213 protein-coding genes, 1 rRNA gene, 3 pseudogenes and 5 riboswitches are annotated in these 230,686 nt (G+C 36.2%); of the genes and pseudogenes, 58 read left to right on the forward strand and 159 right to left on the reverse strand.

The annotated features are described in order from the left end of the window. Positions 1-126, reverse strand: a 16S ribosomal RNA gene (locus GMD78_RS07975); the annotation flags it as partial. 676 nt (positions 127-802) lie between these two features. Between GMD78_RS07975 and GMD78_RS07980 the strand changes: the two genes are divergently transcribed. From GMD78_RS07980 to pabB, 3 genes are all read left to right on the forward strand, one after another. Further along, on the forward strand, positions 803-1,192 hold the full coding sequence (locus GMD78_RS07980; protein ID WP_155668305.1) for a YgzB family protein: 390 nt from the start codon (positions 803-805) through the stop codon (positions 1,190-1,192). 99 nt (positions 1,193-1,291) lie between these two features. Further along, the gene (locus GMD78_RS07985; protein ID WP_155668306.1) at positions 1,292-1,870 is read left to right on the forward strand and encodes an anthranilate synthase component II; all 579 of its coding nucleotides are present in this window, start codon (positions 1,292-1,294) and stop codon (positions 1,868-1,870) included. Then, positions 1,867-3,633, forward strand: a complete 1,767-nt coding sequence (gene pabB / locus GMD78_RS07990) for an aminodeoxychorismate synthase component I (protein WP_155668307.1) — start codon at positions 1,867-1,869, stop codon at positions 3,631-3,633. Before GMD78_RS07985 ends, pabB begins: the two co-directional genes overlap by 4 nt. 86 nt (positions 3,634-3,719) lie before the next feature. Here pabB and perR read toward each other — a convergent pair whose 3' ends face one another. The 4 genes from perR to GMD78_RS08010 all read right to left on the reverse strand — a co-directional run bounded on the left by perR (position 3,720) and on the right by GMD78_RS08010 (position 6,631). Next, positions 3,720-4,166: a peroxide-responsive transcriptional repressor PerR gene (gene perR, locus GMD78_RS07995; RefSeq protein WP_155668511.1), complete on the reverse strand. Its 447-nt coding sequence runs from the start codon at positions 4,164-4,166 to the stop codon at positions 3,720-3,722. Between the two features lie 181 nt (positions 4,167-4,347). After that, positions 4,348-4,905: a cob(I)yrinic acid a,c-diamide adenosyltransferase gene (locus tag GMD78_RS08000; protein WP_343042192.1), complete on the reverse strand. Its 558-nt coding sequence runs from the start codon at positions 4,903-4,905 to the stop codon at positions 4,348-4,350. A 2-nt stretch (positions 4,906-4,907) separates the two neighbouring features. Then, entirely contained in the window at positions 4,908-5,858 is a 951-nt protein-coding gene (locus GMD78_RS08005; protein WP_246187605.1) for a D-2-hydroxyacid dehydrogenase, read from the reverse strand. A 107-nt stretch (positions 5,859-5,965) separates the two neighbouring features. Continuing rightward, positions 5,966-6,631, reverse strand: coding sequence for a sugar transferase (locus GMD78_RS08010; RefSeq protein ID WP_155668309.1), 666 nt, complete (start codon positions 6,629-6,631; stop codon positions 5,966-5,968). A 160-nt stretch (positions 6,632-6,791) separates the two neighbouring features. Here GMD78_RS08010 and GMD78_RS08015 point away from each other — a divergent pair, with 160 nt between their 5' ends. Continuing rightward, positions 6,792-7,343, forward strand: a complete 552-nt coding sequence (locus GMD78_RS08015; RefSeq protein WP_155668310.1) for a GrpB family protein — start codon at positions 6,792-6,794, stop codon at positions 7,341-7,343. Between the two features lie 74 nt (positions 7,344-7,417). Here GMD78_RS08015 and bcp read toward each other — a convergent pair. Further along, positions 7,418-7,895, reverse strand: a pseudogene (bcp, locus tag GMD78_RS08020) (thioredoxin-dependent thiol peroxidase). 57 nt (positions 7,896-7,952) lie between these two features. Next, complete coding sequence (locus tag GMD78_RS08025; RefSeq protein ID WP_155668312.1) at positions 7,953-8,393, reverse strand: potassium channel family protein; 441 nt, start codon at positions 8,391-8,393, stop codon at positions 7,953-7,955. Between the two features lie 125 nt (positions 8,394-8,518). Between GMD78_RS08025 and GMD78_RS08030 the strand changes: the two genes are divergently transcribed. Beyond that, positions 8,519-9,817 (forward strand): glutamate-1-semialdehyde 2,1-aminomutase, encoded by a 1,299-nt coding sequence (locus tag GMD78_RS08030; protein ID WP_155668313.1) that lies wholly within the window; start codon positions 8,519-8,521, stop codon positions 9,815-9,817. A gap of 221 nt (positions 9,818-10,038) precedes the next feature. On the opposite strand, the gene GMD78_RS08035 is transcribed toward GMD78_RS08030, so the two are convergent. From GMD78_RS08035 to mutY, 4 genes are all read right to left on the reverse strand, one after another. Further along, entirely contained in the window at positions 10,039-11,787 is a 1,749-nt protein-coding gene (locus GMD78_RS08035; protein WP_155668314.1) for an ABC transporter ATP-binding protein, read from the reverse strand. 304 nt (positions 11,788-12,091) lie between these two features. Next, on the reverse strand, positions 12,092-12,622 hold the full coding sequence (gene ntdP, locus GMD78_RS08040; protein WP_155668315.1) for a nucleoside tri-diphosphate phosphatase: 531 nt from the start codon (positions 12,620-12,622) through the stop codon (positions 12,092-12,094). A 168-nt stretch (positions 12,623-12,790) separates the two neighbouring features. Beyond that, entirely contained in the window at positions 12,791-12,988 is a 198-nt protein-coding gene (locus GMD78_RS08045; RefSeq protein WP_155668316.1) for a gamma-type small acid-soluble spore protein, read from the reverse strand. A gap of 109 nt (positions 12,989-13,097) precedes the next feature. Continuing rightward, a complete protein-coding gene (mutY, locus tag GMD78_RS08050) occupies positions 13,098-14,165 on the reverse strand; it encodes an A/G-specific adenine glycosylase (protein ID WP_155668317.1) in 1,068 nt (355 codons plus the stop codon). Between the two features lie 115 nt (positions 14,166-14,280). Here mutY and GMD78_RS08055 point away from each other — a divergent pair, with 115 nt between their 5' ends. Beyond that, complete coding sequence (locus GMD78_RS08055) at positions 14,281-15,267, forward strand: metal-dependent hydrolase (RefSeq protein ID WP_155668318.1); 987 nt, start codon at positions 14,281-14,283, stop codon at positions 15,265-15,267. A 34-nt stretch (positions 15,268-15,301) separates the two neighbouring features. On the opposite strand, the gene GMD78_RS08060 is transcribed toward GMD78_RS08055, so the two are convergent. After that, positions 15,302-15,643 carry a YfhH family protein gene (locus tag GMD78_RS08060; RefSeq protein WP_155668319.1) on the reverse strand — a complete coding sequence of 114 codons (342 nt, stop codon included), beginning with the start codon at positions 15,641-15,643 and terminating at the stop codon, positions 15,302-15,304. 150 nt (positions 15,644-15,793) lie between these two features. Between GMD78_RS08060 and GMD78_RS08065 the strand changes: the two genes are divergently transcribed. Continuing rightward, positions 15,794-16,453 (forward strand): SDR family NAD(P)-dependent oxidoreductase, encoded by a 660-nt coding sequence (locus GMD78_RS08065; protein WP_155668320.1) that lies wholly within the window; start codon positions 15,794-15,796, stop codon positions 16,451-16,453. Between the two features lie 41 nt (positions 16,454-16,494). Here the strand turns inward: GMD78_RS08065 and recX are convergent, their stop codons facing one another. Next, positions 16,495-17,313: a recombination regulator RecX gene (gene recX / locus GMD78_RS08070; protein WP_155668321.1), complete on the reverse strand. Its 819-nt coding sequence runs from the start codon at positions 17,311-17,313 to the stop codon at positions 16,495-16,497. Between the two features lie 130 nt (positions 17,314-17,443). Between recX and GMD78_RS08075 the strand changes: the two genes are divergently transcribed. From GMD78_RS08075 to GMD78_RS08110, 8 genes are all read left to right on the forward strand, one after another. Continuing rightward, on the forward strand, positions 17,444-18,337 hold the full coding sequence (locus GMD78_RS08075; protein ID WP_155668322.1) for a TIGR01777 family oxidoreductase: 894 nt from the start codon (positions 17,444-17,446) through the stop codon (positions 18,335-18,337). Positions 18,338-18,614: 277 nt separating this feature from the next. Next, a complete protein-coding gene (locus tag GMD78_RS08080) occupies positions 18,615-19,169 on the forward strand; it encodes a GNAT family N-acetyltransferase (protein WP_155668323.1) in 555 nt (184 codons plus the stop codon). Between the two features lie 233 nt (positions 19,170-19,402). Then, complete coding sequence (locus GMD78_RS08085; RefSeq protein ID WP_155668324.1) at positions 19,403-19,531, forward strand: YfhE family protein; 129 nt, start codon at positions 19,403-19,405, stop codon at positions 19,529-19,531. A 403-nt stretch (positions 19,532-19,934) separates the two neighbouring features. Continuing rightward, on the forward strand, positions 19,935-20,327 hold the full coding sequence (locus GMD78_RS08090) for a GntR family transcriptional regulator (protein ID WP_343042216.1): 393 nt from the start codon (positions 19,935-19,937) through the stop codon (positions 20,325-20,327). Further along, positions 20,328-21,443 carry a DUF1648 domain-containing protein gene (locus tag GMD78_RS08095; RefSeq protein WP_155668325.1) on the forward strand — a complete coding sequence of 372 codons (1,116 nt, stop codon included), beginning with the start codon at positions 20,328-20,330 and terminating at the stop codon, positions 21,441-21,443. 17 nt (positions 21,444-21,460) lie between these two features. Further along, entirely contained in the window at positions 21,461-21,652 is a 192-nt protein-coding gene (locus tag GMD78_RS08100; protein ID WP_155668326.1) for a PLD nuclease N-terminal domain-containing protein, read from the forward strand. Beyond that, positions 21,652-22,563, forward strand: a complete 912-nt coding sequence (locus tag GMD78_RS08105) for an ABC transporter ATP-binding protein (RefSeq protein WP_155668327.1) — start codon at positions 21,652-21,654, stop codon at positions 22,561-22,563. Before GMD78_RS08100 ends, GMD78_RS08105 begins: the two co-directional genes overlap by 1 nt. Further along, positions 22,563-23,330, forward strand: coding sequence for an ABC transporter permease (locus GMD78_RS08110; RefSeq protein ID WP_155668328.1), 768 nt, complete (start codon positions 22,563-22,565; stop codon positions 23,328-23,330). Before GMD78_RS08105 ends, GMD78_RS08110 begins: the two co-directional genes overlap by 1 nt. Before the next feature lie 126 nt (positions 23,331-23,456). On the opposite strand, the gene GMD78_RS08115 is transcribed toward GMD78_RS08110, so the two are convergent. From GMD78_RS08115 to GMD78_RS08140, 6 genes are all read right to left on the reverse strand, one after another. Next, on the reverse strand, positions 23,457-24,158 hold the full coding sequence (locus GMD78_RS08115; RefSeq protein ID WP_155668329.1) for a hypothetical protein: 702 nt from the start codon (positions 24,156-24,158) through the stop codon (positions 23,457-23,459). A 3-nt stretch (positions 24,159-24,161) separates the two neighbouring features. Then, complete coding sequence (locus tag GMD78_RS08120) at positions 24,162-25,016, reverse strand: ABC transporter ATP-binding protein (RefSeq protein WP_155668330.1); 855 nt, start codon at positions 25,014-25,016, stop codon at positions 24,162-24,164. Next, the gene (locus tag GMD78_RS08125; protein WP_155668331.1) at positions 25,013-25,384 is read right to left on the reverse strand and encodes a GntR family transcriptional regulator; all 372 of its coding nucleotides are present in this window, start codon (positions 25,382-25,384) and stop codon (positions 25,013-25,015) included. Before GMD78_RS08125 ends, GMD78_RS08120 begins: the two co-directional genes overlap by 4 nt. Positions 25,385-25,670: 286 nt before the next feature. Next, on the reverse strand, positions 25,671-25,850 hold the full coding sequence (locus GMD78_RS08130; protein WP_155668332.1) for a type II toxin-antitoxin system antitoxin: 180 nt from the start codon (positions 25,848-25,850) through the stop codon (positions 25,671-25,673). 25 nt (positions 25,851-25,875) lie between these two features. Continuing rightward, on the reverse strand, positions 25,876-26,721 hold the full coding sequence (locus GMD78_RS08135) for an SPFH domain-containing protein (protein WP_155668333.1): 846 nt from the start codon (positions 26,719-26,721) through the stop codon (positions 25,876-25,878). An 86-nt stretch (positions 26,722-26,807) separates the two neighbouring features. Then, positions 26,808-27,677: a ComEC/Rec2 family competence protein gene (locus GMD78_RS08140; RefSeq protein WP_155668334.1), complete on the reverse strand. Its 870-nt coding sequence runs from the start codon at positions 27,675-27,677 to the stop codon at positions 26,808-26,810. Between the two features lie 254 nt (positions 27,678-27,931). On the opposite strand from GMD78_RS08140, the gene GMD78_RS08145 reads away from it, so the two are divergent. Further along, positions 27,932-28,576 carry a lysozyme inhibitor LprI family protein gene (locus GMD78_RS08145; RefSeq protein WP_155668335.1) on the forward strand — a complete coding sequence of 215 codons (645 nt, stop codon included), beginning with the start codon at positions 27,932-27,934 and terminating at the stop codon, positions 28,574-28,576. A 169-nt stretch (positions 28,577-28,745) separates the two neighbouring features. Here the strand turns inward: GMD78_RS08145 and GMD78_RS08150 are convergent, their stop codons facing one another. The 5 genes from GMD78_RS08150 to GMD78_RS08170 form a co-directional block, all read right to left on the reverse strand. Further along, positions 28,746-30,881 (reverse strand): ATP-dependent Clp protease ATP-binding subunit, encoded by a 2,136-nt coding sequence (locus tag GMD78_RS08150; protein WP_155668336.1) that lies wholly within the window; start codon positions 30,879-30,881, stop codon positions 28,746-28,748. A gap of 327 nt (positions 30,882-31,208) precedes the next feature. Beyond that, the gene (gene mbcS / locus GMD78_RS08155) at positions 31,209-32,789 is read right to left on the reverse strand and encodes an acyl-CoA synthetase MbcS (protein WP_155668337.1); all 1,581 of its coding nucleotides are present in this window, start codon (positions 32,787-32,789) and stop codon (positions 31,209-31,211) included. A gap of 185 nt (positions 32,790-32,974) precedes the next feature. Beyond that, positions 32,975-33,772 (reverse strand): delta-lactam-biosynthetic de-N-acetylase, encoded by a 798-nt coding sequence (gene pdaA / locus GMD78_RS08160; protein WP_155668338.1) that lies wholly within the window; start codon positions 33,770-33,772, stop codon positions 32,975-32,977. Positions 33,773-33,826: 54 nt separating this feature from the next. Beyond that, positions 33,827-35,131, reverse strand: coding sequence for a Na+/H+ antiporter family protein (locus GMD78_RS08165; protein ID WP_155668339.1), 1,305 nt, complete (start codon positions 35,129-35,131; stop codon positions 33,827-33,829). 161 nt (positions 35,132-35,292) lie between these two features. After that, positions 35,293-36,120, reverse strand: a complete 828-nt coding sequence (locus tag GMD78_RS08170; protein ID WP_155668340.1) for a YfkD famly protein — start codon at positions 36,118-36,120, stop codon at positions 35,293-35,295. Positions 36,121-36,252: 132 nt separating this feature from the next. On the opposite strand from GMD78_RS08170, the gene GMD78_RS08175 reads away from it, so the two are divergent. Then, positions 36,253-37,437 carry an MFS transporter gene (locus GMD78_RS08175; protein WP_155668341.1) on the forward strand — a complete coding sequence of 395 codons (1,185 nt, stop codon included), beginning with the start codon at positions 36,253-36,255 and terminating at the stop codon, positions 37,435-37,437. A 173-nt stretch (positions 37,438-37,610) separates the two neighbouring features. On the opposite strand, the gene GMD78_RS08180 is transcribed toward GMD78_RS08175, so the two are convergent. Then, positions 37,611-38,303, reverse strand: coding sequence for an amino acid ABC transporter permease (locus GMD78_RS08180; protein WP_155668342.1), 693 nt, complete (start codon positions 38,301-38,303; stop codon positions 37,611-37,613). 14 nt (positions 38,304-38,317) lie between these two features. Then, a complete protein-coding gene (locus GMD78_RS08185; protein ID WP_155668343.1) occupies positions 38,318-39,178 on the reverse strand; it encodes a transporter substrate-binding domain-containing protein in 861 nt (286 codons plus the stop codon). Positions 39,179-39,487: 309 nt separating this feature from the next. On the opposite strand from GMD78_RS08185, the gene GMD78_RS08190 reads away from it, so the two are divergent. Further along, complete coding sequence (locus GMD78_RS08190) at positions 39,488-41,413, forward strand: heavy metal translocating P-type ATPase (protein WP_155668344.1); 1,926 nt, start codon at positions 39,488-39,490, stop codon at positions 41,411-41,413. 15 nt (positions 41,414-41,428) lie between these two features. Here GMD78_RS08190 and GMD78_RS08195 read toward each other — a convergent pair whose 3' ends face one another. From GMD78_RS08195 to GMD78_RS08205, 3 genes are read right to left on the reverse strand one after another with little or no spacing between them, the layout of a single operon-like run. Beyond that, positions 41,429-42,259 (reverse strand): YihY/virulence factor BrkB family protein, encoded by an 831-nt coding sequence (locus GMD78_RS08195; protein WP_155668345.1) that lies wholly within the window; start codon positions 42,257-42,259, stop codon positions 41,429-41,431. A gap of 30 nt (positions 42,260-42,289) precedes the next feature. Next, positions 42,290-42,574 carry a YtxH domain-containing protein gene (locus GMD78_RS08200; protein ID WP_155668346.1) on the reverse strand — a complete coding sequence of 95 codons (285 nt, stop codon included), beginning with the start codon at positions 42,572-42,574 and terminating at the stop codon, positions 42,290-42,292. A 16-nt stretch (positions 42,575-42,590) separates the two neighbouring features. Next, on the reverse strand, positions 42,591-43,058 hold the full coding sequence (locus GMD78_RS08205; protein ID WP_155668347.1) for a low molecular weight protein-tyrosine-phosphatase: 468 nt from the start codon (positions 43,056-43,058) through the stop codon (positions 42,591-42,593). 200 nt (positions 43,059-43,258) lie between these two features. Between GMD78_RS08205 and GMD78_RS08210 the strand changes: the two genes are divergently transcribed. Then, positions 43,259-44,611: an alanine/glycine:cation symporter family protein gene (locus GMD78_RS08210; protein ID WP_155668348.1), complete on the forward strand. Its 1,353-nt coding sequence runs from the start codon at positions 43,259-43,261 to the stop codon at positions 44,609-44,611. A 234-nt stretch (positions 44,612-44,845) separates the two neighbouring features. Here the strand turns inward: GMD78_RS08210 and GMD78_RS08215 are convergent, their stop codons facing one another. Beyond that, the gene (locus GMD78_RS08215) at positions 44,846-45,385 is read right to left on the reverse strand and encodes a transcription repressor NadR (RefSeq protein WP_155668349.1); all 540 of its coding nucleotides are present in this window, start codon (positions 45,383-45,385) and stop codon (positions 44,846-44,848) included. Between the two features lie 271 nt (positions 45,386-45,656). Here GMD78_RS08215 and GMD78_RS08220 point away from each other — a divergent pair, with 271 nt between their 5' ends. After that, a complete protein-coding gene (locus tag GMD78_RS08220; RefSeq protein WP_155668350.1) occupies positions 45,657-45,845 on the forward strand; it encodes a hypothetical protein in 189 nt (62 codons plus the stop codon). Position 45,846: 1 nt separating this feature from the next. Next, positions 45,847-47,310 carry a sodium:solute symporter family protein gene (locus GMD78_RS08225; protein WP_155668351.1) on the forward strand — a complete coding sequence of 488 codons (1,464 nt, stop codon included), beginning with the start codon at positions 45,847-45,849 and terminating at the stop codon, positions 47,308-47,310. A gap of 63 nt (positions 47,311-47,373) precedes the next feature. Here GMD78_RS08225 and GMD78_RS08230 read toward each other — a convergent pair whose 3' ends face one another. From GMD78_RS08230 to GMD78_RS08240, 3 genes are all read right to left on the reverse strand, one after another. Further along, positions 47,374-48,039 (reverse strand): SOS response-associated peptidase, encoded by a 666-nt coding sequence (locus tag GMD78_RS08230; protein ID WP_155668352.1) that lies wholly within the window; start codon positions 48,037-48,039, stop codon positions 47,374-47,376. A 28-nt stretch (positions 48,040-48,067) separates the two neighbouring features. Next, on the reverse strand, positions 48,068-49,063 hold the full coding sequence (locus GMD78_RS08235; protein WP_155668353.1) for a glutaminase: 996 nt from the start codon (positions 49,061-49,063) through the stop codon (positions 48,068-48,070). A 128-nt stretch (positions 49,064-49,191) separates the two neighbouring features. Further along, positions 49,192-49,950 carry a lysophospholipid acyltransferase family protein gene (locus GMD78_RS08240; RefSeq protein ID WP_155668354.1) on the reverse strand — a complete coding sequence of 253 codons (759 nt, stop codon included), beginning with the start codon at positions 49,948-49,950 and terminating at the stop codon, positions 49,192-49,194. A gap of 377 nt (positions 49,951-50,327) precedes the next feature. On the opposite strand from GMD78_RS08240, the gene mreBH reads away from it, so the two are divergent. After that, the gene (gene mreBH, locus GMD78_RS08245; protein WP_155668355.1) at positions 50,328-51,335 is read left to right on the forward strand and encodes a rod-share determining protein MreBH; all 1,008 of its coding nucleotides are present in this window, start codon (positions 50,328-50,330) and stop codon (positions 51,333-51,335) included. 39 nt (positions 51,336-51,374) lie between these two features. Here mreBH and GMD78_RS08250 read toward each other — a convergent pair whose 3' ends face one another. Next, complete coding sequence (locus GMD78_RS08250) at positions 51,375-51,773, reverse strand: GyrI-like domain-containing protein (protein WP_155668356.1); 399 nt, start codon at positions 51,771-51,773, stop codon at positions 51,375-51,377. A 356-nt stretch (positions 51,774-52,129) separates the two neighbouring features. On the opposite strand from GMD78_RS08250, the gene GMD78_RS08255 reads away from it, so the two are divergent. The 3 genes from GMD78_RS08255 to GMD78_RS08265 all read left to right on the forward strand — a co-directional run bounded on the left by GMD78_RS08255 (position 52,130) and on the right by GMD78_RS08265 (position 56,112). Continuing rightward, positions 52,130-53,275: a CaiB/BaiF CoA transferase family protein gene (locus tag GMD78_RS08255; protein WP_343042199.1), complete on the forward strand. Its 1,146-nt coding sequence runs from the start codon at positions 52,130-52,132 to the stop codon at positions 53,273-53,275. A gap of 20 nt (positions 53,276-53,295) precedes the next feature. Next, positions 53,296-54,504: an acyl-CoA dehydrogenase family protein gene (locus GMD78_RS08260; protein ID WP_155668358.1), complete on the forward strand. Its 1,209-nt coding sequence runs from the start codon at positions 53,296-53,298 to the stop codon at positions 54,502-54,504. 159 nt (positions 54,505-54,663) lie between these two features. Further along, a complete protein-coding gene (locus GMD78_RS08265; RefSeq protein ID WP_155668359.1) occupies positions 54,664-56,112 on the forward strand; it encodes an NAD-dependent succinate-semialdehyde dehydrogenase in 1,449 nt (482 codons plus the stop codon). 293 nt (positions 56,113-56,405) lie between these two features. On the opposite strand, the gene GMD78_RS08270 is transcribed toward GMD78_RS08265, so the two are convergent. Genes GMD78_RS08270 through GMD78_RS08295 form a run of 6 tightly spaced genes read right to left on the reverse strand, consistent with a single transcriptional unit; the run spans position 56,406 to position 63,104 of the window. Continuing rightward, positions 56,406-56,726 (reverse strand): DUF3870 domain-containing protein, encoded by a 321-nt coding sequence (locus GMD78_RS08270; protein ID WP_343042200.1) that lies wholly within the window; start codon positions 56,724-56,726, stop codon positions 56,406-56,408. 5 nt (positions 56,727-56,731) lie between these two features. Beyond that, on the reverse strand, positions 56,732-57,475 hold the full coding sequence (locus tag GMD78_RS08275) for an IclR family transcriptional regulator (RefSeq protein WP_155668361.1): 744 nt from the start codon (positions 57,473-57,475) through the stop codon (positions 56,732-56,734). Between the two features lie 56 nt (positions 57,476-57,531). Next, the gene (locus tag GMD78_RS08280; RefSeq protein ID WP_155668362.1) at positions 57,532-58,704 is read right to left on the reverse strand and encodes a saccharopine dehydrogenase family protein; all 1,173 of its coding nucleotides are present in this window, start codon (positions 58,702-58,704) and stop codon (positions 57,532-57,534) included. Between the two features lie 29 nt (positions 58,705-58,733). Further along, the gene (locus GMD78_RS08285) at positions 58,734-60,230 is read right to left on the reverse strand and encodes an aldehyde dehydrogenase family protein (protein WP_155668363.1); all 1,497 of its coding nucleotides are present in this window, start codon (positions 60,228-60,230) and stop codon (positions 58,734-58,736) included. Between the two features lie 34 nt (positions 60,231-60,264). Beyond that, positions 60,265-61,929, reverse strand: coding sequence for a thiamine pyrophosphate-dependent enzyme (locus tag GMD78_RS08290; RefSeq protein ID WP_246187606.1), 1,665 nt, complete (start codon positions 61,927-61,929; stop codon positions 60,265-60,267). A gap of 14 nt (positions 61,930-61,943) precedes the next feature. Continuing rightward, positions 61,944-63,104, reverse strand: a complete 1,161-nt coding sequence (locus GMD78_RS08295) for an LL-diaminopimelate aminotransferase (RefSeq protein ID WP_155668364.1) — start codon at positions 63,102-63,104, stop codon at positions 61,944-61,946. 300 nt (positions 63,105-63,404) lie between these two features. Here GMD78_RS08295 and kynU point away from each other — a divergent pair, with 300 nt between their 5' ends. The 4 genes from kynU to GMD78_RS08315 all read left to right on the forward strand — a co-directional run bounded on the left by kynU (position 63,405) and on the right by GMD78_RS08315 (position 67,572). Further along, the gene (gene kynU / locus GMD78_RS08300; RefSeq protein WP_155668365.1) at positions 63,405-64,676 is read left to right on the forward strand and encodes a kynureninase; all 1,272 of its coding nucleotides are present in this window, start codon (positions 63,405-63,407) and stop codon (positions 64,674-64,676) included. Beyond that, entirely contained in the window at positions 64,676-65,320 is a 645-nt protein-coding gene (gene kynB, locus GMD78_RS08305) for an arylformamidase (protein WP_155668366.1), read from the forward strand. The genes kynU and kynB overlap by 1 nt, the downstream gene beginning before the upstream one ends. After that, positions 65,313-66,161, forward strand: a complete 849-nt coding sequence (gene kynA / locus GMD78_RS08310; RefSeq protein WP_155668367.1) for a tryptophan 2,3-dioxygenase — start codon at positions 65,313-65,315, stop codon at positions 66,159-66,161. Before kynB ends, kynA begins: the two co-directional genes overlap by 8 nt. Positions 66,162-66,225: 64 nt before the next feature. Further along, a complete protein-coding gene (locus tag GMD78_RS08315) occupies positions 66,226-67,572 on the forward strand; it encodes a sodium-dependent transporter (RefSeq protein WP_155668368.1) in 1,347 nt (448 codons plus the stop codon). A gap of 85 nt (positions 67,573-67,657) precedes the next feature. Here GMD78_RS08315 and GMD78_RS08320 read toward each other — a convergent pair whose 3' ends face one another. From GMD78_RS08320 to GMD78_RS08355, 8 genes and pseudogenes are all read right to left on the reverse strand, one after another. Continuing rightward, positions 67,658-68,845, reverse strand: coding sequence for a DUF5667 domain-containing protein (locus GMD78_RS08320; protein ID WP_155668369.1), 1,188 nt, complete (start codon positions 68,843-68,845; stop codon positions 67,658-67,660). Between the two features lie 1,014 nt (positions 68,846-69,859). Then, complete coding sequence (locus tag GMD78_RS08325; protein WP_155668370.1) at positions 69,860-70,531, reverse strand: hypothetical protein; 672 nt, start codon at positions 70,529-70,531, stop codon at positions 69,860-69,862. 186 nt (positions 70,532-70,717) lie between these two features. Continuing rightward, the gene (locus GMD78_RS08330; protein ID WP_155668371.1) at positions 70,718-71,770 is read right to left on the reverse strand and encodes a C45 family autoproteolytic acyltransferase/hydrolase; all 1,053 of its coding nucleotides are present in this window, start codon (positions 71,768-71,770) and stop codon (positions 70,718-70,720) included. Positions 71,771-71,931: 161 nt separating this feature from the next. Further along, positions 71,932-73,809 carry an ABC-F family ATP-binding cassette domain-containing protein gene (locus GMD78_RS08335; protein ID WP_155668372.1) on the reverse strand — a complete coding sequence of 626 codons (1,878 nt, stop codon included), beginning with the start codon at positions 73,807-73,809 and terminating at the stop codon, positions 71,932-71,934. A gap of 339 nt (positions 73,810-74,148) precedes the next feature. Beyond that, entirely contained in the window at positions 74,149-74,613 is a 465-nt protein-coding gene (ribH, locus tag GMD78_RS08340) for a 6,7-dimethyl-8-ribityllumazine synthase (RefSeq protein ID WP_155668373.1), read from the reverse strand. Between the two features lie 28 nt (positions 74,614-74,641). After that, positions 74,642-75,253: pseudogene (ribB, locus tag GMD78_RS08345) on the reverse strand (3,4-dihydroxy-2-butanone-4-phosphate synthase); the annotation flags it as partial. A gap of 15 nt (positions 75,254-75,268) precedes the next feature. Continuing rightward, a complete protein-coding gene (gene ribE, locus GMD78_RS08350; protein ID WP_155668375.1) occupies positions 75,269-75,925 on the reverse strand; it encodes a riboflavin synthase in 657 nt (218 codons plus the stop codon). A gap of 168 nt (positions 75,926-76,093) precedes the next feature. Further along, positions 76,094-76,240: riboswitch (FMN riboswitch) on the reverse strand. 116 nt (positions 76,241-76,356) lie between these two features. Continuing rightward, entirely contained in the window at positions 76,357-76,944 is a 588-nt protein-coding gene (locus tag GMD78_RS08355; protein ID WP_155668376.1) for a redoxin domain-containing protein, read from the reverse strand. Positions 76,945-77,394: 450 nt separating this feature from the next. Here GMD78_RS08355 and GMD78_RS08360 point away from each other — a divergent pair, with 450 nt between their 5' ends. After that, positions 77,395-78,390, forward strand: coding sequence for a DmpA family aminopeptidase (locus GMD78_RS08360; protein ID WP_155668377.1), 996 nt, complete (start codon positions 77,395-77,397; stop codon positions 78,388-78,390). Positions 78,391-78,740: 350 nt separating this feature from the next. Here GMD78_RS08360 and GMD78_RS08365 read toward each other — a convergent pair whose 3' ends face one another. Then, on the reverse strand, positions 78,741-79,634 hold the full coding sequence (locus GMD78_RS08365; RefSeq protein WP_155668378.1) for an RluA family pseudouridine synthase: 894 nt from the start codon (positions 79,632-79,634) through the stop codon (positions 78,741-78,743). A gap of 18 nt (positions 79,635-79,652) precedes the next feature. Beyond that, on the reverse strand, positions 79,653-79,883 hold the full coding sequence (locus GMD78_RS08370; RefSeq protein WP_155668379.1) for an excisionase family DNA-binding protein: 231 nt from the start codon (positions 79,881-79,883) through the stop codon (positions 79,653-79,655). Positions 79,884-80,046: 163 nt separating this feature from the next. Here GMD78_RS08370 and GMD78_RS08375 point away from each other — a divergent pair, with 163 nt between their 5' ends. After that, positions 80,047-81,399, forward strand: a complete 1,353-nt coding sequence (locus GMD78_RS08375) for an alpha/beta hydrolase (protein ID WP_155668380.1) — start codon at positions 80,047-80,049, stop codon at positions 81,397-81,399. Positions 81,400-81,437: 38 nt separating this feature from the next. Here GMD78_RS08375 and GMD78_RS08380 read toward each other — a convergent pair whose 3' ends face one another. The 7 genes from GMD78_RS08380 to GMD78_RS08410 all read right to left on the reverse strand — a co-directional run bounded on the left by GMD78_RS08380 (position 81,438) and on the right by GMD78_RS08410 (position 88,036). Then, a complete protein-coding gene (locus tag GMD78_RS08380; protein ID WP_155668381.1) occupies positions 81,438-81,893 on the reverse strand; it encodes a transposase in 456 nt (151 codons plus the stop codon). Between the two features lie 192 nt (positions 81,894-82,085). After that, entirely contained in the window at positions 82,086-84,344 is a 2,259-nt protein-coding gene (locus tag GMD78_RS08385) for an EAL domain-containing protein (RefSeq protein WP_155668382.1), read from the reverse strand. 288 nt (positions 84,345-84,632) lie between these two features. Next, a complete protein-coding gene (gene adhP, locus GMD78_RS08390) occupies positions 84,633-85,655 on the reverse strand; it encodes an alcohol dehydrogenase AdhP (protein ID WP_155668383.1) in 1,023 nt (340 codons plus the stop codon). 136 nt (positions 85,656-85,791) lie between these two features. Further along, on the reverse strand, positions 85,792-86,067 hold the full coding sequence (locus tag GMD78_RS08395) for a GNAT family N-acetyltransferase (protein ID WP_155668384.1): 276 nt from the start codon (positions 86,065-86,067) through the stop codon (positions 85,792-85,794). A gap of 63 nt (positions 86,068-86,130) precedes the next feature. Then, positions 86,131-86,841, reverse strand: coding sequence for an N-acetylmuramoyl-L-alanine amidase (locus GMD78_RS08400; RefSeq protein WP_155668385.1), 711 nt, complete (start codon positions 86,839-86,841; stop codon positions 86,131-86,133). Between the two features lie 91 nt (positions 86,842-86,932). Beyond that, complete coding sequence (locus GMD78_RS08405) at positions 86,933-87,169, reverse strand: hypothetical protein (protein WP_155668386.1); 237 nt, start codon at positions 87,167-87,169, stop codon at positions 86,933-86,935. A gap of 147 nt (positions 87,170-87,316) precedes the next feature. Beyond that, complete coding sequence (locus GMD78_RS08410) at positions 87,317-88,036, reverse strand: Na-translocating system protein MpsC family protein (RefSeq protein WP_246187607.1); 720 nt, start codon at positions 88,034-88,036, stop codon at positions 87,317-87,319. A 201-nt stretch (positions 88,037-88,237) separates the two neighbouring features. On the opposite strand from GMD78_RS08410, the gene GMD78_RS08415 reads away from it, so the two are divergent. Beyond that, on the forward strand, positions 88,238-89,113 hold the full coding sequence (locus GMD78_RS08415; protein WP_155668388.1) for an ATP-binding protein: 876 nt from the start codon (positions 88,238-88,240) through the stop codon (positions 89,111-89,113). A 13-nt stretch (positions 89,114-89,126) separates the two neighbouring features. Continuing rightward, positions 89,127-91,043 carry a vWA domain-containing protein gene (locus GMD78_RS08420; RefSeq protein WP_155668389.1) on the forward strand — a complete coding sequence of 639 codons (1,917 nt, stop codon included), beginning with the start codon at positions 89,127-89,129 and terminating at the stop codon, positions 91,041-91,043. A gap of 127 nt (positions 91,044-91,170) precedes the next feature. Here the strand turns inward: GMD78_RS08420 and GMD78_RS08425 are convergent, their stop codons facing one another. After that, entirely contained in the window at positions 91,171-92,349 is a 1,179-nt protein-coding gene (locus GMD78_RS08425; RefSeq protein WP_155668390.1) for a L,D-transpeptidase family protein, read from the reverse strand. Between the two features lie 340 nt (positions 92,350-92,689). On the opposite strand from GMD78_RS08425, the gene GMD78_RS08430 reads away from it, so the two are divergent. Continuing rightward, entirely contained in the window at positions 92,690-92,881 is a 192-nt protein-coding gene (locus GMD78_RS08430; protein ID WP_155668514.1) for a YbxH family protein, read from the forward strand. Positions 92,882-92,959: 78 nt separating this feature from the next. On the opposite strand, the gene GMD78_RS08435 is transcribed toward GMD78_RS08430, so the two are convergent. Further along, the gene (locus tag GMD78_RS08435; RefSeq protein WP_155668391.1) at positions 92,960-93,172 is read right to left on the reverse strand and encodes a DUF2187 family protein; all 213 of its coding nucleotides are present in this window, start codon (positions 93,170-93,172) and stop codon (positions 92,960-92,962) included. Between the two features lie 98 nt (positions 93,173-93,270). Beyond that, positions 93,271-93,792 (reverse strand): DinB family protein, encoded by a 522-nt coding sequence (locus GMD78_RS08440; RefSeq protein WP_155668392.1) that lies wholly within the window; start codon positions 93,790-93,792, stop codon positions 93,271-93,273. A gap of 246 nt (positions 93,793-94,038) precedes the next feature. On the opposite strand from GMD78_RS08440, the gene GMD78_RS08445 reads away from it, so the two are divergent. Genes GMD78_RS08445 through GMD78_RS08455 form a run of 3 tightly spaced genes read left to right on the forward strand, consistent with a single transcriptional unit; the run spans position 94,039 to position 95,198 of the window. After that, on the forward strand, positions 94,039-94,233 hold the full coding sequence (locus GMD78_RS08445; protein ID WP_155668515.1) for a helix-turn-helix transcriptional regulator: 195 nt from the start codon (positions 94,039-94,041) through the stop codon (positions 94,231-94,233). Between the two features lie 15 nt (positions 94,234-94,248). Next, entirely contained in the window at positions 94,249-94,704 is a 456-nt protein-coding gene (locus GMD78_RS08450; RefSeq protein WP_155668393.1) for a hypothetical protein, read from the forward strand. Beyond that, on the forward strand, positions 94,701-95,198 hold the full coding sequence (locus tag GMD78_RS08455) for a small multi-drug export protein (RefSeq protein WP_155668394.1): 498 nt from the start codon (positions 94,701-94,703) through the stop codon (positions 95,196-95,198). The genes GMD78_RS08450 and GMD78_RS08455 overlap by 4 nt, the downstream gene beginning before the upstream one ends. Before the next feature lie 124 nt (positions 95,199-95,322). On the opposite strand, the gene GMD78_RS08460 is transcribed toward GMD78_RS08455, so the two are convergent. The 10 genes from GMD78_RS08460 to GMD78_RS08505 form a co-directional block, all read right to left on the reverse strand. Next, positions 95,323-96,423 (reverse strand): ABC transporter permease, encoded by a 1,101-nt coding sequence (locus GMD78_RS08460; RefSeq protein ID WP_155668395.1) that lies wholly within the window; start codon positions 96,421-96,423, stop codon positions 95,323-95,325. After that, positions 96,423-97,682: an ABC transporter permease gene (locus GMD78_RS08465; RefSeq protein WP_155668396.1), complete on the reverse strand. Its 1,260-nt coding sequence runs from the start codon at positions 97,680-97,682 to the stop codon at positions 96,423-96,425. The genes GMD78_RS08460 and GMD78_RS08465 overlap by 1 nt, the downstream gene beginning before the upstream one ends. Before the next feature lie 15 nt (positions 97,683-97,697). Continuing rightward, entirely contained in the window at positions 97,698-98,630 is a 933-nt protein-coding gene (locus tag GMD78_RS08470) for an ABC transporter ATP-binding protein (RefSeq protein ID WP_155668397.1), read from the reverse strand. A gap of 135 nt (positions 98,631-98,765) precedes the next feature. Beyond that, the gene (locus GMD78_RS08475; RefSeq protein ID WP_155668398.1) at positions 98,766-99,398 is read right to left on the reverse strand and encodes a response regulator transcription factor; all 633 of its coding nucleotides are present in this window, start codon (positions 99,396-99,398) and stop codon (positions 98,766-98,768) included. Further along, entirely contained in the window at positions 99,395-100,552 is a 1,158-nt protein-coding gene (locus GMD78_RS08480) for a sensor histidine kinase (protein ID WP_155668399.1), read from the reverse strand. Before GMD78_RS08480 ends, GMD78_RS08475 begins: the two co-directional genes overlap by 4 nt. Positions 100,553-100,731: 179 nt before the next feature. Beyond that, the gene (locus tag GMD78_RS08485; RefSeq protein ID WP_155668400.1) at positions 100,732-101,025 is read right to left on the reverse strand and encodes a hypothetical protein; all 294 of its coding nucleotides are present in this window, start codon (positions 101,023-101,025) and stop codon (positions 100,732-100,734) included. A 230-nt stretch (positions 101,026-101,255) separates the two neighbouring features. Further along, the gene (locus GMD78_RS08490; RefSeq protein ID WP_155668401.1) at positions 101,256-101,489 is read right to left on the reverse strand and encodes a hypothetical protein; all 234 of its coding nucleotides are present in this window, start codon (positions 101,487-101,489) and stop codon (positions 101,256-101,258) included. Between the two features lie 7 nt (positions 101,490-101,496). Next, positions 101,497-101,823, reverse strand: coding sequence for an HIT domain-containing protein (locus GMD78_RS08495; RefSeq protein WP_155668402.1), 327 nt, complete (start codon positions 101,821-101,823; stop codon positions 101,497-101,499). A 205-nt stretch (positions 101,824-102,028) separates the two neighbouring features. Then, entirely contained in the window at positions 102,029-102,850 is an 822-nt protein-coding gene (locus GMD78_RS08500) for a MerR family transcriptional regulator (RefSeq protein WP_155668403.1), read from the reverse strand. Positions 102,851-102,880: 30 nt separating this feature from the next. Continuing rightward, on the reverse strand, positions 102,881-104,224 hold the full coding sequence (locus GMD78_RS08505) for an MATE family efflux transporter (RefSeq protein ID WP_155668404.1): 1,344 nt from the start codon (positions 104,222-104,224) through the stop codon (positions 102,881-102,883). Positions 104,225-104,693: 469 nt separating this feature from the next. Between GMD78_RS08505 and GMD78_RS08510 the strand changes: the two genes are divergently transcribed. Further along, the gene (locus GMD78_RS08510; RefSeq protein ID WP_155668405.1) at positions 104,694-105,119 is read left to right on the forward strand and encodes a hypothetical protein; all 426 of its coding nucleotides are present in this window, start codon (positions 104,694-104,696) and stop codon (positions 105,117-105,119) included. A gap of 617 nt (positions 105,120-105,736) precedes the next feature. Continuing rightward, positions 105,737-106,432 (forward strand): cold-shock protein, encoded by a 696-nt coding sequence (locus GMD78_RS08515; protein WP_155668406.1) that lies wholly within the window; start codon positions 105,737-105,739, stop codon positions 106,430-106,432. An 860-nt stretch (positions 106,433-107,292) separates the two neighbouring features. On the opposite strand, the gene rlmD is transcribed toward GMD78_RS08515, so the two are convergent. The 35 genes from rlmD to GMD78_RS08695 all read right to left on the reverse strand — a co-directional run bounded on the left by rlmD (position 107,293) and on the right by GMD78_RS08695 (position 146,808). Further along, positions 107,293-108,678 carry a 23S rRNA (uracil(1939)-C(5))-methyltransferase RlmD gene (gene rlmD / locus GMD78_RS08525; RefSeq protein ID WP_155668408.1) on the reverse strand — a complete coding sequence of 462 codons (1,386 nt, stop codon included), beginning with the start codon at positions 108,676-108,678 and terminating at the stop codon, positions 107,293-107,295. A gap of 91 nt (positions 108,679-108,769) precedes the next feature. Continuing rightward, positions 108,770-109,687 carry a diacylglycerol kinase gene (locus GMD78_RS08530; RefSeq protein ID WP_155668409.1) on the reverse strand — a complete coding sequence of 306 codons (918 nt, stop codon included), beginning with the start codon at positions 109,685-109,687 and terminating at the stop codon, positions 108,770-108,772. A gap of 173 nt (positions 109,688-109,860) precedes the next feature. Further along, positions 109,861-111,291 (reverse strand): Asp-tRNA(Asn)/Glu-tRNA(Gln) amidotransferase subunit GatB, encoded by a 1,431-nt coding sequence (gatB, locus tag GMD78_RS08535; RefSeq protein WP_155668410.1) that lies wholly within the window; start codon positions 111,289-111,291, stop codon positions 109,861-109,863. Continuing rightward, the gene (gene gatA / locus GMD78_RS08540) at positions 111,291-112,757 is read right to left on the reverse strand and encodes an Asp-tRNA(Asn)/Glu-tRNA(Gln) amidotransferase subunit GatA (protein WP_155668411.1); all 1,467 of its coding nucleotides are present in this window, start codon (positions 112,755-112,757) and stop codon (positions 111,291-111,293) included. The genes gatB and gatA overlap by 1 nt, the downstream gene beginning before the upstream one ends. A gap of 18 nt (positions 112,758-112,775) precedes the next feature. Further along, positions 112,776-113,066: an Asp-tRNA(Asn)/Glu-tRNA(Gln) amidotransferase subunit GatC gene (gatC, locus tag GMD78_RS08545; protein ID WP_343042202.1), complete on the reverse strand. Its 291-nt coding sequence runs from the start codon at positions 113,064-113,066 to the stop codon at positions 112,776-112,778. Between the two features lie 196 nt (positions 113,067-113,262). After that, positions 113,263-114,804, reverse strand: coding sequence for a sodium/proline symporter PutP (gene putP / locus GMD78_RS08550; protein ID WP_155668413.1), 1,542 nt, complete (start codon positions 114,802-114,804; stop codon positions 113,263-113,265). A gap of 451 nt (positions 114,805-115,255) precedes the next feature. Continuing rightward, a complete protein-coding gene (locus tag GMD78_RS08555; RefSeq protein ID WP_155668414.1) occupies positions 115,256-115,408 on the reverse strand; it encodes a hypothetical protein in 153 nt (50 codons plus the stop codon). A gap of 14 nt (positions 115,409-115,422) precedes the next feature. Then, positions 115,423-116,688: a helix-turn-helix domain-containing protein gene (locus GMD78_RS08560; protein WP_155668415.1), complete on the reverse strand. Its 1,266-nt coding sequence runs from the start codon at positions 116,686-116,688 to the stop codon at positions 115,423-115,425. Positions 116,689-116,972: 284 nt separating this feature from the next. Then, a complete protein-coding gene (gene pruA / locus GMD78_RS08565; RefSeq protein WP_155668416.1) occupies positions 116,973-118,523 on the reverse strand; it encodes an L-glutamate gamma-semialdehyde dehydrogenase in 1,551 nt (516 codons plus the stop codon). 195 nt (positions 118,524-118,718) lie between these two features. Then, the gene (locus GMD78_RS08570) at positions 118,719-119,942 is read right to left on the reverse strand and encodes a CamS family sex pheromone protein (RefSeq protein ID WP_343042203.1); all 1,224 of its coding nucleotides are present in this window, start codon (positions 119,940-119,942) and stop codon (positions 118,719-118,721) included. Between the two features lie 11 nt (positions 119,943-119,953). Beyond that, entirely contained in the window at positions 119,954-121,960 is a 2,007-nt protein-coding gene (gene ligA / locus GMD78_RS08575) for an NAD-dependent DNA ligase LigA (RefSeq protein ID WP_343042205.1), read from the reverse strand. Positions 121,961-121,972: 12 nt separating this feature from the next. After that, entirely contained in the window at positions 121,973-124,207 is a 2,235-nt protein-coding gene (gene pcrA, locus GMD78_RS08580) for a DNA helicase PcrA (protein WP_155668417.1), read from the reverse strand. Between the two features lie 19 nt (positions 124,208-124,226). Beyond that, positions 124,227-124,916 (reverse strand): heptaprenylglyceryl phosphate synthase, encoded by a 690-nt coding sequence (gene pcrB / locus GMD78_RS08585; protein ID WP_155668418.1) that lies wholly within the window; start codon positions 124,914-124,916, stop codon positions 124,227-124,229. Positions 124,917-124,977: 61 nt separating this feature from the next. Continuing rightward, positions 124,978-125,544 (reverse strand): hypothetical protein, encoded by a 567-nt coding sequence (locus GMD78_RS08590; protein WP_196493763.1) that lies wholly within the window; start codon positions 125,542-125,544, stop codon positions 124,978-124,980. Between the two features lie 45 nt (positions 125,545-125,589). Beyond that, complete coding sequence (locus GMD78_RS08595) at positions 125,590-125,892, reverse strand: YerC/YecD family TrpR-related protein (protein WP_155668420.1); 303 nt, start codon at positions 125,890-125,892, stop codon at positions 125,590-125,592. Positions 125,893-125,910: 18 nt separating this feature from the next. Then, positions 125,911-126,978 (reverse strand): DUF3048 domain-containing protein, encoded by a 1,068-nt coding sequence (locus GMD78_RS08600; RefSeq protein ID WP_155668421.1) that lies wholly within the window; start codon positions 126,976-126,978, stop codon positions 125,911-125,913. Between the two features lie 55 nt (positions 126,979-127,033). Then, positions 127,034-128,770 (reverse strand): adenine deaminase C-terminal domain-containing protein, encoded by a 1,737-nt coding sequence (locus GMD78_RS08605; protein ID WP_155668422.1) that lies wholly within the window; start codon positions 128,768-128,770, stop codon positions 127,034-127,036. Between the two features lie 238 nt (positions 128,771-129,008). Further along, the gene (locus GMD78_RS08610; RefSeq protein ID WP_155668423.1) at positions 129,009-129,506 is read right to left on the reverse strand and encodes an SRPBCC domain-containing protein; all 498 of its coding nucleotides are present in this window, start codon (positions 129,504-129,506) and stop codon (positions 129,009-129,011) included. Positions 129,507-129,671: 165 nt separating this feature from the next. After that, complete coding sequence (locus tag GMD78_RS08615) at positions 129,672-129,836, reverse strand: hypothetical protein (protein ID WP_155668424.1); 165 nt, start codon at positions 129,834-129,836, stop codon at positions 129,672-129,674. A gap of 335 nt (positions 129,837-130,171) precedes the next feature. After that, the gene (gene purD / locus GMD78_RS08620) at positions 130,172-131,431 is read right to left on the reverse strand and encodes a phosphoribosylamine--glycine ligase (RefSeq protein WP_155668425.1); all 1,260 of its coding nucleotides are present in this window, start codon (positions 131,429-131,431) and stop codon (positions 130,172-130,174) included. Between the two features lie 16 nt (positions 131,432-131,447). Then, positions 131,448-132,980, reverse strand: coding sequence for a bifunctional phosphoribosylaminoimidazolecarboxamide formyltransferase/IMP cyclohydrolase (purH, locus tag GMD78_RS08625; RefSeq protein WP_155668426.1), 1,533 nt, complete (start codon positions 132,978-132,980; stop codon positions 131,448-131,450). Positions 132,981-133,004: 24 nt separating this feature from the next. Further along, positions 133,005-133,628 (reverse strand): hypothetical protein, encoded by a 624-nt coding sequence (locus GMD78_RS08630; protein ID WP_155668427.1) that lies wholly within the window; start codon positions 133,626-133,628, stop codon positions 133,005-133,007. A gap of 37 nt (positions 133,629-133,665) precedes the next feature. Next, the gene (gene purN, locus GMD78_RS08635; RefSeq protein WP_155668428.1) at positions 133,666-134,223 is read right to left on the reverse strand and encodes a phosphoribosylglycinamide formyltransferase; all 558 of its coding nucleotides are present in this window, start codon (positions 134,221-134,223) and stop codon (positions 133,666-133,668) included. Beyond that, entirely contained in the window at positions 134,220-135,239 is a 1,020-nt protein-coding gene (gene purM, locus GMD78_RS08640; protein WP_155668429.1) for a phosphoribosylformylglycinamidine cyclo-ligase, read from the reverse strand. The genes purN and purM overlap by 4 nt, the downstream gene beginning before the upstream one ends. A gap of 15 nt (positions 135,240-135,254) precedes the next feature. After that, a complete protein-coding gene (gene purF, locus GMD78_RS08645; protein ID WP_155668430.1) occupies positions 135,255-136,664 on the reverse strand; it encodes an amidophosphoribosyltransferase in 1,410 nt (469 codons plus the stop codon). After that, positions 136,649-138,868 (reverse strand): phosphoribosylformylglycinamidine synthase subunit PurL, encoded by a 2,220-nt coding sequence (purL, locus tag GMD78_RS08650; protein ID WP_155668431.1) that lies wholly within the window; start codon positions 138,866-138,868, stop codon positions 136,649-136,651. The genes purF and purL overlap by 16 nt, the downstream gene beginning before the upstream one ends. Next, positions 138,852-139,538, reverse strand: a complete 687-nt coding sequence (purQ, locus tag GMD78_RS08655) for a phosphoribosylformylglycinamidine synthase subunit PurQ (RefSeq protein ID WP_343042206.1) — start codon at positions 139,536-139,538, stop codon at positions 138,852-138,854. The genes purL and purQ overlap by 17 nt, the downstream gene beginning before the upstream one ends. Next, positions 139,535-139,786 carry a phosphoribosylformylglycinamidine synthase subunit PurS gene (purS, locus tag GMD78_RS08660; protein WP_155668432.1) on the reverse strand — a complete coding sequence of 84 codons (252 nt, stop codon included), beginning with the start codon at positions 139,784-139,786 and terminating at the stop codon, positions 139,535-139,537. Before purS ends, purQ begins: the two co-directional genes overlap by 4 nt. After that, entirely contained in the window at positions 139,783-140,496 is a 714-nt protein-coding gene (purC, locus tag GMD78_RS08665) for a phosphoribosylaminoimidazolesuccinocarboxamide synthase (protein WP_155668433.1), read from the reverse strand. Before purC ends, purS begins: the two co-directional genes overlap by 4 nt. 11 nt (positions 140,497-140,507) lie before the next feature. Then, positions 140,508-141,803 (reverse strand): adenylosuccinate lyase, encoded by a 1,296-nt coding sequence (purB, locus tag GMD78_RS08670; protein WP_155668434.1) that lies wholly within the window; start codon positions 141,801-141,803, stop codon positions 140,508-140,510. Then, entirely contained in the window at positions 141,803-142,921 is a 1,119-nt protein-coding gene (gene purK / locus GMD78_RS08675) for a 5-(carboxyamino)imidazole ribonucleotide synthase (protein WP_155668435.1), read from the reverse strand. The genes purB and purK overlap by 1 nt, the downstream gene beginning before the upstream one ends. Further along, entirely contained in the window at positions 142,908-143,399 is a 492-nt protein-coding gene (gene purE / locus GMD78_RS08680; RefSeq protein ID WP_155668518.1) for a 5-(carboxyamino)imidazole ribonucleotide mutase, read from the reverse strand. Before purE ends, purK begins: the two co-directional genes overlap by 14 nt. Before the next feature lie 291 nt (positions 143,400-143,690). Continuing rightward, a riboswitch (purine riboswitch) is annotated at positions 143,691-143,791 on the reverse strand. 89 nt (positions 143,792-143,880) lie between these two features. Next, complete coding sequence (locus tag GMD78_RS08685; protein WP_155668436.1) at positions 143,881-144,786, reverse strand: SDR family oxidoreductase; 906 nt, start codon at positions 144,784-144,786, stop codon at positions 143,881-143,883. 74 nt (positions 144,787-144,860) lie between these two features. Beyond that, positions 144,861-146,027, reverse strand: coding sequence for an MFS transporter (locus GMD78_RS08690; protein WP_155668437.1), 1,167 nt, complete (start codon positions 146,025-146,027; stop codon positions 144,861-144,863). Between the two features lie 154 nt (positions 146,028-146,181). Next, positions 146,182-146,808: a DUF2179 domain-containing protein gene (locus GMD78_RS08695; protein ID WP_155668438.1), complete on the reverse strand. Its 627-nt coding sequence runs from the start codon at positions 146,806-146,808 to the stop codon at positions 146,182-146,184. A 153-nt stretch (positions 146,809-146,961) separates the two neighbouring features. Here GMD78_RS08695 and GMD78_RS08700 point away from each other — a divergent pair, with 153 nt between their 5' ends. Then, positions 146,962-147,396 carry an Hsp20/alpha crystallin family protein gene (locus tag GMD78_RS08700; protein ID WP_343042207.1) on the forward strand — a complete coding sequence of 145 codons (435 nt, stop codon included), beginning with the start codon at positions 146,962-146,964 and terminating at the stop codon, positions 147,394-147,396. A gap of 68 nt (positions 147,397-147,464) precedes the next feature. Here the strand turns inward: GMD78_RS08700 and GMD78_RS08705 are convergent, their stop codons facing one another. The 15 genes from GMD78_RS08705 to GMD78_RS08775 form a co-directional block, all read right to left on the reverse strand. Continuing rightward, the gene (locus tag GMD78_RS08705) at positions 147,465-148,142 is read right to left on the reverse strand and encodes an MOSC domain-containing protein (RefSeq protein ID WP_155668439.1); all 678 of its coding nucleotides are present in this window, start codon (positions 148,140-148,142) and stop codon (positions 147,465-147,467) included. Positions 148,143-149,133: 991 nt separating this feature from the next. Further along, entirely contained in the window at positions 149,134-150,633 is a 1,500-nt protein-coding gene (locus tag GMD78_RS08710; RefSeq protein ID WP_155668440.1) for an acyl-CoA synthetase, read from the reverse strand. A 168-nt stretch (positions 150,634-150,801) separates the two neighbouring features. Further along, positions 150,802-151,545 (reverse strand): 3-oxoacyl-ACP reductase FabG, encoded by a 744-nt coding sequence (gene fabG / locus GMD78_RS08715; RefSeq protein WP_155668441.1) that lies wholly within the window; start codon positions 151,543-151,545, stop codon positions 150,802-150,804. Positions 151,546-151,575: 30 nt separating this feature from the next. Further along, entirely contained in the window at positions 151,576-152,484 is a 909-nt protein-coding gene (gene phaZ, locus GMD78_RS08720; protein ID WP_155668520.1) for an intracellular short-chain-length polyhydroxyalkanoate depolymerase, read from the reverse strand. Positions 152,485-152,512: 28 nt separating this feature from the next. After that, the gene (locus tag GMD78_RS08725; RefSeq protein WP_155668442.1) at positions 152,513-153,523 is read right to left on the reverse strand and encodes a 3-oxoacyl-ACP synthase; all 1,011 of its coding nucleotides are present in this window, start codon (positions 153,521-153,523) and stop codon (positions 152,513-152,515) included. Positions 153,524-153,535: 12 nt separating this feature from the next. Further along, complete coding sequence (locus GMD78_RS08730) at positions 153,536-154,534, reverse strand: branched-chain amino acid ABC transporter permease (protein ID WP_155668443.1); 999 nt, start codon at positions 154,532-154,534, stop codon at positions 153,536-153,538. A gap of 7 nt (positions 154,535-154,541) precedes the next feature. Then, entirely contained in the window at positions 154,542-155,402 is an 861-nt protein-coding gene (locus GMD78_RS08735; protein WP_155668444.1) for a branched-chain amino acid ABC transporter permease, read from the reverse strand. An 18-nt stretch (positions 155,403-155,420) separates the two neighbouring features. Then, entirely contained in the window at positions 155,421-156,131 is a 711-nt protein-coding gene (locus GMD78_RS08740) for an ABC transporter ATP-binding protein (RefSeq protein ID WP_155668445.1), read from the reverse strand. Further along, positions 156,112-156,882: an ABC transporter ATP-binding protein gene (locus GMD78_RS08745; protein ID WP_155668446.1), complete on the reverse strand. Its 771-nt coding sequence runs from the start codon at positions 156,880-156,882 to the stop codon at positions 156,112-156,114. Before GMD78_RS08745 ends, GMD78_RS08740 begins: the two co-directional genes overlap by 20 nt. Before the next feature lie 83 nt (positions 156,883-156,965). Continuing rightward, entirely contained in the window at positions 156,966-158,168 is a 1,203-nt protein-coding gene (locus GMD78_RS08750) for a substrate-binding domain-containing protein (RefSeq protein ID WP_155668447.1), read from the reverse strand. Positions 158,169-158,249: 81 nt separating this feature from the next. Further along, the gene (locus GMD78_RS08755) at positions 158,250-159,248 is read right to left on the reverse strand and encodes a 3-oxoacyl-ACP synthase (RefSeq protein WP_155668448.1); all 999 of its coding nucleotides are present in this window, start codon (positions 159,246-159,248) and stop codon (positions 158,250-158,252) included. Then, the gene (locus tag GMD78_RS08760) at positions 159,245-159,658 is read right to left on the reverse strand and encodes a MaoC family dehydratase (protein ID WP_155668449.1); all 414 of its coding nucleotides are present in this window, start codon (positions 159,656-159,658) and stop codon (positions 159,245-159,247) included. Before GMD78_RS08760 ends, GMD78_RS08755 begins: the two co-directional genes overlap by 4 nt. Positions 159,659-159,664: 6 nt before the next feature. Continuing rightward, positions 159,665-161,155: an o-succinylbenzoate--CoA ligase gene (menE, locus tag GMD78_RS08765; RefSeq protein ID WP_343042208.1), complete on the reverse strand. Its 1,491-nt coding sequence runs from the start codon at positions 161,153-161,155 to the stop codon at positions 159,665-159,667. After that, positions 161,156-161,761, reverse strand: a complete 606-nt coding sequence (locus GMD78_RS08770; protein WP_155668450.1) for a TetR/AcrR family transcriptional regulator — start codon at positions 161,759-161,761, stop codon at positions 161,156-161,158. A gap of 104 nt (positions 161,762-161,865) precedes the next feature. Continuing rightward, positions 161,866-165,114: an AfsR/SARP family transcriptional regulator gene (locus GMD78_RS08775; RefSeq protein WP_155668451.1), complete on the reverse strand. Its 3,249-nt coding sequence runs from the start codon at positions 165,112-165,114 to the stop codon at positions 161,866-161,868. A 262-nt stretch (positions 165,115-165,376) separates the two neighbouring features. Between GMD78_RS08775 and msrA the strand changes: the two genes are divergently transcribed. Next, the gene (gene msrA / locus GMD78_RS08780) at positions 165,377-165,895 is read left to right on the forward strand and encodes a peptide-methionine (S)-S-oxide reductase MsrA (protein WP_155668521.1); all 519 of its coding nucleotides are present in this window, start codon (positions 165,377-165,379) and stop codon (positions 165,893-165,895) included. 198 nt (positions 165,896-166,093) lie between these two features. Further along, a complete protein-coding gene (locus tag GMD78_RS08785) occupies positions 166,094-167,263 on the forward strand; it encodes an MFS transporter (protein ID WP_155668452.1) in 1,170 nt (389 codons plus the stop codon). A 184-nt stretch (positions 167,264-167,447) separates the two neighbouring features. On the opposite strand, the gene GMD78_RS08790 is transcribed toward GMD78_RS08785, so the two are convergent. From GMD78_RS08790 to GMD78_RS08825, 8 genes are all read right to left on the reverse strand, one after another. Beyond that, on the reverse strand, positions 167,448-168,740 hold the full coding sequence (locus tag GMD78_RS08790) for an NCS2 family permease (RefSeq protein ID WP_343042209.1): 1,293 nt from the start codon (positions 168,738-168,740) through the stop codon (positions 167,448-167,450). A 137-nt stretch (positions 168,741-168,877) separates the two neighbouring features. Further along, a riboswitch (purine riboswitch) is annotated at positions 168,878-168,978 on the reverse strand. An 88-nt stretch (positions 168,979-169,066) separates the two neighbouring features. Then, entirely contained in the window at positions 169,067-170,602 is a 1,536-nt protein-coding gene (gene guaA / locus GMD78_RS08795) for a glutamine-hydrolyzing GMP synthase (protein WP_155668453.1), read from the reverse strand. Between the two features lie 228 nt (positions 170,603-170,830). Continuing rightward, positions 170,831-170,932: riboswitch (purine riboswitch) on the reverse strand. Between the two features lie 39 nt (positions 170,933-170,971). Then, the gene (locus tag GMD78_RS08800; RefSeq protein WP_155668454.1) at positions 170,972-173,185 is read right to left on the reverse strand and encodes a transglutaminaseTgpA domain-containing protein; all 2,214 of its coding nucleotides are present in this window, start codon (positions 173,183-173,185) and stop codon (positions 170,972-170,974) included. Continuing rightward, complete coding sequence (locus GMD78_RS08805; protein WP_155668455.1) at positions 173,182-174,450, reverse strand: DUF58 domain-containing protein; 1,269 nt, start codon at positions 174,448-174,450, stop codon at positions 173,182-173,184. Before GMD78_RS08805 ends, GMD78_RS08800 begins: the two co-directional genes overlap by 4 nt. After that, on the reverse strand, positions 174,450-175,412 hold the full coding sequence (locus tag GMD78_RS08810) for an AAA family ATPase (protein ID WP_155668456.1): 963 nt from the start codon (positions 175,410-175,412) through the stop codon (positions 174,450-174,452). The genes GMD78_RS08805 and GMD78_RS08810 overlap by 1 nt, the downstream gene beginning before the upstream one ends. 246 nt (positions 175,413-175,658) lie before the next feature. Beyond that, positions 175,659-177,188: an AbgT family transporter gene (locus GMD78_RS08815; RefSeq protein ID WP_155668457.1), complete on the reverse strand. Its 1,530-nt coding sequence runs from the start codon at positions 177,186-177,188 to the stop codon at positions 175,659-175,661. A 212-nt stretch (positions 177,189-177,400) separates the two neighbouring features. Then, the gene (locus GMD78_RS08820) at positions 177,401-177,868 is read right to left on the reverse strand and encodes a hypothetical protein (RefSeq protein ID WP_155668458.1); all 468 of its coding nucleotides are present in this window, start codon (positions 177,866-177,868) and stop codon (positions 177,401-177,403) included. A gap of 108 nt (positions 177,869-177,976) precedes the next feature. Beyond that, positions 177,977-179,491, reverse strand: coding sequence for an amidase (locus tag GMD78_RS08825; protein WP_155668459.1), 1,515 nt, complete (start codon positions 179,489-179,491; stop codon positions 177,977-177,979). 163 nt (positions 179,492-179,654) lie between these two features. Between GMD78_RS08825 and GMD78_RS08830 the strand changes: the two genes are divergently transcribed. The 8 genes from GMD78_RS08830 to GMD78_RS08865 all read left to right on the forward strand — a co-directional run bounded on the left by GMD78_RS08830 (position 179,655) and on the right by GMD78_RS08865 (position 188,101). Further along, on the forward strand, positions 179,655-180,662 hold the full coding sequence (locus GMD78_RS08830; RefSeq protein WP_155668460.1) for a DUF3231 family protein: 1,008 nt from the start codon (positions 179,655-179,657) through the stop codon (positions 180,660-180,662). Positions 180,663-180,800: 138 nt separating this feature from the next. Next, complete coding sequence (locus GMD78_RS08835) at positions 180,801-181,301, forward strand: hypothetical protein (protein ID WP_155668523.1); 501 nt, start codon at positions 180,801-180,803, stop codon at positions 181,299-181,301. A gap of 342 nt (positions 181,302-181,643) precedes the next feature. Next, positions 181,644-182,633 (forward strand): ABC transporter ATP-binding protein, encoded by a 990-nt coding sequence (locus GMD78_RS08840; protein WP_155668461.1) that lies wholly within the window; start codon positions 181,644-181,646, stop codon positions 182,631-182,633. After that, on the forward strand, positions 182,630-183,637 hold the full coding sequence (locus tag GMD78_RS08845) for an ABC transporter ATP-binding protein (protein ID WP_155668462.1): 1,008 nt from the start codon (positions 182,630-182,632) through the stop codon (positions 183,635-183,637). The genes GMD78_RS08840 and GMD78_RS08845 overlap by 4 nt, the downstream gene beginning before the upstream one ends. Before the next feature lie 118 nt (positions 183,638-183,755). Further along, complete coding sequence (locus tag GMD78_RS08850) at positions 183,756-185,576, forward strand: peptide-binding protein (protein WP_343042210.1); 1,821 nt, start codon at positions 183,756-183,758, stop codon at positions 185,574-185,576. Between the two features lie 171 nt (positions 185,577-185,747). Further along, complete coding sequence (locus GMD78_RS08855) at positions 185,748-186,713, forward strand: ABC transporter permease (protein ID WP_155668463.1); 966 nt, start codon at positions 185,748-185,750, stop codon at positions 186,711-186,713. Between the two features lie 11 nt (positions 186,714-186,724). Further along, positions 186,725-187,618: an oligopeptide ABC transporter permease gene (gene opp4C, locus GMD78_RS08860; RefSeq protein WP_425495050.1), complete on the forward strand. Its 894-nt coding sequence runs from the start codon at positions 186,725-186,727 to the stop codon at positions 187,616-187,618. Positions 187,619-187,891: 273 nt separating this feature from the next. Further along, complete coding sequence (locus GMD78_RS08865; RefSeq protein WP_155668465.1) at positions 187,892-188,101, forward strand: hypothetical protein; 210 nt, start codon at positions 187,892-187,894, stop codon at positions 188,099-188,101. Between the two features lie 452 nt (positions 188,102-188,553). Here GMD78_RS08865 and GMD78_RS08870 read toward each other — a convergent pair whose 3' ends face one another. From GMD78_RS08870 to GMD78_RS08880, 3 genes are all read right to left on the reverse strand, one after another. Next, complete coding sequence (locus GMD78_RS08870; protein WP_155668466.1) at positions 188,554-188,817, reverse strand: holin; 264 nt, start codon at positions 188,815-188,817, stop codon at positions 188,554-188,556. A 199-nt stretch (positions 188,818-189,016) separates the two neighbouring features. After that, on the reverse strand, positions 189,017-189,172 hold the full coding sequence (locus GMD78_RS08875) for a hypothetical protein (RefSeq protein ID WP_155668467.1): 156 nt from the start codon (positions 189,170-189,172) through the stop codon (positions 189,017-189,019). Between the two features lie 98 nt (positions 189,173-189,270). Next, entirely contained in the window at positions 189,271-189,645 is a 375-nt protein-coding gene (locus GMD78_RS08880; RefSeq protein ID WP_155668468.1) for a Na-translocating system protein MpsC family protein, read from the reverse strand. Between the two features lie 423 nt (positions 189,646-190,068). Between GMD78_RS08880 and GMD78_RS08885 the strand changes: the two genes are divergently transcribed. After that, positions 190,069-190,293, forward strand: coding sequence for a hypothetical protein (locus tag GMD78_RS08885; protein ID WP_155668469.1), 225 nt, complete (start codon positions 190,069-190,071; stop codon positions 190,291-190,293). A gap of 188 nt (positions 190,294-190,481) precedes the next feature. Here GMD78_RS08885 and GMD78_RS08890 read toward each other — a convergent pair whose 3' ends face one another. The 12 genes from GMD78_RS08890 to GMD78_RS08945 all read right to left on the reverse strand — a co-directional run bounded on the left by GMD78_RS08890 (position 190,482) and on the right by GMD78_RS08945 (position 203,509). Next, complete coding sequence (locus GMD78_RS08890; protein WP_343042212.1) at positions 190,482-190,988, reverse strand: CBO0543 family protein; 507 nt, start codon at positions 190,986-190,988, stop codon at positions 190,482-190,484. A 115-nt stretch (positions 190,989-191,103) separates the two neighbouring features. Then, a complete protein-coding gene (locus GMD78_RS08895; protein WP_155668471.1) occupies positions 191,104-191,943 on the reverse strand; it encodes a hypothetical protein in 840 nt (279 codons plus the stop codon). Between the two features lie 204 nt (positions 191,944-192,147). Next, the gene (locus tag GMD78_RS08900) at positions 192,148-193,893 is read right to left on the reverse strand and encodes a methyl-accepting chemotaxis protein (protein ID WP_155668472.1); all 1,746 of its coding nucleotides are present in this window, start codon (positions 193,891-193,893) and stop codon (positions 192,148-192,150) included. A gap of 23 nt (positions 193,894-193,916) precedes the next feature. After that, positions 193,917-195,554 (reverse strand): pyridoxal phosphate-dependent decarboxylase family protein, encoded by a 1,638-nt coding sequence (locus tag GMD78_RS08905; protein WP_155668525.1) that lies wholly within the window; start codon positions 195,552-195,554, stop codon positions 193,917-193,919. A gap of 47 nt (positions 195,555-195,601) precedes the next feature. Then, the gene (locus GMD78_RS08910; protein ID WP_155668473.1) at positions 195,602-196,969 is read right to left on the reverse strand and encodes a sodium-dependent transporter; all 1,368 of its coding nucleotides are present in this window, start codon (positions 196,967-196,969) and stop codon (positions 195,602-195,604) included. Between the two features lie 131 nt (positions 196,970-197,100). Then, positions 197,101-197,186, reverse strand: a riboswitch (cyclic di-GMP riboswitch). Between the two features lie 418 nt (positions 197,187-197,604). Then, positions 197,605-197,874, reverse strand: a complete 270-nt coding sequence (gene rpsN, locus GMD78_RS08915; protein ID WP_155668474.1) for a 30S ribosomal protein S14 — start codon at positions 197,872-197,874, stop codon at positions 197,605-197,607. Positions 197,875-197,921: 47 nt separating this feature from the next. Beyond that, entirely contained in the window at positions 197,922-199,121 is a 1,200-nt protein-coding gene (locus tag GMD78_RS08920) for a GTP-binding protein (protein ID WP_155668475.1), read from the reverse strand. A gap of 45 nt (positions 199,122-199,166) precedes the next feature. Then, positions 199,167-200,183, reverse strand: a complete 1,017-nt coding sequence (locus tag GMD78_RS08925; RefSeq protein ID WP_343042213.1) for a CobW family GTP-binding protein — start codon at positions 200,181-200,183, stop codon at positions 199,167-199,169. Between the two features lie 97 nt (positions 200,184-200,280). Beyond that, positions 200,281-201,258 carry a ZinT family metal-binding protein gene (locus GMD78_RS08930; RefSeq protein WP_155668477.1) on the reverse strand — a complete coding sequence of 326 codons (978 nt, stop codon included), beginning with the start codon at positions 201,256-201,258 and terminating at the stop codon, positions 200,281-200,283. 307 nt (positions 201,259-201,565) lie between these two features. After that, a complete protein-coding gene (locus tag GMD78_RS08935) occupies positions 201,566-202,153 on the reverse strand; it encodes a hypothetical protein (RefSeq protein ID WP_155668478.1) in 588 nt (195 codons plus the stop codon). A 163-nt stretch (positions 202,154-202,316) separates the two neighbouring features. Then, complete coding sequence (locus GMD78_RS08940; protein ID WP_155668479.1) at positions 202,317-202,958, reverse strand: GNAT family N-acetyltransferase; 642 nt, start codon at positions 202,956-202,958, stop codon at positions 202,317-202,319. Between the two features lie 11 nt (positions 202,959-202,969). Beyond that, positions 202,970-203,509 (reverse strand): hypothetical protein, encoded by a 540-nt coding sequence (locus GMD78_RS08945; RefSeq protein ID WP_155668480.1) that lies wholly within the window; start codon positions 203,507-203,509, stop codon positions 202,970-202,972. A gap of 143 nt (positions 203,510-203,652) precedes the next feature. Between GMD78_RS08945 and GMD78_RS08950 the strand changes: the two genes are divergently transcribed. After that, a complete protein-coding gene (locus GMD78_RS08950) occupies positions 203,653-204,228 on the forward strand; it encodes a TetR/AcrR family transcriptional regulator (RefSeq protein WP_155668481.1) in 576 nt (191 codons plus the stop codon). Between the two features lie 583 nt (positions 204,229-204,811). On the opposite strand, the gene GMD78_RS08955 is transcribed toward GMD78_RS08950, so the two are convergent. The 7 genes and pseudogenes from GMD78_RS08955 to GMD78_RS21955 all read right to left on the reverse strand — a co-directional run. Beyond that, positions 204,812-207,148: a glycoside hydrolase family 3 C-terminal domain-containing protein gene (locus GMD78_RS08955; RefSeq protein ID WP_155668482.1), complete on the reverse strand. Its 2,337-nt coding sequence runs from the start codon at positions 207,146-207,148 to the stop codon at positions 204,812-204,814. 71 nt (positions 207,149-207,219) lie between these two features. Further along, the gene (locus GMD78_RS08960) at positions 207,220-209,970 is read right to left on the reverse strand and encodes a glycoside hydrolase family 3 N-terminal domain-containing protein (protein ID WP_155668483.1); all 2,751 of its coding nucleotides are present in this window, start codon (positions 209,968-209,970) and stop codon (positions 207,220-207,222) included. Positions 209,971-210,418: 448 nt separating this feature from the next. Continuing rightward, positions 210,419-212,947 (reverse strand): GH39 family glycosyl hydrolase, encoded by a 2,529-nt coding sequence (locus GMD78_RS08965; protein ID WP_155668484.1) that lies wholly within the window; start codon positions 212,945-212,947, stop codon positions 210,419-210,421. Between the two features lie 176 nt (positions 212,948-213,123). Continuing rightward, positions 213,124-213,891 carry a VanZ family protein gene (locus GMD78_RS08970; RefSeq protein WP_155668485.1) on the reverse strand — a complete coding sequence of 256 codons (768 nt, stop codon included), beginning with the start codon at positions 213,889-213,891 and terminating at the stop codon, positions 213,124-213,126. Continuing rightward, a complete protein-coding gene (locus GMD78_RS08975) occupies positions 213,852-214,214 on the reverse strand; it encodes a PadR family transcriptional regulator (RefSeq protein WP_155668486.1) in 363 nt (120 codons plus the stop codon). The genes GMD78_RS08970 and GMD78_RS08975 overlap by 40 nt, the downstream gene beginning before the upstream one ends. Before the next feature lie 287 nt (positions 214,215-214,501). After that, positions 214,502-214,687, reverse strand: coding sequence for a hypothetical protein (locus GMD78_RS08980; protein WP_155668487.1), 186 nt, complete (start codon positions 214,685-214,687; stop codon positions 214,502-214,504). Next, positions 214,680-214,853 (reverse strand): annotated as a pseudogene (locus tag GMD78_RS21955) (helix-turn-helix domain-containing protein); the annotation flags it as partial. The pseudogene GMD78_RS21955 and the gene GMD78_RS08980, both read right to left, overlap by 8 nt. A 150-nt stretch (positions 214,854-215,003) precedes the next feature. Between GMD78_RS21955 and GMD78_RS08990 the strand changes: the two are divergent. Further along, positions 215,004-215,852: a hypothetical protein gene (locus GMD78_RS08990; RefSeq protein ID WP_155668489.1), complete on the forward strand. Its 849-nt coding sequence runs from the start codon at positions 215,004-215,006 to the stop codon at positions 215,850-215,852. Positions 215,853-216,361: 509 nt separating this feature from the next. Here the strand turns inward: GMD78_RS08990 and GMD78_RS21850 are convergent. Beyond that, a complete protein-coding gene (locus tag GMD78_RS21850) occupies positions 216,362-219,622 on the reverse strand; it encodes an FtsX-like permease family protein (RefSeq protein WP_155668490.1) in 3,261 nt (1,086 codons plus the stop codon). Continuing rightward, a complete protein-coding gene (locus GMD78_RS09000; RefSeq protein WP_343042217.1) occupies positions 219,619-220,311 on the reverse strand; it encodes an ABC transporter ATP-binding protein in 693 nt (230 codons plus the stop codon). The genes GMD78_RS21850 and GMD78_RS09000 overlap by 4 nt, the downstream gene beginning before the upstream one ends. 994 nt (positions 220,312-221,305) lie before the next feature. On the opposite strand from GMD78_RS09000, the gene GMD78_RS09010 reads away from it, so the two are divergent. Continuing rightward, complete coding sequence (locus GMD78_RS09010) at positions 221,306-221,509, forward strand: hypothetical protein (RefSeq protein ID WP_155668492.1); 204 nt, start codon at positions 221,306-221,308, stop codon at positions 221,507-221,509. A 734-nt stretch (positions 221,510-222,243) separates the two neighbouring features. Here the strand turns inward: GMD78_RS09010 and GMD78_RS09015 are convergent. The 3 genes from GMD78_RS09015 to GMD78_RS09030 all read right to left on the reverse strand — a co-directional run bounded on the left by GMD78_RS09015 (position 222,244) and on the right by GMD78_RS09030 (position 225,298). Further along, positions 222,244-222,729 (reverse strand): hypothetical protein, encoded by a 486-nt coding sequence (locus GMD78_RS09015; RefSeq protein WP_196493764.1) that lies wholly within the window; start codon positions 222,727-222,729, stop codon positions 222,244-222,246. A gap of 1,081 nt (positions 222,730-223,810) precedes the next feature. Further along, positions 223,811-224,629, reverse strand: a complete 819-nt coding sequence (locus GMD78_RS09025; RefSeq protein ID WP_155668495.1) for a hypothetical protein — start codon at positions 224,627-224,629, stop codon at positions 223,811-223,813. A 387-nt stretch (positions 224,630-225,016) separates the two neighbouring features. Then, the gene (locus GMD78_RS09030; RefSeq protein WP_155668496.1) at positions 225,017-225,298 is read right to left on the reverse strand and encodes a YolD-like family protein; all 282 of its coding nucleotides are present in this window, start codon (positions 225,296-225,298) and stop codon (positions 225,017-225,019) included. Between the two features lie 13 nt (positions 225,299-225,311). On the opposite strand from GMD78_RS09030, the gene GMD78_RS09035 reads away from it, so the two are divergent. Next, positions 225,312-225,476: a hypothetical protein gene (locus GMD78_RS09035; RefSeq protein WP_155668497.1), complete on the forward strand. Its 165-nt coding sequence runs from the start codon at positions 225,312-225,314 to the stop codon at positions 225,474-225,476. An 84-nt stretch (positions 225,477-225,560) separates the two neighbouring features. Continuing rightward, a complete protein-coding gene (locus tag GMD78_RS09040; protein WP_155668498.1) occupies positions 225,561-226,217 on the forward strand; it encodes a site-specific integrase in 657 nt (218 codons plus the stop codon). 74 nt (positions 226,218-226,291) lie between these two features. Here the strand turns inward: GMD78_RS09040 and groL are convergent, their stop codons facing one another. Next, entirely contained in the window at positions 226,292-227,926 is a 1,635-nt protein-coding gene (groL, locus tag GMD78_RS09045; protein ID WP_155668499.1) for a chaperonin GroEL, read from the reverse strand. 57 nt (positions 227,927-227,983) lie between these two features. Then, complete coding sequence (gene groES / locus GMD78_RS09050; RefSeq protein WP_155668500.1) at positions 227,984-228,268, reverse strand: co-chaperone GroES; 285 nt, start codon at positions 228,266-228,268, stop codon at positions 227,984-227,986. A gap of 291 nt (positions 228,269-228,559) precedes the next feature. On the opposite strand from groES, the gene GMD78_RS09055 reads away from it, so the two are divergent. Both GMD78_RS09055 and GMD78_RS09060 read left to right on the forward strand, forming a co-directional pair. Then, positions 228,560-229,285, forward strand: coding sequence for a CPBP family intramembrane glutamic endopeptidase (locus tag GMD78_RS09055; protein ID WP_343042215.1), 726 nt, complete (start codon positions 228,560-228,562; stop codon positions 229,283-229,285). 64 nt (positions 229,286-229,349) lie between these two features. Continuing rightward, positions 229,350-229,496 (forward strand): YdiK family protein, encoded by a 147-nt coding sequence (locus tag GMD78_RS09060; RefSeq protein ID WP_343042218.1) that lies wholly within the window; start codon positions 229,350-229,352, stop codon positions 229,494-229,496. A gap of 47 nt (positions 229,497-229,543) precedes the next feature. Here the strand turns inward: GMD78_RS09060 and GMD78_RS09065 are convergent, their stop codons facing one another. Further along, positions 229,544-230,173 (reverse strand): redox-sensing transcriptional repressor Rex, encoded by a 630-nt coding sequence (locus GMD78_RS09065; RefSeq protein ID WP_155668501.1) that lies wholly within the window; start codon positions 230,171-230,173, stop codon positions 229,544-229,546. Beyond that, a complete protein-coding gene (gene moaC / locus GMD78_RS09070) occupies positions 230,173-230,676 on the reverse strand; it encodes a cyclic pyranopterin monophosphate synthase MoaC (protein ID WP_155668502.1) in 504 nt (167 codons plus the stop codon). The genes GMD78_RS09065 and moaC overlap by 1 nt, the downstream gene beginning before the upstream one ends. Positions 230,677-230,686: the final 10 nt, after the last annotated feature.

Below are 230,686 nucleotides of genomic sequence, written 5' to 3' on the forward strand. Positions count from 1 at the left end.
ACCCGTCCGCCGCTCGTTCCACAAGTTCACGCCCCGAAGGGCGATCACTTGCTTCCCGCGCTCGACTTGCATGTATTAGGCACGCCGCCAGCGTTCGTCCTGAGCCAAGATCAAACTCTCCAAAAAAGTTTGTATGTGATTAACACCAATCAATCACATGAAAGTTCTTAGCTACTAGAAACACTAGCTTCTAGATTTAATCTTTTAAGAAAAACAGGGTTGCTTTTCTTCTTGGCAGATTAAAAAGTTCAACTTTTTAATCCTGCATAAGCTCAACTAACCTTTTCTTCATAAAGTCGAAAAGCTAAGTTTCGCTAAACATACTAGTTGTTTTGTTCAGTTTTCAAAGAGCAAATATTAATGTGTCGTTTTTAGCGACAACTTTTATATCTTACCACGTTAACCAATCAATGTCAACAACTTTTTCTGGAGTTTTTTGTTTGGTTTTCGTGTGCCGCTCAAATCAGCGACTCTAATAATATATCACATGACCTATTCGAAAGTCAACAAGAATTTTGATGTATTTTTTAGTCAGTTGTCGTTTTAATCATCGTGTGATTGCGACGAATATATAATTTAACACGGTTATATACCATAAGTCAACAATTATTTAAATCCTAGGAAACACCCTATATAAGTATGCATTTCACCTAGATACTGACACTATTCCTACTCAATTTATTCCTATATATAATCCCAAAGATCCCCCTACGTTCTATTACATACTTCTATTTATTAATTCTAAAGTTAGTCTATTATATGCTATACTTATCATGGAAATATTGAAGGAGGGAATGCAGGTATGGCTCAACTTGTCTATTCAAGCAAAATAAATAAAATCCGTTCCTTTGCCTTGATCTTAATTTTCGTTGGATTTGCCTTTATGTATATAGGAATATTAACAAAGAAGATTGATTGGTTAATGGCACTGTTCTTTATCATCGGTTTATTATTTATCGTATTTAGTGTTGTTGTTTATTTCTGGATTGGCTTATTTTCAGTACGGGCCGTTTCTATTATATGTCCTAGCTGTGAGAAACCGACCAAAATGTTAGGCCGTGTTGATGCATGTATGCATTGTAATCAACCACTAACACTTGATAAGGAATTAGAAGGCAAAGAATTTGACGAAAAATATAATAAACGTAAGTATAAAAAAGAGATAAAGAAACAACAGAATAAAGACAATTAAATCCACCAAATTAGGTGGATTTTTTTATGCCTTGAAAATATAATGAAGGAGGTCTTACTTAGTTATATATATAATCCAACCTACAAAGGATGAACCAACATGATATTAATCATAGACAATTATGATTCATTTACATTCAATTTAGTTCAATATATACGACAATTGGACAGGGAAGTTACTGTTAGAAGGAATAATGAAATTACAATAGAAGAAATAAAACAATTGAAGCCTTCACATATTTTATTATCTCCTGGACCAGGAAACCCTGATGGTGCAGGTATTTGCCTTGAAGTTGTTAATCAGTTCTATAAAGATATTCCTATTTTAGGAGTATGCTTAGGTCACCAAATTATTGCCCAAGCTTTTGGCGGGAATGTAATTAAGGCTTCTCAACCAATGCACGGAAAAATATCTTCTATAAAACATGATGTACAAGGAATTTTTCATAACCTTACGAATCCATTAAATGTAACAAGGTACCATTCACTAATAGTAGATGCTAGTACATTACCCTCTTGCTTAACGATTACGGCACAAACGCAACAGGGAGAAATAATGGCCCTTAGGCATAAGGAATATAAGATTGAAGGAATTCAAGCACATCCAGAGGCAATTCTTACAGAGAACGGTTTACAGCTTTTGGATAATTTTTTTAATGATAGGGGTAATTCCGTATGAATCCATTACTTTTCTTTGAGTTCATGAATGCAAATGGAGAAAAAGAACCGCTTCTCTTTAAAGAGCCAATCGATATCATCGTTGCGAATAACATCGATGAGGTAATTCCAACTCTTCAAAACGTTCAAGCTGCTGTTCATAAAGGATATTATGCTGCGGGATACCTTTCATATGAAGCTGCCCCAGCATTTGAACAAGCATTCCAAGTAAATAGCGATGCAAAAATGCCATTGCTATGGTTTGGAATCTTTAAAGAACCTCAATACAAATCGATAACTAGTACGAGCCAGTTCCAAACGAAGGAATGGATTCCCCAAACGGATATCGCTAGTTATAACCAATCGATCAACCAAATAAAAGATTACATTGAACAAGGTGATACCTATCAGGTGAACTATACCATCCGATTAAAATCAGAGTTTGATGGTGATCCAATCGCTTACTATAATCATCTGTCCACATCACAGTCAGCTAATTATAGTGCTTTTCTTAACACTGGTGACTATTCCATTCTATCCGCTTCTCCGGAATTATTTTTCCATTTAAAGGATGGCAAGCTCACAACCAAACCAATGAAAGGTACGGTTGGACGCGGAACTACCGATCACGAAGATACCTCAAATGCTGAGTGGTTATACCATTCCGAGAAAAATAGAGCGGAAAATGTCATGATCGTGGATTTACTTCGCAATGACTTAGGACGAGTTGCTAAAGCGGGAACAGTTCAAGTGCCAAAGCTGTTTACCATTGAAGCCTATCCGACCGTTTTTCAAATGACCTCAACAGTAACCGCTGAATTGGAACAGGATAAAAATTTGATAGATATTTTCAAAGCTCTTTTCCCTTGTGGTTCTATTACTGGCGCTCCAAAGGTAAGTACCATGAATATTATTAATGAACTAGAGACTAGTCCACGTGAAGTATATTGTGGAACGATCGGTTACATTACACCAGAGCAAGAAGCAATATTTAATGTCCCAATTCGAACGGTTATGATTGATAATAAGAGTGGTACTGCCCAATATGGTGTTGGTGGAGGTATTACATGGGATTCAACAAATAAAGAAGAATATGAGGAGATGCTAACCAAAGCTAAAATTTTAACTGTAAATAAAGAAGAGTTCCAGTTACTCGAAACACTTGGGTTGGAAAATGGTGAATATATTGTTTTGGATAATCACCTAAATCGGATCAAGCAATCCGCTGCCTACTTTTCCTATTCCATTTCTATAGAAGAAATCCGTAAACGACTATTGGAAATTGCCGTTACTCATGCTGAAGGTTTTTGGAAAGTTCGATTACTTGTATCAAAAAAAGGAAGCTTTGAAGTAGAGATAAAGGAATCAACCAATCTAAATGAACCCGTTTCTGTATCCCTTAGTAGATCACCTGTTCAGAAAAGTGATGTGTTTTTATATCATAAAACAACGAATCGCAAAGTGTATGAAAAGAGCAAAGAACCATTCCCAAATGCTTTTGATGTTTTGCTCTGGAATGAGGATGGAGAAATAACGGAGTTTACAATTGGAAATGTAGTAGTAGAACTAGACGGAAAGTATTATACCCCGCCTGTAGAATCTGGACTGCTAGCTGGAACCTACCGTCAACACTTAATTGACGAGAATATCATTGAGGAGCGGAAAATTAAAGTAGAAGAACTGAAGGATTGTACGAACGTGTGGTTAATCAATAGTGTAAGGAAATGGGTAGCTGTACGATTAGAAAACTTGGATTTTGCCAAGCCTTTATGGCAAAAGCCTTAGTTGCATTACTGTTGGATAGGAAAGTTTATACATTCATATCTGCTAAAAAACAAAAAGCCAATTGCAATATGCATTGGCTTTTTTCATTATTGTTTTACTGCTTCTTTTTTACACTCTTCACATGTTCCGTATACTTCCATTCGATGATGACTAACTTCAAACCCCGTTACTTGTTCAGCTAACGATTCTACTTCATCCAATGACGGATAATGGAAATCTACAATCTTACCACATTCCTCACAAATAATATGATAATGCTCTGTCGTATTGCAGTCAAAACGACTAGAAGCGTCACCGTACGTTAGCTCACGTACTAAACCTATTTCTTTTAAGACACGTAAGTTGTTATAGACGGTAGCAACACTCATATTTGGGAATTTTCCTTCTAGTGCTTTGTAGATTTCATCCGCTGTTGGATGAACCATTGAGTTAAGGAGATAATCAAGCACCGCATGACGTTGTGGTGTAATCCGGACACCTGATTGTTTTAGCCGATCGATTGCTCTTTGTAACTTTTTATCAGACACCGCCATGCACCTCGCTTTCAATATATGTTCTATTGATAATACCATTATTAGATAATAATCTTTATAATTAGTGTACTCTTTCCTATCATACTCTGTCAATATAAGTATATTGCTAAACAATAATTATTATAACTAATGATCCTCATTTAATAAGCAAGCAGTATTATATTTTACTGCTTGCTTAAAATTAAACATCCGCATTTAATGAAATTTCTTTTCCTTGTAGTTCCTTATTCGTATATCGTGCAGCAACAAAAAGAAAGTCAGAAAGCCTATTCAAATATTGTACAACGAGAGGATTTTTTACTTCATCACCTAATCCAACTGCGGTACGTTCAGCACGTCTTACAATCGTCCGTGCTGTGTGTAATGCACTGGATGTGCTGTTTCCACTTGGCAAGATAAAGTTTTTCAATGGCTCCAAATTAATGTCCCATTCGTCGATTTGTTTTTCTAATTCTTCGATATGTTCTTTTTTCAGTTTCCATGTAACCTCTTTATCGTTCGGTGTCGCTAGCTCTGCTCCTACATGGAATAATATCGTTTGCACTCGATGCATTATTTCAAGAAAAGCTTCTTTTCCTGACCATTCTTCGTGTTCTAAAAAGCTAAGTGCCAAACCGATCATCGAGTTTGCTTCATCACAAGTTCCATAAGCCTCTACTCGCAAGTCATTTTTCGGTACTCTTGTTCCATAAATTAACGACGTCTTCCCCTTATCTCCTGACCTTGTATAAATCCGCACCTTTAGTACCCCCTTGAAACGTCAATTTGATTGATAAAATCTTTTTCATCTTTTAAAAATTTGTTGAGGTTTTGCTCAAATATATCTAATGCACGTGGTACATAATTTGGTGATATCCCTGATAAATGTGGTGTAATGGTCACATTCTCTTCCTTCCAAAAAGGATGGTCTTCTGGTAATGGTTCTTCCTCCATTACATCTAGGACAGCATGAGCAATCTCATTTGCTTGAATTGCTTTTATTAACGTACTACTACGAACAAGATCTCCACGGCCCATATTTAAAAAGACAGCTTCGTTATTCATCATGGAGAAATGATCATCTGTTAGTAAATATTTCGTTTCCTTCGTACTAGGCAATACAGAAACGATGAAATCTGCTTTAGGTAGTAATTGATCCAATTCATCTATTTTATATGTTTCATCAAAATAATCAACGGGACGACCACTTCTTGAAACCCCATACGTTGTCATTTGGAATGCTTTGGCTAGCCTTGCCACTTCTTGTCCAATTGCCCCAGTACCTAGAACAATCATCTTTCTTCCCGTTATTTCTTTCATACGAACAGAACGGTCCCAAACCGCTTCTTTTTCATTTGTAATAAGCTGCTTCTCTTGTCGATATACTTGAAGCAACATGGATATTGCATATTCGGCCATTGGCACCTTATGGATCCCTCTCACATTCGTTACCATAATGCCTCGTTCAGCTATAGCTTTAAATGGCATTTGATCCAGTCCTGCTGATATCACCATAATCCACTTTAATTTTTCCGCTTGGGAAATCAATTCGTCATTTAAGTCCTCCCCATATGTAACTATTATATCTGCATGAGGTAATTCTTTTTTTGCCTCTGGCATTCTATCCGAAAAAATAAATGTTAGGTCAGGATATTTTTGTTTTAGTGCTTCTTGATGTTTAGTCGACATTCTTGCAGAGAAAAGAATAACCAAATAAATCTCCCCCTTCATCTGTTCACTTGTTATTGTTCTTCTTCTATAGTAAACGTTTTAAAAGCAATTGTGAATAAAGAAGGATAGAAAGATTTTATTCAATTGTTCTAATTGTTTGAAAATATTCGTTTGAAGAACTCTAAGATAATTTTCCCTTCAAGCTTATAGGAATAATTATTTATATAGTAGAGATCATGTTTAATTTTTTGTCCATGATTATCATTTGTTGCGTCATGGATTTGCGCATAACCAGTGATACCCGGTCTTACTTTTAACCTACTCGATTGATAGCGATTATAGTATTGTGCTATTTCAGGTATCTCTGGACTTGGTCCAACGAGACTCATATCCCCTTTTAACACATTTACTAGCTGTGGTAGCTTTTCAAGATTATACTTCCGAAGCCAGGTTCCTGTCATTGTATAGACTTTGTTCTTATCTCTAATAAATTTAAAATAATCTGGAACTCCTTTTTCCCATGAGCTTGGAAATGGATGTGGCGGTAATGATCGAATTACTTTGGAGGAGTTCATCATCGTTCGAAATGACCACAATGTAAAGTTTCGTCCGTTCTTACCAACACGCACTTCACGATAGAAGATAGGGTTTCCCTCTTTTTTATAGAGGCGATAACTGATCCATAGGAATAGTGGAGATAGTAGTACTAAAAGCGTTAAACTAATGATGATATCAAACAAACGTTTGACGATAAAATACAGATTAATATGCACGAAAGAACCAGACTTTGTTCGAACAGATTCATATAATCCCAATCTATACACCTCTTTTAATAGTTGTACATGATCTCCTAATACATACTATTCCAGAAGCTAAGAGTATATCACTGTTGTAATAGAAAAGTAACATAACTTTTTCTGACAAAATGATAGCATATGAAATTGATAATCATTAATTAAACAAGAGGTGGCGTAAATGAAAGATGTTCATGATGAAAGTAATTGGCCAATCTGGGCAAAAGAGAAAATTGATATTGTGGAACCAAATCCAAATTGGAGAAAAATAGGGGAACAAGAAAAAGATCTTATTCTTAACTACCTATCTTCATATGGTGTGTCAGAAGTTCAACACTATGGAAGTACGTCCATTCCAAATTTACCATCAAAACCAATAATAGATTTAATGGCTAAAATAAATTCCTTTACTTCCATTAAAGATATTTCTTCTGTACTTGCTAAACATGACTGGCATTATGTACCTCCTGAATTAGACGGAAGGCATTGGCAACGTTTTTTTGTCAAAGTAATAAATCATAAACGAGTCGCACATTTACACATAATGCTTGAAACGGAGGAGCGATGGAATCAACAACTCCTGTTCCGTGACCTCTTACGTAGCAATCCACATTTTATTGAAGAATACGCTAACTTGAAAAGAAATTTAGCAAAAAAATATGCTCAGGATCGCGAAGGATATACCAAAGCAAAAACGGAATTTATCAATTACGTTCTTTCAACCCAGTCCTAACCCATTTACCATAAAAAAAGAGGTACCATGTAATCGACAATTGGTACCTCTCCTAATAATTTGATTTTAATAATCTATTTTACGTCTAAATTATCTCGAATAAATGATAGAGCATCCTCCACATGGCCGTCCACTTTTACTTTTCGATACTCCTTCTGAAGAACACCTTCTTTATCGATGATAAAGGTAGAACGTTCAATCCCCATATATTCTTTACCAAAGTTTTTCTTTAATTTCCATACACCGTACTCTTCCGCTACTTTATGTTCTTCATCAGCAAGTAGCTCAAAAGGTAGATCATGCTTATCAATAAACTTTTGGTGACGGTCGACTGGATCAGGGCTAACGCCTAAAATAACTGCATCTAGTTCTCCAAAGCTTTCGTGATTATCACGGAAATCACACGCTTCTGTTGTACATCCAGGCGTCATATCTTTCGGATAGAAATATAATACGACATTCTTTCCTTTATAGTCTGATAAACTGACTGTATCACCATTTTGGTTAGGTAATGTGAATTCTGGTGCTTGTTTTTCCAACTTCTACTGTCATGTGTAAAACCTCCAAACTAGTTTCTATCTCTACTATAACATTTGCTAAAATTTGATGCTAACGATCACGAATTCTATCACGTGTATTTTGTACCAAGCGAAGTACAAATGCAGTTGGTAAAATATATCCGATTAGTGCTTCGACTACCGCAATCATCCTACCTATTCCAACTGGTGTTACATCACCATAACCAATTGTAAGCATTGTTGCCCCACTAAAATACATGGAATTCGTCATTGATGCCAAAACACTAACCTCTTTCGGTTCCCCATTCTCTACTAAAATAATCTGTTCAAATGACAGAATAAAGTAAATCAAACCAAACCCAACAATGACAATTATATAAGTCACTAATAGAGTGTAAAATATTTCGAGTGAAAAACTACTTTCTCGCATTTCTGTACCAAACGTATACTTCCTACCATTAATAAATAAGGCTAAGCTCTTAATCACAATAAAACAAATAGCTGAAATTATAATCCAGGGTATTATAAACATGTAATCTCCTTCTATTCTCGTTATACTTATCTCATACATATGCCTACTTCTATAAAAGCTTGTCATTTATTTTTGAATATGAAGAGGTTAAAATGTAATAGAAAGTTATTTCTAGGAGGATGTTTATGAATTTTTCAAAATCTGAAGCATTACATAAGGAAGCACTTGAACATATTGTCGGTGGAGTAAACTCCCCATCACGTGCATTTAAAGCTGTTGGTGGAGGTTCCCCAGTATATATGGAACGAGCAAAAGGAGCTTATTTTTGGGATGTAGATGGTAATAAGTATATTGATTACTTAGCTGCTTACGGACCAATCATCACGGGACATGCTCATCCACATATCTCAGAGGCGATTACACATGCAGCTAACAATGGTGTGTTATACGGAACCCCAACGAGCTTAGAAAATAAATTCGCTAAAATGTTAAAGGAAGCAATTCCATCATTAGAAAAAGTCCGGTTCACAAATTCTGGAACGGAAGCTGTTATGACAACCATTCGTGTAGCACGCGCATATACAGGACGAACAAAAGTTATTAAATTTGCAGGAAGCTACCATGGCCACTTTGACGCCGTATTGGTTCAGGCTGGTTCTGGCCCTTCAACTCTTGGAACACCTGATTCTGCAGGGATTCCAGAATCCGTTGCACAAGATGTAATTACCGTTCCATTTAATGATATTGATGCATATAAGCACGCATTAGACACTTGGGGAGATCAAGTTGCAGCTGTTCTAGTAGAGCCAATCGTTGGTAACTTCGGTATTGTTGAACCAAAAGACGGTTTCCTACAAGCTGTAAATGATTTTACCCATGATGCAGGTGCATTGGTCATCTATGATGAAGTAATCACTGCCTTCCGATTCACATATGGAAGTGCACAACAAGTATACGGTATCGAACCTGATATGACCGCTATGGGTAAAATTATCGGTGGCGGTCTTCCAATTGGAGCTTACGGTGGTAGGAAAGACATTATGGAACAAGTGGCACCACTTGGCCCAGCTTACCAAGCAGGAACAATGGCTGGTAACCCAGCATCCATGGCCGCAGGAATTGCTTGCTTGGAAGTACTACAACTAGAAGGCGTTTATGAAAAAATGGACCGACTTGGTGAGAGACTAGAAAAAGGAATTCTAGAAAAAGCCCGTGAGCATGGGACTACGATCTCAGTTAACAGACTACGCGGTGCACTAACCGTTTACTTCGGTGAAGGTGATAAAGTTACCAACTACGCTCAAGCCGAGGCAAGTGATGGCGAAGCATTCGGTCGATTCTTTAAATTAATGCTAGAGCAAGGCATCAATCTAGCACCATCTAAATATGAAGCATGGTTCTTAACGACAGAGCATACCGAAGCAGATATTGATCAAACAATTGAAGCTGTAGGTCGTGCATTTGCGACAATGTCGAATGAATAAATTGGGGTACACTCTTCCAGTGGGGAGAGTGTATTTTTTGTTTGTGGGTGGTAATGTGTTGCTTGGAAGCTGATATTCTGTGCTGAAGGCGGATACTTAACTTTGAAGGCCGATATTTTCAATTGAAGGACGATACTCTCGCTCCTAGACTGATATTTAGTACCAATATCTGATGTTTCACTCCTCACAACAAAACCCCCTCCAATCAGAAGGGGGTTTCATCAATCATTCAAATGCTGTACTTGGTATAAATCGTAGTAGCTTCCTTGCTTCTTCATTAACTCGTCATGTGAACCGATTTCGGTGATTTTTCCATTCTCAATAACAACAATGCGATCGGCATGTGTGATGGTTGCGAGTCTGTGTGCGACGATAAATGTCGTACGATCGGAAGCTAGCTTCTCTACTGCTTCTTGAATCGTATGCTCACTTTCTAGGTCTAATGCAGATGTTGCTTCATCAAAGATTAAGATTGGTGGATTTTTTAGGAAAACTCTCGCGATTGCGATACGCTGTTTTTGTCCACCAGATAATTTTACTCCACGCTCCCCAACTAATGTATCATAGCCCTGTGGCAGTTCTTCAATAAATCCATGGGCATTAGCAGCTTTAGCTGCTTCGATTACTTCTTCATCGGTTGCATATGGGTTACCCATTCGGATATTCATTGCGATTGATTCACTAAATAAGATATTATCCTGTAATACCATTCCAATATTATCTCGCAATGAACGTGCTTCGACATCACGAATGTCGATTCCATCGACTTTAATCGACCCATTTGTCACATCATAAAAACGAGGCAACAGGCTGATTAAGGTTGATTTTCCTCCCCCACTCATTCCAACAAATGCAATGGTCTCTCCAGCCTCGACGTGAAGGTCTACATTTTTCAACACTTCTTCTTCTTCATCTTCATAGCGGAAGGAGACATTTTCAACATCAATCTCTCCATTTACGCGATCAAGTTTTTTAGCATTGGGTTTATCTACAATATCATATTTTTCATTCATTAATTCGAAGACACGGTCAATAGATGCGATTGATTGAACTAATACTGTAGATGAATTTATTAGTCTACGTAACGGACTGTAGACTCTCTCCATATATCCGACAAATGCCACCATTGTTCCCAAGGTTAAGTTTCCATTAATAACTTGATATCCAGCAAAAGCGATAACCAGTAATGGAGCTAAATCTGTAATTGTATTGGTAACAGCAAATGTTTTGGCATTCCAGCTTGTATGGCTTAGAGCTTTATGAAGAAAATTATCATTGCGCTTTTCAAACTGATCTTGCTCGTAATCCTCTAAGGCAAAACTTTTCGTTACTGGAAATCCTTGCACTCGTTCATGAAGGTGTCCTTGAACCTCTGCCAATGCTTGAGAGCGTTCTCGAGTAAGTTGTCGAAGTCTTCCATAGAAATATTTTATCGAAAAACCGAAGAATGGGAATAAAATGATTGCTACGACCGTTAGCCAAATATCCATCGAAAGCATGATTGCAATTGCTATCGCGATGGTTACTAAGTCTAACCACACATTCATTAATCCAGTCATCACGAAATTTTTCGTTTGTTCGACATCATGTATTACCCGGGAAATAATTTCCCCGGTTTTTGTCTGAGAATAGAATTTCAAGCTCAATTTTTGTAGATGATCAAACAGCCTATCTCTGATATCATAAAGTATTTTGTTACCGACCCATTGTGCTAAATACTGTCGAACATATTCAATAGGCGGTCTTAAAATAAGGAAGATGATAAATGATCCTCCCATAACCCACAGTAATTTTGACGTTTTTTCTTCAGTTGTCATATTTTCTGGGGAAATAATATCATCGATGACGTATTTTAATATCAACGGAATCAATAATGGAATCGCAAACTTAAATATTCCGATAATAATTGTCCAAACTATTTTCCATTTGTATGGTGCGACGAATTTCATATATTGTTTTATGCTACTCATATTTTCAACTTCCTTATGTTGTAGTTATTCTGTTAAAAAATAAAGGTTAATACACTATAATAAGATACTTGTAAATCAAATGTTTTTTCATACAAAGTAACCTTGCATCCAAGCATCGAATTGTTCCAAAGCACTAGGTTCCACAGTGCTAGATTATCACAGTACAAATGAAGTGACCTTGACACCTGCGTCTGCTAGTTAAATCATGGAAGCTAAATTCCTCGGTGTTAGGTTGCAGAGAAACTTATTCAAATGAAGTGACCTTGCTACAATATTGTAACAAGGTCTACTTACTTTGTATTTTTTACCACCGATATGTTAGGAATCGTTCATACCATTGATCGATAAAGCCTGGTGAAAATGGCCCTTTTCGTTGCATTACCCATTTTTGTAGATATTCAATATTGTTGTACAGAATGCGATCTAGAACTACAGGATAATTCATTTGTTCTTTATGTAATTCGTATTCATCTTCGTCTAATATATCAAATGTCATATCTGGATATACTTTTAGATCTAAATCATAATCAATATACTTTAGTGCTTCTTCATCGTATACAAAGGGTGAACTAATATTACAGTAGTAATAGATCCCATCATTACGAAGCATTCCAATGATGTTAAACCAGTGCTTCGCATGAAAGTAACAAATAGCTGGCTCCCTTGTAATCCAAGTTCTACCGTCACTTTCTCTTACTTCTGTTTTGTCGTTTGCCCCGATTACCACTGTTTCTGTACCCTTCAATACAATACTGTTCTCCCAGACTCGATGAAGATGTCCATCGTGTTTGTAGCTATGTATTTGAATTTTGGATCCTGTCCTCTGAGCGGCCATGTAAATATCCCTTTCTATACATATAACATGCATGTTTTTTGATATGTTTTCTATTATAAAGTTAATAATATGAAATATAAAGTATTATGACTATGGTACTAATCACAACAAAAGAGCTTCCGGAGAAATGGAAGCTCTTTTGGCATTTAAATTTTGAGGGTAGGTAACTTATTTTTTGTTTTGCTGAGATTTTTGATTTTGCTTTCTTACTTGTTGAGCATCTGTTTCAGAAGCAAATTCAGTACCAAACTGTCCTTGACCAGCTTGTTGGCCAGCTTGTGGTCCTTGTTGTGCTGCTTTTTGGTTTTGTTGTTTTACATGCTGAACATTAGTACCCGAAGCAGACTGTTTAGGATTTTTAGCCATCAATATCACCTCCGCAATAATTAATTTGTCCAGATGATTAATTGTTATCCATGTTATTTAGTAATTTAAAAATAACTTTATCTGGAAATCCATTGCGGTGGGTAATTTGTCATATATATTTTTTTATTTTCTGATGGGAGACTGGAAAAGGATATTGTTCGACATCAGCTTTATCAATAACCTTTAAGCGTTGGTCGTGAACGTCGGTTTCTTGTGTTTCCGCCTCCATAACATCCATATGCCAAATTAAATGGGAAAAGGTGTGTTTAATATGATCAAGCTCTTTTGTTAGCTTAACCGTCAATCCATACTCTGCTCGAAACCAATTTTCTACATGATCTTTGCTAATATCAGTTAAAGGAATCATCGGGAATTGCCAAAGATTGGCAAGTAATCCTTGTTCTGGGCGTTTCTCGATTATAATTTGATCATCTGCATTTTTAATGAGCAATGTTACGTATGGTATTGACTTTTGCTTCTTGGCTTTTGATTTAATTGGCAATTGTTCTTCAACACCTTCCGCATACGCCCTGCAATATTCGTTGACGGGGCATAACATACAAGTAGGTGATTTTGGCGTACAAATCGTCGCTCCTAGATCCATGATGGCTTGGTTGAATGAAGAGGGATCTTCTTTTGAAATAATATTACCCGTAACAGACTCAAAGAGTTTTTTTGTTTTTGCTTGAGCAATATCATCATCTATCATTAATACACGAGAGAATACCCGCATGACATTACCATCTACTGCTGGTTCTGGTTGATTAAAGGCAATCGATAAAATAGCTCCCTTTGTATATGGTCCAACTCCTTTTAATGCACCAAGCTGCTTTGGATTGTCAGGTATTTTTCCATCATATTCAGCTACAACCTCACGTACCGCATGCTGTAAATTTCTTGCTCGTGAATAATATCCCAACCCCTCCCATGCCTTTAATACATCTTGTTCATCCGCTTCAGCAAGATCATGTACGGTTGGGAATTTTTCTAAAAAATTGTGGAAATATGGAATTACCGTATCTACCTTCGTTTGCTGAAGCATGATTTCTGATACCCATACACGATATGGATCTTGGTTTTCTCTCCAAGGCAAATCTCGCTTATATTGGTAATACCATTCTAATAATTCCTGTTGAAAACCAGAAATGTTAAATTTCTGTAATACATGGTTTATCATAAATTCACGTCCTTTATGGTACAATAAAAAAACAAAATGGATTTCTATGTTCAAAATGATCCACAAATATAAGTCAATCTCAACCAAGAAATATTCTAAGGAGGACATCTGTTATATGGATACAGGTACCCATATTGCTATGGGTGTTGCGTTAGCAGGTTTGTCTACATTAGACCCTGTTGTGCAAAATGATCCTACACTATTTAATGCTATTTTAGTTGGTACAATCGTAGGTTCACACGCCCCAGATTTCGATACAGTCTTAAAACTAAAAAATAATGCCACTTATTTACGGCATCACCGGGGTATCACCCATTCAGTTCCTGCTATTCTTCTGTGGGGAGTAGTGATCTCTAGTATTATTCATATGTTTGTCCCACAAGTCAGTTTTTGGCATTTATGGGCCTGGACGTTTATAGCGGTAATTCTTCATGTATTTGTTGATATCTTCAATGCATATGGAACACAAGCATATCGTCCATTTACAAATAGATGGATTGCACACGGGTTTATTAACACCTTTGATCCGTATATTTTCACCCTACATCTAGCAGGTATCGGAGCATGGTTACTCGGGGCAAATCCAGGTTATGTGTTCTTAATCATTTATGCAGTGATTTTATTATATTACATTAAACGCTACTTGGATAAGAAAGAAATTGTTAAAAAAATTCATGATCATTTCCCTGATGTAGAGCAAATTGCAACATCCCCTACCCTGAAACAGAACTACTGGAGAGTTGCCATTACAACTTCAGAGAAATTTTACGTGGGTATTGTGGAAAATGGTCACATCGATATTGTTGATGAATTTAATAAAATACCACTACCGGATACTCCAATTATGGACATTGCGATAAAAGATAAAAATATCGCTGCTTTTCTTTCCTTTTCTCCTGTGTATCGGTGGGAAATTAATATGTTTGATGATTATACCGAAGTCCGATTTGTTGATTTAAGATATCGCTCGAAAGATTATTATCCATTTGTCGCTGTGGTACAAATAGATAATGATCACAATATCATTAGTTCCTACACAGGATGGATATTTTCTGAGCATAAATTACAAAACAAGCTCTATGTTGGAGATAACCCAATATAATGAAAACAGCAGGCGCATTACCTGCTGTATTTTATTATTTATTTTCTACTCGTTTACCTAACAAGGAAATTGGAATTGCTTCTTCTTTTTCATATTGTTCATGAAGCAAGTTCACTCGATGTCCCCATGCAAAAACACCATTTATATAATTCACCTTAAATTGATGACCAGGATCGTTATTCAGTTCATATGTTTCATTTGCATGAAAGTCTTCAGGATTTAAGGTATACGCCATTGCAACCTGCATTTTTCTTTCATTTACTGCAACCTCACTAATATTGCCAAGTTGCTCTGCCTTTTGCGCCTTTTCCTTTAACTTTCCAATTTCTATTCGTAACTGTTCTATTGAGTAATCACTATATCGGTAAAAATTCATAATAACCTCCCCCTATCATTTTACATTTTACCAATAGTTTAGGACAATGGAAATGATGAGACTCACTATTTTTACAGGTAAATCATTGAAATTGTAACTCATGGGGATATGAGACAGCAATCTACGATCAATTAATTAGGGGGAGATTATATGCCTACAGTTGCAATTACAGGTGCTGGCAGTGGATTAGGTAGAGCATTAGCTCTTGAATATGCTACAAATGGTTATAAAGTTTTTCTGTTAGGTAGAAACGGAGAAAAGTTACATATTGTACAGCATGAAATACTAGAAAACGGTGGAAATTCTGAGGTTGTACTTTGTGATGTGCAGGAATACGCCTCCGTAAGTATCGCTTTTCAACAAATCGGTGAATTAGACGTATTTATTAATAATGCAGGTATTGGCATTTTTGGACCAGTCTCGGATTACACCGTTGAGGATATCGAAAAAACATTGAATACCAATATCAAAGGAACGATCCTTACTGTAAAATCTGCACTACCTTTAATCAGAGAAAGTAAAGGAAGAATGTTAACTATCGTATCTACGGCTGGATTGCGCGGAAAAGTGAATGAATCCATTTATTGCGCAAGCAAATTTGCGATTCGGGGATTTACCGAAAGCCTACAAAAAGAATGGGAAAAGGAAGACTTCTCAATAACTGCCGTTTATATGGGTGGTATGAACACTCCATTTTGGGACGAAACATCACATGTTGACGATCCAAGAAAATTAAAGAGCCCTGCATTGGTAGCAAAAAAAATTTATCAAGAAGATGATGGTCGAAAAGAAATTTACATAGACCGTTAAAAACGAATAGAAGGACTTGTTTGATTCTACGCACAAGTCCTTCATTCTTCCAAATTCTCATCCATGAATTTATTGATACTCTCCATTGTAAACCCTTTGCGAAATAATCCTTCTTTCACTTTATTTCGAAATTCGAAGCCACTATATTTCTTTTTATGCTTACGAACTAATTTTTCTCCTTGATAGACAAGTGCATCCCACTCGGCATCGTGATCTTTTGCATTATCAAGGGATTGTAATACATCCTGAATTACATCCTGTGTAAAACCTTTTTGGTTCAAGTTTGCTTGAAGGTTTTGAATTTGCTTGCGGAAGGAGTCCTTCTTCGTTGAACGAAATTTTTTCTCAACCCATTTTTCCGCTTTTTCGTATTGTATTTCATAGGGATATTTCGTAATTGCTTCTGATGCAATTGCCTGTGAAACTCCTTTTTCTATTAATTCTTTTTTTACTAATAATGGTCCTTTATTCGATGTGTTTATTCTTGTTTGTACGAAGGCTTTTGCAAATTCCTTATCGTTCAAATAGCCTTCCTTCATTAATTTTTCAAGGATTTTAGATTTATGCTCCGGTTCGATTTCCTTTTTTATTAAATAATCATTCATCTCTTTTATTGTGCGCATTCGATAGCTTAAGAAATTAACTGCAAGTGTATACCCTTTTTGCAGAGTGTCTTTTTTAACAAGGGTATCGATCATGGCTTCATCTAGCTCTAACCCTTTACGAAGATGAAATTCAATGAGTACCGCTTCGTCTACACTAAATGCGTATTCCTCGCCACCATCTTGCTTGGTTAAATAAATATTATATCGACTCGTATTTTTCTTCTGAGTCGTAATACGGGTGATTTTCTTTATCAACAATGACCCCTCCTATCTTTATTTTAACATGAAAATTGGTTATAACACTGTAAGATTAGTAACCTCTAGCATATAATAAGGTTAGAATCTTATATATTACTTACCTCATAATGATATAGGAGGAAGAATCATGAATTTCTTAATTACTGGTGGAACCGGATTTGTTGGAAAACATCTAGTCGATGCCCTACATCAAAAAAATCACCATACATACATTTTAACAAGATCCCCTGATACAAATAGTAATTCAACTTTAACATCTTATATTGGATATGATCATCCTATCGAACAACTCCCTGCTATTCATGGTGTTGTCAATTTGGCTGGTGAATCCTTATTTGGATATTGGACAAAGCATAAGAAGGAAAAAATTCTCTCTAGTCGAATAGAAACGACAGAGAAAGTCATTAACATAATGAAACAACTCGATAAAAAACCGGAAGTTTTTATTAACGGGTCAGCTGTTGGATATTATGGTATGTCAGAGGACCTCATGTTTACCGAAGCAACAGAAGAACCAGGGGATGATTTTTTAGCTCATGTAGTGGTTGAGTGGGAAAAAACTGCAAAACAAGCTGAAAACCTTGGAATTCGAACTGTCTTTGCTAGATTTGGCGTTATATTAGGCAAGGAAGGTGCCCTTCCATTGATGAGCCTACCAGTGAAACTTTTTGCTGGTGGTAGGGTTGGTAGTGGAGAACAATGGCTGTCGTGGATTCATGTTGATGATGTTGTTGAATTACTCATGTTTTGCTTAACAAATCCAACTATACAAGGGCCCGTTAATTTTACTGCTCCTAATCCGATGCGAAATAAGGAGTTCACGAAGATTTTAGCTAACGTATTAAAACGTCCATATTGGCTCCCAACCCCCGGTCCATTGTTTCGTCTAGCTACTGGCCAAATGAGTAAGTTAGTTCTTAAAGGGCAATATGTACTACCAAGGAAAGCCCAAGAGCATAACTATACATTTATCTTTCCAGAGCTAGAACATGCACTACGAAACCTTTACCAATCGGCGTAACAACACTGTAAAAATTTGTCGTAAATTTTGTTAAAAAAATGATTCCCTTTTTGCGAAAAAGATAGTATTATATGTATTAGCAAATCACAGACTTACAAATTACATAGGGAAGGCAAATGGTGCGCCACCAGTTGTTAACTGGTTCTAGTGGGTTCGATTCCCACCCCGAATTTTTGTTGAAATTTAACTAAAAATTCGCGGGTGGGCTTCTTTCCTACTAATTGCCTTCATGGTATTTTTTTCGGAACCCTCCTGCTTAAATAAGGAGGGTTTTTTGATGCTAAAAAAACGTGATCTACATGAAGTGCCTGTACTATTTGAACTGATGTCACATCCTGAAGTATTTCCGTACGTTAGACAAAAAGCAACAACAAGTGATGAATTTTACTTCGTTACAAAGCAAACTATTGAAGCAGAAGAAAATGGAGAGTTGATTTCTAGAACCATATTAGATGAGTATCATCAGCCAATTGGTACGATTAATCTATTTGATATCGAAAACGGGCATGGATTTTTAGCAACATGGATCGGCCAACCTTATTTTGGCAAAGGGTACAATAAGCTTGCGAAGGATCAATTCTTCGATGAAATCTTCTATCATACGAACATCGAGACGATTTTCATGAAGGTAAGAAAAACGAATAAACGTTCATTGAAAGCCGTTTTAAAAATACCATATGTTGCATTAGGAAATACTGTATATCCAGATGTTTATCAAAAAATTAATCAAAACGAAGATATATATGATTTGTTCGCAATTTCTAGAGAACATTATATTTCTTATCAACAATTTAGGGTGGATGAAACTGCAGCAGATCATGGAGTAGTGTAAGAGGAAATAAAGTGAAACTTCAATCAGTGGGGACCACTGATTGTTAACACCTTAATGGTATGACCTAAAGAACCCTGAACAAAACCAGACATTTACGGTAATTGATCCTCCACTTAACCTTCTTTTGTATACTCAAATTTTGAGGTGGGGTTCTTACTGTCCGTTACATGTGGGATAAATGTATATTTTAAATTAGGTTGGTTATCCTAAGCGTAAAAGCGAGGGGTGATCATATGGCCAACAAACCAAAGGATGCTAGAGTAAAGCATTTATCTAAAACCCAGGAAGTTCTGTACCAGAGAGAGTTTAAGCAAGCAAATCGTATTTATAATGAATTAACCCAGAAAGGAAACCGAGGCTAATTGCTTCGGTTTTTTTAATTTGGCAGATAAAAAAGAATAAGCTTCTTATGCTTCATTAGTCACACTAAGACTTTTGCCATAAAGGTATGTACATAATCTACATTTCACAGGTAATTAATTTTTTCGATATAGCATCCACATTTTATCCACAATAACATTGACATTGTGAATAACTACAATAAACCCACTCTCAATCAGCATACTTTATCCACATCGTGTTTATGAGTAAATCTGTGGGTAATGTGTATAAGTTATAAAAAATAGGTAGTTTACAGAATTTATTATGTGGATATTCATGTGGATTTCTTATTTTTTTATTTTACTATTGTTTTTTTGTTCTAACTGTTATATTATCAATATAACAGTTAGAACAAATGTAACATGTGGAAGGATGTGATTGAATGTGTTCATAAATTTAGATTTTGAATCAAAAGAACCAATATATACTCAGTTAATGCACCAAATCATTGAAGGTATTGCAAGACAAGAGCTTAAGCCAGGAGAGGCTTTACCTTCTGTTCGCTCCTTAGCTGCAGATATCGGTATTAATCTTCACACGGTGAATAAAGCTTACCAGCAATTAAAGCAAGAAGGTTTTATTTTGATTCATAGGCAGAAGGGTGTTGTGGTCAATCCCGATGGCATTCCGCAGGCAGATGAGGCCTATATGGAGTTATTAAAATCCAAGCTTCGACCTTTAGTTGCTGAATCGATCTGCCGTGGAGTTAATGCAGATGAATTTATAGAAGTAACAACTAATCTATATAGAGATTTAAACAAGAAAGAGGAGATCTAAATGAATAATACGGTTCTGTTTCTCTTGGTATTAGTTTTATTACCTGTGTTTATATCCACTATGTTCATCCCTTATTGGACGAGAAAGTCTGAAAGCTTTGGTGTTTCCATTCCAGAAAGTTTATATTCGTCAAAGAAGTTGAAACAAATGCGGAAGGAATACGTACTACAAACTGGGATCCTTAGTTTCATTACAGCATCGTCTTTAGTACTGCTAACCGCATTTTTTGAAATCACAGATGATATCGTTAGTATCTATTTCGCTAGCTTAACATTGTTTTACATTGTTATTTCATTTCTAATCTATTTAACATTTCATCGCCGAATGAAACAGATTAAACATGAAGATAGCCAATATGGGTCAAAGCAATCTCAAATGCTAGTCATTGATACAAGTTTTCGTCAACAAAAACTAACCTATTCAAACCTGTGGTTTACTATCTCATTCCTCATTGCGATTACAACCATGTTAATTACATTGCAAAATTATCACCACATTCCTAAACGGATACCAATGCAATATAATTTTTCTGGCGAGGTAACAAATTGGACCAATAAATCATATCGTTCCGTATTAATCTTACCTATTATGCAGGTTTACCTAACATTACTTTTCATTTTTATTAACAAGATTATTGCTAAAGCGAAGCAACAAGTTAGTGCTGTTAATCCAGAAGACTCTAAAAAGCGAAACATCATTTTTAGAAGAAGGTGGTCAGCTTACTTAATCACTACTAGCATCGCATTAACTGCTATGCTTTCCATAATTCAGTTATCATTCATTTATCCGATTAACCAACAGTTCATGGTAGTTGTACCACTTGTTTTTTCCCTAGTAATTACATTAGGTGCAATATGGTTATCGATAACTACTGGGCAAGGTGGTAGCCGCGTTATTACGCATGATAAAGATGAAGCTGAAAAACGAATTAATCGTGATGATGATAAGTACTGGAAACTAGGTGTGTTCTATTTTAATAAAAACGATCCATCACTATTTTTAGAAAAACGTTTCGGTGTTGGTTGGACAAATAATTGGGCCAACCCACTTTCCTGGATTATTATTATCGTGATTATCTTATTAGCAGCTGGTATTCCATTTATTCTAAGTACTTAAAAGGGAGGAGAATTATTATGGAAGCTTTTAATTGGGGGCTTATTGCTCCAATACTTGTTATTCAAGGGATTTTAATTATTGTAGCTATGATTGATTTAATTCGAACAGATTACACAAACGGTCCTAAATGGTTATGGGTACTCATCATTATTTTCGTTAGCACGTTAGGACCTATTCTCTACTTCGTATTAGGAAGGAGACAACGATAATGGCCTTTCTTACCGTTCAAGACCTTACTAAAAAATATAAAAATAAAACCGCAGTAAACAATGTAAGCTTTGAATTCAAAAGCGGTCAGTGTATCGCTTTAATTGGTCCAAATGGTGCAGGGAAAACAACCATATTACGTACGTTAGCTGGTTTGTTGAAACCGACAACAGGCTCGATTGAGTTTGCCAATGAAAAAGGAAATTCGGATATACGAAAATTTATTGGCTATTTACCACAGTACCCTGTGTTCCATTACTGGATGACTGGTAGAGAATTTTTAGTTTATAGTGGAGAACTCGCCTTATTGCCAAAATCAGAAGCAAAAAAACGAGCAGAAAGCTTACTCGAAAAAATCGGAATCTCCAAAGAAGCTAGAGATGAACGAATTTCTAGGTACTCAGGTGGTATGAAGCAGCGACTTGGAATTGCCCAAGCGATCATTCATAAACCAAAGCTATTAATACTTGATGAGCCTGTTTCATCCTTAGATCCTATTGGTCGCAGAGAAGTTTTGCAGTTAATGGAGGAATTAAAGCAGGAGATGTCGATTCTGTTTTCCACCCATATTTTAACCGATGCAGATGAAATCAGTGATGAACTTCTATTACTTCGGCAAGGAGAGATCGTCGAATCCGGTTCTATGGAAGAGTTGCGAATTAAATATCAGACAGCAAAAATTGAGATTGAATTTGAACGTGATATAGAAGCATTTGCTAAAAAAATAAACGATTTACCAGAAGTAACAGCTAGTAATATAGAAAGAAACACGTTACATGTCACTGCATCAGATATTCAACTAGCTCGTCAACGAATACTAGAAGCAGCTTCCAACGAAAATTGGCCATTAACTTCATTTAATATCAATCGAGCTTCCCTGGAAGATATGTTCATGAAAGTGGTGAAGGACTAATGCAATGGATGACATTATTTAAAAAAGAGCTTTTAGAAAACTGGAGAAACAAGAAATGGATTTGGGTCCCCCTCGTCATTATTTTGCTATCCATCATGGATCCAATTACAAGTTACTATCTGCCACAAATTATTGATTCAGTGGGAGGACTACCAGAAGGGTCAACATTAGAAATGCCTGAATTTGCACCACCAGAGGTAATAATGATGAGTCTTAGCCAATTAAGTAGTTTAGGTGTATTAGTACTTGTCCTTATGTCCATGGGTACTATTGCTGGAGAACGTAAAAGTGGCGTTACAGAGCTAATCCTAGTTAAGCCAGTCGCTTACAGAAATTATATTACTGCAAAATGGGTTTCCCTATTAATGCTCGTTTGGATCTCTCTGTTTTTAGGGTTATTAACAAGCTGGTATTATATCAACCTTCTATTTGGAGATTTATCCTTTGTAGAACTTTTACAGATCACATTTTTCTACGGGCTTTGGTTAACACTTGTAGTATCGTTATCTATTTTTTACAATGCATTGATTAAAACGCCGGGACTTGTTGCATTCTTAACTATTCTAACGATAATGGTTATGAGTTTGATTAATCAAGTATTTAATCACGTATTAGAATGGTTCCCGAATAACTTATCCAGTTACATTCTTGATATGCTAATGACGGATCAATTATCTACAGACCTGATTGCGACTGCGTGTGTTACTATGATCCTTTCAATTGCACTAGTAGTTGCTTCCATTTATACATTTAGAGTGAAAGATTAATAGACTACTTTAAAAGGAATTGGATGATTAACTTGTACTGATTTGTGTATACACTGACTCACACAATAATTCACATATATGAGTAAAGAGCTTGGAACCGCCCCAAGCTCTTTATTTATTCCCGTATTATCTAGCTTTATTAATTGTAATTGTTTGGATTAGTAAAAAAGAAATACAGTATATAACAATCCCTATCAATAAAATTTGATAGAACAATGTTAGATCCAAATTGTTAACTAAATGACTAATAAAATCAAATATCCATCCTTTAGCAATTGCTAATAACATCGCTATAGCCAACACTGCTACTACAGAACCCCCACCAGCTAATCCATATCTATAAAACAACAATCCAATAATAAACATGACCGAGGAGAATAAAAACATCAATGATGTATCGATAATCACCCGATTTAACCAGGTATCCTCTATTAGCTGTGCTAAATGCAAAAATGCAAATGAATCAATTCCGATAGCCTTGGTAAAAGCTAAAGTAATCTCCTGAAGGGTGTTTGCTACGATTGCATAAGCAAACACTAAGATGAGAAAGAATATCCCAATACTAATAAAAATGTTTTTCCTTGTTGCTCCAAGTTTTAAAGCGAATGGAATGCTCTCCTTCACCGTTAAAAAACCCAGTATCATAAAATAGACGTATATCGCGAATGGAAAACCAAATCTCATAAATCCATCTTCTACACTCAACAGAAAATAAGCAAAAACGATGCAAACTACTAAAACACTCAATAATATTGACCAAAATATCTTGATAGAATGTTGTATATCCGTCAAATAATAATATAATAACCCTCTTATTTGTTTTCCCATTAATTATGCCCCCTTCCTATCTGTCAAATAAATCATTAAGTCTTGAATTGGAATACCTTCTACATTTAACCCCTGGTTCTTTGCCTCTTGTTTTTCTCCATAAACATATGCTGTCATCATGCCAGCTAATTGTTTCTTCTGAATTACTTCTTTATCTTGAATAAATGCTTCTACCTCTTCAATGGTGCCAGAGACAGCATACGTGTTATTACGGAGAAGTTCAGCTTCTTCTTTCAAGACAAGTGAGCCCTCCTGAAAGATAAGAACCTCTTCAAATAACAAACTAACTTCGTCAATTAAGTGAGTTGAAAAAATAATGGTACGTTTTTCAGCTTCATATTCTTCTAGTAAAATCTCATAAAATTTCTTTCTTGCTGCTGCATCTAGACCAATATACGGTTCATCAAAAACCGTTATTGGTGCTTTACTTGCTAAGCCAACAATTATTCCTAATGCTGACTCCATTCCCTTGGATAACGTTTTTACTTTAGCATGTAGGTTCAAATTATATTCACGAATTAATTCCTGTGCCAATTCTTCATCCCATTTCGGATAAAAATAAGAATATATTTTAAGCACATGTTTCACTTTTAAGTCCTTCTTAAAGTTTTGTCCTTCTTTTATTAAACAAATGGATTGAGTTAATTTTTGATTATCAAACGGATTCTCACCATTAATTAAAACTTCTCCACTTGAAGCTAAGATTTGCCCTGAAAGAATCTCCATAAATGTAGTTTTTCCTGCACCGTTTCTTCCCAGTAAACCGTAAATTTTAGGTTCATCTAAAGTAAAAGAAATTTGATGTAGCGCGTTTTTATCCCTATACTTTTTCGATAACTCCTTTACCTCAATTTTCATTCTTCGTTCTCCTCCCTCTTCATCATTTCGATCAATTCCTCTGAATTAATTCTTAGTTTTTTCGCTTCTTCTTTTAATGGTTGAATAAAATTCTCATAAAACGTTTTCTTCCGTTTTTCAATTAATATTTCTTTTGCATTTTCCGTGACAAACATACCTACACCCCTCCGTTTAAAAAGAATTTCCTCTGCTACGAGTTCATTAATGCCTTTTGCAGCTGTTGCCGGATTGATCTTGTAATATGCTGCAAATTCATTCGTTGAAGGCACCCTTTCTCCCGCCTTAACAGAATCGTTAATAATAGAATCTTCTATTTGTTCTTTGATCTGAAGGAATATTGGTCTGTTGTCATCTAGAGCGTTTTTCATAAAATCACCTTCGTTAATTGGTTAGTTACTTATGTAATTAACCATACAGCTATCGAACTTTATTGTCAATATATTTTTTAAAATTGTTAGAAAACTAGTTCTTCACCTAGACTTAAAATCAAGAGCCTTAGTTGCACTTTATGCAGAATTGGAAAGTTGATACTATCTAGAAAAATAAAAAAACACCCCGTAATAACGAGGTGAATTAAATATCTTGCTGTATTAAAAAATATCCATACTTCTCAATTTAGATACTAGATCGATCTTTATAAACGCTCCCTTACTGTCAATCAGTATCCATTTTCTTATCTTGACTCTTTGGTAGTCTACCTGCTTCTTTTGCTGCTTGGCGTAATAAATATTCTACATGACTATTGACACTACGAAACTCATCCTTTGCCCATGCCTGTAAAACGTCATATAATTTCGGATCGATTCGTAATGGAAAACTCTTTTTTTTAGCCATAAAAACCCTCTTTTATATAAATGATCTATTGATATAAGGTACCAGTATTGATAACCGGTTGTGTTCCATGATCAGAAACAATTGAAACTAGTAAGTTATTGGTCATCGCTGCACGGCGTTCATCATCCAATTCAACTAACCCATCTTTTTCAAGCCTATCAATCGCATCCTGCACCATACCAACAGCACCTTCTACAATAAGTTTTCGAGCGGAGATAATCGCACTCGCTTGTTGACGTTGTAGCATTGCTTGAGCAATTTCTGTGGAGTAAGCAAGATGCGTTAAACGCGCCTCAATCACTTCCACTCCTGAAACCGTTAAACGATCTTGTAATTCTGTTGTTAATTCCCTTGAAATCTCTTCAGCATTCCCACGTAAGGTAAGCTCAACCTCTTCAAATGTATCATATGGATAATTTGTTGCAACCGAACGGATCGCTGTTTCACTTTGAATTTCCACAAATTTTTCATAGTTATCTACATCAAAGACTGCCTTTGCAGCATCAACTACTTTGAATACAATAACCGCAGCAATTTCAATTGGATTCCCATTGACATCATTCACTTTTAATCGTTTACTATTAAAATTTCTAACACGAAGGGAAATCGTCTTTCGAATAGAAAATGGCACAGTAATCACAATTCCTTCTCTTCGAATCGTCCCCATATATTTACCTAAAAAAATTACAACAACAGATTGATTAGGTTGAACAAGTGTTATACCGCTACCTAATGTAATCGCAATTACCAAACAAATAGCACCTAGAATAAACTCTTGAGCGATAAAACTAAATACTGTTCCTGCTAAAAGTAATGCAATTACTAAAACACCGAGAAATCCATTAATCATCCAAGCATTTCTTTCTTTCATCAGAATAATTCCCCTTCCCCAAATCATAATATTATTTTTATATTATTATGATATCACTTTTGTATAAAACTGTAAATAAATTTTTGTTAACTTGTTTTTTCTAACAACCCCTCCATTGGACTTTTCTTTGGAAAAACAAAAAAATTCTCTCCCTCAGTTCGAATAACAATATCTCCAAACACAGCAGTTGAATATATTTGTGCGTTTATATTGTACAAATTCTCTATAACCCGGTTAACAGGATGACCATAATCATTTTTTTTACTATAGGTTAGTATAGCTACTTGAGGATCTACTTCCTGAAGAAATTCTAGAGAGCTGCTTGTTTTAGAACCATGGTGAGCTACCTTCATGATTTCTGCATTTACATCATATTTTTTTATTAATTGTTTTTCTTGCTTTTTTTCAATGTCGCTTAATAATAGAAAATCAATCTCCTGGTAGCTTATTTTTAAAGCAATAGAGGATTGATTATTGTTTTTGCCTTTGTCATAGGTATTTAATACAGTAATATCAACTAAAGGGTCGATTTTTATCTTTTCGTTTTGCTTTGCAATTTTAATTGGTATTTTCTCTTTACGTACCGTATTTAAATACTTTGCATAAGTTTGTGTTGTATGCAATTTTCCCGAATCGATAATCCTGTTCGTTTCTATCGACCGCATTACTTCTGGTAACCCTCCAACATGATCCTTATCTGGATGTGTTGCAATTAATAGATCTATCTCCTTTACGTCACGATTCTCTAAATACTTAACAACTTTTTTTCCTGCTTTCGGTGGGCCACCATCAATTAAAATATTCTTCTCATTAGGAGTTTGAATGAGTATACTATCTCCCTGTCCAACATTTATAAAATGGACAACCAGTTCATCGGGACGCGGCTCCTGACTAGTCATTCCAGTAAGAATTGTGCTAATAAAAATCAAGATAACTACACGTTTAAAGTACTGCATGTATAACATCCTTTTATGGAGAAATTACTAATTTAGTTTGTCACGTTTTGAGGTAAAATATTTATTGGTCGAGAGATGTCATTGCTTCGTAAGGCGATGGCTCCAAACAAAAAATTGGTTGATTCCGGAGGGAAAACACAAAACAAACAGGGGATTTATGGTAATATATAAAAAGAAATAACTCTTGCTTATTTACGTGTAGAATGTTGAAATAACAATAGGAATATCTAACAGAAAAAGAAAGGTAGCATGTTATGAAAAACAATCAGAAATTTTTAATGGGAATATTAACGGTATTATTAGTTATTTTGACTGCTTGTGGAAACTCATCTAACGAGTCGGACAACCATTCCTCAAATAATAGTTCGAATCAAAATGAAAATGGTGAATCATCAAGTAAAGACGGATCAAATATAGATAAAAATAAAACAGAAAACTCTTCAGAAGGTTCTGAGACTGACCAGATAAATGACCGAGATGAATCCTCTAATCATACATCGACATATTCAAGTGAAGGAGAATCCTCCAGCAGTAGTGACAATGAAGTTACTGAAAAGGAAGAATATCTGCAAAAACTTAATGAAATGGAAGAATTAGATAGAAACTTAGAAGCCGAAACAACCATATTAGCTATGGAGGAACAAGAGGCGGAAAGATTTAAAACCTGGGATGAGGAATTGAATAAAATCTATGGCGTGTTGAAAGAGCAGCTTAGTACAGAACAGATGGCTAACTTAAGAGAGGAACAACGAAACTGGATCGAACATAGGGATGAAGCTGCTAAAGAAGCATCACTAAAATATAAGGGCGGTTCGACGGAATCTTTAGAATATGTAGCAACGCAAGCAACCCTTACAAGAGAAAGATGCTATGAGTTAGTTGCTAAATATATGAAGTAACTTTTCACTTCACTAAATTCATTATGAAGATGCAATTTAGATTATAAAAACATACTTAAATACGGGTTCTTAACATTCAAAAATAAAGCTCAGAGTCAACTATTCTCTGAGCTTTTTCCATGGTTATTAACTGTGTGAATCCCAAAATCAAAGGCTTTTCTATTAACTATTAAGCTTTTTTAACTACAATCACACCATCAGCCAATTCTACATTGACTGCAGATACAGATTCTTCTTCAAGCAATAGATCTGTTAATTGATCTTCAATTTTATCTTGGATGACACGGCGTAATGGTCTTGCTCCGAATCGTGGGTCATAGCCAAGACGTACTAATTCTCGTTTTGCTTCATCTGTAATGGTGATATTCATGTCATTTTCTTCTACTGTTTCTTGTAAGTCTTTAAGCATCAAGTCTACAATTTCGACTAAGTTATCTTCTGACAACTCATTAAAGTTAATAATCGCATCAAAGCGGTTTAAGAACTCTGGTTTAAAGTATTCACTTAAGTTTTCTAACTGTGAAACAGACTCATGCTCTGTACTATTGAAGCCAACATTAACTTGTTTTACTCCAGTACCAGCATTACTTGTCATGATAATAACCGTATCTTTAAAGCTTACTGTTCTACCATGTGAATCGGTTAGATGACCATCCTCCATAATTTGTAGGAACATATTTTGCACGTCTGGGTGCGCTTTTTCAATTTCATCTAATAGAATGATTGAGTAAGGATTACGACGTACACGTTCAGTTAATTGTCCCGCTTCTTCGTGGCCAACATAGCCTGGAGGGGAACCGATAATTTTTGAAACAGCGTGTTTTTCCATATATTCACTCATGTCTAATCGAATGAGTGAATCACGTGTTCCAAATAACTCTTCTGCTAATGCTTTTGTCAATTCTGTTTTACCTACACCAGTTGGTCCAACAAATAGGAATGATCCAATTGGACGATATTTCGATTTAAGACCAGCACGGCTACGGCGAATTGCTTTAGCCACTTTAGCTACTGCTTCATTTTGACCGATTACTTTCTTACCAAGATTTTCTGCAATATTTTTCATTTTTTCTTGTTCATCTGTTTGAAGCTTCGTTACAGGTATACCTGTTTTTTCTTCCACAATTAATTGAATGTCAGAAACATCTACATCAATTACTTGCTCTTCGTCTTTAGCTTTTTCTAATTGTTTTTGCAGTTGAATTTCTTGGTAACGAAGGTTGGCTGCACGCTCGTAATCTTCTCTTTCGGCAGCTTCTTCTTTTTCACTAATAATCTCTTGCAGTTTTTGCTCAATAGAATTTGAGTCTTTTTCTGCATTTGCAAGGTTTAGACGAGATCCAACTTCATCCATTAAGTCGATTGCTTTATCTGGCAAGAAACGATCTTGGATGTAACGTTCAGAAAGTGTTACGAAATTACGGATAACATCGTCAGAGTAACGTACTTCATGAAATTTTTCATAACGATCTTTAATGCCATTTAAAATTTGGATCGCTTCTTCTACGCTTGGTTCTTTAACCATGATCGGTTGGAAGCGTCGCTCTAGAGCTGCATCTTTTTCAATTTTACGGTACTCTTTTAATGTAGTTGCACCGATGATTTGCATTTCTCCTCGTGCCAATGCTGGTTTTAAAATGTTTCCAGCATCCATTTGTGAGCTTTCTGCAGTACCAGCGCCTACTAATAAATAAATTTCATCTACGAAAAGAATTACGTCTTTACGAGATTGCACCTCTTGAATCAACTTTTTCATTCGTTCTTCAAATTGACCACGAACCCCTGTATTAGCAACTAGGGATGCTACGTCTAATAGATACACTTCTTTATTCATTAATTTTGCAGGTACATTTCCTTCAGCAATTTTAAGAGCAAGCCCTTCTGCAATTGCTGTTTTACCAACACCAGGCTCCCCAATTAGGACTGGGTTGTTTTTATTTCTTCTATTTAAAGTTTCAATTACTCGGTTTACTTCTTTGTCACGGCCAATTACTGGATCAATCTCACCATTTCTAGCCGCATGTGTAATATTTTTTCCTAATTGATCAATTAGACCATTACCTTTATTTCCTTTTTGCTTTGTTCTAGTTGTTGTATTGCTAGAACCATTTCCTTGAAAATTTGCAAATGCATCTTCAGCATTTCCACCCGAAAATGGATTTGAGAACATATCATTGGAGTTCATCATTTGATTTTGGATTTCACGGAAACATGAATTACAGAGGTGCATCTGCATTCTTTCATGGTTCATTTGCATTTGTACATTAATATTAGCTTCATTTACACCACATTGTTGACATTTCATTTTCCATTCCTCCTACTAAGATTTAATTTATATCAATTTGACTTTGACTATCTTTGACTTTCTGACTTCATTATACTCTGACCTTTTTTGACTTTCAAGTGTTTTGTTTGGATTTTTTTAAGCTATTGGGTGATATGCTGAATTAATGCGTGGTTTTGCTGAATTATCGTATGATATGCTGAATTATTCATAATTTCGCTGAAAAAGCACTCCAATATGCTGAAAAAATTAAAATTTCGCTGAATCACATGGACTAACTCCAACCCCCAACCCCATCCAATAAAAAATAAAAAGCCTCCATCCATCGGACAGAGGCTTCTACTATACTTATTTATTCAATAATTCCTGTTGTCTTAATTCCACACGTCTTATTTTACCTGATGTTGTTTTTGGTAGTTCATTCAAAAATTCAATTTCTCTTGGATATTTATATGGTGCTGTCAATTCCTTCACATGGTCTTGTAGATCTTTAATCAGACTAGGATCTTCTTTATCGACATTCTCTTTTAACACGACAAATGCTTTTACGATACTTCCCCGAATTTCATCAGGACTAGCAACTACAGCACATTCCTGTACGGAAGGATGTTTGACTAAGGCATCTTCAACTTCAAAAGGTCCAATCGTATAGCCAGAGCTAATTATAATATCATCTCGTCGCCCCTCAAACCAGAAGTAGCCATCCTCATCTTTACGTGCTTGATCCCCTGTTATATAGAAATCACCACGTCTTGACATCTGAGTACGCTCTGGATCTTTATAGTATTCGCGGAATAAGGCTGGACTGTTCAGTCTAACAGCAATATCTCCTATTTCATTTACGCCTACTGGTTCACCAAATTCATCAATGATTTCGACGTCATTACCAGGAGTTGGTTTCCCCATAGACCCAGGTTTAACCTCCATATCTTTCATGACACCCAATAATAATGTATTTTCTGTTTGACCGTATCCATCTCTAACTGTTACATCAAAATACTTTCTAAATGTATCAATAACTTCAACATTTAACGGTTCCCCAGCTGAGACAGCACTGTGAAGCTCAGACAGTTTATATTCGGATAATGTATCTACTTTGGCCATTAACCTGTATTCAGTCGGTGTACAACATAGCACATTAATATCATGATCCTGTAAGAGACTTAAATACTTTTTCGGATCAAATTTTCCATGATAGATGAAGCCTGTTGCTCCAGTTCCTAAAACAGATAAAAACGGACTCCAAATCCATTTTTGCCATCCAGGCCCAGCTGTTGCCCATACTTTATCCCCTTCCTTGATGCATAGCCAATTTTCAGGAGCCGTTTGTAAGTGAGCAAATCCCCATCCATGTGTATGAACTACACCTTTAGGGTTACCAGTCGTTCCAGATGTGTAGGATACAAATGCAATGTCGTCACGCGTAGTTTCAGCCGTCTCTAATTCTTCACTAGCATCCTCCATAAGTCCATCTAAAAATAACCACTCGTCTACTGGTTTTCCTACAACAAATTTCTTTAACTGATCATATTCCTGTAAATCTTTATATTGTTCGATAAAAGGATAATAACTTACAACACCATCTACTTCACCATGACTTACCCGATATTGTAAATCCTTTGTTTTTAGCATTTCAGAGCTAGGAATCACAATTATTCCAGTTTTTAATGCAGCTAAATAGACTTCATAAGCCTCGATCAGTCTTGGGATCATTATTAGGATCTTGTCGCCTTTTTTTAATCCACTACTATAGAAAGCGTTCCCAATTTTATTTACATTTTTCAGTAACTGAGCATATGTAATTTCGCGTGAATTACTGGAATCATCCTTCCATATTAACGCATGTCTAGCTGGAGCTATCTTCGCAAATTTTTCAACCTCTTTTACGATGTTATAATCATGTGGAGCAATTAGATCTTCTCGCTTCATTCTATCAACTCCTAACTTTTATTTAACATACAGTATAGCAAATATTTATAAAATTTAAAATGATTATACAGTATATTATTGTTCATTAGGTGATGATTCCAACTGATCAACTATTGATGTAGAATTCGAAGGTAGAACAGGTCCTAATGCTCTCCATAAAAAAAGCCGATGAAAATCTCATCGACTTAATAACCATATATTTCTTGTGGAATTTTATCCTTTATTACAAAATCATCTAGGCTTTTAAAAGTGTAGCCTTCTGCCTTCAAGCCTTTAATTAAATGTTCTAATGCTTTTGCATTGTCTTCAGAAACGGCATGGAGCAATATAATCGCTCCTGGATGAATTTGTTTCATAATCTGATCATATGCAAATTGCCAGCCACGTTGGGAATGGGTGTTCCAATCAATAAACGCTAATGACCAAAACACATGGATATAGCCTAATTCATTAGACCATTGTAACGTTGTTTCATTAAACATCCCCTTTGGCGGACGTAAATATTTCATATCCTTTTGATCAGATATATCTGCTACAGCTTTTTCAAGGCTTTCTAACTCTCTCTTCATAACATCCTTGGTTACAATAGTAAAGTCTGGATGATGATATGAGTGATTACCTATGATATGTCCTTCAGACACCATTCTTTTTATTAGCTCTGGCTGACTCGATACATAATGGCCAGTAACAAAAAAAGCTGCTGGGACATTCTCCTTTTTCAGAACATCAAGCACTTCTTCTGTGTAGCCTTGTTCGTATCCATTATCAAATGTTAAGTAGACATTTTTTTCTCCAGACTCATCAACATAATAAGCACCATACTGTTTAAGTATATCTCGATATTTTCCGACGTCAGGTATTTCGTGGTTAGGGTTTTTCTTAAATCCCCAACCATAACCCTTCGCCTGAATATCTGCTTGGTTTATGGAGAAAGATAGTAAGAACATAAAAGTGATTAATATAATGCTTCTTTTCCTATTCATATCAACCCACCTATCTGCTTTCTTACTCTCCCCCATAACCTTTCATATTATGCACTATAAGATTATCGCACCAACCCATCCAAATAAGAACAATGGAATATTAAAGTGTAAGAAGGTTGGTACACATGTATCCCAAATGTGATTGTGTTTACCATCGGCATTTAATCCAGAAGTCGGTCCAAGTGTACTATCTGAGGCAGGTGACCCTGCATCACCTAACGCACCAGCTGTCCCAATTAATGTAGCAGTAGCTAACGGAGAAAAACCTGCAGCCATAGCGATTGGAACAAATAATGCTGCAATAATTGGAATCGTACCAAACGAAGAACCAATTCCCATCGTAACGACTAAACCAACTAATAATAAAATAAATGCAATTAATGGTTTATTCCCTGCTAAAAATCCAGAAGATGCTTCTACTAAGGCATCCACGGATCCTGTTTCTTTTAAGATATTTCCAAATCCAGATGCTACTAACATTACAAATGCGATTGTTCCCATCATACTAATACCTTCAGTGACAATTTTATCGCCATTTTTAAATGGTACTACGATAAATAAGAACATAGCTACTAAACCTGCTAACGCACCAAGAATTAAATTATCAGTAACTAACTGTACAGCTAAGGCAGCAATAATTGCTACAATCGTTAATGCATGCTTCTTATTGAATTTCACCTCTACTTTATTATCTTCAGAGGCGATATCTTCCCTCTCCGAAACTGCTACCGTACGATCTTTTCGATACGTAATAAAAATAGCAATTAATAATCCTACAATCATTCCCGATCCAGGAATGAGCATTGCTAAAACTGCTTCATTATCAGTTAATGATGAACCATTTTGTACCATTCCATCTATAATAATTCCGTGGAAAATCAGACCAAAACCTGCGGGTATCATGACATATGGTGCCTTTAATCCAAACGTTAAAGCAACTGCAACCGCACGGCGATCCATACGCATTTTATCAAATAGCTTTAATAATGGTGGAATTAAAATTGGTATAAATGCAATGTGTACAGGAACAACGTTTTGTGATAAGGATGCTACACCAGCAATCACTAATAACATCATCGTTTTCTTTCCTGTTAGCACGCGAATTAAATAGTTTACTAGAATAGTAGTAATTCCAGTGTAACTAATCGCTACAGCAAACGCACCAAGTAAAATATAGCTCAATGCTGTATTTGCTTGGCCTCCCATTCCTGAAACTAACATATCTATCGAATCAACTAATGATAATCCAGAAATTAAACCTGCAGTAAGAGCAGCAGCAATAATTGCAATAATAACATTAACTCGTAATAAACTTAAAACTGTCATAACTAAGACAGAAATAACAACTACCCATTCCATTTTTACTTCCCCTTCCATATCACTATGTTTTAATACTTTATCATAGTAAAGCACTAAAGAGATAAAATCAACCCCTTTTTATAAAAAAATATTTTGTTGGGTTGAAAAATGAAAGAAAAGCCCTGAGCTTTAAATTCACACAGAGCTTTTATAGCAGTGTCTTACTGTTTTACTTGAAAGGAGAAGGAAACATGTTCCTGAATTGGAATCCAAGCACCGATTCCTTGCTTCGTAACATTCTTTACAACAATTGACTTCTTAGAGCCTTTTAATTGAATATACACCTCACCAAACGTTACCTGCCCTTTTTCATTTACGGCTGGCGCGTATGCTTTTAACTCTCCATACTTTTTCGGTGGAACTCCGTATGAATTTTCTTTTTTCGTTCCTCTACCAATTGTTGTGTTATAAGAAAGCGGCAATTTCGTCTTTTCTTTAGATTTTAATAACATCATGGTTTTAACATCGTTTGGATTGGTAATTTTACTTGTTAGTGCTCCTTTTATTTCCTTTTGTTCTTGCTGGTTGTAATTTAACTTTTGATTACTATCTCCACCTAAGTTATTTAACTCATTTGTATTAATCGGTTGAAACTCCCAATTTACCGTAGTTTCAGATGACTGATAATTTAACGGCCAACGTCCTAAAAAAACAGAACCACGGTAACCAAAAGCAATTGGAGATGGACTTAATGTTGTTTCATTTAACATTTTGATTAAGTTAGGATTTTCAATCGGTACATCTACACCATCAATTAATTCCTTAGTTAAGTCGCTTGGCTCAATTATTTCTTCATCTTCTGTTGAATTAGGATAGGTATTTTCTTTTGATATGTTTAACACATGACTAGGAATACTGAAATCATCTTTTTCTTCCTTTTTTTCTTCAGCTTCCCCTTCCTTTTCTTCAGCAAAACTAATGACCGGAAGCATTAATACAAGTATAGTAAATACGATAAAAGATACCCCAAAACGGCTATTCTTTTTCATAGTGACACTCCTTTCTTTTTGAGTTAGTTTTTTCTCCCAAATAAATATTATACGTAGGATTGTTTAAATTGACCTTTCCCTCAAAACAATTTAAATTGAAAGGAGTGAACTTATCATGATAGGAGGATCATAATGGTTTCAACTAGAGTTCGTTTTTGGATACTAATTGCACTCGTAACCATTTCTGGATTCTCACAGGGAATGCTATTACCATTATTAGCAATCATTTTAGAACAAAATGGTGTACCTTCCTCTGTAAATGGCTTACATGCAACAGGTTTATACATAGGGGTTTTAATTGCCTCACCATTCATGGAAAAACCAATGCAAAAATTTGGTTTTAAACCGGTAATTGCAATTGGGGGACTACTCGTAATTGTATCGTTAGCCATGTTTCCACTATGGGAAGCATTATGGTTTTGGTTTATATTACGGGTAACGATAGGAATTGGCGATAATATGCTGCATTTTGGAACGCAGACATGGATTACCACAACTGCAGCAAAAGAAACACGAGGTCGTAGTATTGCATTATATGGAATGTTTTTCGGATTAGGATTTGCAATCGGCCCATTGATGACAAGACTTCTATCAGTCAGCCAAGCATTTCCTTTTATCGTTTCTGCTGTACTAAGTTTAATTGTATGGTCCTTGCTATTATTCGTTAGAAATAGCTGGCCTGATGATGAAGAAGAAATTGATACGGTTACCCATTCATCCAGTTCATTCAAACGATTTATCCAAACAGGGAAAATTGCTTGGATTGCCCTACTCGCTCCATTTGGTTATGGCTTTTTAGAAGCAATTCTACATGGCATATTTCCGATTTATGGGTTAAGGATTGGTCATGAGGTAGATATGCTGTCATTAATTATTCCTTGCTTTGCTGCCGGTAGCCTAATTTCTCAATTACCATTAGGGATGCTAAGTGACCGTTATGGGAGACGAAACATATTATTATTTGTATTAACTGGTGGCTTATTCACATTCTTATGCGCAGCTTTTTATGACACATCAGTGGTTGCTTTATTCATCCTATTCACGCTAGCAGGTATGTTCGTAGGCTCTTTATTTTCACTCGGGATTTCCTATATGACGGATTTATTACCAAAAAGCCTACTGCCAGCTGGCAATATCATGTGCGGGGTTGCGTTTAGCTTTGGTAGTATTAGTGGTCCTTATTTAGGTGGCTTGTTTCTACAGCTGTTCCCTAACTTGTCGTTTTTCTATGTCATAGTATTTGTATTATCCATTATCTTACTAGCGTTAGTATTTAGAAAAGAGAATACTGAAATAGCGGAAGTAACAAAAGCGTAAGTGCCCGTTTGTACGATCTGCTCCCCCTCAAAGCGGGTGGTTCAATGTTGCCACAGTTTTAATTGAACATTCTTTCGGCCAGTAAAGCGGAAGGAATAGTACCTCCACTAGTCGTTGGGCGCTTTAGCTGGAAGAATAACAAAAGGAATCAGGACAATGCCTGATTCCTTTTTCTATATATACCTACTATATCGTTTTTCTAAACGATCTTGCATATAAGAAATTACTATACAGATTGGCCAATAAATTAAAGCAACCAAAATGTACATGGTCATAGAGTCAAATGTTCTTCCTGCAACAATTTGAGCTTTTTGAAAAAGCTCAGGAACTGTAATCATCGCTGCAAGTGATGTTGCTTTTACAATATCCATAAACACATTAGTAAGTGGTGGAACTGCGATTCTAGTTGCTTGAGGTAATATAATTTTTCTTAGTGTATACCAATATCCCATATTTAGGGCTCTTGCAGACTCCCACTGTCCTTTGTCAATACTGTTTAATGCAGAACGAATAATTTCCGCTATATAAGCAGCACTATTCAAACCAAATCCAAGAGTGGCTGCCACAACTGCAGTTAATTTAAGACCAATAGTTGGCAGTCCAAAATATAATAGAAATAAGAAAACCAACATAGGAGTTCCACGCATAAATGAGATATACACCCTCGCTGGCCAACGAAGAACAATCTGATCAGAACCCCGAGCCAACGCTAAGAATAAACCTAAAAATAAACCAATTCCCATTCCGATCACAGCTATTAGTAGTGTCATTGGTATCCCTTCTAATAGAAAAGGGATACTTTTCCAAGCTAATTCCGGATCAAATAGATATTGTAATTGAACGTCATCAAATTGAAATCCAAACATTTACTTACACCTAATTACTCAATGCCTTCAATTTCAATGATTTCTTCATCTGGTTCTTTAGAAACATCCAAACCACCAAAGAATTCTGCTGATAGTTCCGTAAGCGTTCCATCTTCTTTCATATCTGCAACTATTTCATTTATCTTTTCAAGTAATACAGTTGCCTCTTTCTTCATTACAACATTATTCGTAGTAGGATGCATCTTTAAATCTGGATGAAGTGTAATATTCAACTCTGGAAAAGCTGTTAATGCTAAACTTTGTAAATAATAATCATTGATGACTACATCTGTATTGCCATTAGCAACATCACGTAAGTATGCGTCATTTGTTACATTTCCATAAGTTTTAACTTCTGCACCATATTTTCTTGCTATTTCACTATATACTGTAGTTGCAGCTCCGCCAGCAACTTTACCTTCTAGGTCCTCTAAGGTTTCTATTCCAGAAAGGTCATCTGCACGTACAATCATAGTTACGTAAGAGTATTTTACTGGTTCGCTAAATGCAAACTTTTCTCTACTTTCCTCACGAGGTCCCGCTTGAATAATATCTACACGACCACTTTGCAAAGCAGAAAGCATTGCGTCATATGCCATTTCTTCAAACTTTATATCTACATCTAATCGATCTGCAATTTCTCTGAATACTTCAACGTTATAACCAGTTAGTTCATCTGAATCTTCTGGGTAGTACGACGCCGGAAACAGGGTTCCTGCAGTTCCAACAACAATTTCTCCTCTTTCCTGAATATCAGCCCATACTTTATCTTCGACTTCCTCATTTTCTGCCCCATCATTTTCTTCAGCAGTACCACAAGCTGCCAAAACTAACATTGATACAAGTAAACCTAAGAAGAGTATTAACTTCTTCATGATGAATCCCCCTTTTATTATTGTTATATAAATTTTCCATAATTAATTATAACAGTTTATATTTAATTATAAAACAATTTTATATCTGTATCTTTTTGAAAAATATAATAGTGATACAGATATAGTACAGTTTGCACGTGAAACCAAAACTTTATCTTGACATCGATAACAACCATGATAAAATTATAATACATACTAAATTATAATTATTATAAAAAGAAACATAAACATAGTAAAAACCTATTTTATATTTATGTATCATCCTTTTGTAAATGATTATTATTCTCAATTAAATTGGAGGTATTGAAAATGAGTTTAAATACAGGGGCACTAGAGTCTTACCATAAATCACCGATGCGTATTAGTAATATGTTTCGTCGCATACTTCCTCACATTGAGCTAATTGCCGCTCTGTTAAGCGGTCTTATTATCCTTGTAACCTGGCTCTTAGCTGAATCTATATCACAGCCTCTCTGGGTGATCTTACATGTATTAGCTTTCATCATAGGAGGTTATGCAAAAGCGAAGGAAGGTATTCAAGATACAATTACAAACAAAGAATTAAATGTGGAAATGCTTATGATTTTTGCTGCAATCGGCTCTGCAATCATCGGATACTGGACAGAGGGTGCCATCCTCATTTTTATTTTCGCCTTATCTGGAGCATTAGAAACCTACACCATGAATAAAAGTAATAAAGAAATTTCTTCCTTAATGGATCTACAACCTGAGGAAGCGCTGTTAATAGAAAATGGGCAAGAAAGAATTGTACCAGTTTCTGAGCTACAGATTAACGATATGATACAAGTACGTGCTGGTGAGCGTATACCAGCTGATGGAACGATTGTCCATGGAACAACAGCTATAGATGAAAGTGCCATTACCGGAGAATCCATTCCTATTAATAAACATGAGCAAAATGATGTATTAGCTGGGACGGTTGCCTTAGATGGAACAATTCAGGTTAAAATAACAAAGCCAGCAAATGAAACAATGTTCCAGAAGATAATAGAATTGGTGCAATCAGCACAAGAAGAAAAATCGCCTTCCCAATTATTTATCGAGCGATTTGAAGGTACGTATGTAAAGGTCGTTTTAATTGTAGTAACGATTATGATGTTTTTACCATATCTCATATTTGGATGGACATTGTCTGAAAGCATCTATAGAGCTATGATTCTACTTGTAGTAGCCTCTCCTTGTGCACTTGTTGCATCAATTATGCCTGCAACCTTATCTGCTATTTCTAATAGCGCAAGAAAAGGCGTTCTTTTTAAAGGTGGGTTGCACATTGAAAATTTAGGTCATGTAAATGCCATTGCCTTTGACAAAACCGGGACACTAACAAACGGAAAACTTACTGTAACGGATGCATTCTACGATGATCAAGTTAACCAAGATGAAATTCTAGCAACAGTCGGTGCTATTGAAAAACAATCAACTCACCCACTTGCTCAAGCATTAACTAATTTTAGTAGTACACAAATGAACACTATTCCAGTAACTGTAGATGATATGAAAACCATTGGCGGTAATGGGGTTCGTGCCAAAGTAAATAATCAAACATGGAGAATTGGCAAACCAGATTTTGTTGGAAAAGAAGAGGCTAACGTATTTTATAATGGAATACTAGAAACATTAGCTAGTCAAGGAAAAACGGTAGTGTTCGCTAAAAAAGGGGATAGAATTGTAGCTGTTTTCGGATTAAAGGATACGATTCGAAAAGATACAAAACAGGCTATAAAACTACTACGAGAAAATGGTGTCCACACCATCATGCTTACAGGTGATAATGAAATTACCGCTAAGGCTATTGCGGAGGAAGCTGGCATTGACGATTATATTGCAAACTGCCTCCCAGAAGAAAAGGTAGGACATATAAGAGAACTAAAGAATAATTTCAAAAATGTAGCAATGGTCGGCGATGGAATTAATGATGCACCTGCATTAGCAACTGCTAACTTAGGCGTTGCTATGGGCGAAGGAACGGATGTAGCACTTGAAACTGCTGATATGGTTTTAATGAAAAATAATCTAGATAAAATTACAAATGCTATCAATCTATCAAAACGAATGAATCGCATTGTAAAACAAAATATTTACTTTTCTTTAAGTGTGATTGTCATCTTAATACTATCGAACTTTTTCCAAGTCATTGATTTACCATTAGGTGTCATCGGTCATGAAGGAAGTACGATACTAGTTATTTTAAATGGACTAAGATTATTAAAATAGCCCCTCATCCAGGGGCTATTTTTCATGCTTATTTAATTTGTTTTTTCGAATTACAGCATTTAGTACTCCACCAATTATAATAATAACACCTGACATGTATAACCAGATCATTAATACAATAACAGCACCAAGACTCCCATACATCGCAGAATAATTTCCGAGATTTTCTACATAAAAAGAAAATACAAAGGAAACCAACTGCCAACTAATTGTTGCAAAAAGCGCACCCCATATAGCATTTCTAAAATATATTCGTTTATTTGGTGCTAGTTTATATAAGAAAAGAAATACGATGAAAAACACACTGGAAGAAATAACCCATCTAAGCATTTCCCAAAAGCTTAAAAAGTCCTCTGTAAGTCCAAATAGAGAGAATATATAATGCCCAATCATTCTTCCTAGAACCGGTAAAATAATGGCAATTACAATAACCATAACCATCCCAATAGTTAATATAATTGCAATGAGTCTAGAAATGATGAAAGATCTATTTTCCTCAACTTCATATGCTCGGTTAAATGCTCTCATAATCGCATTAACACCATTTGACGCTGCCCAAAGCGTACCAATCAACGTTAAAGATAATAAACCACCATTTTGAGAATTTGCTAATTGGTTAAGATTTGTATTTATTAGCTCCATCGTTTCGTCAGGTGCTACTGCTGCAACCATATTCATTAGGCTTTTTTCACTAAACGGTAAATAACCGATAAGCGTAATGAAAAATAATAAAAAAGGAAAAAGCGATAACAAGAAGAAATAGGCAAGTTGTGCAGCTAAACCAAAAACATCCGCTTCTATGATCCGTTTGTATAGCTGCTTTAAAAAGTCTACAACTTGCTTCATTTATGTTTCCTCACCTTCAACTATCTATTTTTATTCGATCCGTTTTTTCGTAACTTGATCTAATGTATTTTCTACTTGTTCTAATGCATTAACTGCATTTTCAACCTGATAGGTAAAAGTTTTATTGAACTGCTCGAAAACAACTCTTGCATTATGAACCGTTTCTGACGGATGCCTTAAGCAATAAGATGTCTGTGTTGTCATTGTTTTAAGCTTATCTTTTGTATAAATACGTGTATCTCTATCAAATAATGCAGTTAACCCGCCTACTGCTGCTCCTATTGCAATACTTGCTAATAATCTACGTCTACCCATTAACATTCCTCTCCTTTTATATGTTATGTTTGTTGCGAATATACATTAATAATTTCTTGCTGCCTTCTGAAACAAGCTGATACGTGTAATCAAAATTCCCAGTATAATATGGATCAGGTACATTTTTAGTTTCCGGTTCATCGACAAAATCCATTAACTTAGCAACGACGGTATCATTACCTATTTGAATCCGATTTAAATCTTCGATGTTTTGATCATCCATTGCAATCAGATAATCAAATTCTTCCCAATCACTTTCTTTTACTTGCCTAGCAGTAATACCTTGGTAATCAATCTTATTTTGATCCAATAATGCTCTAGTACCTTCATGTGGGACATTACCTACATGCCAATGACCTGTACCACCTGAATCTACTTCTATTTTGCCTTCCAAATTTTCTTTTATTACAAGATCTCGAAATACAGCCTCTGCCATTGGTGATCTACAAATATTGCCTAAACATATAAATAGAACTCGAATCATTGAATATTTACCACCTTTCCTTTTCATTATAATCAAAACGCGGATGATCTTTAAGTAAAATGGTGTTTTTTTCATGTCTTTCCCTATCTTACCAACTATGTGAAATTTCTTCTGATTTCGGAAAATCTTTAAAAAAGGCTTGACTTTTCATGTAATATTCGAAATATTTAATATAGTACAATTTAAAAGGGGGAAGAGTAATGAACGATATACTAGGAGCAATTAGCGATTTTGTCTGGGGACCTCCAACATTAATATTAATTGTTGGAACAGGTATTTACTTAACACTTCGTTTAGGCTTTTTGCAATTTAAGACGTTGCCCTACGCACTTAAATTAGCATTTAGCCCAAAACGACAAGACAAAAAATCAAAGGGGGACATCAGTCATTATCAAGCATTAAGTACGGCTATGGCCGCCACGATAGGAACCGGGAATATAGTTGGGGTAGCAACTGCAGTTGTTCTCGGTGGACCTGGTGCAGTATTTTGGATGTGGATTACCGCGTTCTTCGGTATGGCAACAAAATATGCCGAAGCATTATTAGCTGTTAAGTATCGTGTTGAAAACAGTAAAGGCGAGATGTCCGGGGGACCGATGTATTACCTGGAAAATGGCCTTAAGCAAAAATGGCTAGGAGTATTATTTGCTATATTTGGTGCCTGTGCAGCTTTTGGAATTGGAAATATGGTTCAATCTAATTCCGTATCAGATGCATTAAATAGCTCCTTTAATGTACCTACATGGGTGACTGGTCTTATGCTAACAGGATTAGCCGCATTAGTTATTCTTGGAGGAATTAAAAGTATCGGTAGGGTTACTGCATTTTTCGTTCCGATTATGGCTTTATTCTATGTTATTGGTGGATTAATCATTATAATTATGAACCTTGATCTCGTACCTGCTGCAGTTAGTTTAATCTTTACAGATGCATTTACTGCTAGCGCTCTTGGTGGAGGTATTTTAGGTACTGTAATTCGTTACGGGGTAGCACGTGGAGTATTCTCTAACGAAGCTGGTTTAGGTTCTGCACCGATTGCTGCAGCTGCTGCTAAAACTGACTATCCTGGACGACAAGCACTTGTATCAATGACACAGGTATTCATTGATACAATCATCGTATGTTCCATCACAGGTATTACTATTGTTATGGCAGACCTTGCTGGAAGTGGACTAGAAGGTGGGCCATTAACATCTGCTTCATTCGCTGCATTCTTAGGTGATGCTGGTGGCCATATTGTAACACTAGGAATTGTATTCTTTGCCTTTTCAACCATTGTTGGTTGGTCATACTACGGTGAAAAATGTTTCGCATACTTATTCAATGATAAGGCAATTCCAATCTATCGCGTAATTTTCGTTGCTGCTATTATGTTTGGTGCTGTCCAAACACTAGACGTAGTATGGGGAATATCAGACATTATGAACGCATTAATGGCAATCCCTAACTTAATTGGACTTTTAGGGTTGTCAGGTGTAGTTGTTTATGAAACAAACAAATTCCTCAAAGTAGCAAAAGAAGAAAAAGAACAGGAAAAAGCAAAAGCATCTTAACGTTAACAGTTTATAAAGAAGAAGCTTGGTTGATCAAGCTTCTTTTTTATGCTTGATTTTATTAACGGAGGAATGGGTGGCAACTTTGTTTAGCTGGCGGATCCTCTTCATCCTCTCTAGACTCTCTTTTTTGCTTTATAACGGAATGAGGATCCAACTTTGTTCAGCTGTTGGTTCCTCGTTCCGCTATTTCAACAACCTCTCCATATGAGCTGACTCCGGAATCTCGCCACATCACTCCAATAAATAACCTTTTCCTCGAAGTGCTTCGCATGCTTCATCCAATTGTTTTACGGTATCCGCTTCAATCGTGTGTAAATGAACTCCTTCCGTCAGCTTAGATAATAGAGACGCCTTTTTATTCTCTAATTCTTCTAAAAACGCATCCACATCTCTTCGATTCTTAAGCATTAATGAACCAGTCAGGTCACCATAGATTGGATGCTCTACCATTACATTTTTAACACTCACTCCATGATCGACTAAGGTGTACAATTCATCCGCTGTCTCCTCCGAGTTATGTGATACTACGATTATTCTCGATTCTTTTTGTGTACTGTTATTTTCTTTAAAGTAAACATATCCACGAGAGGTGGCAATGATTGGTTCTCCTTTAGCCTTTAGCAAGGAGATATCTTGTACAATCACTTGTCGGCTTACTTTTGTTTTTTCTGCCAATGATTTTCCTGTAATTGGTTCTCCGCTATCTTGAAGCCATTCTAATATTAAGCTTCTCCTTCTTTCCCCTAAAACCTTTGCACCGTCATCTTGCATCACAATCTCCCCTTTCCATATCAATTCATTCTAATATGTAAATATTTAAAATTACTGATTTCAATATTGTGAATTACTTTTAATTATAGCGAAACTTCTTCAGGTACGCATTACCTTAACAAGGAAATGTATAAGATTCCAGAATTCATACAACTTAAAAAAGCATTGCTTTTTTTGAGCACGTATGTAAATATAGGTGTAAAGACACTTGTAAAGTGAAAACTTTTAATCAAACGTTTGTTTAAAAACTATACAACAAAGGGGGAATTTCATGATGAAAAGTAAATCTAAGCTATTTTGGGGAGCTCTTATTGTCTTACTAATTGTATTGGCTTATATTCTTCCTTACACCGTTCTTTCAAAAGTCAATGATTGGTATGGAAGTTTTCTTTTATGGGGAATCATAGGCGTACTTATTATTATTGCTAACTATATGGTAACAAGGGATTGGGGGAAATAATTTGAATACAAGTCTAGTAGTCTGGGGAATTATTATATATATTATAATAGCAACAGTTATTGCTTTATTATCGCGTCGTGGTGACCGCACTGGGATGGCTGGATATTATCTTGGTGGACGTAAATTAAACGGTATGCTTTCTGCACTTAGCTACAGTGCCACAACTTACAGTGCATTTATGATGGTTGGACTTGCCGGTTTAACCTATCAAGGTGGTGTTGGTGCACTAGGTTTTGAAATTGTTTATTTTGCAGGTGTCTCTCTTATTGCATTATTTGGTCCTCGTTTTTGGTTAGTTGGGAAGAAGTTTGGTTATGTTACACCTTCTGAAATGGTTGGTGATCGCTTTGAAAGTAAAACTGCTGCGTCAGCGATTGCTTTAGTAAGTTGTCTATTTCTGATTCCTTACTCAGCAGTGCAGCTAGCTGGGGTTGGGTATCTCTTACAAGGAATTACGAATAACGCCATTCCGTTTACAACAGGCGTAATCATTGCTACGGTTTTAGCAATCTTCTTTTCTTATGCAGCAGGAATACGATCTGTTGTTTGGACGGATGCACTACAAGCTATTTTTATGATAATTACATCAACAATTGTCGTGTTATTAGTAATTAATGGGCTAGGTGGCTTCGGACAATTCTTTGATAACTTAAAAACGAGTCATCCAGAGTCATTAAGTGTACCTGGAAACGGCTATTTTAGCTTTTTAACATTTTTGGGCTTGACGTTACCATGGTTCTTCTTTAGTTTATCTAACCCACAGGTGAGTCAGCGAATGTTTATGCCTAATTCGTTAAAAGGATTAAGACAGATGCTTATTGGCTTTTTAGTCTTCGGTTTTATCTATACATTCGTTTCCGTATTATGGGGTTTTTCTGCACTACAAATGTTTCCTAATCTTGAAACTGCAGACCTTGCTACACCGAAGCTTTTATCATCTGATCTAGTACCACCTGTACTAGGCGTTATTGTGATGATCGGTATTATGGCTGCTGCTATTTCGACAATTGATTCCATTATGCTTACATTATCCTCTATGTTTGCAAGAGATGTTTATGGAAATATGAAGAATCGTCCAAATGATGAAAAACAATTAAAGATCGGTAAAATTGTTATTCCGATTATCGCCATTTTAGCTTACGGATTTGCGGAACTAGAATTAAACCTAATCGCAGTACTTTCTGTTGCTGCATCCTCTGGTTTAATTGTTTCTGTTCCTTCTTTCTTCGGTACATTCTTTTGGAAAAAAGGAACTGCTGCCGGGGTTATCTCAAGTGTAACCATTGGAGCGATTGTCGTATTGTTACTGGAATTTACTGGTACGAAGCCTCTTGGTTTAGGTTCTGGTATTTGGGGATTAATGATCTCAACCATCTTATTTATCGGAGTTAGTTTAGCAACAAAAGCACCTAAACAAAAAGCTGAAACCTTTATAAATATTACAAAAACAGCTAAAAACGATTAGCATTATATTTTCTGCATCACAATCGAAAAGCCTCTTGATTCAAAGAGGCTTTTCTTTATGGAACTAAGCTAATGGTGCTATACACGTTTCATCGTTATTCTTTGCTGCATTTACATATGGAGCAACATTATAAGCAGATAAATCTTCTTCCTCAACTGTTTGTAAAAACTGATAGGCTTCCGTTGGGTCTAATTGATTCGGTGTTAACCAATCATCCTCCTTGGATTTTGGTAGAATAATTGGCATGCGGTGATGAATTTCTTGCATAAATGAATTAGCTTCCTTTGTTAAAATCGTACAAGTAAATAAATCCCCTTCTCCTTGGGACCATTTATCCCATAGACCTGCAAAGGCAAATAGCTTTCGATCTTTTAATTGAATTCGCTTCGGATGCTTCTCCTTGCCCTCACGCTTCCATTCGTAAAAGCTATCCGCAATAACTAAACAACGTTTTCGTGACATTAACCTTTTAAAGCTAGGCTTTTCATGTGCCGTTTCGCTACGAGCATTAATCATTTTATATCCAATTTTTTCGTCATTTGCCCAAGAAGGTACAAGCCCCCATCGTAAGTATCCAGCACGTTTTCCTTTCCCATCGTGGATTACCGCTAACACTTTTTGACCTGGAGCAATATTATAACTTTGATGATATCCTTCAATAGGTTGATTAATGTCAAACTCTTGCAGTATCTCTAATTCGTCAGCAAGTAATGTATACCGTCCACACATAAACATTCCCCCTAATACGACTATGATACTAGAATATACTTAAATCCCATTGAGATGCAATATGCCGAAGCAGTCTTATACCAGCAATACTATTCCCCTTGTCATCTAATGCTGGGCCAAACACCCCAATTCCACAGCCATCTACAAATGGAAGCTCTTCATCACGCACTCGCGGAGGTGCAACAGCAATGATGCCACCAGATACTCCACTTTTAGCTGGTACTCCAACATAGGTAGCAAATTTTCCAGATGCATCATACATTCCACACGTTAGCATCAGCGCCTTAGCGATTCTAGCCACCCGTCGTGGAATGATTTCCTGCTGATTACTAGGGTCTTCACCATCATTAGCTAGAACCAACCCAATTCGTGCAAGGTCATCAACTGTTACTTCAATAGAGCATTGTTTAAAATACGTTTCTAACGTAATATTTAGATCGGATTCTAAAAATCCAGTTTCTAATAAGTAATATCCTATTGCTCGGTTTCTCATGGATGAATCTCGTTCTGACTCATAAACGTCCACATTTAATTGAGGACGATAGCCAAGTATTTCTTCTAATAACTTAAACATTGGCTCCATCTTTTGATCTGAGGTTTTACCTGGTAGCATAGATGTCACACTAATTGCGCCCGCATTCACGAATGGGTTAAATGGCTTTTGAACCTTTCTCATTTCCAAATGCATGATGGAGTTAAATGCTTCTCCAGTTGGCTCCACATCGACTCGATCCAGCATATATCCAACTCCACGTTCCATACAAGCTACGATAAAGCTAATTACTTTAGAGATACTTTGAATTGTAAAAGGAATATCAACATCACCAGCTCGAAGCTTCATTCCATTAGCTCCATAAATTGAAATACCTAGATGATTTGGATTCGCTTCCTTTAGCAATGGAATATAGGAAGCTACTTCTCCTTCATCCGTATGCTTACGATAAAAGGAAACCCAATCTTCTACGTAGTTTTGCAGCCATTCTTGATTTTGCTGTGTATTCCAATTAGCCATTCCCTGTACCATATATATCACTCCAGTGTGTAATCCTAAAATCTATATTAATTATCATGTCCATCTATGCAGAATTCACAAAAGAAAAACAAAAGTTACTACCATACTATGGGATAGTAACTTTTCTTATTTCTTTGCTATTAGCTAATCTCTATCATTTCTACCTTCATTGATTCTTCTTGTTCTAATCCTAATGATTTTTCTATCGTCCGTTGAATCAAGGAGGCAAGTTCACCACTTTTTAGGTCTTTATAATCATCCGGGTAGATCGGATCATTAATAGTCATCTTGATTTCAGAAGCTTGTATTCGTCCATTTCCCTCTTCTAGCATTTTATATGTTCCATCAATAGAAACCGGAATGATTGGAACATTCGCTTTTGTTGCTAGTCGTAAACTACCTGATTTAAACTCATTTAGTATACTTCCCCTACTTCTTGTACCTTCAGGAAAAATAACAAGGGAATGACCTGCTTTTAAATTTTCTATTCCTTGATTAATTGCTTTCATCGATTGTCTACGATCATTACGATCTATAAATACACAATATAATAATTCCATCCATTTACGAATAATAGGAAGCTTATTTATTTCTTTTTTTGCGACAAATCCAACCGGTTTTCCTAAATGACCTAAAAAAGCTAGAATATCAAATAAGCCCTGATGGTTCGCTACATATAATACAGGTTCATCTAATAGTTTCTCTTTTCCATTCACGTGAACAGTTGTACCTGTTCGTTTAATCACCTTTTGTGACACTTTACTTGGAATGTGAAAAATCTCTTCATTATATAAATGATTATTTGGTAGTTTAAACTGTCTTTTAGCCTTTTGTAGTGGAACTAAACTGCCAATGACTAAAGTAGCAGCATATAGATAAATAAAGATAGTAAATAACATGTTGCTCCCCCCATATCTATCAACCATATTATACCTTCTACCCTAAGAACCACAAAATGGTTTGACGTTTTTTTAGTAATTTTTACTTTTTAGGATAAACTATTAGATAACATAAAAAGATAACCTTACCCTGTCTAGATAGAATGTTACAAATATAACCAAATTGTAATTGAAATGTCACTTGTCAACGACGGAGATTTGCTCTATTTTATATAGTAGCATGTTTTTTAAAATTGCTTCCAAGAAAAGATAGTTTGAAGTAGAAAAATTTCATAAGTCGTAGGATAATTATCCTACTGAACAAATTACCACCCCCAGAAATACTAGAAATAAATAGAACTATATAGTGAAAATAGTCATCATTGGAGGAACTTATTATGTTTTCTAATGCAGAAATAGGAATTGATCTAGGAACTGCAAATATTCTTATATATGCTAAAAATAAAGGAATTGTACTTAACGAGCCAGCTGTAGTGGCAATCGATATTAATACAAAGCAAGTAGTAGCCGTAGGTACTGAAGCAAAAGAAATGGTAGGTAAAACACCACGCAATATCGTCCCTATCCGTCCATTAAAAGACGGGGTGATTGCTGATTATGATGTAACAGCACAGATGCTTAAAGAGTTTTTGAAAAAAGTAAGCAAAAAAATGGGGATGTCGATGCGTAAGCCAACGGTTGTTGTGTGCACCCCGACTGGCAGTACAACTGTCGAGCGCAGAGCAATCCATAACGCCGTGACAAGCTATGGAGCTAAAAATGTCCACTTAATCGAAGAACCAGTTGCAGCTGCAATTGGTGCTGATTTACCAGTAGACGAGCCGATTGCTAATGTTATTGTAGATATCGGTGGTGGTACCTCAGAAATTGGTATTATCTCATTAGGTGGAGTTGTTTCATCAAGCTCTGTACGTGTTGGTGGGGATAAAATGGATGATGAAGTCATTCAATATATCCGTAAGAAATACAATATTCTAATTGGTGAACGTACCGCAGAGAATATTAAAATGGAATTAGGTTATGCACATCCTAACCATAAAGAAGAGACAATGGATGTTCGTGGGCGTGATATGGTTACAGGTCTGCCGAAAACTGTTGCGATCTCTTCAAAAGAAATATATGAGGCAATTAATGAATCTTTAGAACAAATACTACAAGCAATTCGCATAACCTTAGAGAATTGTCCACCAGAATTAAGTGGTGATATCGTTGATCACGGTGTTGTTATTACAGGTGGCGGATCTCTACTAAAAGGAATGAAAGAATGGCTATCTAATGAATTAGTAGTACCTGTACATTTAGCTCCAAATCCTTTGGAATCAGTTGCTATAGGTACAGGAAAAGCAATAAAAATGATATCGAAGCTAGAAAAAGCTGTAAAATAGTAATGAGAGGGAATATTGTTATTCCCTCTCATTTTTTCACTACATAACCGCTATATGAATCTCTATTTCTCCGTTTGGGTAATACTTTTCCAAATCGTAGGTGTAAGCTCTCTTTAATGTCCCCTTTTCTTCTAGTTGCCATATCTCTTTCCACGTATTCATCACACCGTGCTCATTTGATGTGTCTACTGAAAAAGTTTCATACTTACTATTTGGCGGAATTTCTATTAAGTGTTTTCCACTACTACTTTCAATGGCCACGCTGAGTGTATAATCCCCTTTATAATTACTCTCGTAATCAGAATACACACCATAAATCGTATCAGTATGATTTTCCAACTTGCTTGATGCCTCTTTCCACATACCTGTAATTTTCTTAATGACTAATTCATCCGTAAAATTGTTTGTTCTAACACTGTTAATAACGGATAGATTCAATTACCTTCATCCTTTCATTTATAAAATTTTTATAACCTATGCGTTCATGATTATTATATTTTATCATAAAATTCAGATTAAGTTATCCTGAAACTCATTTACAATTAGATACTTGAAATCGTTTACAAACTTTTCAGAATCCGTTACACTATTAGTAATGAGTCATGACTAAGTGTTTCTGCACTAATTCTCATGACCTTCCAATCGAATGAAATACACTGCCTAACTTGTTACAGTCCTACTCCAGGTCTGACCCAACAAGTATCAAGCCAGTTCATCTTGACTTACAGCTACCTGTGGTCTATTTGAACTGGCTTTTTTAGTATGACATGAATCAATTAGAAAGGAGTGAACATGTGGCTAGTGCATTAGAAAACATTCGCGTGCTTGATTTATCCCGAGTCCTTGCTGGTCCTTACTGTACGATGATTTTAGGTGATTTAGGTGCAGAAGTCATCAAGGTTGAAGCACCAGGTGGTAGCGACGAAACGAGAAAATGGGGACCACCTTTTCAGAATGATGTCAGTGCCTATTATCTATGTGCAAACCGAAATAAGAAAAGCATAACCGTTGACCTAAAAACAAAGGAAGGCATTGAAACGATTAAAGATCTAGTTGCTGAGAGTGATGTTCTCATTCATAATTTTAAAACTGGTACGATGGAACGTTTTGGCTTGGATTATGACACGCTTACAGCAATAAATCCTAAGCTTGTCTTTTGCTCCATTACAGGATTTGGGGAGACTGGGCCCTATAAAGACATGCCAGGTTATGACTTTATTATCCAAGCAATGAGCGGTCTAATGAGTATTACTGGTGATGAAGATTCTGGTCCACAAAAGCTAGGAGTCGCTATTACCGACATCCTCACTGGCCTTTATGCATGTATTGGTATTCAAGGAGCATTATTGGAAAGAAACCAATCTGGAAAAGGACAAAAGCTAGATATTTCTCTCTATGATTCAGCAGTTAGTGCACTCGTAAATATTGGTAGTAATTATTTAATGTCTGGAAACACCCCTGCTCGATTGGGGAATCACCATGCCAATATTGTACCGTATCAAACATTCCAAACGTTGGATGGAGAAATGGTAGTTGCAGTAGGAAATGACAAACAATTTAAAGCTTTATGTATGATTCTTGGAAAACCAAAATATAGTGATGATGATCGGTTTAAAACAAACCCAGATCGAGTAGCAAATCGTGATGTATTAGTGCCATTACTTCAAGAGGTTTTTCTAACCAAACCTACCTCCTATTGGCAGGAAAAATGTACAGATAATAATATCCCATGTGGACCAATTCAAAACCTTGAAGAAGTTGCCAATGACCCACAGCTAAATTTTAGGAATATGTTTATTGATATGGAACACCCGACAGCTGGAATGATCAAGATGATTGGGAGTCCTTTAAAGCTATCCCGCACACCGGTGACGGTTAAACATCACCCCCCTGACCCAGGTGAGCATAACCATGAAATTTTTACCAAATCTAAGCATTAAAAATTAGGAGCTGAGTATGTATGGATTTTCATTTTTCAGAAGAACAAACCATGTTAAGAAGTACCGTTAGAAGTTTTGTAGATAAGGAAATTATGCCTCATATTGCAGAATGGGATCGTCAAGGAAAATTCGATCCAGCTATTATCCCTAAGCTAGCTAACTTAGGCTTAATGGGCGTATGTATCCCCGAACAATATGGTGGCAGTGGAATGGATTATAACTCACTAGCTATTGTTTGCGAAGAACTAGAAAGAGGAGATACTGCATTCCGAACAGCAGTGTCTGTTCATACCGGACTAAATAGCATGACACTGCTTCAATGGGGGACAGAGGATCAGAAGCAAACGTATTTAGTCCCACAAGCGAAAGGCGAAAAAATTGGTGCATTCGGACTTACAGAGCCAGGAGCTGGTTCCGATGTAGCTGCGATCCAATCGACTGCTGTGAAAGAAGGAGATTATTATATTTTAAATGGACAAAAAACATGGATATCCCTATGTGACACAGCAGATCATTTTATTGTTTTTGCTTATACTGATAAATCGAAGAAACATCATGGAATATCAGCATTTATTGTAGAACGTACATGGGAAGGTTTTTCCTCTAAAGCAATTAAAGGAAAACATGGTATTCGTTCCGGTAATACTGGAGAAATATTTTTTGAAGATGTAAAGGTTCCAGCAGAAAATCTCCTAGGTGAAGAGGGAGAAGGATTTAAAATTGCGATGTCAGCATTAGATAATGGGCGGTTCACCGTTGCTGCTGGTGCTGTTGGACAGATTATGGCTTGCTTAGAAGCTAGTGTTAATTACTGCCATGAACGGGAGACATTTGGTAAACCGATTGGTAAACATCAGCTTGTTCAACAAATGATTGCCAAAATGGAAGCAGGATTACAGATGAGCCGACTACTTGTCTATCGTGCAGGAGAATTAAAAAATGAAGGAAAACGAAATACAAGAGAAACCTCTCTTGCTAAATGGCAGGCGTGTGATTTTGCTAATAAAGCAGCTGATGACGCGATGCAAATTCATGGTGCATATGGTTATTCAGATGAATACCCAGTGGAGCGTTATTTACGTAATTCTAAAGCTCCTGTAATCTATGAAGGAACACGTGAAATTCACACGATTATGCAAGCGGAATATGTATTAGGCTACCGACAGGATAAACCGTTAAATAAAATGCTCCCTGCTTGGAATTCAGAGGAGAAAGAAACCGTTAAATAGTACCTCTTGAAAGCACCTACCAATTGATAGAAGAAGGTAGGTGCGCTATGCTTATTAGTAAGAAAAAGTCGTGTGAAATTATGTATATCTCACTCTACGACTTAATTAGGATAAGAAAGCATATTTTCTTATCTACTAAAAAAGAGGAGGTTTTAGGCAATGATTCAAACGTTAACGAAAAGTATTTACATTAACGGCGAATGGAGAGAAGTTGATCAGAACCAAACACAAGTCATTTACAATCCTGCTACACTCGAGCCTATTACAGAAGTAGCATATGGAGGTGCAACGGAAACGAAAGAGGCGATCGAAGCCGCTTCAAATGCATTTCCTACCTGGAGTGAAATGACTGGAAGACAGCGTTCTCGTGTGCTATACAAAGCTTCTGAGCTAATGAGAAAAGATGCTAACCGATTAGGTGAAATCCTAACAAGCGAACAAGGAAAACCACTTAAAGAAGCAATTGGTGAAGTAAAGGGTGCTGCAGGATTTTTACTATGGTATGCAGAAGAAGCAAGTCGCGGCTATGGTGAATGGATTCCCTCTTCCATCAAATCGAAACGAATGCTCGTCATTCCTAAACCAGTTGGTGTAGTCGGTGCTATTACGCCTTGGAACTTTCCATCTTCCATGATTACACGTAAATTAGGTCCCGCATTAGCTGCCGGGTGTACCGTTGTATTAAAACCATCACCAGAGACCCCTCTATCCGCAATAGAGATTGTAAAAATCTTTGAACAAGCTGGTATGCCTGCCGGAGTTGTCAATCTAGTAACTGGAGACGCTCAGGAAATAGGTAAAGAAATGCTAACAAATAAGGAAGTAAAAGCTATTACCTTTACCGGTTCAACGGAAGTTGGCAAATACTTAATGCGTGAGAGTGCAGATCATGTAAAGAAGGTTGCGCTTGAATTAGGTGGTCATGCACCAATTATTGCTTTTGAGGATGCTGATATTGATAAAGCTACCACACTAGCACTAGGAAGTAAGTTTAGAAATAATGGGCAGACCTGTATCTGTGCAAACCGATTATATGTGCATGAATCAATAGCTGAAGAATTTACGAATACACTTAAAGAAAAAGTACAGCAGCTTAAAATCGGCTCTGGTTTAGAAGAGGATACCGATCTTGGGCCGCTAATTAGTGATAAAGCAACAGAAAAAGTGCAAGCCCATTTAGATGATGCCATTCAAAAGGGGGCAAATATCGTGTGTGGCGGAAATAAATGGGATGGCGACCTAAAGGGTTACTTCTATCCACCAACCGTTATTTCCAATGTTACCGATGACATGGTTGTCATGCGAGAAGAAACTTTTGGACCGTTATTCCCAATCCAAACCTTCTCCGATGAAGCTAGTGTCATTGAAAAAGCAAATAATACAGATTATGGGTTAGCTGCATATATATTTACTGAGAATACATCTCGTACATTACGAGTAGCAGAAAAGCTTGATTACGGAATTGTCGGAGTCAATGATGTATTCCCTGCCGTACCAGAAGCACCATTTGGTGGAATCAAACAATCTGGTAATGGAAAAGAAGGTGGCCATCATGGTATGGATGAGTTTTTAGAAAGAAAGTTTATTTCTATCGGAATCGACTCGTAAATTTAAGACTTGGATGACTCTTTGTATCGTCCTATGCAATTTAATAGTAGGGACTATATTAGAATCCTTAGCTTTTACCGGCCTTTACAGTAGAAATAAAAAGGGTAGATGTTAGCAGGAACACCCCCTGTTCATCTACCCTTTTTTATATTTAGAAGGACTTCTGATCGCTGTCCAGCTCGCATTTTGCCCTTGAGATATCTTATCATGGACGTTTCACGGCTAAGAAGCTCTCATATTGTCTTTCAAAAACTATTAAGTACTTTACGGAGACAAAACTCATCTGTACTTCTTTATAAACTATTATTATCCATATACGCTTCATATTGTTTATACAAATCTCTTAAAGCTGAAGCCAAAGCATTTCCTGCCTTACCCAAATAATGCTTTCTCACTTCTTCAACAGGCTCTTCAATTCCCTCCTGTAAGCTGTAGCCCCTTAATAGTTGTTGGACAAACTCCCGTCCATGTACAGTAGCTAACGTACACCCAGCTGTCACGATAACCCCGTATTTTTTATCAATTTCAGCAGTAATCGTCAATGTATCATAAATATTTTTGGCAGCCATTCCAGATGGAAGCCTTGCATGTCCAGCTATAAAAACGGTCTTCACCAAACTCATTCCTTTCTAAGTTGACTTCGATATCCTAATTTATTGGATATATCCATTGCTGTTTGCAATGTCTTCTCTTTGATTAATTCTAAGTTTTCACCGATAAAATAACTAGATAATCCACTAACGGTTAATGCAGCTATTACTTGATTACGATGATCATAGATTGGATAGGAAATCCCTGTTGTATCCGTATCCTGTTCTCCAATACTAAATGCATAGCCTCTTTCCCGAATCAACATTAATTCCTGAGCTAATCTTTCATTATTGGTTTTAGTTACTATAGCTTCTTGTTCATCTTCTGGTAAATAGGCTAGTAAAAGCTTGGGACCTGACCCAATATATAATGGGGAGCTTTTCCCTATTCTCGTATAAAGTCTCAATGCTTTGTTACTTTCCACCTTCTCAATATATGTAGCCTCATGTTGATTTACGATCACAAGATGAACGGCTTCATTGATTTGCTCTGCCAGGCTCTCCATAAATGGTAAAGCTGTTTTTCTTACTTCTAATTGATCCGCAACAAGTTGTCCTAATTCTAATAGTTTTAGCCCTAAGCGATAGCGACTATCATGCTCCGAGTTTTTTAGTTTATGAACATATCCCATTGCTTCTAATGAACTTAATAATCGGTATGCAGTTGGTTTAGGCAGATTAGCTTTGATAGCAATTTCTTTTAATGTTAGCTCATCTACATCCTCCGTAAATAATTCAAGCATATTTAATGCCTTGACCACACTTTGATTCATACCCCATTTCCCCTTGTAAGGAAAATGTCCCTCTACTAGAGTAGAGGGATTTTCCATTAAATATTCACATGCGACTTTTCTAGTTTTTCTGTTTCTTTGATATGAACATTCCGTTTTGCCATCTCATCCATATACAATTTACCAGGAACGATCTTTTCTGGTGGATATACCCCAGGTTTATCAATCTCCCTACTTGCAATCATTTGTGCTACTACAGAGATTGTATTTGCTGTTGCTCTTGCCATTGCAGTAACGTTGGTTGAACGATCTTTATAGGTTGTCATTTCATATTCATACGTTACTTGTTCCCCATTTTTAATTCCTGAAACAATAACCCGGAGAAGAACAGCATCATCTTTGTCACCTAGGTCAACAATTGGTTCCAACACTTTTAATAATACATCTCGAGGATTTACCTTTTGTCCCTTCACATCAACCTGATAATCCATCCGAGTTAAATTTAAATCCACGAGCAGTTTAAATTTCTCCGCATGTCCTGGGTAACGAATTGTTTTATATTCCAATGTATTCACATTTGGAAATGATAGCGGTAATGTTGATGTTCCCCCAGATGTATGAAATGCCTCTAACGGTCCAAATTTTTCAAAATGTACCCGCTCTACTTCAGATAAAGAAGGTACTTCCTGTTTAATTCCATTCCGAATGATTAACGAAGGGTCTGTATAGTGATCAAATACTCCTTCCATGGAGAATACATGATTATATTCCAATGGTGGTTCCGGACGAACAGGAATACCTCCAACGTAAAGTTTGATAGATTCAAGTTGATCAAGTTTACTAGCTCCATAGCCTGACAAAATATTGATCATTCCTGGTGCTACTCCAAGATCTGGAATTAACGTCACATTAGCAGCTTCCGCTTCCTCCTTTAAGGCCAATACCTTATCTGTCATATGTCCAATATGTCCACCAAGATCAACCGAGTTAACTCCTACTTCAATAGCGGTTTTTGCAACCACTTCATTGAATGAGTAGAATAAGGCATTGATGATTACATCAAATTGTCTCATGTAATTTGCCAGCTCTTGTTCATCACTTGCATCCACTTGATATGCAGTTAGTTTTGAAGAATTTAACCCATCACACACTTGCCTAGCTCGCTCTAGGTCTATATCCGCTAGCCCTACTGCTTCAACACCATCACTAGCAACTAAATCACGTGCCGCTTCCTTTCCCATTAAGCCAGATCCTAGTACACCTATTTTCATAACACTCACTCCTTTTCAAGTCATATGAACTATTCCACATCAATTTGTGCGCGCTGAAGCTTTCCACTAAAATCTACGTACACAGCTTTCCACTCTGTAAATACATCTAATGCTTGAACCCCAGAATCGCGGTGACCATTACCTGTACCTTTTGCTCCACCAAATGGCAAATGAATTTCCGCCCCTGTTGTTCCAGCATTGACATACACAATTCCTGTATCAAGATCACGCTGTGCTTTAAACACACGATTAACATCCTGTGTAAAGATAGAGCTTGATAATCCATACGTGACACCATTGTTCACTTCAATTGCCTCTTCAAAGCTTTTTACTGGGATCAACGATACAACCGGACCAAAAATTTCCTCTTGAGCAATCCGCATATCCGCTGTTGCATCTGTAAACAATGTCGGTGCAAAATAATGTCCTTTTCCTAAATCGCCCTCTGTTAACTCATAGCCTCCAGCTAATAGCTTAGCACCTTCGTTCTTTCCAATTTCAATATAATTTTTAATTTTATCTAAGCCCGCTTTATTAATAATTGGACCAACTTTGATCGATTCATCTAACCCGTTACCTATCGTCAGCTTTTCCATTTCCACTAATAAGCGTTCTTCTAATCTCTCTTTGACATCTTCATGTACAATCACACGACTGCATGCCGTACAACGCTGTCCACTTGTGCCAAATGCACTCCATAAAATCCCTTCTACAGCAAGATCTAAATCAGCATCATCCATAACAATAACTGCATTCTTTCCTCCCATTTCCAGAGAGACCTTCTTTAACTGGCGACCACATTCTCCAGCTATATTACGTCCGGTTTCATTGGAACCCGTAAACGAAATAACACGAATATCATCATGGTGGACCATAGCATCACCAACCGTAGATCCAGATCCGAATACTACATTTAGAACACCTTTTGGTAAACCAGCTTCTTCAAAAATCTTCGCTAACTCATATGCCATAATCGGTGTTTCTGTTGCAGGTTTCCAAATCACTGCATTACCCGCAACAATTGCAGGGAATGACTTCCAAGTTGCTATCGCAATTGGGAAGTTCCATGGTGTGATAATACCAACAACACCGATTGGTGCACGAACACTCATAGCAAATTTATCCTTTAATTCGGCTGGTGTTGTTTGACCGAATAATCTTCTTCCTTCTCCTGCCATATAAAATGCCATATCAATTCCTTCTTGTACTTCCCCGCGGGCTTCCTCAATTACCTTCCCATTTTCCATTGTTAATAGCTGGGATAATCTTTCCTTACGCTCTTTCATTAAGTTTCCTACACGATAAAGTACCTCTGCTCGTTGCGGTGCTGGAACTAAAGCCCACTCCTTTTGCGCTGCCTTTGCTGCCTTAACAGCTTGATTAACAGCTTCACCATCTGATAATGGAACATCCACTACGGTCTCTCCTGTAGCCGGATTAATAACCGGAGTAGTTTTTTCTACCTCTACCCATTCTCCATTTAAAAAGTTTGCTAACTTTTTTGTCTTAAGTGATACATCTGTCATGCTAAATCCCTCCTAAAATTAGTGAATGATTATGTTATCGATTACGAAGTTGTGTAATCGTTGATGATACAGAAATTTGCTCCTTATCTGTCCGTATTTCAATTACAGTTGGCTTCTGTGACATTAACGCTTGATCTAGTGCTGATTCAAATTGACTTAGCGAATCAACTTGGTATCCCACTGCGCCAATGCTTACCGCTAGGTCGACAAATGAAACAGTACCCAAATCAGTTGCCATTACTCTTTTTGGATAATGAATTTCCTGATGCATTCGAATGGTTCCATACATATTATTGTTAAATACAAGCGCAATAATTGGAATCGATTCACGAACTGCTGTTTCTAGCTCCTGAACCGTCATCATAAAGCCACCATCACCAGATAGGGAAACAACTATTTTCGATGGATAAGCAAGCTTTGCTCCTAATGCAGCTGGCATGCCATATCCCATTGCACCAGATGTTGGTCCAACGTATGTATGTTTTTCTGTAAATGGATAAAAAGCATGTAACCATCCAGCAAAGTTACCCGCATCATTGGTTAAAAGTGATTCCTTTGGTAGTTTATTAGCTAGCATATGGATAATATGCTTATTAATCACATCATCTTCACTAGGGGGTATATCACTCACTTCTCTATACGTAGCGTTACATTTCCCTGCCCAAACCGACCAGGAAGGCATTACTTTTATGCGCTGAAGCATTTCTAACGCTTCATATAAGTCTGATATGATCCCTAGACAAGGTGGATACACCTTTCCAATTATGTCATGCTCGATATCTATGTGAATGAGCTTTTGATCATTGTTTATTAAAGTATAATCCTGAGTAGTTACTTCTGAAAGTCTCGTTCCCAGTGCCAAAATAACATCTGCATCTTGAACCAGTTGAAGAATCTTCTTACTCGTCCCCAGCCCAAGATGACCTGCATACATGGGATGATTATTCGGAAACACGTCATGACGACGAAATGCTGTCATAACTGGAATGGTGAATCTTTCGGCAAAGCCTACCAAAAGCTCCTCAGCTTTAGCTAACTTTATTCCTCCCCCTGCAATGATGAGAGGTGATGTTGCATTTGCGAGTAATTGTTTAACCTGGTTTGTTTCGGTTTCAGAAGGTGCTGGCTTCGGCCGTTGGATTACTGGTCCAAAAGACATCTCTCGTTCAACTGGTAAAATGTCTTCTGGTAAAGAAACGATTACAGGTCCAGGTCTACCAGATTTTGCAATTCGAAAGGCACGTTGAACAATTTCCGGTATTCTTTCTGGATCCTTTACTTCCACTGCCCATTTAGAAATAGGTTTGAAAAATTGATCCAAATCGACCTCTTGAAACCCTTCTCTTCCCCGAAACTTACTATGCACCTGCCCTAGAAACACAACCATCGGAGTAGAATCCTGATAAGCAGTATGTACCCCAATAGATAAATTGGTAGCACCTACTCCTCTTGTCGCCAGTACAACCCCTGGCTTTAATGCCGCTTTCGCATAACCCTCCGCCATAAAAGCAGCTCCACCTTCATGTCTTGTAGAAATTACTCGGATTGTAGGTTCATCATATAATGCATCTAAAACTGGTAAATAGCTTTCACCAGGTACACAAAATACTTGATTAATAGTTTCTCTTTTCATGCATTCAACAATCGCTTGAGCAGCAGTCATATTCATTTTCTCTTGAGCGCTATGGTGTGCACACATATCATTTTCATCTCCTACAAATCTAACTTTTTCAAACGATCAATCACTTCATCTATACGTCCAATAGGTACAGATAATGCAATGCGGACATATCCTTCTCCGGAAGGTCCAAATGCTGTCCCAGGTGTTACAATTACACCCGCTTTCTCCAGTAACATGTTTGAAAATTCTATAGATGTGTGGTTAGCAGGCGTTTTTGCCCATAGAAAGATGGTCCCTTTTGGCTTTTGTACTTCCATGCCAATTTCATGTAATGCTCCGTATAGCTTTTCCATGCGTTCTTGAAATACAGCATTATTTTCTTTTACCACAGATAAATCACTTTTAAGTGCAGTTGCTGCAGCCTTTTGGATCGGGATAAACTGACAGGTATCCATATTGCTTTTTAATGTAGCAATTGCTTTAATAATCGTTTTATTCCCTACAACATATCCAATCCTCCATCCAGTCATATTAAAACTTTTCGATAATGATCCAAACTCAATGGCATTGTCTTTTGCATTCGGAACCTGCAATACACTTGGTGCTTTATATTCCCCAAACGTTACCAGGTCATAAGCAGCATCATGAGCAAGTAACATATGATTATCCCGCACAAATGTAATCGCTTCCAAAAATGTATTCAACCCTACTGTTGCAGAAGTTGGATTGCTTGGATAGTTTAAAAATAATAGTTTTGCTTTTTCTTTCACTTGATCAGGTACAAGATTAAATTTAGGAATATAACCGTTCTGTTGATCCAACGGTAAATATTCACTCACTCCTCCTGCTAGATGGATTGCCGTACGATAAACTGGATATCCGGGATCTGGTATTAATACTGTATCGCCTGGGTTAATGACTGCTTGCACAAGATTGGCAATGCCTTCTTTTGATCCAATGAGTGTAAGAACCTCCGAATCGGGATCTAATTCCACTCCATAATGGCTCCTATAATGTTGTGCTACAGCATTTCTATAGTCTGATATCCCATCATAGCTCGAGTAACGATGGTTACTTGATACCTTAGCCTCTTCAATTAACTTATCGATCACAAATTGAGGTGTTGGTAAATCAGGAGCACCTATTCCTAAATCAATGACATCGACACCTTGTTTTTGCAGTTTCTTCTTTTTTCGTTGAAATTCAGAAAACAAATACGGCGGTAAATCCTTTACCCTGTTCGATACTTGCATCCCTCTTCATCCTCCGTTTCAATATATGAAATGACATTTCATATACTTATCATTAGTATAGAATGGTAATTATGATTTTTCAATGATTTTTAAAAATTTAAATTAATTTTCCAAAAAAAATAATTACTACTAAAAAAATGCCTTCATTTCACTTTATTAGAAACGCTCATTTTTTATTCAAAAAATAATTATTTAAGCTGACAGAAAACGAATTACCTTGCCTAATTATATAAGGGAACGATAATTCTAGTTTTCAAAGAACAAATATTTGTTAGAATAGTCTATAAAGAGGTGATGTATATGAACACAGACAAAAATTATGCCATACGGCTTGATCAAAATGATAATTTAGCTTCATTCCGAAAAGAATTTTATATCTCTAATGAGACCATTTATTTAGATGGAAACTCATTAGGATTGATGTCTAAGCGTGCAGAAACAGCTGTAACTACGTTAATGAATTCTTGGAAAACCTATGCCATTGATGGTTGGACAGAAGGGAAGCATCCATGGTTTTATTTATCGGAAAAGCTAGGAGGTATGTCGGCACAATTAGTAGGAGCCAAACCGGAGGAAGTAATTATAACTGGTTCTACCACAACAAACTTACACCAGCTTGTTGCAACCTTTTTCCATCCAACAAATGAAAAAAATAAAATCCTTGCAGATGAGTTGAACTTCCCTTCTGACATTTATGCATTGAAAAGTCAGCTTCAGTTAAAAGGACTCGATCCAGCTGATCATCTGCTTCAAATAAAAAGTAAAAATGGATATACATTAGATACACAAAGCATTATTGATAGGATGCAAGAAGATGTTGCTTTAATTGTTTTACCAGGAGTTTTGTATCGAAGTGGACAAATTTTAGATATGGAACGGTTAACAAAGGAAGCACATCAACGAAACATATTAATAGGATTTGATTTGTGCCACTCCATTGGATCCATTCCACATCAATTAAGTGAGTGGGATGTAGACTTTGCTTTTTGGTGTACATATAAACATCTAAATGGTGGACCGGGCAGTGTTGGCGGTCTTTATGTAAATGAAAAACACTTTGGGAAAGAGCCTGGACTAGCTGGATGGTTTAGTTCGGCAAAGGAAAAGCAGTTTGATATGGAACACACATTAACTGCTGCTGAAGATGCTGGAGCTTTTCAAATAGGTACTCCACACGTATTAAGTGTCGCACCTTTACTAGGCTCATTAGAAATGTTTGAAGAAGCTGGAATAGAAGAAATTCGAAAAAAATCGCTAAGATTAACAAACTATCTCATGCAGTTAATTGATAGCGAGTTAGCCGACTATCATTTTAAAATTGCTAACCCACGTGATGACAAAACACGAGGTGGACATGTTTTCCTTGAACACCCTGAAGCAGCTCGTATTTGCAAGGCTTTAAAGGCTGAAGGTATTGTCCCAGATTTTCGTAATCCAAATGGAATAAGGCTAGCACCTGTTGCCCTATACAATACTTTTGAAGACGTATGGCAAACGGTACAGATGTTGAAAACGATTATGCGTGAAGAACGGTATAAAAAATATGAAAATAAACGAGGTGTTATTGCGTAATGTCATCATGGATTGATATATCTCAACCGTTAACAAATGATATGGCACACTGGCCAGGAGATACCCCCTTCTCCTTTTCATTAACCTATACAAAGGAGCAAACAGGTTCCGTAAACATTGGGCAACTAACTTCTAGTGTACATACTGGAACTCATATTGATGCACCTTTTCACTATAATTCGGAAGGTAAAACAGTTGATCAACTAGATCTTGACCTCTATATCGGTTCGGCAAGAGTAATTGATGTAAGTCATGTGAATCAAATAGATGTCGCAGTATTAAAAAATTTATCACTTGAAAAAACGGAGCGGTTATTGCTTCGTACGTCTTTACCGAATAATCCAAATCGCTTTCCTAAACAGATTCCGTTTTTAGATCCGAACATTGCACCTTACTTACAGGAATTAGGAGTACGCCTATTAGGTGTCGATATGCCATCTGTTGATGCTCCAGACAGTAAGGACCTTGCTATGCATCATGCTCTTGATGATCACGAAATAAATATCTTAGAAAACCTCATGCTCGACCATGTTGAAGAAGGAGATTATGAACTAATTGCTCTACCGCTAGCTATCGAAGGTGCAGATGGTAGTCCAGTTCGAGCTATCCTACGCCCAATGAAGGATGTGACCAATAATGACTAAAAAAGAAACAAATGAAACATTTCAATCTGAGCAGGGAATTCACACTGACTTTTTAGAAAAAATGACCTATGGAGATTATTTGCAGCTTGATACATTATTAGGTAGTCAAAAAAGATTATCAAACCATCATGATGAAATGTTATTCATCATCATTCATCAAGTTAGTGAACTATGGCTTAAATTAATCATTCATGAGATTAAAGCAGCAACCATAGCAATACAACAAGGGAAATTACAAGCTTCCTTTAAGATGCTAGCACGAGTTTCCAAAATTCAATCACAAATCATCCAGGCATGGGATGTATTATCTACCTTAACGCCTGCAGAGTACATGGAGTTTCGTGATAAATTAGGTAATGCATCAGGATTTCAATCTTATCAATACCGTCTCGTCGAATTCGTTCTTGGTTATAAAACTCCTCATATTATGAAAATATATAAAAAAGACGAAGAACTGTATACTATCTTAAAGGACGCCTATGAAGCTCCAGGACTTTATGATGTGTCGATACAAGCACTTGCTAAGGAAGGATTTACCATTAACAAAGATGTGTTACAACGTGATTTTTCAAAGACATATCATAAGGATACATCCGTAGAGCAAGCGTGGCTTGAAGTTTATAAGCACAAGGAAAAATATTGGAACTTATATCAACTTGCCGAAAAACTAGTTGATATTGAGGATTGGTTCCAGCAATGGCGTTTCCGACATATGAAAACAGTAGAGCGAATTATTGGTCATAAAACAGGTACAGGTGGATCGTCTGGAGTCGGATATTTAAAGAAAGTTCTTGATCATTATTTCTTCCCAGAGCTATGGGAAATACGAACCAAATTATAACTTGACATGCATGCTATACTAGTACAATAAAGTTTATACATCAAGAGAAAGAGAGGCACAAAATATGACACACCAAAAAAGTGATCAGTGGACTTCTAGATTAGGATTCATTCTGTCGTCAGCAGGAGCAGCTGTTGGGCTAGGAGCAATTTGGAAGTTCCCTTATATGACTGGAATGAATGGCGGTGGTGCCTTTTTCTTTCTTTTCATACTATTTACCGTATTAATTGGATTACCAATTCTTATTGCGGAATTTATTATTGGACGTGGATCACAACGAGAAGCAGTTAGTGCGTATCAATTTTTAGCTCCTAAAAGTGGCTGGACAATCATTGGCCGCTGGGGTGTAGTTGGATGCTTTTTACTTATGTCATTTTACTGTGTAGTAGGTGGATGGGTACTTATATACAGTATCCTATCCATAGTAGGATTGGTTATCCAAGACCAAGCTAACTACCAGCAGCTATTTGCAACGGTTTCCGAGAATCCATTTATCACACTCTTAGGGTTAGCAGGATTCCTTGTCATTAATATTATTGTCATATCTTTTGGCATCAAAAGGGGTATTGAGAAATCAACCAAAGTATTAATGCCGCTATTATTTATCTTTTTTATCATTATCGTTTTTCGTTCTGTTACTTTTGAGGGAGCGATGGAAGGAATTAAGTTTTTCCTTCAGCCTGATTTTTCTCAAATCACTAGAGAAGGTATATTGTACGCACTTGGTCAGTCATTCTTCTCTTTAGCTGTTGGGTTTTCCACCATGGTAACGTACAGTTCTTATTTAGGAAAAGATGTGAGTCTACCTATGTCTGCAGCATCTGTTTCCTTGATGAATATTGTTATTTCATTATTAGCAGGACTTGCTATTTTCCCAGTAGTATTCTCTTTTGGCTTAACACCTGCAGAAGGGCCAGGATTACTATTTATGGTTCTACCGGAAGCATTCGGACAGATGCCATTTGGTGAAGTATTCCTTAGTCTATTTTTATTACTATTTTTATTTGCGATTATGACATCATCATTTAGTATGCTAGAGATCATCACATCTGCTTTTACAGCAAACCAAAAAAATTCACGAACGAAGGTTGCTTCTATTGCAGGTGTCGTTATATTCTTTGCTGGTATTCCTGCAGCTTTATCATCTAGTTATATGTCACATATAAAGATTTTTGGATTAACTGTATTTGATGCAACAGACTTTTTAGTCAGCAATATTTTACTACCAGGTGGTTGTCTACTAATTGCATTATTTATTGGATTCAAAATGGATAAAGCTTTGATGAAAAAGGAATTTTACTATAGCAATAATCTACCAGCAGGTATGTTCCCTATATGGCTTCAAATCATGCGATGGATCGTTCCTGTAACTATAATCATTGTGTTTTTAGGTTCACTAGGGATTTTATAAAGAAGGAAAACTAAAGTATTGGAGCTATTTTTTATTAGAAAAAACCATGGCGGTCGTTGTCTGCCATGGTTTTCTTTCATATTAATTAATTTTTACCGTTACCGTTTTTATTTCCTTTATTTCCTTTATTATCTTTAGCTTTTGCCTGGTTGTTCTTTTGATTAGATTTTTCTGATTTTTTATCTTGTTTTTTGACTGGCTTGTCTTTGCTTTTCTTCTCTTTTTTCACTTCTTGCTTCTGTTTCTTTTCTTTTGCAGCAGATTTTTGTTCTTTTTTATCCTTCTTAACTGTTACTTCTTTTTCATCTTCAGTAGCTTCTTCCTCAACATCTTCAGCTACTTCTGTTTCTTCTTCCATATTCTCTTCTGCTTCATTGGATTCTTCTACTTCTTCTGTAGGCTGATCTAATTCAAGCTCTTCCTCATCAACTACTTTCGCTGATCGCTTCTCAATTTTCTCTGCTAATTTATCAAAAGACTTACCTATATTTTTCATAATTGCTTGTTGTGCACGTGGATTATCAATCTTAACTAATACAGCACTTAAAGCATCGATATTATTAGCAAGCTTAACTTGAACAGCTTGACGACCCTCGTCTAATTCATCTTCTTCCTCAGTTGCTACATTTTCATCAGAGTCTTCTTCTACTGTTTCTTCTGACTCAGTTTCCTCTTCCTCGGTAGCAGAATTATCTTCATTTACAGCTTCTTCTTCCGTGGCAGAATCTTCATTTACTTCCTCTTCTTCAGAACTTTCTTCTTCTAATAATTCCTCTGCTTGCTGTTGTGTTAGAATTGCTTGTTGAAGTAATTCAGAAGCTTCTTCCACTTTACCTGCTTCAATTAATGCATTTGCTTCTGCAATGCGCTCCGCAGCAAATTCTGCTAATAATTGGCTTTCTTTATAGTCATTAAATGTTAATGCAAGTTGAATATTTTCTTTCATAACTTTTACGAAATAGAAGAAATCTCCTGGAACTAAGTCAGCTGTTTCCGTACCATCAGCCTCTTCTTCCGTTGCATCTTCGTTATCGTCAGTAGCTTCTTCATTCTCTCCTGTTTCTTCGTTAGTGCCTTCGTTCTCTTCTGTTGCTTCCTCAGTAGTACCTTCTTCTGATTCTGCAACCTCTTCATCATTCTCAATTTCAGTGATGACTAACGATTTATCGTCACCTTCTTCATCTGCTAAAACCGTTCCTGTTCCAGTAATAACTACTGCGGATACTACGAGTGAGCTAGTAAGCTTGCTCAAAAATTTACTTGATAATTTCAAACCTAATTCCTCCTTCTTGATAAATAAATGCAATAAAGGTTTCGTATGCTTGACTAGTTTTCTGTCTTTTTTTGTAGGTATTTAAGAGAAATGAAACTATTTAACTAGAGGAATTAGTAGAAAATACACAGTTATTAGAAATTTTTGCCATACCTTTATGCAAATAGCCTTCGTTGCATTTATGCAGGATGAAGCTGAGACAAAAAAATATCAATTAATGGAAAATCAAAACTAATTAGTTCGGATTTTTCTTTTGAGATACTTTCGTAAGCTTCGTTGCTAATTATGTATAGAATCCGCAGTAGCCTGAAATGATGGTTGGTGCTTTATCCCCGCTCCGAAAATACACTTCCCTTTCCGCGGGCGGCTGGTGTGAGCTTCCTCGTGCTGTCGCACTGCGGGATCTCACCGATGCCTTTGCTCCCGCAGGAGTCTTCGTGTATTTTCTCCGCTATCATTTTGCTCTTTAATTTATAAAAAAACTTCTTTTTAGTCTAGTGATTGGAGCAGAGGGCAGTCGATTCCTCGAAAATAAAAAACAAATTTCTTCCTGCGATGTAAAGCTGTCGAAGTATTCCTTGGGCCTGCGATTACTTGGCCCACCGAAAACCTTTGTCCTATGGGAACAGCACGTCCCTGAAGACCCCTTAGTGAAGCGCCTAATTCTGCTAGTATCACTTTGAAGCATAGTTCCTCGGTGAAAGGACAAAGAAGTATATTCAAGATGTTCCCTGGCTGAAGCCGTGCCCGCGGCAAAGTAGACACTGTGAAAGCGACTGCCCGAAGCGTAAATCACGTTGCTGTTCTTGGTCCTCTCTTGCGTGTTTACTGGGCAATAAGTTACTGCGCTTTTTATATCAACTACGTATTTAAGATCCAGCCATAAAAAATAACATCCTCTACTTTCCTGTCCCTGAATCATTCGTCTTTGGAATGGAACGCTTTTGCTTTGTCCCAGCCTCAACTACCAAAAAACCCCTAAAGATTAAATCTTTAGGGGTGAATAATTATACCTTACAAATCTTCCTCTACACGGAAAACTAATTGATATTTATTTTCATCTATTAAGTCTGCAACATGTACACGCACGCCATGACCGAAAACAACTTCATCTTCTGTCATCGCAACTACCATTGCCTTTGTACTTTGCTGAACATCTAAATATATATCTCCGACTACAGGTGTTATACTTTCATCACTTTCAGCTAAATAGGAAATAGACTCATCTTCTATCTGCTGTGATTCAGGTACCAAGCTTTTATCATAATAAGCAATTTCTTGACTTGCATCAGTACGACCAGGAACCATTACAACATATTCATGGTGTTTTACACCATTGTCTCTAGTCGTAACTACATTGCCATCTTCTACACTCTCCACTTTTTCTATTGCATTTAGGGAATAGTGATCTAGAAAATCCGGTGCTGGCTTAACAATTAAAATATAGTCACCTGGTTCTGGCATTTTATTTTTATCAATGGTATAACGTTTGCCGTAGAAGATAAACGTATCATTGTGTTGCGGTTTATACAGATTGATCTCACTCGCTCTTGTGAGAACCTGCTTCATATCTTTTAAGCGATATAAGTGTACAGATTTCTTAAACATTGGTTTAACAGAGTATACCTGATGGAGTTCATTCTCATAAAAAACAAATTGACCTTTTCTTACTTGAAGAAGTTTCATTTCATATCCTCCTATATTAAAACTTAATCATACATATGTAGTTCACATATATTTTAACAATAATTGCGGATCCTTATACTTATGTTCCCTTAACTATACTTCATTTAAACATGAATGCAAGGAATATTCTACTTTTTTTCATCGTTTTGCCATTATATTATTCTCAAAATGACCGTTTTATTATTATTACTGGACATTTTCATCCATATGAACGAATGGTAGATCAGTATCTACTTGACCTAATATACGCTTTGTAAAAATGGCTTCTCCTTTCAGCCACTTTGCGAAGTCAAATATTACAGGCTCGCGGTCACCTCCAAGAGCAAACCAAGCCTTCTTCTCTTTAGGAAAATACGCTGAAGTATGAATAGTACCTGACCAACTTTTATATTGATTGGAGAACACACCTCGATTCGTATCATTTAACAATCGAAACGCTTGGTATCCGTCTGTTACATCATATTGATGTCGTTCTATAGCCTCCATTCGCTTATAGGAATCATCTAGATGGTGACGATTTTCATGCTTTAACAACTCAAAATGGTTCGTACAAACATTAGACTGCCGTACTTCAACCGAACGAGGTGTTGCCTCCACAACGTACGTCTCGCCACTTTTATCCAATACAATATAACTAAACGAGTGACGATGAGGTATTTCTTTTAATAGCTGGACTGCTTCTTCAACATTTGCACAAGATTCTAGCACCATTCTCCCAATCATATTACAAATAAATCCATCTCCTGGCTTTTTGCGATGCATGAAATTATATCCCATCGCGAGCCCTTTTTCATTCATTCCGTCCATCCTACCAGTAATCCTTTGTGAAGGACCGATTACCGCGTACCCCTGATCACTCGGTTGAAAAATCGTATAACGCCCCTCATATGTTTTGGGATGGTAGTCATAATTACGAATCATGTAATCAGAACTAGTAAAAATGGAACAGCCACTTCGCATATATGCTAAACGATAGCCACCAAATTCTTGTAAAACTTCATTCATTGACCATGTTAATGCATCCTGCAATCCTTTTAATTCCTCCCAAATAGCTGGTGCAAATGGTAAAATCGCCTGCTTCACTTCCTGCTCATCGATGGTGAAACGTGGTCTCCTAATCTTCCATTGTCTTTTTCTATTTTCTATCGTTAAGGAATCTTTTAACAGTTTTCCCTGCATAAAACCAAAATCATAATGGTTACCTCGAAATTGAATGATATCACTATATATTTGTTTCAATATCTTTCCCTCATTTATTTTGTACTATTATTAGTCTATCCGATCTAACAATTTTTGAAAAAGAATGCGACTTAAAAAGGATTAGAGAATGTTCTCTAATCCTTTTGGACGGAATGAGGATCCACTTCGCCAACCCAAATCTAATTCAATGATTTCCCACTTTAATTGTTCTCATATTCTTCGATCATTAACGAGAGCTCTTCCCATCGCTCCATTTTTGCTTCTAGCTGGGACTCCGCTCCTTGTTGCTCAGCAAATAGATTTTGCACTTTTTCCGAATCACTACCCGCTTCGACAATGCTTTCTTGTAGTGCTTCGATCTTCTCTTCTAAAACAGTTATTTGATCTTCTATTTCGTTCCATTCCTTTTGTTCCATATAAGACAATTTTTTCTTTTGTTTTTTAGGCTTAGTTTCTTGCTTAACAGGTTTTGTCCCTTTTGTCTCATTCGTTTGTTGTTGCTCCAAATATTCACTATAGTTACCGAAGTAGGATTGAACTTGACCGTTTCCTTGAAATACTAGTAACTTATCGACAACCCGATCTAGAAAATAACGATCATGAGAAACTGTAATAACTACACCAGGAAATTGATCCAAGTACTCCTCCAAGACTCCTAAAGTTTGCGTGTCTAAGTCATTGGTAGGCTCATCTAAGAAAAGAACATTTGGTTCGGTCATCAGTATTTTTAACAGATACAGCCTTCTTCTTTCTCCACCTGAAAGCTTCCGAATATATGTCCACTGATCCGCCCTAGAAAACAAGAAGCGTTCTAGCATCTGCTCGGCAGTAATAACGGAACCGTCCTTAGTATGAATAACCTCTGCCACTTCTTTAATATAATCAATAATCCGCATACTTCCGTTGAGTTCTTCGTCACCTTGTGTATAGTAACCGATCTTTACCGTTTCCCCTATAATTACTTCACCTTGATCTGGTTCCATTCGTTTTGCCATCATGTTTAATAATGTTGTTTTACCAGATCCATTTGGTCCAATAATACCGATCCGATCACCAGGAATAATGAGCTGACTAAAGTCTTGAAGTAGGATTTTGTTTTCATAGGCCTTTTCCAAGTTCTTTAATTCAATTACCTTTTTACCTAAACGCTTTGATCCAACCTGAAACTCGACGTTTTGTTTTGTTGTATCAAAGCTTTGTTCCTTCATATCGTGGATACGATCAATTCTAGCTTTTTGCTTCGTTGAACGAGCTTTTGCTCCTCGTTTCAACCACGCTAACTCTCTACGTAATGTATTGGCATGTTTTTGTTGATTACTATGTTCCAACGCTTCTCTTTCAGCTTTTTTCTCAAGAAAAATTTCATAATTTCCTTCATAAATATATAAATTTCCTTTATGCAATTCAAAAATTTTATTCGTAACTCTATTCAAGAAATATCTGTCATGTGTTACAAGTAATAGTGCTCCCTTGTAGGAGGATAGATATTTTTCAAGCCACTCAACCGTCTCATTATCTAGGTGGTTTGTCGGCTCATCTAAGATTAATAAATCTGCTTGCTGAATGAGAGATTTTGCTATGGCAATACGTTTCTTTTGACCACCAGATAATGCTGTTATTTTCTTATCAAAGTCTGTTATTCCTAATTTCGTTAATACAGTTTTTGCTGCCGTATTCGCTTCCCACGCTTCATGCTCATCCATTTTCTGTTGCATTTTCAATAATCGCTCTTGAACAGATACATTCGTTGGGTCCTTTTCTAATTCATGGAGAACATTTTCATATTCGCGCATCGTTTTCATGATGAGCGATTCACCATAATAGATTTGCTCAATAACCGTTAGATTAGGATTTAACTCAGGGTCTTGGGATAAATATTCAATTTTATAATCCTTTGGAGCATTAATCTCACCTGCTTCAGCTGAGTCAATACCAGCAAGTACTTTTAAAAAGCTAGATTTACCTGTACCATTTACCCCAATTAGACCGATTCGATCATGAGAGGTAATGGTACATGTAACATGATTAAATAATGTTTTTTCTCCATATGATTTATGTAAATTTTCAATGGTAAGCATGTAAGAACCTTCTTTACAATTTAATACTTATTTATCTTTTCGATTTTCTATTAACTGTCTAATGAATATTGCAATTAAAAAAAGTAACCAAGAAGTCACTAAATAAAAAATTATTTTACTTACATCCGTCATTTCCGAATAAAAAATGGCCATCCCTATCCAAATAATGGATATAGCAATAATTTGATATATATAAAATCTAATGGAAATCCCCTCCAAACATAGGTAATGCTCGCTTTCTAGTGTACCTTACTATCGTCTATTTTTCCATTTGTTTATATCAAAAAACAAGGGGTAACAGCCTATGAAAACTGTTACCCTCCTATATTTCATTTTACCTTATAATTGATTAACTAGATTTGCCATTTCGATAGCAGAAACTGCCGCCTCTGAACCTTTATTTCCTGCTTTTGTACCAGCACGTTCAATAGCTTGCTCGATCGTTTCTGTTGTTAATACTCCAAAGATTACTGGCTTACCAGATTGTAGCGCTGCTTGGGAAACACCTTTTGCTGCTTCGTTACATACATAATCGAAATGCGGAGTAGAACCGCGAATTACTGTTCCCAACGTTATCACTGCATCATATTCACTGTTTTGTGCCATTTTTTGAGCAACTAAAGGAATTTCAAATGCTCCTGGCACCCACGCAACATCAATGTTACTTTCATCAACACCATGTCTTTTCAATGTATCTATTGCACCATCTAATAATTTACTTGTAATAAATTCGTTAAAACGCCCTACAATAATACCAATCTTTAAATTACTTCCTACCAAATTACCTGCAATTGTTTTTCCCATGTACTCCATCTCCTTGTTAGTTATATGCTACTCGATTTTCTTGTAGTTTTCGATAGCTAATAAGATCCTCTATGGAAATTAATTTTATATCAAATTCCTTTGCCATTACTTCTAAATCTGGCAGACGTGCCATCGTACCATCTTCTTTAATGATTTCACAAATTACTCCCGATGGAAATGCATCACTTAGTTTTGCCAAATCAACAGACGCCTCCGTGTGACCTGGACGTGTTAGAACTCCACCATCCTTCGCAACTAATGGAAACATATGACCAGGTTGTTTAAAATTCGCTATTGTTGCATTTGGGTTGATTAATTCCTGTATGGTTTTAGATCGCTCCGCAGCGCTTATCCCGGTAGTTGTACTTACATGATCAATACTAACGGTAAAAGCTGTTCCGAATGGGTCAGTGCTGTTAGTAGTCATCATTGTCAAACCTACTTTTTTAGCTAGGTCTTTTTCAATTGTCGTACATACTAGACCTTTCCCATGTGTAATCATAAAATTAATCATTTCTGGTGTAGCTTTTTCTGAAAGAGCAACAAAGTCCCCTTCATTTTCACGATTTTCATCATCCACCACAATAATAGGTTTTCCAGCTTTCAAGTCAAAAATTGCCTCTTCAATCGTATGCAACATAATCATTCACTTCCTTTACATGAATCCATTTTGGCTTAAAAAATCTTGATCGATTCCACTTTTCTCTTCATTTTTAGAGAATTGCTGATTAAGCATATTTTGAACATATTTTGCGAGCATATCACATTCTATATTAACGATATCTCCCTGTTTCTTATCACCTAAAACCGTTTCTGATACGGTATGGGGAATAAGTGAGATCGTACATGTGTTTCCGTTGATACCAAAAACGGTTAAGCTCGTGCCATCCACTGTGATTGAGCCTTTAAATAGTATAAATTTAGTAAGCTCAGCTGGGACTTGAATATCATAATAGATCGCATTCTCCTGTTTTTGTTTGTGGGTAATCTTCCCAATTCCATCTACATGCCCGGAAACAAAGTGACCACCAAACCGTCCATTTGCAGCCATCGCCCTCTCCAGGTTAACGCTTGCTCCTGTTTGCAATCCATTTAAGGAAGTTGACTTGACTGTTTCGGGCATAACATCGACTTGAAAATCGCTTGCAGTAAAATCGGTTACGGTAAGACAAATTCCATTAACAGCAATACTGTCTCCTAAATTTGCGTCCTCTAAAATTTTCTTTGCACCGATCGTCATTTGGATTGATTGCTCTGAAACATTATTTATTTTTTTGATGATGCCTTTTTCTTCGATAATACCTGTAAACATGTTTCCTCACCCCTTATTGTACAATTAAAAAAACCTCTGAATCAGCTTCAGAGGCATAAAGACAGAATTTTTTTAGGCAAGCAAAATAAAAACAATATAGCCAAAAAGACTAGGCGTTTTAGTACATAATCCATTGGTTATGTATTCCAAACCCTTGCTTGCATTCGAAAATTCCTTCTCCCATCCAGACTTTACTGTCGGTTCCGGATTCGCACCAGATCCACCGTATCGTTATACAACCACACGGGTCACGGACTTAGAAGTACATACTTCATCACCGCCGGTTGGGAATTTCACCCTACCCCGAAGGAATAAAACCTATAAAATTATACACCAAGTTTACCAACAATAAACCAATAAAGCAACATTAAAGGTTCCTGTCACTTGTCGGAAAGTGTCGATATTTGTCGGCGCCTGTCACTTGTCGAATTTTAGTTCATTTGTTCATATTCTTGAATCATTTGTTCATAGCTTAATGCTCCAAAGGCGACATTATGTACACGTCCGTCCGCGTCGATGAGGAAGGAAGTAGGAATGGGTTGAATCCGGTAAAGATCTGATACTTCACTTTTCTCGTCCATTAAAATCGGAAAAGACAGATCATACTCCTCAACAAACGTTGTAACATCCTTTTTTCTCAGTTCTGTATCTGTTAAATTAACAGCTAAGATTGTTATATCTTTTTCTTGATAAAACTTTTGCATATCAGGCATTTCAGATCGACACGGCCCACACCATGATGCCCAAAAATTAATCATGACAGGTTCCCCACGAAAATCTGATAGCTTTACTGTTTCTCCCTCCAACGTTGTTAACTCAAAATCTGGCGCTATGTTTCCACGATTTAGTCCAATTTTATCGTTATCCTGTACGGCCATCACATCTATTTCGGTATCATTCATTTCAGACTCTGTTCTATTATATTCGACCGAATTCGTATCACCCGATTTCATGGAAAAGTCATAAATAGCCCAAGAGACCATTCCAACAACTATCAATAGAAATATTGATTTTTTCATATAAAAACCTCCATTATAAGCTAAATTAGAGAACCGCGTATCTTATTAATCTGTAATAAAAAGCTACCTATTACCATCATAACCATTCCATGTAATTTCATTATTTTTTCACTGTATTTATTTTGTAGATCCCTAAAATTTATACAATGAATAGTGAACTATAGTGTATAGGATAACCCAAATTTGGATTACTTATTGTCAAATAGCAAAGATAGATCTATACAGGGTGTTCGACTCCTAACTCTTGGGTATTATGAGATAGATTAACGATATAAATAGAATGTAAAAGTAATTAATTGCGTATTTTAATACTAATATTATGCTCTTGCTCTTTCTTCCTCATCCCTGTAATATACATACAAAAGATAGGCAATTAATTGTCATTATTAACAAAGTACCTTTTAATTAAAAACTGAATGATATCAAAGAAACAGTTAAGGAGAGGTTTAGATGCCGCTACAAAAAGGGAAAAACAACTGTATTACAGATGTCGAAGGAGTACAAGTTGGACATGTCACATTATATGAAAAAATAAATAATGAAGACACGGTCTGTACGGGGGTAACAGCTATTCTTCCGCATAGTGGGAACCTATTTACGGAAAAGGTTCATGCCGCCAGTTACGTAATTAATGGATACGGTAAGTCAACTGGATTAATCCAACTGAATGAATTAGGTCTAATCGAATCTCCGATTATGCTAACTAACACATTTAGTGTTGGACCAGTACTTGAGGGGACCCTTCGATATATGTTAGAGCAAAATAAAGAAATTGGGGAATCCGCTGGAACCATTAATATAGTAGTAGGAGAATGTAATGATAGTTATTTAAACTCAATGCGAATCCAAGCACTTAAACCGGAACATGCAATGGAAGCGATTAATAAAGCAAGTACTGGTGTTGCTGAAGAAGGAGCTGTTGGTGCTGGCAAGGGAATGATGTGCTTTGGATATAAAGGTGGTATTGGGACAGCATCTCGCATAGTCACTGCTGCCAATCAAAAATATACGGTTGGATGCCTGATCAATTCTAATTTTGGACAACGAGATCAAGCGCTATTTGCTAATTTCCCTAAGCTAGAAATAAAAACTCCAGACGGTTCTATTATGATGATAATCGCAACGGATGCCCCTTTGTATGATCGTCAGTTAGAACGTTTAGCTAAGCATACTGCAGCTGGACTAGCTCGAACTGGAAGCAATATTTCCCATGGAAGCGGTGATATTGCAATCGCATTTTCTACCGCCAATAAAATACATCACAATGCAAATGAACATACCGAATCGATGACCTATATTCGTGATAGTCATAAGGTGATGAACCAATTATTCCAAGCTGTGATTGAAACAACCGAAGAAGCAATCATTAATTCGTTGAAAAACGCTAAAACTACAGAAGGAAAACGAGGGCGTGTCGTAGAAAAAGCTCCAATTCCTCAAGAGTAATAAACAAAAGCATCATTGCTCTTTAATCTACTTACGAATTGCGCCACCAGCAAAAGGTAATGCTGTATCGCTATTCGCTGGAAGTAAAAAATGAAGAACCTACCTGTCGGAAAAGGTTCTTCATTTTTTGATATATACGTCTACATTGATATGAGTGACCGATTAAGAGGAAGCATTATGAAAACAGGCTCTCATTCACCTTGTCAGTGACCATTTCTCTCTAGTCTCTCGCCATACGGGCTCTTATTCACCCTTTCAGTGACCATTTCTCTCTAGTCTCTCGCCATACGGGCTCTCATCACCTCTATAAGTGACCGTTTCTCTCCCGCCTCGATCCAAACGGGCTCTCATCACTTTGATTTATTATAAAAAGAACGAGGAACGTCAGCTTTAAATAATAGTAATTGACCAGTAGTTGGATGGTTGAACGAAAGTACCTTCGCATGTAATCCAAGTCTTCCAATCGGATTGCCATTCGCACCGTATTTTTTATCCCCTACGATTGGGTGACCCAAATCCTTCATATGGACTCGGATTTGGTTTTTTCTTCCGGTTTCTAACTGAACTTCTAATAAAGAAAATTCATTGTTCGATTGAAGAACTTTATAATGTGTTACAGCATGTTGACCATTTTTATCTGGGCTCGAATACATCAAATGTGTTTTTGTTTCTTTTAACCACGAAGCAATCCTCCCAGATGGTTTGGTCACCTTTCCTTCTACTAAAGCAACATATGTGCGTTCTTTTACAATATCTTTCCATTTATCTTGTAATTGTCGCTTTGTCTTTTCGTTTTTTGCAAACATCATTACCCCAGAGGTTTCTTTATCAAGTCGATGTACGACGAAAACTCGATTTTGTGGATCCTGTTGACGAACATATTCCATTAATTGATGATGCACCGTTTGTTGCTTTTCTTTTTTAGTTGCTATTGAGAGCAACCCAGCTTCTTTATTGATAACAATAATATCCTTATCTTCAAAAATAATTGACATTCCAATTAATTGATCCTGCTTAATCGCCGCTTTATTTTTTAACACGATAACCTGTTGTCCAGGTTTTAGAGGATAATTATGTTTTGTTTCAATATGATCATCCACTGTAATCTGACCACGAGTTAATATAGATTTTACTGAGTTACGACTACGGTTGTGCATTACCTCAAGTAAAAAAGGTAGTAATTCCGTGTGCTCTTTAACCGTGTATGTTAGCGAATTATTGTTTGATCTAAACTTACTTTTCATAAAAGAACTCCTTTTAACTTAGTCCTCATCTTTCACATCAATATCTTCAGGAATAGGTTCATTTAAATATTCTTGAATTAACTTCCGATATTTTTCAACCTGTTCTAGATGAGTTGTAAATTGGTCTTTATTGATTAGGTATTGCTCTCCATCATGAATGGCTCGTATCCGTCCTTGAAGTACCAATGCACTAACCTTAGAAGCTTCCATAGAAAGATATTCTGCAGTTTCATCAATTGATAAGTACATGTGAGAAAACCCCTTTCAAATTTAACCAATCATATTTATGGCTCTTATCATATGGGATTGGTAAGTGCCAAATTCCTAAAAATTTCTGATAGTAAAATTGTCCTAGCTATTATATAATGTTTGTAAATGTATTTTATTACCAATACGTCTAGGAGAATACTTAATGCTTTTAAAAACGAAGGATGCTACTATCCATTATAAGCTTTACCAATCCAAAAAAGCTAATGCAGAATATTTAGTTATGATTCATGGTTTAGGATTAGATTTAACTACTTGGGAATTTATTACTCCTAATCTACAGCAACATTTTAACATATTGCTTTTTGACATGCGTGGTCATGGTCAAACAAATGGTGAAGAAGAGCATATTACCTGGAGTGTATTCGTAAATGATTTTAAACAACTTATATCACACTTACATATAACCCGTTTCCACATTGTCGGTTTAGGATTTGGCGGAAACTTAGCTTTGAAAATCAATGAACATCTCCCAGATAAAGTTCAAAAGCTTATACTAGCTTCAGTTTTTATTCACTTTCCAAAGGAAATTGTTGAGAAAGAGATTGAAAGAAGAAGGAGTTTACTAACTAGCGGAAATATGGATAAGTTAGCAGACCAAATGATTTCTCAGATCAGCATCACACGTACACCTGATATAGAAGCACTATTGAAAAAAGCTTACGGGAGAATAAGTCAACTAACCTATTTTAACCTATTTAAAATGCTTACGGAAACTGTAGCTTTAGAGGATTTAAATCAGATAGAAAATGAAGTTTTATTGATCCAAGGAGATAGTGATCCGCTTTTTCCAATCCAACAAACAAACTTATATCAAAGTAATCTAAAACGTTCTGTTAGCTACATTGTTCCAAATGCCGCAAACCTAGTACATGTTGATAATCCCAATATGGTTATCAATTTAATCCGCCATTTTATTACAAAAGGAATTTCTAGTTCCTTTTCTCAGATAATGGAGAAACAATTTACGGAAAGCTTAATGCAGATGTACACAGGACCTAATGAGAAAGCATTGGAAATTAATCTGCTTAACGGTTTCCAAGTTGGGTACGAAGGAAAACAAATAGTAGATAAGTGGAATCAACGGAAAGCAAAAAATATTCTAGCATATCTCGCTCATCATAAAATTGCTACTAGGGAACATTTAATTGAGGAGTTTTGGTATGATAGTGAATTATCAAAAGCAAAGAATAGCTTAAGAGTTTCCCTTACGCATCTTCGTTCCATCCTAAAGAGACATGACTTAGATAGTTATTTAATTATAGACCGCGAAGATGTAATTTTAAAAGGGAATATTGCATGCGATTTAACGAAGTTTTTACAAGCCTTAGAGGTTTGTTGGATTGAGAAAGATATGGCCAAAAAGGAAAGACTTTTTAATGATTTGATTAAGCAATATGATCAAAATATGTCTACTCAAATTTATGATGATTGGTTTCTTCATTTAATAAACAAAATTGACTTTATGTTAGAACAGATTTCAGTGGAACTAAGATAGTAGGCGATAATCAACCTGCCACTTTTGTGGCAAGTTGATTATCCCGATAGTTTACGGAAATAAAGTGTTTTTTGTTTTGTATTTTCATTACCATTCTTCTGCTTCTGTTCTTTATACTGGATAAATCCACTTTTTGGTACATTTAATGCATTACATAATGTCTCAACTGGAAATTGATCTTTTAACGCATCAACTGCCTGATATTTTTCTTCTATCCCTTGTATAACATTTTCTACATACTTTCTAAGTGCGGCTACCTCTGCTTTAAGCTCTTCTAATTGCTTATCTGTAGATTCTACTTTCAACTTTCGATCAAATGCCCTTTCACCCTGCTCATTGTATTTTTTAATCCACTCATATACATTGTCACGGTGTCTAATCCCAAGCTCCTCGATTACTTGTTGTACTGGCTCGTCTCCGTCTAACACACGGCGAACCGCTTCTAATTTGACTTCTTTACTATAACGACTGTAAGGCTTTCGAACTTTCCCCATAACCTACTCCCCCTATGCTTATGTCATAATAGATGCATATAATTAATTTCATGCTATTACACGTACCGTTACACTATCATTACACGAACTTAGACGTTAGAAGACTTGGCGAATGCCTTGATTCACTTAAGCAAAGTAAAACAGGTGTGACACACATTTAATGTAATTCGCACCTGTTTATCATCCCTTCACCTATTTTACATTTAGTGGTGTTCTAACAGTTAGGAGTTTTTCAAAGTCCCGTTCATATATTGGTTTTGAAAATAAATACCCTTGTCCAAACTTACAGTGATAATCCGAGAGTATCCTCGCCTGCTGTTCATTTTCTATTCCTTCAGCAACGACACTAAGATCCAGGTTTAAGCCTAAATCAATAATAGTTCGTACCATCGATCTTTTAGCGGAATCAGCAACATCATCAATGAAGGATTTATCTATTTTTATTGTATCTATTGGTAATTCTCTTAATATATGAAGCGAGGAATATCCCGTACCAAAATCGTCTAGTGATATCTTTACCCCCAGATTACGGAGTCCCTTTAAAACTTCTGTTGATTCTTTGATGTTTTGCATGATACTCTCTGTAATTTCTAATTCAAGATACTCCGGACGTAAACCTGTGTCACGTAAAATACTTCGAACGGTACTGACAAAGTCACTATGCTGAAATTGTCTTACGGAAACATTAACGGATACGCACTGTTTTGGTAGCCCCTTATCATGCCATTCCTTGTTCTTTTTACACGCTGTTTTTAATACCCATTTTCCAATAGAAATGATTTGACCTGTCTCTTCTGCTATTGGTATAAATTCAGACGGCGATACTGCACCTAATTCTGGGTTTTTCCAACGTAGTAATGCCTCCATCCCATCGATATCTCTTGATTGTAAATTAATTTTCGGTTGATAAGCTAGTGTTAATTCATCATTTTCTAATGCCTTTCTAAGCGCATTTTCAATGGTTACTTTCCTAATATTACGTTTATTTAAACTTGAATTATAATACTGATAATTGTTTTTCCCACGACCCTTTGCCAAATACATTGCTGTATCTGCGTTTTTCAATAAAGTCTCTCCATCCTCACCATTTTGAGGATACAAGCTAATTCCAATACTAGGAGTAATATTTATCTCATACTCTTTTATTAGAAAGGGTCTTTCAAATTGCTGCAAAATACTTGTTGCTCTATTTTCTAACGTATGATCGTTGATACTAGGAAGAATAATGATAAATTCATCTCCACCCACTCGGTAAAGCTTCTCTTCTATTTCTAAAATATGTCGTAATCGCTTGGCAGCCTCTATTAATAAATAATCTCCAATTTTGTGCCCAAGGGTATCATTAACATCCTTAAAACGATCAAGATCAATTAATAACACGGCTACTTGTTCATCAACTTCCTTCGCTTTCTTCATGATATAAGTAACATCTGTTGTATATTGTGTCCGATTTAACAAATCTGTTAGTGGATCATGATAGGCTAAATATTTATATTCATCTACTAATTTTTCATTTTGCTTGATAATTAATATATGCCGTACAATTACCAAGAAAAAGATAATGCTTAAACCGATGCTAAGTGCGTTAAAGTTCCAATTATAGTTATCAATAACGAGTAGAGTTAAAAGCAGGATACTTAAATATGGAAAGGTATTTTCAATTCCCTTAATTCCTAGTTTACTTTCTACAGCAGGTGAGGTATGTATTTCTTTAGACGTTAATCCTGCAAAACCAAGTATCAATAATGCGAACGCCCAAGCAGGATTTACTAATCCTCCTAGTTGAAAATCCATCATCAGATTACCGTAAGCATAAACTAAATCAGCCATAATAAGAATAAAGAATCCTAGAACAAGATACACGGTACTCTTTTTTTCTTTACGAGTTTGTGAAAGATAATAAAGACTAGATATGGCTAAAAAAATCCCTAAATCAACAATCGTATATGCTATGGTAAGAACCATTTCTAAAGTAGGACTATTAGCATCTAACATGATTGGATAAATTAAAAAATGAATGCAAATCGTTGATATAACAATCATAAATATAACAATATTAAAAATATAATGTTTATTCATTAATTTAGAGCTCATTAACTTTATTCGATATATTAATGCTACAAGAAAAATAGAATAAGCAACAAACCATAGTATAGTTGGGAGAATTGAATTTTGAGCTTGCGTAATTTGTGTAATTAACCAACTAAAGATAGAAAAGGTATATATCAACACTCCACCAGCTAGCATCAACCAAAAATATCTATGCTTATTCGGTATATACAGGTATGTACGAGTTAACCAAGTAAAACTGATCAGGCCAGCTATTATCGGAAATAGGAAAGCACCTATCGATCTCATCCATTGATTTTCCCAAAATAGAATTAACCATCCATAAAATAAAATAATAGTAATAAGTGAGAGAACCAAGGCGTTTCGCCTAGATTTTATCATAGCAACCTTCACATCCTTCTATCTAAAACAAAGCCACCATCTAGCGGAGAATAACTTAGTAGTTGTTTTGAATATGGCGAATTTTGTCGAAATGTGACTAGTTCAATTCTACCATTTTAAAACGTAATCGTATAGAAAAAATTTCTTATAGTTTGACTTTACGTATTTTAAATCAATTTTGAAAGTATGAAAGTGTTATTCGTCACAATAATCTAGTCAAGAAATTACAAAAGCAGGAATACCATGTTAGGCATCCTGCTTCAATGTAAAATCTATTAACTTATTAGATTAACATTTTTTATTCATATCTATAACCATACGACCTTGTATTTTTCCTTCTTCCATTTCATCAAAAATATCATTGATCTCGTGTAAGCATCGAGTTTGAACTATTGGAACTACTTTTCCTTCCGCACCGAATTGAAATGCCTCTTCCAAATCTTTTCGTGTACCAACAAGTGAACCAACAACTTCAATTCCATCTAAAACTGTTTTTACAATTTCTAGGTCCATGGTTTCAGGAGGTAATCCAACAGCTACTACCTTAGAAGCAGCGCGAACAGAATTAACTGCTTGATTAAACGCAACCTTTGAAACAGCAGTCACAACCGCAGCATGAGCACCATCTACTTGTTCATGAATCCATTCTCCTGCATCACCATTCATCGGATTAAACGTTAAATCCGCCCCAACCTCTTTAGCAAGTTCTAATTTATCATCGTTAATATCAATTGCAATGACTTTTGCGTTAAATACATGTTTGGCATATTGTATCGCTAGGTTTCCTAGACCACCACATCCATAGATCGCAATCCATTGTCCTGGTTTTACATTAGAAACTTTAATTGCTTTATAGCAGGTAACACCTGCACAAGTAATACTACTTGCCTGTGCTGGGTCAAGTCCTTCTGGAACCTTAACTGCATAATCTGCTGAAACCACACACTGTTCTGCCATTGCACCATCTACAGAAAAACCTGCATTTTTAGCACTTCTACAAAATGTTTCTCTTCCAGTGGTACAATATTCACACGTCCCACAACCTTCGTAGAACCATGCAATACTAACTCGATCTCCAATTTTCAAGCTCGTTACATCATCAGCTATATCTTTTACAATTCCAATTCCTTCATGTCCAGGAATTCGTCCTGGTACTTCACCAAAATCACCTTTTGCAACATGTAAGTCTGTATGACAAACACCGCAATATTCGATGTCAACTAATGCTTGACCCGCGTGTAATTTTGGAACCCCTACATCTACAATATCTACCTTACCAGGATTATTTGCACTCACAACTGCTGCTTTCATTGCGATTCCTCCTAACATTTATATTGTGAAATACTTCACAATATAAATTATATAACTCCCCAACCTCATTTACAAGGTGTTTAGGAGTAAGGATTTGACAATTTTGTGTATGGGGTCGGGTCCCTCGTCCCATTTATTATGCTAAAACATCCTGATATTCACTTGTTTTTTCTAGTTTATTCTTTGCATAGGAGCATTCTGGTTTTATCTTTTTCCCTTCAGCTCTTGCGTAAGATACCACTTCTGCTACTAGTTTTCCTGCCATCCCCTGACCACGAAGCTCATCTGATACATACGTATGATCTACGGAAATAACAGAAGCATCTTCTGTTCGAAACGTGATTTCCGCTAATGGTTCTTGCTCGTTTTCACCTACAAAAAACTTATTCGTACCTTTTTGAATGGTTGACATAAAATACCTCCTTACTAGTAGTATAATTCAATTTCACCAGCATGTAACGAGAAGTAACCTCACCTATTTAAGATTCAATTTTTCCCAATCAAATAATTTTCCCGGATCTGCTTTTCTTTCTGGCGCATATTCATTATGTCCAATAATATGCTTTCGATTCCAATGAATATTTGGATGTCTTTTATCGATATCGGTCAATAGTTCTTTTAACGATCGGTATTGTGCATCCGTAAATCCTATATTTGATGAATGAACGGAGTCATACTTTTCTTCTGTGATGATTGGTGCCATTTCCTCTCTCGTACCAATAGCCAATAATTCAATTCCGATTGAAAAATGGTTCATCTTATCCTCATAGGATGGGAATGCGTCAAGACTTCCACTTCCTGCATGGTATGCCACTCTCTCTGCTGATACAAGCCGATAAAAATTACCATCTCGATCAATTACATAGTGAGTGGAAACACCATTTTGTAAAAATAGCTTATATATATCTTCCATTCGATAAGGATCTTCTGGCTTCTCTAATGCATTACTCATATAATGAATCATCACATGTGTGATCGGGCTTGTACGAAACTCTGAATTTTCCATTGGAAGTAATATCTCATTCACTTGAAGCTTACTTTTATCCTCTAAACCCTCATCGTTAAAAATATATTGTGATTCTTGAGTTGTTGATAATGCCTGCTCCACTCCAATATTTTGAAATACAAGTAGGAATACGCATATAACGATAGAAAACATTAAGAATACAAATACACTACGCCTCAATAGAAGCACCCTCAATTTCTATTCACCTAAGATCACATACATAATTATTCCTAGGCTAATGGTCTTATATACAGTTTAACACACTAAAAATTCACGAACGATTATTTTCATCCTCTGTAGCGTTCATTTCCTTTTGAATAAACCAATAACCAATGATCCTTAATTCAATTAAAGAAATTCCTCGGCTCTTCGCCTCCTTTTCGATTAAATGCTTTTCAAAAAGCATGGTATTGATTAGAACTCCTTTGTTTATCTTTTCCTGTATATAGCAATAAAAGCAACCGAGTAATTCATTTGATAGACTCCTGTAAAAATTTCTTCTGTTCATATTACTTCCCCTTCATTCTTCTGTTATCTCTAGTAGTCTTTATTTTTCTATACCCAACTGTGTAGTTAGAAAACTTGCCAATAAAAAAAGCCAAAAGGAAAAGAAGCAACTATTAATTGCTTTTCTTCCTTTTGGCTTATGTCTAGCTTATTTATCTAGCTCATTTCCACCTTTTTGATTGGGGTTAATTATAAATAAAATGACACTTTTGTCACGCTCGAAATCCCATGAAACGAATGAATCATCGATTTTCGCATCAAGAATCGATTCCAAACGCATATTGTTATGTAATAGACGTTTTTCAACTTTTCGTTTTGCCGTTCTTAGAATCTCCGATTGCCCCATTCTAATGAGCTCTCGTTCAATAGTAATAAAAAGACCCGTTCGAATGACTATGATTGTTCGTTCGTTCAGTTTATAAGATAAAACCTCTTCGGGAACTTTTTGAGCTTGTTGCCCAATGTTATTAATTTCTTCAAATAGGTCTTTCTTTCCTGCGAAATCCATATTGGAAAGTTCATCTAAAGCGGTTGGATCTGTAGAAATCGCAACAAACATTCCAGTTCGATTATGTAAATTCCAATCATAATAAAACTCACCGATTGACTCTCCTGTTAGAACGTTCATATAAGCTTTTATTTCAGGGATTAGGCTTTTCATTAAAATATCCCTAGAAGTCTGAATATAAGTTTCCTGTTTTTCCTCCATCATTACTTTTTCCATTGGAGAAAAGAAATTACGTAAATATACGGTTATATAAGGTTTTCTAATCGACACGAACACGGTCTCCGGTCCTCGTCCAAAATTATCTCTCAATAATCTCCCAATATAACTCGCTAATTCCTTTTGAACGTTTTCCGTATTCAAGATGTACATCCTTTATTATAGATAAAAGCATTTTATCTTTTATCCGTAGTTAGATTCTATTATCTATTAGGATAATTATCAACTTTTTTTAAGAACTTTATACTACATCAGTGCTATTTTAAGCATGTAGAACTTTCCAATATGAATGTTTTGAGATTCTGTACGAAGAGGATTACAATGTGTTAGAAAGGAGTTTACAACATGAATACAAACTATCCATTACCTGAAAATATAATTAACATATTAGAAGAGAAGAAAATGACACATCATAATTCATTTGAGGAATTAATTAGAGAAGGTGGATATGTCCCACCTAGTATAGACTTACTAGTTGACGCGATCTCCGCACTTAGTATGGGGAAAAATATATTATTAAAAGGACCTACAGGTGCAGGAAAAACGAAATTTGCCGAGACGCTTTCGCAATTATTTAATCAACCAATGTTTAGTGTTAATTGCTCTGTAGATTTGGACGCAGAAAGCTTACTAGGATTTAAAACACTAAGCTATGAAGGCGAAAAACAAGTAATTGAATTTATCCCTGGACCAGTTATTCATTCCATGAAGCATGGTAACTTTTTATATATTGATGAGGTAAACATGGCAAAACCAGAGACATTGCCTTTAATAAATGGAGTTCTTGATTACCGAAGAACGATTACCAATCCATTTACAAATGAAATTGTCACTGCCAAAGAAGGTTTTAATGTAATAGCTGCAATCAATGAAGGTTATGTAGGCACGGTTCCTCTAAATGAAGCACTGAAAAACCGTTTTGTTGTTATTGAAGTTCCTTATATTGAAGGAGAACAATTAAAAGCACTAATTAAGAGCAATACGAGCCTATCTGATGAAACAACGATTGACTTATTTATAAAATTATCAGGTGATCTCATACAGGCAGTATCTCAAGGGAAGTTATCCGAGGATGCTGCATCAATAAGAGCTTTGTTGGATGCATGTGATTTAAGTGTTCTAATTCCAGCAAAACGCGCTATTCAGCGCTCCATTATTGATAAGTTGGATGAAGAAAGAGAAAGAGAATTTGTTAAAAATCTAACAGAGACTCTTTTCTAGAAGGAGAATATAGATGTATCGATTTAACGATAAAAAAGTTGATACCAACCTGTTTTTACAATTGGAAGATTTATCAACTGTACTATCTAATGATCCTGAAATAGCCTATGAGTATAACTATGGTTCTTTTATCGATATGGTAGATCATAAAGTTACAGCTAGCCGTTTCTTTTGGGATAATACAAAGGATGAAATTAAGGAAGCAGGTTTAAAAACAGATATATATTTACGTACGATCGGCACCTTAAAATATACAAGTATACCGACTATGAGGGATTATTTAGATAACATTCAAGAGGTGACTACTCCAAAATTTGCTACTCAACTTGTGGCGCTACTAGAAGATATTCGCCTTGAAGAGCTAATCAAAAAAGAACGCCCTGGAACAAAAAAGGTTTTCGAAATTCGCAAAAATTACCATAAACAGTATTTTGAAAGTCAGTTAGCAACAAATGTGAACAGGAGTTATTTACTCGATGAACTATTTTGTCTAATTTATTTGTTAATCCAGTCGGATCAACCTGACCCTAGATTCCCTAAAGCTAATGAAGGGCAACTGGAACTATTAGAAAAAATAAAACCGTTTATTTATTCCTTATTTGAGGCAAAAACAACTGCTGATGTAACAAGTATCGCTGAGCGCATCTTGTTTCAAGTGGAAGGAATTTATAGTGATTCTCTAAACGAATACTTTATCTTCCCTATCGTTCACATGGAAAAATACAAACGAAACACACTTTTTGATGAACTAACTCGAACGGACAAATTAAGTAATGACGATTTTGAAGAGGTAGATGAAGAAAAAAGCGAATATATTGATGAAAGGTTTTCAACCTGGCACCGTGAAAATAAAAATAGCGAAGGAAACCAAACATTTTTACAGTTTGAACTGGACCAAGGTACAAAAACTAGCTTGATTGGAGATGGGGCACGAGAAACAGAAGAAGGCGACCAAGCCATGGATTCCATTCAAGGTGCCTCCGGACAAAGTAAGCAAAATGATTATTCTGAAATGGAATCATTAGAAAAAAAGGATACTGACCAGAATAATAAACAAGATGAAGCAGTGTATGGCGAGGAAAATATGGATGCTGTTAGGATTGATAAAAAAGCAGAAACCCCTTCTATTGAGGATGAGATAGGATACCGGGACTATGTAGCAGAGATTGAGCCTTTTAAACGTAAGTTGGCTAAGACGATTGAAAAAACATTGGAGCATAAAAAGAATTCGCCCCGTAAAGATTTACTTTATGGTAGATTGTCCAAAAAATTGCTCCCAATCGTGATAGATAATGACCGAAGAATTTTTTATAAGAAAAACCATGAATCACAGGAAATCGATGCAGTTTTTACACTATTGGTTGATTGTTCAGCCTCCATGCACAATAAAATGGAAGAAACTAAAAAGGGTATTGTCTTGTTTCATGAAGTGCTTCAGGAGCTAAAGATTCCTCATCAGATTATTGGTTTTTGGGAAGATGCAAATGAAGTAAAAGACGGATATCAACCGAACTACTTTCATCAGGTACATTCATTTTCAGATTCATTCTATGAGAGCAATGGAGCTAAAATTATGCAGCTAGAGCCAGAGGAAGATAATCGGGATGGTTTTAGCATTCGGATCGCAACGGAAGAGCTTCAAGCTAGAAGAGAAAAAAATAAATTCTTATTAGTATTCTCTGATGGAGAGCCTGCAGCTGCTAATTATGAACAAAATGGTATTGTCGATACCAATGAAGCAGTAACAGAAGCTCGAAAACGAGGAATTGATGTGATCGGTATGTTCCTAGCAGATGGAGAAGTTCAAGAACGAGAGGATCTGACCATGAAAAACATCTATGGCAAAGAGCGACTCATGATCCCAAGCGTAGCCGAACTACCAGAACACTTCACCCCATTACTAAAGAAATTATTATTAAAAACCATATAGGTGCCTGTCACTTGTCGAAATTCGACAAGTGACAGGCACCTTTGTATTACGAAAAGGAACATTATATCCGCACTCGTCTTAGAATATATGCAATAAAGCATGGCTCCCTTTATATAAGAGCCATGCTTTATTTATTGATAATACGAACAGAAGTCCCTAGTGGAAGATTATTATACAACCACTCAACATCTGAATTATTCATACGTATACAGCCTAAGCTTACATACTTACCTATTGTAGAAGGATCATTCGTTCCGTGTATTCCGTAGATTGTACCATCTGTTCCTGGTACATTAAGACCAAGCCAATGACTACCGAGTGGATTATTCGGATCCCCACCAGGAATTTCCTGCGCTCGATACCATGGTTTTTCTATCTTATTAATGATTTTGAATTCCCCTTCTGGTGTTTTTGAAACATCTTTTCCAGTACCAACAGCAAATGATTTGATCGGACTATTTCCATCGTAAACTGTAAGTTGATTGCTCTTCTTATTAATAACTATTCGGTAAGATGGTTTTTCTGGACTTGACTGAAATATTGGTACATTTCTTTGCAAAGAAGATGGATTGGGTATATGTAATAGTGTATCGTACGGTAAATGATTAGGATTTTTTATTTCGTTATACTGTGCTAAAGAACCAGCATAATCCTCCGTACCATAATACTTTTTACTAATAGAAAGTAACGATTCTCCTCTATCTACTTTATGTACTACCATGTAATGTGGATCTGGTATTTGAAGTGTGATACCTTCCATTATTTCTCTTTCTGGATTAGTAATTCCATTATAAGCCTGTACTTTTTTTTGATATTCCCCACTTGCGTAATATAGCATCGTAATACTAAATAATGTTTCCTGCTTTTTAACCTTATGCTCGAGAACAAAATCTGCTGTTATCGCTTCCATTTGTTCATTTTTCTCAGATGATTCAACAACTTCCTCTGCTTCATTTACTTCATCACTTGTAACAGCAGAATGAATATCTTCATTTTCATCTTTTTCAACCGTTTCTTGTTCTTCCTCTTTATTCGATTCCTTCTGGTCTTCTTTTACTTGGAACCTTTTTTCTAGACCATTAGCTTGCTTTTGAATTATCATTTTTGTCGAACCCTCTAAGTTTGTGGCAAGAAAGGAATTGGTTTGATTGGTCTGATCGATTGTCATTGTTCTAGATAAGACTACAACTACTACAAAGACAATAACAAGTAGAAGAACAAATAGATAGCTACGTTTTCTCTTTTTCTTTTTATGCCGTTCTGCTCGTGGAATAAATATAACCTGTGAATCAGCATCTGCTGACATTTCCCCCTACTCCTTCCAATCATTATTAAAAACTTGGCATTCGCCAAGCTAACATGATAAAAAGCCTTCGTATCACTTAAGCAGGTTAAGAAGGCTTTCGTATTTACTAGAAAACAAATTAAGTATAGCTTATTTTTTGAGAAAATTATCAATTCCTGTCAAAAATAGGTCTATCAAAACACAAAAACCGATCTTAATAACCACTCTTTTTATCCTAAAACAATTAATTACAACCAAAAGAACCACGACATTTATAGGCATATATTCCTAAACATTACGATGATAATTATCTACTAATCGTAGAATAATAAGAAAAAATGATATGGAGTTGGTGATTTCTATGGGTGCAATTGAGCGAAATGGCTATGTATTTGAACCTGAGTATAGTGTTATTGAACAAAATGGAGCAATTCATGTGTATCACAAAGGAGATTTTGTGGAGGAATTAACATTTTCTTTCTCAGGGAAATATCCCGAGCCCAATAAAATAGAAGAATTGGTTGAGCAATATTGTCAAGAACGAGGCATCTAAGCATCCTGAATGAATAAATGTCGGTGCCTGTCACTTGTCGAAAATCGACAAGTGACAGGCACCGACAAACCCAAACCATTACTTTAAAATTTTGTATTTCTTGTGGTTAACGACTGTCTTAATTGGTTCTCCGGTCTTTGGATTGGTACCCATTTCAATAATTACCGTATTATCTCTTACGGTTAATACTTTCCCTTTCGTACCCTTGTGTTCTCCTTTGGTAACCTGAATGGTATCCCCTTCATCCGCTTTTTGGACATTTCTTTGCTCTACCGTGTTTTCTTCTGTCATTTTACTCTCTCCTTTTCTTATATAACCATTATTATTGTTTAATTACGTACATCATTTCATGCGGAGAGATTATGTTAGTTATAGAATTTTTCCACGCATTACTTTAAAATACTAAGATACTCTTTCCATGGACCAACGTCAACTCCATATCTTTTGGCCATTACCCTTACAATCTGAGAAATATGGGTCAAATCATGGACAACCCATGTTGATATTAATTCCCTCACCTTCACAACTCCAAATGCTGGGTGTGAGCCAGTACGATCAAGATCATCAATTGATTCAATCAAATCCATTAATTTCTGGACATTAATACTCCTCAGTCTTTTAAATTCAAGCAACCTATCTTTAATTGGCACCTTAGCAGTATCGTTTAAATGAGCGTAACGATCAAACGGTGGGAATGGATTACTTTCCCCTTCCATTAGTATGTGTTCTAATCGTGGAATCCAATTATTTTTCTCTCCATCAATAAGATGCCCAATCACTTCATAGGCATTCCAAGTACTTTCTCCCTCGTTACAATGTACCCAACCATCGGATAAACCAGATAAAAAATGCTCTAAAGTCTTTGGTGTTCGCTCCAATACATCTATAGCTTCATTCATATTAAATTCCATGTGCCACCTCCTATTACTTTGTTTGTATTAATTATATGCTATTGCAATGGTAGAAATTTACTAAAAAGACTTAGGAACAAATACACATTACATTCTCAACCATTTGAAAATAGGCAGCCATCTACTTCAAGCAATATTACTCACCATTCGATGGCAATAATAGTTTACAAAATGACAACAATAGTTTACATTTTGTGAATGATATGTTACATTGATTCTAGGATGAATTTAGAAAGGGTATTGCTTATGCTAGAAAATAAAGTTCGAGAGCTTAGGGCAAGATTCAAAATGACACAAAGTGATTTAGCCAAAAAGGTTGGAATTTCAAGGCAAACCATAGGATTAATTGAAAAGGGAGATTATGCACCGTCGGTTTTACTTGCTCTAAAAATTGCTCAAGCGTTTGAAACAACAGTTGAGGATGTTTTTTACATAAAATAAGTGAGGTGGAAGCTGATGATTGAAAAAATAATACGTTCCCCATTAAGTATGATGTTCTTTATATTATTGTTCGGTGGGTTAATTTGGTCAAAATATTATTCCCCTATTGAAGTAAAACCATATACAAACTGGATAACGATTGGGATATTAGTCATAATAGCAGTGTTTTTTATACTAATTATGATTCATAATCAAAAACACCCAAATAGGAAAATTAATTTCTTCGGATGGATACCTTATGAGTTTAAAGAAGAGGATGAAGGGAAGCAATGGGTTACTTTTCAAGCATGCAGAAAAGTATATATTTTCTTTTCCTTTGCTATTCCAATCTCGATAATCTTAATAGCTCTGATTGAATTTCCAGCCCTTCCATTACTAATTCTTATCGTTATTGGAATGACTCAGTATGGAATTTTTTGGTGGGAAGAAAATAAATATTATAAAAGTGAATCGGAGGAAGATTACACATGAGTGTTTATATTGCATATATAGTTATCTTCTTATTAGGGGCAACCCCATTTATGGAAGTCATTGGTGTTATTCCAATTGGAGTTGCGGCTGGATTACCAGCATTTCCAGTAGTCATACTTGCATTTTTAGGTAATATTCTTACCATATGGCTGCTAATAATGATGATGGATCGCGTAAAGCTATGGCTTCAAAGACGTAAAGAAAAAAAAGGGAAAAACATACCAGAAAAAAGAGAAAAACGTGCCGTAACTGTTTGGAAAAAATATGGTCTTCCTGGATTAGCACTTTTGTCTCCGATATTAATCGGAAGTCATTTGGGAGCAATTTTAGCAATGGGCTTTGGAGGTACCAGGAAAAAAATTACATTTTGGATGACTTCAAGTATTATTGGATGGACTATAGTAATGGGAATTGCTTCGTACTTCGGAATTGATTATCTTTTTAAACAAACAGGTCGTGAGGGATTCTTAACTGACATAATTGACATGGAATGATCTCTTAAAAATAATGTAGCGGATAGTATCCTACTATCTGCTTTTACATATCGAAAAAATGATTCATCTCTAAATATCATAACTAACTAAAGAAAGAAGTAGCGTTACCACTACTTCTTCCACATTAACCCTTTACCCGTTCAACCATATTTATACCAACACCCATACTCACAACACCTATGAGCAACATAAGGGAAATCGGTAAAGCAAAATCATTCCATTGTGCATCATATAGTGCAACACTCATCATCGCATCCAAAGCATGAGACAACGGGAATAGATTACCGATAAATTGAAGAATTGAATTGCTGATTGTTCCTGGTGGCATATATGCACCACTAATAACCGGTATAATGGGAACAATTGATGGGTAGATCATATTGAATTTTTCAGGTGTTTTGGCGACTCCAGCAATTAACATCGCCATACTTACTGTACTTAGTGTATATACTGCTGTAATAACGATTATCATCTGTAAGTTGCCAATATCATACCCCATCACATATTGAAAAATGAGGAAAACAATAACCATTTGAAAGAAACCAACAAAAAAACTATAAAGTAAGTGCCCTGCATATATACTAGTCTTACTTACCGGGGAAAGAATCAACCGATTCCATATGCCACTTATCTTATCTGAATTAATTCCATTAACTTTAAATCCAATGGTAAACATAGCGACAAACAAGGTAAAGGTAAATAATAGTTGCATACCCATATTATGTTGAGGAATTTCTCCCCCCGTTAGCGACTGTGTTTCAACCTTTATTGGTGGATTTTCCATATAATCATCCACTTCTTCTCTTAATTCAGAAGTGTCCTCTATGCTTGTAACCGCTTCAAGTCTTGCCTCTTTTGTAAATACCTTTTGAACTTCCTGCTCAACAAGTTGTATATTCGGCATATCAGATGCAGTAATTAAACGATAATCTCTCTCCATTAACAGAATAGCTACTTCTCTTCTTCCTTCAGAAACATCGCTACGTGCTTTCTCCTCATCCGTAATAACAAATTCGATGTGACTATCTTCGTTTAACAACTCTACCCATTTTTCTTCAATTTCCTGAGCATTTGATTCTGTGCTAAAAACTGCAACCGTTGTTTGTGAATATTGAGTGTTATCTCCAAATATGACAGTTGCTAAAATACTCAATCCAATAAACAATAATATTGTAAGTGGCTTTCTTTTATCTTTCATCCACTGTGCCATAAATACTGGATACATTATACCCTCCCCCTTCTCGGAAAGATGGCCATTCCAATGATTATACAGACAATGAAAAATACGATTAGAATAATAATTGGCATAACTAAACCTTTCATTTCCGTATACTGAATCCACTCAATCAACGTGACCTGTGTTAGACCATTCGGTGTCCATTCTCCAATTTTTTGCATAAATACGGGAAGACCTTGTATAGGAAAGAAACCTCCCCCAAGAACTCCTAGCGTCATAATAATTAGTGTTGTTAATCCACTAACAGCATTTGAGTCATGCATATTTAGAGTAATAGTTGTAAATATCGCAGATAAACCTGCAACCGTTAAAGCAAATACGGTTATGACCATGATCAAGCCTATCCAAAAATCAAAATTTCTCTCTGGAAATACATCTAAAATCAATTGTGAAACCGTAATGGTAATCATCATCTGTAACCATGTTATACAAAATGTTGCAAGCATCTTTCCCATTAAATAATTTAGAGGATTACTATTGGTCAATAAGATACGATTGAAAACCCGTTCTCTTTTCTCCGTCACTGTTTTTAATGCAATGGTCTGTGAAATAAATAATGCGAAAAGAGTAGTCATTGCAATCGTAAAATATTGTGTAATCGTGTAAGTCTCTACACCTTCCACTATTTCGGTTCCGCCTTGTGGGAGTTTCGCTTCTGTTATATCACTGCCAGTTGTAGCTCCAATTGCAAATTGTAAGTTTATCGTATTAATGAAATTATAAACAATTTCCTGAAGGACACTAACTTCATTCGATTGCTCTTCAGCCTGGATTGTTAACGGAATTTCTGATTGCTCCCCTAACATAACCTGAGATAGAACTCCGTACGTAAACCCTTCAGGAAGCTTAATGATAGCATCTAACGTACCTGCTTCCACTGATTCTGATGCTTCTGCTTCTGTTAATTCCTGTATATTAATCCATTCCTTTAATTCGGGATCATTAAATAATTCATGAATGAGTTGAATCGGGGTAACTTCTCCAGCTTGTTCAAGAACTTGCTCTCTTTCCTCTACGGAAAAATCCATATCACTCAATGTTTCTTCAAACTGTTCAAAACCCAATGCTTCATCATCCTCCTGAACAATAGCCAAATCGATCGTTACTGACTCAGATTCGCTTTCAAATACTCCAGTGAAGGCAATGTTTAATACAAAAATAATAACTATAGGAAGTAATAGAGACAACAGAATCTCTTTACGGTCTCTCCAAAATACTAATAAATCTTTTTTAAAAAATGAGCCCATTGTTATTACCTCCTTTTAATCTCGTAACGTTTTACCAGTTAAGTGTAGAAATACATCTTCAAGACTTGGAATCTCTACTTGAAAATGTGAAATCTGACTATTTTCATTTTCGATTACATGTACTAAGTCACTAAGAATGTTACTACCTTTCTTAGAAATAATTCGTATCCCATCACTTGTTTCATCCACACGGCGTACATGCTCCATACCTTTTACCTTTTCGATTATTGCATCACTCGTTTTACTAAGTTGAACTTGAATGGTATCTTCACTAGACAAAATACTTAGTAATTCATTCTTACTGCCTGAAGCTACTATTTTTCCATGATCCATGATATAGACACGGTTACATAATTGCTCTACTTCCTCCATATAATGGCTTGTATAAAGGATCGTTGTTCCATGCTCTTCATTTAACTTTCGAACCGTCTCTAAAATATGATTTCTTGATTGAGGATCAATGCCCACTGTCGGTTCATCAAGAATAAGGATCTCTGGTTGATGCAACAATGCTGCTGCAATGTTTACTCTTCGTTTCATACCACCTGAAAATGTTTTAACAAGCTCTTTTTGCCGCTCTTTTAATCCAACCATTTCGAGTACTTCTTGCATGCGATTTTCTAGTACATCTTTTTTCACCTTATAAATCTTGCCAAAGAATTTAAGGTTCTCATATGCAGAAAGTTCCTCATACAAAGCAATTTCTTGTGGGACAACGCCAAGCACCCTTCTGATTTCTGATGGATCTTTAATCTTACTCTCTCCATTAAGTCTCACATCACCAGAGGTTGGTTTTAATAAAGACGAAATCATCGAAATAGTAGTGGATTTCCCTGCTCCATTTGGACCGAGTAACCCTACCGATTCACCTTTGTCTAAATAGATATCAATTCCATCAACTGCTTTTTTGTCTTTATATGTTTTAGTAAGATTTACCGTTTCAAGCATCTATTAAGCACTCCTTCATCTAAATCCTCATTATTTCTTGCTCCTTTTAAAGGTACAAAAAAAGAAACAGTAACACTACTGTCTCTAGTCACGATGTTTTAATATAACCATTACTTTTGTCATTTTTTCTTTCGTCTATACAAGATTATGGCGAATTGCATAAATAGCTAATTGTGTCCGATCCCTTAATTCCAATTTGTTCAGAATTTGACTGATGTTATTTTTTACTGTTCCAACTGAGATCGCAAGCCTCTCTGCAATTTCTCCATTATTGAGACCTTCACCAATACATTTTAAGATTGCCCTTTCACGGGGCGTTAATGATGGATCTGTCTCCTTAGCCTCTTCACGATTCAACAGGATTGGCATGACTTTTGCTGCCACTCGATCTTCAATGGACAACCCTCCGGTCAATGCACTTCGAATCGAACGATGCAATGATTCTGTATCTCCTGTCTTCATAATATAGCCACTAACACCTATTCTTAAGGACTCCAATACATAGTTATCATCGTCAAACGTTGTTAATATCAATATTTTCGTATTTGGCCAACGAGATTGAATGATTTTGGCAGCTTCGATCCCATCCATGACTGGCATACGAATATCAAGGATTACAATGTCAAATGCCCTTGTTTCACAAAGAGATACTGCCTCTTTACCATTGTTAGCTTCTCCAGCTACCTTCATTTCGTCATCGGATTCAATCATCATTTTTAATCCTTGTCTTACCATCACCTGATCTTCCGCCAGTAATATTCGAATCATTCTACATCCCCCATATCCAATTTAATAAAGCCTCTGACAACGAAATGCTCGTCTGTTTGAAAGACTTCAAGATTTCCACCAAATTTCTCTAACCGCTCTCGCATGGAGGTAAGCCCAAATCCTTCCTGATACTTTTTAGTATTATCTCTAATTGGATTACTGATTTCAAACCGAAATATACTACCACCCGGTGCTTCAAAGGTAATCTCAGCCTCTCTTGCATGGCTATGCTTCATTATATTAGTTATTGCTTCTTGTACAGCACGGTAAATGGCAAAAGATTGTTCTCCTGTTAATGGAGCAGTAAAAGCACCATGTTTCACAGAAAAATGAATGCGTATAAATTTTTCCATTTCCAATTTACGTATTAGTCGTAATATCCCAGAGAGTCCGCCAGATTCACTAGCTTTCAGTGATTTCACTGCACTCCTGGTTTCTTCCAAACTAGCGCTGGCTAGATTTTTCAAGGATTGCACCTGCTCTTTGTATGTATCAGAAATTTTTAATCGAAACATCTCAAGCTGCATGAGCAGAGCAGTTAGCATATGTCCTACTGAATCATGGATTTCATGTGCAATAAGGATACGTTCTTCTTGTCTAGCCATATCCTCCTCTGAAATAACCCTTCGCTTCAAATCACGGTATTCACTGAGAAGTGCCTCATATCTTGCATCTAGATCATCCTTACCATTTTTTGTTTTCTTATAAAATACCATTGCTAGGATGAGTAATACGATGTAGATTCCTATTAATATCTGTACAAATAGCTCTAGATTAGAAGAAAGAACGGTTATGATTAACCCTAATGCTCCATTTACTCCTATAATAATGCTATGTCTAAATGGCAATCGATAAAACCCTTCTGCAATGAGAAGCGATAAGATAAGAATAAGATACGGATTAAATACTCCTGAATCAAAAGGGAAAAAAGTTATCGTAGTAATGAGTACATTCATACTTATTAGCGATGCTAAAATAGTAGGTTTTCGTAAAACCAATGGAATAATAAAAAAGTTAGCAAAATAAAAGAAGGCTCCAAATGAACGTGCTGCTAGTTCATCTATAACTAGTTCATCTATATGCTGGTTATAATAAAGAATTGAAAACGGCCATATGATAACATTTATAATGAGCCATAACCAATATACGTTCATGAAATAACCCCTTTTCAAACAGAACAACACAGTTTATTTTTACTCTTAAGGATTTATTTTATTAAACCTGGCCGTTCGAGTGTCTTTCCAACTATTTTATCACCCTTATTATGTTTTAAAAATATATATGGAATCATAAAACAAGATTTCGAGTGAATGTATCTTATTTCATGACCATTTTAAAATGTATAAAAGAAGGCAATATATCCTGATATTGACCATATGACTAAATATACTATTACTTGAATGGTTGCCTTTCTCTTATTTACATTTTCATAAAACTGTATTTTTAGCCATGTGTAAAGGAATATAATGCCTGTAGTAATCAGTAATGATAATCCAAGTGGATTGAATGTTTGTTGACTTTCCCAAAAAATTAAAAATAAGATTAGTTGTGAGAATAAAGCAATAGATAATTTTAATGAAGAATTTGCATCACTAAAAATCGTATGAACAATTCTTTCTTTAGTCATGTCAATGCCTCCCTCTTAAACCTATTTTCACATGCTGTACTTTGCATAATTTTATCATATATTCAGACTACTTATTTGAATTTAGTGATTTTTCGAAGCAGGTATCTTATTTTAAGTAGAGAAATTAATCGTAAATTCCAAACTAAAAGAAGTAAAATGGTCCGACATTAGTGACGGCCCACTACCTTCCGAATGTCTATGGTAATTATACACCTCTGTGCAGTCAAGAATTAATGCACGTTTCTGCTTTTAATAGCTTCAAGATCCTTGGTAATTTGTATAATTTGTTTCTTTAACCACTTGGACCTTTTGAAACTTAGAATGTATAATGTTTTCATTAAATAGAGATCCAATTTTGAAGTACCAACTTTATCTTGATTAGCAATTAGATTCAAATAATCACCACCATAATGTTTTCCTTCTTTTGTATCAATTTGTATATACTTATGTAACCCTCTTAACATCGCCCTTTTATAAAGGTTCTCCAAAAACTATATGCCAATGAAGGTGTTTTGAATCTTGATAATCACCTAAATTGGTAATCACCCTACAAGCCCCGTTTTCTTCTGTTACCAACTTAGCAACTTTTTTTATGACACCTAATAATTCAATTAATAACTCGTTATCACTTTCCTCTAGCGTGATTAGAGAAGAAATATGTTTCTTAGGTATTGCAACAATATGAACTGGCCAAAATGGACGTGTATGATAATAAGCTAATACATTTTCTGTCTCCATCACTTTATTTACTTCTGTTTTTCCACTTAACACTTCATCACAATAAAAATCTTCAGACATAATAATCCTCCTAAAAAAATGTATTCTTCCGTTTAGCTACTATTCACTAATAATATTACAATAAAAATTCCTAATACTCTAACTAATGCTACTCCTCATTTATTTTTACGTAGGAAAGGAAAATAAGAGAAGAAAAAAATAAGAGTGGGTATAATAAAGACCCGGCATTCGGTGAGTTCATTTTCACGAAAACCAGGCCATTAATTTAGCTTTGAATTTGTACAGAAAGTTTTATTAAATATTTTTCAAACCCTTTTACAGATAATTCATCTAGTAGTATATCCTCATAAAAAAATCCTTTTAAAACTAGATCATGCTCGCTCGCATATGTTACTAATTGATTATAGGTTTGCTCAATCCTAGGGTAACCTTCCGTATGATAAGCGACCAAATAAGTTCCTTTCTCAATTTTATGAGTAGCATAATTTGGATCATTTACCTTTGTATAAAGATAGTCATACCTCAAATTTTCTCCATTTAGAACGTTTTTTACGCTTATCATCCAGCCTTCAGAAGCGGAAGGAAGAATATTAAATTCCTCTAAATACTTGTAGTGAAGCTGTATAGAGTTATAGATATTCTTTTCGTTTGTTAAAGGTTTTGAATTAGTAACTACGATGAATTCATCCTCCTTCTTATATTCAATACCAATATCTAAAGTATTAACTTCCATTGCTTCTTTGGTCACGTTTATTTTTTCTACGACTAATTTTTTCATCTTTTCGAGATGATTGATTTTCGTCGTAAGGGCTTTTGCTTCTTTTTCGAGTAAAAGAACAAGCTCCTCAGGCGATCGATGATCGAGAAACTCTTTGATCTCCTTTAAGGGCATATCTAGTTCTTTAAGTGTAGCAATGACATTGAAAACATCTGATTGATAAATCGAATAGTATCGATACCCATTAGAAGCAACAACTTCTGGAGAAAATATACCAACTTTATCATAATAAAATAAAGTATCTTTACTGACACCCATTAATTTAGCAAATTGTCCTGTTGTTAAGTGAACTTGTGGGTTAATGTTCATACAAGTATCATCTCTCCTTCAATGGTCAGGTTAATAGTAATGATAAATCCTTCTGTTTCGGTTCAGTAAGATAACACAAACTATAATCGATAGGAATTCTGCTAATGGAATAGCTATCCAAATCCCATGAACTCCCATTACAACTGGCAGCACCAATAATCCTAATAGAACAAACACTAATGTTCTTAGTAATGAGATTGTTGCTGAAACCTTCCCGTTTGATAGTGCAGTAAACAACATCGAAGTAAAGATGTTTAACCCCATGAATAAAAAGCCAATACAAAATATGCGAAAGCCATCTATGGCTATGTTATATACATTACTTCCCTTTTCCACCATAATTTGGATTAGTAGAGGTCCTAGCAAAAGGGATATTCCAAACACAACTATGGAACTAATGCCAATAACAAGCATACTATTCTTAAAGATACGTTTTAATTGATTGGTATTTTGACTTCCGTAATTATAGCTTATGATTGGTGCAATACCAACAGAGTATCCCATATAAATAGGAGTTAAAAACATCATAACATAAAGCATAATCGTGACAGCGGCAACTCCTTCAACTCCGATATATTTTAACATTAACAGGTTAAAAGCAATGGTTACGACCGAAGTGGAAAGATTGGTGACCATTTCAGAAGAACCATTTATACAACTGTTCAGAAAGACTTTCCAATCAAGCTTTGGTCTAGTAAAGTAAAGCTTGTTATGCTTTGCTAGTAAAAAGTACACCATTCCAACAAGAGCAGGAATTGCGATCCCTATTGCAGTCGCAATAGCAGCTCCCTCAATCCCCATATCCCATACCACAATAAAAACATAATCCAAAATGATGTTTGCACTCCCACCTATAAGGGTGATGACAAAACTTAAGTTTGGTTTTCCAGCTGTCACAAAGAAATTTTCAAACATCATTTGGATAATAAGCAATGGGCTGATCACTAATATGATCTTCCCATAGATCATCGTATACTCAAGAAGCTGATTACTTGCTCCAGCTCCGAGAAGTTCTAACAATGGTCGAATAAATAATAATCCAAAACCCATGATTATAAAACCAATTACAACTCCACATAGTACGATAAACGTAAAATTTTTTCTTGCCTCCTGGTAATTATTCTCGCCCATTTTCTTTGCAATAATTGCGCTTCCTCCCGTACCGAGCATTAAAGCAGTAGCAAAAATCAATGTATAAATTGGCATAAAAATATTAACTGCAGACAATGCTGTTGCATTCACATAACGTGCTACAAAAATACCATCGACCATTGTATAGACAGCAATAAATAACATCACACCAATCGTGGGAGCTGCGTATGCTAGCAACGATTTCATGGTATACTCTTTTTCTATTCCTTTTAACACATACATTATTCTGCATCTCCTATATTTTAGAATCAATATTGATATCCTAAAGTATGGAGTAAGACTATAGTCAAGAGGAAATCATTACAGATGGTAGGACGAATAATAAGTAAATAGAAAAATGGGGCATAAAGGAAAACAACGTTTGGTCTAACAGGCACAAAAAATCTCGGGTTTTTATTGAAAATAACCCGAGAGAATATTGAATTGAACCCTGAAAGTGGAAATGTTTATTTTAACTAAGAGATGTTTATTTTAGTTAGACATAGTAGAAATAAGAGTCATTGAAAAAAGAAAATTACAAAGACTTGATATCGAGATCTTTACAACTTATGAAATATAGGAAATATATCCTTTTGTATATTATCCCCTTTATCCTCATTTAAAAGTCTTTTGAAGCAAAAATAGGAATACGATAACTTTTTGAAACTTGTAAACATCATTCAACGTATTACTAATAACAGGGGGATTTTACATGAAAAAAAGCTTTATGATACATATAGCATTTCTATCCATACTCATCATCACAGCTTGTAGCAACAGCGACGAATTATCGGGAAAAACGTTCGATGTTAGTGTGGTTTCATCACCTAACAATCCTAATAAATATGACTCTATAATGAGATTAGAATTTTCAGATGGGAATATAGTGAAAAATACGATGGGTTATGAAGAGGGTACTTATGAGTTGAAAGATGATAGACTTGTGATTCAATTTGAAAATAAAAATGAAAGTTTAGAAATAGGATTTACTTTTGAAGAAAGCGAAAAAGATTTTAGCGCATATTCAGCAGTTATTAGTGATTCAGATTTCCAAATTGAAGACTCTAAGCAAGTAAGCAAATATCAAGGATTCTACAATAAGTTAACAAGGCATCAATATGAATTTATAGAAAGATAAAAAAGGGTGAACAAAAAGTGGTATGACTAATGTTTTGGTGAGTGCCACTTTTTTTATTGAGAAAACTTTAGCCTTTGTGACTGTTACAAACCTAACAAGCTCCCTACTAATATGACAGCAGTTGAAATAACAACAAACTTCATCCACTCATAACAGACAATACTTTAATTAGCTTGATTTTCGTACTTTACTTCCTCCAAATCCTATTAGTTTTTCAATGTTTATTTTAGATCCATTTGAACCTTTTTCCATCATTTCATAAATTAGGTGCGTTTTATCCTTTGCCAGGAATGATATATAAAAAGAAAATAAAGTATGCTTCTCAATAATCTCTTTGGAAGTTATTTTAGAAGTTGTGGTGGTAGGCAATTAATAAATGAATCAAATATTTTGGAAAATAAGAGGAAGATAGTAGAACGTACCTTCCAAATAGATAGATCCTCTACCAAAGCTCCTTTACTTACCATTCCACACATTCTCCGACATCGTGCAACTACAGAATAAAATAGTTCATTGTCATACCATATAAAAACTTTATGTTGTTCTGTGTAGTATCCTTTATTTGTAATTTTTTGCTATAATTAATAATAGATTTTTTTGATAGGAGTGTTAATAGTATGAGGGGTCAAGTGATCAAGTATTTTGATGATAAAGGTTATGGGTTTATCAAGGACGAAAATGGGGACAACCGCTTTTTTCATATTTCAAATTTAATAGGGACAAATGATAAAATTCATCCAAGTGCTTTAGTAAAATTCACGCCAAATAGCAACGAGAAAGGTTTAACATGCCTTAACATAGAGGTCTTAAAGAGAAATAAAACTAATTTTATATCAATAAATAATACAAATATTAAAGTATCAAACATTAAAGAGTTTGGCATCTCTCTTAGTCACAAGATTAAAGCAATAAAAGTACCGGTATATAAGATGAATCCAGATTATGTTAAAAGTAAAGAAAGGGCAGGCAAAAATATTCTCAAGAAGTTATTATTACCCGAAAAGTATATAAACGCTGGTACCTATAAGGAAATATTTATAGAGAAATTTGAAAAGTATACTATTCAAGGTAATGAATTTAGATATAGCAGGGATGTATATGAACTTCCTTATATTTTCATTAAACAATCTGAAACCAAGGATGTAAAACATGATGGCTATACACGGATAGATGCAGATGAAGCAAAATTTGTTTATTGGAAATACTTATACATAACCACTTACCAGAATGATAATTATAAGTTTTATGAGCACGATATAAATATTGAAGAAAATATATCTCAAATAAACGAATTAATTAACTATGTACATTAGTAACCGGTAAGATACAGAAAAAGAAAGCTAGAATAGCGAAACATAGATTGTAGCACTTCTATAGTTCCATAAAAGAGTGCTCCTTTCTATGATAATTGCTTATGCTTTATTATTCTTCCTTTAATCCATACCTATAGATTTAGTTAATAACAATCTATTAAGTCTGCCTATTTCCCTGCATTTTTTTTCACCTTTCTCTCCTTTTTAAAGTAATGTTTTCTCAAAATATAGCTAAATGGAAAAATGAGTAAAGACAAGGGATGGGCATGAAAAAGACCCCGAAATCGCAAATGTTTATTTTCACGAAATCTGGGTCTGAACTGGGAGATGTTTATTTTAGTTAGACACTTTCTGTACAATCAAATTAAACTCCTGATTTCCCCCACCCTTAAACCCGCATTCCACCGTTCGAGTTAAAATATAGATTTGCTACAGAATACCCATTTTGGACATTTTCTGGATCAAAAATGACTGTTTTCAGGCCCCTTTTTCGCCTTTTTTTTCACCTTTTTTTCGGTGTTAAAAAATAGTTTTGATAATGGAAGAAAGAGAAAAATCAAAAAAGACTATGGAAAAAATGACGAATAAATATTGAACAACAATTGTTTTTATTATTGTACCACAATCGGAATGAATTATTGAACAAACCCTGTATTGGCAAGGGATAGGGTCTTAATAAGTTTGTGAAAAAACTATGGATAAGATATTGAAATGTATTGAAAAAGGCATGAAAAAACTCGGGTTCCTATTGAAGAAAACCCGAGAATTTTTTGGATTCTGGATGGAAAAAGCAAAAGTATTTTTTAACGAACTTGGCGTTGGATTAGCAAGTGTTTATTTTGATTAGCAAGTGATATTTATTAATTAGACACTTTCCTCTCTAACCAACAAACCGCCTCCACATGCATACTCTGAGGAAACATGTCCACTGGATGGACCTCTTTTGTCTCATAACCACCATCTTCTAATATTCGTAAGTCTCTAGCCAATGTCGATGGATTACATGAAACATAAACGATTCGTTTGGGATTCATTTCAATCATCGCTTGTAAAAGACTTTTATCACAGCCCTTTCGAGGAGGATCAACGACAATCACATCTGGATCTAACCCCTCATCCTTCCACTTAGGCATCACTTTTTCCGCTTCACCAACAGCAAATTCTACATTCGTAATACCATTTAGTTTTGCATTGATATTCGCATCGTTAATTGCTTCTGGTACAATTTCTACACCGTAAACCTTCTTCGCCTTTTGTGCCAAAAACAATGAGATCGTTCCAATCCCACAATAAGCATCGATTACCGTATCACTTTCCCCAGTATTGGCATACTCCAATGCTTTTTCATAAAGCTTTTTCGTTTGGGGTGGATTAATTTGATAAAATGACTTCGCAGAAATTGCAAAGCGTACATTTCCAATTGAATCGTAAATATATTCTTCTCCCCAAAGAACGTTGGTTTCATTACCCATAATTACATTCGTTCTTCTTGAATTAACATTATGGACGATCGATTTTATGTGAGGATATGTTTCTGTTAGCTCACGAATAAGTTCTTCCTTATGTGGAAGCTCCTTGGTACGAGTAATAAGTACCACCATAGCTTCTTTCGTTTCTCTGCCTGTCCGAACCATAATATGACGTAATACACCACGATGTTTTTGTTCATCATATGCTTTAATTCCTAGCCGACTAGCGATCCTTCTTGTGCCTTCTACAATTCGATCATTCGCATCATCCTGCACCACACATGTATCCATATCTTCAATAATTTGGTGGCTACGCATTTGATAAAATCCAGTAATTAATTCACCCTCTTTCTCTCCAACAGGAATAGCCACTTTATTACGATAACGCCATGGATCTTCCATCCCAATAGTAGGGTGAACAGGAACATGGTCCAAATGAGCAATTTTACGCATCACATTTTTCACTTGATTTTGTTTCATTTCTAATTGCATCTTATAACTCATATGTTGGATTTGGCAGCCTCCACATTTATAAAACACATCACATGGTGGCTCCACACGATCTGGACTAGGATTTTTTACTTCTAATAATTTTCCAAAGCCAAACTTCTTATTTACTTTTACAACTTTAACTACCGCCTCTTCGCCGGGGAGTCCATAAGGAACAAATAGCGGATAGCCATCTATTTTACCGACTCCACTACCTTCATGCGTAAGATCCTCAAACGTTATCGTAATGGTTTCATTCTTCTTCACAGGTACTTCTTGTTTTGCCATTATGTATCTTCCTTTACGCTCTAATATGTGTTCATATCTTATCATAACTCAACAAGGGTATATATATAAAAGAAAAAAAGAAAGACTACTATTATTCGTAATCTTCCTCTTCACTATCCATAAATGATTCAGGTATGAAAAATTCAATATGTTGCTGTAAATTTTTAAATTCGCCTGGTAACAGACCACCATACTCACCATCAATGTTTAATTGCATTTTATCATCTGGTTCCACATTGATCTGTTTTGCTTTTGCATATATAACGTGGTCATCATCTAAATGGGCACCTCTAGATGCTAATGTTACAATGCGGATAAACTCAGCTAGGTTTGTTTTACGTAAGATAAGTAAATCAAAATAGCCATCATTTAATTTTGCATCTGGAGCTAATTTCTCAAATCCGCCAACAGAATTGGAATTGGATACCAAAAATAACATAATGTCTTCATCAATGATATTTCCATCATATTCAATCTTTGCTCGAACAGGCTTTAATGAAGGTAGCATCTCAATACCTTTCATATAGTAGGCAAGCTGACCAATCATTGTTTTCAATTTACTTGGTACATCATAGGTCAGTTCCGTTAGCTTTCCTCCACCAGCAATGTTCATAAAATATTGGTCATTTACTTTTCCAATATCAAGTGGTGTCGAATGATCTTCTATAATAACGTCGACTGCTTTTTGGATATCACGTGGAATTTGCAAAGCTCTAGCAAAATCATTTGTGGTACCAACTGGGATGATTCCAAGCTTAGGACGATATTCCTGTTCGGCTAATCCATTAATCACTTCATTAATTGTTCCATCGCCACCTGCTGCAACGACAATATCATACCTTCGTTCCACAGCAATTTTGGCCGCTTCTACCGCATCCCCTTCTCCTGTTGTAGCATGAGCAGATGTTTCATAACCTGCAATTTCTAGCCTCTCTAAAACAGTAGGTAATTCACGCTTAAATGCTTCACGACCGGACGTTGGATTATAAATGATTCGGGCCCTTTTCATTATGTCCCCTCCCCTTGGTAAATTTATGACAAGCAACATCGAGTTATGTTTGGTTAAATTTTCTTTTTACTTTTTTACTCAGTCACTATCATAGCTCTTTTTCTTTGTTTTGGGAAGTATTTACAACTAATAAGACTAGACTACAAAACATAGTAGTAGTCTAGCCTTTATAATTAGCGGTTATCCATTTCTTCTTTTAAAATCTTATTAACCATCGGTGGATTGGCTTGACCCTTTGTTGCTTTCATTACTTGACCAACTAAAAAGCCTAATGCACGACCTTTACCATTTTTATAATCAATAATGGATTGTTCATTATCATCTAATATTTTTCCAATGATCTCTTTTAATTGTCCTTCATCAGAAATTTGCACCAGACCTTTGTCTTTTACAATTTGCTCTGGGTCTCCGCCTTTTTCTACTAATTCAGCAAAGACTTTCTTCGCAATCTTAGATGATATCGTTCCATCTTCAATTAATTTAATCATTTTCCCTAATGCTTCTGGGGTTAATGCTAGATCACTTAATTCCTTATAGTGTTTATTCATATACCCAGAAACTTCACCCATCAACCAGTTAGATGCTTGCTTCATATCTGCACCATTTTTGATGGACTCTTCGAAGAAATCACTCATTTCCTTCGAACTAGTTAGTACAGCTGCATCATATGCAGGAAGACCTAAATCATCAATATAGCGCTGTTTACGCGCATCTGGAAGTTCAGGTATCTCATTACGGATACGCTCTTTCCACGCCTCATCAATGTATAGTGGAACGAGATCTGGCTCAGGGAAATAACGATAATCATCGGAACCTTCCTTGACACGCATAAGGATCGTTTCCTTTGTTTTTTCGTCATAGCGACGCGTTTCCTGAAGGATTTCTCCACCAGACAGTAGCACTTTTTCTTGACGTTTTTCTTCAAACTCTAATCCTTTTTGAACAAACGTAAATGAGTTTAAGTTCTTCAATTCTGCTTTGGTACCAAATTCCTCTTGTCCAATTGGACGAAGAGAAATATTTGCATCACATCTTAGAGAACCTTCTTGCATTTTTACATCAGATACTCCTGTATACTGAATGATTGTTTTTAACTTTTCAAGATAGGCATATGCTTCCTCTGGTGAACGCATATCTGGTTCAGATACAATTTCGATTAGTGGTGTACCTTGACGATTAAAGTCAACTAGCGAATAACCATCCTCACCATGTGTTAGTTTACCTGCATCCTCTTCCAAATGTAATCGTGTAATTCCGATACGCTTTTTCTTGCCATTTACTTCAATTTCAATCCAACCATTTTCACCAATCGGCTGATCAAACTGAGAAATTTGATATGCTTTTGGATTATCTGGGTAGAAATAGTTTTTACGATCAAATTTTGTATCGGTTGCAATTTCACAATTCAATGCCATAGCTGCTTTCATTGCAAAGTTTACTGCTTCCTCATTAAGTACTGGTAAAACACCAGGATATCCTAAGTCAATTGGGTTTACATTTGTATTCGGTTCATTCCCAAACGCATTCGGACTTGGACTAAAAATTTTCGACTGTGTTTTTAATTCAACATGGACCTCTAAACCTATAATCGTTTCAAAGTTCATTATTTCGCACCTCCTAATTGAGGTTTTTTCGTATGATGTTCTGTTGCTTGTTCATATGCATGTGCCGCACGGAATACCGTACTTTCATCAAAGTGCTTCCCAATAATTTGTAACCCAATTGGTAGACCCTCTTCAGAAAAACCACATGGTACAGATATACCTGGTACACCAGCTAAGTTAACTGGAATGGTTAAAATATCATTGGCATACATTGTCAATGGGTCATCGATTTTTTCTCCAACTTTAAATGCCGGTGTTGGTGTTGTAGGTCCAATAACCACATCATAATATTCAAAGATGTTATCAAAATCATTTTTAATTAATGTACGAACTTTTTGTGCTTTTTTGTAATAGGCATCGTAGTAACCAGAGCTTAATGCGAATGTTCCTAACATAATACGACGCTTAACTTCCTCACCAAAACCTTCACTACGAGACTTTTTAAACATATCGATCATATTCGTTGCGTTCTCTGAACGAACACCGTAACGTACACCATCAAACCGAGCTAGGTTCGCTGATGCTTCAGAAGACGCTAATAAGTAATAGGTTGCTACTGCATACTTAGAATGTGGTAACGAGACTTCTTCCCATGTTGCTCCTAATGACTCATATACCTTTAATGCGTTCATGATGGCATCCTTCACCTCAGGATTAACCCCTTCAGCAAGATATTCTTTAGGAACAGCAATTTTAAGGCCGCTTACATCCCCTGTTAACGCTTTGGTATATTCAGGTATGTCGACTTTTGCACTGGTTGAATCCATGTGATCATGACCAGCGATTACTTCTAGTACACGCGCATTATCTTCTACAGAACGCGTTAATGGACCTATTTGATCCAATGAAGAAGCAAAGGCTACTAGCCCGAAGCGAGACACGAGTCCATATGTAGGCTTCAATCCAACGACACCACAGAATGCTGCAGGCTGACGAATGGATCCACCGGTATCTGAACCTAGTGAAAATAATACTTCTCCTGCTGCAACTGCTGCTGCAGATCCACCACTAGAACCACCAGGGACATAGTCTGTATTCCACGGATTACGAGTTGGTGTAAAGCTTGAATTCTCGTTGGAGGACCCCATGGCAAATTCATCCATGTTTAATTTACCGATCGTTACAATTTTTTCTGCATTCAGTTTTTCAATAACGGTTGCATTGTATAGTGGATCGTCAAAATTACGTAAAAATTGACTTCCACATGTTGTACGAAGCGCTTTCGTTACAATATTGTCTTTAATCCCAGCTGGAATCCCGAATAACTTATTGCTCTTATCCGTTTCTAAATCTAACTCTTTCGCTTTTGCACGTGCATTTTCTTCATCTAATGTAAGAAACGCATGAACTTGATCGTCTACTTCTTTAATTCGGTTGTATGATGTATCTACTAAATCTTCAACCGTGATTTCATTATTATGTAATTTCTCTTCTATTTCTTTAATACTATGATCGAATAATGACATGACCTGCAACCCTCCTCCTTAATCCAATATTGATGGCACACGATACTGACCATCTTGTTGATCTGGGGCATTCTTCATTGCTTCTTCTTTCGTTATCCATTTTTTAGGTTCGTCTTTACGCATTACATTTTTTAAGTCTAATACATGTGTTGTAGGCTCTACACCATCTGTATCTAGCTCATTTAATTGTTCTGCGAATGTAATAATAGAGCTTAATTGTTCAGTAAACATTTCTGCTTCCTGCTCAGAAACTTCTAATCGAGCTAGATTGGCCACATGTTTTACTTGTTCTTTTGATATTTCAGCCACTTTCAGCACCTCCACGTTTATCTTTGATATATTTAATGTTTGGATTAATTCTTCTATTTTAACCATAAAAAAACTGCTACAATACTATAGATAATAGCAGAATTCACCATAGATAAGCAAGAAATCAACCAATGTCACTCCATGAAACGAAAAAGTCACTCCCCTTTTTCTAAGAGAAGTGACTTTTTACATTTAATTATTCATCTAATTTAGCAACTGTTTCATCAAATTCCGCTTCCATTTCAGGTGTTGGTCTGCCGGCCATACTTACCACAACGGAAACAATTAAGTTAAGTACGAAACCTGGAACGATTTCATATAAATCAAAAATTCCACCTTCTAGGAAATTACCCCAAACGACAACTGTAACCGCACCAGCAATAATACCTGCTAAAGCACCATTACGAGTAATTCCTTTCCAGAATAATGATAGAATAATAGTCGGTCCAAATGCTGCACCAAATCCAGCCCAAGCATAACCAACGAGCTCAAGTACAGAAGCTTCTGGGTTTGTTGCAATCAATGCTGCGATTAGAGCGATTATGATTGTAGCAAATCTACCAACCCAAACTAATTCTTTTTCAGAAGCTTGTTTACGGAAAATAGCTTTATAGAAATCCTCCGCAACCGCTGAAGAAGAAACTAATAATTGAGAGTCAATGGTACTCATAATTGCTGATAGAATTGCAGCTAATAGAATACCTGCAATAACTGGATGGAATAATAGCTGTGAAAATGCAATAAAGATTACTTCCGGGTTATCTAGTAATTGCACGCCACCTTCATTTACTACTTCTATTCCTACATTACTTAAAATAGAAACATCCTGCGTACTAATAAATGCCAATCCGATAAAACCAGTAAACATCGCACCATATAGACCTAAAATCATCCAAGTTGTTCCAATAAACTTCGCCTTTGGAACGTCCTTAGGTGAACGTAAAGCCATAAAACGTACAATAATATGGGGTTGTCCAAAATACCCAAGACCCCATGCAGCACCAGAAATAATAGCAATCGTTCCTGCAAACGTACCTACACCTGCTAGCATATCTAAGTGATCAGGATTAATGGAACCAATTGTTTGTACTGCTGCATCCCATCCACCAATTTCATTTAATGCAACAATAGGTACGACAATCAATGCTAATAGCATTAATGTACCTTGGAAGAAGTCTGTCCATACAACTGCAAGGAATCCACCAAGAAATGTATAAGAAACGACTACTAAAGCACCGATCCAAAGTGCAGTTTGATAGGAAAATCCAAATGAAGCTTCAAATAATGTTGCTCCAGCAACCATTCCTGAAGAAGTGTAAAAGGTAAAGAATAGTAAAATAACTAAAGCAGAAATGACACGTAGAACATGTGACTTATCTTTAAAACGATTTTCCAAAAAGTCAGGAATTGTAATCGAATTATTAGATACTTCTGTGTAAATTCGAAGTCGTTTTGCAACAAAGTGCCAGTTTAAATAAGCACCTACTGCTAAGCCAATTGCCATCCATCCTCCATATGCACCGCCAAAACCTGACGCATATACAGCACCCGGCAATCCAAGTAATAACCAACCACTCATGTCAGATGCACCTGCACTCAATGCAGCAACACCAGGTCTAAGTGATCTTCCACCTAAAACATAATCAGATAAATTGTTTGTTCGGTAATACATGAACAAACCAATAACTAGCATACCTATTAAATATACGATAAATGTAATTAATACTGTAGTATCCATTTATTATCTCCCCCTATTCGTAAACAATGACACGACAGATAGTATTATTAATAAAGGCATTGGTACTAACAACCAAAACCAGGTTGCACCAGATACTGCAAACTCCTCCATAATTGATACCCCTTCCTGTTTACTCGATTCTGCCCAAATCGGATTTTGAGAAATAAGCGAACTAATCAATATTATCTCTTTACCTCGAATTTTTATAAAATTATAAATTCACTCTTCCCGTAACTTATCATAACACAACCTTTTAAAAAAACTACCTATTTTTGTCGAATATATGAAAATACTTGTATAAAAAGTCTAAAAATGGTATGTTTATTAGTTTAGCATTTATTAAAAAACAACAAAAAAAACGCCTGAAATAGGTTCCACGCTACTTCAGGCAAATCTATCATATATAAGTAATAGGGTAAAAAAATTGGATTACTGACAAGCTTTTGGTTGATTAAAAATCGAATGATGTGTTAATAGACATTGCTTTAAGAATACTAGGTTCAGATTCACCTGTTGCTACATCAGTTGGTTGATTATCTTGGGTAAATAAAAACCCACCTACTAATAGAGTACCTAATGCGATAGCTGCAATCATTTTTTTCAATCGTCTCCCCTCCTTTATATATTAACTACTTCCTCATATGTGAGGTTAGCTAGCTTATAATATTTAACGGAGTCTTTATACCTTCCTACTTTTTCAAAATGCTTTGCAAGCATGTTTGAATAAACAATTAAATTACCATAATCTTTACGTTTTTGTAGGTAAGGTAAAAATTCCTCCATTACTAATGAAGTAAATTGTTCATGTTGCTCACTTATTGCATAACTGAAAGTATGAATTATATACTCATACAGCCTATGATTTACATTATCTGTAGATAGTTGTAATAAATGTTTTGCTCTTTCTAATTCTTTAGTTGCTTGATCAAAGTTTTGTATTTTATAATATTCTTTTATTAGATTAGTTAAACCTAATAACCTTTCATTTATTTCTAACTTTTCATCTTCTACTACTTCAATAAAGTGTTTAATTGCTTCTTTCGAGTCTCCAACAGAAGAATATAAGTATCCTAAATTTTGATTTGTCAACTGTATTACTTGTTTACTTTTATTTAATTCACCTAAATGTCTAGCTAAATTATAGTGTTTAATTGCTTTATCATACATTTTTATCCTTCGATAGGATATACCAAGTACTATGTGGCACTGTGCACAGCGTATGAAATTATATTCCTTTTGAAAAAGATCAATTGCCTTGTTTGCATATTCTATAGATTCTAAGGTGTTTCGAAGTTTACTATGAGTAACAGCCATTGTGTATTGAAGATCAGCAACTTGTTCCTCATCTAACTTAATCTGATTAAGTTTATCTTCAGCGTGTTTATACATTCGCATCGCCTGTGCAAACTCACTATTAAGCGAACTATAATTACCTTTAAACTTATACCAATAAAATAAATGTAAACTATCAAATGACCCAGAAACTTCGTTTAACTTATTAATCTGTTCCAATGCATTATCATACTCTCCTAAAATAAGAAAGTATCTTATTTTGTGAATTTCAAACATCATTAAACTATCAGAACGGACTAAAGCTAATAACTCACTTAGTTCATTGTATGTTTCTGTAATCTCTTTCTTGTCATTCACTTCGAAAAGCATATTGAACCAGTTTTCGCATTTCTCTTTGATCGTAATATCCTTATCACTATCCAGTTCAATTCCAAGTCGAGTACATAACATACTGATAACTTCAGGACTTGCTTCTGTACGCTGATTTTCAATCTTGGACAAATAGGACATAGAAACAATTCCATCGGCAAGTTCTTCTTGTGTCATCCCTTGTTTGACGCGTTGTAATTTGATAAAGGATCCAATTTCCATATTGCTATCCTCCCACATATTTGTTTCTATTACTATTTGCTTAGTTATATAATAACATAAATTTTGAATATTCATATTGGGAAAGTTGTGGTACAAAAGTACCCTTTAAGCCCAAAAAACTTTCCTACTTTCCTAATTTGAGGAAAGTAGGAAAGTTTTTGCTCTACCTAGTATCATATTCTATTAAACTATCAAAATATACCAAAAAATTCAATGATTTTTTCCTAACTTTCATGATAAAGAAAAGCCCCTTTTTGAAAAGGGGCTTTTTAACTAAATATTTATTAAAACATCTCTGAAGTTGTTTTACCTTGCATATGTTGGATTAAGTAGTCTGGCCCACCTGCTTTGGAATCTGTACCTGACATATTAAATCCACCAAATGGTTGATACCCAACGATCGCTGCAGTACAGCCACGGTTGAAGTATAGGTTACCAACATGGAAGTCTCTACGTGCTTGCTCTAAGTGTTCACGGTTATTTGTAATTACTGCACCAGTTAAACCATATTCAGTATTGTTAGCAATTTCAATTGCATGATCGAAATCTTTGGCTTTTGTTAAACCAACAACTGGTCCGAAGATTTCTTCTTGCATAATACGTGCATTTGGATCAACATCACCGAAAACAGTTGGATTAATGAACCAACCAGTTGAGTCATCTCCAGTTCCACCAGCAAGAAGTTCGCCTTCTTTTTTACCAATTTCAATGTAGTCCATGATTTTATCATAAGCACCTTGATCAATAACTGGACCCATGAAATGTGAGTTATCATGCGGATTTCCTGCAGATAATTCTTTTGTTAATTCAACCACACGATCTTTGACTTGATCGTATACATCTTCATGGATAACTGCACGAGAACATGCAGAACATTTTTGACCAGAGAAACCGAATGCTGATTGTACGATCGACTGTGCAGCTAACTCTAAATCAGATTCACTATCAACAACGATTGTATCTTTTCCACCCATTTCAATGATTGTACGTTTTAGCCATTTTTGACCTTCATGTACCACTGCTGCACGTTCAAAAATGCGTGTACCAACTTCACGAGATCCTGTGAAGCTAATGAAACGTGTACGAGGATGATCTACTAAGAAATCTCCCACTTCACTACCAGGACCTGGAATGTAGTTAATGACACCAGCTGGAAGTCCCGCTTCTTCTAATACTTCCATAAATTTATATGCAATTACAGGTGTTGTACTAGCTGGTTTTAGTAGCACTGTGTTACCAGTAACCATCGCTGCTACTGTTGTACCTGCCATGATTGCGAATAGGAAGTTCCATGGTGAAATAACTAATCCCACACCAAGTGGTATGTAATGGAACTGGTTATGTTCGATTGGACGACTATTTATCTCAACACCATCTTTAATTTTTAACATTTGACGACCATAGTATTCTAAGAAATCAATTGCTTCAGCAGTATCTGCATCCGCTTCTTTCCATGGCTTACCGCCTTCTTTTACTAAGTGCGCAGAGAACTCATGCTTGCGGCGACGAATGATTGCTGCAGCACGGAATAAAATTCCCGCACGAAACTTAGGATCTGATTTTCTCCAATACGTTTCAAATGTTTCATCCGCTACTTTCATCGCTTTTTCAGCAAGCTCTTTATTCGCTTTTGAAACATACCCAATTACTTCATTCTTGTTTGCTGGGTTTACGGAAACAATTTTGTCCTCAGTTGTTACTCTTTCGCCACCAATAATAAGTGGGTATTCTTTCCCAAGGTCTGCCTCCACTTTCTTTAATGCATCAAGCATTAACTGTCTGTTCTCTTCTGCCGAAAAGTCAGTAAATGGTTCGTGTTTGTAAGGTACTACCATGAAAAAAACCTCCTTAAGATATACAATTTTATTCCTTGTATCCGCTTTACATAAGAAATAGCTATTATAAAAGAAACCTTCTATAATAGTCGTTAAAATTTTATAAAATCTTTCCATAAAAAAACGGAGTGGAATACATCCACCCCCTATTCTAACTGAAAAGAATAAACTGTTCAAACAATCTAGGTTCAGATTTTAATGGAAAATATGGACAGTTGGATCATTTTGTCCTGCTTCTCGATAGATGACACCCTCTACACCATAGCTCGAGGTTATTTTAACCTCAAGATCATAGTAATCAGGAAACATTTCTTTAACTAATCCGTATGCGTATTGAGCGAAACCTAAAATTTCTCCTTTTCCATAAAATTCTATCGGAACTTCTAATGTTAATCTTTGAAGCTCCTCATTTACATAAAACCCTTCACCGATCACACCAACATAGTTCGGGAAGAATTGCGCAATGTCTTCTCCAAAGCTTTTTACAATTTGTGCATCATCAAAGTACTTCTTCTCCGCTTCATTAGATGGAAAAAGAACATGTTCTTCATCAATGTTCGTCCAGTCGTCAATGGTTCTACCACTCTCAGACACCAAGGTTTTGGCTACAAAGTTTCCGGGAGTCGAAGATCCATGTGCTTCTTCTCGGTACAAGGCAATCATAACTGGAACAGATTCTAAACCTTCCATCCCACGGATGCGCTCCAATACCGTCTGGGCAATTTTTTGTCCTTGCTTTATCATTTCCTCTTCTGGTATTTCCTCATAATAATCCGGTCCACCGATTTCCGTTTGGAATCGATAAACTGACTTCAATGCAAGACCAATCGAAATACCTACCAATTCAACCGTATTATCATCTTTTTTACGTAAAAAATTCTGCTCTAGAATATGCGATAAATATCGAGGATTATCACGTAATTCATCTTCATCTCCCGAATCTTCAATTGGTGGGTTTAGCCCTCTAGTTAATTCGTGGCGAATTTTTTCTTCATTTACTGTCATCTGAGCTTTTTTTAGTCGTTGTATTTCCGCTTCTACTTGGTCTTCTAGCTGCTCTTTTGTTAAATCCCTTCCAAGCCAATCATAGACTGTATCTTCTGATAAGTACTGTCCTTCTTCAAAGTAATATTTCTGTGGGTCAAAATATTCTTTTGAATGTCTACGTAGTCCTTCTTCCATTTCATCAATGTCTAATCGATTTGCGAGCTGATTAACAATGACTCCCCTAGCTTCACTTGTACGATATGGAAGGATCATACGATAATTTTCTTCTGACAAATTATAACTAGGAACAATTGAAGGCTGTCCTTTTTGTTCTTCATCATTTTGCAAAACTTCATCATCATCATTAAAGTTTGGCGTACAGCTCGCTAAGACCAGAAGGGTGCTCACTAACAATATAACTATTTTCTTCACGTTCTCACCCCTTATTTCCCCAATATTTCAACTAATTTATCTTCATCCCATATCGTAATTCCAAGTTTCACTGCCTTATCATATTTTGATCCTGCATCTTCACCAGCAATTAAAATATCAGTTTTCTTACTTACACTACCTGTTACCGTGCCACCTAATGCTTCAATCTGTTCTTTTGCTTCATTTCGAGTGAAGGTCTCCATTTTACCTGTGAGTACAACCGTTTTATCTGCGAACACACTGGATTCGTTTGCTTGTTCGGAACGTTTCGGACCTTTATATTCCATATTAACCTGTAATTCCTTCAGTTCTTTTATGAGCTCCGTTACCTTTTCTTCTGCGAAATATTGCACAACCGCATCAGCCATTTTATCGCCAATTTCATCAATTTCAATCAGCTCATCATAGGTTGCTTGCTGTAATCGATCCATCGTTTCAAACTCTGTAGCAAGTGTTTTGGCAGCCTTTGAGCCAATAAACCGAATACCTAAACCAAATAGCAACCGCTCTAGGGAGTTATCTTTTGATACTTCAATCGCCTGGAGAAGATTATCTACTGATTTTTCTCCCATACGTTCTAGCTTTAGCAATTCTTCACGTTGCAACCGATAGATATCTGCAATGGTATGGATTAGTTTTTCTCGGAAAAGCTGATTAATCACCTTTTCCCCAAGACCGTCAATATTCATTGCATTCCGTGATACAAAGTGAATAAGACCTTCCTGTAATTGCGCTGGACAGTTTGGATTAATACAACGCAAAGCTACCTCTTCTTCTAAGCGAACCAATTCACTTCCACAAGCTGGACATTCTTTTGGCATGTGAAATTCTTCTTCATTTCCAGACCGCTTTTCTGTAATAACGCGAACGACTTCCGGAATAATATCGCCAGCTTTTTTAATCACAACAGTATCACCGATCCGAATATCTTTCGCACGAATTAAGTCCTCATTATGTAGAGAAGCGCGTTGTACTGTTGTACCTGCTACTCGAACAGGTTCAAGAATGGCTGTTGGTGTAATTACTCCTGTTCTACCTACACTTAACTCAATTTCTTTCAGGGTTGTAATAACCTCTTCAGCTGGAAACTTATACGCAATTGCCCAACGTGGACTCTTTGCTGTAAATCCTAGTTCATCCTGTGTTGCTAAGTCATCTACTTTAATAACAATACCATCAATCTCATAACTAAGATTTGGTCGTTCAGCTGTCCAATAGTCAACGTATTCTAAAACCTCTTCAATCGTATCACATTTTTTCCATTCTGGATTTGTTTTAAATCCAAGCTCTTTCATATATTCTAATCGTTCACTATGCGATGTTAATGGCTCTGCTTCCCATTCACCAACGCCGTATAAAAAGACATCGAGGTTTCGTGAAGCTGCAATTTTAGGATCCAACTGCCTTAAAGAACCTGCAGCAGCATTTCTCGGGTTAGCAAAAGGTTCTTCGCCTTTTTCTTCCTTCGCCTCATTTAATGCCAAAAAGGATTTATGAGGCATATATGCTTCACCACGCACTTCAATCTTCTGTGTTTCCTTAATAGAAAGTGGAATACTTCTTATCGTACGTAAATTACTCGTTATATCCTCACCTGTTGTACCATCCCCACGAGTTGCTCCGCGCACAAACTGGCCATTTTCATAGGTTAGTGAAATAGCAAGACCATCAATTTTTAATTCGCAGACAAATGATAATGGTTTATCTGTACCCTGACTGGCACGACGAGCAAAATCTCGTAAATCCTGTTCATTAAATGCATTAGAGAGACTAAGCATTGGCACCGAATGTTGAACTTTTTCAAAGCCTTCAAGAGGCTCCCCACCAACACGTTGAGTGGGGGAATCTGAGGTAATTAGTTCAGGGAACTGTTCCTCTAGTTTTTTTAACTCTTGTAGCTTTTGATCATATTCAGAATCCGGTACAGTAGGTTTATCAAGAACATGATATTCATGTCCGTATCGATTCAATAATTCTTTTAATTCGATGATTTTTTCTTGTGCTTGATTTTTATCCACCTTAAGCACTCCTTATTCTTTCGTTATTGGTGCAAATTTAGCTAACAAACGCTTAATTCCAGTTGGCGCAGGGAATGCAACATCAAGCTCCATTGCTTCTCCTTCACCTTGCACTTTTACAACCGTTCCAACTCCCCATTTTTTATGGCTAGCCTTATCACCTGGTTTCCATGCTTCATTTTCTGCTCCAGTTGTATTTTGCATTTTTTCTGCTTTACGTTTCACAGGTGCAGGCTGTTGTTTCGGTTCACCTTTTGGTTGTCCAAAAGGTGCAGAGCCAAACATCGTTTGTTTTGCTTGCTCGATTCCTTCAATTAATTCTTCAGGAATTTCGTTAATAAAACGGCTGACCGGATTCATACTTGTTCTACCGTATAGTGTACGCATTTTTGCATGTGTTAAATATAATTGATGTTCCGCCCTTGTGATTCCTACGTAGGCAAGCCTTCTCTCTTCTTCCATTTCTTCATCATCAAACATAGAGCGGCTATGTGGGAAGACATTCTCCTCCATCCCAATAAGGAATACAACTGGAAACTCCAACCCTTTTGCAGCGTGTAATGTCATTAACGTTACCTTTTCTTCGTTTTCTGGATCTTCCTCGTCCACTTTATCAATGTCTGCAATTAAAGCAAGATCTGTTAAAAAGGCGATTAATGTTTTATCTTCACTTGTTTTTTCAAAATCCTGTGTAACGGTCATGAACTCTTCTAAGTTTTCTAAACGACTTTGCGCTTCAATGGTTCGCTCATTTTTTAGCATTTGTTCATAGCCTGTTCGTTCAAGTACCGCCTCAACCATATCCGTTGCTGTTAAAAATTCCTGTTGTTGAGTCAATGTCTTAATCAGGTTTCCAAACTCCACTAGCGCATTAGCTGCTTTCTTTGATACACCAGTAAAATCAACGACTTCTACCGCTTGATAAAGGGAAAGGTCATTTACAGCTGCATACGTGCGAAGCTTATCAACTGACGTTTTTCCAATACCACGCTTTGGTTCATTCACCACGCGTTCAAAACTGAGATCATCATCTGGATTTGTAATCAAACGTAGATAAGCAATCATGTCCTTAATCTCTTTGCGGTCGTAGAACTTGGTTCCGCCAACCATTTGATAGGCTATGTTTGATTTCATTAACGTATCCTCAATCGCACGAGATTGCGCATTGGTCCGATATAAAATGGCAACTTCACCAGGAGAAAAACCTTCATTTTTGGTAAGCTCTTGGATCTTATCTGTAATATACAAAGCTTCGTCCTGCTCGGTAGACCCTTGATAATACGTAATCTTCTTCCCATCTGGATTATCTGTCCAAAGATTTTTCGGCTTACGTCCAGTGTTATTTTCAATTACTTTATTTGCTGCAGCTAAAATAGATTTCGTGGAACGATAATTTTGCTCCAAGAATACTGTTCGAGCAGTTGGATAATCTTTTTCAAATGAAAGGATATTAGCAATATCTGCTCCACGCCAACGATAGATCGATTGGTCTGAATCACCTACGACACATAAATTTTGAAAACGGCTAGCTAATTGTTTTACTAGATAGTATTGGGCATGGTTTGTATCCTGATACTCATCCACGTGAATATATTGAAATCTACGTTGATAGTATTCCAATACTTCAGGTACCCGATTGAATAAGTGGATGGTTTGCATGATTAAGTCATCAAAATCTAGTGATTGGTTTTTACGAATCCGTTTTTGATATTCCGTGTAAACTTTGGAAATCTGTCTACTATAAAAGTCACCTGCATTTTCTTCATACTTTTCAGGTGTTACCAGTTCATTCTTCGCAGCACTGATTTGCCCAAGAACCGCACGGGGCTCGAATTTTTTCGTATCGATGTTAAAATCTTTCATAATTTGTTTAATAACGGAAAGCTGGTCACCACTATCTAAAATCGTAAAGTTACGACTATAGCCAATACGTTCAATATCTCTCCGTAAAATACGGACACACATCGAGTGGAAGGTAGAAACCCACATATACTCACCTTCTGGTCCAACTAAGCGACTAACACGCTCCTTCATTTCTCGTGCTGCTTTGTTGGTAAAGGTAATCGCTAGAATATTTCTTGGTGCGACTTCTTTTTCTCCCATTAAATATGCGATACGATGTGTAAGTACGCGAGTTTTTCCACTTCCCGCACCCGCCATAATTAATAATGGACCTTCTGTATGTTTAACAGCTTCTTGCTGTTCTTTATTTAAACCTTTTATTAAGTCATCCATCGTTTGACTCATTTAAAACACCATCCTAAAATCATTTGTCTTGCACAGCCTTTACCGTTTTCAATGCTTTTTTTATGTCTGTATAAATGCTGTTTCCTACAATAATTACATCTGCATGTTCTTTCATCTCCGTAGCTTGTAGGGAATTTTCTATGCCACCGCCATAAAATAACACGGTTTCATTCAACTCCTTCTTCACTTGCTTTACAAGCTCTGGATCTCCGTACTTGCCACTGTATTCCAAGTAAAAAATAGGTAAATGAAATACATGCTCTGCCATGTATGCATATGCCATAACATCCTCGTCACTTGGCAGCTTACAATTCGTTTTTTGAAATGCCTTGGCATCCTCATTTACAATGCAGTAGCCTTCAAAGAATATCTCATTCCAATCCATGATATCTTTAAAATCTTTTATCGCTTCATGTTGTATATCCATTACCCACTTTTTCTTTGTACTGTTCATAACCATTGGGATAAAGTAAAAATCGAACCCTGGGGTAATAGCATCCATATCAGAAATTTCTAGAATACAAGGAACCGTATAACGTCGTATTCGAGATAATAAATCCAAAACGCCATCTAATGTAATATTATCAGTCCCACCAACGATAACAGCATCCGTACCAGACTCACAAATTTGTTCTAAATGCTCGTCCGATATTTCTTTAGCAGGATCTAGTTTGAATATGTGCTTCCATTCTTTAAAATTCGTATACAAGGTTTTAAGCCTCCATTATTATAATCCATTTGTATATTATAGCAAAAAATATGGTGTGAATTTAGTAATATGGGGAACTTTTTATAGTTTTGTTGATTCGTACATATAGGGTGTATGTTGTGGTAATGCTTGGGGTGTTGCGACTGGTGGTTTGGGGGGTGTGTCCGATGATTGGGGGGCTGTGTCCGATGTTTCCGCTCTTATGTCCGATGTTCCCTCGCTTGTGTCCGATGTTCCCTCGCTTGTGTCCGATGTTCCCTCTCTTGTGTCCGATGTTTCCTCTCTTGTGTCCGATGTTTCCTCTCATGTGTCCGATGTTTCCTCTCTTGTGTCCGATGTTCTGGCTCTTGTGTCCGATGTTTCCTCTCTTGTTTCCGATGTTTCCTCTCTTGTGTCCGATGTTCTCACTCTCGTGTCCGATGTTCTGGCTCTTGTGTCCGATGTTTCCTCTCATGTGTCCGATGTTCCCGCTCTTGTGTCCGATGTTCCCTCGCTTGTGTCCGATGTTCTCACTCTCGTGTCCGATGTTCTGGCTCTTGTGTCCGATGTCCCCGCTCCGATACCCACGCTCTCGTGTCCGATTCTCACACCACTGCGTCCGTTGCGCCAACTCTCGTATCAGATACACAGACCAGAATAAAAACCGCCACCAAGCTGGTGACGGTGTATCATTTTACTTTTCCGCTGTGTCAATCAGTCTATCAAGTACGGTCTGGTATCCGTCACTACCATAATTGATGCATCTGCGAACACGTGAAATTGTAGCAGTTGATGCTTTCGTCTCCTTCTCGATAACACTATACGTATAGCCTTCTGTCAACATTTTGGCTACTTGTAATCGTTGTGCTAAAGATTGGATCTCTCCCATTGTTGCAATATCATCAAAAAATCGATAGCATTCTTCACGATCTTTTAAAGATAGTATCGCATCAAATAATTGATCTAATTGTTTTCCCCGTAATTTATCAATCTGCATGCTGCATCCTCCTGCTCCCTACTCATTTGTTACAATTACTGATTGTTCCATACCAGGGTTAGTTGGAACTACATTGATCCAGGTTTTACCTGGGACATAGTCAACGGGCTCTCCATCTTTTATCGGAACAATTCTTCCATCTCTATTTTCCCACTCTACCTTCTGCAATGTACCTTTTTGAAGTAAATAGGCATTCCCACCGCTGTAGAAGTCAATTTCACGGCGACCTGCATCATCGATTACTTGATGTGGTGTTTCTACAATAAATACGTTATCAAGTTGAATTGGTTCTTCAGTTTCTAATTCGATAGTCTTCTCACGGTCATTATACCGTGTATACTTTTCCGTTGTCTCGTCATATTCATATTCAACAATATTCATTGGATTAGTAGAGTACGTGATTTCAACATGATTTGCTTCATCACCAGAGATTTCTGTTAATTCATCTTCATCATAAAATGGCAGAGGATCATAATTTCCTGTTATATCATAGCCTTTTCCTTCAGCTACTTCATAGACCGAGTCAAATAACAAATAGGAATTATGTGGTGCAACCCTGAAGTCCTCACGCTTAAACAAGTGACCATCATTATCATACGTTGAACCGTTCAAGAAGTTAATCCCACGATTAACAATCATCTCATCAATAAAGTCAGCTGCACCATGATATACATAAATTGCTCCATATCGGTTTGCTAAATCAAAATAATATTCTCTAGCACTTCGTACAGGCCCGACAATTTTAGGTTGTTCACTATGGAACAATGCTAATAACCGTGTGATTTTTCCTTCGGCTAAAATTTCAAATACAATATCCGCTTGAGATAGACCTGATTGTGGTCTAGCCTTTGTATGGTTATTTACCATTACACCAACTATTCGATTATCAACATCTTCATCAGTACCTATTCCTGTCAATGGAAATACATTTGCATATTCTGGTTCTTCAGATTCTTCTTTTTCTGGTTCCTCTTCTGGTTCTTCTACCACATTTTCTTCAGGTTCATTATCTTGATCTTGTTCTACATCCTCCGAGCATGCTACCAACAATAAGCTAACTAGTAACATAAATAATAACTTTCTCAATTTTTCCCAACACCTTTTTAAAATCGTTTATAAATGTTTATCCTTCTATTATATGCTAACGCATTGTCGCTGGGAAGAGTACTTCTTGTTTCTTCACATCAACTATTCCTTCTTGTGTAATTCTAGTATATGGCAGATGTGTTGAGGATAAAAATAATATGCTATAAATTGGATCACTAAACCGATATCCAAACTTTTGAAGAATCTGTTTTAATTCTGCTTCTTTTTGGATTAACTCTTTCATCGTACCACTATACATTTTTCCACTAAGTGAAAGAGGAATTTCTAATAATACCTCACCTTGATGAACTAAAACAATACCTCCACCAAGCTCTTTCATTCTCTTCCATGCTAGTAACATATCATGCTTGTTTTTACCGATAAAAACGATATCTCCTGTTTGTGAAAACGTGCTAACCAATGCCCCTAATTGATTGCTAAAACCTCTTAAGGTTGTATTGACTCGCCATTCACCATTCTGATCGAGCAATAATAAAAATGCATCTTCTCGATTCTCTGGCAACACATCGAGTGTAATATCTGTTTCAATAGCATATGGCCTCATGATCACATCATTCACCATATCTAAGCCAATCGGTATCGAAAACTGTAAGTCTGACATGGTCATATCCCAAGAAAAGTTCAATGGTTTTATCTGAAACTTTTCCCAATCAATTATTGAAGAAATCTCCTGTTCTTCCCCATCTTTCAACATCCATTTCCCTTTAGCTAAAACACTTTCTGGATGAGGGTTATCTGCCATCTGTAATATATTAATATTTGCTATTCTACCAGGTGCTATACTACCTAATTGCTCATCTAAATGAAAATGTCTAGCAACATTGTAAGAAGCCATTCGATATGCTTCTATTAACGGGATGCCTTTTTGAATCGCAATATCCACACACAGACTCATAACACCATTCTCATAAAAGCCCGGTGTTGCTCCGTCTGTTGTCATTGTTAAATTATCAAATGAATTTACACCTGCTGCTATTATTTCTTCTAATAGATTTGGTAAGTCTGGTCGAATCGACGAATAACGCAGCCCTACTTGATAGCCAAGCTGTAAACGACTGATAACATCCTCTCCTGATATCGACTCATGATCGGCACTGACACCTAAAAGCTTCATCTTGATTAGTGTACTTTCCGATGCTCCAGGAAGGTGTCCTTCAACAGGCTTGCCTCGATACTTCGTTTCTTGTATCCAATACAGCAAACGATCATCCCCATGAAGTAGGCTTGGCCAGGAAGTTAGCTCTCCCCCTTGAACTATACTTGGATGGGATAGCCATTCCATCATATCGTTTGTATTAAAAAATTCATCATTCTTTAAAGCGGTTTGTGGATCATAGCGTGACCACCAAAACATGGAAACAGGGTGGTGGTTAAATTCCTCAATTATAGAAAACGCTTTCTTTTTTTCTAATAAAAAAAGCCATGTTAAATTATCATTAATTAATGTAGTTGTTCCTGTTCTTGCAGCATGGTTTGCTAATTCCTCTGGATTATACAACTGAAATGGATGGGCATGAGGTTCCATGTACCCAGGTACAAGATATTTCCCTTCACAGTCTACAACCTCTGTCTGTGAGATATTCTCTGGTAGCTTTTCCCCCACATACACAATTCTGTCCTGATATATCCAAATATTTGCCTGTAACCACTGTTTCGTAAATACATTCAAATATGTAGCATTTTTTAATAATAGTGTTGGGGCTACTTTCCCTTCCACTACTTTTACATGTTTACGTAACTCATAATTTCTCCACTGTCTATTTGATACCATAGGGCAACTCTCCAGTAAATCATTTTCTTAATTGTATCATATTTTAGACTTTATCACTGTAAAGTTTTTATTAATTAAAGTGAATTTTTTATGAACAATACCTCCGTGTTTAAAAGCTCTGAGTAGAGAGAGTAAGTATACGTTGTCATAATATATTGCTTCAAAAAAATTCCTCAAAAACGTTGTTTTAACAACTGTTACGAGGAGCTATACTTTCTTCAGAATATCATTTGCGCTCTTAGTTGAGAGTCAATTTTCCTTCCATATAGTCTTCGAGATTCTCTAACGTAGACGCCAACCCAACTTCATGATCTTCTTTCCGTATTCCTTTTGGCACATTCTCACAGACGATGGATACTTGAGTTCCTTTGGAAACTGCTGTCAAACTCCAAGTCATCATCATTTCCCCAGCATATATTGGGTTATCAGATTCAAATTCTACTAACTGAACAACCCGCTTGTTTGGGATGAATTTTAAAAATCTTCCTTTGATTTCATCAGTGTCTTTTGTAGTCTTTCCTTGTGTTAAGTTATCTGGTTCATCATACGTTAATATCATGTGATAGAACCCACCATCGCTGGCATCAAACTCATACATTTTTCCCTTCATCCCCTTAGGTGGAAGCCATACACTCCAAGCTATTGGATCCAAGAACACCTTATAAATAGATTGCGGTGATGCATGGACGACTCTAGAAACCGAATCAATTCTTTTATTGTTGAAATCACCTTTCATAAATCTAAACCTCCCATGTTTAACTTTCCTATACTATAATGAAAGAAGAACCTCTTCTACCTATGATTACACAACGTGACTAATTACTGTATATTCAATTATTTAATCAAACGTTTGATCAACCCTCTTTAGTTTGTAAAGATCGATCCCCCCTCTTTATACTCGTTAATATGTATGAAGTACTGTTCCTGTCTGAAAAACTTTGAATTTATTTTCTTCAAATTTTCGTAAGCAACTCTGCCCCATTTTTAACTCATCATTAAAACTACCAAAAATCCAGTCCAAATCTCGATTTGATTTAGCAACAAAGGCATCAAGACTAACATCCATTATTTAAAACAACTTTTCTCAACTATTTGTTACCTCCTTTGTTTGCATAGTATTATTCTATCAAATTGCAAACTTTAAGATTTCTTTTGAATTGCTGATTTATATTAGAAATAACTAAATTCGGATTATCATTGCGTTAATAAAATTTTATGGCAAAAGTACTTTTATATTAGAAAACTCAGCATTCATAAAGCCTTAATGGTGTACCCATTAGTTGCACTTATGTAGGATAGGAAAGCTTATACATTTATTTCTGCAAAAAAATACACACGCTATTTTTTCTGCGTGTGTATAGGTGTACTATTTGATTGATATTATCCTTTAAAACCGCGCTCTTAGGCAAGGCTGTTTTCATTTGTTTTTCCGATATCACTTCGATAAAAGAATTCATCTGAGTCCATCGAAGATAATGTACGGTAAACAGATTCTGATGCCTCAGCGATTGTATCAGCTTTTGATCCAACTAATAATACGCGTCCACCATTCGATACGTATCCATTTACTGATTTTTTCACACCTGCATAAACATTAAACGTGTTATCTTCTTTTAGTAATGGTACAGGTACATTTTTGTTATAGATACCTGGATATCCTTTAGATGCAACAACTACCCCAAAGCAGGACTGATCCTCCCAAGTTAATTTAGGGTCCTTGCCATTATGCACATCAAGCATTACCTGCAATAAGTCATTTTTTAATAACTGCAATACTACTTGTGTTTCCGGGTCACCGAATCTCGCATTGAACTCAATCACTTTAGGACCAGAAGATGTCATCATTAATCCTGCATATAAAATTCCAGTAAATGCACGTCCTTCTGCTACTAATCCATCTGCTGCTTTTTGTAAGATGGTTCTAGTTGCCGTTGACACTATATCATCTGTAATATCCGCCACAGGTGCAAATGCCCCCATACCACCCGTGTTCGGACCTTGATCATTATCATATGCACGTTTATGGTCACGAGCAGTTGGCATAGGGAATACATTCCCCTCATGAACGAATGCCATTAGTGAAAATTCTCTCCCTTGCAAAAATTCCTCGATCACAACAGTTGCGCCCGCATCAGAGAAACTCTTTGAAACTAACATATCATCAATAGCTTGGAATGCTTCTTCTTTTGTCAGTGCTACGATTACGCCTTTTCCAGCAGCTAGACCATCTGCTTTGATCACGATCGGTGCACCTTTTACCTCGATATATGCTTTTGCCTTGTCTGCTTCATGAAATGTTTCATAATCTGCAGTAGGAATTTGATGTCGTTTCATAAATGCTTTGGAAAAGCTTTTACTTCCTTCTATTAAGGATGCTTCTTTAGTCGGAGCAAAAATCGAAAGGTTCTCCTCTTTAAATCGATTTGCGATACCCAATAACAACGGATTTTCCGGTCCAACGATTGTAAAGTCTATGGCATTCTTTTTCGCAAAATCAACTAAGCTATCAAAGTCCGTTTCTTCAATAGGGACACAGGTTGCATCGTCTTCCATTCCACCATTTCCAGGAGCAACATATAGATGATCAATTTGATCACTTTCTGCTAGTTTCATTACCATGCTATGCTCACGTCCGCCACGTCCAATTACTAACACGTTCATACGATAATCCCCCTAATTAATGTTTAAAATGACGCATTTCTGTAAACACCATTGCAATACCGTGCTGATCACACATATCAATGGAATCTTGATCACGCTTGGAACCACCAGGTTGAATAATTGCCGTCACGCCAGCTTTAGCGGCTACTTCAACTGTATCAGGCATTGGGAAAAAGGCATCAGAGGCCATCACGGAATGATGTGATTTATCGCCTGCTTGCTCAATCGCGATATTTGCAGCTCCTACACGATTCATTTGCCCTGCACCAACTCCGATAGTTTGTTTATCTTTTGCTAGAACAATAGCATTCGATTTCACATGTTTAACAGCTTTCCAGGCAAACAGTAAATCTTCCAGTTCTTGTTCAGATGGAGCTCGCCTCGTCGCAATTGTAATTTGATTTTCATCCACTGTACCGTTGTCGGAACTTTGAACCAATACACCACCACGAACCGTAGTTAATTTCATCTGATCTTTTTCGTCATCTTTCATCTCAACTGCCAATAAACGAATATTTTTCTTTTGAGTTAATATACGAAAAGCTTCCTCAGAGTAGCTTGGCGCAATGACAATCTCTAAAAATATCTCACTAAGTTTTTCAGCAGTCTGCGTATCTACTTCTCTATTAAGTGCAACAATCCCCCCGAAGATAGAAATAGGATCTGCATCAAATGCAGTAAAGAATGCTTCACTTATCGAATCACGCACACCAATACCACAAGGGTTCATATGCTTCACTGCAACTGCCGCTGGATCCGTGTACTCACTTAATATTTCTAATGCTGCATTTGCATCTTGAATATTATTATAAGACAACTCTTTCCCGTGTAATTGTTTCGCAGTAGCTAAACTCGTTCCCTTTTCTATTGGATTCTTATAAAAAGCTGCTGTCTGGTGCGGATTTTCCCCATAACGAAGTGTTTGTACTTTTTCATAAGTAACTGTGTAGTTTTCAGGAAATTTCTCTTCATTTTGTTCTGTAAAGTAATTTGCAATCATTGCATCATAGTGGGCAGTATGACGGAAAACTTTTGCAGCTAAATATTGACGTTTCGTTAAATCTAATCCATTTGAACGTAATGATTCCAATACTTCCTGATAATCAGAAGGATCAACTACTACCGTTACATCCACATAGTTTTTCGCTGCTGCACGTAACATCGTTGGTCCACCGATATCGATGTTTTCAATGATCTCCTCATGGGTTACATCCTGCTTTTGCAATGTTTGTTTGAAAGGATATAAATTTACTACTACGATATCAATCGGAGAGATATTATTTTCAACTAATTGCTTTTGATGCTCCGCGTTTTCACGTTTTGCAAGCAGTCCACCGTGAACATTTGGATGTAACGTCTTCACACGCCCATCTAAAATTTCAGGAAATCCAGTAACAGTATCTATTGCTACTGCAGGTACGCCGCCTTCTTGCAAGAATCGTAATGTTCCACCAGTGGAAACTACTTCATAATCTAGTTCCACTAATCCTTGAGCAAATTCTACGATGTTTTGTTTATCTGAAACACTAATTAGTGCTCTTTTGTTCATGTTTTCGCTCCTCACTATGTTATGTTATGTGCATAGGGTACACGGACGATATTTGTGCTCTCGTGTCCGATGTTCTCGCTCTCGTGTCCGATAATCCCGCTCTTGTGTCCGATGTTCTCCCTCTCGTGTCCGATGTTCTCCCTCTCGTGTCCGATGCTCTCCCTCTCGTGTCCGATGTTCTCCCTCTCGTGTCCGATATTCCCACTCTCGTGTCCGATATTCCCACTCTTGTGTCCGATAATTCCACTCTCGTGTCCGATAATTCCACTCTTGTGTCCGATAATTCCGCTCTCGTGTCCGATAATCCCACTCTCGTGTCCGATAATCCCACTCTCGTGTCCGATGTTCTCCCTCTCGTGTCCGATGTTCTCCCTCTCGTGTCCGATGTTCTCCCTCTCGTGTCCGATGTTCTCCCTCTCGTGTCCGATGTTCTCCCTCTCGTGTCCGATGTTCTCGCTCTTGTGTCCGATAATCCCACTCTCGTGTCCGATAATTCCACTCTCGTGTCCGATAATCCCACTCTCGCGTCCGATAATTCCACTCTCGCGTCCGATAATTCCACTCTCGTGTCCGATATTCCACTCTCGTGTCCGATATTCCCACTCTTGTGTCCGATAATCCCACTCTCGCGCCTGATGTTATAAACATCGAATCTCATGCTCTCTATCCAGTGCTTTCAAAAGGTTTAAGATAACAACTCATTAATCACCTTCGGATACAATTGATGCTCCACCTGCTGAATACGTTTCGTTAATGAATCTTGTGTATCTGTAGGTAGGATTTCAACTACTTCTTGTGCAATAATCGGTCCTGTATCAATGCCTTCATCAATATAGTGAACCGTAACCCCGGTCGTTTCCACTCCCGCTTGAAAGGCTTGCCCAATTGCATCTTTTCCTGGAAAAGATGGTAGTAACGAAGGATGTATGTTGACGATTTTTCCTTCGTACGCATGTAATAGGGTTGACCCAACGATACGCATGTAACCAGCTAAAAAGATCCAGCTAACTCCTCTATTTTCTAGTACACGTAATATCTCTTTTTCGTATGCTTCCTTCGAATCATAGTCTTTCGGATTAAATAAAAAAATAGGGATACCTGCTTTTGAAGCCTTTTCAATAACTGCTGCCCCCGGCTGATCACATACCAGCAAACTAATCTCGCAGGTTAAATCATCCGTATCCAATAGAGCTTGAAAATTACTGCCTGTTCCTGATGCAAAGACTGCTGCTTTCATTTTCATGACCTGAAGTACACTCCTTCTTCAGTTACAACGCTACCGATCACGCGAGCATCCTCACCGTTTTCCCGTAATACCTCAAGTGTATGTTCTACATCTTCTTCAGCTATGACAAGCGTCATTCCCACTCCCATATTAAATACGCCGTACATTTCCTCATCCGATATCGAGCCCTTTTCTTGTAGGAAAGAAAAAATCTCAGGTACTTCCCAAGTCTGGCGGTCGAAAGTTGCCCCTAAACCATTCGGTAACATACGTGGAATGTTTTCATAGAATCCTCCACCTGTAATGTGAGATATACCTTTAACATTAATTTGATCTAACACAGTGTTAACTGGCTTGGCATAAATCTTTGTTGGCGTTAGCAATACGTCACCAAGTTTTTCTGATAAACCATCATAGATTTCATTTAAATGTAAGCCATCTACTAATTTACGTACTAATGAATAGCCATTTGAATGAATTCCACTTGATGGCAGGCCGATGATTACGTCTCCATCTGTAATAGATTCACCAGTAACTAGCTTTTCCTTTTCTGCAATACCGACAACGAATCCTGCAAGATCATATTCATTCTCTGCATACATACCAGGCATTTCTGCTGTTTCACCACCGATTAAGGCAGCTCCAGCTTGCACACAGCCATCAGAAATACCTGCAACAATTTGTTCGATCATCGCAGGATTATTTTTTCCACAAGCGATATAGTCGAGGAAAAATAAGGGCTTAGCCCCTTGTGCTACGATATCATTTACACACATAGCTACAAGGTCTATACCGACCGTATCGTGTTTTTCTAGTTCAAAACCTAGTTTTAGCTTTGTGCCAACACCGTCTGTCCCAGAAACTAAAACAGGCTCTTTATAGTTAAAAGAGGTTAATTCGAATAGTCCAGCAAAAGCACCAATTCCTCCTAGAACTTCGGAACGTCCTGTTTTGGCAATATGTTTTTTCATCCGTTCTACTGCTTCGTATCCCTTTTCTACATCTACCCCAGCTTCTTTATACACGTTTGACATATTGACACCCTCTTTTTAACATCTTGTATAGGCTATTTCCTGTTGGTTTTTCTCTATTACTGGATAATTCCCTGTCATGCAAGCCATACAAACTCCTTGGTTTATGGAATCATTCTTTACAATTGCTTGTTCTAAGCCCTCTGCTGATAAATAGGCAACACTATCCGCACCAATGATTTCACAAATTTCGTCAATGGAATGATTAGCGGCAATCAGCTCCTGTTTGGTCGACATATCAATCCCATAGTAGCAAGGATTCTGAATCGATGGAGAGGCAATTCGCACATGAACTTCCTTTGCACCGGCTTCCTTTAGCATCCGGACAATTCGTCTACTCGTTGTTCCCCTAACGATCGAATCATCTATCATAATCACTCGTTTTCCTTCCACGATTCCCCTAACAGGTGATAATTTCATTTTTACACCTTGTTCACGTAATTCCTGGGAAGGCTGAATAAAGGTTCTGCCAGTATATCTATTTTTAATAAGTCCAATTTCATATGGGATTCCACTTTCTTCTGCATAGCCTATAGCAGCAGAGATACTTGAATCTGGTACTCCTGTTACAATGTCCGCTTCAACTGGGGATTCCTTCGCCAATTCAATCCCCATTTTTTTCCGTGACGCGTGGACATTTACCTCATTTAAATCACTATCCGGGCGGGAAAAATATACGTATTCCATCGCACAAAGCCTGCGTTGTTCTTGAGTTGCAAACCGTATCGTTTCCATCCCCATATCACTAATCGTGATTAGTTCTCCCGGTTGTACCTCTCGCTCATAAGTAGCACCAATAATATCAAAGGCACACGTCTCCGAAGCTACAACATAAGCATCTCCTAATCTACCAATCGATAATGGTCTAAGTCCTCTTGGATCAAGTGCAACATACATTTTATCTTCATTAAGTAGAATAAAAGCATATGCTCCAACTAAGCTTTGAAGCGCATCCGTTAAAGCTTCTTGTACCGATAGCTTTTCACTTCGTTTAATTAAATGGGCTAAAACCTCTGTATCAGAAGAGGTTTGCAAAATACTTCCTGTGCTTTCTAGTTCTCCTCTGAGTTTGAAGGCATTCATGATATTTCCGTTATGAGCTAATGCCATGCTGCCCGTTTGTGATCGAAATAACAGTGGCTGGACGTTATCAATCGTTCGTTCCCCTTGGGTCGCATAGCGGACATGCCCAATTGCTGCATGACCACTAAGCTTAGAAAAATCTACTCGTTTAAAAACATCATTAACGAGACCTTGCCCTTTATGGAGCTTTAGGTTTTCACCATCTGTTGTAACAACGCCCGCACCTTCTTGACCACGATGCTGAAGAGCGTGAAGACCATAGTACGTAATTTCTGCTGCCTTTTCATGACCCCAAATACCAAACACACCACATTCTTCATTCAAACCTCTTATTTCAGCAAGCATGGGATAGCCCCTTTCCAAAGTTCACGTAAGTTTTCAACATTTTCACGGATGATTTGGTGACCATTCGAGTGAACAACCATTTGTTCATCAGCCGTAACCACACCAATTTGAACTGCATCTATCATTACGCTTTCAAATCGCTCTTTATTTTCGGGCTTCACAGATACGAGAAAACGTGATTGGGTTTCACTAAATAGTTGTACTGTTAAATCTCCATCTAGCTCTACATCTATGCCAAGACCGAGAACGTTAAAAACACTTTCTGCTAACGCAACGGCTAATCCGCCTTCTGCAAGATCATGAGCTGATTCCACCATGCCCTGCTGGATTGCTTCTAGAAGCTTCATTTGACGCCTTGCCTCTACTTGCAAATCAATAGCTGGAGCTTTTCCGCTATACGTACCTTCTAGAACATTTTGCAATTCACTGCCACCAAATTCTTCCTTCGCTTCACCGATAACATAAATCAAGTCCCCAGCTACTTGGAAAAAGCTTGGTGTAATATGTGCTAATGATTCGTGTAGTCCCACCATTCCGACAATTGGAGTTGGAAAAATTGCTTTCCCTTTTGATTGGTTATATAACGATACATTCCCACTAATCACTGGTGTACCTAGCTCTGAACATGCCTTGCTCATGCCTTCCACACTTTTTTCCATTTGCCAGAAAACCTCTGGATTGGTTGGATTACCGAAATTAAGTCCATCTGTTAACCCAAGGGGGCGTGCACCAGAACAAACGATATTACGTGCTGCTTCTGCAACAGCGATTTTTCCACCTGCTTCAGGATCCAAATAAATATACCGAGAATTACAATCCGTTGTAATGGCTAATGCCTTATCCACACCTTTTATCCGAACAACCGCCGCATCCGATCCCGGTGTTACGACAGTATTTGTCTGTACCATCGAATCATATTGATCGTACACCCATTCCTTACTCGCAATGGTTGGTTGCTGCAGGAGCTGTTTAAGCATTTCCGCATGATTCTCTACTGTTGGAACTTCTGTTTCCATTGCTTGGAACTCTTTATAATAATGAGCTTCTGCAGAAGGCATATGATACACTGGTGCTTCTTCTGCTAATGCATCAACTGGAATCTCTGCTTGAACTTCCCCATGTTGAGTAATTCGGAATACTTTCTCCTCCACGACATGCCCAACAGCTACTGCTTGTAAGCCATATTTTTCAAACACATCTATAATTTCTTGTTCACGACCTTTTTTTACAACCATCAGCATACGTTCTTGTGATTCAGAAAGCATTAATTCGTAAGCATTCATGTTTTGCTCACGCTGTGGAACCAAATCTAAATTCATTTCCATTCCAGTACCAGCTTTACTCGCCATTTCACTAGCAGATGAAGTCAGTCCAGCTGCTCCCATATCTTGCATACCTACTAATGCATCGGAGTGAATCACTTCTAAGCAAGCTTCAATTAATAATTTTTCCATAAACGGATCACCAACTTGAACCGCTGGACGGTCCTTATCTGAGTCCTCTGCTAAATCATCCGAAGCAAATGTCGCACCATGAATCCCATCACGACCAGTAGGAGCACCAGCATAGAGAACGGTGTTTCCTATTCCAGCCGCAATCCCTTTTTGAATTTCATCATGATTGATTAATCCAATACACATCGCATTTACAAGTGGATTGTCTTCATAGCTGTCATCAAATTGAACCTCTCCACCTACTGTAGGAACACCGACACAGTTTCCATATCCAGCAATTCCGTTTACTACTTCAGAAAAAAGATATTTCACTCGATCTGTCGTCAAGTTCCCAAAACGTAACGAGTTCATCAATGCAATGGGACGAGCCCCCATGGAAAACACATCACGAATAATTCCGCCAACTCCAGTCGCAGCACCTTGATATGGCTCAACTGCAGATGGATGGTTGTGACTTTCTATTTTAAAAACAACCGCCTGATTATCACCAATATCGATAATTCCAGCTCCTTCACCAGGTCCTTGCAGAACATGAGGTGCTTTGGTTGGGAACTTCTTTAAAAGTGGTTTAGACGTTTTATAGCTACAGTGTTCTGACCACATCACAGAAAAAATTCCGGTTTCTGTAAAATTTGGAAGACGTCCCAGGATTTTTTGGATTAATTCAAACTCCTGGTCACTTAACCCCATATCTTGGTATAGTTTTTCACGTTCTATTTGCTCTGGGCTAATCTTATGCGTTTGCAACATAGTGGGATTCCCTCCAGTTCTGAACTAATGACTTAAATAATGTTAACCCATCATCACTGCCAAGTAGCGATTCTACAGCACGCTCTGGATGAGGCATCATTCCGAGGACGTTCCCCTCTTTATTGATAATGCCTGCAATGTCAGCAACCGATCCGTTTGGATTGTTTCGATACGTAAGTACAATTTGATTATTCGTTTGTAGGTCGGCTAGCGTTTGCGCATCACAGAAATAATTCCCTTCTCCATGTGCAATTGGAAACCGAACAACTTCACCTTTTGTATACCCTGTCGTAAACATCGTTTGATTATTTTCCACTATCAATTCTTCTTGGTGACACATAAAGGATAGCTTCTCATTACGCATTAACGCACCAGGCAACAACCCCGTTTCCGTTAGTACCTGGAAACCATTACAAACCCCTAGTACCGGCTTCCCTTTGGCCGCATGCTCTTTCACCTGCTTCATTACATCGGATGTTGCTGCAACTGCACCCGAACGTAAATAATCCCCATACGAAAACCCACCAGGTAATAAAATTCCATCATAGTCTGCTAGATTGCTATTTTCATACCAAACTAACTCCGCTTCTTCCCCTAACACATCTTTTACTGCATGATACATATCTCGGTCACAGTTTGATCCTGGAAAAACAACGACAGCAAACCTCACGAGCGAACAGCCTCCTCTACGTCAAAGCTGTAATCCTCAATAACTGGATTCGCAAGCAATTTATCACACATTTCTTTGATTCGTGCCTCTAAGTTTGGCCCATCTTCAACCTGTAGCTCAATATATTTCCCGACACGTGCTCCCTGTACCTCTTGATACCCTAAAGAATTCAATGATTCCTGGATTGCTTTCCCTTGTGGATCTAAAACACCTTGCTTTAAAGTAACGAACACAGTTACGTTTCTCATGACCTTGCCTCCAGACGTTGTAATATTTCTTCATATACTTCAACTAAATCACCAATCCCTTGGCGAAACACATCCTTATCCATTTTTTCACTTGTCGTACGATCCCAGAGTCTACATGTATCTGGTGAAACCTCATCAGATAACACGATCATTCCATCCTGTAGACGACCAAATTCAAGCTTAAAGTCTATTAACTCTAGATTTATAGATTGAAATAATTCGCGAAGAGCCGTATTTATTTCCAATGCTTTCGCTTTTATCTCGTTTAATTCCTTATACGTAATATCTGTCAAAAGCAGTGCATGATCATCATTTATTAATGGATCATCCAAATCATCATTCTTGTAAAACAATTCAATTAAAGGTGGATTGAATGGGGTTTTTTCCTCAAACCCCAATCGCTTCACAATACTTCCAGTTGCAAGATTTCGAACAACTACCTCTAACGGAATAATTTTTGTTTCATACACAAGCTGTTCCGTTTCATTTAATCTTTCTATAAAATGACTTTTAATTCTGTGCTCATGTAAATAAGGGAAAATTCGAGCTGAAATTTCATTATTTAAACGCCCTTTTCCCATAAAACTTGCTTTCTTTTTCCCATTAAATGCAGTCGCATCATTCTTATAGGACAGAATTAATTGATCTTTTGCTGATTTGGAACGATACACTTTTTTGGCTTTTCCTTCATAAACAAGCTCTGCTTTCATTTTTAGTCACCTCAGCTTAAGCCAATGCGTTCAAAAATGGCATCAACATTTTTTAGATGGTAGGTATAATCAAAACAATTTTCAATTTCATCTTCTGATAATAACGAAGTAATCTGTTCATCAGCTCTTACAAGCTCTCTAAAATGTGTTTCTGTTTCCCATGCTTCCATCGCTTTCGGCTGTACAATATCATAAGCAGCTTCGCGAGCCATTCCTTTGTCAATTAAAGCTAATAGCACACGCTGCGAGAAAATAACACCATGTGTTTTATCAATGTTTCGCTTCATATTTTCTGGGAATACCGTTAAATTCTTAACAATATTTCCGAACCGATTCAACATATAATTAAGTGCAATCGTAGCATCTGGTAAAATAACACGTTCTGCTGAAGAATGAGAGATATCGCGTTCATGCCATAAGGAGACATTTTCATAAGCAGTTACCATATGTCCACGAATCACCCTAGCCATTCCAGTCATATTTTCTGAACCAATCGGATTTCGTTTATGTGGCATTGCAGAAGAACCTTTTTGACCTTTCGCAAAAAACTCTTCCACCTCACGAGTTTCCGTTTTTTGCAATCCACGAATTTCCGTAGCCATTTTTTCAATTGAAGTTGCAATCAAAGCTAACGTTGAGATGTACGCCGCATGACGATCACGTTGTAATGTTTGTGTAGATACTGGTGCTGGGGATAACCCCAATTCTTCACAAACATATTGTTCCACAAAAGGATCGATGTTCGCATACGTACCAACAGCACCAGAGAGTTTTCCGAACTCAATATTTTCAGCAGCAAGCTCAAATCGTTCGACATTCCGTTTCATTTCTTCATACCATAAAGCTAATTTCAAGCCAAAAGTTGTTGGTTCTGCATGAACTCCATGTGTTCTTCCCATCATCACCGTATGTTTATGTTCGATTGCTTTATTTTTTAAGATCTCAATGAAGTTATGCAAGTCTTTACGAATAATTTCATTCGCTTGTTTTAATAAGTACGATAATGCCGTATCTACAACGTCCGTGGAAGTTAATCCGTAATGCACCCACTTCCGTTCTTCGCCAAGTGTTTCGGATACAGCACGAGTAAATGCAACCACATCATGTCTTGTTTGTTGTTCTATTTCATAAATACGATTGATATCAAACGATGCATTTTCTCTTAGCCTTTTCACATCTTCTTTAGGGATTATGCCAAGTTCACTCCATGCTTCACAGGCCAAAATTTCTACCTCTAACCATGCTTTAAATTTATTTTCCTCTGTCCAAATCGATCCCATTTCTTCTCTGGTGTAGCGTTCAATCATTATTTTGCCTCCTCAAACTGTCTAATCTGTTCTTCAATTGTTTCGCCAATAAAGGTAATATGCCCCATTTTACGTTTTGGTTTCGCCTCACCTTTTCCATATAAATGAACAAATCCATTCGAATGCTGTGCCATCGCTTGCAATGTTGGTACAACACCTTCCCCTAGGATATTAATCATTTTTGCCGGTTTTAATAATTCTACTTTCATTAGTGGTAACCCACATACTGCTCGAATATGCTGAGCAAATTGAGAAATATTACATGCTTCAATGGTGTAGTGACCAGAATTATGTGGGCGTGGTGCCATTTCATTAATATAGATCTGTTCACCAGCAACAAACATTTCAATCGCGAATGTTCCTACCACGTTCATTTTATTTGCTATTAAAGCTGTCGCTTCTTTTGCTTGTTTCTGTACGTAATCAGATACGTTTGCAGGAACCGTTGTTTGATATAGAATGTGATCTCTATGTTCATTTTCTGCAACTGGGAAAAATTCTATCGCTCCTGATTGAGATCTTGTAAAAATAACGGAAATTTCTTTATCAAATGATACCCATTCCTCGATAATGCAATGTCTGTAAGTTTCAGCAAAATCAATTGCTGCCTGACGATCAGCATCCGTAGCTAATTTTAATTGTCCCTTTCCGTCATATCCGCCACGACATGTCTTGATGACAGCAGGATACGATAATTCTTGTAAAGCTGTTTCACATTCCAACCCATTATTTACAATCCGAAAATCCGGTATCGGTAAGTCTAACTCTTTCATCAGATTCTTTTCTTCTTCTCGGTTTTGTGTTACTTGTAACGCATACGCACCCTGTGGTAGTTTTCCATGTTGTTCAATGTATGTTGCTGCATGTAAATCAACGTTTTCAAATTCATACGTAATGACATCACTAATATCAGTTAATTCCTTTATCGCATCCAGATCATCATATGCTGCAACTATCTGCTGATCCGAAACCTGTGCTGTTGGGCAATTAGGGGTTGGATCAAGTACAGCTACGTTATAACCCATATATTTTGCGGCAATTGCCATCATACGACCTAACTGACCACCGCCGATAATTCCAATTGTTTGTTGTGGAAGAATGATGTTATTTGTTTGCAAGTTCTTCCCTCATTTCTGTTACTTTTTGTTGCATGGTTTCACGATACGTATCTAGTTTTGCTGCTACATAGCTATCAAAAGCACCAATCATTTCAGCAGCTAAAAGACCCGCATTTGTTGCTCCTGCTTTTCCGATCGCTACTGTCGCAGTTGGTACTCCGCCTGGCATCTGAACGATTGAAAGAAGGGAGTCCATCCCATTTAGTGCCTTACTTTGAACAGGAACACCAATTACCGGTAACGTTGTTTGCGACGCTACCATCCCCGGTAGGTGTGCTGCACCACCTGCACCAGCAATAATTATTTTGAGACCGCGTTCACGAGCTGTTTTAGCATAATCAAACATCTGATCTGGTGTACGATGTGCAGAAATAACATCCTTTTCATAAGGAATTTGTAGCTCATCAAGAACGGCACATGTATGCTGCATTGTTTCCCAATCTGAAATACTCCCCATGATGACACCTACTGTAGCCATTTCATCTCCTCTTTCCATATTAAATTCGGTTTTTTAGAAAACTTGGCTATTGCCCAAACTTTTGTTGAAAGAATGTTTATGCTTTCTTATCTGCCTAGTAAATTCACAACAAATCTATCTATCTTGTAGGATCAAATTAAAAAAGTCTACTCGTCTCCCTCAATACCTGAGAGAAGATGAATAGACTAATTCAAATCATTCATAAACTTGGCTTACATCAAGCCTTCGTTCACTTGGCAGAATGGAAAATCCCAACTTTCCCATCTGACTAGAAACAGATCATTGCTTACACAATGACTCATCTTCCCCCATAGTCCAGCATTTACGGTGCCGGGTAGAGACTTCATTGGCCATATCCCAAGAAATATATGAGGTTCCGTATTCAATTCTCGGTTTAAGCATACCAAATAGCTTATAGAAATGTCAATAAAACATCGAACGTTTTCACGGAATTTTATATTAATGTTCGGATTCTACTTAACTATGAACTGACCATCTGTCCACCATTCACATGTATTACTTGACCAGATACGTATGAAGAATCACTAGAAGTAAGGTAAACATATGCTGGTGCTAATTCATACGGTTGACCAGCTCGCTTCATCGGAACACCTTTTCCAAACTCTTCACTAATATATTCTGCCGAAAAACTCGCTGGGATCAATGGAGTCCAAATTGGACCAGGTGCTACTGAATTCACACGAATCCCATCCTCAATTAAGTTTTGTGAGAGAGCACGTGTAAAGCCAACAATCGCACCTTTTGTAGCAGTATAGTCAATTAGCTGTTCATTTCCTTCATAGGTAACAATCGATGACGTGTTGATGATGGAGTCACCTTTCTGTAGATAAGGAAGTGCTGCTTTAGTCATATAAAAATACGAATAAATATTGGTTTGAAACGTAGCATCCCATTGTTCAAATGATATGTCCAGCAAACTTTTTTGAACAAATTGTACTGCATGATTATTCACTAATATATTGAGCTTTCCAAAATGTTTAATCGTTTGGTCAACTACATACTGACAATGATTTCGGTCTCTTAAATCACCGACAATTAACAAACATCTACGACCTAGTTCTTCAATCCTTCGCTTGGTTCGAAATGCATCCTCATTTTCATATTCATAATAATAAGGAATCACAACATCGGCACCTTCTTTAGCAAAAGCTATCGATACCGCAGCCCCAATTCCACTATCTCCACCCGTAACAATTGCTACTTTGTCTTTTAGTTTATCTGATCCTGTATAATTAGGGTCCTCAATGATAGGTCTTGGTACCATTAATGATTCAATTCCTGGTTGTTGTGGTTGCTGCTGTGGTGGAAACTCCCTATATATATGGTTAGAGCGCATCGTATTACCTTTCATCCCTTTATAATACATTACATACCCTCCTAAAATTCAGTTTGGTAGTAATGTATTCCACGATATAGGCAATGGTTCATTTCGTCCCGTCATTAACTTACCGTACGTATTTTTGTTTTTTCCCTATATGCATACACTCTGTAAACAATCAAGGCAACAAACGATAACATGATTCCAGCAACATAAGGTAAACCTATTGCGATCGCAAATAACCAGCCACCGATTGGGGGTCCAGCAATTCTTCCTAGGGAATCAAAGGAGGATAATAATCCAGTAATACTACCATGACCAACTGTTGACCTTTTTGTTAATAGAGCAGAAACACTTGGACGAATCACACCATTTCCAACCCCAAAAACTGTTAAGAATATTGCCGCTGTTGTAAAGCTATCTACAAATAGAATTAGACCAAAACCTACCGCTGATATGATAATCCCAATTTGAATAACAAAACCTTCTCCAAACGCTTTTGTCATTTTACCAACTAATCCACCTTGTACAATAGCTCCCGCTAAGCCCATAATCATAAAAATATAGCCTAACTCCTTTGTACCTAAACCAGCTTTATCAGCTGCAAAATAAGCAAAGGTTGCTTCTAAACCAGATAATGATAATGATATAAATAATTGCAAGAAAAACAACATAGAAATTGGTCCAGATAATATTTTTCCTATCGGTGCTTTTTTCCTAGATTGTATGCCACTATTCGGTAAAGATTCTTGTAAAAGAAAGACCACTAAGAAAAAGGTTAATAAGGAAGATATTCCAGCTATGTAGAAAGGCATCGTTAAGCTTGTCTCTGAAAAAACACCGCCAATTGCAGGTCCAAAAATAAAACCTAAGCCAACCGATGCTCCAATAATCCCCATCCCTTTTCCTCGATCTTCCTCGGATGTGATATCTGCTACATAAGCCATAACGGTTGGCATATTAGCTGATGACAAAAAGCCACCAATAATACGAGCAGCAAAAAGCATCCAAAGCTGTGAAGAAAATGCTAATAAGAAAAAGGATAAAGAAAGACCTGCAATCCCTATCAACATTACAGGTTTTCGACCAATCCGATCAGATATTCTTCCCCACATTGGTGCAAAAACCAGTTGCATTAACGAATAGGTTGCCATTAACAATCCTAATTCAAATGGAGATGCTCCCATTTCTTCTGCATAAAAAGGAAGTACAGGAATTATGATCCCGAAGCCAACCATGACTAAAAACATTACGATAAATAAAGTGGGTAGCGCTTTTTTTAATTTCATTCTTTATTACATCCTTTTTTTACTTCTTCAAACAAAAGCCTTAATTACCATAATATGAATTGATCTTTTCACATAAAAATTAGAGATATCAATTCATTTTTGTTGAATTGGTACCTCTACATCATAACTCACTATTCGCGAATTTTACAGGATATTATTGTGGTGGTTTTGAACTTGGATGATTCCTTTGTGTGTTCCCTGGTGGATTGGCTTGTTTGTCCGCTACTGGTTTCTTTTTCGGATTTAACAAACGTCCTTTTCGAACTTGTTTCACCCAGAATCCGCCATGTATCTGCTTGGGTTCATACGAAATAATGAAAGCTTTCGGGTCAATTGTTTTGATTTCCTCATACAAACGTAATTCATATTTACGAGGTGTTAAAATTTGCATAGATAAACGGTCTCCATCCATTCCATAGGCCGACCAACTCGTTACACCGTAGCCCTTCTCTCTTAGTCTGCGTGTGAAATTCAAGTCAGGATTACCTGAAATCACATTTACCGTTATATAGCCAAGTGCAAGTTTTTCCTCAATAATGGAACCAACGATCACACCTATTCCATATCCAAGAGCATATGCAACAACATTTTGAATTTCATTTAGGTTATCCAATACCAAACCCAGACCAACAACATACACAACAATTTCAAACATACCTACGAATCCAGCGATATAACGCTTCCCTTTTAACGTTAATATCATACGAATGGTCAGAAAGGATACGTAAACAACATTTATTACAAATATGATCGCAACCATCACAAAAGCATTACTTAACAAACATAAAACCCCCTATTAACGTGTGCATCTAGAATACCGTATTCTGCAAATAGATTAAAGTAATTATTTCCTCATTTTTTCTAGGCTATCACCTATTTTACATACCATGCATAAAATGCAAGTATCTATCCAACTAGAGTGAGGTGTTTTCGCGTGGATCCATTCCAACAAATGAACGAATGGAAAAGTAATATGGATCAATTTTTTGGTGAAAAATTTTGGGATCAGTTTGAAGGTATCATTAAACCTAATATTCCCCAAGTTAATATTTATCAAACAGATCATGAAATTTTATGCATCGTAAATGTCCCGGGACTTGAGGATTTAGACAAAATAGATATTTATGTAGATTATGCAACATTAGAGCTAAGAGGTGTTATCGATATCGGACACGGTGGTGGTATAGTTGTTAAAGAGGAAATATTACAGGGTGCTTTTGAACGAACAATTTCCTTACCTTTTCCAGTCCGTTCCGATAAAATAAAGGCAACGTATAGACATGGGCTCGTATTTATTCAACTCCACAAGCTAATTTCTGAATCAAGTCGTAAGAATAGAGTAAATGTACGACTTTTAGAGGATGAATAAGCGAATCATGCCACCTATACAATGTATAGGTGGCTAACTATTGACTAATGGACGTTTTGAAATTCACTTCATCTAGTAGCTTGTTGTTTTAACCGTTTCATTAATGACTGTTTCCAGCTTTCAGCAAGTAAATCACAGGCTACTAATTTTTCCGTCAAGGTAACATCATCCTTATGAACATACATAATTTCATTACATGTTGAAATGGTCCACTGCGGAAAAGGACGATCCAATAATTCTAAATCGGCTCCAGAATTAACATGACCTTCCTGTAACACTCGGAAATACCATCCTGTCCTACCGGTTTGTTGAATTCTTAAGGCAAAGTCAATTACGTTAATTCTTCGTCCGGGCTTCCAGCAAGGCTTCCTTGGCTGGGAAACTTGAATGACCGTATCACCTAATTTATACGTATCTCCAACACAAACCGATGATTCATCCATATGTAAAACAGCAAAATTTTCACCGTTTGCACCAATGTCAATGGAATCCGTATCTAAGTCCTGTTTCCAATAATCATAGTGGCTAATCGGATAGCAAAAAACTGCTTTTTCTGGCCCACCATGGTTCTTCTTATCAGCAACCTCATCTCCATGTAAGCCGGTCTTACTTAGCCAAACACCGCCCTCGATTTCTTGTTTAAACATTCCACTCTCCCACGGCTTATCCGTTGAAACAGTTGAATGAGGGTCTCCTACTTGTTTTACTTTACCCGTTAGAATTCTTTGCACTTGGGGTTTTTCCATTATGCCACCCACTTTCCAACATTTACTCTCTTTTTATTTTAGCATATAAGTAATATCTTTTTTATGCTATATACGTGGTACCTATGTTTTTTACCATAAAAGCTTGCACTCAAAAGTATAAGGATTCTAAAAAAGCAAAGAACGCTTTTCAAGAATCCCTTTAACAAAAAACAAGTTATCTAATCGAAAAAAAAAAGTAAATGGAGTTGAGACAAAAGAATTTTAATCAAGGAAAATCGGATCTATGAATCAATATTCTTTAATTATAATTGGAATTAGTTCAGATTTTTCAATTGGTCCATTTTCGTATACTTTGTTGGTTATTTTACATAAACTGCGAAGTAACTAATGCTATGAAAAAAATGGTTGAAAACTAGAAAAGAAATATACGTTAGGAACGGCGCTCCGAAAATACACTTCGCTTTCCGCGGGCGGCTGGTAAGCCTCCTCGTGCTACGCACTGTGGGGTCTTACCGATGCCTTTCCTCCCGCAGGAGTCTCCGTGTATTTTCTTCGCTGGTATTATGCTCTACAATCCATATTGTATCTGTAAATATAATAACGTGGGATGCTCTTTTTAGTCTAGTGATTGAAGCGGAGGGCAGTCGACTCCTGCGGGAACAGCACGTGTCTGAAGACCCCACTCTGATGCGCCTGCGTCTTCTAGCATTGCTTCGAAGCATAGTTCCTCGGTGCAAGGGCAAAGAAGCATCTTCAAGATGTTCCCTGACTGAAGCCGCGCCCGCGGCAAAGTAGACACTGTGAAAGTGACTGCAAGGAGATTGAACAGATGTCGCCCTTGTGCTGGAAGTGAAAGCGACTTCCCGAAGCGTAAATCACGTTGCTGTTACTTGTTCCTCTCTTGCGTGTTTACTGGGCAATAAGTTACTGCGCTTTTTACATCAATTATGAATGTATATTAAATCGGTAAAAAATAACACTCTAAATCCTTACACGTAATCATTCATTGTGAGCGTATTAGTTATTTAAGTTATTTCCCAGCCACATCCTCCATCGTTCTTTTCTTTAGCAATGCTTTGTTTATTTTACCAACATGCGTTTTTGGTAATTCATTTAGAAAGTAAAACTGTTTAGGGATTTTATAGCGAGTTAATTTTTGTTCACAATACGCCCGCAATTCATCTTGTGCCAGATTATTTTTAACAACTACAAAGGCTGTTACAACCTCTCCCCATTTATCATCAGGAAGCCCAATAACGGCAGCTTCCATAATGCCCTCATGGGATTCTAGCCAATGCTCAATTTCTAGTGGATAGACATTTTCTCCGCCTGTGATGATCATATCCTTCTTCCTTCCGACAATATAAACATAACCATCGTCATCTTGTTTAGCTAAATCTCCCGTATGAATCCAGCCATCAATAATGGTTTCCTTCGTCTCTATTGGTTTATTCCAATAAAACTCAAAGGAATGATAGCCCCGAAGTAATAACTCGCCTACCTCATTTGGCCCCGCTTTTGCCCCATCGTCTTTAACTATTTTTATATCATTAAACAACATTGGTTTTCCAACTGACCCCAGTTTCTCTTTCGTATCTGAAGGTTCTATGAAGAAATTATTTGGACCTGCCTCGGTTAGTCCATACCCTTCTTTAAAGGCAATCCCCTTTTTCTGAAAGGCATCGTATATTTTATGTGGACATGGAGCACCACCTGACACAAACACCTTCATATCTGGAAAGGTAGCTTCTCGGAATTGACGAGTTTGAATAATCATGTGATACATTGTCGGAACAAATAATACAACGGTACATCGATATCTGATTAAATCTTTTACAGCCTTTTCAGCTTGAAAGGAAGAAGATATAACTACCTTTCCACCAACTAATAATAATGGAAGGGTGTATACATTTAACCCGCCTGTGTGAAACATTGGTAGACACGTTAACGTAACATCCTCTTCATTCAAATTCCAGCTAGTAATTGTATTAAGTGCATTCCATAATATCGAACGATGAGAAAGAACTACCCCCTTGGGTCTTCCGGTAGTCCCACCTGTATAGATCATTGCTAGTGGATCTGTTTCCAGAATTTCTGTTTGAAATGATTGAGGTTCTGCTAATAAATTATCTACATACTTATTACTTTTTATATCTAGCAAAATCATATCATCATTTGAGTTACCGATTTTTTCACGAAAAGTTGGATCAACTCCAATAAGCTTTGGCTGACAGTCAGTAATAACATATTCTAATTCATTCTCTGATAAGCGCCAATTTAACGGAACGAATATAGCACCAGTTTTCATACAAGCAAAAATAAAATCAAGATAACTAATATGGTTAGGTGCTAAAATAGCCACCCGATCTCCTTTTTGGATCCCATTTGCTAATAAATAGTTAGCTAGAATAACAGCTCGATGATGTAGTCGTTCATATGACCATGATTCATGTGTTTCGGCATCTATAATCGCTTCTCGAGTTGGTGATATTTTCACACGGGATTCCAACCAATCAATATTTGCATGCATCGCTACCCCTCCTACAACTACGAAATCAGTCAAGATTATCTGATTAATAGCTTAATATGATAGAGTTACAGTTGGGTTACAGGAAGGGATATTGGGCCGTTTATTGCGTTAAATTCATGATAGACAAAAACGCTTAAACACGATAACGTATTTAAGCGCCTCCTCCTATTACATCATGATCCCACCATCTACATGCAACACATGTCCGTTAACATAATTCGCTTCATCAGATGATAGGAATAGATATGCATTTGCTATATCCTCCGGTCGCCCTAAGCGTTGCATTGGAATTTGAGCCTTCATTTGCTCAATTACTTTATCAGGTACTGCCGCTACCATACCGGTTTCAGTAAATCCTGGTGCAACTGCATTCACATTAATTCCTTTACGCGCAAGCTCTTTGGCCCATGATTTCGTCATCCCTATGATCCCTGCTTTTGCTGCTGCATAATTCGTTTGCCCGACATTTCCATATGTCCCGGTTACAGAAGAGGTACTAACAATTTTTCCCTTCCCTTGAGCAACCATAGAAGGCAGAACTGCTTGGGTGCAATTAAATACACCAGTTAGATTTACATCGATTACCTGTTGGAATTGTTCATTCGTCATTTTTGAAAGCATCGCATCCCTAGTGATTCCAGCGTTATTAATTAATATATCAACCTTTCCGAATTCCTCTATTACCTTTCCTACCATTGCATCAACACTTTCTCTATCCGCCACATTCACTTGAAAAAAGGTACATGCTAAGCCCTCTCGTTGAAGCTCCTGCTCACTCTGCTTTCCGTTTATTTCATCAAAATCTGCTATAGCTACCTTTGCACCTTCTTGAGCAAACGTACGAGCAGCTTGTAAACCTATCCCATTTGCAGCACCTGTAATGATTGCAACTTTATCTTGTAATCTATTCAACTAAAAAACTCCCTTTCCCTTCCCGTAAAATTAGCTTGCACTTTTAATTTCAGCGAAAAAATCCTCCATAACCTGTAGTAATTGATCCAAATCATCGACTAATGGTGAATGTCCGCATCCTTTTAATTCTTTGTAAACTGCTTGATCTCCAAAGTCTTCTCGCAATTCCTCTGTCATTTGCTTCGTCACAACGATGTCATTTTCACCCCAAGCAATCAAAACAGGGATATCTATTAATTTCACTTTGTCTTCCCCTTCTGTCAGTCCATTATGCACATCACTAATATTAAAGACATTTAACGCTTGGTAGCATTCTGCAAGATTGCGCTGTGTTGTCATATCCTCTAAATACTTTTGATAACGGTCTGGGTCCGGCTGGTTCGATTGATAAATTAACATATCCCAGACCTGCTTAAGCAAATCGTAATTCTTTGTGTCGTATGCCTCTTGAATCATGTTTCGTTTACCGTCCTTCATCATGTCATCCAAGGTTGCAAGGCGATTCGTTATGTCTGGCATTCCATCTGGACCTGTAGCATAATACGCATAACCACGAGATGAACCCGATGCAAGTAAAAATAATCGATTGCAATGACCAGGATAATCTGCACAAAACTGCTGACAAACAGTCCCTCCTAACGACCAACCTACTAAGGCAAAATCTTGTAATCCTAATTCATCAACCCAAAGCTTGACGTCATCTGCAAAGTCTTTGATAGCTGTAATTGGTTGATGATAGCTAGACTCCCCAAAACCACGTAGATCAATCGCATAAACCTTGTACGATTCACTTACGTTTTCCATTACTAAATCCCAATGTACCGAAGATGTCATATTCCCATGTACTAACACAACAACAGCTTCTCCACCTTCACGCTCCCGATAAGCAATTTCTTCTCCATTCGGTAAACCTACTTTTTTCAAATGAATAGCTCCCATTTTCATCATTCTCCTTAGATACTTGAAATTAGCTTCCCCATTTCACTACATTTGCTCCCCAGGCATAGCCAATACCTGCAGAGACTAATACAACTACATCCCCTCGCTTAAGCTTCCCTTGCTGTTCTGCTAGTTCTAAGGATAGAATTTGGTCAATCTGCCCAATATGCCCGTATTCTTCTAGATAAATAGATTTAGAAGCATCTACTCCCAATTTCTCCAATACATAATGATGTGCGGAACGCTTCATGTGCAGCATGGCAATATAATCAATATCTGTTTTGGTGTATCCACTTTTTTGCAAAGCCTGTTCTATACAAGTAATAAAGTTTTTCATTGACTTTTGTTCTAGACGTTCCTTCATTCCAGAAGGGTCCTGCACATCCAATTGATACATTCCAGCATCTAGGTTTTCTTTTGAAATTGGATTCTTGGTGCCACCAGTCGTTACGACAACATCTTCCGAAAAGGATCCATCTGTCATTAGATGGGATTCTAGTAATTGGTTTTCTGTACGACCCTTCTGTAACAGAATTGCACCGCCCCCAGCGCCTAGATTATACATAAAGCGAGTACGTGGATTTTTATAATTGATAAAGTCGACATTTCGATAACCACCTGCTAATAAAACCGTATTAATCGCAGGGTCTTGAAGCATCATATCCTTTGCAACCTTCATCGCCATAATCGTTGTCCCACAACGTAATGCTGTATCAAATGCCCAAGCATTCACTGCTCCAATATCGTGCTGCAGCTTAATTCCCGCTGTCCATAGTGGATATTCCTTATGTTCTTCACCAATGTACATCACGAGATCTATTTCTTTCGGATCCATCCTGGCTTTCTTAATTGTTTCTTTCGCTGCTCTTGTACCCATTTCTACCGTATGGTCATTCTTGCCTGGTATAGGCTTTTCCTTTATTCCCATCTTTTTTTCGACGACATCCAAGGGAATTCCTGCTTGGGTAGCTATTTCCTTAGAAGTCATTCGCTGTTTAGGTAGATAGATTCCCGTACTGACAATTCCTACTGTATTCATTTTTCCACCTCTTTAGCTTACCTTTGACTTGTTATCCTTTAGCCCTTTGGTAACCGTTCGTCCAAACAACTTAGCTTGAATGGTTCCGACAATACCTAGTGGGAAGAATATTACAACTAATATATATACCGTGCCGTATAAAATAATCCAACGTTCAAATATCCAATGAACATCCGATAGTCCGGATAACCAATGATGAGCAAATTCAACTAAACCTGCACCTATTATCGGTCCAATTAATGTTCCAACTCCCCCAATAATCGTCATCAGCAATACATCAATTGTCAGATCTGTTGCGAACACACTTGTATTTACAAAGCGAAGTGAAATGATATATAACACGCCTGCAAAGCTAGCAATTACACCAGAAACAACACTGGCAATTACTTTATAATGTAATACTGTATATCCAAGTGATTCTGTCCGTTGTTCATTTTCTCGTATCGACATCAGTACTTTTCCAAATGGGGACTTAGTAAGACGTCTAAGCCCAAAGAATATAAAAATCAATGACACTAAACAAAGGAAGTATTGACTCTGTGAATCACGTATAAGTTCTGGAAGCCTAAAAGTAAATCCATCATTTCCTCCTGACAAGGACCGCCACTTTTCTGCCGCCACCAAAAACAACCCTGCTAGCGCCAATGTCAGCATCGCATAAAAGTGACTCTTTAATCGCAGTGTTAATATTCCTACAATAAAGCTAACAATCGCAGCAATAACCAAAGCGAGCACAACACCTAAAAGTAATGCTGGAATCGTTGAATCAAAACGGTCCAATGAAATAGCAGTTGAATAAGCTCCAATGCCAAAAAACATGACGTGTCCAAACGAAATGATCCCTGTGAAGCCTAGTAATAAATCATAGCTCATAGCAAATATCCCAAAAATAAAGATCTGAATAAGAATAAATTGCATACTTCGTCCCGTAACAATAAACGGAACAATAAATAATAACAGAGCAATTGCTATATAGATCCAAGTACTTCTCTCGATACTACGTAGATTCATAAGAAACTCACCCCTTTACCCTAAACAATCCTTGTGGTCTAAATATAAGTACCGTTGCCATCAATAGCATATTTACAGCAAGCGAAAGTGCAGGAAAATAATATGCCATGAAAGCCTGAGCTAGCCCAACTAATAATGCTGCAAATAGTGATCCTGTAAAGCTCCCCATTCCACCGATAACAACCACAATAAAAGCTAAGATCGAAAACTCTAATCCCATTTCGGCATAAATTACTCCAGAGTAGGGCGCGTGAAGCATACCACTCAGAGCAGCCATTGCAGCACCTACCATGAAAACTAGCATAAATACAAATCGTATATTAATACCTAAAGATTGAATCATTTCTTTGTCTATAACACCTGCACGAACGATTAAACCAATTCTTGTTCGTTTTAAGATAAAGAATATAAGGAAAAAAACAAGGAATCCTAGCACGATTATAAATAAACGATATTTTATGATAACGATATCTCCAACCATAAAACTACCTTGTAACCACCCAGGAGGAAACACTGCTTTTTGATCTGGTCCAAATACAACTTTAATTAACTCCTGTAAAACGAGCATAAATCCTAAGGTGATTAATATTTGTTGGATATGATTCCCATACACAGGTCTTACAATTAGTTTTTCCGTTATTAGACCAAGGAGTAAACCAGTTATGATGGAAACCATAATTGCAAGCAAGAAACTGTCACTCATTTGGTAGAACCATACCCCTGTATAAGCTCCCCAGATGAATAATCCCCCATGAGCAAAGTTTAATACATCCATTAAACCAAAAATCAGGGTTAAACCTGCTGCCAGAAGAAATATCAACATACCTGTAGCAAGCCCATTTATTAGCAAACTAAATACTAAGTCCATTTCGGCATATCCTCCTTTCTACGAGATTCCTAAGTATTTCTTCATTAAAACCTTATCTTCTTTCAATTCTCCCATTTGTCCATCATGAACCGTTTGACCGTCATCAATAATATAAAATTGATCCCCTATTCGACTTGCCATTAAGAAATTCTGTTCAACTAATAAAATCGTGGTCCTTTCTTTCATCTGTTGGATAGATTCCATCACTTTTTCTACAATGATCGGAGCTAATCCCTTACTCGGTTCATCGATTAGTAATAATTCGTTTTCATTTACATATGCTCTAGCGATAGCGAGCATTTGCTTTTGACCACCACTCAATTGTCCGCCAGGCTTATTCCAAAACTTTTTCAAATCCGGAAATAGCTCCAGTGCCCATTCCATTCGTTTTGTTGTTACTTGATCTTCTTTCTTCATCGCTACTCTAATGTTTTCTCCAACAGTTAAATCTCCAAATATCCCTTGGTCCTCTGGTACATAGCCAATTCCACGATTAGCAATCATATGAGGCTTCAAGCTGCTAATCTCCTGTTCTTTAAAGGTAATCGAACCTTTGGATGCAGGGTTTAATCCCATAACCGTGCGTAATGTTGTTGTTTTACCAGCACCATTTCTCCCTAGTAAGACCGTGACTTCTCCTTTAGGGACTTCAAATGTAATGTCATACAAGATATGAAATTGTCCGATATATGCCTCTACTTGTTGTAACTTAAGTAAGTTGCTTTTCATCATACATTCCCCCCAGATAAGCAGATTGAACCGTTTCATTTTGCACAATTTCTTCTGGTTTCCCTTTAGCTAGTAATTCTCCATGAAATAGTACAAGTACTTCATCTGACAAATCCATAATCATATCCATTTTGTGTTCAATAAGTACAATCGTACGATCATCTTCTTGCTTCAGTTGTTTAATGACATCAATAATTGCTGGCACTTCCTCTAATGACATTCCAGCAGTAGGCTCATCTAATAGTAATAATTCCGTTTCTAAAGCAAGTAACATGGCTATTTCTAATTTTCTTTTTTCTCCATGTGCTAGATTGACAGCTTTCGAATCTGCTTTTTCCAGTAAAAAGACTTTTTCTAAAATCTCATACGACTTTTGTTCAAATTGTTTAAAGTGACGAAAATGCGCAATCATGTTGTAGCGCACCTTCTTCTGTGACTGGACAGCTAATCGAACATTCTCTAATACGGTTAAATTCGGGAATACATTTGTAATTTGAAAAGACCTTCCAATACCTAAACGCGTTCGTTCCGTGGTTGATAATTTCGTAATCTCTTCCTCTTTATAAAATATCGAGCCTTTTGTGGGTGATAACTGACCACTTAACAGATTAAAAAACGTTGTTTTTCCAGCTCCATTTGGACCAATAATAGAGGTGAACTTTTTACTTGGTATAGTTATCGATACCGAATCAACCGCAACATGCCCACCAAAGGAAATAGATAAATCTTCCGTCTGTATGATTGCCTCCATCATTTTCCTCCTTCAATGCATTTCGTCCATTTGTGAACAAACCCTTACCAAAAAAGGTAAGGGTTGTGTTCTTTAAAATTACCTTACTGATTCATAATTGGTGGTGCTGTTTCTTCAGCTGTCAGTACCCGTTTCAATACCGGAACAGGATAATCAAACTCATCACTTTCTTCTAATGTGACAGAATACATTTCCTGCAATGCCTGATGATCTTCTTCTCGGAAAGTCATCGTACCTTTTGGTGTATCAAAGCTCATTCCTTCCATTGCTTCAATCATGACATCACCAGTTGTATCTCCATCGGTTTTTTCTATTGCCGCAACAACTGCAAGAGCTGCACTCATCCCACCAGCGGTGAATAGATCTGGAACTTCTCCATCATGTTTCTTCTTATGCTCTTCGATTAGCCAATCATTCACTTCATTATCAGGTAATGTGTGGTAATAAAGGGTAAAGCCTTCCATACCTACAAGCGGTGCCATCGATGGTAGTGTTGCAATATCTGCAACTCCTGTTGTTACCTTAATACCTTGTTCCTGTACTTTCATATCAACAATTTGATTCCAAGGTGTATTTGCTCCTGCCCAAACAACAAATAAATAATCTGGTTCTGCCTCAATAATTTTTTGGATATTAGCAGTGAAGTCAGTAGCAGCTTGGTCTGCATACTCCTCATGAACTAAAACCGCACCTAAATCTTCTGCAGCTTCAATAAACGCCTTCGCACCATCATGCCCAAATGAGTAATCAGGTGCTAATGTTGCGATCTTAACCCCTTCTTTAGCAACTGCCGCTGCCGCCGCTGCTGCATCTTGTGATGAATTTCTTGCTGTTCTAAAAACATAATCATTGTATTCTGATCCAGTGATACTATCTGCAGCTGCTGGCTCCACAATCATTACTTTTTCATATTCCTCAGCCAAAGGCGTAACAGCAAGTGTATCTCCCGAACTAGATGAACCTACAAGTATGTCTACTTCTTTATCCTCTAAAAGACTCAATGCCTTTTGGCGTGCTACCGTAGGATCTGTTTCTGTATCCTCAAAGTAGTATTCAATTTTCTTACCAGCGACCTCCATCGTTCCGTCTGTTGCATACTCCATCCCTAGTTCAAATCCTCTTTGTGTCTGTAACCCATAGCTTTCTAGAGCACCAGTTTGTGATAATAAAACACCAACTTTTATGGAATCATCTGAATCACCTGATGCTCCCTCATCTCCACACGCAGCTAACAATCCAATACATAAAATAGCTACCATAAACATGAAAACACGATTTAGCTTCATTAAACGCTTCCCCCTTAAATTGATAAAGATTTAATTGCTGTTAGCATAATGAATACTAGTTACAAGATAGTTACAAACCCTTTAACCAAACCACCGTATTGCAGTTGCAGCCCACGTATAACCAGTTCCTGCTGAAACGATAACAGCCACGTCTCCTTTTTGAAGTAAACCTCTTTCTTCAGCAAAATATAGTCCATAACATGGATCTAAGGCTGACATATGCCCATGATGTGTTAAATAAATAGCTTGATTTTCCTCAAGACCAACAGTATCTAAAATTTCTCTAAACATGGATTTTTTTGTGTGAAGTGGTAGAAGTACTTTCAATTCTGTGAGGGGCACACCACTTTTTTCTAATGATTGCTCGATGACTTTAACAAAGTTGGGGATTGATACAGGATCTAGGCGCTCTTTCATACTCTTTGGATCTGGTACATCAATATATTGCATGTTTTTTTCAACAACTTCTTTACTTACTGGATGTACAGAACCTCCACCTGGAGCAAGTACATCTTTACTAAACGAACCGTCCGTTATAATAGATGAAGAAAGAATTTCACTTTTGGTTGCATCTTTTGTAACTAATACAGCAGCTCCACCATCTGCAAAATTAAACATGAAACGTGAGCGTGGATTATCATGATTAATTATTTGCGACTCCTTTGAACCTCCGACTAATAAAATATTATTAAGATCCTTATCAGATGAAAGCATATCCTTTGCTACCTTTACCGCTAAAGGAAAACAGGAGCTCACATTCATCATTTCAAACGAATAAGCATTTGTAGTTTTAAGCTCGTATTGAATTTTTGATGATGCTGTCCACACTTGATAATCTTTATATGGACTACCAAAGTAAATTACAACATCTATTTGTTTCGGATCAACTTTTTCTAATATCTTTCTTCCCGCAGCAATAGCTAAATCTGAAGCATGCATCTCTTTATTCGTGATTCGCTTTTCCACTAACCCAAATTTTTCTTTAATGATTTGTTCTGGGATACCTGTTTTTTCAGCTAACTGTGCTGCTGTCTCTTTCTGTTCTGGTTCAAAAATACTCGTTAATTCTATTCCAATCATCGTTCTGGATCCTCCTTAGGTAGTTTCATGACACCTTCTCCATCCAGAACAATATCTCCATGTTGCTTGGCACAAGTAGTCTGTAAGGTTATTAATCTATTATTCTCGTTGATTTGCACCACCTCAGCATGAGCTGTAATCGTATCCCCAATAAAAACCGGCTTTGTAAAATGTAGTGTTTGGGATATATAAACAGATCCTGGTCCTGGTAAAAGCATGCCTAGCAGTCTAGATAGAAAACTTGCGGTTAGTAAGCCATGACTTATGCGTTCTCCAAAAAATGTCTGTGTAGCATATTCCTTATCTACATGAATTGGATTATAATCACCACTTAACCCCGCAAACATTACGAAATCAGTTTCAGTTATTGTCCTTGAGAAGTGAGCAGATTGCCCAATTGTAAATTGCATGTGACATCACCTCGATTGTACGTAGTTAGTTAAGGCTTTCTTATCAATTTTTCCAGTCGCATTCTTTGGTAAATCTTCTATTATCGTATATTTTTTCGGAACCTTATACTTTGCAAGCTTTGTACGACAAAATAGGTCCATCTCTTCTTCTGATAAGAATTGTTTTGGATTAAAAGAAATAAACGCTATTGGTACCTCTCCCCACTTTTTATCCTTCCTACCAATTACAGCTACCTCATTGATTTCTGGTAGCTCCTTCAAAACTTGTTCCACTTCCAAAGGATAGATATTTTCCCCACCTGAAATAATCATGTCTTTCTTTCTTCCAGCAACATAGATAAATCCTTCTTCATCCTGTCTCATTAGATCACCAGAATAAAACCATCCATCCCGAATAGCTTCCTTCGTCCTCTCTGGTAGCCCCCAATACTCCTTCATCACATGCGGACCTTTAATTAGCAGCTCCCCAATTTCTCCTTTTTCGACTGGAATTCCATTCCCATCAACAAGGGATATATCACAAAACATCACCGGCTTACCGATGGCTCCAATTTTTCGTTTATAATCTTCTTTTGTAAGCATAAAAATAGTTGGCGAAGTTTCCGTCATTCCCATACCTTGTCCTAATGGAAATCCCCGTTGAATATACGCTTTGATTAACTCCTCTGGACAAGGAGCACCACCACTATAAAACCATCTCACCGAACTAAAATTTGCAGTTTCGAATAAAGGATGTTTTCGGATGGCATCGAGTATGGTTGGAACACCCATCACAATCGAAATCTTATGATCTTCGATAGTTTTGATTGCATGTTCTGGTTCAAACTTCCCTGGTATGACGACTGTACCACCAGTAAGGATGGTCGGAAATGCAAACAATCCGATTCCACCAATATGAAATAATGGTAAAAGTACGATGACATTATCTTCTGATGTTATATCAATTGCATATTGATTGTTTAAGGCATTCCAAAACATATTAGCCTGTGTTAAGACCGCACCTTTTGGTCTTCCTGTTGTTCCCGATGTATAACAAATTACAAATGGATCATTCGTTACGTCGATAGCAACATCTGCTATTAAATTGTTCTGAGCAACTATTTCATCATCAAAAGAGTAAGCGTTTTCAAAATTAACATGACTGCATAGTGTTTTAAATAATTCTTTCGTTTCATTCTCATAAAGTATAGTTAATGCACCACTGTCTTGAATCTGAAATGCAAGTTCTGGTGCAGTTAAACGAATGTTTAAAGGAACAGCAACCAATCCTAATTGAGCGATTGCAAAATATGTGATCAAATACTCCTCACGATTATGTGCAAGAATTGCTACACGATCACCTTTTTGCAGCTGGAATTGGTAATGCAGTAAAGCCTGCATCTCGTTTACTTTTTTTGAGAGCTCTTTATACGTATATTTATTATCTCTACTAAGTAAAGCAACTCTATTTGGTGTAATAAAAGCACGTTTATGAACCCAATAGGAAATTGGCTCCACTTATTTCACCTCCTCTCGATTTAGTCCATTAAATATCACTTCCATTGCTTCATCAAATACGTGTGTAGGAACTTGTTTTTCTTCCCAAAACACCCAGCGCATGCCAATAAATTGACCTATTCCCATCAAACAATAGGCAACTGTTTCGGGATCAAGTGGCTTACATTCCCCATGATCGATCGCCTCTTCTATAGATTTGATAAATCCTTCCGAGATCTTTTCGTAATACCAACGATATAAGTTGATGTCTACTAATACAGACTGTTGTACAATGCTATATAGATTTCGGTGGTTCATTACCCATTCAAAAAAGGCTAGATATCCAGCTCGTTGCTTTTCCTCAAATGTTGATTTATCCTTCATTGCTAGCTTGATATGATGACGAAAGCTTGAACTTAATTGATAAATCAATTCATCATAAACGGCTTTCTTGGTAGGGAAGTAGTTGTAGTAAGTACCTTGAGCTACTCCTGCTCTTACTGTAATTTCTGCTACAGACGTTTCGAAGTATCCTTTTTCTCCAAAAATTTGTTCTGCAGTTTGTAGGATATTTTGTCTTGTTTTCATCCCCTTTGTAGTTAGTCCTTCCGTTTTCATTTCTGACATATGACTCACCTCTCACTTTTTATATTATATAGAACTTTCTAAAAATTATCAACCATCACACTACACAAAAAGAGCAAAAAAATAAACCCTCAACTAATGAGGGCTTATTCGTACGAATTCAATTCTTCTGATTCAATAATTAAGTGATACATTTCTATGGTAGGTAACATAGGCTCAACACCCAACTCAGTATCCAATACATCACAACACTTTTCATACCATTTAATCGCTTGCGGGCGGTTGTTTAGCTGATAATAACTGTACATCAAAAGTCGGTAAGCCTCTTCCCATGTTTGATCAACTTCTAGGATTCGTTCACACCATTCAATACTTTTATTATAATTCTGTAGCCTTATATTTACCTGTGCTAATTTTTCTGCTCCACGTAAAAAGATAAGTTGAAGTCGTTCTCTTTCTGTTAAACACCAATCCGAAAAACGTAGGTCTTCCAAAAACTCACCTTGATACAAGCTTAATCCCTTTTCTAATATCTCCCCAGAACGCTTTGGATCTTTTTCCTCTAATCCGTGATTGATCCATTGTTCAAAATTAACCATATCTAATTCAAACACCGAATCAGGATTTAACCCATAAGCACTTCCTTTTCGAATAATAAAGAAAGAGTCTTCTCGAGCTTTTCGCTTCGGCTCTAACACTTTTAGTAATGCGTTTAGAGAAACTTTAAAGTTTTTATTTGCTGTTGCCTCATCTAGATTCGGCCATAATATTTGGTAAATCTCTTCCTTTGCTAGTAATTTATTTCTATTTGTAATGAACAGCTCAAATAACTCCTTAGCCTTTCCGCGTTGCCAATCTTGCTTTTTAACTTTTTTATTGCCTACCCATACATTAAGGTGACCTAGTGTATGGACAACTAACGTATATCCTGGGTGATTTTTTAAATTTTCATCAAAGTTCAGTTCATACATAAACCTCGTTATGATTTCCGATTCAACATCTAGCTTTTTAGCTTTTAAGAGCATTGGTGCGATATTTTGTAGATCAGATGGTCCAAATGTAGTTCGTCGCTTTACGAAAAAATCATATTCCTCTGTTTGTACCTCACGGAGGAATAATTCCATTTCCTTTGTAAACACAGCGTTATCCTCTTTTTCATGAGCAATATACGCTCTCCAAAACGCGGTAACCATTATTCCATATCGGTCACCACACGCATCGAATTCCTCTCTTACTTCTTTGATCATTTTTATCGCTCTATCATAATGATGATTATAGATTTCCGTTATAATGATTCCTAGCTTAATAATGGCGCTCAACCATCTATCTTTTACCTTTTCTGTTTCTGATAACCCTTTCTTAGCTATTTCAATTGCACGTTCATATTCAAGCTGCTTGCCAAGAAGAATAGATAACCCCATATATGGTTCTGCTTTTCCTCTAGAAACATTTATTTTTTCCATAATCTCCAGTGCCGTGTCATAGCACTGTTTCGCTAAATGAATATCATAATGATCAAGTAACTGAACGGCGTGCCCCATCCGCATCCAACCGCAGGCTTCGACAAACGGAGATTGGATAGATAGTCCCAACTGAATTCCATCGGAAGCAAGTTTTTTACTCTCTTCTGCATTCCCCATAAATGCTTGAATAATAGACAATAGGATCTCTGTTTCTCTATGCGATTGTGGTAAATGCTCCATATCGTTCGTTGCGTTTTTTCGCAGTTCTAGTGTCTCTTTTGCTTTTGCTAGTTTTCCTGTACGAAGATAAATTCTAGCTTGAAGGTTCCCCTCTTCAATTGGTAGATTTAATGCTTTTGCTCTTTCAAACCATGCCTCAGCTTTTCCAGCCTGACCGAAATTTACGAGGTTTTCCGCCATTAATTGATATAGCTTAGCCATCTCTTCTTTCGGTGCGGTTGCTTTTTCGCGCATACAAATGGCTTGCTTCACGAATCGTTCTGCCTGCTCTGGCTGAATCGTATCTAAATATATTCGAGCTTTTCCTTCAAAAGCAAGTCCTATCAAATTATAATGTTCGTGATCGTATTCTGGAATCAGACTGATAATTCGTTCATAATTTCGTTCTGCTCTTTCATACATAGATCGGTATCGTTCTATTTCTCCTTGATAAAAATATAGAACTGGATAAACCTGTTTCAGTTCGCCTGGTAATTCTACTAGTAATTCATATAGGCTTTGAAGCCTTCCTGCACGAAGGAGAATCATACCGTATTCTTTTAAAATATTAGCTACTTTTTGATAGCTATTGATTTTCCGGTAGTGATACAAAGCAGATTCCAGATCCTGTTTTTTCTCAAAGTATTGCCCTGCTCTACGATGCAATGTATCATATTCCGATTTATATTTTTTCATTAACTGGCTTTCTAGAAATGCCTTAAACAAAGCATGGTACCGATAAACATGCTCCTCTGCTTCTGAAACAAATAACCCCTGTTCTACAAGACCATGTAATAATTCTTCTGAACCCTTAATTTGTAAAATTTGATCACATACATCCGGTACCAAAATATCTAACACACTAGATTGCATTAAAAATTGCTGTATAATTAATGATTGCTTTACCAAAACCTCCGATGCTAGGTAATCAAATAGATCATCAAGCGAATGGTAGCGATTTTGAAAAATTGAATCGATCGAAGTCATATCATTCATTTGCTGTGTGAGCATGTTAAAGGCAATTGCCCAGCCCTCTGTTAATTGATATATTTTGGATAAGTCCTCAGCCGTCGTGGAGATCTGCAAAACTTCCCCTAAAATGTAATCCATCTCAACTGCAGATAGGGTTAGATCATCTTGGGTAACCTCAAGCAAATCACCTTTTATTTTATAAGTAGGAAGAACATCCCATTTTGGTTTATTTCTACTAGAAATCACAAGATGTAAATTGGCAGGCATATGTTCAAGTACAAATAAGACCCATTTTTCAATTTCATGTGAGTTCATTACATAATGAAAATCATCTAGTATTACTATAACTTCATTTTTAAGATCTAGTATTTCATTAATAAACGTAGATGCCAATCGATAGATTTGCTCTGTATCCATAAAGTTCCCTAATGCATCTAGCTCTTTTTGGAGAACACCTCCAAATACCGGATACTTCACTTTAATCGAGTGTGTTAATTTCGTTAAGAAAGGCAGAATATCATCGTCATTTTGGGATATTGAATACCAACACATTTCCAAATTACTGTCATACTCAAACAGAGAAAGTGCGGTACTTTTTCCATAGCCAGCACCAGCATATAATAGAGTTAGTGTATAATTTGGAGCAGAACTAAGCTTCTTTTGTAACTGACTACGCCTTACAAAGCTCTCTCTAATAGGATGTGGTCGATACTGGCTATAAACAATTGGTATATCCCGCATAAATGACACCCCTTTCAATAATCTTAATCTTCTATCATTTTAACACAGGATTAAGCTCATGTACGGAATTCGTTTTCACTATTTTAGAAAACACAGCTTATGTCCAACATTTATGGCAGAAGCCTTCGTTTCGCTTACGCAAAATAAAGAGCTAATTCTTTCTTATCTGTTAAAAAATATGATATAGTTTTTTAAATATATATTCTTATTTTTATAAGTTTATGAAACTGAGGAACAAGCAATCGGAGGGAACAATTTGACTATGAATCAGAAAGCAACATTTGCTGGTGGATGTTTTTGGTGTATGGTAAAACCATTTGATCAGTGGGATGGTGTTCATCGTGTTATATCCGGGTACACTGGAGGACATCTTGAAAATCCTACGTATGAAGACGTGAAAAGTGGTACTTCTGGTCATTATGAGGCTGTTGAAATAACCTATGATCCGAATATTATCTCTTATGATGAAATATTAAAACTCTATTGGCAACAAATTGACCCTACAGACGACGGTGGGCAATTTCATGATCGTGGAGATCAATATCGAACAGCTATTTTTTACCACAATGACGAGCAAAAAGAATGTGCTGAAGCATCTAAACAAGCATTGACTGAAAGCGGCAAATTTATGAAGCCTATCGTAACACAAATTTTACCTGCAGCTAGATTCTATCCTGCAGAGGATTATCACCAAGACTTTTATAAGAAAAACGAAGATGAATATAAAGAAGATCGTGCCAAATCTGGCCGTGATGAGTTTATAAACGAAAACTGGAAGTAACTATGTAAAGCAGTCTCAATTAGGGACTGCTTTTTGTGTATGAATGGTTATCGACTCCCCCTGCATTTCTCTCTACAACTAAAGTGTTCCTACTACCAATTGTGTCTGTCTTAACAAACAAAACCCTGTCCCTTTCCGATTATCCAGTAAAGTAGTATAATTGCTCTTACAGTATTATACAGATTAGGAGCGGACATCTTGTCAAACACGGAATCTACCATACCTTTAAAAATGCTTTTATTTAGCTTTCATGCTACAAATACAATTATACTTAGCTTCTTACCCCTCTATTTACAATATAAAGGGTTAAGTGGAACGGAAATTGGCTATGTCCTTGCCATTGGACCTCTGGCTACTATTTTTGCCCAACCGTTTTGGGGATATTTAAGTGATAAATATAAAACCATAAAACGAATTTTAGTTATATGTATTATTGGGTTACTAATCTTTAGTGTTCTATTCTTCCAAATGAATACGTTATTTACTATTCTATTAATGGGAGCTGTTTTTTACTTTTTTGTGACTCCAATTGGGGCACTTGGAGATAGTTTGGCACAACGCCGTGCAAGTGAATTAGGTACATCATTCGGAACAATCCGTACATGGGGGTCAATTGGTTTTGCTACCTCTTCTCTAGTTATTGGGTCTATTCTAAATAATGTCGGTGTGCAATATATGATTTGGCCATATTTGTTTTTTGGTTTCATTGCATTACTTGTTGCGATTCGTTTAAAAGATGTAAACGTGGAGTCTGATCCTGTTAAATTTAAGGATGTTGAGAAATTAATTAAAAATAAACCGTTTGTCATTTTCTTATTTTTAATATTATTTATTACAATTGGCCATCGTGCAAATGATAGTTTTATTGGATTATATGTTGAACAGCTTGGTGGTAATGAAGCTTTGGTTGGTCTAGCATGGTTTGTTGGTGTTGCAAGTGAAGCGGCTGTATTCTTTTTTGCTGGCTACTGGTTTAAAAAATTCCATCCATTAGTATTTGTCATTATTGCCGGTATTCTTTATAGCTTGCGTTGGTTTATGTACGCTGTTGCAGATGATCCATCATTTGTAATTGCCCTTCAATTTTTGCACGGATTAACCTTTGGGATATTTTATTTAGCAGCATTTGATTATGTTTCACGTCTTATTCCAAAATTACTGCAATCTACTGGTCATCTTGTATTCTTTTCCGTATTCTTTGGGGTCTCAGGTATTATCGGTTCGTTGATGGGAGGAGCTCTAATTGATTCCTTTGGTGGAGGAACATTATACACCATCATGGGTGGTTTAGCTATAGTAGGAACGATCTTTATGACGCTCTATCATGTACTTCCATTTGGTAAAACAGTTGCACAAGAGAGCCAATAATTTCGATATAAAACGGAGTGCAATCTAGTTATAGTACAAAATCTTCAGTGTGAAATCATAATGGTTTCGCACCTTTTTAATGGTTATCAAACTTTAAAAGAACACAAAGGGAGATACTCCCGATGTGTTCTGCTAATTCCATTCAAAATTCATATTAAAATTATAAATTGCCTTTTCTTTTTTTCTAATTTAAGAACACGAAATACAGTACAAAGACTATGAACAATCCATACATTATTGGATGAATCTCTTTCGCACGACCTTTAATTACCATTGTTATCGGATAGAAAATAAATCCAAGTGCAATACCTGTAGCAATACTATACGTTAGTGGCATCATAATAATGGTTAAAAATGCAGGTACCGCAGTTTCGAATTGATCCCATTCAATATCCTTTAAAGCTGAAGCCATTAATACACCAACGATAATTAGAGCAGGTGCTGTTACTTCAGATGTTACTACACTTAATAGTGGGGAGAAGAATAATGCTAACAAGAAAAATCCTGCTGTAACCACTGCTGTGAAACCAGATCGACCACCTACTCCTACACCTGCTGTAGACTCTACATAGGAAGTAGTCGTTGATGTACCAACTGTCGCTCCAACAACCGTTGCAGCTGAATCAGCAAACAATGCCTTTCCAGCACGAGGTAACTTATTATCCTTTACCAATCCTGCTTGCGATGCAACCGCTACTAATGTTCCAGCAGTATCAAAAAAGTCCACGAATAAGAATGTTAAAATGACAACAAGCATTTCTAATGTGAAGATATCACCAAAGTGTAAAAATGCTTGACCAAATGTAGGAGCTACACTTGGAACACTACCAACGATTCCGTTTAACTCCGTAAGTCCAAAAATAATACCAGCTAATGTTGTTAAAATCATTCCATAGAAAATACCAGCTTTTACACCAAACGTTAATAAAATGACCGATGTTACTAATCCAAAAACAGCAAGTAATACGGTAGGTGAAGTTAAATCACCTAAAACAACTAAAGTAGCCTCATCTCCAACAACAATTCCAGCACTTTGTAACCCTACAAATGCGATGAATAGGCCAATACCAGCTCCAACTGCCTTTTTCAAGTTTGCTGGGATAGCATTAATTATTTTTTCGCGAATTCCTGATAAGGTTAAAACAATAAATATAAGACCTGAAGCTAATACACCAGCTAAAGCTGTTTCCCAAGGAATGCCGTAACCTATAACAACTGTAAATGCAAAGAATGCATTTAATCCCATTCCTGGTGCAAGGGCGATCGGATACTTCGCAATAATTCCCATAAATAATGAACCAACTGCAGCAGCAATAGCTGTAGCAGTAAATACGGCACCTTGATCCATACCTGTTGCACTTAGTAAATCTGCATTAACAAAAAGAATATATGCCATTGCTAAGAATGTTGTTAAGCCAGCCATAAACTCTTTGCGATAATTTGTACCTAATTCCTCAAACTGAAAATACTTTTTCACGTTTGCTTCCTCCTTGTTTTACTATCTTAATTTACAAATAAAAATAGCACCCTTGATTCCCAAGAGTGCTACCATAACTATGCAAGACAAAATAATGACTGCAGAATATCTAAATTTCGTGACAATAGACCATCTACTTCTCATTACTAAATCCGCGTAGTCAGACCATTTACGGTAGTCTGGTAGAAACTTTGGGCCATATCCCCTAAATTATACGCATATAATATAAACTTTCTAAATGATTTCTAATCCAATAATACTAGTTTAATAGATGGATGTCAACAAAAACCGAACGTTTTTGTTTAATATGATATAATTATTCGCTTTTACTCCCACTCAATCGTTGCTGGTGGCTTACTTGTAATATCATAAACCACACGATTGATATGCTGTACATCATTTACAATACGAGTCGATACTTTCTCAAGTACATCCCAAGGGATCCGCGCCCAATCGGATGTCATTCCATCAATAGATGTTACTGCCCGAATACCAATTGTGTATTCATACGTACGGGCATCTCCCATTACTCCTACACTTCGAATATTCGGAAGGACCGTAAAGTATTGCCAAATGTCACGATCTAGACCAGCAGCTACAATTTCCTCACGCAAAATGGCATCTGATTCACGAACTATTTCTAGTTTTTCTTCTGTAACTTCACCAAGGACACGAATTGCTAACCCTGGCCCTGGGAATGGTTGGCGCCAAACAATTCGTTCAGGCAATCCAAGCTGGGTACCTAGTTCACGAACCTCATCCTTAAATAGCGTATTTAATGGTTCAATTAATTCAAACTGCATATCCTCAGGTAGACCACCAACATTATGGTGTGACTTAATGGTTTGAGCAGTTTCTGTCCCACTTTCAATAATATCGGTATAAAGAGTTCCTTGAGCAAGAAAATCGATATCTTTTAATTTTGATGCTTCGTCATCAAACACGTAAATAAACTCATTACCGATAATTTTACGTTTCTTCTCTGGATCATCTACACCTTGTAGCTTCGATAAAAATCGATTTGCTGCGTCAACTTTGATAATGTTCATATTAAAGTCATCAGCAAAAATCTTCATTACATCATCAGCTTCATTCTTTCGGAGTAATCCATGATCAACAAAGATACAAGTCAATTGATCACCGATTGCTTTATGAATTAGTGCAGCTACAACCGACGAATCTACTCCACCACTTAAAGCACATAGAACTTTGCGATCGCCAACTTTAGCCTGAATTTTTTCTACTTCCATTTCGATAAAGTTTTCAATTGTCCAGTCACCTGTACATCCACTAACATTAAATACAAATTGCTTTAATAAGTGATTTCCATATTCAGAATGGCGTACTTCTGGATGAAATTGTACACCATACATTTGTTTATCTGTACTACTAATTGCTGCTATTGGAGTTGAAGGGCTTGTTGCATCTGTTTGGAATCCATTTGGTGCTTCAACCACTTTATCCCCATGACTCATCCAAACGGTTTGGCTTTTCGGAGAACCGTTAAATAAAATCGGTTCCTCTTGTAGGTTAATCATCGCTTTTCCATACTCACGATTTTTTGCCTTTTCTACTTTTCCACCAAAATGCAATGCCATTAATTGCATACCATAGCAGATCCCCAAAACTGGAATACCTAAGTTGAAAATCTCCTCATCTGGGCGAAAACTATTCTCATCATATACACTATGTGGACCACCAGATAATATGATCCCCTTTGGGTTCATTTGTTTTATCTCATCAATTGATATTTTATGAGAATGTAATTCACTATAAACGCCAAATTCACGAATACGTCTAGTAATCAATTGGTTGTACTGACTGCCAAAGTCTAATACTAAAATCATTTCGTTGTTGTTCATGGTTACGCTCCTATCTAGTTATATTTAAAAAGGCTCTTTTCGAATAGCATGTTGCTATTGATATAAAATGTGCGTATCGTTAAAATCTATCCCTAGCTACTGCGCATTCTATAGCAATTACTCCCTAAGAACCATTGAAAACAGCCTATAAAATAAATGAAAAACCTGAATTTTAGCCCTTTCGTATACCAACTACAAAAAGGCAGAAATCCAGGTTTCACAACAAAATCAAAGATATTCCGCCTTCATAGTCAGGGCATTTACGGTGCCCCGGTAGAAACTTTCGAACCATATTATCGAGGATATACGAAGTACGCATCTATTTATTTGTATAAGTTAAACTTATTTTACTAGGCAAATCTAGCATGGTCAACCCAAAATCTTGTTGATTAAATTTTTCCATAAATCTTTAATTTCTGTAACTGCTACCGTACCTTGATCATTCTTATAGAGAATTTTTTCATATTCACTAGTTAGACGTCCCATGGAATCCGTGCTATACCAAGTATCAATTCGTTTAGCATATTCACGTAACGTTTGATCAGGATCCTTTGCAAAACCTTGATGCTTTAGTACCTTTAACACAAAGTGGTATGCATCTTGATATGTTTGTGCATCCTGATTTTTATATAACCTTCTTTCTAAAAGATAGGTTTGCAAGCGATACCTTTTAATATAGACAAAAGCAATTATTCCTATTACAACAATCGCGATAATCGTTAGTTGCCACCAACTTAAAATAAATCCTTTATTACTATCTTCATCTGAATCTCCTGGATTCATTGCTTCGACTGCTTCGTCCTCTTCTTCTGGCATTAACGGATCTGGTTCTTCAGAATCGTTATCGATTTCAGTTGAAGGTGCATCTAATACATCATCTTCAGTATCAGATTCTGTATCCAAATAAAAATCTGCCGGGTTGGAAAAACCTTGCGTTGGTTCAAATGGAACCCATCCTACTTCAGGAAAATATACTTCTACCCATGAATGGGCATTGGAGTTTGTCACCTCATACACATTATAAGAGGTATCCCCACCTACATAATCTGATATTTGTTCTCCACTAGTAAATCCTTTAACCCAACGAGTAGGGATATCAAGGGTACGTAAAAGTACCACCATGGAACTCGAGTAATTATCACAATATCCTACTTGGGAATCGAATAAAAATTGGTCTACGTAATCTCCTCTAGGTACAGGAACATCACTAGTTTGATAGACAAATCCATTTCTTCCAAAATAACCTTCAATCGCTTTAACCTTATCGTATTGATTCTCATAATTAGCGGTAATTTCCTCTGCTAACTCCCCGATCCGTTCAGGCAAGGAGTCAGGTAATTGTGTGTACTGCTCAAGTAGTTCTGGGTCCATTTCCAAATCCTCTTTCATTTTATCTAAAGGAAATGAAGGATAATCATATAAAATAGTATAGTCGGTAAGTGCCTTATCACTATTATTATATTGAGTACGGATTTCACCACTATTGTCATTTAACAAGAAATTAACCGGCTCATTTGCTTCTACTTTTGTCGTACCGTATGGATATACAAGCTTAGAAATGTTCGTGTTCTCTTGAAAATCAAGAATTGTTTCTAGTCGTTCCGTCTCAACAGATTCTCCGTAAGGCTCCAACGCAATATCTCCATTAACCTGTTCAGATAAAACTGGTTCTTCATCAGAGCTTACCCAACCTTTACCGGTATACACATCCTTGGATTCAATTCTCCAATAATGTTCTTTTTTCGTTGCTGCTTGAAAGACTGGGGTATAATCCTGTACAAAAGATCCGCCAAGTCGCGAATCATCTTCTCCATAACCGACCTTTTGAATCGACCCACCTCCAGAGCCGCCTGAACCACCCGCAGCACTTTGAATGAATGGTACAGGGTCTGGCCATTGCGGTTCAAACTTAGGTCCAGCATAACCAACTGCAGTAGAAAATAATACAATTAATACCAGAGGAGCAATCCAAACAGGATTTTTTCTTGCCCATGAAAATGTTATTCGTTCTACTTGTATTTCTTTGAAAAAATTAGCCATACCCAATCCTATAAATGCCATAGCAAATGTACGAATTATTGATAGGCTAGCATCATATAACGTAAACGTGTCTAAAACAGATAAATAAACAAAGGTAAGAACAACAAAAACAAAAATACGTTTCATTTGAATAAACCAATAATGAATTAAATAACTCATTAACCAAATGATAATTAAAAACAATATACTCCGGAACATCCCTGTTAAATCATTCCATTCCTGAGAGAACAGAGCCTGCATATTAATACTAATCTCCCAAAATAGCTGTTCAAACCACAGTTTATTAAATAAGCCATATTCAGAGAATAAACCATTAATAATAAATAATAGCCCAAACCCTTTCAGTAAAAAGGAAACCCACCAGTTAACTTGAAGTACAGTAATAATAAAGCAAAAAATCGTATAAATGACAAACACTATGATATTTGTAGTATCCGTTACTTGTTCAACCGGATAAAGCCATTCCAAGAAAAGGAATAAACCAAGTATATATAGAATCGAGGTATAAATGATAGGTATGTTATTTTTGTTAGCACGATTCATAGCCCATTCACCCCAATTGGATTATTCACAAGTTCTTTTTCGGTTAATATATTGATCCCTACTCCCTCTTGGTCCAATTGTTTGAGCATGCGCTGATCTTGCTCTGTAATTCTATTTTTTGATTGGATATAGATTAGAGAAAGCCTTTTTTTACGGACATTTATTTGTTGTAATGTTTCTTTCAATTGTTCGTCCATTCTTGTAGTAATTACAATAATAAAGTATTCATTAGCTATTTTAAGCATTTCTTCTTTTAATTTTATCGAAAACGACTGAGTTTTAGTTGGATAAAGACGGGTTAAATGCTTACGAATCCATTCCTTCTTCGTTGGGTCATGTTGAACAGGAAAAGACGTGATTTCCTGACCAATGGACAGAAAACCAACCTGAGAGGCTTGTTTTCTTATCGTTTCTATTAGAGACATGCCGATTTCCACAGATGCTTCAAACGCTAATGGGTTTAAGCTTTCATAGAAGCACGAATCTAAAATGATCAGTGTATCCGTACTTTTTTCTTGTTCAAACTCTTTTGTCATAACATCATTCTTCTTTGCTGTTTGTTTCCAGTCAATCCACGAGAAACGATCTCCTGGCATATATTCTCTAATACCCGAAGCCACATTTGTATTTTTTAAATTCATTGTATATGAGGAAATAGAGCCTTGCTCATAGCTACTAATCTTATCTTTTAACATAACTGGTCTTTCATCTGGATAAGCAACCAGTTCTGTTGATATCGGAAAATAATGTTCCTTTTTAATCATTCCAAATACATCCCCTGTACGAATTCGCACAGCTTGGAGCTGGTGTTCTCCACGAGGGATCTGGTCGATCGTATAGGTTAATCTAATATTTCTTTTAAACCAAGGAAAGGTTATCTTTTTAATGCTACGATTGGCATGCAATTTATTCGGTTGCTCTAGATAATTATATTTCTCATAGCGGTTATCGATTTTATTTAAAGAACCAGGAAAAACTTCCTCACAAATACAATAATATAATGGAAATGGAATTTTGCGATCAATTTCAATGGTTACAGAAACTTGATCCCCCGCACGTACCACATGCTGAGATAGATGTCTAGTAACCTCCCAATTTTTAATAGGATAAAATAATAGTCCTATATGATAGAGAAAGATCGGTAGAAAACTATAGAATAAAAACCAACTGGTAAAACCACCTTGAAACATTGCAAATGAAAAAAGGATCGCAAATAAGGTAAATATAAAGATAATTTTACCAATAAAGCGCACTGTTTCTTTCATTAACGAAATTCCTTTCGAATAGGCACAAAGGTGTTTTTCACAATTGCATCGATCAATTCACGACTAGTTTTCCCATCATATTTTGCTTCCGAATTTAATATCACTCTGTGAGAAAGCACATACGGTGCTAGATACTTGACGTCGTCTGGTAGCACGTAATCACGGCCTTTTATGAAAGCATATGATTTTGCAGCCTTCATCAAGGCAATCGATCCACGAGGACTAACTCCTAGAAAAATAGATTCATGATTTCTAGTCTCTCTTACTAGATTAACAATATACTGCTGTACATTTTTATCAATATACACTTCTTTTACATCTTGCTGAACCGAAATCAACTCATCTTTAGTCATGACCGGTTCTATTGTCTCAATGGGATGTTCCTTTGATGTACGTTCTAGCATAACCAATTCTTCATCCATCGAAGGATACCCCATATTCAGCTTTAAAATAAAACGGTCTAACTGCGCCTCTGGTAATGGATAAGTCCCTTCATATTCAATAGGATTTTGTGTCGCCATAACAAAAAATGGTTGTTGAAGTTTAATCGTCTTACCGTCAACGGTAACACTATGTTCTTCCATCCCTTCAAGGAGTGATGATTGTGTTTTTGGAGAAGTTCGATTGATTTCATCTGCTAGTACGATATTCCCTAAAATTGGTCCACCTCGAAATTCGAATTCAAGCTCTTTAGGGTTATAAATGGAGATTCCTGTTACATCTGATGGTAGTAAGTCTGGGGTGAATTGAATCCGCTTAAAATCACAGTCAAGCGACTTTGCTAAGGTACGGACGAGCATCGTTTTACCAACTCCAGGAACATCTTCTAGGAGTACATGTCCTTCCGCTAGTAAAGCAACTAAACTCAGTGTAGCAACCTCTTCTTTTCCGATCATTACTTTATTAATATTTGAAATTACTTTTTCAACATTTTCATTGTATACTGCAATATCCTGTACCATTTTTTCGCTCCTTAAATTGTTCTATTTATACATTTACTATACTAAAAACCTACTATGAAGTAAAAGCATACATAATATACATTATTTTCAGACTAATAATCTTGTATACCTATTCCAATTAAATTATAGAATAAATATCGTTATATTCCAATGGAATCATTTGTTAGGAATATTTACTTATTCAAAATTAAATAACGCTTATATAGCAAAAAATGCACTACCTACGAAAGGTAATGCATTTCTTGATTAATTATTGTATAGGATTGGTCCAGCAGGTCCTAAATCAACACCGAACAACATCCATACAATTAACATGATTGTCCAGGTGATTAAGAAGAACATTGCATATGGGAACATCGTAGAAACTAATGTACCAATCCCCATCTTCTTATCATACTTCTGAGCAAATGCAATAATAATCGCAAAGTATGTCATTAGTGGTGAAATAATATTTGTTGATGAATCTGCAATACGATAAGCCATTTGCGTTAATTCAGGTGCATATCCCATTTGCATCATGATCGGAACAAATACCGGTGCCATCATAGCCCATTTAGCAGACGCACTACCAATAAAGATATTGATAAATGCTGCAATGATAATAAATAAGATAACTAATGGTATACCTTCTAAATTAACATTTTGTAAAAACTCCGCTCCATAAACTCCAAGAACTAATCCTAGGTTAGATTCATTGAAGTATGCAACGAATTGACCCGCAGTAAATGCTAAGACAATAAACATCCCCATTGATGCCATCGTATCTGTCATTTGTGCTGCAACATCTTTATCATCCTTTATAGCCTTCGTTACTTTTCCGTAAACTAAACCAGGAATAAAGAATAGAATTGCGATAATTGGAACAAGTGAACTCATAAATGGTGATTGAATGATTGCACCATCTTCTCCCCGCATTGGAGCATTTTCAGGTAAAATTAGTAATGCAGTTAAAACTATTGCAACAATTATAGAAATACCAGCCCATTTTAGACCTTTTTTCTCTATATCAGTTAGTTTTTCTAGTTTTTCACGGTACTCACCTTTGTATTCACCAAGACGTGGTTCTACTACTTTTTCTGTTACCCATGTACCAACTAGAGTAAGTACGAATGTAGATATAATAATAAAGTAGTAATTCATTGCGATATTCATAGTTTCTGCGTATGTCGGGTTCACAATAGCAGCCGCGGCAATTGTTAATTCACCTAATAATGCATCTGTACCAGACAAGAGTAAGTTTGCACTAAATCCTCCAGATACACCAGCAAACGCTGCAGCTAAACCAGCTAATGGATGTCTACCAACTGCTGCAAATAATAATGCACCTAGTGGTGGTAAAACAACATACCCAGCATCTGAAGCAACACTTGACATGATCCCAGCAAATACAAGACCAAGTGTAATAAAACGTTTTGGTACACTTAGTACAAAACCACGTAGTAGTGCACTAATAAGACCTGATCTTTCTGCTAAACCAATACCAAGCATTGTCAATAGCACAACTCCAAGCGGTGCGAATCCGATGAAGTTTTCCGTCATACTACCGAAGATATATTGTATCCCCTCGGCATTGAGGAGGTTTTTGACCTCAACCATTTCTCCTGGTTTACCAGGGTGTTCGACACTGATACCAAAGGAAGAAACAACTGCTGATAACACCAACACTAATAATGCTAATATTGCGAATAATGTTACAGGGTGTGGTAGTTTATTCCCTACATATTCCACAACGTCTAAAAAACGTTGAAAGAATCCTTTTTTCTTCTGATTATCCATATCGTATTATGCCCCTTCCTTCTTTGTAGAATAGAATAATCAATGATAATATTCTGAAAATAACACTTAAAAATAGTGCAATGTTTATTATATACATGATGACTAATAATTTAAACAGGAAACCAATAAGTAAAAATAGTGAATGTTTTCATAAGATTGAACCGAGATGGAAAATTTTATATTGGGATTTTTTTATGAAGTTTTAGTTTGTTTTAGTTCTCTGCCTGTTCGATGTTTTTGCTTTTGTGTCCGATGTTTTTGCTTTTGTGTCCGATGTTCCCTCTCTCGTGTCCGATGTTCCTCCTCTCGTGTCCGATGTTCACTCTCTCGTGTCCGATGTTTCCGCTCTCGTGTCCGATGTTTCCTCTCTCGTGTCCGATGTTTCCTCTCTTGTGTCCGATGTTTCCGCTCTCGTGTCCGATGTTTCCGCTCTCGTGTCCGATGTTCCTCCTCTCGTGTCCGATGTTCACTCTCTCGTGTCCGATGTTTCCTCTCTTGTGTCCGATGTTTCCGCTCTCGTGTCCGATGTTCCTGCTCCTGTGTCCGATGTTCCCTCTCTTGTGTCCGATGTTCGCTCGCTTGTGTCCGATGTTCCCGCTCTCGTGTCCGATGTTCCCGCTCTCGTGTCCGATGTTCCCTCTCTCGTGTCCGATGTTCCCACTCCCATGTCCGATACACACACTCCAGCGCCCTTTGCCCCGCTCCTCTATCCAGCAAACTCCATTCCCCGAACAATAACCCAAACATCAAAACCCACCATACAATCTTGTACGGTGGGACAATCATAGTTATTTATTAACTTTTACACGATCGAAGAATGGATTTCCGTTCATTCCCACCCATATGTCTGATTTCTCAACTTGATAGGCTAGCTGTAACAAACGATGTTCTTCTCCTTTAGAAGCCATCACTTGAACCCCTAGTGGGAGTCCCTCTTCAGATAAATGGATAGGCAACGACATGGCAGGTTGACCAGTTAGATTTGCAAGTTGGGTAAAAGGTGTGTACGTTAAACTAGGTAAAAACATGTCATAAATTAATTCTTGTTGATCCTGTTTATCTAATTGGTCTATTGCCTCACGAAGCTTGTCCTGCTCCATGCTTGAATGAGTTAACTCTCCTACCTTTGGAGCGGTAAATGCTGTTGTAGGTGTGATATAAAAATCAAATGTTTCATGAAGCATTGCCATTTGCGCAGCAGCAACATCCCATGAAGATAGACTAGCTGAGAATTCTGCTGCTGTAACTGACTTTCCAGCAACATTTAGCAACCATGTTTCTATTTCTACATCATCGGGTGTAATCGCTCTTCCTAATCCCCTCTCTAATTGTTGAACTAAGGAAGCAATTTCACCACTATTCATCAGGTAATAATTACGCATTAATTGAACACCATCAACACCGTTATCCATTTCTTCCACATGATGTCCTTGTTCTTCTAACCATTTAACCATCGTATGGACAGCATGCTTTGCGTCTTCTGATACCGGTGTTCCAACTGGTGACTCTGTCGTAAACGCTATCCGTAGTGGGCGTTTGAATGGTTGATCCAATGTTTGTTTATAACCGTCAAGATATAATGGCACTTGGAATGCCGCTTCTGGTTGTATGATTTGTAGTAAATCAAGCATTGCTGCGCTATCTCGTACACTACGGCTAAGAACAAAATCAATGGAAGCACCTTGCCACTGACGACCAACACCAGGTCCAACAGGGGTCCGACCCCTTGTCGGTTTTAATCCAAATAATCCACTAAAGGATGCGGGAATACGTATCGATCCTCCACCATCACTAGCCCCTGCAATAGGTACAATTCCTGCAGCAATAGCTGCTGCTGAGCCTCCACTTGATCCACCTGGTGAATATTCTAAGTTCCATGGGTTTCGCGATGGACCGTATAACTCAGGCTCGGTTATATTTTTCAAGCCGAACTCTGGTGTATTCGTATGCCCTAAAAATAAGAATCCCGCTTGTTTGATCCTATGTACTAAATTGGAATTTTGCTTGGAAATATTAGTTGTTAATAACTTTGAACCTGATGTTAGAGACTCTCCTTGCAAGGCTTGCGATATATTTTTCAGTAACATCGGTACCCCTGCAAACGGAGCAATATTGTCTGAACTCTTAGCAACCTCCCGCAATACCTGGTCTTTTCTATCCTTTACTACAGCATTTAAAGAAGGATTCAATTTTTCCAATTGTTCCAAGCTAATCTCTACTAATTCAGCTGGTGAAACTTCTCTATTTTTAATTAATCGAGCCATATCTGTAGCGTCTAATGATACATACGTTTGTACATCCATACATGTTCACCTCTACTCTTTTTTCAATACCTATATTATAGCATTCCTAATAAGCTTCCCCCAATATCAGTGCCTTTCCATCTCCTGTGAAAAGATTTTTGCATAAGTATTACAAAAAAATGACAACCTATCTAATAAGCATCGTCTGAAAGGAGAAGAAAAATTGAAGCAACATATACCTCTAACTGCATCAGAGCTTACCTATCTGTGGACTTCCTATATGAATGCAAGTCTTACAAAGGCCGTTTCCTCCTATTTTATTGAAAAGGTTCATGATGACGAAATAAAACCTATTATTCAAGAAATACTAAATATGTCCTATGAAGCTCTGGATAAGTTAACTAATTTATTCCAAAGTGATCATCATCCTGTACCGAAAGGGTTTACAAGAGAAGACGTAAATCCAGATGCCCCAAAGCTTTTCACAGATGGGTTCATGCTGGAATACGTCTTAAATGAATGTGCATTAGGTATGAATTATGCATCCATGTCATTAGACAGTTGTACCAGAGAAGATGTATATACATATTACTCTAATTTACATTCAAACTTTAATAAACTTCATAAAAAGGCACTAGATGTTTCCTTATCAAAAGGTACGTATGTACGTCCCCCTATTATACCAACACCAAACGATGTGGATTTTGTTAAAAAGCAAACCTTTTTGACAGGATGGTTTGGGGAGCGCAGACCATTGGTTGCCCCTGAAATATCAAGTTTATATGCAAATATTAAACGGAATGCATTGGGAGCTTCTCTCCTGACGGGCTTTAGTCAAGTTGCTTCATCAAAAGAAGTAAGATCATTTTTATTACGCGGTATCGATATCGCTAAAAAGCATATCACTATATTTAGTGACATATTGAAAGAGAGTGATGTTCCTGTACCTATGGGGTCTGATACGATGGTAACGACCTCTTCCGATATCTCTCCATTCTCAGATAAGTTAATCATGTATCATACAAACGGCATGATTGTTCAAGGAATAGGCTTCTATGGTTATAGTATATCCGTGAATATTAGAAGAGATATTGTCTCCCATTATTCACGATTAATGGGAGAAGTGGCATTATTTTGTGAAGATGGTACGAACATTATGATTAAAAATGAATGGTTGGAAGAACCGCCACAAATGGTAGATCGTGATGCACTATCAAAAACAAAGAAATGAAGGGAATAGATAAAATGTCAAATCATCGTTTTATTCATTATGTAACATCCCTATTACGAAGATATGATTTATACGTAAAGAGTAGATTTCATTCCCTGACTGTTTCTAAAATAGGCAATGCAGAATAGGTTTGAAAATATGGATACAAATATCGATAACAAAAGTAAAAAATTAGAGGCTGTACTGTGGAGCATCGCCCTACCAGGATTTGCTCAATTACTAAATAAAAGTTATATTAAAGGAATTTTATTTGTAGGATTAGAAATCATAATCAACGTAATGGGAAATTTCAATACAATTATAGTTTTGAGCTTCAATGGACAAATTCAAGAAGCGATTGAACAAACCAACTACTTGTGGTTAATGTTTTACCCGTGTTTATACTTTTTCTCTATATGGGATGCCTATAAAGATGCTGGAGGAGGAAAAGAACCTTTTTCATATTTACCATTAGCTTTTTCGGCCTATTTTGTAACAGTAGGTTTAATTTTTTCACCTAGATTTACAATTTTTGGATATTTAATCGGACCAATGTGGCTTCCAATCTTATTCTTACCTGTTGGACTTACTATTGGATGGATAATCAGAAGGATATTAATGAAAATAAATGAAGATAATATAGATGAAGCCCCAAGTTAGTTTTTCTTGTGATAATTTCGAGATGAACTTGAGGGCTTTTTTGGCAGTATAAACTTTCCTATCCTGCATACTTGCTTTAAGGCATTCATCAAAAAGGCTTGGCGAATGCCAGGTTTAATAATAGCTAAGGATTTCCTTACATAACATATGTGCAAGATTTTCATAAAAAAAAAGCTTGATGAAACCTAGTTTTTGTGAATTTCTACCTACCCACAAATTTTTTTAATGAATATTAGAAAACTACTTGTCATAGTATATTACGAAAATAGGTACTTTTACATATTCACAAAACTCATATTTTTTTAAATTGAAAATTTTTAACATTCTGAATGAGGTGTATGTATGAGCAATGATCCCGTATTAGATGTCGAACAATTAAAGACATATTTTTATCTTGATGAGGAAAGAGTCGCTAAAGCAGTTGATGATATTTCTTTTTCTATTTATCCAGGGGAAACTGTAGCTTTAGTCGGAGAATCTGGGAGTGGGAAAAGTATAACCGCCCTTTCTATTATGCAATTAATTAATAAGCCTGGAAAAATCGTGGGTGGTTCTATCTCTATTGCTAGTGAAGAAATTCTTACACTATCTAGTAAGCAAATGGAAAAAATTCGCGGAAATGATATTGCTATGATTTTCCAAGAACCAATGACCGCATTAAATCCTGTCTTCACGATAGGTAATCAAATTAGTGAGATTTTAAGGAAACACAAAAAACTTTCAAACAAGGCAGCACAAGAAAAAGCTATTAATCTATTAAAAACTGTTGGAATCTCACGTGCAGAAGAAATTGTTAATGAATACCCTCATCAGCTTTCTGGTGGAATGCGTCAACGAGTAATGATTGCAATGGCCATTTCATGTGATCCCAAGCTATTGATTGCCGATGAACCAACGACAGCTCTCGATGTAACGATACAAGCACAAATTCTAGATTTAATGGCAGATATGAAAGAAAAATTCCATATGGCACTACTACTTATCACACATGATTTAGGAGTCGTCTCAGAATATGCTGATCGTGTCATGGTCATGTATGGCGGACAAATTGTAGAAGAAGCACCTACTAGTAAGCTATTGGAATTGACCAAACATCCATATTCACAGGGATTGCTGGAAAGTTTACCAAAGCTAGAAGAAGATGTTGATCGTCTAGGTACCATTAAGGGGACTGTACCCCCTGCTTATGATTTCCCAAGTGGTTGTCGTTTCTCAAGTCGTTGTCCATTTGTAATGGAAAAATGTAAGCAATCAAGCACAGATCTAAAAAAAATAGATCAAGATCACTTTGTTCGTTGTTACCTTTACGAGAATGGGGGATCAGAAGAATGACAAACTTACAAACGATTACATCATATTCAGGTTCAGATGACATACTCCTAGACGTACAAAATATTAAAAAATACTTTCCAATTAAAGGAGGTGTCCTAAAACGAACAATTGGACATTTGAAGGCAGTGGACGATGTTTCCTTCACTGTTAAAAAAGGAGAAACCCTTGGAATCGTTGGAGAGTCTGGATCTGGTAAGTCCACCCTTGGCCGCGTTATTTTAAACTTACTCGACCCAACAGAAGGAAAAATCTATTTTAATGGCCAAGAAATATCGCAGCTAAAACGCAAACAGGTTCGGCCACTAAGAAAAGATATGCAAATTGTATTTCAGGATCCATTTGCATCATTAAATTCCAAGATGAGTGTAGCGGAACTCGTGGAAGAACCATTGCTTGTTCAAACTTCTTTATCGAAGTCACAACGAAAAGAAAGAGCAATAGAAATTATTGAGAAAGTTGGATTACGAGCAGACGACCGTCTAAAGTATCCGCATGAGTTTTCTGGCGGACAAAGGCAACGGATTAGTATTGCAAGAGCTCTAATTATGAATCCACAATTTGTTATTTGTGATGAACCTGTGTCTGCATTAGATGTGTCAATTCAGGCCCAGGTACTTAATTTAATGAAGGATCTTCAGGATGACCTGGGACTTACTTACTTATTTATTGCCCATGATTTAGGGGTGGTTAAACATATTAGTGATCGAGTTGCTGTAATGTATCTTGGAAAAATTGCTGAAATAGCACCTAAAAAAGAATTATATGAGAACCCACTTCACCCGTATACACAAGGACTACTATCTTCCATACCTGTTATTGATAAAAGCAAAAAACAACGAGAAAAAATTAAAATAACTGGGGATTTGCCGAGTCCAGCTAATCCTCCTTCCGGTTGTGTATTTCGTACGAGGTGCCCAAAAGCACATGACCGTTGTGCCGTAGAACAACCATTGTTTACAAAAAAAGCTGACGGACATTATGTCGCTTGTCATTTATATACATGATTAACATTTAAAGCAACGGTTACGGTTTGTGCTTCTATGCTCATTTAGGAGGTGATGTATCTACCTAACATACCTTTTTCTTTAACTGAACGACCAAAAATTAAAAGGGGGAGATACGGTGTTTAAGCAAAAGTATAGTTTGGTTCTTCTTGCGTTGCTATTACTATTCGGCATTGTGCTAGCTGCATGTAGCAGTGACAATGAAGATGCTGAAGAAGATCCAGGAACTCAGGAAGAAGAAGAGGAAACAGAAGGTACGGAAGAAGAGGAAGATGAAGAGGAAAAAACGGAAGGTCCTCAGGTTGGTGGAACGATAACAGGAGCCATGTATTCCGCTCCAGCAGGAATGTTTAACCCAATTTTTTATGAAGAAGCATATGAGGCTAATATTTTATCCTTTACACATGAAAGTCTTGTAGGACAAAATGAAAGCCTTGAATTTATTCCAGGTTTAGCTAAAGAGTGGGAAACAAATGATGATCAAACAGAACTTACTCTATACCTAGAGGAAGGTGTCAAGTGGCATGATGGTGAAGAATTTACAGCACATGATGTTGTGTTCACCTACAAATCAATTGCAGATCCTGACTACGTTGCTGCAGGTGGAATTAGAACATCTTACGTGACACCATTATTGGGATATGAAGAATTTAACTCTGGTGAAACGGACGAATTTCAAGGGGTAGTCGCGGAAGATGATTATACAGTTACCTTCAAGTTCGCAGAGCCAAATATTAACCCTCTATATTACGCAAGTTTTACCATCATACCTGAGCATGTTTTTGCTGATATTCCTGTTGCTGACATGCCAGAAGCTCCTGAATCTCGTGATGCAGGTGCTGTTATTGGAACAGGACCATTCAAATTCACCGAAATGGTTGAACGTGAACAGTATGTTCTAGAACGACATGATGATTACTGGCAAGGTGCAGCCTATCTAGATAAAATTGTTTGGAAAGTTGTGGCTCAATCTGTCATGACGGGATTACTTGAATCGGGTGAATTAGACTTCATTGCAGATCCAAATGGAATTCCACCAGCTGATTACGAAACGGTCGAAGGCTTTGGCAATATTGAAATCATTGAACAACCTGACTTTGGCTATCAGCTTTTAGGATTCAAACATAACCACCGCACAGCAGAGGATGTTGAAGCCGGTGCAATTGAGCCTGATAACTGGGTACCAAATGAAAAGCTAGCTAATCCTGAAGTACGACAAGCAATAGCTTATGCCATTAACCGAGAGGGTTTAATTGATGGGCTGTTGTATGGACGTGGTGCAATAATAAATTCACCTATTGCGATGCAGTTCTGGGCATATGATGAAAGTGCAACAACAAATTATACGTATGACCCAGATCAAGCCGCTTCTATCCTTGATGACTTAGGCTATGTAGATGTTGACGGAGACGGCTTCCGTGAAGACCCAAATGGTGAGGAATGGGTATTAAACATGGATTACCCTACTGGTAATGAGATTCGTGAACGTTCTGCACCACTTATTGAACAAATGCTTGAAGAGGTAGGAATTGAAATAAACCTACGTCAACCAAAAGAAATGTCCGCATACGTGGAAGACTTAACAAATGATAACAGTGATTGGGATTTATACCTACTAGGTTGGAACCTTGGAAGTGCTGACCCTGACCCATTAGGTTTATGGGGTATCAAAGACGCTTATAACTTCTCTAGATGGAACAATCCTGAGTCGGATGAGTTATTGAATAATGCTTTAAAAGCACCTGAAGCATTCGAACAGGAATACCGTCAAGAGGTTTACGCTGAATGGCAAGCATTATTCTCTGAAGACTTACCAGCATTACTTCTTTACGCACAAAATAGTCTTTGGGCATATAATAATCGCCTCCATGGAATTGAGCCACTTCCTTATTCCATGTACGATAACCCTCACCTATGGTGGGTAGATGATGCAGAATAAGGTGAAACTTCATTCAGTGGGGGGTTTCTTCATCCCCCACTTATCCTTCTTCACTTCAACGTCTTGAAGTGGGGGTCTTACTGCCCGTTACATGCGGGATAAAAGGAATTAAAATTCAAGTAGAGGGTATGCTTAACCGCATACTCTCCTCCTTCATAACGGAGGTATAATATGTACAAATATATCATTAGAAGAATACTAGTATTTATTCCAATGTTAATCATGTTATCTATTATTGTTTTTGCCTTGGCAAAAGCAGCTCCTGGAGACCCCTTCACAGGAAAAATTCTGGATCCAGAAGTTGATCCGGCAGTTTTTGAACAACAAAGAGAAGCTCTTGGCTTAAATGATCCCCTCCCAGTTCAATATGTTAATTGGGCTAGTAAAATTGCAACTGGTAATTTTGGAGAATCTATGTATTATAAAGGTCGGTCAGTACAAAGCTTGATTAAAGAGAGAATTGTGAACACACTTTACCTAGGTTTATTTGCATTAGCAATTACATTAATCGTAGCTATCCCAATTGGAATATACTCAGCAAGAAATCCATATTCCATTTTAGACTATAGTGCAACCACGTTTGGATTTTTAGGATTAGCGATTCCCAACTTTTTCTTTGGACTGATAGCAATCTATTTCCTTGCAATTAAACTCGGGTGGTTCCCTGCACAAGGAACCATAACTAGTACAGATGTTTCAGGTTGGACTGAAGTTTGGGATCGAGTTCACCATATGGTTCTACCTGGAATTACATTGGGACTAGCAGGAACCGCCACTTACATGCGCTATATGCGCTCAGAAGTATTAGATGTACTCGGCAGTGATTATATACGGACAGCAAAAGCAAAGGGGATGAGTGAAAGAAACGTATTGTACAAGCATACCCTTCGTAATGCAATTATCCCGATTATTACATTAATGGGATTTGAATTCGGCGCATTATTAAGTGGTGCCATTATTACGGAACAGGTCTTTAGTTATCCTGGGCTAGGTACTTTATTTATTAATTCCATTACGAATCGAGATTATCCAGTTATTATGGCAATTACACTATTATTAGGTGTTACGATTCTTATTGGAAATTTATTAGCTGATATTTTCTACAGTATTGTAGATCCGAGGATCCGCTATGATTGAGGTGATATATGATGCAAGCAATTAAAAAGCAGTCCACTAATAAACGGAAGCATAAAAGCCCTTTTCAACTTGCTCTGCGGCGTTTTTTGAAAAATAAACTAGCTATTGGTGGAATAATTATCTTAGTTATTATCCTCCTTGCTGCCATATTTGCACCTTTATTAACAGAGCATGATCCAACATATGGGGATCTACTAAAAATTGAAAAGCCACCATCAGAGGAACATATTTTAGGTACAGATAGTTCCGGTAGAGATAATTTTGCTCGTCTCTTATATGGTGCAAGAATATCCTTAACGGTAGGATTTAGTGCTATGCTATTTACACTCATCATAGGAGTAATTACAGGTGCTATTGCTGGTTACTATGGAGGAAAAATTGATAGTATCATAATGCGTCTAGCTGATTTGGTTTTAGCAATACCATTTTTAGTATTAGCATTAACTATTATAGCCATTCTACAAGAAGTAACCGTTATGATTTTTGTTACGGTCATTGCCATTACCACATGGCCAACATTAACAAGGATTGTTCGGGGTACTTTCTTATCCTTAAGGGAGCAAGAGTTTGTATTAGGTGCACGAGCCATTGGATCTAGTGATTTTAGAGTCATCTTTAAGCATTTTATTCCAAATGCCATAGGTCCAATTATTGTTAACGCAACACTTATGATGGCATCCATGATTATCATTGAATCTGGCTTAAGCTTTATCGGTATGGGAATTCCACAGCCTACGCCAACGTGGGGAAATATGATATCCGAAGCACAGAATATACGAATTTTAAAAGACCATCCTGAAGCATGGATCCCACCTGGATTAGGAATTTTAATTACCGTATTAGCGATCAACTTTATCGGTGATGGATTACGAGATGCATTTGATCCGAAAAGCAATCGAAGATAGTATAAAGATAAAGCGGTTATTTCTTTCTATCGTATAGTACGATGGGTGGAGATAGCCTTTTTTTGTGCATGGATTGATTTTTGATTTGGGAGTTGGTGGGTGGATTGAGGGTTGATTATTTTATTGGAAGGGCGATTCTTTTGGATGAAGGCTGATTCCCCGATAACTATATATTCTTTCATAAGCTGACACTTCCGAACACAGCTTTATCCCGTTCCTTTTTTAGGATAGTTCTCTCCCCCCTGGTTACACTAAAAGTCGGAGGTGGATAACATGAGTGATAAAAATGATAAAACACCAAAAAATATTAAGGTAGAACTTGGTGGAATGGGTTTGTATGGCACTACTAGTAACCAAGAGATTGCAGGTTATAAAGCTACTGGTGATATTGAGAACGCAGGACAGCTTGATAAAGGTTTCCAAAAGGAAGAAGGAAGTTCTGGGGCTGAACCTACATTTGAAGATCATTCACAACGCGACTAACAGTTAATAAAAAACTGCTTTCAAATAGCAGTTTTTTATTATGCTATTGATTTGACTAGTTATCCCGATGCCATTGTCCGATGTTTCCATTCCCGTGACCGATGGTTGAAAGTTTTTGTCCGATAATTACACGCTCACGTCTGATGTTTTTACTCCAAAGTCCGATAGTCCCGCTCTCGTGACCGATATTTCCACGTTTGTGTCCGATGTTACTAGGCTCGTGTCCGATAGTTCACACTCTCCTTCTGTCCACCTAATTCAATGCCGAGAAAATAGCAACCCAAAGAGTCTCCCAAATGACCGAAGACTCTTTTTTTCGTTACGCTTCACAAACCTAGGATGAAATTAGCTTAACAACAGTACACCAAATTTAAATCAACCAGCACCTTATAAAAACCTGTACTCGATCATATTTTGGTCTTCCAAACTAATGCAAGATTTTCCTTACAAGGCTACTTTTCTTTTGTAAAACCATTCCGCTTCTTCACTAATTCAAATAGACCGGTTCCAGATAATCCAGCATAACCACCAGCCCACAAACGTAAAATTAGGTCCATATCAGTAAAGGGATATGCTAGGCCTCCTATTATTAATCCAACTCCCAAACTAATAGCTGGAATAACGTTTTTAGGTAAACAAAATGCCCTTTTGATTACTTCTACCACTGCTGTAATAGTAGGCATTAATATAGTAGCAAACATCAAAACTTGCTCCATATTATTCACCTCCTTTAGTACAACTTATGATGGGATTTTAAAATAAGGAAAGGCAAAATGATTACATCAGAAAATAGAAATAAGGTTATCTTCGTTTTAAAAATACCTTAGTTGTACTTATGCAAGGTAGAAAGGTTTTATACTACCTTAAAACATACTTTTAAAAACGACTTACTTGATCGTAGTCGTTCTCATTACTTTATTGAAAAATATTAGGGCTAATTATTTGCAAGATGCTTAACAAATCCTCTTTAATCAGCTTCTTTATTTCCTCATCTTCACATCTATTATATTCATCTAGTAGATTCGTCATTTCTTTCATAAATAGGAACAACTCATCTTGTTCGATAACCATGAAAGTCTCCTTTACATAGGAAAGTTGATTAATCTTGTTTGATTATTAGGGTTGTTAGTCGTTACCCCCAATAACCCTTTAATTATAGAAGATCTCCCTTAGGATAATTTCTTTTGCAAATTACCCGATAGTCGAAATACCATAATCCGTTCACCAGTTTTTGTGCTAATATCCGTGTGAAAACTTATTACATCCTCACCAGTCAACTCCTCGATCAGCTGGTATAATTCTTCTACACCTGACTCAACTAAATCTGACCGAATTCTTTTCACTGATAGTAATCCTTCTTTTGCATCGCAAAGCTTATACTCTGCAGGCGTTAAAATACCACTTAAAGAAACAACTAACATATCTCTTAAGATATCCGTCTTAACAGATACAGAACCACGGCCTAAGAAATCTTTCTCCCATTGTGTTAAAGCTTTACTAATATCAGCTTCTAATGAGCCTTTTGTAATTCTCTTTTTTTCCATTTATCCTTCCTCCTTAGAAAAACGTGGTTAAACCACATTTTTAGATTAAATACCTGAGTCACATCTATATAGAATAGGAAATTTACTCCCTACATTTTCAAACAAAAAGGCAGTATATTTCATTTTTCCAACACAAAAATGAAATATACTGCCTTATTATAATTTTAACTTCAACTTGTATCGTATCCATACTTTTTCAAACAATCCATTATGAAATAAACTGTCTGCTAAAGTAAATTTAGGCTAGAAGCTACCATTACTAATCATACGGAGTATTTTAAAATATTTTATCTTTAGTTATTGTACTTGTCAACTTTTGGGAGTTCCTAGCTAACAACGTACAAGGGAAAAATTGGAATAAATGAATACTATCTTTCTAGAGAACTCTATAAATAGAATTAATTAACTATAGGAGTAAAACATATGAGAAATTTAAAACATGAACAAGCTATTGAATTATTGACCAATTTGCTAGGTGAGAATGTTGAAGAGGAATTTGCGGAACAGGTTAAAAATGCGGGAGAACATGGTAATCCAAGCTTTATAATTAGTAATCAAGAGGGAAATACTGTTGAAGTAATGGTCGATTGGTTGAAAGAAGCAGACGAGTTAGTCTACACCATTAATGAAGATTATGCGTCAGAATAGCATTCTACAAATTTAATCAAACGTTTGATTGATCGACAAATGATTCGGTAATGTCTTATTATTCATGATTTTATCACGTTCAGATAATTAAAACGTGAAGATAAAAAAGTAGTCTCTCAAAAAGTTTGATAAACGCATGAGAGACTATTTTTTTATAACATACGTAATAAACGATAATAGGAAAAATTCTACTTCAAATCACCAATTTTCACATCAAAAATAGTAAGCAGAGAAATTATAACTATAATTGATATTAACCAAGCTGTTAACGGTCGTTTCTGATGAATAGGTAAAATTAAAAAAATAACACCCGTAAGAAAAACAGACCACCACATATTCCAGCCATTATGATATGTAATAAAACCTAATTTACTATTAACATATTCAATTAATAAATATAATCCTGACCATAGTAAAAACCAAAAAGAACGTTTTTTCCAACCTTTTGGAAATCTGCCTAAGTATATAAATACTGTAACAGAATAGGAAACAATCATTGCTAAAATTGTAATTGTTGTATGGTTAGGCAATATGAGATCATGGAATAACCACATAGACTTTTTATAAAGAAGAAAATTATATAATAAATCTCCAATAATGAAGAAAAGAATTGTTGGATAATACTTTCTCCAGTTCCTCCAATCCCCCCATATATAACCTGCTATCAAATATAAAGTATTTATAACAATATACACCGTATCATTCCTTTTAGGTAATAATTACTATAGTTTTATACAAACAGACATTTATATTCGTTACCAAGTTTTTTCTTAAGCACCCCTACTTTTTATGGAACCCACCTTCTACTTTTTAAACATCACCTTGCAATTTAGAAATAAAAGAATATGCATATTGGGTCCACAGGAGTAAAAGAGTTGCCAGTACGAGATAAACGGCTGTATAAATCCAAAATGGTATTTCAACCACGAGTACACCTAAGTAATACAGTGGTACATCAATTGCGTAAACTAAAATCGGTGCAAGCAAACGCCAACGAAACTTTTGGAAGCGTATAATCGCTACAGCAAAAAATAACCCTTTTATCAACCCCATGAATGTTGATATAAACATGTTATCACGATAAATATTTTCAAAAAAACCAACTTCATAATGACGAATTTCAACTACAGACATGATGTACATTACAGTACCAGCACCACCCCATCCTTGCATCCACAATGATAGAAAACGCGACCATTTAGTTCCTAACTGAAGAGCGCGCATCCAGAATTTACTTAGTAAAAAGAAAAACAATATGGAAATAAACGTATATTCCTTCCTCCACCAGTTTGCATGATAAATATTTAGCCATTCAAATAAACATTCTATACCTACTAACGTTGCTGCAAAAAGTACGAGCCAACGTAACCGAAGCTGGTACACCGCGGCAACTACACCTAATACAGGAATAACAAATAAATTAGAGACAATTGTCCCTAGAATGTGATCATAATATTGTACGGAGAGCACTTCAGGAAAATAATAGTAGCTATTGCCAATGACCATGACAAAAAACTCTGCTATATATACCATTCCAGAAAAACTCAATAATAGTACAGTTAAACCAATTTGACGTTTTTGAACAATCATTATCGACAATATTGTTATGCTAACAATAGTAAGAATTAAATAAGGGACATAATTAGGCATTAGTTAGGCTTCCTTTTTTCATTAGCATATCCAATAAGCCTTATATGATATTCACACAAAACCATTTCACTTCATTTATCAAGCGCTCTATCAGCAATAAAAAGACACAACAAGCAGATAAATTCCGCATGTTGTGCCCTCTTTCGCGTAAAGCTGTCTATTGTCTCCTGTAAGAACCTATAGCTAATATATAATCAAATTAAATTATGCTTTGAATTTAGTAACCATTGCTTGCAATTCTTGTGCAAGGTGATTCAACTCATCAGCAGCGTCGGATAATTGATTAACGGATTCAACCTGTTCTGAAGTACTTGCTTCAATTTCTAATGCAAATTCAGAGTTATTACCTGCAACAACCGTTAATTCCTTAACAGATGAAGATGCTTCTTCGGTTCCAGCAGAAATTTCTTGAGAAGCAGCAGAGATTTCTTCAATTTTACTTGTGACTTGAGCTGTAAATATTTTAATTTTCTCAAATAGCTCACCAGATGTATGTGCAAATTCCGTTCCTTTTTGTGCTTCATTTGTTCCAATCTCCATCGCTGAAACTGCATTACTTGTTTCCATTTGAATTTCATCAATAATTTTAGAGATTTTTTCCGTTGACTCGCTCGATTCCTCCGCTAATTTTCTAACCTCCTGAGCAACAACAGCGAATCCTTTTCCATGTTCACCAGCCCGCGCTGCTTCAATTGCTGCGTTTAAAGCTAGTAAATTGGTTTGCTCCGAAATGCCTGTTATAACTTCTAGAATACTACTAATCTCATTTGAACGTTCCTGTAAAGAAGTTACTACTTCACTTGATTGTTTAACCGTTTTATTAATTGTATCCATTTGTGATATTACATTACGGATAGCCGATAAACCATCATGTGAAACAGACTCCATATCCTTTGCAACACCAGAGATTTCCTGTGAAGAAGTAGCTACTCCTTCTATTTCAGTTGCCATCTGTTCAATTGCTTTGGAAGACTCCATAATAGAAGCCTCTTGTGTTTGAATTCCAGTTGTCATTTGTTTAATATTATCACTTACTTGGATAGAAGTTTCTTTCGATTGATCTGTTACTTTTTTTACAAGGTCTGACGACTGAAGAACTGTAGTAGAAGTCTCCCCTATTTTACTAATCATATTTTTCAACTCTTGGGCCATATAGTTAAAGGCTTCATTCATCTTTCCTAGATCATCGTCTCTAGTTGGTAAATGAATATCCAAATTTCCCTTTCTCATTTCGTCGATACCTGAACTCAAATGTTTTAAAGGCTGCGCATTTTTACGAATAGAAATAATCTTAATAATCGCAAACACAATGATTAACGGAATTAGAATACTTAAAGAATTAATTAAAAATCTATTGGTTCCTTCTTTAACCATACTAGCATCTACGTCTACCCCAAAATAAGCATAAAGTTCACCAGAGCTATTTGTAATTGGATAAAGAACGGTAATCCATGTTCCAAAATCATCCTCATATATCTTAGAGGTTGTAATTTCCTCCGATTCCAAAAGCTCATGAATACCATCAATCATGACATTTGGTTGTTCATATAGATCACCAAGGTGTATATCATATTCTTGTAATGCTTCAATCATATGTGTAGGTGTAGAAATGATCACAGATTTATTTCCATCCTGTAGCTCGGTACCTAGAACATAACCTTGCGCTACCAATGGATTATTTGCTGAAATGGAATCAAAAAATGATATTAATTCTTTTTGTACTGGTCCATTTGGATTTGAATTTTCTACTCCCTTTTCTATTAATTCCTGGTCAAGTTGCTCTCCCCATTGATTAGCAATGTCGATTGCTTGTTTTTCCATTTCTTCTTCTAAAACATCTTTTTGAATCTTTATACTACTAGCAATTAAGGCCACTCCTACTAAAAGCATTAGAGAAGTAGATATAATAATTATTTTTGTTGTAAATGATAGTTTTCTAAATTTATTCATTTTATTGTTACTCCTATTCTCTTTTAAACCAATATTTGTTCTCGAGTTTTTAGATAAAATGCCATATGTTCTTTTAAGAACGCCACATAACGATCTATTTCCTCTATTGTTGTATATGGTGAAATAGCAAAAAACTTATGTGCATATACTGGAATTCGCTGACTTGCATTTACAGGCTTAATTAAACACTGTTTTTTTGTATTTCCAAAGAAAATTATATCTCGTTCTATCCCAATTACTTCTGCAAACTTATCATTAAACTGATTAATTTCCGTCATTTCTTCTAGCTGTACATAACCATTCTGCTCATCATTCCATTTTGGTGCTTCTGGATAGAAGCGGAACGTTGTTATTGGTGAAATTTCATTCGTTATTGCTACATTAGGAACCTCTTTAATTAACGCTTCTCTAAAAGCAATGTTGACGTGAATATAATTCGCTAATAGCTGTTGATATCCTTCAGCTCCAAATGCTAATAACGAAGCATATATGGCCATCGCACTTCCCATTCGTGAACATTCAAGAGTATAGCTTGTGTGATAGCTTCCATAACCACGATTTCCAACATATGGTGTTTCGGAAGCATCTAAATCAACATATTTTAAGTATTCTTTGTTTTTGATCAAAAACAAACTAGTTATATACGGTGTTTGTCCAAGTTTATGAAAATCAAATACCATACTATCTGCTATGCTTATATTTCTAAATTTCTGCTGATAATTGGTTAATACATCACACACTTTTCCACTAAATTGCATTGGATTGGTTTCAAAGTCATAGTCATTAAAGAAAGTGTACATACCTCCCATTGCAGAGTCAGCATGAATATAGATTGGTAACAAATCATTTTTTTGTTCCAACTCTTCTGTAATTCCTTTAATTCCTTTTATATCATCTATACCAAATGTATCTGTTGTTCCCATGGTTGCAAGGACATAGAGAGGAATACCACCATCTGCAATTACTTGTTCCATTTTCTCTTTTAAATCTTCTAAATCCATTGAGTGATCTTCTTTCACCTTCACTCTGATCATATTATTTATGCCTATACCAGTCGCCTCAACTGACTTATACAGGCTATAGTGAGATAGTTCCGAGCAAAAACAATATACATTGTTAGGAACACCCTTTTGGTTCGATTGTGGTTCATGGCGAGCAATAGCAAGACGTAGCGACTGAAACACTGCCCCTTGTCCTCCCCAGGTTGTATATCCTGCACTAACATTCGGATCATATCCGATTAATTTTGATAGCATGCTTGTTATTTCAACTTCTGCTGTCGCTGCTGCTGGACCTTCCACATCCCACAGACTATTACCATTAACCAATACCATAATCAAATTCCCTAATATACTCGCGATATTTGGAAGAGGAGCAGCATTTGCTACATAATTACTATTGACATAGCGATGTCCTTTCACTAAGCCTAATAGCTTTTGGACTGTTTCTTCCATAGATAATCCCATTTCTGGAACCTTTGCCTGTTGAGTAATTCGATTATAATAATCCTCTGTGTACTCTGGCATTTCACCTAATGTTAATTTGGAAGGATCCTTTAATTCATCTATCTCAGTAAGAATATTTTTTATATAAGAAATTAATTCTTCTCTGTGATATTCATTACCATCTATACTTGGAAACAATTTTTGCATATCCTTCATTGTTGCCATACGCATAACCTCCCTGAAGATTTATCCTGTTGTATTTTCTATTTAAATACATCTATTATCCAATTAAAAAGTCCCAATACATCTAGGAAGACAATAATTATCGCAATTGGTGTTACATATTTTAATAGAATATACCAGATTGAAAAGAAACCCCTTCCGATATTTGAACCTGACTTTAATTCTGTAAATAATACATCTTTAGATACTTTTTGGGATACAAAAATAGCGATTAAAAGTGCCCCTAAAGGCATTAAAATATTACTTACAGCAAAATCCATTAGATCGAAAAAAGTTCTATTAAACAGCTGTACATCTGCCAACATTCCATAAGATAAACAAGACGGTATACCAACAATAAAAATAAGAATTCCAATTATCCATGTAGATTTTTTACGTTTCTTTGGATTATTTTTAGTAACCGAAGCTACAATAATTTCTATCATGGAAAAAGCAGATGTTAAGGCAGCGAATAAAAATAAAATTAAAAAGGCTAAAAAGAAAAACATCCCAAAAGGCATTTGGTTAAATACTGCAGGTAATACTGCAAATATTAAAACTGGTCCCGCATTCGGCTCGAGATCAAAGGAAAAGACACCCGGAAAAATAGCTAATCCTGCTAATAATGCGATAATTGTATTTAATATAATGATAGAAATCGCCGATTGTGGTAAATTTTGCGTTCTTGGTAAATAAGACGCATATGTAACCATAACGGAAACTCCTAATGATAATGTAAAAAATGACTGTCCAAGTGCAAATAAGATACTTTCTGACGTTAATTTTGTGAAATCAGGTACTAATAGGAACTTCACACCTTCCATTGCACCATCAAGACTTAACGACCGTATGACTAGTCCGATAAAGAGGATCAGTAAGGCCGGCATCATAATTTTACTTGCTAATTCAATTCCTTTTTGTATTCCTTTAGAAACGACAAGAATTGATATTAGTATAAATACGAACTGAGCAATAAGCGTTGCAAAAGGATTCGAAATTATTTCTTCAAATAACTGCATATATCGTCCTTCATCAAGTCCGTTTAATCCACCAGCCACAATTTGTACAATATATAGAATAATCCATCCACCGACTACACTGTAAAAAGACAATAGTATAAAACTAGTAAAAACCCCAATTTTCCCAATAATACTCCACTTCGGATTGGATGCTAGTTTACTATAGGTATTGATAGGGTTACTCTGACCCTTTCTTCCGATAATAAACTCCCCTAATAATAGCGGCATTCCCAGAATAAGTGTAAATGCTAAGAATAAGAAGAAGAATGCTCCTCCTCCACCAGTTCCTGCAACATAAGGAAACTTCCAAATAGCCCCTAAACCAATCGCAGATCCTGCTGTCGCTAAAATAAAGCCTATTTTTGATTTCCATTGTTCTTGTTGTGACATGATAATTCCTTTCCTTTTTCATATTCTTCCTTCTATAAGCAAGACAAATTTGAAAATAAAAAAATCCACCCGAAAATCGGTGGACATAAAAAATGTAAGTACATACATCATTAAGTATTATCTCCAACCTTTTCGGTAACCCGGCTGCCGTAGAAAATATCTCATTAGGCCCGTAGCTTTGCGTCCCCACCTTTCAATGAGTTTGCTATTATCGAAGGAATGAATATAAAAATATGTTTTTTAATTGTCTGCCCCTACCGCAAAAACGCTACTTTAGTTGCAAATTTTTATGTGATGATAGTTGTAGTGGTACCAAATATTCACTCCGTTTCCAATCACCAGTCCAATTTTACTATAACTTTATACCCGATGAAAGGTTAATCCTTATATTCCGATTTTTTATATAAGTGGGAGTTTTATATAAACTTTAAAATCGTACGTATGTAATACTACCTATAACGCTCTATGTATTCTTGAATATGTTCATAAAAAGGCTACTTCCTTCAATTTAGGAAGTAGCCTTTTAAATATATCATATACACGACTAACTTACAGAGCGAAGTGAAAAATCATTTTTCTAAACACATTAAATATGAAGATTTCTTCCTCGTTATATGTGGCTTGTCCTGTTCCATTTACCAACTAGATTTTTTCACACCAGGGACCTGCCCTTTATGCGCATATTCTCGAAAAGCAATTCGTGATATGCCAAATTTTCGCATGTAGCCTCTAGGACGCCCTGTAACTTCACAACGATTCTTCAACCTTGTTGGAGAAGAATCACGAGGCAGCTTACGGAGCGTCGCATAATCACCTTTTTCTTTCAACTCTCTTCTAATGGCAGCATATCTTTCTACCATTGCTTGTTGTTTTTTTGCTTTCGCTACTTTTGATTTCTTTGCCATTTTTACTATCCTCCTTACTAGCAGTTAACAACGACACTACTTCTTCTTTAAACGGTTTGGATATTCCAATTAAATGGATCTGGGAGCGTATTCCAATCCAATTGCAGCTCTTCCTCTGTTAACAAACATTTATCTAATTCCAGTATAATTCTTTCTTTATCCAAATCCATTCCGATAAAAACAAGCTGTGTTTTACGATCTCCAAACTTCGGATGCCAGGATCGCAATACAACTGGATTTTCTTCTAAAACAGCTTCTCTTCTTTGTTCCGAAAGTGCTGCCACCCAATAAGAAACAGGCTCTACGTTTGCAGATAATCCCGCTTGCGAGAGCAATAAAGCATATTCATTTCTGGTAGCACACCACATAATTCCTTTAGCCCTCACGATATTTTCCGGCATTGTTTCTAGAAACTTTAGTAAACGAGCAGAATGAAAAGGGTGTTGACGTATATAAGAGAACGAACCAATCCCATATTCTTCTGTTTCCGGTGTATGTTGTTCTGGTCCATTAGCCAGTTCTTTCAACCAACCAGCCGAAGCACTTGCTTTCTCAAAATCAAACGATTTTGTATTTAAAATATCCTTTGGATTAACTTTTCCATGCATTGTTTTAATGAATTTAGCTTCTGGTTGTAATTTTCTTAATACCTTTTCTAATTTCAACAAATCGGCTTCTTTAACTAGATCACATTTATTCAGAATGAGCACATCACAGAATTCAATCTGATCGATTAACAGATCCGAAATTTCCCGTTCATCATCCTCTGAAACGGCTTCCTTCCTGTCCAATAAGCTTTCACCAGAACCAAAATCATGCCAAAAACGGCTAGCATCCACAACAGTAACCATTGTATCTAATCGGCAATGTTTATTAAGATCTATACCTAATTGATCATCTAAATAAGAAAATGTTTGTGCAACTGGAATAGGCTCACTGATCCCAGTTGATTCAATTAGAATATAATCAAATCTGCCGTCTTTCGTTAGTTTTTCAACTTCAATTAATAAATCTTCTCGTAGTGTACAGCATATACATCCATTAGACATTTCTACTAGCTGCTCATCCACTCTAGATAAGGTTCCTTCATTCTCCACGAGACCTACATCAATATTAATCTCACTCATGTCGTTTACAATAACAGCAACCTTCATCCCTTGTTTATTGTGTAGAATATGATTTAGTAGTGTTGTTTTCCCAGATCCTAAATAGCCGCTTAAGACGGTCACTGGTACCTTTTTAGTCATGTTCTATTCTCCTTTCTAGCACGGGTAAAACGAAATCATTACGATTTAAAGCTTAAAAAAATTACCTTCCATACGAAGGTCGAACTCCTCATCTATACAATATCGGAAGCCTTTTTCCAGTTCTTCTTGATTTAATTGATTTCCGATAAAAACAAGTTCGCTTTTCCTGCCTTCATCTTTTCTCCATTTTCGATCTTCTTTCCCAGCAAAGAGCATGTGCACTCCTTGAAAAACAACGCGATAATCCGTATCTTTTATATTTAATATTCCTTTATAGCGATAAAGCGTTTCTCCCTTTATTTGAACAAGGTAGGAAAACCATTTATTAACTCGTTCCAATATCAGAGGCTTATCCGTTTTTAGAACAACAGAACCCACTTTATTATGATGGTGGTGATGGGAATCTGTCAGTAGGTTGGAACGTACTTTAAGCTTTTCACTCAGTTGAAAGGACTTTATGTCTATCAACTTATTCATCGGTACCTCACTGTTTATTGTACTGATCAATTCGGCATTAACATTCATCTGTTTCAACCGAGTCTTTATAGCTTCTAGTTCCTCCGTAGAAACTAAATCCGTCTTATTCAATACGATCAAATCCGCAAAGGCAATCTGCTCCTGTACTTCTTCTTGATCTAAGTGAAGGGGCAGGTGCTTAGCATCCACAACAGTACAAACACTGTCAATTTCAAACCAATATGACATTATCTCATCCATTAAAAAGGTTTGAATAACTGGTGCTGAATTTGCAAGACCAGTCGTCTCAATAATAATGCGGCTGAGGTTTATTTCTCTTTTATTAACTTTAACAATTAAATCTTTCAATATTTGAATCAAATCTCCACGTACATTACAGCAAATACAACCTTTGTTGATCTCTATAATCTCTTCTTGTGTCTTAATGACAAGCTCAGAATCTATACCAGTTTCGCCAAACTCATTAATAATGATCCCCGCATGTCGATTGCGTACATCTCTAAGTAATCGATTCAACAATGTCGTTTTTCCAGCCCCTAGAAATCCAGTTAGAATGGTGACAGGAATTTTATGTTGATGTACCATCATTGCACCTCCACATGAAAAATCTGTCTCTACGGACTTGTGTCCCTAGAGTAAATACATTTAAATGAAGACAACTATTTCATAAAAGAATCATTGTTTAATGTGCTATCATATCACTTACAATTCCATCTGCATCCAACTCTGACGGATAGTAAGTTGGCCAGTTTACTACCTCATCCAATAATGCTTGGCGATCGTCTCCCCAATAAAGGTGGAAATGATGAGCATCCGTAGGAAAAATACTATGATCACTAAACTGAATGTATGTAGGAACACCTTCCTCTTCCCCATCATGTTTAAAAATGAAACGTACTCCTCTGTTACCAGCTTCATACTCTAAAATTTCATAGCCATCATACACAAACTCACCTGAGTACACTTCGTCATTTTCATAGAAAGTTACCATGTCTCCTTCTATGACGATACGGTCAACGTCTGTTTGATAACCTATTTCATAGTACTCTTTATATTCTTCAGCGGTCTTGTCTCCATCATGTTCTTCTTTGTACTCAAATACTTTATCCAACGTACCATCTTGTAAGTATGGATATACAGACTGCCAATCGCCTTCCCAATCAGATAATGCACGACCTTCAATTTGGCTATCTTCAAAGTACCCGTCATATATTTGTTGTAATTCTTCATCCTGTGCATGTCCGTGACCATGATCATCAATGGTAATCGTTACAGGATCAGACTCAGCAATCACTTCATGATCATCTCCATAAAGGACGGCTTTAATTTGTATTCCGTCCGTATCGGCTACGCCTTCATACGATTCTGTTTCTTGATCGGGCACTGTTTCCCACTCTTTTTCCCCTGGTTGAAGGGTATACCAATGCCAATGCGGGTGGTCAATTTCTTCATTCGTTTTTGCTGTTAAAAGAATCGGTCCACTAGTATGATAATGATCAGCTAAGCCTTCAATTGTTACACTAATTTCTGCTTCTTGCTCCTCCGATTCAGCAGATGTGCCTTCAACAGACTCGTTCTCAGATGAACTTGCATCCTGACAACCCACTAAAAATAAACTCAAACCTAATACACTTAACCATATTCCTAAAAAGTACTTCATAATAAAACCTCTCCTAAATCGTAATCATTACGATTTACATAATACATATGTATTTTTAAAGTGTCAAGTAAAAAATAATATTAATTGCAAGGTATCATCTGCACATTGAATTAACGTAAGAGTAAGAAAAAGCTTTGTAGCGCTATGGTCATAAAAGGGGATGAACTATACAAAAAATATTGGATTGTATTTGTTAATAAAAATTTTAAAATAAAAATACCTAGATTATTGAAATAATAAGTGCTATCTAAAGACATAAAAAAAGAAGCTTCCCCCAAAATTAACTAATGAGAAGCTCCTTATTTCTTTAATTTTTACTATACTTTATGTATTCCTCTAATAATTCATCTTGTTTTCCTAAGACAAAAATATTCTCGTTTATTATATCGATAAATTGTTGTTTAGTTATACTTTCCGAAAGTTGACCAGTTTCTTCTAAAACTAATTGTTCATAAATAGATACGAAATATTCTTTCATTAATCTCAAGTAAGCTATTTCCTGTTGATTTAGCTCCTGATCATCAATAAATGATGGTATATACTTTCCTTTATAATTAGTGCCGCGATTAATAACAGCTAGCGCATCTCCAATAAAATTGGATAAACCTCCCATACCATCAATATAATAAGGCACTCTACTAATCATATAATCCATGTTACTCAATTTTTCTGTTAAAGATGAAAACTCTCTATGCAAATCTATTTCGTTGTTTCCTTCAATTATCAAATCCAATTGTTCTATTGAATTCTTAATCTCGTAAAAAAAATCATTTATATAAATGGTATAATAATTATTTCTTTCTTGATTGGTTCGATAAAACTTATAATTTAAGATAAGGCTTATAAACAGTAAACCTATTAAAATCAATATCATTGCCTTCCTATTATTATTCATCCAATCACCATCCTTACCTAAACAGATCTTTAGTTCCATTATATAACATAATGCCTGGTAATTAATAATTATATTAATATGCTTCTAGATAGAAATATACAAAATAAAGCACCTCTCATTTGTAGACAAGTGCATTATTTTTATGAGTTATGTTAGTAAAATGTTAGATCAGACAAACGCTTGTGATTTTCATTCTATAAATGGTAATCTCACCAAATTGATATTCACTATTTAGAGTAAAACCTATCTTCTTGTAATAGTCTAAATTATTTTGATTTTCAGTGTCTAAGGCAACCCCATTTGAATTTTGTTCTTCATTAACTTGTTTCAATATATGATAAATTAACATTGTACCAATACCTTTTCCTTGTTCTGCTGGTAAAACACCTATCATGATGAGATAATGAAATCTCCCATTCTTTACATGTGACCTAGACACTTTCATATATTTATTAAGTTTAGCTATAGTACTAAGCGATAGTTTGGTCATTAGCTTAACGATCCCACTCAGCAATAAAAGTCCACCGATTATTTTATCAGTTCGTTTTACATTTGGTAACTCAATAATATAGGCACCTACAAGTCTTCCTTTGTCATAAATACCCCATATCTCTTCTAATAAAAAGAAACTTTTATCAAACAAAAATGATACAAATGCGCGCGCCCTATATTGAAACCTATTATGATCACCATCATCAAACAAATAGACAAAGAGTGGATCTTTTTCAAATGAACTTACCATTAAAGCTACAAAACTTGATTTTTCCCTCTTATCCAACCGTTTAATAGAATACTCACTACCCATAATCACATCACCTAAATCCTATTTTGATAATGATTAACACTAAAGCTATATAGTACCTTAATCATAAAAAGCATGCTGACAATCAGCATATAAACTTCCATTTCAAGCATTGGAGTCCCTCCTATACCGATTGATAATAATAAACCTGCAGCAAAAGTCTGATTTCTTCCTCTTATGGAAATAATGACAAAAGCACATATAATAGTATAGATCCAAACCAAAGTAACAGCCCAAATGGATGTACCTAATAAGAATCCAACAATTATTAGATGAAAATGAATTAGTATGAAAATAATTTGTTTCTTTTTGTTGTTTGCATAATAATTGCTTGTAGCCTTCGTGAAGTTTGCAATACAACCGGAAAAAATATCAAATATTAACAGAAAAGCAAATATATTTCGCCATAATGCTACCTCGGAGAAGGTGTTGGAGTAATAAATAAATAGTAATGATGTAAATATTACTCCAAAGAGAAAAATAACTGTTAATTGGAATATGTTCTGTCTTTCACCAAAGAATTCATGAAGAAATGTAGGGATTTTAATATTCATTCTTACTGTACTCCCCTTAAAGTTTTGTAGTTATTTTATATATTGAGTATATAACTATACATATTAAATTGCAAAATATTATGTAGTAAATGTATTGAACTACTCTAAAAGTTAATATAGTATTTATTTTGAGGTGAACGTACATGGATGGATATGAAAGAAGAAAAGATAAAAAAATAATGCAGATATTTTCAGCTTCACATGAATTGGTTATGAAGCATGGGTTTGACAAGGTAAGAGTAGATGAAATTGCTAAAAAGGCCCGTGTTTCACCTGCTACGATTTACAATTATTTCGGCACTAAGGAGCAGCTATATCAACAAATGCTTAACAATTGGATAGATTCAAGATTAAAGGACTATGAGAGGATAATAAATTCGGAGATTCCATTTAATGAAAAGATTAGGGAAATAATCACTCTTGAGGCTAAAAACATTAACCTCTTGACAAACCTTAACCAGGATCAGTCGGGATCAGTTCTTTTTTTTCTTAACAATATAGAGGAGAAATTTGAATCTTTTTTTCTCAAATTAATACAACTAGGAAAAAGCGATGGATATATTGCTCACCACTATTCTGAACAGATCTTAAAGAGGTACTTTAAATTATTCTTTCAAGAAATAAGTGATTACATCAATACCAAAAATAATAATAGCGAAGTATTAGAACAACTATTACAACTGTTTTTCTACGGATTGTCATCTCTCCCAAATAGATAAAATGAAAACTAGATGGTCATGCTCAGTATCAAGGGGTGAAAAAGACCAGATTGTTCAGTATAAAAACAATCTGGTCTTATTTTAGCGAAACCTAGTGTTTTCTGTAAGGCGCCTGACTGCGTTGTACACCTAGCTAATGACGCTCTACCCGTAATTCGCATAACAATAGTCTTTTGGTCCATTGGAATCCCCTTCCTCAAAAATCCGTTCAGATTTTAGGTGGGGGAGGATGTCAATATTCATGGTAATACTGAATTACATTATCTGTTCCATTTGAGTGCAACTAATTCACTTTATTCTAGAAATGGAGCATTCTCTAATATGCCCACATATCTTTTAAATTTCATAAATGGCCAATGAAGAATTTACTTACTATAGCTATTTTAATAGAGAAGCACTCACTATTTAGTTAGCAAAATGTTAGCATTTCACTCTCACCTTACCAACAAATCCTTATATACTTCAACCATTATCGCTTTTCTGAGTCATGTCTTAATCATTAGGGATTACTTGTTGAAGGTAGAGCCTTTCACCAAAAACATTAGTACTATTGGCGAAAGTGTTAAAGATGTTTCGTTATATATTATCGATTAATCAACCTTAAAAATGCCTCAACCTTCTTTTTACTAACCTTTCCACCTGTAAAGCGGTCAATTTGCCTAAATGGCATGTTAATAACAAAGTACACGTTATTTGCAGTTAATGGTTTTCCAATCTTTTTAAAGAAAAAATGGAAGAACATAATAAAATTATATAGCAATTTTCCTAACCAGTTCTTATACTGCGCTTGATTAATCGTGTCATTCATTCCTAAATCTTTATGACGATCCCAATTTTTAGGTGGTAGTTTACTCCCTAATATTTTTTCAAATTCAGAATCAGGGATATCCTTTACGTTAGCCATTGCGTAGTGTGGATAATCACTTTTTAAGAATACAGTTGGAGAAACACCGGCCATCTCAATAGTTCCCTTTAAATGGATTTCTTGAATGGAACTGCCTACTTGAATTTTATAATTCCCCGATTCAATCTCCCAATCATTAATTTCAGGGTTATAGTAAGAAAAATCTCGTTTTGTTAATTCTAGTGTTAATCGTTTCGTTTCGCCTGGTTCCAAGTAGACTTTATCAAAACCTTTTAATTCTTTTTTCGAACGGAATATTTTTGAATCTACCTTTTCAATATACAATTGAGCAATTTCTGCTCCACCCATTTCTCCTGTATTTGTCAGGTCAAAACTTACAGTTAAACCATTGATTTCAATGTTGCTATATTCAAAAGTAGTATAAGATAGTCCGTATCCAAATGGATAACGTACTGGTAAATTAGCTGTGTCAAAGTATCTATAACCAATAAATAACCCTTCTTTATGTTCACTTGTTGCTTGATCTCCCGGATAGTATGCCGAGGAAGGTACATCCGTATAATTAATTGGGAATGTTTCACTTAATTTACCACTTGGATTGTGTTTACCAAGAAGAATATCAACGACAGCTTCCCCACCACCTTGGCCAGAAAGATAGGTGTGTAAAATACCTTGTACATGATCTGCAAATGGTAATTCAAGTGCTCCACCACCAGCTAAAACAACAACCACATTCTTATTCACCTGTACTACTGATTCAACAAGTTCTAGCTGATTTTGAGGCAGTTTTAAATCTTCTCGATCTACCCCTTCTGCTTCTTTACTTTCATCAAGACCAATAAAAAGAATGACAGTTTCAGCAGACTCCGCAAGACTTGTTGCTTCTTTCAATAATTTACTACTCTTTCCTCCTATACGCTTAAACCCTTGTGCGTAACCAACTATATTTAAAGAAGAATCTTGTAAACGATCAAGTGGATTACTTAATTTATAGGGGTTAATTAAAGAACTCCCTGCACCTTGATACCTTGGATTTTTTGCAAAATCACCAATAACTGCTACTTTTGTTCCGGCTTCAAGAGGAAGGATATTTTTATCATTCTTAAGCAGTACCATAGACTGACGAGCAGCTTCGACTGCCTTATTGTGGTGCTCCTCATAGTCTACTTGTACTGATTCTTTATCATCTAAACGAACTTTATTTACAAGAGCTAACAATTGATCTACTGCTTCATCTAATATTGTTTCATCTAGTGTTCCTACATGTATTGCGTCAACAATTTCCTTATCTGTAATTCCATTAGTAGATGGCATTTCTAACTGGTTATGAGCTTTTAACCCGGCAACCCGGTCATTATTTCCACCCCAGTCCGTTACAACAACACCATCAAATCCCCATTCTGAATATAAAATATCATTCGCTAAATGTTGATTTTCATTTGCATATTCGCCATTCACCTTATTATAAGAAGACATGATTGTATGTGGATTACTTTCTTTTACTACTTTTTCAAATCCAGTTAAATATATTTCTCTAAGTGAACGTTCATCAACAATTTCATCAATTGTCATACGCATATGTTCCTGACTATTGACTGCATAATGTTTAGGACAAGCTGAAATACCGTTTGACTGAATTCCTTTTACCATTCCACTTGCAAGTTCACCAGTTAGATATGGATCTTCTGAGAAATATTCAAAATTACGTCCACATAATGGATTACGTTTAATATTTAGACCAGGTCCAAGTAAGACACTTACTTTTTCACTACGAGCTTCCTTACCGATATCTTGTCCTACGTTATATACAAGTGACTTATCCCAACTATTTGCTAGTGTTGCTGCTGTTGGATAACAAGTTGCTGGTAAACTTTTGTTTAAGCCTAAGTGGTCCGCTTTCCCGCCTTGTTTTCGCAGTCCATGTGGTCCATCGGTTAGCATAATGGATGGAATATCAAGTCGTTCGATGGCCTTGGTATTCCAAAAGTTTTGTCCAGACATGAGGGAAGCTTTCTCTTCCAAAGTCATTTGTTCAATTATGTTTTTATGTTTCATTCAACACCGCTCCCGAAGTTTTCAATTGGTAAGAAGGCGGACAATAGTCCGCCTTTCTATCAAGTATATTTTTAGTTGAAAATGTGTGTTTTAAGTGTTGCATATAGTGCGTTATGCATGCTATTTCGCAGACCTACTGTAATTGCTTCTGGATGTTCCTCATATGCTTCCTCTAAAAGTTGCTTTTGTTTTGGAGCCGTTAAAACATCTAACATTAAGTCATTACCAGATGTAATGGCTTGTGGTGCTTCCATAAATCCGAACACCGCATCCGAAGATACTACACCTTCAAACCCCCACTCATCTCTTAGCATTCCATTTAATAATGCAGGATTTGCCCATTTCCCATCAATCAAAGAGAAACTAGACATTGCTCCAGTTACACCAGCCTCTTTTACAGTCATTTCGAAAGGTCGTAGGTGAATTTCTCGCATCGCTTGTTCATTAGCCCATACTAGAAGCCCTGAGCGTGCGTTTGTTTCTTGCTCATTCATGATAAAATGTTTCATGAATACTATAACACCTTGGTCCGACGCACCTTTCGCCATACCAGAACCAATCATACCGTTTAATAAAGGGTCTTCTGACATATACTCAAAGTTTCTTCCACCCTGTGGCGAACGATGAATATTTAATGCTGGAGCGTACCATCCGTGAATTCCGTATGCTTGTGCTTCTTGACCGATCATTTCACCCATCTCATATGCTAAATCTTTATTCCAACTGGATGCCACGACAATCTCTGTTGGATAAGCGCCGGCTTCAAACTGTTTGAATCCGAAGAAACTAAATCCAGCAGGTCCATCCATTAAAACTGTATTCGGAACACCAAGTTCATCAATCGCTATTGTATGGTAAGCGGCTTCTGACACATAATTAATCATTTGATCTACAGTCAATTGGTCTAAAAATTCATTCCACAAAGGATCATCATAATCTAACCCTTTTAGGTCTCCCAATTTAAGTCCATTGTCAGCACCTGTTGTTGGCATTTCTAGATCATCATTATATTCATGTCCTTGAACTCTTTCAATTACTTTATCAGTTGCAACTTTTGAGTCATCTTGATCTGATGGGTATGTTCCTTCCCAATCGTTACGAGAAAGAACTGTTAATTCGTTTCCTGATTGAGTAAAACGATTTTTGTATTCTGTACCTGTAACAGCATCTGTTTGGTACACAATATCTTCCGCTAATTCAAAGTTTACTGTACTGTCAATTTCATGGACATTCTTACTAAGTTTAATTTCGTACGTTCCATTTTCTAAAATGTAGTTCTCATTTTCCATATCATAAGAAGCCATGTCTCTTGTGTCATAATGAATAGTTAATACTTCAGACTCTCCTGGTTCTAATGATTTTGTTTTTTCAAATGTAATTAGGTTAATGGCAGACTTCTCTATTCCTCCCGGTGTATAAGGAGCAGAATAATAAACTTGAACGACGTCTTTACCAGCTACTTCACCTGTATTAGTCACTTCTACTTGCAATTCAATAGAATCACTATTTAATTCTTGACTAACAATATTCCAATCAAATGTTGTATAACTTAGACCAGATCCAAAAGGAAATTGAACGGTTTGATTGTAGCCTTCTTCATTTCCTTGATAGAAAGTTTCATAGAACCTGTATCCTACATAAATCCCCTCTTCATAGTTAAGGTAAGCCTTGTCTAAATTCTCATACTTATAGTCCCCAAAATTTTCACTCGCTGGTGAAGATTCAACATCATAAGCATACGTATCCGTAATACGTCCAGAAGGGTTTAAATCTCCTGATAATGCTTTAGCAAGCGAATTCGTTCCAAATGGTCCGGGTGTTCCAACCCAAATAACAGACTGAATACTTGAGTATTCCTCAACAAACCCTAGTTCTAACGTGTTACCAGCATTTACTACAATTGTAACGTTGTTAAAGCTATTAGCTACTTTTTCAACTAAACAATGCATTTCATCTGATAGCTCTAATTGATTTCCACTTACGTCAGAAGCTTCTACAGCATCACTTTGAACAATAATCATCGCATTTTCAGAGTACGCTTTCGCTTGATCTATTGCAGCATCTGGTACATCTGGTTCACCAGCTGCCTCATCATTGCTAAACATTCCTTTAACGACTTGAACAATACCAGTGTCTGAATTCCCTGTCGTTGCTTCTAATTCTGGCAACCCCATATAGTAATCATATAATTCCTTATTATATTCAATACCTGCATTCGTAAGGGCATCAAATAAACTCACAGCACGAGTCAGATCTGAAGCACCAGAACCACCTCCACCATATTTAAAAGTAAAGGCTGTAGAACCAAATACATTAATTTTTTTATCTTCTAATGGCAGAGAATTATTTTCATTTTTTAATAATACTAATCCTTCATTCGCAATCTTTTCTGAAACAATATCAGCAGCTTCCCTTACTTGAATAGCTTCTGCACTTGTAGTATCAATCGAAATATGTTTACCACTCATGTTTTCAACTACGCTTGTAACTGTCGGTCCTACTGTTACAACAACGAATAATAACATTGCAGCAAAAACCGACCAGCCAGTAAAACGTATTGGTCTATTTTTTAATTTTTTATACATCTTAGCTTCTTTTTTTGCTACTTTTCTTTCTTTACGGCTTAACGATTTAATTTCTTCTTTTCTTTTTTGTTTCTGCTCTTTTCGCAAAAGTTTATCGCTTTCAATTTCTGCCTTTCGTTCTGATTCTGGCAAAGCAGCAATTTCTTGCTTTCTTTCTTTAAGCTTTTCCTTATCTTCACTCACACGTTGAAGTATTTCTTGTTTTTTCTCTTTTTTCTTTTTAAAGTATTCAAACATGATGATCCCCCTCCATTGTTTTTGCTTTTTATTTCTATTTCAAGGAATATCCAGAGTAAATTGTTTCAATTTTGATATTTGAAGCGTTGTTACTAAATATATTTAAACTAATAAGATAACGTTTTCATTTTCATTTATAAAAATTATCTCTACTATTCTTTTTTTGATAGATTTAATAGCACTGTTCTGTTACTTTATCTAAGTAATCCTTTTTTTATCCCCTCTCGCCTCTTTATTACATAAAAATAGTTATTTATTATAGAGTACTTTCTTACGGTTTAGTTACAATATACTATCCAACACCATCGGATACATTCCATTATTTAAGAAATGCTATTCCGATTATTGACTTTTATAAAAAAATAGACACTGCCATCATCAATGGTAGTGTCTATTTTTTAGTCCTTTTCAATTTAAATGTATTGGATTTTCATACTTTTTATCGTTATCAATATCGGCGATTTATTTCAATCAATTGTATTTCATGAGGTTGTAATAACGTTTCCAGATTATATTTTTTTTGTGCAGAGATATGATGTATTTTAACTCCAGGTTCCGCTCTGCCTTTAATATAGTTGATCGTATCATTATCCATATATTGCGGTGCCCCCATGTCTACCCAAGCATCGAATGAAGAACCTTGCTGTCTATTAACATACTGCTTCTTCATTATATACTCACCATCTAGGCCCTCTAAAGTTAATTGAAAGGACTTAACACGTTCATCTTCAAATACTTTATAGCGACTAGTTGATGACAGTTGTGAATAATCAAATCTTCTATATAAATTATTTGGGTGGCTGTAATTGAAAAGTAGGATTTGGTAATCTTCTCCGCTTTTAGTGACAATCATATCTTCTTCTCTTGATACTAAATATTCACCAAGCTTGCTTAGGAAGAAAAATGCATGATACCCAGCCTTTTTGATACCATTATAGGTCATTAATCCAAAACCTCCATGGAAGAGAGGCTGCTCCAGTTGAAACTCATCAAATATGTCCGTAAATGTCCAAAAACCCATTCCTTTCACTTTTTCAAAGTTTTCGATAACAATTTTAGCGATAAAGGTTCCCATATAACACGTGTCGTGTACCAAATCCCTGCTATCAGAATTTGCATTCCATTCCGTTATCCATAAATCTTGATTTAGTGATGCCAATCCTTTGATCTTATTAATGATATGGTCAATGCATGTTGAAAAGTTACTTTCATCCCCCAGCATAATGCCACTAGATTCAGCTATTTTTTGTATAACGGTTCCTGTTGATTCCATATCACTTACTTCCAGCATTGAATCGGATTTCGGTGAATGTTCATTGGATAAATTGTATACATGAAAAGAAAAGAAATCCAAACCAACCTTTTCATTTTGCACAAATGCATCAAAATCATCTAACCAATTTTGATGTTTAGAAAAGTTAATAGTTCCAAATCCTCCAATTTTTAATTCAGGATCAATTGCTTTTATGCATTTATAGCTTTCCGCATAAAAAGTAAAGAATTCCTGTCTTGTACCGCCCCAAAAATATTGCACTTCCGGTTCGTTCCAAAACTCAAAATACCATGTTCTAACTTCTTGCAATCCATATCGATTAATCAAATGTCTGAAAAAAGCCTCCAGTAAACTTAACCATCGTTCCATTTCTATTGGAGGTGATACAAATGCATCCCACCAAAATATTTTATCTTCAGTACTTGCCAAATCTTTTGGCATAAAACCTATTTCAATAAAAGGCTTTAAATGTACATCAAGTAAATTATCCAAAAGAGAATCAATATGATTAAAATTAAAATAATACGATCCATCTGATTTCTCATTAAATACCATAAGTTGGTCTGAAAAAATCCCATGAAATCGAATGTATTCAAATCCTATTTCGCTCTGAACCTGTTTTAATTGATCATAAAAATCCTTCCTCAGGGCATGAGGAGCATAGCCAAAAGTCATTAATTTTGTGAAAGAACGATTAATTTTGCTAAAATACTTGGTAACATCAATTGTTTTTGTTTCTCTTTCTTTTATTGAGACTTCAGTTACATCCTTACGATCTAGATTACGATCTAGATATTTGAATAGATTTTCGAATGACTCTTTACTGTTGATGCTCAGGTAATCTTTCATCACGCCTTTTTCGAGCTCTACTCGATATTGTTTTCGATATTGCATTGGTGTTATCCCTAACACATCCTTGAAAACTCTATAATAGGCTTTACTGTCAGGAAAACCAAATTTAAGAGCTATATCAGTAACGGTTTCATCTGTTGTTCGCAACGTAAACAATGATTTGTTTAAGCGCATATTATCTAAATATTTTTTCAGAGATACCCCCACATTTGATTTGAAATATCTGGACAGATAATGTGGATTTAATGAAAACTCCTTTGCAATATCCTGTAATCCAAAATGTACTTCTATACAATGTTCATTCATATATTGAAGTATTTCTACGAGTCGTTGATCATCTTCCATTCGCTTTTCACTTTTTTTTACCGGTACTTCAAAATGCTCTAGAAGAATGACTATAAGATCTAATAACATTATCTTTACTTTCAGATGGTATAGATTTTTCTTATTCAATACCAGTTCCATCATATTGGCTAAGATATACTTTATTTTATCTAAGACAAACATAGATTCTTCTTTAACTTCTCTTGAGTTCAAATAGAATCTTTTTTGCTCAACATCGATACCAAGTTTCTGAAAATACCTGTTGTCAAATTGCAGAGCCAACACATGTGTTTTTTCAAACCCTGTCCTAGAGTTGATAAAATGTAGTTCATCTCCATTTACAAGAAAAACATCACCTGTTTTCAGCAAATAGTCATCTTGATTAACCCTAATTTCCAATTCACCTTCCAGCACAAAAAGAATTTCAGTTGCTTTATGCCAATGAAACGGGAATTGTTCTACTGTATGTGTAAAAATATTTATTGGCAAATCTGCCTGGTAATCTATCTGTTCATATTGGTATCGCATGTTTCACCGTCCCCCACCCAATAATTATCAATACTTTAGCATAAAAAGAGTATCTAAACAATTTTCAATGGATTTAGATAGAATTAGTAATTTTAAAATTTCAGTTATACTGTCTCAAAAAATTCGACTATCACCATTTAGCAATTAACCGTTTGCTTGGCAGGCAGAAAAAAAGATTAATTTGTAATTCTTCGGAAGAAACTTCCTTTCGGTATAGTTAAGACACTTTTAATAATCTTTAAAAGGAAGAAACCCACAATACTGCCAGTAGTATTTAGAATGACATCATCAATATCAAATTGCCCAATTTTAAGAACGAGCTGTAAAATCTCAACTGAAAAGCTGATAACGATTGAAGTAACAAATACCTTCGTAAATCTTCTGTATTTTTTAAATAACAAAGGAAGAAAAATTCCCAATGGTAGAAATATTAAAATGTTCCCTAATGTGTTATTGATGATTATATCCGTATTAAAACGCTCAAAACCAGTTAAATATTCAATCGTATTTTTAAACGGAATGATATTCGAATTGAACATTATAAATTCAAAAAACCCTTCTGAATTCATTGGAGTGAAAGCATATCTGTTAAGTGTATCACCATTTATGGTATAATCTGTAATTCGAAAAATGATTCGTTGAAAAAGCAACTTAAATAGAGTAATAAATGAATAAAGACCAAATAATATCCATACCCCTATCTTAAATGCCTTATAGAAAGGAAACAGTGACTCTTGCAAACCTTTTGTTAATTGTTTTTGTTCTCCGAAACTTACTAATGACTTCTGTATTGCTTCTTCCATAGTAAAACCTTGGTCTAAATATTCATTTTTCAATAAATAAAGGTGATCTCTCATTTCATCAATTATTTCTCTTTTTTCTTCCTCGTCACAATTTAATTGGCTCACAATTTTATCAATATAGGATTCAATTTTTTTATCCAAGCCATTCCCTCCGAACATACTTTAATTAAATTGCTAATTTGATTCCATTCTTCTAATTTTTTATCTAATTCTTTCTTTCCATCCTGTGTAATCCTATAGTATTTCCTTCTGCCACCATTCTCTGAATTCCCCCAATATGATTGTAGCCATCCTTTATTTTCTAATCGCTTCAAGGCGGGATATAACGTTCCTTCACTCATGTTATATAGTTCATTACTATTTTCTTTTAAGGTTTTTACAATTTCATAACCATACATATCCCTTTTATTTGCCAGTGATAAAAGCAGAATATCAATACTTCCCTTCATTATCTCCTTGTCCATAACTACACCTCGCTTTCAAAACTAATCCTATTTACATCGTAACACTATGATACATCGCATTACAAGGTTCAAATTAGAAATTTCATCCAATTTTCTCATAAAATATAAAGCAAACATTTCATATTACATAAATGTTTACACTTTATATTCAATAAAAGGTTTTATAACTTAAATACAATCAGTCTCCGTAAACAGATAAACATAACATTATGTAATGTGTGTATCTTTTTACATACACCCTAAACAATATCGATTATTTAAGCACTCGGATCTCCATATTCTTCTCTTTAAAACATGCTTTTTCCTTTTTCCTCACTCTTTCCAACAGATTTTTCCGATATTTTCACCAAATCTACATGGTTTTGTATGCTCGAATTAATTTCTTTGAATCTACCAATCGTATCAACTAATGATAGAAAAATCACACCTTTATTTTCAGCTAAAATAATTTGTAATTGCTCATTTTTATCCAAGAAGTAATGTCTCCTTTTCTTTTTGTATGATGACATGTACCAAGAACATCAAGTCTAATTCCAAAACTTTGGCTATTTTAACTACCGTTTGTACTGATGGTTGATGCCTCTCTCCATTTTCCAATCTGTATAAAAATGATGGAGACAAACCTGTAAGAATGGCAAGTTTTGATAATGTTCATCTTGCAAAGGGATTCACTGGCCCCCAAAGTCCTCTCCCAACAATAACTAAACTGAATATTTTTTAAATCGCGGGTCAACATAATGTTACCAATAAATAGCGCAAAACATGTAAATAGGGAAGGAACTGTGATTTATGGGGCCTACATTTTGGAGTAATACGATATGGTATATTCTCCTTGGGATTATGACAATCCTTGTATTGGTCATTGTTTTCACCAAAACCCCCAACCGTAAACACGTACTCTCTTTATATTTATCTGTATGTGGAATCACTTTTTTTGCATTCGAAGTGGTCATTTTAATGTGCTTGAAGGCGTACATATATTTTCCAAAGATTTTTTCTAACCAACACGATGATTCAGTTGTTGGAAATATATTTTCGCAAACCTCCGTGTCCGCAGCTGCTGTCTTCATTACAGTCTTTAATCTTAAATTTCACTGGCAATTGATTATTGCACTTATATACGGTGGTATTGAAGAACTGTTTATTCTACTGGGTATATATCAACAAAACTGGTATCGTACATGGATGACTATTATCGGTCTTCTCATTTTATTCCGCTTCGCAAAAATAGTAAGTACCATATTAGAAAAACAAAGTAGGCGTATTTGGCGTTACATTTTTATCTTCTTTGGATTGTGTACGTTGCACTTTAATATAGTTACTTGGGGATCTAAGGCAGTCGGTATTCGTAGTTTCAATGAAACTTTAATTCCGAATAATGATTGTAGTATTGCTATTATAGCAGCTACCTTAAATCTGCTCTTGGCTGTCAGTACAATGATTTTGTATTTTATGGACATTAAGTGGAAGTGGAAAGCTGTGGGGATATTTGTTCTCTATTTCGCTCATTTTTTTGCAGAGAAATACCAATTGATACTAAGCTCAGATGGTTGGTTTTTTATTTTAACTTCCATTAGTATTTGGGGAATGTATTTGAATATTTACCTTCTCGATCGTTTATATCCTAAGCCCTTATAGTTCGACTCGAGAGTAAAGTGTAAATCACATTACAAAACGGGTAACGTCAACAATGACCTTTTCTTAGAACAGCGGAAAGGACGATAGCAGCTTTAGCTTGTTTCTTCTGGCTCCGCTTGGTTGGTATCTCACAGTCCGAAAATGACCGGGCACGCAACAGCGTGATGTCCCTCAGGAACAAATCATGGACTGGCTAGCCCATACATAAATGACTATAACGATTTCTGTAACTCCATGTAACGCAAGAGACAAAAAAGAAGCTTCCTAAAAGTTTACTTAACTTATGAGAAGTCTCTTTTATTTCATTGTGTTAGCCAAATGTTAGCATCCTATTGTTTGTTTGTTACAAAGTCTAATCCTAAATAATTTCCAACAGGTTATTTAGTGATAATATGATTTTTATTTAAATTCTTAGAAGTATGCAATTAGATAAATTAAGAACGAAAGTAGCATCTCTTTTAAATAAAAAACTTGCCATTGTTGTTATCACAACAATGGCAAGCCCTATTTTATTTTTCAAATTTAACCATTATCCCATCCCCTAGGGTCCCATTTTTTAATAATAAACCATAATTGTCAATGGAGTCATGTACTGTAAATTCTAAAACTGCATGCATCCTACCATCTTGAATACCGTGCAACCATTGCTCATCTTCCCAACCTATCGTCTCGATTATCTTAATATCTACCGGATGATATGATTCTTCACCGTCGATTAGTGTAAAATGATGATCTGGTCTCATGTGGTAAGACATTGTATCACGAATCTCAAAATTAAACTCAATTGCAATATTTTTCATTCCTGGTTCGGGAGGAGGCATACTACTCTCCACTTCTTTAGCTTCATAAAAGAGAACCCCGCCCCAACCTTTGCTTTCACTGTTTTCACCTGTATGAAGTTCGATTAAATAATCACTTGGTGCTTCATAAGAATTTGCTGATTCATCACGACTTGATATCGGTTCTTCTCGGTCAATCTTTTCAACACTGCCTTCAGTAGGATTAAAAACCTGTTCTACTTCAACATTTGAATTCGCATGCTCAATATTAGGTGCAACCCTTACCATGGTAAATAAAAAGGTTCCGAATATTAACAATGATGTTGAAATCACAACCCACTTTAATCGTTTTTCAACTGCTTTCCTATTAGATATATTTCCACCCATACCCCTATTTGGTACAATACGAACTGCTCTTTCTGCCGGCAAGATCGTTCCTAATACGCCAATAAATACAGGAATTAATCCTGTCATCAATATAAAACCAATTTCTTCGGCTGGAAAAGCATGATATAGACCCCAAATAATCATTAAGGCAATAGTAAAGCCAATCAACGCTGCAAATAATCCACTAAATACCCCTTCAGCTAATATTAACCTCCGAATACTCCATCGTTTCCATCCTATTGATTGTAGTAAAGAGATTTCTTCTCTCCGTTCCGAGACATTCTGCCACATTATCTCAGCTGTAGTTAAAATAGCTATAATTAAAGCCACAATAATAGCTATATAATGGGTAGGACCAATTTCTAAAGCTACATATTCTCCAAGTAATGAAGTGTACATGATTCCTCTTAATCGGAAGGTAATGTATAGAAAAACAGCTAAGAGGGCCGTAGGCAGTGCAATAGATATAACCGATAAAATGCTTCTTTTCCATTTCCCAATGAAATGGTTAATAGCCATCCGATTTATTCCTTTTGCCTGAAATAGTCTCTTACTCTTACCTGAAATTTCACCTGAACGCATTGCCTCATATGGAGAAATGCTTCGGGCCATGATCATCGGAATAATGGAACCGAGAAGATAAACAATCAATCCAAATAAACCAGTCGATAAGAAACGCTCAAACGATATGCTGACCTCACTCGATATATATACAAATCCGAGCATAACCCAAGAAATGAATGCTACAAATAAACCGATTAAACTTGCTTCGATAAATAATAATTGATTCAATCGACTTGGTCGCCAGCCAATTGATAATAAAACAGCAAATTCTTTTCGCCTTGCTAATAAATTAACAATACCAGACGCCCAAACATACACTATTGCTACTGCTATAACACTAGCCACGATTCCTGAAAAACCTATTTTCGTTTCCTTGAAAATAGAAATGGATGAGCCAATATTCACCCAAGGTTGTTGAAGCCATCCTATATCACTTTCACCATTTAAACCAGGAACATAGGTTAATGCTAATTGTGGTGAAGAGCCTAATGTAATATCTGTAATAAGTCCTGTTCTCTTCTCAATCTCACTTGCTACTTTTTCTAGTATTGCTTGACTTTCTTCACTTAAGTCTGTAACTCCTGTAACCTTAATTCGAATTGCTGAAATCGGTTTTTCCCCTAATAATCTTTCTGCCACTTCAATGGTCGTCAGCATTCCTGGGGGATCGGTTAAAAAATTATATGGATCTCCAGTTGGTTTAACAATCTTAGGTGGATTCATCGGGTTCCCATCCGAGTCCATCACATATTCTGCCGTAGCAGGACGATATGTTTCCATTGGGAGTTCAGTTGTAGGGTCGATCGAAATAGATAGATTGCTCGGATCATAAAAACCTATCCAATTTGGTTTGATACGTGGTAATTCCACATAGTTTGCAGCCATTAGCTGTGGTTCTCGAAACGATTCCTTATTTCTATATACACCTACTGTATTTTCCCCATTTCGGAAAGGCAGCAATTGATAGGAATATGGCCATCTATCTATATATGGACTTGAAATTTCATCATACTTTAATGGACTAGGTTTATAAACGATCCCGGTTACACCGTCTTCTCTCATTGGGCTTACGTACTCTTCATTATCCAGCTCTACTACTTCTTCAACATGCACTTCTCCAGTCTTCCAATCTACCCCCGTCATTTTGCTCACGAAGGCATGGAATGTTTCTATCCCGGAAGATGAAAAAGATTCGACTAATTCTCCGTCTAATGTATCTAAATAACTGCCTCCCCCGCGCTCCTTGACAGTTTCCATCACTTCATCTGCATTCTCTTCAGTGATATCAAGATCCAAAAGTTCAAAGGATATTTCTTCTATCTTATCGACATAAGCATGTTGATTTACGATAATGGGGAATTCGTGATAGACTCGTTCTTCGTTGAAATGATAGCCATCTGTATCTTCAAAATATCTGCTTGACCCCAGATCAATGATTGCCTCTTCTAAACCAATTAATTTCGCTTCTTCCTCTGGATCAATTCCAGCAAGCAACGAGTCACCACCAATACTAAAATCTAGAATCGGTGCACCTACGCCATATTCTGGCCCTTTATTCATTACATCCCAAACATCGTTCGGAAAATAGGAGTTAAAACTGTTTTTTTCTTCATCTATTCCATTGTTTATGGTTACAGTAGTCTTTTTTCTGTATAATCCTTCTTCTGACAATTCTACCTCACCAAAATTCACTTCATAATTAGCATAACCAATCATTGCAATAGGAGCAGCAATATCTACACCAGGAATATCTTTTATCATTTCGTATTGTTCGATACTAATGCCACCATTCATACCACTCAGATAGTTTGGCTCCAATAACTTTTTATCTTCAGTAACACTGCGGGTACCCTTTGGGCGAACAACAATATCATAAGAAGCCGACCAGCGTTGTTGCAAATTATCAACAACAGTACCTTTATTCGTTTCAGACAGTCCAATGAGGTAAGTTAAACCAGCACTAACTATAAATGCTCCAATGATGAGTAAAATAAACCGATCTTTCCGCCTCCACCAATTCTGCCAAATAAAACGAATCACGAAGATACACCTTCTTTATCCGAGAGAACTACACCATCTTTCATGGTAATAATACGACTTGCTTTGGCTGCTAGTACCGGATCATGAGTTACGAACAAAACCCCACATCCTTCTAGTTCATTCAGTTCTTTTAATAACTCATAAATCCTTTCGCCTGTTTCTGTGTCTAGGTTTCCAGTTGGTTCGTCCGCTAGTAACCAGCTCGGCTTGTGTACAATCGCTCGGGCAATCGCAACCCGCTGTTGTTGTCCACCAGATAATTGTGATGGGAGAGAGTCTAATTTATCAGTGAGCCCGACTTGCTTTAATACCTCTTTGGCTCGTTCAATTTTGGTATATGGAACTTTTCTAGCAAATAGTGGAGTTAGAACATTCTCTAAAGCTGTTAAGGTAGGAAGAAGATGAAATTGTTGGAAGATGAATCCTATTTCTTTGAAGCGAAAATCTGCTATTTTATTCTTTCCCTTTTTTAATATCTCTTCTCTGTCATATGTTAATGTTCCGTTACTCGGTTTATCCAATGTACCGATAAGACTTAATAAAGTTGACTTCCCTGAACCCGACGGACCAATAATGGCAGTGAATTCCCCCTTTTGAAAAGATAAGTTAATATTATTCAATGCTACTGTACTCGTTCCATCACCTTTAAACTCTTTATGTAGATTCTTACATTCTATTTTCTCCATTATTATCATTCTCCTTATCTAAAATGCTCAATCGTAGAAGGATTACCCCAAAAACATATTTTTGATATATTTAGTCCAAGAGTACATAATTAATACCAACAAAAAATTGTGCTGCAAAAATATAATCATGTCCATTCTCTATATATCTTTCGTCCAGTAAATCTGATGAAAAGCCGGAAACGTCAATTAAATTGAAAGGGATTTCTTCACGACTCTTTCATTGAACAACATATTATTGAGAACGTTGACATTCTTTATATAATTACTTAGCTCTACAATCCCATTCTCATTAATTAATACACCATGTGGTACAGTTCTTACAAAATATAAAGATGATATTTGATCAGATCGATTATAAACAAAATTATTATTTAATACAAAATTAATATCATAATTTGTTGAAATAGTATTGAGGTTCTCAATTAAGGATTTACAAATTGGGCAGTTAGTCTTAATAAAGAGTATAAACGTTCTCTTTTTTCGAGAATATATTCTTAGATATAAATTTAACTCCATCCTCACCACTTACAAATCTTCCTTGTCAAAAAGATATATTTTCGAAAGTGCTTACATTTTATACTATATATCTCAGAGCGAAAAATGTAAACAATTTACAATATTTCATTTTTTCGAAGGAATTTGAATACAATGGTTTTAATTATTATCATCTGTATATCTCTTTCATTATCTTTTACTTTCCTACTTTATAAAAAATTAATAACTTGAATCACCAATTTTAAAAAAATATTTGGGATTTAGAAGAAAGAAGTAAAAACTTTGAGTCAAATAAAGGAGAAATTCATTCATCAATCGGAAAAGAAGCGCCAAACTTTGAAGCTAGTTCTATAAATAGTAATGAAAAAACAACATTAGATTCTATTATTCAGGATAACTTAGTACTAATCTTTATGAATTCAAGCTGTATATACTGTGAAAATAATCTGGAGTTGTTTCTCACTGAAGCAAAAAACTATCCTTCTTTTAATACGTTGTTGTAATGAGTGAGAATGAATCAACAGAAGCTAGTTCTTTATCAAGTTTATATAAAACGGAAGTAACAGTTCTTATTATTAAAGAACAAGTATTTTATGATTATCAAATTTATTTTTGGCCAACCTTTGTTCATTTAAATAAATCCTTTGTTATTCAAAATGTTACACCTATTCCTATCTTTGTTATTCTAGGAATTAAAACAGCTTAATTTGACATTAACTTTAGTTTTCCAAAAACTAAAGTTATATAAATTTAAATAAGGAGGTGTGTTGATATGTCGCCAATTTGTGGAGATCCAAGTAAAATGACTACTTATTATTATTGTGCATGTGACAGAATGTGTTCTTTAACAGAAAGAGCTAATGCTCGATATAGAAGAAGAGTAGATTCCGGTGACGTATGCGAAGACGTAGCAAGCGCTTGCCCTTGCTAAACTTAGAATAAATGTCTACAAATATAGTAGATGATTAATCTAAGTATGACTAACATGTGATAGCACAAGCAACAAGATATTTTAGGCTAAAAACATCATAACAATGTTTTCAGCCCATACTTTCAATTCTTTATATATTTTATTATTTCAGTGGCTGTGAATAAAACCAGCCGATGATTTATAAATCTATAATTCTTGGTATAAATTTTTAAATAATTTAATGATTATTTAAAAAATACTTATTTATATTAAATCATGTAGAATATGTTAGTTAAATGTTAACCAACCACTTTTATTCAAATCAAAAACTCTTATATATCAAGGTTTTTGGCGACTATTACATCATGCCGCCCATGCACTATTAGTCTATAATTCTTTTTATTCACTTATATTAGCCGTTGTTACAACTGAATTTTTATCCTTTGGAGCATTTGAAGTTTATATTATTTTACATTCATTTATAAGTAAAAAGTGGTCAAATTACGCTCAATAATTTTATTTATTCTTAACTATTCTACGGGATATAGATAAACAGGAATTGTTGCTTCTATTTCATCTCCTGCTTTGCTTTCAAAAACAAAATCAACAGTAGAACCTCTGCTTCCATCTCCAAATGTTTCTCCAACATAACTTCCTCTTTTTCCTTCTTCTCTTATGAACACATTACCTCGATGTCCTTCTTGTGCTGTTATTTTATATCTTCCTGGTTCAATGTCGGAACCAAAGTAAAAATATCCTGCACTCACTTTAATTGGTTTATCAGATGCCTTTATTAACTCTCCTTCTAGTTTGGCTAATTCTTCTTCTGCCGATTTAATATCAGTCTGTAAGGATTTTAACTCTCTTTGATGTTTAATAACTTCTGATTTCAGGTCATCTTTATTGGCAGCCAACTCTTTTAATTCTTGAAATTCATCTTTTCTTTCGTTGGTTGCTTTTATGGTATCATTCAACTCACCATTCGCTGATTCAATCTCTTGATCTAACTGTTTCAATTCTGACTCTCTTTCTTCGATTTTACCCAGCAACTCTTCATAGTTGACTGCTTCCCCTTCAATATCTACTGTTTCTTCACTGCACGCAACTAATAGTAAAAATCAAGCTGCTACAATTATTTTCTTCAACTTATTAACCCCCTGGTACTCCTGATCTATAACCTATTCTATATCAATCCTTAATATCCTGCTTATTAGTCAAATCCCCTAATACATTTTGGTGCACCCATGATAGTTCGTGTATTACATTTACCAGCTGCTGTTTACGATCTTCGTTTTCCAAACCCTCTGTAATTTTGATTAAATTATCAATCTTTACTAATTTTCTCTGCATTTTTAAACATTGAAAATCTCTCCTTAAAATAGTTTTAAAAGTTGAATTTACCTAAATCTTGAAGGGAGTTATATGTAAAACATTGAAGCTGTAGTGTAGGTGAGGTTGAAATGAGAGAAGAGAAGGGAAGAAAAAAACCAACCATATGCAGATGGAAAAAGAATCGTAAATCCCGGTGCTATCCTCAACGAACAAGAATTTTATGAATACCTAGATAGAAATGAACCTTTATTAAAGGGATATTTTGAAACGAACAATGATAATGAATGAACTAGATAAGATGTATGGTTTGGTCTTGTTTATACGCAGAATAGAATTTACAAGTAAATTAAAAAAAGACTGGTACGAGATTCGGTTCAATACCGAACTCATACCAGTCGACAGATTTGTGTGCTCATTTCAGATTTCTATTCATGTTTACTTTGAACTCTTGCAACACTAATAAAGTAAATTATTAAACCTATAAAATACAGAAAACTTATTAGAAAAAAATGGTTAATTTCTAATGCTGCACACAAGCAACATAGTAAAAATATACCGAGTAATAGAGGTATATGAGCCGCTTTTTCCGCTTTGATTAGTGTAGCAATACCACCTATAACAACGAGCACGATAAAAAATAGAATAAATGTAAATAGGGGATTCAATTGAAATTTTGGTAAAGATATTAAAAATAGTGTACTTACTACAATACTAATCCATAATATGCTAATCACTAGCCGTCTCACTTATAGCCTCTCCTTAAACTTAATATTTATTCTCTAGTGCGTAATAACTTTTATTAACTTCATTATAATGATATACCCACATAGATAGTGCATATGCATTTGTTGCAAAAGCAACTGGACCAGCAATATTTTTCAAAATAACTTTTGCAGTTGCCCAAGAGAATAATGTCCCAATTGTCAATCCTCCACCCGATACAGCCTGTATAATCCAACCAGCGATAGTCGATGACTCATGACTAACCATACCATCTACCGCTCTCGTAAATTCATTATAATTTGCTCGGTTTGTAGCTGAATCATGTTTTAAGTTTACTTTTTTGGTGCCGAGATCAGCATAATTAGCATACCCAAAATCTACAAGGTAATTTGTTGTATAACTAATCCCAAAGTAACTGATCATTGACCTATTACTTATAATACTACTTGAAGTAGCCCTCATATCGAATTCTGTTATTGGATCATGTTTTATTGTTAAATCTATCCCAACATCATTAGTTTCACTAGGCAATATTTCGAAAATCTCCACTTCTTGATCAACAATCTGAGTTCCTTCAATCTTCGTTGAAAAATCTTGAAGTAATTCGTTTGTCTCATTATTATAGACTTTTGTATGAATTACAACAATATCCCCTAAGTCTTCAACTGTCTCAATATACCGTAGCGTTTGTCCATCTACTTGTAATAAATATTCAGATTTCTCTTCTGTATCAATAATGAATTGAATTCCTTCTGATTCATTAATTTCGGATGCTAATACAGTTTTATTTGTCGGTAAGCCAAAAAATACTATATGTAAAGCTAGTACCAAAATAATTGATTTAATTAATATCTTTCTCATCTTACTCCACCCCTTTTATAATGTTTGTTCTGATAAATATTAATAATTTATAATTCTAGTAAATATTTTTAAGCAATATTTATAGAATCATAGTAATTTTTCTATTTTTCTTACTTCAATGCCACAACTCTTTTTATATAGCTTGTAACATATGAAGGATAGTTAGAAAATGCAACTCAGATCCTAATTTCACAATAGTCCTCCTAACTTTTTTTACCAGAACTCTTTCTGAGTTTATCCATCTTACTGCCCAATTCGACACTTTTTTCCAAATACCCTCCTTTTTCTACTTGGGAAAGTCCAAGTAAAAAAGCACTACTAATTAAAGATAAACTTTCCTACTTTCCTACTTTCCTAAAATAAAAAATAACCCTCATTGAGTGAAGGTTAATCTATTTGCAATTCTATAACGTCTTGCAGCTTAATCCTTGTACCATTACGAAGAAGGATATGTTTACTCATCACATCAACAGTATCAAGTTTACCTCTTACTTTCTTGTGATCGTTACTTTTATAATACTTAACAATAACAGTAAGATCATCATGTATAGCAAGTTGGAGTTTGGTATTTATTTCTTCTTTTTGATAATCAGAAATCATTGGTTTCTCTTTATACTCCTGCTGCTCACGTATACCTTTTAACATTTGAACATGTTCCGGCATCATCATTGATGTCCATTTAATGGATCCTCTTAATACTTATTTTGAAAATATTCGTATGGTAGATATTACTTGGCAAATGTATCAAGAAGCACTTCATAAACTCGAAAATAAATTTGCCCATCAAACTATTGATGGTATTCATCGAACAGGAGGAATGATTTTCAAAAAAAAGCGATGTAACTAGAAGGATCCAACCGAATATGCTTATCTCTCAAAGAAAAAACAGACTGTTGAGGATATAGAAAATAAAAAAGACCTTCCTAAATATATGGAAAAGGAAGACCTTGCTACATTCCTGAAAGCAGCATATAAACACGGATTGCATCTAGATCATCCTATATTTTTAACATTAGCTTATACTGGACTCCGAATTGGAGAATTATGTGCACTAAAAGCATCTGATATACAGAAAAAAGGAAACGTTCACCTTTTGAGCATTACAAAAACTTATTACAACCCTAAAAACAATGTTAAAAACTTTGAAATTGTAACACCAAAAACACAAAGTTCCATTCGGAAGATTGATTTAGATGAAATGGTTGTACAAGCATTAAAGAGTTTAATTAAAATTAACGGTCAAGTCAAAGAGGAATATCCAAATGAATACTATGATTATGGTTACTTATTTATTAATACAACTAATTATCCTGGTTATCCGATCTATCCGAAAATTATTGAACAGCGCATGAAACGTTTACTAAAGCTACCCAAATTAAATGAAACTTTATCACCACACTCTTTAAGAAATACGCACACGTCCTTGCTTGCGGAAGCTGGAGTTTCTATTGAACGAATCATGGAACGTTTAGGTCATTCAGATGACAAAACGACTAAAAATGTTTACCTTCATAAAACCGAAGAAATAAGAAAAAGAGACTCCGAAAAGTTCGGAAGTCTCATGAAAAACGTTCTTGATTTTGATTAAAAATGGTCAGAATGTGGTCAAAAGTAGATAGGTGTCATGATAAGCATTGATATATCAATGCTTACAGGCATCTCCTACATCATGCCGCCCATTCCACCCATGCCGCCCATGTCAGGCATTCCGCCGCCGCCTTCATTTTCTTCAGGCTTATCAGCGACTACAGCTTCTGTAGTTAAGAACATAGCTGCTACAGATGCTGCGTTTTGTAATGCAGAACGAGTAACTTTTGTAGGGTCAACAATACCTGCATCAACCATGTTTACCCATTCGCCAGTTGCAGCGTTGTATCCGACACCTACAGCTTCGCCTTTTAGGCGCTCAACAATGATTGATCCTTCAAGTCCAGCATTATGTGCGATTTGACGTACTGGCTCTTCTAGTGCACGAAGTACGATGTTTGCACCAGTTGCTTCGTCACCTTCAAGAGAAAGTTCAGCAACTTTTGCGTGTACGTTTACTAGTGCAGTACCACCACCAGAAACAATACCTTCTTGAACAGCTGCACGAGTAGAGTTCAGTGCGTCTTCAATACGAAGTTTACGTTCTTTTAATTCTGTTTCAGTTGCAGCACCAACTTTAACTACTGCTACACCACCAGCTAATTTAGCTAGGCGCTCTTGTAATTTTTCTTTATCAAAATCGGAAGTAGTTTCCTCTGCTTGTGCACGGATTTGTGCTACACGTGAAGAAATAGCTTCAGGATTTCCATTACCTTCTACGATCGTTGTGTTTTCTTTTGTTACAACAACTTTAGAAGCGCGACCTAATTGCTCAATTGAAGCACTCTTAAGGTCTAAGCCAAGATCTTCAGTAATTACTTCACCACCAGTTAAGATACTGATGTCTTCAAGCATTGCTTTACGACGATCACCAAAACCAGGTGCTTTAACTGCTACAGCGTTGAAAGTACCACGAAGTTTGTTTACTACTAAAGTAGCAAGAGCTTCACCTTCAACATCTTCAGCAATGATTAGAAGTGGTTTACCTTGTTGAACAACTTGTTCTAGTACTGGTAATACCTCTTGAATGTTACCAATTTTCTTATCTGTAATTAGGATATATGGATCTTCTAATACAGCTTCCATTTTATCTTGGTCAGTAACCATGTATGGAGAAGCGTATCCACGGTCAAATTGCATACCTTCTACAACTTCTAACTCTGTATTGAATCCTTTAGATTCCTCAATAGTGATAACACCGTCATTACCTACGCGTTCCATTGCTTCAGCAATTAGTTTACCAACTTCTTCATCAGCTGCAGAGATTGCAGCAACTTGTGCAATAGATTCTTTGCTTTGTACCGGTGAAGAAATTGCTTGTAATTCTTCTACTGCTGTAGCAACAGCTTTTTCAATACCACGACGAATTCCAACTGGGTTTGCACCAGAAGTTACGTTTTTTAGTCCTTCACGAATCATAGCTTGAGCTAATACAGTTGCAGTAGTTGTACCATCACCAGCAACATCATTTGTTTTTGATGCAACTTCAGATACAAGTTGTGCACCCATGTTCTCAAAAGCATCTTCTAATTCGATTTCTTTAGCAATGGTTACACCATCATTTGTAATAAGAGGTGAACCAAATTTTTTATCTAAAACAACATTACGACCTTTTGGTCCTAAAGTTACCTTTACAGCATCTGCTAATGTATCTACACCACGAAGCATCGCGCGGCGTGCGTCTTCACTAAATTTAATATCTTTAGCCATCTGAAATGCCCTCCTTAATATTAAAAAAAATATATGTTATGATATGTTAAAATTGATTTAGCTTACGACTGCTAAAATGTCATTTTCACGAAGAATTAAGTATTCTGTGCCGTCATACTTTACTTCTGTACCAGCAAATTTTGAGAAAATAACGCGATCTCCTTCAGAAACTTCAAGAGCTACTTTCTCTCCATTTTCTGTTACGCGACCAGAGCCTACTGCAATAACTTTCCCTTCCTGTGGTTTTTCTTTTGCAGAGTCTGGAAGTACGATACCGCTTGCTGTTGTTTCCTCTTGTTCTACAAGCTCAATAACAACTCGATCTCCTAGTGGTTTAATCATGTAGACAACCTCCTTAATTCCTTATCTAGTTTTGTATTTTTTGTTAGCACTCAATACACCTGAGTGCTAATACCAATTAATATAATAAATAATTTCTTTTTGAATTGCAAGTATTGTAACTATTATTTTATAAAAATTTTTTAATCAATCTATACGAACACGTTCTATTATTATATAGGCTTGTAATATGATAAAATACACGGGAATGCTTCAAACGTAGATAGTTTATGCAGCAATTGTATAAACTATACTAAATAAGATGTTAACGAAGAACAAAAAGGAGTTGTCATCGTGGCAAATCATTATTGGTGGGTCATAATAACATATATTATCATGCAACTTTCTGGAGTTGTTTTTGTTGGAATACTAAGTTTCGCAACAAACATTAGTGATGAAGCATTATCCATCTATTCTATTTATTGGTCCATCTTCAGTTTTATTGTCGGCCTAATTATTGTATTAATGTTAATGAAGCCTGACATGAAAATGGGACAAGCTAGAAATAGAGAAAATAAAACACCTGAAATCGTCCTGTGGTCTATATTAGGGTTGTTTATGGCCTACTTTGCACAAGGTATTGCCGGTTTTATTGAAACAGAATTATTAGGTTTTGAAATGGAATCAGAAAATGCCGAAATGATTGTTGGAGTTATAAGAGCTATTCCGTTATTTATGATTATTCCTGCAATCATCGCACCGATATTAGAGGAAGTAATTTTTCGTAAAATTATCTTTGGTACCTTCTATAAACGGATGAATTTCTTCTTGGCAGCTCTGTTATCTGCTTTCATTTTTGGAATTATTCACGGGGAGCCAGAACACTTACTCATCTACGCTTCCGTAGGGTTCGTTTTCGCTTTTCTTTATGTAAAAACCAAGACCATTCTCGTACCAATTATTGTACATATGACACTAAATACCATTTCTGTTCTTGTACAATACAACTTAGACCCTGAGGATTTAGAACGGATGCGTAAACAACTAGAACAAACACAGATGATCTTAATTGGAGGATAGTTTCAACATGAAAATTTCACCTAAAACAATGGCCATTATTTACTTTGCTATGGGACTACTGTTCATGTACATCGCCCTACAAAGTGCTAATGGTGATACAATCTGGAACTTTACAACGATATTGTTCGCGGCATTTGCAGCATTAGACTTCGGAGTGGGTATACGTCTTATTCGTACCCACCTCCGAGTAAAACGCCACAAGAAGAAGTAAAAGGTGCCTGTCACTTGTCGAAATTCGACAAGTGACAGGCACCCTTTTTAGTCTAGTGGATAATGTTTTAGAAAATAAACCAGTGCTTGTAATTCGACGGCTAGATCGATATGATGCACACGGACATGTTCTGGCACCGTAATTCTAGCTGGAGTAAAGTTTAATATACCAGAGATTCCTTTTGTGACTAGCCGATCTGTCACACTATCCGCTTCGCTAGCAGGAATGGTCAATATTGCAACTTTTACGCCAGAAATTTTCCCCTCCAGATCATCAATATGATAAATTGGTATTCCACCAATCTCTGTACCTACTTTTTCTGGATCTGTATCAAATGCCATTACAATTTTGGTATTATTATTTTTTACAAAATTATAATTTAGAAATGCTGTACCTAAGTTACCCACACCAATTAAAGCAACTTCAGTTAATTCATCCTGATCTAACGTTTTACGAAAGAAACCAAGTAAATATTCTACATTATAGCCATAACCCTTTTTCCCTAATGCACCAAAGTAGGAAAAATCCCTACGAATGGTAGCCGAGTCAACTTTTACTGCATCACTCAACTCTTTGGAAGATACTCGAGTCTTTCCTTGGTGTTGTAAGTTATTTAGAAAACGATAATACAAGGGTAGACGCTTTGCGGTAGCTTGTGGTATTTTATTTTGATCCATTAGTTATCCTCCTCAAGATGTTGATCATAGTAGTAGTCGCCTGATTTACCACCAGTCTTCTCTAGTAAATAGGTTTTTCCGATTACCATTCCTTTATCAATCGCTTTACACATATCATATATTGTTAGAGCTGTTGCAGACGCTGCGGTTAGCGCTTCCATTTCAACTCCCGTACTTCCTTTTGTTTTAACCATAACAGTTATTTCTAATTCATAGTTTCGATCTATTATCTTCCAATTAAAGTTGATATCCACTCCTTTTAATTGTAAAGGGTGACACATAGGAATCCAATCTGATGTTTTTTTTGCAGCCATAATGCCTGCTACTTGGGCAACTGCTAGAACATCACCTTTCTCAATCTTTTGTTCTGTTATTTTTTCATATATTTCCTTTGTGACAAGAATACTTGAACATGCTATTGCCGTTCTTTCTGATTCTTTCTTTTCACTAATATCAACCATTTGTGCTCGACCTTGAGCATTAAAATGCGTAAAGTCTGACATAAGCTCATCT

The sequence above is a fragment of the Ornithinibacillus caprae genome (assembly GCF_009728145.1).
Lineage (GTDB): Bacteria > Bacillota > Bacilli > Bacillales > Amphibacillaceae > Ornithinibacillus > Ornithinibacillus caprae.

Coding starts and splice junctions, on each gene's coding strand:
- GMD78_RS08230 (WP_155668352.1), bottom strand. CDS start 48,039: ATGTGTGGACGGTATACATTACTTGCTGACGAATTAGAGATACTGCAA.
- GMD78_RS08135 (WP_155668333.1), bottom strand. CDS start 26,721: ATGAAAGAAAGAAATGCTTGGATGATTAATGGATTTCTCGGTGTTTTA.
- GMD78_RS08725 (WP_155668442.1), bottom strand. CDS start 153,523: ATGAATACAGTAGGAATTGTCAGTACGGGAATCTATCTACCTAAACAG.
- GMD78_RS09010 (WP_155668492.1), top strand. CDS start 221,306: ATGAGTGAGAATGAATCAACAGAAGCTAGTTCTTTATCAAGTTTATAT.
- GMD78_RS08120 (WP_155668330.1), bottom strand. CDS start 25,016: ATGAAAATTGAGGTAAAGGAGTTATCGAAAAAGTATAGGGATAAAAAC.
- GMD78_RS08605 (WP_155668422.1), bottom strand. CDS start 128,770: ATGGTATCAAATAGACAGTGGAGAAATTATGAGTTACGTAAACATGTA.
- GMD78_RS08405 (WP_155668386.1), bottom strand. CDS start 87,169: ATGAACAGAAGAAATTTTTACAGGAGTCTATCAAATGAATTACTCGGT.
- GMD78_RS08770 (WP_155668450.1), bottom strand. CDS start 161,761: ATGTCAGAAATGAAAACGGAAGGACTAACTACAAAGGGGATGAAAACA.
- GMD78_RS08845 (WP_155668462.1), top strand. CDS start 182,630: ATGACAAACTTACAAACGATTACATCATATTCAGGTTCAGATGACATA.
- groL (WP_155668499.1), bottom strand. CDS start 227,926: ATGGCTAAAGATATTAAATTTAGTGAAGACGCACGCCGCGCGATGCTT.
- purF (WP_155668430.1), bottom strand. CDS start 136,664: ATGCTTGCTGAAATAAGAGGTTTGAATGAAGAATGTGGTGTGTTTGGT.
- GMD78_RS08365 (WP_155668378.1), bottom strand. CDS start 79,634: ATGAAAAGTAAGTTTAGATCAAACAATAATTCGCTAACATACACGGTT.
- kynU (WP_155668365.1), top strand. CDS start 63,405: ATGAACACAGACAAAAATTATGCCATACGGCTTGATCAAAATGATAAT.
- GMD78_RS08690 (WP_155668437.1), bottom strand. CDS start 146,027: ATGAAATTAAAAAAAGCGCTACCCACTTTATTTATCGTAATGTTTTTA.
- GMD78_RS08425 (WP_155668390.1), bottom strand. CDS start 92,349: ATGTCAGCAGATGCTGATTCACAGGTTATATTTATTCCACGAGCAGAA.
- GMD78_RS08460 (WP_155668395.1), bottom strand. CDS start 96,423: ATGTATCCAGTATTTATGGCACAGTGGATGAAAGATAAAAGAAAGCCA.
- GMD78_RS08295 (WP_155668364.1), bottom strand. CDS start 63,104: ATGCAAGTATCGAACAGGGTAAAGGATTTACCGCCGTATTTGTTTTCT.
- GMD78_RS08260 (WP_155668358.1), top strand. CDS start 53,296: ATGGATTTTCATTTTTCAGAAGAACAAACCATGTTAAGAAGTACCGTT.
- ribE (WP_155668375.1), bottom strand. CDS start 75,925: ATGTTTACAGGTATTATCGAAGAAAAAGGCATCATCAAAAAAATAAAT.
- GMD78_RS08200 (WP_155668346.1), bottom strand. CDS start 42,574: ATGGGTAGACGTAGATTATTAGCAAGTATTGCAATAGGAGCAGCAGTA.
- GMD78_RS08075 (WP_155668322.1), top strand. CDS start 17,444: ATGAATTTCTTAATTACTGGTGGAACCGGATTTGTTGGAAAACATCTA.
- gatA (WP_155668411.1), bottom strand. CDS start 112,757: ATGTCATTATTCGATCATAGTATTAAAGAAATAGAAGAGAAATTACAT.
- GMD78_RS08940 (WP_155668479.1), bottom strand. CDS start 202,958: ATGGGTAGTGAGTATTCTATTAAACGGTTGGATAAGAGGGAAAAATCA.
- purS (WP_155668432.1), bottom strand. CDS start 139,786: ATGAGAAACGTAACTGTGTTCGTTACTTTAAAGCAAGGTGTTTTAGAT.
- pruA (WP_155668416.1), bottom strand. CDS start 118,523: ATGGTAGTACCTTACAAACACGAACCATTTACTGACTTTTCGGCAGAA.
- GMD78_RS09040 (WP_155668498.1), top strand. CDS start 225,561: ATGGAAAAGGAAGACCTTGCTACATTCCTGAAAGCAGCATATAAACAC.
- purD (WP_155668425.1), bottom strand. CDS start 131,431: ATGAACGTGTTAGTAATTGGACGTGGCGGACGTGAGCATAGCATGGTA.
- GMD78_RS08880 (WP_155668468.1), bottom strand. CDS start 189,645: ATGGAAAAAAAGAGAATTACAAAAGGCTCATTAGAAGCTGATATTAGT.
- GMD78_RS08885 (WP_155668469.1), top strand. CDS start 190,069: ATGAGAAATTTAAAACATGAACAAGCTATTGAATTATTGACCAATTTG.
- GMD78_RS08760 (WP_155668449.1), bottom strand. CDS start 159,658: ATGCAATTTACAATTGGGCAATCTGCTCACTTCTCAAGGACAATAACT.
- GMD78_RS08470 (WP_155668397.1), bottom strand. CDS start 98,630: ATGCTTGAAACGGTAAATCTTACTAAAACATATAAAGACAAAAAAGCA.
- GMD78_RS08945 (WP_155668480.1), bottom strand. CDS start 203,509: ATGAATATTAAAATCCCTACATTTCTTCATGAATTCTTTGGTGAAAGA.
- GMD78_RS08835 (WP_155668523.1), top strand. CDS start 180,801: ATGGATACAAATATCGATAACAAAAGTAAAAAATTAGAGGCTGTACTG.
- purH (WP_155668426.1), bottom strand. CDS start 132,980: ATGAACAAAAGAGCACTAATTAGTGTTTCAGATAAACAAAACATCGTA.
- GMD78_RS08035 (WP_155668314.1), bottom strand. CDS start 11,787: ATGAGTAGCATAAAACAATATATGAAATTCGTCGCACCATACAAATGG.
- GMD78_RS08375 (WP_155668380.1), top strand. CDS start 80,047: ATGCTTTTAAAAACGAAGGATGCTACTATCCATTATAAGCTTTACCAA.
- GMD78_RS07980 (WP_155668305.1), top strand. CDS start 803: ATGGCTCAACTTGTCTATTCAAGCAAAATAAATAAAATCCGTTCCTTT.
- GMD78_RS08105 (WP_155668327.1), top strand. CDS start 21,652: ATGGCCTTTCTTACCGTTCAAGACCTTACTAAAAAATATAAAAATAAA.
- GMD78_RS08920 (WP_155668475.1), bottom strand. CDS start 199,121: ATGACTAAAAAGGTACCAGTGACCGTCTTAAGCGGCTATTTAGGATCT.
- ntdP (WP_155668315.1), bottom strand. CDS start 12,622: ATGGCCGCTCAGAGGACAGGATCCAAAATTCAAATACATAGCTACAAA.
- putP (WP_155668413.1), bottom strand. CDS start 114,804: ATGGATACTACAGTATTAATTACATTTATCGTATATTTAATAGGTATG.
- GMD78_RS08895 (WP_155668471.1), bottom strand. CDS start 191,943: ATGCCTAATTATGTCCCTTATTTAATTCTTACTATTGTTAGCATAACA.
- GMD78_RS08800 (WP_155668454.1), bottom strand. CDS start 173,185: ATGAATCGTGCTAACAAAAATAACATACCTATCATTTATACCTCGATT.
- GMD78_RS09030 (WP_155668496.1), bottom strand. CDS start 225,298: ATGATGATGCCGGAACATGTTCAAATGTTAAAAGGTATACGTGAGCAG.
- GMD78_RS08450 (WP_155668393.1), top strand. CDS start 94,249: ATGATTGAAAAAATAATACGTTCCCCATTAAGTATGATGTTCTTTATA.
- GMD78_RS08935 (WP_155668478.1), bottom strand. CDS start 202,153: ATGAATAATAATAGGAAGGCAATGATATTGATTTTAATAGGTTTACTG.
- GMD78_RS08755 (WP_155668448.1), bottom strand. CDS start 159,248: ATGATTGGAATAGAATTAACGAGTATTTTTGAACCAGAACAGAAAGAG.
- GMD78_RS08775 (WP_155668451.1), bottom strand. CDS start 165,114: ATGCGGGATATACCAATTGTTTATAGCCAGTATCGACCACATCCTATT.
- GMD78_RS08085 (WP_155668324.1), top strand. CDS start 19,403: ATGGCCAACAAACCAAAGGATGCTAGAGTAAAGCATTTATCTAAAACC.
- GMD78_RS07985 (WP_155668306.1), top strand. CDS start 1,292: ATGATATTAATCATAGACAATTATGATTCATTTACATTCAATTTAGTT.
- GMD78_RS08175 (WP_155668341.1), top strand. CDS start 36,253: ATGGTTTCAACTAGAGTTCGTTTTTGGATACTAATTGCACTCGTAACC.
- GMD78_RS08325 (WP_155668370.1), bottom strand. CDS start 70,531: ATGAAACTTCTTCAAGTAAGAAAAGGTCAATTTGTTTTTTATGAGAAT.
- GMD78_RS08745 (WP_155668446.1), bottom strand. CDS start 156,882: ATGGAGGCAATCATACAGACGGAAGATTTATCTATTTCCTTTGGTGGG.
- GMD78_RS08975 (WP_155668486.1), bottom strand. CDS start 214,214: ATGGACAAGGAGATAATGAAGGGAAGTATTGATATTCTGCTTTTATCA.
- mbcS (WP_155668337.1), bottom strand. CDS start 32,789: ATGAAGCGAGAAGATCTAATTGCTCCACATGATTATAACATCGTAAAA.
- phaZ (WP_155668520.1), bottom strand. CDS start 152,484: ATGGGAGCTATTCATTTGAAAAAAGTAGGTTTACCGAATGGAGAAGAA.
- GMD78_RS08815 (WP_155668457.1), bottom strand. CDS start 177,188: ATGGATAATCAGAAGAAAAAAGGATTCTTTCAACGTTTTTTAGACGTT.
- GMD78_RS08495 (WP_155668402.1), bottom strand. CDS start 101,823: ATGTCTGAAGATTTTTATTGTGATGAAGTGTTAAGTGGAAAAACAGAA.
- GMD78_RS08170 (WP_155668340.1), bottom strand. CDS start 36,120: ATGAAAAAGAATAGCCGTTTTGGGGTATCTTTTATCGTATTTACTATA.
- purN (WP_155668428.1), bottom strand. CDS start 134,223: ATGAAAATGAAAGCAGCAGTCTTTGCATCAGGAACAGGCAGTAATTTT.
- GMD78_RS08630 (WP_155668427.1), bottom strand. CDS start 133,628: ATGTTTATAACATCAGGCGCGAGAGTGGGATTATCGGACACAAGAGTG.
- GMD78_RS08480 (WP_155668399.1), bottom strand. CDS start 100,552: ATGAACGTATATTGGTTATGGCTCATTATAAATGTTATCATATGGCCG.
- GMD78_RS08115 (WP_155668329.1), bottom strand. CDS start 24,158: ATGGGAAAACAAATAAGAGGGTTATTATATTATTATTTGACGGATATA.
- GMD78_RS08990 (WP_155668489.1), top strand. CDS start 215,004: ATGGGGCCTACATTTTGGAGTAATACGATATGGTATATTCTCCTTGGG.
- GMD78_RS08685 (WP_155668436.1), bottom strand. CDS start 144,786: ATGTATTATAAAGGGATGAAAGGTAATACGATGCGCTCTAACCATATA.
- GMD78_RS08030 (WP_155668313.1), top strand. CDS start 8,519: ATGAATTTTTCAAAATCTGAAGCATTACATAAGGAAGCACTTGAACAT.
- GMD78_RS09025 (WP_155668495.1), bottom strand. CDS start 224,629: ATGAGAAAGATATTAATTAAATCAATTATTTTGGTACTAGCTTTACAT.
- GMD78_RS08735 (WP_155668444.1), bottom strand. CDS start 155,402: ATGGACTTAGTATTTAGTTTGCTAATAAATGGGCTTGCTACAGGTATG.
- GMD78_RS08110 (WP_155668328.1), top strand. CDS start 22,563: ATGCAATGGATGACATTATTTAAAAAAGAGCTTTTAGAAAACTGGAGA.
- GMD78_RS08710 (WP_155668440.1), bottom strand. CDS start 150,633: ATGCATGCAAATATTGATTGGTTGGAATCCCGTGTGAAAATATCACCA.
- GMD78_RS08615 (WP_155668424.1), bottom strand. CDS start 129,836: ATGGATGTTAGTCTTGATGCCTTTGTTGCTAAATCAAATCGAGATTTG.
- GMD78_RS08210 (WP_155668348.1), top strand. CDS start 43,259: ATGAACGATATACTAGGAGCAATTAGCGATTTTGTCTGGGGACCTCCA.
- GMD78_RS08475 (WP_155668398.1), bottom strand. CDS start 99,398: ATGATTCGAATATTACTGGCGGAAGATCAGGTGATGGTAAGACAAGGA.
- kynB (WP_155668366.1), top strand. CDS start 64,676: ATGTCATCATGGATTGATATATCTCAACCGTTAACAAATGATATGGCA.
- GMD78_RS08180 (WP_155668342.1), bottom strand. CDS start 38,303: ATGTTTGGATTTCAATTTGATGACGTTCAATTACAATATCTATTTGAT.
- GMD78_RS08740 (WP_155668445.1), bottom strand. CDS start 156,131: ATGAAAAGCAACTTACTTAAGTTACAACAAGTAGAGGCATATATCGGA.
- purC (WP_155668433.1), bottom strand. CDS start 140,496: ATGAAAGCAGAGCTTGTTTATGAAGGAAAAGCCAAAAAAGTGTATCGT.
- GMD78_RS08360 (WP_155668377.1), top strand. CDS start 77,395: ATGCCGCTACAAAAAGGGAAAAACAACTGTATTACAGATGTCGAAGGA.
- GMD78_RS08045 (WP_155668316.1), bottom strand. CDS start 12,988: ATGGCTAAAAATCCTAAACAGTCTGCTTCGGGTACTAATGTTCAGCAT.
- purL (WP_155668431.1), bottom strand. CDS start 138,868: ATGTTGCAAACGCATAAGATTAGCCCAGAGCAAATAGAACGTGAAAAA.
- groES (WP_155668500.1), bottom strand. CDS start 228,268: ATGATTAAACCACTAGGAGATCGAGTTGTTATTGAGCTTGTAGAACAA.
- GMD78_RS08420 (WP_155668389.1), top strand. CDS start 89,127: ATGTATCGATTTAACGATAAAAAAGTTGATACCAACCTGTTTTTACAA.
- GMD78_RS08530 (WP_155668409.1), bottom strand. CDS start 109,687: ATGAAAAGGGCCCGAATCATTTATAATCCAACGTCCGGTCGTGAAGCA.
- guaA (WP_155668453.1), bottom strand. CDS start 170,602: ATGAACAACAACGAAATGATTTTAGTATTAGACTTTGGCAGTCAGTAC.
- GMD78_RS08185 (WP_155668343.1), bottom strand. CDS start 39,178: ATGAAGAAGTTAATACTCTTCTTAGGTTTACTTGTATCAATGTTAGTT.
- purB (WP_155668434.1), bottom strand. CDS start 141,803: ATGATTGAACGCTACACCAGAGAAGAAATGGGATCGATTTGGACAGAG.
- GMD78_RS08440 (WP_155668392.1), bottom strand. CDS start 93,792: ATGGAATTTAATATGAATGAAGCTATAGATGTATTGGAGCGAACACCA.
- GMD78_RS08190 (WP_155668344.1), top strand. CDS start 39,488: ATGAGTTTAAATACAGGGGCACTAGAGTCTTACCATAAATCACCGATG.
- GMD78_RS08910 (WP_155668473.1), bottom strand. CDS start 196,969: ATGTCACAACAAGAACAATGGAAATCAAAAATAGGCTTTATTTTAGCG.
- GMD78_RS08730 (WP_155668443.1), bottom strand. CDS start 154,534: ATGAATCTACGTAGTATCGAGAGAAGTACTTGGATCTATATAGCAATT.
- purM (WP_155668429.1), bottom strand. CDS start 135,239: ATGTCAAACGTGTATAAAGAAGCTGGGGTAGATGTAGAAAAGGGATAC.
- GMD78_RS08925 (WP_343042213.1), bottom strand. CDS start 200,183: ATGGTACATCAACATAAAATTCCTGTCACCATTCTAACTGGATTTCTA.
- GMD78_RS08825 (WP_155668459.1), bottom strand. CDS start 179,491: ATGGATGTACAAACGTATGTATCATTAGACGCTACAGATATGGCTCGA.
- GMD78_RS08930 (WP_155668477.1), bottom strand. CDS start 201,258: ATGAAGTACTTTTTAGGAATATGGTTAAGTGTATTAGGTTTGAGTTTA.
- GMD78_RS08965 (WP_155668484.1), bottom strand. CDS start 212,947: ATGCGATACCAATATGAACAGATAGATTACCAGGCAGATTTGCCAATA.
- GMD78_RS08315 (WP_155668368.1), top strand. CDS start 66,226: ATGACACACCAAAAAAGTGATCAGTGGACTTCTAGATTAGGATTCATT.
- GMD78_RS08810 (WP_155668456.1), bottom strand. CDS start 175,412: ATGGTACAGGATATTGCAGTATACAATGAAAATGTTGAAAAAGTAATT.
- GMD78_RS08265 (WP_155668359.1), top strand. CDS start 54,664: ATGATTCAAACGTTAACGAAAAGTATTTACATTAACGGCGAATGGAGA.
- GMD78_RS08130 (WP_155668332.1), bottom strand. CDS start 25,850: ATGGCTAAAAAAAAGAGTTTTCCATTACGAATCGATCCGAAATTATAT.
- GMD78_RS08955 (WP_155668482.1), bottom strand. CDS start 207,148: ATGAAACATAAAAACATAATTGAACAAATGACTTTGGAAGAGAAAGCT.
- GMD78_RS08855 (WP_155668463.1), top strand. CDS start 185,748: ATGTACAAATATATCATTAGAAGAATACTAGTATTTATTCCAATGTTA.
- GMD78_RS08015 (WP_155668310.1), top strand. CDS start 6,792: ATGAAAGATGTTCATGATGAAAGTAATTGGCCAATCTGGGCAAAAGAG.
- GMD78_RS08455 (WP_155668394.1), top strand. CDS start 94,701: ATGAGTGTTTATATTGCATATATAGTTATCTTCTTATTAGGGGCAACC.
- pdaA (WP_155668338.1), bottom strand. CDS start 33,772: ATGAATAGGAAAAGAAGCATTATATTAATCACTTTTATGTTCTTACTA.
- GMD78_RS08290 (WP_246187606.1), bottom strand. CDS start 61,929: ATGTGTGCACACCATAGCGCTCAAGAGAAAATGAATATGACTGCTGCT.
- ribH (WP_155668373.1), bottom strand. CDS start 74,613: ATGGGAAAAACAATTGCAGGTAATTTGGTAGGAAGTAATTTAAAGATT.
- GMD78_RS08125 (WP_155668331.1), bottom strand. CDS start 25,384: ATGAAAAACGCTCTAGATGACAACAGACCAATATTCCTTCAGATCAAA.
- GMD78_RS08865 (WP_155668465.1), top strand. CDS start 187,892: ATGAGTGATAAAAATGATAAAACACCAAAAAATATTAAGGTAGAACTT.
- GMD78_RS08900 (WP_155668472.1), bottom strand. CDS start 193,893: ATGAATAAATTTAGAAAACTATCATTTACAACAAAAATAATTATTATA.
- mreBH (WP_155668355.1), top strand. CDS start 50,328: ATGTTTTCTAATGCAGAAATAGGAATTGATCTAGGAACTGCAAATATT.
- GMD78_RS08205 (WP_155668347.1), bottom strand. CDS start 43,058: ATGATTCGAGTTCTATTTATATGTTTAGGCAATATTTGTAGATCACCA.
- perR (WP_155668511.1), bottom strand. CDS start 4,166: ATGGCGGTGTCTGATAAAAAGTTACAAAGAGCAATCGATCGGCTAAAA.
- GMD78_RS08960 (WP_155668483.1), bottom strand. CDS start 209,970: ATGTTTGAATACTTTAAAAAGAAAAAAGAGAAAAAACAAGAAATACTT.
- GMD78_RS08025 (WP_155668312.1), bottom strand. CDS start 8,393: ATGTTTATAATACCCTGGATTATAATTTCAGCTATTTGTTTTATTGTG.
- GMD78_RS08415 (WP_155668388.1), top strand. CDS start 88,238: ATGAATACAAACTATCCATTACCTGAAAATATAATTAACATATTAGAA.
- GMD78_RS08335 (WP_155668372.1), bottom strand. CDS start 73,809: ATGCTTACCATTGAAAATTTACATAAATCATATGGAGAAAAAACATTA.
- GMD78_RS08445 (WP_155668515.1), top strand. CDS start 94,039: ATGCTAGAAAATAAAGTTCGAGAGCTTAGGGCAAGATTCAAAATGACA.
- GMD78_RS09035 (WP_155668497.1), top strand. CDS start 225,312: ATGGATCCTCTTAATACTTATTTTGAAAATATTCGTATGGTAGATATT.
- GMD78_RS08195 (WP_155668345.1), bottom strand. CDS start 42,259: ATGAAGCAAGTTGTAGACTTTTTAAAGCAGCTATACAAACGGATCATA.
- GMD78_RS08285 (WP_155668363.1), bottom strand. CDS start 60,230: ATGACAGATGTATCACTTAAGACAAAAAAGTTAGCAAACTTTTTAAAT.
- GMD78_RS08280 (WP_155668362.1), bottom strand. CDS start 58,704: ATGAAAATAGGTGTACTAGGATCTGGCTTAATGGGAAAGGAAGCGGCA.
- GMD78_RS08145 (WP_155668335.1), top strand. CDS start 27,932: ATGAAAAACAATCAGAAATTTTTAATGGGAATATTAACGGTATTATTA.
- GMD78_RS08095 (WP_155668325.1), top strand. CDS start 20,328: ATGAATAATACGGTTCTGTTTCTCTTGGTATTAGTTTTATTACCTGTG.
- GMD78_RS08840 (WP_155668461.1), top strand. CDS start 181,644: ATGAGCAATGATCCCGTATTAGATGTCGAACAATTAAAGACATATTTT.
- GMD78_RS08485 (WP_155668400.1), bottom strand. CDS start 101,025: ATGACTAAAGAAAGAATTGTTCATACGATTTTTAGTGATGCAAATTCT.
- GMD78_RS08435 (WP_155668391.1), bottom strand. CDS start 93,172: ATGACAGAAGAAAACACGGTAGAGCAAAGAAATGTCCAAAAAGCGGAT.
- rpsN (WP_155668474.1), bottom strand. CDS start 197,874: ATGGCAAAGAAATCAAAAGTAGCGAAAGCAAAAAAACAACAAGCAATG.
- GMD78_RS08355 (WP_155668376.1), bottom strand. CDS start 76,944: ATGAAAAAATCAATATTTCTATTGATAGTTGTTGGAATGGTCTCTTGG.
- pcrA (WP_155668417.1), bottom strand. CDS start 124,207: ATGAGTCAAACGATGGATGACTTAATAAAAGGTTTAAATAAAGAACAG.
- GMD78_RS08870 (WP_155668466.1), bottom strand. CDS start 188,817: ATGGAGCAAGTTTTGATGTTTGCTACTATATTAATGCCTACTATTACA.
- purE (WP_155668518.1), bottom strand. CDS start 143,399: ATGGCTACAGTAGGTGTCATCATGGGGAGTATTTCAGATTGGGAAACA.
- GMD78_RS08060 (WP_155668319.1), bottom strand. CDS start 15,643: ATGAATTTTTACCGATATAGTGATTACTCAATAGAACAGTTACGAATA.
- moaC (WP_155668502.1), bottom strand. CDS start 230,676: ATGTCAGACTTTACGCATTTTAATGCTCAAGGTCGAGCACAAATGGTT.
- GMD78_RS08705 (WP_155668439.1), bottom strand. CDS start 148,142: ATGGAAAAACCCCAAGTGCAAAGAATTCTAACGGGTAAAGTAAAACAA.
- GMD78_RS08595 (WP_155668420.1), bottom strand. CDS start 125,892: ATGCAGATTGATAAATTACGGGGAAAACAATTAGATCAATTATTTGAT.
- GMD78_RS08560 (WP_155668415.1), bottom strand. CDS start 116,688: ATGGAAATTGGATCCTTTATCAAATTACAACGCGTCAAACAAGGGATG.
- GMD78_RS08875 (WP_155668467.1), bottom strand. CDS start 189,172: ATGGTTATCGAACAAGATGAGTTGTTCCTATTTATGAAAGAAATGACG.
- adhP (WP_155668383.1), bottom strand. CDS start 85,655: ATGAAAGCAGCAGTTGTGAGTGCAAATAATCCTGGTAAGGTAGATATT.
- GMD78_RS08215 (WP_155668349.1), bottom strand. CDS start 45,385: ATGCAAGATGACGGTGCAAAGGTTTTAGGGGAAAGAAGGAGAAGCTTA.
- kynA (WP_155668367.1), top strand. CDS start 65,313: ATGACTAAAAAAGAAACAAATGAAACATTTCAATCTGAGCAGGGAATT.
- GMD78_RS08370 (WP_155668379.1), bottom strand. CDS start 79,883: ATGTACTTATCAATTGATGAAACTGCAGAATATCTTTCTATGGAAGCT.
- GMD78_RS08220 (WP_155668350.1), top strand. CDS start 45,657: ATGATGAAAAGTAAATCTAAGCTATTTTGGGGAGCTCTTATTGTCTTA.
- GMD78_RS08150 (WP_155668336.1), bottom strand. CDS start 30,881: ATGAAATGTCAACAATGTGGTGTAAATGAAGCTAATATTAATGTACAA.
- GMD78_RS08500 (WP_155668403.1), bottom strand. CDS start 102,850: ATGAACATTAACCCACAAGTTCACTTAACAACAGGACAATTTGCTAAA.
- GMD78_RS09060 (WP_343042218.1), top strand. CDS start 229,350: ATGTACATCGCCCTACAAAGTGCTAATGGTGATACAATCTGGAACTTT.
- GMD78_RS08805 (WP_155668455.1), bottom strand. CDS start 174,450: ATGAAAGAAACAGTGCGCTTTATTGGTAAAATTATCTTTATATTTACC.
- GMD78_RS08430 (WP_155668514.1), top strand. CDS start 92,690: ATGGGTGCAATTGAGCGAAATGGCTATGTATTTGAACCTGAGTATAGT.
- GMD78_RS08395 (WP_155668384.1), bottom strand. CDS start 86,067: ATGTCAACCATTCAAAAAGGTACGAATAAGTTTTTTGTAGGTGAAAAC.
- GMD78_RS08505 (WP_155668404.1), bottom strand. CDS start 104,224: ATGTATGTGTTAAAAGGAATAGAAAAAGAGTATACCATGAAATCGTTG.
- GMD78_RS08235 (WP_155668353.1), bottom strand. CDS start 49,063: ATGGTACAGGGAATGGCTAATTGGAATACACAGCAAAATCAAGAATGG.
- opp4C (WP_425495050.1), top strand. CDS start 186,725: ATGCAAGCAATTAAAAAGCAGTCCACTAATAAACGGAAGCATAAAAGC.
- GMD78_RS08165 (WP_155668339.1), bottom strand. CDS start 35,131: ATGGAATGGGTAGTTGTTATTTCTGTCTTAGTTATGACAGTTTTAAGT.
- GMD78_RS08385 (WP_155668382.1), bottom strand. CDS start 84,344: ATGATAAAATCTAGGCGAAACGCCTTGGTTCTCTCACTTATTACTATT.
- GMD78_RS08610 (WP_155668423.1), bottom strand. CDS start 129,506: ATGAAAGGTGATTTCAACAATAAAAGAATTGATTCGGTTTCTAGAGTC.
- GMD78_RS08515 (WP_155668406.1), top strand. CDS start 105,737: ATGAGGGGTCAAGTGATCAAGTATTTTGATGATAAAGGTTATGGGTTT.
- GMD78_RS08140 (WP_155668334.1), bottom strand. CDS start 27,677: ATGCAGTACTTTAAACGTGTAGTTATCTTGATTTTTATTAGCACAATT.
- GMD78_RS08080 (WP_155668323.1), top strand. CDS start 18,615: ATGCTAAAAAAACGTGATCTACATGAAGTGCCTGTACTATTTGAACTG.
- GMD78_RS08750 (WP_155668447.1), bottom strand. CDS start 158,168: ATGAAGCTAAATCGTGTTTTCATGTTTATGGTAGCTATTTTATGTATT.
- GMD78_RS08380 (WP_155668381.1), bottom strand. CDS start 81,893: ATGGGGAAAGTTCGAAAGCCTTACAGTCGTTATAGTAAAGAAGTCAAA.
- GMD78_RS09065 (WP_155668501.1), bottom strand. CDS start 230,173: ATGGATCAAAATAAAATACCACAAGCTACCGCAAAGCGTCTACCCTTG.
- GMD78_RS08950 (WP_155668481.1), top strand. CDS start 203,653: ATGGATGGATATGAAAGAAGAAAAGATAAAAAAATAATGCAGATATTT.
- mutY (WP_155668317.1), bottom strand. CDS start 14,165: ATGATAAACCATGTATTACAGAAATTTAACATTTCTGGTTTTCAACAG.
- GMD78_RS08240 (WP_155668354.1), bottom strand. CDS start 49,950: ATGTTATTTACTATCTTTATTTATCTATATGCTGCTACTTTAGTCATT.
- gatB (WP_155668410.1), bottom strand. CDS start 111,291: ATGAACTTTGAAACGATTATAGGTTTAGAGGTCCATGTTGAATTAAAA.
- GMD78_RS08905 (WP_155668525.1), bottom strand. CDS start 195,554: ATGAAGGATATGCAAAAATTGTTTCCAAGTATAGATGGTAATGAATAT.
- GMD78_RS08065 (WP_155668320.1), top strand. CDS start 15,794: ATGCCTACAGTTGCAATTACAGGTGCTGGCAGTGGATTAGGTAGAGCA.
- rlmD (WP_155668408.1), bottom strand. CDS start 108,678: ATGGCAAAACAAGAAGTACCTGTGAAGAAGAATGAAACCATTACGATA.
- GMD78_RS08465 (WP_155668396.1), bottom strand. CDS start 97,682: ATGGGCTCATTTTTTAAAAAAGATTTATTAGTATTTTGGAGAGACCGT.
- msrA (WP_155668521.1), top strand. CDS start 165,377: ATGAATCAGAAAGCAACATTTGCTGGTGGATGTTTTTGGTGTATGGTA.
- GMD78_RS08055 (WP_155668318.1), top strand. CDS start 14,281: ATGGATACAGGTACCCATATTGCTATGGGTGTTGCGTTAGCAGGTTTG.
- GMD78_RS08100 (WP_155668326.1), top strand. CDS start 21,461: ATGGAAGCTTTTAATTGGGGGCTTATTGCTCCAATACTTGTTATTCAA.
- GMD78_RS08510 (WP_155668405.1), top strand. CDS start 104,694: ATGAAAAAAAGCTTTATGATACATATAGCATTTCTATCCATACTCATC.
- pabB (WP_155668307.1), top strand. CDS start 1,867: ATGAATCCATTACTTTTCTTTGAGTTCATGAATGCAAATGGAGAAAAA.
- GMD78_RS08275 (WP_155668361.1), bottom strand. CDS start 57,475: ATGAATCAAAGTGTGGTCAAGGCATTAAATATGCTTGAATTATTTACG.
- GMD78_RS08490 (WP_155668401.1), bottom strand. CDS start 101,489: ATGTTAAGAGGGTTACATAAGTATATACAAATTGATACAAAAGAAGGA.